The following is a 230,686-nucleotide window of genomic DNA, read 5'->3' as shown; positions in this document are numbered from 1 at the left end:
CCTCAGCCATGTGCGGACCATCTCCGAGGTCGCCGCCGCCGATGTCCCGGCCACCGCGTCGCCGGATCCGGTGACGAACGTGACCCGCCCCGACGAGGTCCGCCCCGGTCTCACTCCGGATCAGGCGCTGTCCGGCGCACCCGCCGCCGAGGACCAGCGGTTCCTGGTTCCGCAGATCCTGGGGGAGGGCGAATGAGCGCGAGCGAACTGACCCGGCTCGGCGCGGCCGACCTCGCGAGCCGCATCCACGGTGGCGAAGTCTCCTCGGTGGAGGTGACCCGGGCCCATCTGGACCGGATCGCCGAGGTCGACGGGGAGTACCACGCCTTCCTGCACGTCGCCGAAGAGCAGGCGCTCGCCGCCGCGGCCGAAGTAGACGCCGCCCTGTCCGCCGGTGAGGTGCCCGCCTCGCCGCTGGCGGGGGTGCCGCTGGCGCTCAAGGATGTGTTCACCACGACCGATATGCCCACCACCTGCGCGTCGAAGATGCTCGAGAACTGGGTTGCGCCCTACGACGCCACGCTGACCACCCGGCTCCGGGCCGCCGGGATCCCGATTCTGGGCAAGACCAATATGGACGAGTTCGCGATGGGCTCCTCCACCGAGAACTCCGCCTACGGACCGACCCGTAACCCGTGGGACACCACCCGCGTCCCCGGCGGCTCCGGCGGCGGCTCGGCGGCGGCGCTGGCGTCCTATCAGGCGCCGCTGGCCATCGGCACCGATACCGGCGGCTCGATCCGGCAGCCGGCCGCGGTTACCGCGACCGTCGGCACCAAGCCCACCTACGGCACCGTGTCCCGGTACGGACTCGTCGCCTGCGCGTCCTCGCTCGACCAGGGGGGCCCGTGCGGCCGGACGGTGCTGGACACCGCCCTGCTGCACGAGGTGATCGCCGGACACGATCCGCGCGATTCCACCTCACGTGACGTCCCGGTCCCGGCCGTGGTCGACGCCGCCCGGAAGGGCGCGTCGGGCGATCTGCGCGGGGTGAAGATCGGTGTGGTGAAGGAACTGCACTCCGACAGCTACCAGCACGGTGTGCTCGCCTCCTTCGACGCCGCGGTCGGCGTGCTGAAGGATCTGGGCGCCGAAGTGGTCGAGGTGTCCTGCCCGCATTTCGAGTACGCCCTGGCGTCCTACTATCTGATCCTGCCCAGCGAGGTCTCCTCCAACCTGGCCCGTTTCGATGCCATGCGCTACGGACTGCGGGTGGCCGACGACGGGCACCACAGCGCCGAGCAGGTCATGGCCGCGACCCGCGCCGCCGGATTCGGCCCGGAGGTCAAACGACGGATCATGATCGGCACCTACGCGCTCTCGGCGGGCTACTACGAGGCCTACTACGGCCAGGCGCTCAAGGTCCGCACGTTGATCGCGCGCGATTTCGACAAGGCCTACGAGCAGGTCGACGTGCTGGTGTCCCCGACCAGTCCGTTCACGCCGTGGAAACTGGGCGAGAAGGTCGACGATCCGCTGGCCATGTACCTGTCCGATCTGTGCACCCTGCCCACCAACCTGGCCGGACATCCGGCCATGTCGGTCCCGTCCGGGCTGAGCCGTGACGACGGGATGCCGGTGGGCCTGCAGATCATGGCGCCGGCGCTGGCCGACGACCGGTTGTACCGGGTGGGCGCGGCCTATGAGGCGGCCCGCGGCGATATCGCCTGACGCCGATCCGCCGGGAGCGGCGAGAGTTCACCGAGGGCGGTGGTCCGAACGGGCCACCGCCCTCGGTGTTCCCGGCGTGGATCGGGCGTTCGCGCGAGGCGGCGATACGGGAGCGGGTCAGCGAGCGTGCAGACGCTCGGCTTCCCGTTCGACCGCGGTGGTCATCCCGGGGAACCCCTTCTTGAAGCCGCGCCCGAACAGCAGGCCGACCAGCGGGGCGAGCCAGCCGTCGAGCTCGAAATGGGACTCGTAGCGGGTGCGGTCGCCGGCCAGGGGGGTCAGTGTGTGCGAGCGTTTACTGCGCAGCGCGCCGAGCGGGATCGGTTTCATGGAGTAGCTGAATTCCCGGCCCGCGGTGACGCTGCGGATCCATTCGCGCATCCGGATCGGCCGGGGCGCGAGCTGCTCGACCCGCATATCGATCGGCGCATTCACCGTCAGCTCCGCTCGGCAGCGGCTGATGAACGGATTCCAGTCGCCGTACCGGTCGAAATCGGTGAGCACCGACCACACCACCTCGGCGGGAGCGTTCACCTCGACCACGTCGTCCACAACAAGCACGTCCCCAAATTAGAACGTGTTTCAATCGTGGTCAACCGGTCCGGGCGGGTGGCGGCGTGGTGGCCGGCAACAGGTGCACCCCGGTCGGAAACGCGGGGTCCGGTGGGGCGGCAGCGGGCGGGGGCGCGAAGCCGGGCAACCATCGGGCATACGGCAGCAGCAGACGGGTGAACGCGGGCCGCGGCAGGCCGATGGCGCGGCGGGGCCGCACGGACCCGACCGGGATGCGGACACCGGGTGCCGCCGTGCGCCGGATCCGCCGGTGCAGGCGGCGGATCCCGAAGACCAGGGCGGCCATCGTCGCCAGGCCGAGCGCGACCGCGCGCAGCAGCCAGGGACGGGTCGGATGGTCCGTGGCGGCCTGGGCCGCCACCTGGCTCAATGTCTCCGCCACCGGGACCCCGTAGTGCTGCCGGCGCGAATTCAACTCCACCGCGGTGGCCGCGATCCCGGCGAGAGTCTCGCAGCGGGTGCGCACCACCGGTTCGGTATGCGTTTCGCAGGCCTGGTGCAGCCGGACGCTCAACGTCCGGTCCAGGGCCTGCCGGGCCCACGGCCCCAGCGGGGCGCCGGTGCGATCGGCGTACCGCAGCAGGTCGTACCCGAGGTCGTGTGCCATACAGGCGGTATCGAATTCCGGTGGCAGCTCGACCGGCGAGGAACAATCGCCGTCCGGAGCCACGAGCACGCCCTGCCGGACGACGGGCTGGTAGCCGAGACGGTCCGCGAAATCCCGGGGGATGGCCGCCACGGAGTCCGCCACCGTGTCACCCGAGGTCAGGTCCACCACCGCCAGCCCGGCCGGCGCCGTGACCGAACCGTCGATACCGACGGCCTCGGAGGTCGGCGCCGGCACGGCGGTGATCACCAGACCGAACAGCGCGGCACCGGTGAACGCCGGCAGCGAGATCCGCCGGAACCGGCGCCGGGGCCGGCGCGGGTGATCGTTACGGGGTGAAGCCACGAAGGGACACCTTAAGCGTTAGGGAGCGGTGGGCCCGCACGGCAGGTCCCGCTCCCGGCAGCCACGACCGCCGCGACGGCGGCCCGCATCCGCCCGGCAAACCCGGCGCCGCGGAGGTAGCGGAGCGTGTCAGGCCGGGCCGCAGCCGGGCAGCGCGGTCCCCTGATCGGTGTCGTACCGGTGGCCGTGTCCCGGTGGCGCGCCGAGGGCGCCCAGCAGGTCCGCGGTGGTCTGCAGGAAACCGACCACGGGCAGCCAAGGGGGGATCGGTGCGTCAGGACGGGCGGCGGTGAGGTCCGGTGGCCGCCACAGCAGGTCGAGTGACCAGTGCACGACCGGATCGGACGTATTGGCCAGTACCGCGGTGCGCGCACCGGGCGCCGGCCCACCACCGCCCGGCATCCCGGCCCACAGCGCCGAGCACACCCGGCGGTTCTGCTCGGCGGCGCCCGCGAACACCGCGCTACCGCCGAGCGCGCCGAGGCTCTGTCCGTACAGGTGCAGCCGGGGCGGATCCGGCATCGTGGCGATGTGCTGTTCGACGGCGGCGACCAGCGCCCGCGCCGAAGCCGCCGCCGCGTCTCGGCCGAAGACGAAGGTGGCCCAGCTCGGCGTGTTCGAGTACTGCAGCGCGACCACCGCCACATCGCCACCGAATCGGGTATCGACACCGTGCAGCGCCCGCGGGTCCACCCAGCCCGATCCGGTGGGCACGGCGATCACCAGATCGGAGCGGTCGAAGCCACCGGCCCGATCCAGTTCCCGGACCGCCAGCGCGGCGCGCGCGGCCAGGTCCGGCGCCGAGCGGAGTCCGATATAGACCCGGACCGCGCCCGGCGGCCCGGCGGTGACGAACCGCTGCCCTTCGCGCCCCAGCGTCGACCAGTTCACCATCGACTCGGCGCTTCCGGACCGGGTCACCGCCACCGGCCGGACCAGGCCCGGATCCGCGGCGGCGTTCGCGGCGGCATAGGTCCGGTCGCCCCAGCCCACCGCCGCGGGGACCGCGAACAGGGCCATCGGCAGGCCGGCGACCACCGTCATCACCAGCGCCCGGGACCAGCCGATACGTCGGAGCAACCGGCCGCACCCGCGGACCACCGCCACCGTCGCGACGGTGAGCAGGGTCGCGCCGACCGCCCACCCCACCCAGTGGCCCGGGCCGGTCGGCGCCACAACCATCGCCGACCGCAGGGTGTGTTGCCACCGCGCGGCGTACACCACCGCGCCGAGGACGCCGGTCGCGGTGGCCGCGAACACCAGCCGACGGGCTCGCGGTGTGGCGGCGGGGACGCGCCTCGCGAAGTACCGGATCACGAGACGGGGGAGCCGCGCGATACCCAGGGCCAGGACCACGGTCACCGCGGTGAGTACGGCCTGCGCGGCCGCGGTCCGGGGCAGCAGGCCGGGTGCCAGGGATACCGCGGTCCCGGCACCGACGGCGAGTGTGGTCGCCACCGGTGGCCAATGCCGTGGCAACCGGGTGCGGACGTAATCGAGCAAGGCCTTGCGAGATCGGGGTTGTGCGGGGGCCGGGACGGCATCGGCCGGGTCGGAGTGAGGACGGGGTTGCGAGGGTGCCGGGACATCGTCGGGTCGGCCGGTGTGGGGTCCCGACGATGTCGGGACGTCGCCGGGCCGGGCGGGTAACGCGACGTCGTCGGGTAGGTCGGTGTGGGGCCGTGGCCGGGAGAGTGCCGGGACGTCGTCCGGTGGGCCGGTGTGGGGCCGGGGGCGCGCGGGTGCCGGGACGTCGTCCGGTGGGCCGGTACGGGGTCGTGGCCGAGAGGGTGCCGGGACGTTGCCGGGGAGGCCGGTGCGGGCCCGGGAGTGCGACGGGGCCGGGACGGGTACGGCTGTCGTCGTGTCAGACATGGGAACCCCCGGTGACGGCGTGGTACGAGCGGATCGGACGGCGGGTCCCGGCCGCCGGAAGCAGCGGCGCGGCGACCGGGCGGCCCAGGAACAGGACGGCCATGACGAGCAGGAGCAGGCCGCAGATCCGCGGCAGCCACGCGGTGACGGCGTCGGTCAGGACAAAGTCCTCCACGACCGGTACGCCGTAGTCCTGCCGCATCGAGTTGAGGTCCACGGCGATCTCGGCGGCCTCGGCCAGCACGGCGCAGCGGGCGCGCGGCAGCAGCTGCGGCCGCTGCGCGCACGCGGTGTGCATCCGTTCGGCGAGTGCCCGGTCCAGCTCCTGCCGGGCCCAGGGGCCGAGCGGGGCGCCGGTGCGGTCGGCGTACCGCAGCAGGTCGTAGCCGAGGTCGTGGGCCTTGCAGGCGGTATCGAACTCCGCCGGCAGCGGTACCGGGGAGGAACACGATCCGTGCGGCGCGACCAGCATCCCGTCGACCCGCGCCGGGGTGTACCCGGCCACCGCGCGGAAGTCCGCGGGTACCGCGGCGACCGTCCCTGGTGTGGTGAGCGCGCGGACCGCCGCCGCGGCGGCCGGCCGGGGTGCGGGACCGGCGGCATCGGCCGCGGGCGCCGACAGCAGGGATACCACCGCGGCGAATCCGGCCGCGGCGGTCGCCGCGCGCCGCGCGGTCTGCGGGGACAGCCGGGCCGGGTGGCGCACGGCATTGTTCGAGACAGCCATGGCCGAGGACGTTATGAACGGAAGACGGTCGCGGCCGTCCCGCTCGGGTGGGGTTTGCGCGCCGGTCCCGGAACCTACGCCGGTACGGGGCTAGCCCCGGTGTACCGGCCGTAATTCACCCCACGGTATGAGGTGCGCCGAGGCCGGAGTTCCTAGTGTCGGGGGCATGAACGATACGAGCATCGCGGTGCCGGTGCGCCCGCGGCGGGGCCTGTGGGGCCTGATCGTCGGCCTGGGCCTGCGCTGGTGGCTCGATGCCGCCTCGGTCCTGACGGCGGTGACACTGTTCGCGGTGGCGTGGCCCACCCTGCATCTCACCCACGATGTGCCCGCGCCGCTCGCGCCGCTGATCGCCGCGTTCGCCGCGGTGCCGGTACTGCTGATGAGCAGGAACGCGTTGCTGGGCTGGGCGGTCTCGGCGGGCTCGGCGCTGTTCATCGCGTTGGCCGTGCCGAACCTGCCGGGGGAGGAGATCCCCGTCCAGGTGGTGCATATCGTCGCGCTGTACTTCCTGGTGTTCGCGGTGGCCCTGCGCTCGCCACTGCAACTGGTCGCGGTGGTGTGGGGGGCGACCTCGCTGCTGCTGGGCGCGGCACTGTCGGCCGAGGGTATCGACGCCGACCCGTGGGCCTGGCCGGTCTCGCTGGGCGGGCTGCTCTTCGTCGCGCTGCTGGTGCGGTCGCTGATCCGCTCCCGGTCCGAACTGAGCAAGCAGACCGAACTCAGCGATCTGGAACGGGCACGCCGCACGATTCTCGAGGAGAAGGCGCGCATCGCGCGCGACCTGCACGATGTGGTGGCCCACCATATGTCGCTGGTGGTCGTGCAGGCGCAGACCGCGCCCTACCGGGTGGAGGGTGTGAACGACGCGGCGCGCGCCGAGTTCGAATCGATCGGCGCGACCGCACGGGAGGCGCTGAACGAGATCCGGGGGCTGCTCGGTGTGCTGCGCAGCGACGGACAGCTCGCCGAGCACGCGCCGCAACCGACCGCCGCCGATCTGGAAGCACTGTTCATCGGCGCGGCCCGCGCCGGGGTGGATCTCACCTGGTCGGTCGACGGAACGCTGGCCGCGGTCCCGGATACCGTCGGTTCCGCGCTGTACCGGATCGTGCAGGAATCGCTGGCCAATGCCGGCCGGCACGCCCCGGGCGCACCGGTGCGGGTGACGATCGCCTGCACGGGGGAGGTCGACCTCACCGTGATCAACGGGCCGGGCAGCGGTGCCACCGGCGGTGGTACGGGCGGGCACGGTATCCCGGGTATGCAGGCGCGCGCGCTCGCCGTCGGCGGCCGGCTCGACGCGGCACCCGCCGCCGACGGCGGATTCCGGGTCCACGCGCGGTTGCCGTTCACGCCCGCCGCGGAGTTCGCGCTGCCCGCCGCCGCACAGCCGGGTGCGCGCTGACCCGGAGGTTCCGCCGGACGCTCGGCGCACGCCGGTTTCCTCCGGGAATTAAGCTGGGCCCGTGGCAATAACCGTGTTGATCGCCGACGATCAGGCCATGGTGCGGCAAGGATTCGGAGCATTGCTCGCCGCCCAACCCGATATCAGTGTCGTCGGCGATGCGCCCAACGGAAAAGTGGCGGTCGCCGAATCGGCGCGGTTACGACCCGATGTGGTGCTGATGGATGTGCGTATGCCGGAGATGAACGGGCTCGACGCGGCCCGCTCGATTCTGGGGGCCGGATTCGATCCGCCGGTGCGCGTGCTCATGCTCACCACCTTCGATATCGACGACTACGTCTATGAAGCCCTCGGGATCGGCGCCAGCGGATTTCTGCTCAAGGACGCCCCGGCCGAAGAACTCGTGCGGGCGGTACGGGTGGTCGCCGCCGGGGAGGCGCTCCTCGCGCCGACCGTCACCCGCCGGCTCATCGCGGAAGTGACCACCCGCCGCGCGGCCCGGCGCGCCCCGGCCCCGGCGCTGGCCTCATTGACCCCGCGCGAGCGCGAGATACTCGAACTCATCGCCCGCGGTATGTCGAATACCGAAATCGCCACGGCGCTGTTCATCGCCGAGCAGACGGTCAAAACTCATGTGTCCAAGGTCTTCACCAAATTGGATCTACGCGACCGCGCGCAGGCGGTGGTGCTGGCCTACGAATCCGGGTTGGTCACCCCCGGCTGAACGGACTGTCAGGTATTCCATGAAGTGCCCTGATTCCCGTTGTCACGGGGGAAACGGCGCGCTGTGCCCGGTAGGCTCACCAGTCTGTCGGTCGCCTGAAGGGGGTCGTGTTGCTCAACAACGGTGACGTGTTCGCCGGGTTCACCGTCGAGCGGTTGCTCGGTGAAGGCGGAATGGGCGCCGTATATCTGGCCCGGCATCCGCGGCTCGGGAAACAGACCGCGTTGAAGCTGCTCAAACCGGAACTGTTCGCCGACGCCGCGATCCGCACCCGGTTCGAACGGGAAGCCGATCTCGCCGCCGCGCTCGACCATCCGAGCATCGTCACGGTCTACGACCGGGGTGCGGAGGGCGATCACCTGTGGATGTGCATGCAGTACATCGACGGCGCCGACGCCGGCACGGTCAATCCGCTGGCCCTGGCTCCGGAGAAAGCGGTCCAGATCATCGCCGGCGTGGCCGACGCGCTCGACTACGCGCACGGTAGGGGGGTTCTGCACCGTGATGTGAAACCGTCCAATATCCTGCTCGCCCGCGCCAATCCCGGGCAGGGCGAACGCGTTTTCCTCACCGATTTCGGATTGGCCCGGTTACGCGCGGAAACGGTGCGGTTGACCCAGACCGGTATGTTCACCGCCACCCTCGCCTTCGCTTCGCCGGAACAGATGACCGGCGGTGACATGGACGGCCGATCGGATCAGTATTCACTGGCCTGCGCGCTGTACTGGCTGCTCACCGGCATGGCGCCGTTCGATTCACCCAATCCCGCCGACATCATTCACGGCAATCTGCAGCTCGCCCCGCCGCCGCTGGCAGTGAAACGCCCGGGGCTGCCGGCGGGACTGGATCCGGTGCTGGCGAAGGCGATGGCCAAACATCCCGGCCACCGCTACCGCACCTGTGTCGAGTTCGCGCGGGCCGCCGAACAGGCGCTCACCGCCCCTGCGCCCACACAGACCTATGCGCCGCCGACCGAGGCGAGCGGTCCGGGGGCGGTGTATCCCGGTGCGGCGGGCGGTTATTCGGCCGGACCCGGTACTGCGCCGGCACCTGCGGGACCGCCCGGTGCGCCCGCCGGACCACCGGGTGCGGTCGCGGGGGCGACCGGCGGTTATGCCGAGAGCGGATATGCGGGCGTCCCGGCCGCTCGCGCCGGTGCCGCGCTGCCGCCCGGTGCGCCGGGGCCCGCCGTGGAACGCACCGGTGGCGCGACGAACGCTCCGGCCGGTGCGCCCGTGCGTCCGGGGGATGCCGAACACACCGGCGCCCAGCCGGTCGTGACACCGCCGGCGCCGCGCCCGGGGACGGTCGTGGAACACACCGGCCCCACCGGAGCGCCGCAAAGCGTGGGTGTGGAGCACACCGGGGGGATGCCCGTGCAGGCCGTCCCGCGGCCGCCGGCGCCCGGGCAGTACCACGGCTATCATCCGGCTCCGGCCGCGCGACGGCGCAGCCGGGCGGGGTGGATCGCGGTGGCCATCCTGATCCCGCTCATCGTGCTGGCCGTGATCGTGGCGGCTGTTCTGGTGGTGCTGGGCAGCAACGATTCCGGTTCCGAGGGAGCGCCGGCCGCCGCTGCGCCCTCTACACTCGAACACGGCCCGGGCGGCACAAGCGGCGCATCCGAGACCGGCGAGTCGCCGGGAACAGAGCCGGGCGATCGCACCCGGCGGCTGTTCTCCACGCTGCTGCCGCAGGGGTCGGAGCTGGACGGTTTCGGGTATCAGGACGCGCTGTGCAGTCAGTACGAGCCCGGTGACCAGATCCCGATACTCGAGGTGGTGCCGGTCTTCGACGAGGTCTTGGAAACCCGTCCGTGGGAATCGATCTGGGACTGCCGGCAGCGCTCGCTGGAGGCCACCCGGCTCGACTACACGATCATCACCTACCCGGATGCCGAGGACACCATGGAGGTGATCGAGAGCCTGCCGCCGCACGATTCGGTCTCCGGTGCCAAGAGTGGGGAACCCTATACCGCGCATCTGTGGGAGGAACCCGGCGATCGGGGCCGATCCACCGCGAACATGGTGGTCGGTTTCGGTGCCAGAACCGATTCGCCGCGGAGCAATTCGCTGTTGTTCGTCCGCTACTGGGGTGCGGGAGCCCGCGGCGATATCGACCGGTGGTGGTCGGCCGCCCCACTGTGAGCGCCGCCGTGCGGCGGGTGGCTGTCAGGCGTCGACGGTGCGCCGGGCCGTGGTGCGTTCGTCGGCGCCGATCCGGCCGTCGCCGAGGGTGACGACCCGATCGCAGTAGTCGACCGCGCCCCGGTCGTGGGTCACCATCACCACCGAGTTGCCGGATCCGGCCACCCCGGCCAGCAGTTCGAGGATCGACGCGCCGGTCTTCGAATCGAGATTGCCGGTGGGCTCGTCGGCCAGGATGAGCGGCGGGTCCATGATCAGCGCGCGGGCCACCGCGACCCGCTGCATCTGGCCGCCGGACAATTCGGCCGGCCGGTGTTCGGCACGGGACGCCAGCCCGACCCGGTCGAGCAGTTCCAGCGCCCGCGGCCGGGCCTTCCGGAGCCCGGTACCGTCCAGCAGTTTCGGAACGGCCACGTTCTCCCAGGCCGTCAGCGTGGGCAGCAGATTGAAGAACTGGAACACGAAGCCCACCCGGTGGCGGCGGAACTCCGACTGCCGCTCCTCGTCCAGATCGCCGATCTCGTCGCCCTGGAAGCGGATCGACCCGGAATCGGGGCGGTCCAGCGCGCCGAGCATATGCAGCAGGGTGCTCTTCCCCGATCCGGACGGCCCGATCACCGCGGTGAATTCGCCGGCCTCCAGCCGCAGATCGATACTGTCGAGCGCTCGGACCGGTTGTTCGCCGACCCGGTACTCCTTCACCACATCGGTCAGTTCCAGCATCGCCGGCTGCGTCATCGCCACCCCGTCTTCCACGGATGTTCGGTCGGTCCGCGCGGCCCGGTCAGGCCACCGGCACGGGTGACGCCGTGCGCGCGTCGAGAACCGCGTAGAGCACGGGTTGTTCGGTCGCCAGCTCGAGCCGGGCCTCTTCGGCGGTCCAGCAGCGGCCCGGGTCGAGCTCCAGCTTGGCGTCCAGATGAATGTTCCACCGATAGCGCAGCGCCGCAAGTACTCCCTGCGGGCCGCCGAACAGACGGTCGAGGTGCGGGATGTCGTCGAAGAGGTCCGGTCGCGCCGGATCGTGGGCAGCCCGGTCGAGGACGGTGTGCAGGATCTCGGTGCGCAGGTGCTGATCTTCCCAAGACATGATCCGAGCCCTTTCGGTCGGGGGCCTGGTTTTCGCCGGCCCGGTGGTTCGGCGACCTCGTGTTCCACGTTAGGAATCCGGCGCCGGTAAATCGTCGTGCCGTGGATGTGAATCGCTGTCCTACCGTGGTCGGAGCCGGGAACCGGCCGTAGCAGGATGCCGAGCGGCGCCGGGGGTGCTTACCCTGGACAGATGAGTGAGAGCCGCCTCACACCGGTTGCCGCCGCGGGGGACCGTGCGCGGCCGGTGAGCGGTGGCGCGGTGGGCGGATCCGATCCGGACGCCCCGGATCCGTCGGCCACGACGACGGACCCGGCCCCGGATCGAGTGGGAGCGGCGGTCCGGCCCGGACGGTGGGCCCGAAGCCGCCGCCGGCTGCGCGCTGTGCTGGCGAAACTGCTCCCCGGGGCCCCGTACCCGCTGCGCGAACTGCCCTTCGACTATCCGCCCAAGGTCGTGCTGTTCACCGATCTGGCGTTCTTCGTCATCGGTGTGGTGGCCTGTCTGCAGCGGCACGAGTACTTCCCCACCGCACTGCCGGTGATCGCGCTGGTGCTGCTGTTCGCCTCCGGCCCGATCTACGTGCTGTTCGGGATCGTGCCGCGACCGCTGCCGCTGTTCGCCGCCACGTTGATCGCGGCCGCGCTGTTCTTCGTCCAGCCGGTGGACTCCGATTTCGCGCCCTTCGTGCTGATGGTCGGTATCGCCGAGATCGCGGCGATCGCACCGAAGCGGCTGAGCGTCCTGCTGGCGGTTGTCGCCGCGGCCGAACTGCTCGCCTTCGCCTTCGTCGGGGAGGCACTGTGGGGCGATCACTCGCTGCGTACCGGTTTCCCCATGTACGCGCTCGGTATCCTGCTCGGCTGGCTGGTGGGGGTGATGCTGCAGTATCAGCGCCTGTTCCTGTACCAGGAAAGGGAGAACCAGAGCGCGCGCGCCGCGCAGGCCGCGGCCGCCGAACGCAACCGGATCGCACGCGAAGTACACGATGTCATCGCCCATTCGCTCACCGTGACCCTGCTGCACGTGACGGCCGCCCGGCACGCACTGACCTCCGATCGCGATGTGGACGAGGCGGCCGACGCCCTCGTCGACGCGGAACGACTGGGCCGCCAGGCCATGGCCGATATCCGGCGCACGGTCGGCCTGCTGGATTCGGTGCCCTCGGCGGCCGGGGTCGAACCGGGCGCCGGCGATATCCCCGCCCTCGTCGACGACTTCGTCAACGCCGGCCTCACGGTGCACCGGCGGTTCACCGGCGATCTGTCCGGGGTGTCGGCGGCGGTCGGGCTGGCGCTCTATCGCATCTGCCAGGAATCGCTGGCCAATATCGCCAAACACGCCCCGGGCGCGGATGTGGAGCTGAAGGTGGCCGTGGACGCCCGCTCGGCCGTCGTACGCGTGCACAATACGATCCCCCGCGGCCTGCCCCCGCAACTCGGCCGGGGGACCGGGGTCGCGGGTATGCGGCACCGGTCCGACGGGCTGGGCGGTCGTATCCGGGTCGGTCCGGAGGCCGGCGGGTGGATCGTACGCGCGGAATTCCCGCTGGACGAGCGGCCCGCGGGCGCCGCGGCCCCGAGCCGGGACCGACTCCGCTGTCCGATCTCGGAGATCATCGCCGACCACGATCCGGGCCCCGGCCGCGGCGACGAACCGCGTCCGGCATGAGAGGCTGCGGGCGGGCAGAGCGACGCGGGCCGCCCGGCGCGGGCGGTCGGGCACCGACGACGACCGGTCGACCGGGTGCGGATCCACCGCCGGCGGCGACCGCGAACCCATGGGAGGAACCATGATGCGATACCTCCGCCTCCACTACGGCTTCCGCGGACCGCATGAAACTGCTCCGAAGGAGTCATCCTGATGCGATACCTCCGCCTCCGCTGCGGCCTCCGCGGACCGCATGAAACTGCTCCGAAGGAGTCATCCTGATGCGATACCTCCGCCTCCGCTGCGGCCTCCGCGGACCGCATGAAACTGCTCCGAAGGAGTCATCCTGATGCGGGGGGCCGACGGTGACCCGCAGGCGGTCGAGGTGCTGATCGCCGATGATCAGGAACTGGTCCGCGGTGGGTTGCGGCGCATTCTGCGGCGGCGCGACGGTTTCCGGATCAGCGAATGCGCCGACGGTGACGAGGTGCTCGCGGCGGTCGCCGCGCACAGCCCCGATATCGTGCTGATGGATCTGCGGATGAAACGGGTCGGCGGTATCGAGGCCACCCGTATGTTGCGCGCCCGCGCTCCCGAACCCCCGGTACTCGTTCTCACCACCTTCGACGACGACCAGCTGCTGTCCGGTGCGCTGCGTGTGGGCGCGGCCGGGTTCCTGCTCAAGGATTCCCCCGCCGAGGACCTGATCCGCGCCGTCCGCACCGTCGCCGCCGGCGGCGCCTGGCTCGACCCCGCTGTCACCGGGCGGGTGCTGTCCACCTATCGCAGTACCGCCGCCGCCCCGGCCGCGTCCACGGTGGCCGTCGAGTTGACCTCCCGGGAACGCGAGGTCCTGGCTCTGATCGGCCGCGGCCGGGCCAACAGTGAAATCGCCCACGCGCTCGGAATCTCCGAGGTGACCGTGAAATCCCATGTGGGTCATATCTTCGGGAAGCTGGGCGTGCGTGACCGCGCGGCGGCCATCGTCTACGCGTTTGACCACGGTGTGGTCTCCCCGGGACAATCCAGGGTCTGACGGGCAGCCCGGGTGCGATCCGCGGCCGGCTGAGACGGTGCCCGCGTGTGGAGAGGATGGACGGGTGCAGGCGCCTGGCTCCGAAGTCGGTCGGTGGTTCGGTCCCTATGAGCTGCGCTCACTGCTGGGTAAAGGCGGGATGGGCGAGGTCTACGAGGCCTACGACACCGTGAAGGAGCGGGTCGTCGCGCTCAAACTGCTCTCCGACGCGCTCGCCGGCGACCCCGAGTACCAGATCCGGTTCCGCCGGGAATCGCAGGCCGCGGCCCGTCTCGCCGAACCGCACATCATCCCGATCCACGACTGGGGTGTCATCGACGGCCGCCTGTTCATCGATATGCGCCTGGTGCAGGGCATCGACCTGCGGGCACTGTTGCAGGTGGAGGGGCCGCTGAGTCCGCAGCGGGCGGTGAGCGTGATCGAGCAGATCGCCGCCGCGCTGGACGCCGCGCACGAGGGCGGTCTGGTGCACCGCGATGTGAAACCGGCGAATATTCTCGTCACCCCGGCCGACTTCGCCTATCTGGCCGATTTCGGGATCGCCCGCCACGAGAGTGATACCGGGGTGACCCAGGCGGGTGTGGCGATCGGTTCCTATACCTACATGGCGCCGGAGCGGTTCGACAGCGGCCCGGTGACCTCGCGCGCCGATATCTACTCCCTGGCCTGTGTGCTGCACGAATGCCTCACCGGTGCGACGCCTTTCCCGACGAGCAGTGTGGGTGTGTTGATCCGCTCGCATCTGACCGAACCACCGCCGCGAGCAAGTGTGCAGCGAACCGGATTACCGGCCGCGCTCGATGATGTGATCGCATGGGGTATGGCCAAGGATCCGCACGAGCGTTTCGCTACCGCAGGTGAACTAGCTGTAGCTGCCCGTACCGCGCTGAACTCCCCGGCGCGCTCCCCGTATCCCGCCGGGCCGGAGCCGCGGTCCGGCGAATTACCCGTTACTCCCGGTGTGCCGAGTCCGTCCGCGCCACCGACCGGCGGCATTCCCACCCTGGTGGTCCGGCTGCCGCGTGACGAGGACGCGCCGGACCCGGCCACCACACTGCCCGCGATCATCCCTGGCGACCCGACCTCGTTCCGGCCCACCGAAACCGAGTTCACGCCGCTACCGGCCGACGATCCCGCCGCCGAACCCGAGGCCCCGGCCGGCGGTATCCGGCCGTTCCCGGATGCGCACCTCTACCAGAACGAGCAGTTGCACCCGGCCGCCGATCCGTCACAGTACGAGAATCCGGCGCCCGCGACCGGGGGCATGCCGGTGGCGGATTTCTACCCGCACGATCAGGCGACCCGCATCTACGGTGAACCCGGCTATCCGCTTCCCGGGGCCGAGGAGACCACCCGTGTCTTCCAACCGGCGGACGAGGCGCCCGCGCCTTACTCTGCCGAGGCCGCGACGCGCGCCTACCAGCCGGTGGACCAGGAGCCTGCGGGGCTCGCCTATTCCGCCGAGGAGGCGACCCGGGCGTATCAGCCGGTGGATCAGGAGCCTGCGGGACTCGCCTACTCCGCCGAGGAGGCGACCCGGGCGTATCAGCCGGTGGATCAGGCTTCGTCGGGGCTCGCCTACTCTGCCGAGGAGGCGACGCATGCCTACCGGCCGGTGGACGAGGCGCCCGCGGGACTCGCCTACTCCGCCGGGGACGCGACCCGGGCCTATCAGCAAGTGGAGCAGGAGCCTCCGGAGCTCGCCTATTCCGCCGACGAGTCGGGTCGTGCCTACCCGCCGCAGTACCCGCCGTCCGAACCGCCCGGCCGCTACGACGCTCCGGCTCCGGGCGACCACTACGGCTACCGGGCCGACGATCCCGGCCCACCCCCGGCCGACTCCTACGCGGCCGCCTACGAGGCCGGCTATCGCGACAGTTACGCCGCGAACGCGCGGGGACGCGACGCAGCCCCCGGCGGCGAACGTTCCAGAGTCGTTCCGATACTGACCGGTGTCGGGGTGTTCGCGGTGGTGGTCGTCCTCGCGGTCCTCGGGATCCAGTTCCTCGGCGGCTCCGGCGGCGAAGAAACCACGGGCGCCGCCGATACCACCGGCGCCGTCACCACCTCGGCGCCAGAACAGACCTCCGCGGCCGGTAGCAGCGCCGAACCCTCCACCACCACGTCCGCGCGCACCAGCACCACCACCTCGGCGACCACCACCACGCGCCGGGCCGATCTGCCCGCGGGCGCCCAGCCCTGCTCGGGGGCGGAGTCGGGCGGCTCCGAATACGGCGCGGCGGCAACCGGGACCGCGGTGACCAGTTGCGAATTCGCCGAGGCGGTCCGGCAGGCCTACCTCGATCCCACCGTGGTCTCCGCCGAAGGCGATCCGGTCTCCGTGGAGGCCACCAGTCCGGTGACCGGTCAGGCCTACACGCTCGAATGCGTCGCCGCGGACGGTGTGGTCACCTGCCGGGGTGGGAACAATGCCATCGTCTACCTCTACTGACCTGCCGGTCGACGCGGAATCGGGCACTCGATCGCCGGTTCGGCGGGCTCATCCGGGCCGGGCCGGGGCCGCCGATGGAGTACGGTTTTCCGACCGGGTACGAATCATCGGGACTGTGGGAGATCACAAGAGCCATGCGGAAAGAAGTGTCGGCCGATAAGAAACGGGAACTCCCACCGGTTCGCCGCCTGCTCGCGGTCACCGTCTGCCTGCTCGTCGCGGCTTTCGCCTCGGCCTGCGGCTCCGAGCCCGAGAAACGTCCGCTGACCACCTCGATCACCCAGGCGGCGGCCGAAGCGCCGGGCGGCAAGGTCTCGATCACCATTCCGGGCACGCTGGCCGCCGATTTCACGGTGCTCGAGCAGTCGGCGAAAGGAAAACTGGGTCTGGCGATCATGCCGGTGGGCGGTACGCAGTTCGTCGGACTGGGGAAATGGACCACCGGGCCCGCCTGGTCGACGATGAAGGTCCCGCTGGTGGTGGCCGCGGAACGGAAGAATCCCGGCGGTCGGTCCTACGCCGTCTCGGCCGCCATCACCGCGTCGGACAACTCCGCCGCGGACAGCCTGTGGTCCGCGCTGGGCACCCCGCGAGAGGCCGCCCAATCGGTGCAGGCGGTGCTGCGCGAGGGCGGCGACAGTGTCACCGTCGTGGCCGAGAAGCCGAAGCGCGCGGAGTACTCGTCGTTCGGCCAGTCCGAATGGTCGCTCGCCGACCAGGTGCGGTTCGCCTCGAAACTGCCCTGTCTTCCGGGGGCGGACAAGGTCGTGCAGTTGATGGGTTCGGTCAGTGCGACTCAGCAGTGGGGTCTCGGTTCGGCGTTCGAGGCGGCCGAGTTCAAGGGCGGCTGGGGGCCGGACACCGACGGCGCCTATTTGGTGCGTCAGTTCGGCCTGGTACCGGCCAACGGTGGTTCGGTGGCGATAGCGCTTGCCGCGCAACCGGATTCGGGCACCTTCTCCGACGGCATGAATCTCCTCGACGAGATGGCGGGCTTGATCTCACAGCATCTGGGCGAATTCACCGGCGGGTCCTGCCCGGCCCGGTGAGGGGCGGGCCCGCGCGGTGCGCGGGCGTTACCGGACATTCACGGGCCCGACGCGGCAAAAGTGTCGTGCAGCGGGCAAGATGGGCGCCATGCGCATCGGAATCCTGACCGGAGGTGGGGACTGCCCGGGACTGAACGCGGTGATCCGCGCTGTCGTTCGCACCGCGAACGGCCGCTACGGTGACGCGATCGTGGGCTTCGAGGACGGATGGCGCGGATTACTCGAAGACCGCAAGGTCCGGATCCAGAACGACGATCGCACCGACCGCCTGCTCACCAAGGGCGGCACCATGCTCGGTACGGCGCGGACCAACCCCGATATTCTGCGCGCGGGCCTGGGACAGATCCGCCGGACCCTCGACGACAACGGCATCGAAGCGCTCATCCCGATCGGCGGGGAGGGCACACTGACCGCCGCCAGCTGGCTGTCCGAGGAAGGCGTTCCGGTGGTCGGCGTCCCGAAGACGATCGACAACGATATCGACTGCACCGATGTCACCTTCGGTCACGACACCGCCCTGTCCATCGCCACCGAGGCCATCGACCGGTTGCACACCACCGCGGAATCCCATCAGCGGGTGATGCTGGTCGAGGTCATGGGCCGGCACGCGGGCTGGATCGCCGTGCACGCCGGTATGGCGGCGGGCGCCCACCTGACGCTGGTCCCCGAACAACCCTTCGACGTGACCGAGGTCTGCGCGCTCATCAAGAGCCGCTTCCAGCGCGGGGACAAACATTTCATCTGCGTGGTGGCCGAGGGCTCCCATCCCGCCCCCGATTCCGGGTTCGCCCTGCGGGAGGGCGGGGTCGACGAATTCGGGCACGAACGGTTCACCGGGGTCGCTCAACAGTTGGGTGTGGAGATCGAACGCCGTATCGGCAAAGAGGTCCGCACCACGGTGCTCGGGCACGTACAGCGCGGCGGCAGCCCGTCCCCGTACGACCGGGTACTGGCGACCCGGTTCGGCCTGCACGCGGCCGAGGCCGTGCACGCGGGGCATTTCGGTCAGATGGTGGCCCTGCGGGGTACCGAGATCGGGCTGGTGCCGTTGCACGAGGCGACCAAACAGCTCAAACGTGTTCCGGCCGACCGTTACGACGAAGCCCGGGCCTTCTTCGGCTGAGCGCCGGCCGGCGGGCCGGAATCGGTGGTTCGGCCGAAATCCTCGGCGTGACCTCGGTGCTTCGCCCGGGTCCGGCCGTGGCGCGGGGATACAGTCGGACCATGCGCCATGGCAGGGGAGCGTTGCTGGTTGCGGTTCTCTCGATGCTCGTCCCGGTGTTCGCCGGTTGCCCGGGTAGCGCCGTCGACGACCGGGTGCGCGGGCAATGGCACGGGGCCATCGAGGTTCCCGGCGCGCCGGTCGTGGTCGCGGTGGATCTCACCGGCCGGCACAGCGGACGGATCGATATCCCCGCCGAGAAGGTCGCCGATCGTGCCCTGGCCGGGGTCGTGGCCGAACCCGAACGGGTGGAATTCGGGGTGCCGGATGTGCCGGGCGACGCGCGGTTCGCCGGTCGGCTCGACGAATCGGCCGATGCCATCGTGGGTGACTTCCGCCAGGCCGGGCACAGTTTCGGGCTGCGGCTGAACCGCCGACCGGTCGGGCCCCCGGCCCGTCCCCAGCAACCCGCGCCGCCGTATCCTTATATCTCCGAGGATGTTTCGTACCCGAGCGGCGGAATCACCGTCGCGGGCACCCTGACCCGTCCCGCGGCGGCCCCCGCCCCGCTGCCGGCGGTCGTCCTCATCGGCGGCAGCGGACCCCAGGACCGCAACGAGGAGATCGCCGGGCACAAGCCCTTCCTCCTGCTCGCCGATACGCTCACCCGCGCGGGGTACGCGGTGCTGCGCACCGACGATCGCGGGGTCGGCGGTACCGGCGGCAACCTGAACCAGGCGAACTACACCGACCTGACCGGTGATGTCGAGGCCGGACTGCGTTTCCTGCGCGAGCGCCCGGAGATCGACTCCGGTCGGATCGGGCTGCTCGGGCACTCCGAGGGCGGCTATCTGGCGCCACTCGTCGCCGCACGGCCCGAGACCGGGATCGCGTTCACGATCCTGATGGCCGCACCCGCCGTCCCGGGTACCGATATCGTCCTGGCCCACGGCCGCCGGACCTTCACCGAGGCCGGGGCCACCCCCGGACAACTGGACACCCATCTCGCCTTCCTGCGGGATTGGACCGCGGCGCTGCGGGCCGGACGGCTCACCAGGGCGGCGCGGCTGTCGGAGACCTACAATCGCACGCTGCCGAAGGATCTGCGCACCATCTCCGAGGCCCTCACCGGGGAGAACACCCCGTATATGGCCGCACTGGTCTCGCACGATCCGGCCCCCGCGCTGTCCGCGCTGCGGATACCTGTGCTGGCGTTCTTCGGGTCCAAGGATGTGCAGGTCCCGCCGGCGCAGCACGCGCAGCCCATGCGTGATCTGCTGGGGGCCGGCCCGGACGCCACCGTCACGGTGCTGGACGGGCTCAACCATTTGATGCAGCCCGCCGGATCCGGCCTGCCCACCGAGTACGAGTCCATCGAGACGACCATCGATCCGGTGGCCCTCGATACGGTCACCGGCTGGCTCGGCGTACGGGTCCGGGGGGACTGACCGCCCACCGGAGTGCCATGTCCGGACGCTTTAGACTGTGGGCCATGAGCGCACCCACCGTCGAACTCATGGACTACGCCGAGGTCGTCACCCGGTACGAGCCGGTGCTCGGCATGGAGGTCCATGTCGAGTTGAACACCGCCACCAAGATGTTCTGCGGTTGCCCGACCACCTTCGGCGCCGACCCCAACACCCAGGTCTGCCCGGTCTGCCTGGGCCTGCCCGGTTCGCTGCCGGTGGTCAACCAGCAGGCCGTGGAGTCGGCGGTGCGGATCGGCCTGGCGCTCAACTGTTCCATCACCCCGTGGGGACGGTTCGCGCGCAAGAACTACTTCTACCCCGACCAGCCGAAGAACTACCAGATCAGCCAGTACGACGAACCCATCGCCACCGACGGCTATCTCGAGGTTCCGCTCGACGACGGCACCACCTTCCGGGTGGAGATCGAGCGTGCGCACATGGAGGAGGACACCGGTAAATCGGTGCACGTCGGTGGCGCGACCGGGCGTATCCACGGGGCGAGTCATTCCCTGCTCGACTACAACCGGGCCGGGGTGCCGCTGATCGAGATCGTCACCAAACCTGTCACCGGCGCCGGTGACCGCGCGCCCGAGGTGGCGCGCGCGTATGTGACCGCCCTGCGCGATCTGCTGAAATCCCTGGATGTCTCCGATGTCCGGATGGAACACGGTTCGCTGCGCTGCGACGCCAATGTCTCGCTCATGCCGGTCGGCGCCGAGGTCTTCGGCACCCGCACCGAGACCAAGAACGTGAACTCGCTCAAGAGCGTCGAGGTCGCGGTCCGGTTCGAGATGCGCCGCCAGGGCGCGGTGCTGGCGACCGGCGGTGAGGTGATCCAGGAGACCCGGCACTTCCACGAGGCCGACGGCTCCACCTCCCCGGGCCGCCGCAAGGAGACCGCCGAGGATTACCGCTACTTCCCCGAACCCGATCTGGAGCCGGTCGCGCCCGATGCGGCCTGGGTGGACGGGCTGCGCGGCACCATTCCCGAGTATCCGTGGCTGCGCCGCGCGCGCATCCAGTCGGATTGGGGTGTCTCCGACGAGGTGATGCGCGATCTGGTGAACGCCGGTGCGCTCGACCTGATCATCGCCACGGTCGACGCCGGCGCGCCCGCCAAGGAGGCGCGTTCCTGGTGGGTCGCCTACCTCACCGAGAAGGCCAACGAGCGCGGTGTCGCCCTCGAGGATCTGCCGATCACGCCCGCACAGGTGGCCGAGGTGATCGGCCTGGTGGAGGCCAAGACGGTGAACAACAAGGTCGCCAAACAGGTGGTCGATCTGGTGCTCGACGGTGCGGGCGATCCGGCCCATATCGTGGAGAGCAAGGGTCTGGGCATGGTCAGCGACGACAGCGCGCTGCAGGCCGAGGTCGACAAGGCGCTGGCCGCCAATCCCGATATCGCCGACAAGATCCGGTCCGGCAAGGTGCAGGCCGCGGGCAAGATCGTCGGTGATGTCATGAAGGCCACGCGGGGTCAGGCCGATGCGGCCCGGGTCCGCGAACTGGTCCTCGCCGCCTGCGGCGGGTAGTTCCCGAGAAACCCTGATACCGGCCCGTCCCGCCGCCTGCGGGGCGGGCCGGTTCGCGTGGTGGGCAGGTCGGCACCCCCGGGGGCGGACACTTCCGCCGTTGCGCGAGGTCGGCCTGCCTCGACTGCCGCACTATTCTAGTGCTAGAATATTGCGGTGGAGCTCACCCCGTCCGAACTCGTGGTCCTCGGTCTGATCATCGAGTCCCCACAGCACGGCTACGACCTGGAACAGGTCGTCGAGCGCCGCGGGATACGGCAGTGGACCGAGATCGGGTTCTCCTCGATCTACTACCTGCTCACCAAACTGGAGAAACGCGGGTTCGTGCACGCGCCCGAGGCTCCGGCCGCGGCGAAGGGTCGGCGTGTCTTCCATGCCACCGAGGCGGGGCGGGAGGTGGCCACCCGCACGGCACTCGCGCTCGTCGCGGAACCGCATCCGGTACCGAATCCCTTCCTCGTGGGTGTCTCGAACCTGCCGCTGCTCGCCGAGCCGGCCTACACGCAGGCCCTGGCCGAACGGCTCGGGCAGGTACGGGTACGTATCGCCGCGATCGAAGCGGCGGCGTCCGCGCAATCCCCCCTCGCGCTACCCGCGCGCGAGGTCTTCTCCTATTCGCTGAGCCTCCTCGAGGCAGAGAGGTCGTGGCTCGCGCAGCGAGTCCAGGTGCCCGATGGTGGACAAAACGGCTGACAAGATCGACTTCAAGAAGGAGATCGAGGCCTATCGTGCCCGGCAGGGCCGATTCCAGGTGGTGGACGTGCCCGATCTGCAGTACCTCATGATCGACGGGCACGGTGATCCCAATACCGACCCTGCCTTCGCGCACGCGACCGAGGCGCTCTACCCCCTGGCCTACGCACTCAAGTTCGCCAGCAAACGCGAGTTGGGACGCGACTATGTCGTCATGCCGCTGGAGGGTCTGTGGTGGGCCGACGATATGGATTCCTTCACCGCCGCGCGTGACAAGTCCCGCTGGGACTGGACGTTGATGATCATGGTCCCCGACTGGATAGAGCCCGGTCTGTTCGCGGCCGCCGTCGAGCAGGTCGCGGCCAAGAACCGACCGGCGCGTCTGCTCGAGGTACGCCTGGACGGCCTGTCCGAGGGGCGCTGTGTGCAGACGCTGCACATCGGCTCCTACGACGACGAGACCGAGGTGCTGGCCCGGATGCACCACGAATTCGTGCCGGACAACGGGTTCCGGATGGTCGGCCGGCACCACGAGATCTATCTCGGTGACGCCCGCAAAGTGGCGCCCGAGAAGCTGCGCACCATCCTCCGGCAACCGGTCGTCGCGGCCGGGGCCTGACGTCGGTACCGTGGCACCGTCGGATCGACGCACACCGGCCAGGGGGACTCATGAACAATCGGCTGACAACGTTCACCAATGACGGGCTCACCTTCGACGTGATCGACGACGGTCCGTCCGACGGCGTTCCGATCGTGCTACTGCACGGATTCCCGCAGACCTCCCGGCAGTGGTCGCGTCTCACTCCCTATCTGCACGAGCGCGGCTTCCGCACGATCGCGCCCGATCAGCGCGGGTACTCGCCCGGCGCCCGGCCACGCGGGCGGTTCGCCTACCGGATGAGTGCACTGGTCGGTGATACGGCGGCGCTGATCGACACACTCGGTGGCGAACCGGTGCATCTCGTCGGCCACGACTGGGGATCGGCCGTGGCCTGGTCGACCGCGGCGGCGCACCCGGGCCTGGTGCGTACCCTCACCTCGGTATCGGTGCCGCATCCCATGGCTTTCGTACGATCCTGTATCAGCAGCACCCAGTTGCTCCGCACGTTCTACATGGTGTTGTTCCAAGCGCCCTGGCTACCCGAGGCGCTGATAGCGCGCGGATTTCGCGCGGCCGATGCCGCGCGTAGCCCACAGTGGCACCGCCGGGCCCGGGAACTGTCGCGGCTGGACGACGAACAGTTCGGCCGGGTTCGGCGCGATATCGTCGACGGCGGAGCACTGCACTACGCCCTGAACTGGTACCGGGCCATGCCGCTCATCGAGCCGCGGCGTGCCGTGCGCGCCATCGGCGTCCCGACGACGCATGTATGGGGCAGTCGGGACGTCTTCATGGCACGTAAGGGCGCCGAACTGACAGCCGAATACGTGACCGGACCGTTCCGCGGCGAAACCCTCGACGCCGCACACTGGATCCCGGAGGAGCGACCCGCCGAGCTGGCCGCCATCATCGCGGCACGCGCGAACGGAATGGGCTGACCGCCGGGCGTCGGCCCCCGGTGCCCGCGCCGACTCCGCTCCGGCGCCTGATGCGGAGCAGGGTCGAGGTGCGGCGGCCGACTCCAGGCCGGGGGCTACCCGACCACCTCCCGCGACCTCTAGGCAGTGTCTCGAAGTGGTAGATAGTTGGGGATCGCCGCTGTGCGGCGATTCCCCAACTGGTGTGGTGAGGAACGCTGTCTGCGTCGGTGTGTCGATGACCTGACGCAAGCGAGGTCTCCGGGAAATGGTTCAGCGACGAAGAAGAACCTGAATTACCGGAGACCTCATGACCAGCGTGGCGGTGACGGGGCGCGCGGATCTGACCGATGCCCAGTGGGCGCGGCTGACGCCGTTGCTGCTCGATCCAAGAAGACCGGTCGTCCCTCGATGTGGACGAAACGACAGCTCATCAACGGAATCCGGTGGCGGGCCCGGGTCGGCTCGCCCTGGCGCGACGTGCCGCCGCAGTACGGGTCCTGGCAGGCGAGCTATAGCCTGTTCCGGCGCTGACAACGCGCTGGTGCATGGGTTTTCATCCTGAAAATGTTGCAGGCTTTCGCCGAGGCGAGCGGCGATATCGACTGGCAGGTGAGTGTGGATTCGACGATCATGCGCGCTCACCAGCACGCTGCCGGAGCCCGCCGCGACCCCGCAGCGCAAGCCGAACCACCGGGGCCCCCGGCGCCGAACCATCCGATCACGCCCTGGGCCGGTCACGGGGCGGGTGGGGCACCAAACTGCATCTGGCCTGCGAAAACGGGCTCAAGCCGCTGTCGATGCTGCTCACGGGTGGTCAAGCCGGTGACAGTCCGCAGATGCCGGCCGTCCTCGAAGCGATCGCGGTGCCACGCCTCGGGGGCGGGCGGGCACGCACCCGCCCTGACCGGATCCTGGCCGATAAGGCCTATTCCTCTCGGGCGAATCGTGAATATCTGCGTCGGCGGGGGAACCGGGCGACGATCGCGGTCCCGGCCGATCGGGCCGGTCGTCGACTCCGGCGGGGTTCCGATGGTGGGCGGCCTCCAGCGTTCGACACGGTGATCTACCGGGATCGCAACACCGTCGAGCGCGGTATCAACCGGCTCAAACAACATCGGGCGGTGGCGACCAGGTTCGACAAACTTGCCGTCCGCTACCTCGCCACGCTCCACATCGCCGCCATCAATCTATGGCTCAGTAACAGTTGAGGGCGGGCTCGCGCCCGCCCTCAACTGCTGCTCGGCTTCGAGACACTGCCTAGTCAGTTCAGGGAAGAACCTGTGGGACCACGTCGGGATTCACCGCACCGACCAAGGCGCCGATCAGCCCACCGAGGATCGGCCCACCGGAACCCGTGGCCGAACCGACCGCCGAGCCGATACCGGCGCCCAGGGCAGCGCCGTTCAACACGGGATCGGGGTACTGGGCGCCCGGGTTGGTCTTGACGTCCTGAGGCTCCTCCAGCGGAATACCGGCGATCGGCGTGGCCTGCGCATCGGCCATCGGCCCGGCGTCGGCGGAAGCGCCTCCGGCGACGACCGTGGCGGCGATCAGCGGCAGCGTCGAGGCGACGACGGTTTTGACGACATTGTTCGAGATCATAGCTCGCCTTTCGAACGAGTTGTGAAGTAGCCGAAGGGTATCCGTCAAGACGGCAGCTCCCCACCGCTGGAAAGGCTCGGACAGCGGATTCCCGCCGCGGCCACAGTCATCGGGTCTATCGGCACGCCTGCCGAGGAGCGATCGTTCGAGTCGTTCCGGCAGTCAGGCCAGTGGGTCGTCTTCACCGTGCACCCGCCACTCGACTCCAGTTCGGCAAGCAGAAACTACCACCGCACCAGTGCCCACCTCCTGTAGCGCTGTCCCCCGCCGGATACGTCCGTAGGATGAATCAGCCATCCGGAGGATGCTGCGCATGCATCCTGATGGCGTGAGTATCGCCATCCAGATCAAGGACATCCCCGAATAAGTCCGTGATGCCATCGCCCGACGCGCCGCCGCCCGCGGCCAGACCACCCAAACCTATCTCCGCGCACTGCTGGAACGAGAATTCCGAGCCGAACGCAACAGGCACCTGATCGAGAGCCTGGTCGGACGGCGCTCCTTGACCATGGACGCCGACGCCGTCGTCGACCAGATCCGCGCCGGACGCGAGGACGACGAGTGATCATCGCCGACACCAACGTCATGGTCATGGCACTCGCCGGACCCACCGACCGCGGGGAAACAGCGCGCTCGGCGCTTTTCGCCGACGACGACTGGGTCGCACCCGCACACATGCCTCTCGAAGTTGTGCGCACCCTGCACAAAGCCGCCATGTCCGACCAACCGGCCCCGACGACGCCGAGGCTGCTTTCCATGCGATGACAGCCACGCGGATCACCTACTTCGAAACAGACTCTAGTCGACGAGTGCGCCACAGGTGAGGTTGAGCACCGTTCCGGTCATCGCACCTGCGCCGTCCGAGACGGCGAACACCGCTGCCTCGGCGATCTCGCTCATACGCGGCAGCCGCCCCAGGTGTGTGTCGCGGGTCAACGGCGCGAGGTCCTCCGCGGAAAGGCCGGGGGCCGTCTCCGGGGTGAAGTTCGGACGGATACACACCACTCGAACGCCATCGCGGCCGACCTCGCCCGCGAGCCCGCGGTTCAGAGCTTCGATTCCCGCGCAAGCTACATTGAATCCCCCCATCCGATGACGCGATTCTCCGGCAGCTGAACTGGACAGCAGCACAATGACGCCGGAGCCTTGTGCAGTCATGCGGCGAGCCGCCGCTGTCGTGGTGATGAAATGCGAGCGTGCCGAATCCGTGATCGGGGCCATGAAATCCTCGAGCTTCATATCCACCAGCGGTATGTCCTGCACCGCCTCCATTCCCACCGCGTTGAAAGAAATGTCGAGGCTGCCGGTCTGGTGGACGATTCGATCGGCGTGGGCCTCGACTGCCGGTTGATCGAACACATCGAATCGAGCAACCGTAGCGCGGCCTCCCGCCTCGACGATCTCCGTGGCCACTGCGTCGAGCGTCGACTGTGTTCGACCGACCAGGTACACATGGGCACCGTGTCGGGCGAAGGCTCGGGCGACCGTTCCCCCCATGTTGCCCGCCGCCCCGTACACCACTGCACTCTTACCGCTCAATCGCATATCACTGCTGACGGACTCCGGCCTCCGAAATCATCGAAAGAACTCGGTCGATGAACATCGCGATGTGTCGGGTTGTGTGCGGGCTCTAGTCCGGCCCGCCACCACCGGCGGAGGGCGGCGGGATGCGCACGACCCGGTCGTCGTTCGGTGTCGGCTCGCCACCGTCGGATTTGTTCGCCGTCGACACCCAGATGGTCCCGTCCATCCCCGGAGAGGCGCCGAGCAGGCGGCCGTACTTGTTGGCGACGAAAACGCTCGGGGGTGCGGTGACCGCGAAGGTCTCGGGGTCCGGCGCGGCCATCGCGAGCGCTTTCGCGTCGGTCAGCGAGATCGCCACGCCTTCGGCAGTCACCGCGCACCCGGCCACTCCCGGCCGGTCGGGCCAGGTCCAGGCGGTGGTGACCACACCGTCCGGGCCGATCCGCTGGAGCCGGTCCATGGTGGGGGTGCGGTCGGTGATCCAGATCTGGTCGGCGCCGAGGCAGATATCACCGGCCGAGCCGATTCCGGCGACCGCGACCTCGGTGGGCGCGTCCCCACTGGAGCTCGGATTGTTCACCCGCAGCAGTTTCCCGGCCCGGCTCCCGGGATCCGCGGCCGCGGCGGGGTCGCCGGTGTCTCCGGTGAGCACCAGCATCTGATCGGGTTTCGACCATTCGATCGCCCCGCGATTACCGGTGGCGCCTTTGGGGATTCCCGTCAATACCGGTTTCGCGGGCCCGCCTTCGGCGAAGCGCACCACCCGGTTGTCGCTGGGCGTGGTGACATAGGCGTAGATCAGCCCGTCTTCGGCATAGGTGGGGGAGATCGCGATATCGCTCAACCCGCCGTCGCCCGCGGGGTCGACGTCGACCCGGGCCACTTCGATCGGCTGCTGCTCCGGCGCCACCTGCAGGATCCGGCCGGTACGGCGTTCGGCCACCAGCGCGTACCCGCCCATCTCGACCAGCCCCCCGGTGGTGTCGAGGCAGCTCACCACCACGGCCGGATCCGGGTCGATACACGGACCGCTGGGCCGGGTGGTGGAACTCTCGGACTGCTCGGGTTTCTTCGGCTCGAGTTCCGCGCCCTCCAGCGTCGGTTCCGGGGTGAACGGACTGGATGCGGAATCGTCGAACCGGGCGCATCCACTGAGCACCAACGCTCCGAGTACCAGCCCCACCGTCACGCGCCGCGCGCCAACCGACCTCATAATCTCCCAACGTAGTGGAAACGACGCCGCCCGTGCCCCGAAGGCCCCGCCGCGGCGAGAAGCGTCCATTTCGGCGCGGTTCGTCCGCCCTGTGACACGGGGCCTGCGCGTGGCACGGACACGCCGCCGATTCAGCCGGTGCCGGGCGGATCGTCGGCTTACTGTTGAGGAGTGAGTGCCAAGGCGAGAAACGGGTCCGCGTCCTCCGAGGCCGCGGGGCCCGGGAATCTGTCTACCGGAGAGCAGCGTGCGGTGTCGACCACCGCGGGCGGGGTCGGGAGTCCCTACGATTCCCCGACCGGCCAGTTCCCCCCAGTGGCCATGACGAAGGAGATCCCGGTGAGCGCATCGGCGACCACCGGTGGCGCACCGGCCGATCCGCCGGGCCCCACCGGCCCCGGTAAGACCGGGGCGCGCGACGACACCTACGACTACGCCAGCATCCCGCCGGCCGGTAATCAGCCCAACGGGGGCCTGCGCCGCCGCAACGGCGATTTCCGCCGCGGCACCCTCGACTTCGGGCTCTTCACCCTGCGCCTGGTCGTGGGAGCCACCTTCCTCTACCACGGCCTGCAGAAACTGACGGGCTGGTTCCACGGTCCCGGCCTGGACGGCACCAGAACCATGATGGAGAGCAGCGGCTGGAAGCATCCCTCGCTGGCCGCCGCCATGGTGACCGCCGGCGAGGTCGGCGGCGGGGCACTGCTGATCCTGGGCCTGGCCACCCCGCTGGCCGCGGGCGCGGTGCTGGCGGTGATCCTGGACGCCTGGTTCTGGAAGCAGGGGATGCATCCCGGGTTCCAGTACAAGGCCGGTCCGGGGGCGGTCGAGATGGAGAGCATCCTGGCCGGCGCCGCGGCCGCCATCATCTTCACCGGGCCCGGCCGCTGGTCACTCGACCGCGGGCGGGGCTGGGCGGTCCGGCCGGGGGTGGGATCGTTCGTGGTCTTCGTCCTGGCGGTCGCCGCCGCGGTGCTCACCTACTGGTGGCTCCAGGACGGCAACCCACTGACCGGTATCGGCCCCTTCGACTGATATCGCGAGACGAAAAAAGGCGCTTCCTCGGATACGAGGGAGCGCCTTTTTCGTTGCCGCGGGGGCGGATCAGGGCACGTGCCGGACCGCGCCCTTGTCGGCGGAGGTCGCCAGCGCGGCATAGGCGCGCAGCGCCGTGGTGACCGGCCGTTCCCGGTTCTGCGGCTGCCACGGCCGCTCGCGGGCCTCCATCTTGGCCCGGCGTTCGGCCAGCACCGCCTCGTCGACGAGGACCTCCAGGGTGCGGGTCGCGACATCGATGCGGATCCGGTCGCCGTTCTCCACCAGGCCGATCACGCCGCCGCTGGCCGCCTCCGGCGAGATATGGCCGATCGACAGACCCGAGGTACCGCCGGAGAATCGGCCGTCGGTGATCAGGGCGCACTGTTTGCCCAGACCCGCGCCTTTGAGGAACGCGGTCGGATGCAGCATCTCCTGCATCCCCGGTCCGCCCGCCGGACCCTCGTACCGCACCACGAGCACATCACCGGGCCGGATCTTCTTGCCCAGGATCACCGAGACGGCTTCCTCCTGGGACTCCACCACCACGGCGGGGCCTTCGAAGGAGAACAGCTCCTCGTCGATACCGGCGGTCTTGAGCACCGCGCCGTCGACCGCGAGATTGCCGCGCAACACAACCAGTCCGCCCTCGGCGGTGTAGGCGTGTTCGATATCGCGGATGCAGCCACCCGCGGCATCGGTGTCCAGCGACGACCAGCGGTTCTCGGTCGAGAAGGGTTCGGTGGTGCGCACCCCGCCCGGCGCCGCGTGGAAGAGCTCCAGTGCTTCCTCGGACGCCCTGCCGGAACGGATGTCCCAGGTGTCGAGCCATTCGTCCACCGACGCGCTGTGCACGGTCGTCACATCGGTTTCCAGCAGACCGGCCCGGCGCAGCTCACCGAGGATGGCGGGGATACCGCCGGCCCGGTGCACGTCCTCCATGTGGTAGTCCGAGTTCGGCGCCACCTTGGACAGGGTCGGCACTGTGCGGCTGATGGTCTCGATGGTGTGCAGGTCGAAATCGATCTCGCCTTCCTGCGCCGCGGCCAGCGTGTGCAGGACAGTGTTGGTGGATCCGCCCATCGCCACGTCCAGGGCCATGGCGTTGCGGAAGGCCTTCTCGTTCGCGACATTGCGCGGCAGCACCGACGCGTCGTCGTCGCGGTACCAGCGGGTCGCGATATCGATGACGATCCGTCCGGCCCGTTCGAACAGCGCACGGCGCGCGGCATGGGTGGCCAGCGTCGACCCGTTACCCGGCAGCGCCAGACCCAGGGCCTCGGTGAGGCAGTTCATCGAGTTGGCGGTGAACATGCCGGAGCAGGAACCGCAGGTCGGACAGGCGCTGCGCTCGACCTCGCTCAATCCTTCATCGGTGACCGCCGAATTCGCGCTGGCCGAGATCGCGGTGATCAGGTCGGTCGGGGCCTGCGCGACCCCGCCCACGACCACGGCCTTCCCGGCCTCCATCGGCCCGCCGGAGACGAAGACGGTGGGGATGTTCAACCGCATGGCGGCATTCAGCATGCCCGGGGTGATCTTGTCGCAATTGGAGATGCACACCAGCGCGTCGGCGGTGTGCGCGTTCACCATGTATTCCACCGAATCGGCGATGATCTCCCGGCTGGGCAGCGAATAGAGCATGCCGCCGTGGCCCATGGCGATTCCGTCGTCCACCGCGATGGTGTGGAATTCCCGCGGTACCCCGCCCGCTTCCCGCACCGCGCCGGCCACGATCTCGCCGACGTCCTTGAGATGCACGTGCCCGGGCACGAACTGGGTGTAGGAGTTGGCGATGGCGACGATCGGCTTACCGAAATCGGAATCGGTCATACCGGTGGCCCGCCACAGGGCGCGGGCGCCGGCGGCATTACGGCCGATGGTGGTTGTTCGGGAACGAAGCGGTGGCATGAGTGTCCTCGGTCGGGTCGCGGGGCTGAAAGTTGCGACAGCGCCGTATCGCCCGGCGCGGGGACCGCGGTCGGGTGCGATCGGCGATTTTCCAGGCTACTCCCGTTCGGAAGTGGGCCCGGGGCCGGTGTCGGCGGCCCCGGGAGCGGGGGAGGAGGCACCGGAGCCGTCGCGTGCCTTGCCGGAGCCGCCGGCCGCGGGGCGGTCGGACGTCGCGTCGCCCGGGGCCGCGGCATCGGACGTCGTGTCACCGGATTCTGTGTCACCTGACGCCACATCATCGGAACCCGGGCCGCTCGGCGTCGTGTCATCGGGCGCTGTGTCGGCGGGCGCGGGACTGCCGGCCTCGGTGTCCGGCATCGCGTCGTCGGCGCCGGGCGTGGCCTCATCGGGTGTGGTGGCGGAGGCGCCGGCATCGGCCGGGACCGGGTCGGGGACCGCGAACGGGTCCGGGATACGCCCGCCGGAGGCGTCCACCAGGTCACGCAGCCGGTCGTAGCTCACCGCCGGCAGCGGTACCTCGCGGTCGTCGTCCAGATGGGCGCGGACGAACCCCCGTTTGGGGATGCTCAGGCCTTTCACCTGTGCCCAGTCGATGTGCCGGGAGGAGAAGACCGACCGCAGATCCAGTCCGGCCGGCGAGACCGTCGTCTGTGTCCGCACGAGCCAGACGAGCACGGCAAGGGGGATCAACGCGAGCCAGAACAGCCCGGCCGGCCAGCCGACGATGGGGAAGAACACGCACATCGCGAGGATGAACACGCCGAGGAAGGACAGTCGTGTCGTGCGGATCACACGCTTCGGTCCCGGCGGCGCCGTATTCCCACCCGTTACCTCCGCGGCGGCGGGGTTGTGGGACGATTCAGGAGGTGGCACGGACTGATGCGGTGATGACACCTCTCCATCCTCGCATCATGGTGGACCGGCGTGAGCACCCGCTACCTTCCCACATAATGGGAAGTCAGCGGTCAGCTGTTTGACTCCGCACCACACGCACACATACCGTCATGCGCGTGAATCGAAACGAGATGCTCGTAATCGGCCGGCGCGTCCAGCGCTGAGCCAGACGATCCGGAGTCGAATACGTCAGCTCGCACTGCGACGCGCCACCCTCGAACAGCCGCCGGCTGTCGGGGGCTTTTTTATGTCGGGACCAGTGAACGACAAGCAGTAAGGAACCAAGACGGTGAGCGCACCAACTACCCGGCCCGGGCCCGCGGCCCGCAGGCCCGCGCCTTCGAATACGTCGGCCCCCGCCGGCGCTCCGACCACCCCGGCGAACCGCCGCCAGGTCCCGCCCGAGCGGGTCATCGGCGCGCAGTCCGTCGTCCGCTCCCTCGAGGAGCTCGGCGTCGACACCGTATTCGGCATTCCGGGTGGCGCTGTCCTTCCGCTCTACGATCCGCTCTTCGATTCCACCAAAGTGCGCCATGTGCTCGTGCGTCACGAGCAGGGCGCGGGCCACGCGGCCACTGGATACGCCCAGGCCACCGGCAAGGTCGGCGTCTGTATGGCCACCTCCGGCCCCGGCGCGACCAACCTGGTGACCCCGATCGCCGATGCCCAGATGGACTCGGTGCCGATGGTCGCGATCACCGGTCAGGTCGGCCGCAGTCTGATCGGCACCGACGCCTTCCAGGAAGCCGATATCTCCGGCATCACCATGCCGATCACCAAGCACAACTTCCTGATCAAAGACGGCGCCGATATCCCGCGTATCCTCGCCGAGGCCTTCTATCTGGCGTCGAGTGGACGGCCCGGCGTGGTGCTGGTCGATATCCCCAAGGATGTGCTGCAGGAGCAGACGACCTTCAGCTGGCCGCCGGAGATGCGGCTGCCCGGCTACCGTCCGGTCACCAAACCGCACGGTAAGCAGGTGCGCGAGGCCGCGCGGCTGATCGCCGAGTCCACCCAGCCCGTGCTCTACGTCGGCGGCGGTGTGATCAAGTCCGAGGCATCGGCCGAACTGCTCGAGCTCGCCGAGCTCACCGGTATCCCCGTGGTCACCACCCTGATGGCGCGCGGCTCGTTCCCCGACAGCCACGAACTCAATATGGGGATGCCGGGTATGCACGGCACCGTCGCCGCGGTGGCCGCTCTGCAGAAATCGGATCTGCTGATCACTCTCGGCGCCCGGTTCGACGACCGCGTCACCGGAAAGCTGGATTCTTTCGCGCCCGCCGCCAAGGTGATCCACGCCGATATCGACCCGGCCGAGATCGGGAAGAACCGGCACGCCGATGTGCCGATCGTCGGCGACTGCCGCGAGGTGATCACCGAACTCATCGAAACCCTGCGCGCCGACCCGGCCGGTTTCGAACTCGACCTGACCGCCTGGCGGGCCTACCTCGACGGCGTCCGCGAGTCCTTCCCCCTCGGCTGGAGCAAGCCGTCGGACGGCTCGGTGTCGCCGGAATTCGTCATCGAGACCCTGGGCCGCCTGGCCGGACCCGATGCCATCTACTGCGCGGGTGTCGGCCAGCACCAGATGTGGGCCGCCCAGTTCATCAAGTACGAGAAGCCGCGGACCTGGTTGAATTCCGGCGGCGCCGGGACCATGGGGTACGCGGTCCCGGCCGCGATGGGCGCCAAGATGGGACTGCCCGACCGTGAGGTGTGGGCGGTCGACGGTGACGGCTGCTTCCAGATGACCAATCAGGAACTCGCCACCTGCGCGGTGGAGGGTGTGCCGATCAAGGTTGCGCTGATCAACAACGGCAACCTGGGCATGGTCCGCCAGTGGCAGACCCTGTTCTACGACCAGCGCTACTCCAATACCGACCTCAAGACCCACGGCCTGCGCATCCCCGATTTCGTGAAGCTCGCCGAGGCCTTGGGCTGCCACGGCATCCGGGTGGAGAAGGAAGAGGACGTCGAGGCCGCGATCCGCGAGGCCCAGTCGATCAACGACCGTCCCGTGGTGATCGATTTCATCGTCGGCAAGGACGCCCAGGTGTGGCCGATGGTCGCCGCGGGCACCAGCAACGACGAGATCATGGCCGCGCGCGGTATCCGCCCGCTGTTCGACGAGGACGAGCAGGCCGCCGAACCCGCCATCATCCACGAGGCCATGCACCGTGAGCAGGCCGAGACCGAGGGGAACCCGTCATGAGCACCACCCACACCCTCAGTGTCCTGGTCGAGGACAAGCCCGGCGTGCTGGCCCGGGTGGCCAGCCTGTTCTCCCGGCGCGGATTCAATATCGAATCCCTGGCCGTCGGCGCGACCGAGGTCAAGGAGATCTCCCGGATGACCATCGTGGTCACCGTGGACGATCTGCCACTGGAGCAGGTCACCAAACAGCTCAACAAGCTGGTGAACGTGATCAAGATCGTCGAACAGGACCCGGAGTCCTCCGTGGCCCGCGAACTGATCCTGGTGAAGGTCCGCGCCGACGCCAGCGTGCGCACCCAGGTGATCGAATCGGTCAACCTGTTCCGCGCCAAGGTCATCGACGTCTCGCCCGACGCGCTCACCGTCGAGGCGACCGGCACCCGGTCCAAGCTCGACGCGCTGCTGCGCATGCTGGAGCCGTACGGCATCCGGGAGATCGTGCAATCCGGGGTGGTGGCCGTCGGCCGCGGACCCAAGTCCATCACCGCCACGCGCTGACCCGTGGCCGGGCGCACCCCGCGCCCGGCCGCGTTACGTGCCTCGTTTACCGTTTCCCGCGTTTCGCGGGTTCGAATAAGTCAGAAGGGATACCACCAAGTGGCAGTCGAGATGTTCTACGACGACGATGCCGACCTGTCGATCATCCAGGGCCGTAAGGTCGCGGTGATCGGTTACGGCAGCCAGGGGCACGCGCATTCGCTGAGCCTGCGCGACTCCGGCGTCGAGGTCCGCATCGGCCTCAAGGAAGGCTCCAAGTCGCGGGCCAAGGCCGAAGAGGCCGGTCTGACCGTCGGCACCCCCGCCGAGGTTTCGGAATGGGCCGACGTCATCATGCTGCTGGCCCCCGACACCGCCCAGGCCTCGATCTTCACCAATGACATCGAGCCCAACCTGAAGGACGGCGACGCGCTGTTCTTCGGCCACGGCCTCAACATCCACTTCGGCCTGATCAAGCCGGCCGCCGAGATCACCATCGGTATGGTCGCCCCCAAGGGCCCCGGCCACCTGGTGCGCCGCCAGTTCGTCGACGGCAAGGGTGTCCCCGCCCTGATCGCCATCGAGCAGGATCCGAAGGGTGAGGGCCAGGCGCTGGCGCTGTCCTACGCCAAGGGCATCGGCGGCACTCGCGCCGGCGTCATCAAGACCACCTTCAAGGAAGAGACCGAAACCGACCTCTTCGGTGAGCAGGCCGTGCTCTGCGGTGGCACCGAGGAACTGGTCAAGACCGGTTTCGAGGTCATGGTCGAGGCCGGTTACGCCCCCGAGATGGCCTACTTCGAGGTGCTGCACGAGCTGAAGCTGATCGTCGACCTGATGTACGAAGGCGGTATCGCCCGCATGAACTACTCGGTCTCCGACACCGCCGAATTCGGTGGCTACCTGTCGGGCCCGCGGGTCATCGACGCCGACACCAAGAAGCGGATGCAGGACATCCTCAGGGACATCCAGGACGGCACCTTCGTCAAGCGGCTGGTCGCCAATGTCGAGGGTGGCAACAAGGAACTCGAGGGCCTGCGCAAGCAGAACGCCGAGCACCCGATCGAGGTCACCGGTAAGAAGCTGCGCGACCTGATGAGCTGGGTGGACCGGCCGATCACCGAAACCGCCTGAGTGGTGCGCTGATCCAGCGTTGAAAGGGGTCCTTCCGCAGGTAGCGGGAGGACCCCTTCCGCATGTCTCGCCGGATTCCCCTACGGCGGCGAGCTCCATCCGGCCGCCATCGTCACGCTCCCGGCACCGCGCTGTGCACCGCGCTTCGGCCGATCACCAGGGCCCGCCCGGTGGTTCGCGGTGGGCACCGCTCAGTCCAGGACGGCGTACGCCTCGACCTCGACCAGTACATCCGGCTCGAACAGGTAGTCGACGCCGATCGCCGACAGGGGCGGTAACGGCCGGGGTATACCGAGTTCATCGACGACGCGTTCGATACCCTCGACGAAGTCGTCGTACTTGTCCGGGGTCCAGTGCGTGACGAAGAAGCGCAGCCGGACGACATCGGCGAAACTCGCTCCCGCCCCCGCCAGCCCGCGTGCCGTATTGCGGAGGGCGTGCGCGACCTGACCGGCGAGGTCGCCCGTCGCCACGGGATTCCCGGCCGCGTCGCGCGCGATCTGGCCGGCCACGTGTACCTGGCGGGTACCCGAGCCGATCGACACATGGTGGTACGGAACAGGGGCGAACATGCCTTCGGGGGTGAGCAACTGCACTGCCATGGATATCCCTTTCGCTGATCGGAATAGGTATCTGATGTGTACCTGGTGTCCGAAGGCAACTTCAACGAGACTAGGTGTCATGCCGGAAACCGCGCCACTGCCCCCGGGCAGCCCGCAACTCACACAGGCCCACCGCGAACTGCTCGATCAGGTCCTGGACAAATGGTCGCTCCAGGTGCTCGACGCGCTGTGCGAGCACGGGCCGCTGCGCTTCAACGACCTCCGCCGGGCCATTCCGGTGGTGACGCAGAAATCACTCACCGCCGCGCTGCGGCGGCTGGAACGCAACGGGATGGTCGACCGGATCGTCACGAATACCCGGCCCATCGCTGTCGAGTACCGGTTGACGCCGCTCGGCCGGTCGCTGCAGGACCTCATCGACGCACTCCTGCACTGGGCCACCGGCACACTGCCCGAGGTCGAACTCGCCCGCGCGCGATTCGACCAGGGGGTGGAGACGGCCGGGCAGGTCCCCGCTACGAACTGAAGTACTCGAGGCACAGCGATGCGGGTGGTCGGCGGACCGCCCGCGCACTCCCGCCGAACCCACGGTGCCCCGCGCCGGACGGCAACGTCTCTATTCGCACGTCCCGCAGCGCCCGTACCTGGTCCGCGCCCACGATTCCGGTGGGGGAGACGCAGTACCGGAACACGATCAGCTTGTTGCCGTCCCGCGGCGAGCGGTCGCGCAGCGCCGCAACCGCTTAGCATCGACAGCTATGGGTTATGAGCCGTCGGACCGATCCGCGCAGGCGCCGGTGGTCGTAGAAGTGAGCGAGATCTCCGGTTCCGCCCGCCCGGCCGGACTGCCGACGCTGGCCGAGTTCACCCCCGAACACCGTTTCGTCCTGCGTACCGGCCGGAACGAATTCTCGCTCCCGGCGGGTCGATACCACGTGCAGTTGTGGTCGCAGTACGCGTTCTGGCGAGTGGGTAAGGCGACCATCGACATCGACACCACGCACGGCCCCGTGCTGTTCCACTACGCCGCCCCCTACACCCTCTATCACCGTGGCGCCGCCGGTTTCGAACCCCAGCAGCGGCAGGGGAAGTCCGCCGAGACGGTGATGAAGGTCGTGGCGGTCACCTGCGGCAGCCTGGCAGTCCTCATGGTCCTCTTCGCGGTGGTGCTGACCTTCCTGCAATAACGACAGGGTGTGGCACCGGCATCCGGAACCGGGCCGGATGCCGATGCCGTGCCGGATCGGCCGGTGTCCGAACCTGTATGTTCGAGAACGCTCGACATCACAGGAGGACCTACGATGACTGAAGTCCACGGTATGTCGGTCGACATCCGGACCCCCGACGGTGTCGCCGACGCGTATCTCGCCCACCCCGGCGACGGGGCCGCCCATCCCGGAGTACTGCTGATCCAGGACGGTTTCGGACTGCGACCCAGCCTGCGGGATATGGCCGACCGTATCGCCGCCCACGGCTACACCGTCCTGCTGCCGAACGCTTTCTACCGGCACGGTCCCGCTCCGGTGATCGAGCTACCGGACTTCATCGATCCGGAGGCGCGGCCGGAGATCTTCCAGCAGCTCTTCCCGATGATCCGCGAGCTGACACCCGAGCTGCTGCGATCGGATGCCGGCGCGTATCTCGAATGGCTGGCCGCGGCGCCGCAGGTCGCCGCGGGGAAGGTCGGTGTCACCGGTTACTGCATGGGTGCGCGACTCGCGGTGCTGGTCGCCGCCGGGTTCCCCGAGCGGGTTGCGGCGGTGGCGGGATTCCACGGCGGACCACTGGTCACCGAGAGTGCGGACAGTCCGCATCTGCTCGTCGGAAAGATCACGGGAGAACTGTATTTCGCCCATGCCGGGGAGGATGTGGAAAAGGCGCCCGATCATTTCGCACAGTTCGACAAGGCAGTCGAGGCGGCGGGTGAGCGTCACCGCACCGAGGTTTACGAGCGTGCGAAACACGGCTACACCCAGGCGGATACCGCCGCCTACGACGCCGAGTTCGCCGAACGGCACTACCGCGAATTGCTGGCCCTGTTCGACCGCAACCTGCGGCAGTAGCCGCGCGCGGAAAACACCCGCTCCCCTGGAGCCGATCGGCTGCGCCCCTGCCCGATATCTACACCACGCGGGCTTCGACGCGGCTGGTGACTCCGGCATGGTGCCGGGAAGAACAGGTGAATCACGAGGTGGCGAGTGGTGGTGGTCTCCGCGCTCGAGATCAGCGGACTGTAGCCCATCGTTCCGTCGCCGCGGGGGTACCGAGTTCCACTCGCGCCGAAGGGTTATCGGCGTAATAGGTGAGAAAGCGGTACAGCCGATATCCGTCCACGGCCAACCGCGGACACTCGAGGACAATGCTTCCGGCCGGTGCCGGGCGCTTTCGCACGAACCCGGCCGGTACGGCCCAGGGGCTGGTATATCCGATCCGGTCAGAAGAGCGCATTCCAAGCCTTCGAGATACCGCGACCGATGGCGAGATCGTTCCGGGCTGTCATGCGGCGATGCCGTTGAGGACGATATCGACTGCCTTGTCGATATCGGCCGCCTCGACCTGTTCGGCCCGTAGGAAGACGCGAAACCAGATCGCCCCGGCGAGCATGTCCATGACCAGGCGGGGATCGGTCCGGTCATCGAGTTCGCCACGTTCGACCGCCCGGCGGAAGAGGGGGTGTTCGCGTGCGGCGCGGTCGGCGAAGAACATCCGCCCGACCGCCGCCAGTGACGGCCGGCCGGGGGAGGCCGCCAGGACGGCGGCCGCGATGGGGGCGGTCGCGGCATCGGTGAGCAGGCCGTGGATGCTCCGGGCCGTTTCGATGAGATCGCCGCGGAGGCTGCCGGTGTCGGGCACCGGGAAAGTGAGCAGGTCCGATTCGGTCAGCGCGGCGGCGAGGACCTCGTCCTTGGATTTCCACCAGCGGTAGAGGGTCGTCTTGTTGACGCCGGCGCGCAGCGCGACCGCCTCCATGGTCAGACCCTCGTAGCCCGCGGTGGCGAGGAGTTCGAGGGTGGCCGCGAAGATCGCCTCCGCCCGCCGTGGCCGGGCGGTCGTGCCCGTATCGGCTGACTCGTCCATGTGCCGACAATACAACGCAACGTTGCGTTGTATCCCATGGGTCGTTACAGTGCAACGCAACGTTGCGTTGTATATGGAGGCGTCATGGCTCTTCCCGTGGTTCTCGTCCACGGCATCCGGCTGAGCGGCCGATGCTGGGTATCCGTCGCGAGCGAACTCGGCTCCGAACGCGCGGTGATCACCCCCGACCTCCCCGGGCACGGTGCACGGCGCGGCGAACGCTTCACCATGCCCGCGGCGATCGACACCGTCCGCGCGGCAATCGATAGCGCCGGTGGTCGCGCCCTGGTCGTCGGCCATTCACTGGGCGGGTACGTCGCCATCGCGGCGGCCGCCGAACTCGGCGAATGGGTGGCCGGTCTGGTGGTCGCCGGATCGACCCGTATCCCGAACAGTGCCCTGGCGATTCCCTTCCGGCTCGCTCATCTACTCCTGTCGACCCAGCGCGATGGTGGTGAGCGGCTCAGCCGCCGGCTCTTCGACGCCACCCTTCCCACGCAGGTCGCCGCCGCCGTCGCGGCGGGCGGTATCGCCACCGAGGTGATCCCCGATATCGCCAGGGCCGCAGTAGCATTCGATCCGCTCACCGAACTCCGTCGATACCCGGGCCCGGTCTGGCTGCTCAACGGAAGCCGCGACCATTTCCGCGGTCACGAACAGCGTTTCGTCGCGGCCTCGCCCCGGGCAAAGCTGCTCATGGTGCCCAGGGCGGGGCACTACCTACCGCTGGCCGAACCGCAGCGCTTCGCCCGGCTGGTCCGCGATATAGCCGACGTGTGCGATACGGCGGCCGAGGAGCATCCGAGTGAAGGGTCACGCTGAACGATCGGCGGGAAGCCCTTTGTCGGTAGTGATCTTTATCGTCCGGGCATGGGTATTCGAATTCCGGGCTTCGACTACGAACGCATTCCTGTCGGCGACGTGCGGCTGAACGTGGCCATCGCCGGTTCCGGCCCGCCGATCGTGCTGTTGCACGGTTTCCCGCAAACACACCTCGCCTGGCGCCACGTCGCCGCCGACCTCGCCCACGACCATCAGGTGGTCTGCCCGGATCTGCGCGGTTACGGCGACAGTGACAAACCGGCCGGCGAGCACGGAGGCCGAACCTACGCCAAACGCACCATGGCCGCGGATGTCGTCGAACTCATGCGATCCCTCGGGCACAGCCGCTTCGCCCTGGCCGGACACGACCGCGGCGGGCTGGTCGCATTCCGGGCAGGTCTCGACCATCCAGGCACGATCAGCCACCTCGCCATCCTGGACGTGCTCCCGGCCGTGAACATGTGGGCCACGCTGCGGGGGACTGCCGGTGTCTTCGCGTTCCACCTCTACCTGCTGGCGCAACCGACAGATCTCGCCGAGCGCATGATCCGAGCCGACCCCGACCTGTTCTTCGGACATTTCCTCGACAGCTGGCTCCACATCTCCGAGGCCATCCCGGCCGATATCCGCGCCGAGTACCTCGCCGCCGCCCGCGAACCCGACGCCATCGCCGCGGTGTGCGCCGACTACCGGGCGAGTGCCGCTGTCGACAATGCCGATGACGAGGCCGATCGTGCACAGCGCCGCCGGCTCGATATGCCGGTCACCGCCCTCTGGCAGGACCCGGGCGAGATGGTCTTGCCGTTCGATCCGGCCGCGATCTGGGCCGAATGGGCCACCGACCTGTGCACCGCAACCGTGAAATGCGGCCATTTCCTGCCGGAAGAACAACCCGACACGATTATCGCGGCACTACGGGACCTGATCGATTGAGCTGTCCGAGCGATACGGGAGCCGGGAGCACTCAGTGGCCGGGCGGACGGCGCGCGGCCTGGTCAGTGCCCGTCCGGGGGCCACTCGCTCGTGCGCGTGCTGTGGACGATTCGGTCACTTTCTGTCATCAGCCGCATTGAGTGCGTGCTTCAAGATGGACACGAAACAGTGTCGACACCGCCGCTGCCGCCTCCGCCGTGGAATCCTCGGAGATCGACATGCCGTAAGCACGTGACAGGCACCCGAAGCCACACAGCGATCGCTAGGAGGCGTGATGACCGCAGGTGGATTCGACCCCGCATACAGCCCGACAGCAAGTCCCGCCAGCAGCCTCAGACCTGCCGGCCTGGGCAAACGCGCGGTAGCCAGGTTCGTCGACTGGATCATCGCCGGCATCATCGGCGCCATCTTCTTCTGGCTCCTCGGCACGGTCTGGGACCTCCCCGACTGGGTCTCGGTCCTCCCCGGCGCCGCCTTCGGCTGGCTCTACTTCGTTCTCTTCGAAGTGTCCTCCGGTTCGACACCGGGCAAGAAACTCCTCAGCCTGCACGTCAACGGGTCGGGCAGGGCACCGAAACCCAGCCTCAAGGACTCCGCGGTCCGCAACGCCTACATGCTGCTCAACCTGATCCCGTGGGTGGGTGGGTTGCTGTGGTTCGCCGCGGCCATCGCCATCGCGTTCACCATCAGCTCTAGTCCGACGAAGCAGGGTTGGCACGACAACGCGGCGGGCGGGACGCAGGTCATCGACACATAGTTCTTCGCAATTCCGACGGCCGCCTGTCGCTACCGCACCGACCAGTGCGGTAGCGACAGGCGTTGTCCGCACCGGTGAACGAGGCGCGCCGTCGGCGGTCGTGTTCGTATCCGTGGGCGTGTCGATCATTTGACGATCGTGTCGGGCTAGCTGAACTGCGGTCTTTCCCGGTGTTCGGCCATGCGGGATGTCCCCGCTGCGAATCACCGCGGCGGATTAACTCGCTCGGTAGTCGCGGCATTCAGCTGTTGGACGAGATCTTTTGGATGAACGCATCCCACTCGGCTGGGGCGAAGACGAGGGTGGGTCCAGCGGGGTCCTTCGAATCCCGGACACCGACCGCATCGGTCGTGTGCGCGACCTCCACGCAATCACCGCTCGGCTGGCTGTAGCTGCTCTTTAACCAGCTCACGCCGGTTAGATCCCTGGTCACGCGACAAACTCCTCTGCGATTTCCTGCATCAGGCGCCTACTGTCGTCGGCACTCAACGCTACCTCGTGAAGATCGGCCAAAGCTTGCCTGTGGCGTTCGATCGCGCTGTCTTCCTCCAGGAACAGTGCTCCGGTAAAGCCCTCCACGAACACCACTGGCGGTTCCGGGGCGCGAGCTGTACGCAGGGAGGGGAACTCGAAGAGTGTAAACGACTGGACGATCAATCCAGAGTGCCCGCCGACGCCGAAGGGAATCACTCGGATGGAAACATTCGGCATTCTTCCCAGATCGACGAGGTGCTGAGCCTGACCGGCCATCACATGGCGTCCCCCCACCTGGTGTCGCAATGCTGCTTCCGACAGCAGCACATCGATTGTGAATTGCTGATCCGCAGCAAGTCTGCGTTGCCGCCTCTCCATCAGCTCCAGTCGCCGGTCGACGTCCAGTGCTGGCATCTCGGGGTCGGCCGTCCGGATCAGCCACTGGCGATACTCCGCCGTCTGCACCAAGCCGGGCAGGAGCGTCAGCTGGAATGCGGTCATCCGGGAGCACGCCTGCTCGAGACTCATGAAATGGTCGAAGTGTGGGTTCACCACATCGGCGTAGGTGCGCCACCACCCGCGCGACGGATCGCCCTTCGCCACCTTCACCTCTTGGACAAGGCCCAGTACCTCATCCGATACTTCGTCGTCGGCCCCATAGAACGCCAGTAGATCCCGGAACTGCGCGGTACTGATCCGAACCGGTTGCCCCTCTTCCAACCTCCCGATCCCTTGCTTGGACACTTCGATCGCCAATCCCGCGGCCAGTTGACTCTTCTTGGATTGGAACCGCAGTTCCCGAAGCCGCCGACCCAAAGCGCGCCGTGGAAGAGTCGAACCAATAGCCATGCCCACCCTCGCTATCTCGTCGTGGTCCAGTACGGACCTATGTTTTCTGGACCTACCCATACTGGACGCCCGGCGACCTGCTCGGATGGCCCCGAATAGTCTTTCCAGCGAACAGCTTTCGGTGTCTACTGTATCCACCCGATGACCGGGAACTCGGATAAATCCCGGGCACAGATACTTTCATTGCGAATATTCAGGAAAGCTGCCGGAATCGCCTTGCCGTGCCGGCAGGAATTGTCATGCGCGGTCACCGGGAAAATCACCATCTCCGAAAAGGGATAGAACAGATGACGTTACGTCCGGTGAACGAAAAACAGCACCCGCATCGCCCCCGCGCGATCGGCTATCTCCGAACCGACCTCTCTCCCTATGAGACCCACGACACGGAAGCTATCCGTCAACTCGCCCGACAGCAGCATCACACGCTGGTCTACATAGTCCGACTCGGCCCCGACTCCGTTCCCGACGCTATCGGTCACGTCCTCGACATCGTCCGTGCCACCGAAACAACAACGCTGATCATCCCCGACCTGGCGCATCTGGAAAACCACCCCGGCCGAGTCTGCGACACCTGCGACCTCATGACGGTGTGCCCGGGACAGCTCTGGATGAAAGTCGGCACGAACCCACATGACGCTCCCCACGAACCCATCTGGTTGCCCGAGCTCTGGCACAGCGAACCCGACACCCGGCTGCGCATCGTCGACGCGCACCGCATCATGCAGACCCACCTGACCTGCAATCCCTTGGACTGCCCTCGTAAAGCCGCCGCTTTCGCCCTCCTGGTCGAAACCGGCAAACTCGTCCCTGCCAGCCGCAGCCACCGCGAGCGCGTCGTCTCCCGCGGCCTCGCTTACCCGCCGGCCGGGCGGACCACCTTTGGTACGTGCCCATCCCTCGCGATGCTCCAACGGCTACACACAGGTCTCACACAGGCGCGACCATGAGCGCCTACTCAACCCAACGGTTCGAGGCCGATGTCCACCTCACAGTCTTCCTCCACGGCCTCCGACTCGACTACCGAGTCCATCCCACTGCCGCCGAACGCTTTCTCCAGGAGTGGACCGCGCACCACGGCGCCCACACGGCTGCCGTCCTCCGCGCGGAACCGGCCAACCTCCCACGCCTTCCTTGCGAACGCCTCTACCTGGACCGCTGAGAACTCCGCGCCCAGCACTGGTTAACCACGCCCACCCTTCCCTTCTGTTAGCCTGAGCAACCGAAGCCGTTGAGGGGGTCCCATCGATGAACCAAACCGCAATCGACTACGGCCAGGCGCAGATTGCTGCCTTCATCAACGGGGCCGCAGCGGGCGAGATCAGATACGACCCTGATGTCGCACGTCAAGCCGCATCCGAATACCAGAAGATGATCATCGGGCTGATCGAAATACGAGACCGGCTCCTTGAGGCCATCAATCCGAACGGCTTCGGAGGTTTCAAGTCAGCACAGGATCTGCAGAAGGGCTTCGGCCGAAAAGCCTCAGACGGAGTCGATGTACTGAATCAACTTGTAGAAGGAGCTATGCGACTCCAAGAAGCCTACTTCCGTGCCGGAAACATGATCGCGGAAGCAGACCAGTGCAACGCATCTCGGACCAGATTCGTCGCAGATTCCGCCGCATTGGGGGACCCGTCGTGAAAGCAAGGATCCTTCTCTGCTGGGTGCTGATTGCTGTTGCGCTGCTCAGTGCGTGCGCGGCACCGGAGAATACAAGCACCCAGACCACCGGTATGCAGTCGACTAGTACCGCTCCTAGCATCGCGGTACCCGCCCCGCCGACCTCAAGTCAAGTCAACATGGGCCGTGCCGCGGTGAACCGTGATCCATGTCGTGAACTCGGGGATGATGTAGTTGCCGCTGCAGGATTCGACCCCGCCACAAGAGACAGAATTGACGCCATCTTCGACACCTACTCTTTCGTGGGGTGCAAGTTTGAACACAAAGAGAAGGACCAATTTGGTCTATTCGTGACCAGCCGGTATCTCCACGTAAACACCACCAATGTAACACTGGATGAGTTCCGTGACCGTGAAGGATCCAGGGCCACTCCTATAGAGATAAATGGCATCGAGGCGATAACTTACACGGATCGGCCCACCGAGTCCTGCCATATAATATTAGAGACATCCTATGGTGCCTTGGATGTATCCAAGAGTGTGGCAAGCGTATTTACCGTGGAGAAGCCCTGCGATCGAATGCCTGAGATCGCTGAGATGGTCTCTGCAGCCATGCCCGATTGATCTGACAGGTCCATTGCAACGAAACATTGGCCTCCGAACGCAGCGTCAGTAACCCCGGGGCCTCGAATTTGATCCCCATTGCTCGCCGCACTGCATCTCAATCCGGCTCGGCCGAGAAATTCTGAGGGCTCGGAGTCCCTCGAACGCCAGCCGGGCTTCTTTCTAGGCCGGATCAATTGAAGTTGCCGTTAACCGCCTGGCGGCAAAGGAGCAGGTGGCTCCTGAATCAACCTCGAAGGCGCGAAATCTTCACACGGAGGTCGCTCGCCGTCGAATGTATTGGGGCCATTCACGCCACCGGTATAATACGTGTGCCCGACATTTGTTAAAAGAAAGTTATGGGTACCGGCAATGCGTGGTTCGCCGCCTGATGTCGGAGAGCGCACCACCCTCGGTCGATACCAGTATGACGGAGAGGGGTCTGGAACCAGATTCTCCCTGTCCTCGTCGGAGTAGAGATACAGGCCGGGCGTGTTATACGAGCAGATCAACACCTCCCATTCCTGCAGGAACTGCTGGCTGGGTGGGGTGATCGGGTTCACTGCAACAGCGCGCAGCATGACGCCCCCGGCTTCCCAAAGGTTGCGCGTTTCTTCGAGTTCCTTTTCGGTGGCTGTGAACCGCCCGTAGTCCACGCGAGATTTGTATTGCTCCGCTAATTCAGGCTTATCTCTCATCCCTTTCTCTAGTACCACGGTCTCCATGGCGAACTTCGCGACTTCGTTCAGTTCGCCTTCCAGAGGTGCGGGTATGTCCCAGCGGTATTCAACAGGAGGGTATGTTCTCGCCTGAGAGTCGGATTGCATATAATCTGCGCCCGGATCAGCGCACGACGAAGCTAGAAAGCAAGATACCGTTCCACAAACCAACAGTATTCGAAGTGCGTCGGAGTTGGAACCGGATCGGCGGTTCGCTTTCGCGAATGAAGTACTCATATCATGAGCCGCCTTGCCGACCTAGGGTGATCTGATATGACTGACTGTAGTCCTGAATATACTGACTCAGTCCTTGCGCAACCACGAAATCCTGAAAATTTTCCCAAGCGCCTGCGTTTGCGCGAATATCCGGCATTCCGAGAGGGCCTGCCTCGGTCTGCAGCTGGGGTGGAAGGACTCCGGCCGAGTATGCGGCGTTCAGAATTGCTTGATTTGCGTTATCGACAGCCTGAGCCGACATTGCCTGCTCGCTCGGGCGCTGTTTGAATTCATACTCAGGATCAGCATCGAGCACCTTTTTAACGGCGCTCTCTACCGTGCTACCGGCCTCGATCCCTGTCAATCCCACTGCGGTTTCCACCGGTTTCACAATTCCAACAGCTTGGTCCGCAATTCCACCGACTACTTGAGCTCCGAGAGTTTTCGCTCGATACATAGCATCCGTCGGATTCAGGACCTCTTCGCCTTCCATCTTGTCTTTGTGAATCAGGGCATCCCAGATGGCATTATCGGCACGGCCGGTCAAGGCGCCGACATCACTTGCGGCAAGCTCGCCGGCCACATTTCCGGGATTCTCCTGCATAGCTCGGGCCAGTTCGTCCAGGCGGTACTGCTCAATCGCGGCCGTCAGGGTCACACGCCCCTCCTCATCGTATCCGGCGAGTTGCATCAGTCGATTTGCCTCCTCCCCATTCCACTGGACACGGCCGTCGGGATAAACGACACTCTGAGTGAATCCGGCCGGCATACCCGGGATACTCACCGATTCCAGGTTCGTCGATACGGCGCGGCTGATGGCAGCAGACAACTCCGGACTGTTGGCGATGCCTTCCTTGCTCTTTTCCCATACCGCGTTGTCGTCGGTGGGGGCGAGCATCGCCCCGAGGCTCGCGAGCGCCTCCCGACCTCTCTCGCCTCGTGGATCATCAGCAGGCAGAGCGGCCTCTTCGGTGATCCGGTTGACCATGGTGGAAGCCGCGACCCCGTTGTCGGAGCCGGACCAGTCATGGCCGAGAAGGCTACGGACGGTTTCCTCCGGCTTGTATCCTTCGGGCATTCCTTCGCCGGTCCAGATCTGGTGGCTGCTGTCGTCGTTCCGCCCCGCGATACCGAGGAATTGTGCGGCCGCATCATCACGACCAGGCCAGGTGTACTGGTCCTGCACCATGTCCGATGATTTCAGAACCATCTGGGTACCGAGTTCTGTGCCGGGCTCGTAATTCGGGTTGGCCTCTCCCAGTAACGCTGCGAGGGCGTTCGTGTCTTCCCACTGCTTCTGCAAACCCGCGGCCGGCCCGCCTGGCACATCGGGTTCAAGGGGATCGGGATCGGTGCGCCGGGATTCGAGCAGCTGCCGCACATCTTCGGGAAGCTGCTGGTAGCTGCCCGGATTCGTCAGCGTCCCGTCGGGGTTGCGGCCCGTGCCGATGTCCTCGTTGCTGACCACCATCAGCCCGTTTGCCAACGAGTCGAGCTGACCTGCGGCATCGGGGTTCCCAGCGGCCTCCTCCGTCCGGAGTTGCTCGCTCAACGCCAGGATGCCCTCCTTGCCGGCCGCCTGATAGAGGCCGCGGTAGTACTCCTGAACGTCCGCCGGCAGATTGTCGACCTCGCCACCCGCCGCCAGAATTCTCAGTTGTTCGTCGGTGAGCGCTCCTTGCGGCAGGCGGCCCGCGATTTCCTCGAGGAGTTCGGTGTTCTCCTTGTCCGGAAGGGAACCGTTGGCCCACGCGGCGAGGGCTTCGCCGTCTTCCTTACCCAGTTCACCGGAATCATTGGGTGAAACCGAGGTCACCGAGACCCCGTCTCCGACCAGGTCGCCCCTCACCCGGACCTCTTGAGCCGCGGTCGTTATCCCTAGGCCCACTTCGCTGATTGCGTTGGCGAGGCTGTAGTAGGCGGCGTTGATCGCGTCCTGGTGGATATGGACCTTGTCGGTGACAGTCTGCTGATCCTGTTGGGACAGGCCGGTACCTGTACCTGATACAGCCCAGTTGTCCGCCACCTGCAGCCGGACCGGACACGTCGGATCGTTCTCGGCCTCACCTACTTTGCCGAGCAATAGGCGACGTTCGTTCGCCAGCCGCTGGTCCGCGTTTCGCAACGCGCTCGCCACGTCGCGAATCTCCTGAGAGAGCTTGCGGCCTTGATCGTGTTCCTCGGTGAAGCGGTCAGCTGCTGCATCATGTGCAGCCCCAGCCCAGTTGGTGCCGGTGAAGTGCGGGAGCATCCGGCCGAGTTCTGTCTCGTAATGCTGGGTGTCGGTTTCCAGTTCGGCCGCCCACTCCGAGAGCTTCGCGGTGTTCCAGGATTCGACCTGCTTACGGGTTGGCATGCTCTCCGCCTCCAGGAATCCGGAAGTCCATGGTGTTCAGCTTGTCCTTGAACTGCTGGTCCGTGGTGTTCATATCGTCGGCGCACTGCCTGACGATCTCCGACAACGCCCGCATCCGGAGGGCTATTCGCAGCCATGCGCCTTCGGTGAACTCGCCTGCCTGCGCACAGATCGTTCCGAGTTTGCAGCCTGGAAGCGCCGCGCCCAGTTGGTCGCCGGTGGTTCGCACGTCTATCGCGTCGATCTCCCCGCCGATGCTTTCCAGCGTGTCGGCCAGCTTCCTCAGCTCGTCGATATCAGCTTCGAGCATGCGCCGATTACCCCCTCGAACTCTCGGCCCCGTCGGCTCGGACGGTCGTCAACGAACAGATGCGTTGAGACGATATCCGAGCCTCGCGAAGGCGAGCCAGCGGGAGGTATGAGCTCGTTCGCTGTGCTAATCTCCGGCCAGCGGGGCTTTGCTGGTGCGCCCGTGAACGAAGGGGGCTTTGTGAGCGAGCAGGGGCTGCCGGAGATTCTGCTGCCGGGTGTCGGTGACTATGTGGCGAACCAACAGTCACAGGCTGCCATCCAGCAGACCACGGAGGCTCAGGACAGGGTCGCGTCCTGGGATTCCGGGCTCGCCGATCTCGGTGCCGGCACCGACCCGGATTTCGTCACCAGCATCGAGCACTTCGAAGGCATGACCCATCAGGCCCTGTATGAGGCGGTCCACGGCCAGGGCGGGATGGACGCGGTCGGTCTGCGGACGCTGCAGCAGGTGTGGCGGGAGAACTACTCGGACCTTCTCAATCTCACGATGTTCAACCGGCTGGGACTGAACCGGATCTTCTCGGAAGGCCTGTGGACGGGTGCCGCCTCCGATGCCGCGCAGGTGGCGTCGGAACGGTATGCGATGGCGGCCAATCAGATCGGGCAGGTTTTCGCCTCCGTGGCGGACCGTCTCGACGCACTGGCGTGGTCGGCCGAAGCGGTCCGCGCAGCGGTGCAACCGCCACCCGGTACGGCAGTGCTGTACGCGGACCCCGACGACCCCAGCCAGTCCGTGCTACCAGGCCTGGTCAATCCAGAGTTCTCGGATCAGGATCGAGCGGCCCGGGAACAGGCGCGGCAGGAAGCAGTGCGCGCCCTCAACAACATCTACAAACCGACTTACCCACCAGCCGGTTCCGGTGTACCCACCTATGTATCCGTTCCGCAGATCGCCGGTGATGTGCCCGGTGCACCGGGTGGGAACAGTCCGGGCGCGCCGGGGTCCCCGGTGACGACTTCCACAACTCCGCCTGGTGGACCCGCCTCGCCGGAAGCGCCCGGAGAAGCGACCTCCCCCGCCGGCGATACCCCGACCGGTCTCGATCCCAGCCAACTGGGAGCGCTGGAAGGGCTACTGCCCGAAACCGGCGAAACCCCGCAGGATCCGGCCGCGACGACCACTGCGGGAGTCACGCCGAGTACCACGACCATGCCGGGCAGCCCGGGGCTCGGTACACCGGCACCGACGGTGGACAGTCCGGATCAGCCGGGTCGCACGGTCAACAGTCCCGGTGGGCCGGGCGCGCCTGGCACGTCGACCGCCCAGCCCGGCGCTATGGCGACCGGAGCTCGGGGCGCGTCGCCCGCCGGCCGCAGCCCGATGACGCCCATGGCGCCAGGTGCCGCGGCGAACCGCCGCCAAGAAGACGACAACGAGCACACGGCTCCGGATTACCTGCGCCGCGTATACGACGAGTGGACCGAGGGTCTCGCACACCCGGAGGGTGTGATCGGCGCAGACCCGGCATTCGAGTCGGACCCGAGCGACCGACCACCCAGGACGAACTCATTCGTCGACGACGAGTTCGACAACTTCGTCGACGATTTCGCGCGCCCGGGTATGGCTCCGGAAAGTACGCGGGTCGCTGGGATGTCGGTGACTCCCGCCCCGACCGGATCCGCCGCCCCTGGTGCCTGGCCGAGCTACAACGCGCCGTCCGTCAACGGTTCGGAAACACCCGCCGTCGCCCCGCAGCAGCAGCCCAACCCACCGGCACCCGCGCTCAGCAGAATCCCGCCGCCGTCCGCAACGGCCCGCACCGAACACCCGGAACCGCAAGCGCACTCGGCGAAACCCGAACCCACAGCACCAGCCGAAGACAACGGTTCGGCGTCGGACACCGCAGCGGCCGACGCCACGAGCCCGGTCGAACCGGAGATCTTCACGGTGACAGGCCGCGGCCCGATCATGGACCTCGACGCCTCCGGTAACGATTCACCCAGATGACTGACACTTCACAGCAACGGTGGGTTCTCTCCCCGGACGAATTCGCCTGGGTGTGGACGGAAACGGGCAGCGATCTCCATCCGGATCCGATCAGCATCGTCGAATCACCCACTACCGACGACGAATACCGCCTGCTGACCCGCGAAATCAGCGCCCGATACCCGCGAGGCGGCGATCCGAACCTGGCCGAGGCGCTCTGTATTCTTGCCGATCCCGAACTGCGAATCATCGGCACCGGCTACTCCCATCAATTCCCTGAGAAACGCCTGCGAGTGGTGGCAGCGGCGGTCGGCGAATCCGGTGTGGTCGCAGTCCAGCGCTCCGGCCCGACCGTGGAAGCCGGCGGTGACATCCAAGTGCTCATCACCACCCGGTCGATGCTGGCTCGTCATGTCGCGGCGGCGATGCCGCCCAATACAGCTGGACCAGCGGAAAGGATGGTCGGCTATACGCCGCGGATACGAGGTGACGAACCACCCTCCACCTATTTCCGGGACAGTGCCGGCCGGGCACCGATCGAGGAACGAATCCGGGCATTTCTGCGGGCGCCCCGTGCGGCGGAAGGTCACTTCACCATCGCGACCCACGTGTCACGTGGGCTGCCGCCGAGTTATCTCAGCTGGGTAGATATCCGGGAAGATCGGCCGTCTGCGGGCCGGTACCTGATTGCGGTCAACGAAAACGACACGACGGTCGCCCCGGCCTCCCGAGAGGGCATCGAGCGGCACCTCACCCACCGCGCCGAGCCGGAATCTGCGTCTCGGCGTGACTTCTAGCTTGAGTTTTAAGCTCTGAGCTGGTGTTTTGTTACCCCGGGTGAGCATCGGCGAAGCCCTTGGTTGATCATGTCGTTCTGCGGTAGAGAGAACTTTCGGCAACCAAAGGCTTCAGTCGAACAGTGTGCACGACACCGGCTGTGCTGGTACGGTCGGGGACCTTTCGGCGTTTCGGCGGGAGTTGTATCGGTGCCTGACCTGGCGGGCGGATGCGGTGTTCGATCTGTGCGATGCGGTGTTGTGCGCGGACGGGCCAGTGCGGTCACTGCCGGAGTTGTCGCTGATCGGCGAGCATCGTCGGGGGTACGGCAGCATCTGTGCGGCCCTGGACTGTGGCCGTGTAGATATCGCCCGGCTGCGGAGGGCACTGGTCTCGATGCCGCTGCCGCGAGCCGCGGACGGCCAGCTGGTGCCGGCGGTGGATATCCGGCCTCCACGATATGAAGGGAATCGCAGATGAGAGTATGTAGAGAAGGGATGAACTAGTCAGGAAGGGCGGGGCCTGATGGTCGGACCACGATTTGTTGATGTGTGTGCGGGCGCCGGAGGGTTGGCGTTGGGTTTGGAGCAGGCGGGATTCGAGCCGGTGCTTCTCCTGGATAACAAGCGAGTGGCGTGTGACACGCTTCGCTTGAACCGGCCGACATGGGAAGTTCTCGAAGACGATTTGCGAGTGTATGTCCCATCGTCGACCCTGCGGGACGTGGACCTCTTGTCGGCGGGCTTGCCGCGGGTGAAATCGAACGCGGGCGGGGCTAGATCCATATCTGACGACGAACTGTCCCTGGTGAAGGCGACCGTATCCCTGATGCATGAAATCCAGCCGAAGGCTCTACTGCTCGAAAATGTGCCGAACCTTGCGACGGCGCGGGAGTACGAAGAGATCCGTACATTCGTTCGGGAGGAACTCGAGCATCTAGGTTATCGGTTCATGTGGTTTGTGCTGAATGCGGCCGACTTCGGCGTGCCGCAAGATCGCAAGCAGGGTGTACTCGTCGCCCTCGCGAAACTGTATTTCGAAGCGTTCTGTCCGCCGGCGCCAACTGTACGGCAGCATCAGTCGGTCGGCGCCGCACTGGGCCCATCCATGGCCTCCCGAGGGTGGCCCCGAGCCGAGCAATGGGCGGCCCAGGCAAATCGCGTCGCACCGACTCTCGTGGGTGGCTCCGAGAGGCGAGGTGGTGCGGACCTCGGTCCAACGGGTTCGAGGAGGGCGTGGGCAGGTATCGGAGTTGATGGGAGTGTTCTTGCTGATATGCTGCCTGGCCCCGACTTCATCTGGGCTCCAGAACAAGGCCGCGGCGGTATGGTTAGAATCACGGTGGACCAGGCTGCGCTTCTCCAAGGGTTTCCGCCAGAATGGAAATTCGCCGGCAAGAAGACGGCACGGTATAGGCAGGTCGGGCACGCTTCGCCGCCACCGGTGGGTAAGGCACTCGGTCTTGCGATCCAGGCCGCCCTGGATGAACCGAAAAGCGTTGTCGCCGGCTAGACTTCACGCCCATGACCGACCAGGGAGCACGATTTAGTCACATGAGCGACATTCGCGTTCTGGACCTTTTCGCGGGGCCGGGGGGGCTCGATGTGGCGGCGCACTTCCTGGGGTATAAGAGCATCGGCATCGAGCTGGATTCGAATGCGTGCGAGACGCGCTACGCGGCGGGGCTGCCGACGATCCATGCGGACGTGACCGCGATGCGCGAGACCCGCTTCGACGAGATCCCCAGGTCGGTCGACATCCTCACCGGGGGGCCACCGTGCCAGTCCTTTTCCGTCGCGGGGAAGGGAGCCGGTCGTCGGGCTCTGGACACCGTGAAAAAGTTCATGTCGCGGCTCGTCGACGGTGAAGACGAGGTGCAAATCGACAAAGAGCTGCGTGATCTCGATGACCCTCGTACCGCGCTGGTCCTGGAGCCGCTGCGGTGGATCATCAAGGCCCTCGAAACCGACGGCCGCGATCCGTACGAGGTGGTCGTCCTCGAGCAGGTACCGCAGGTCATGCCGCTTTGGGAACTCTATGCAGAGTTGCTCCGCGGTGGTGAAGGACGGCTCTCCGGCGTCAAGTACGAAACCGAGACCTGGAAGTTGAAGACCGAGGAGTTCGGGGTACCGCAAACTCGGACACGGGCCGTGTTCGCAGCACGTCGCGTGGACCGCGGACCCATTGGAAAGATCGAGCGGACACACTGCGCCTTCGATGTAACTCGGCGTAAGCGCCGCGCCTCGCAAGCCGAACCATTGCTGAGCGACTTTGCGGTTCCTGGGAGCCCAGCAAACTGGGTTTCCATGGCAGAGGCCCTGGAATCTGCTAGCCAGCTGCCTGATTCGCCCGTAGATATATCCCGGTTGCAAACAGGCGAGGACCTGAAGTTTTTCGTTGTTTCAAATTACGGTTCCGGTGGGATTTCGACGAACAGAGGTCAACGCCAATCTTCTGAACCAGCTTTTACGGTCACTGGCAAAGTCTCCCGAAACAGAATCTATAAGAGTCGAGAAGATTACGACGCTGGGCATTGGGGCCGTTTCACGCTCCCGGAATCCGGAGTTCTGCAGACCTTTCCCCATAACTTCCCGTGGTCTGGAAAGGACCAGGCGCAGCAGATCGGTAATGCCGTTCCGCCTTTGTTGGGCATGCACGTACTCAGTGCGGTATTGCATGGCTGCGCGCCCGCTCCAGAGCAGCTCGCAGCGGCGAATACCTGGCCGGCGGTGTCCCAGAGCACCTCCGAGGAACTACGGCGGCTCGGGTGCGGTGATCGAAGCCAGTGTCCTCCCAAGACACACAAGGCTATTCACTCGGAACAGGATTCCGCCCCCTGACCGGAGCTTCGTTGAACAGCTCAGCGAAGTGGCCGACAAGTTTCTCGACCGACTCGGCCGGAGCTTGTTCTTCCTCCGGCCCTTCGGGCAGGTCGTTCCTCGGTGAGGGCAACGCTCTTTCTGCATCTGCAATCCAGTTGCGAAGTGCGTCGCCGTCTCGATCTACATCGGGAGCGAGGACGTCGTACATGAGCGTTGCCGCTGCGGCATTGACAGCCGTGGTCAGGGCATTGACTTCACGGCCGGTACGCACGGTTCCCCGTGTCATCAGTTTGACGAGCGCCAGCGCGGTCGGACGATGGTCGATGACATCGAGACGAAGAGCGGAGTTGAGCATGTCCTGGTTGCTGCACGCCACGACGACCGGTTGATAGTCGGGACCGTCGCGGAACAGTTCGGCCGCCCACCACAGCCGCGCGAAGGTCTGCTTGAAGTGGGGGCCGAGGAACCTGTCGCGGGCAACGCTACTGCGCCGGCCGTTCGACTTCGTCTCGGGCATATGCCGCCACACAACATAATCCGGCGCGACCCCGAGCGCGATGTAGGTCCAGAAGCGCCTGTCGGCCGCTTCCCGTCGAGTCAGCCGCAGGGTTTCGTGCAGGCGTGGTGCCAGCCAGGCATCCGCGATGGTGGGACGTTCGTTGCGAAACCTGTTCATCGCATCGTGGATCAACTCACGGACGCGAAGTGATTCCATGCGCCGATCACTGACCGGAAGTTTGTCCGCGACCTTGTTGAGCGCGATGGACTTGACGTCTTCCTGCCCCTCGAGCAGTCCCTTTGAGAGGAATTCGGCAGCCTGCGCGTCGGATAGCAGTGCCAGCCGTTCCGGAAGGTATTCGGGGCACGCCGTCATTGGTGAATCTCCTGATCGAGTTGTGCGATGCCACGGACAGTAGCCGCGAGGGTCGTCGGAACCTCGGCTCGACGTGCGGCGGCATACTGAATGCGCGGTTGGAGGTCCGCCCAGTTTCCCTGACCGGCCCGCCGCGCGTGCACCTCGCGTAGTGCATCCTGGAGGGATCGGCTGGGGAAGATGTCCGGGAGCATTTCGCGCAGTACCGCACCTCGCCAGTCGGGTGGAAACAGCGGTGTGCCATCGTCTTCGATTTCCAGATCGCCGATAGCAGTGTGGAAGACGGATGTCCAGACGTCGGCGCATACCTGGGCCAGCAGTATCTTCCCTACCATCTGCTCTGTCTGCGAGCCCTGACCTTCGATCAGTGCGACCAGACCGTCGAAATCCGAGTTCACGCGGAGGACAGGCATACTGCCCGAGGTATCCACAACCCATGGTGTGTCACGCAGGCTCGCGAGCCAACCGGTGCTGCGTGCGAAACTCACCGTATTGACTTCGATCTCACGTTCTCTGATCGGGTTGTCGGAGGTCAAGTCGACGATCCACTCCCGGTCGCTGGAGCCGATGATCCGGCCTGCGACGCCGTTGACGGTCGCCACAACGTGGACGAACAGCGAGGCGCGGTCCAAGTGGTCATTGCGTTCGAATTCGAGCTCGCCCGTCCATTCCTTGCCGGATGCATCGGGTCTCAGGCGTGTTACCGTGCGGGTGCTGGTCGCCCCCTCGGCCAGAACCGCGACAACTGCAATTTCGGTCCAGTCATTCGCCCGCGCTACTTCACGATCGGGTACGGTTGCGGTTAGGGAGATTCGAGCGGTGTGCCAGTCGTTACGTTCGGCTCGACCGAGCGCGACGACCTGTTCGATCACCGAGTATGCCTTGGTGTCCAGCTGTTCACGAGCGTCTCCGGGCCCGCGTAGTCGGACGGCCGTGACCCGAGCCGTGACCAGCCCGGCGAGCCGAGGGTATGGGTAGACCCTCATCGATCGGCCCCTTTGCTTTCCTGCAGTTCCACCACGAGGCCGGTCAGTCCGGCCCGCACCGGATGCGTGGATACGTCGGTGGTTCCCTGGAATGTTGCTCGACGGGAATTCGGCTTGAATTCCATTGCGCCGTCGTTCAGCTCGCAGTTTCTGACAGGGACGAGCTCTGCCCACTGCACCACGGGGCGAGAACCGGAGCGGACCTCGAGCTTTGCGACGGGGTACATGCGCCATACCTCGTCGTCGGAGGGCACTTTGACTTCCGCAGTGACTTTCCAGGCGCCCGAGACGTCGACCTCGGCTTCCAACTCGGCCAATTCGGGCGGAGTCGATTTTCCCCTTGTCTTGGCCGGTACCTTTCCGGAGATCTTGAGCCGGCTACGTACGTTGGAAGCGCCGTTGCGCTTCTCCTTCGGAATGGCAACCAACTCGCGTACAGCGCGATTCGTTTCCGTAGTCAATGCAGCTATTCGGCGATGGGCCGAGGGGGAGTAGCGCATTCGCAACTCCTCTGTCTGACCCCACTTATTGTGTTCGGGCGGTTCGGCGGCACGGAGAAATATCTCTGTGTCGTCGGCGAACGGGGCATCTTCTCCTGCGGCAAGACCGGTGAGCAGAACCGCCTGAAATGGATTGGTGCCCGCCGGTAGGTCGGTGACCCGGCTGGTCTTGACGGTCATACGGTTGCCACGCATTGCGGTGACCCGATTGATCTTGCCGTCGGCATCGGTGGCGTCGGTGACGAGTAGGACGGCTCGGTGCTCACCGGCAGTGCCGCCTCTGCCATCACGATGGGGGAGGCGCAGGGCGACAGTGGTCTGTGCCACATCGCCCGCCTCGACGAGCCGATCCACTGTGGTGCCGTTGAGAAACGCCTCCAGCGCGCGGGTCCGGGCGGGTTGATGCACATGCGGTTCGACGCGCTCTTCCGCAAGGAATTCCGTGCCGTTGCGCAAGGTCCGCACGGATGCCTCCAGCAGAGGCGGCTGATCGGTTCCCGCCGTCATGGCCGCCCAAAAATTGCGACCGAGCGCCTGCACCAGTCTGCGGTGCATACCCTCCAGATTGTCTTCGTCGTCCTCTGCGTCACCGTCGAGTTCCATACCCGCCGCAGCAAGACTGGCCACATCGTGGGCCCCTACGATCAAGAAGGACGTGCCCGGTTCATCACCGTCGCGCGTCAAATGCAGTTCTTCTACCGCGTCTTCGGTTGCCCACCACGACCGGACGACCTTCGAATCACCCTTCTCCGGATCCGGCGTGCCCAGCCATCCCGGGCCCGCGAAGCCTCTTCCATCGACTTCGCGCCACGGAAGATCGAGCCGTCCGATGACACGTCGTTGCGTGTGTCCCTCATGCGGTTCGGAAAGGGTGGAGTTGATGAGAACGAGCCCGAGTCTGCTGGTGCCCCAGAGCGTAGCCTTGCCCAGTCCGTACGATCCGCCCGCGGACGAATCCGCCTTGCGACTCTCGAGTTGACGCCGGACTACGGCGGCGAAGCGCCCATCGCCGTAGTCGTCGCCGGTCAAGCCTGTCGCGTTGTAGTCATCTATGCGCAGCAGGACCAGACGGTCGCGCTCACCCATCATGTCACGCAGTCCCGAGCCGATGATGCGTCCGACCTTCTGGTCTTGTGCGGCGGCTGCTCTGTAGTGCGGGAGGAGGTCGTCCCAGCGGATGGCAGTGCGGAACCGGTCGAGCGTGGCGCCGGTCAACTCATGAAGGGTGTAACGGACTCGAACCGGCTCGTCATTCTGCTTGATCCGCTCGTCCAAGCTGTTCTGAGTCGCCTCGCGTGCCAGGATCTCCAGATCGGCCTCGAAGGCGAAAGCCGCAGCATTGCCGAACTCCCGGCCGCCGTCTCTGTGTCCTGGACGGTGATACCACGTAATTTCCGGCCCGCTCGCCTCGGCGAGGATATCGCCGGATACCGGAAGGATCACGCCTTCATTCCTCATGATCTTGTCCGCCTGGGCCACGACATCCGGGCGAGGCTCGGACCGCCCGTCCAGCCAGGCGCTGATGACTGCCGGATGTACCCCCAGCCGTTGCGCCAGGTCCTGCGGGTCTGTGCCTTTGCGTCGAAGACGCTCGGCCAACCATTGACCGCGCTCGGTTCTGTTCGAGTCCACCGCTCCTCCTCGCCTGCCGGTATGTCCTCGTGTTGCTGCACTACCGGTGTGCTGCTACGACGCGGAGATGACAGATCTATCCTGCGCTTCAGATGTATTCTCGCGGGCCACAAAGCTTTCGATGCTCGTGCTGCCGTCAGTCGACCTTGAGGGCGCCTCCGACGTGAGTGCTGAGTGACTGCCGTACCTCGGGTAGTACCGCCTCCAAGAATCCTGGAACCTTGCTTCCGCCGAGTACCAATTGACGGTCGAGCAGACGGTTGCCCGATTCGCATGACGTCTCGCTGATGAGCGTGCAGCCGTGGCAGGCCGAGAGGTTGAGGTGTGCGCTGCCCTGCCGGTCGCTTTCGATGCAGACGGGATCGTTGGAACAGACATCGGCATCATCCAGAGCCGAGGTGAGTAGCGGGATAATCCGTTTCGGCTCACCGAGCCGTACGAGGCCTCCCAGAGTTCCCTGAGCGTCACCTGCTGCAGTGTAGATCAGGACGCCCGCCATGGGATCTGGCCCGTCAACGTTGGCGTAGATCTTCTCCTGAAGGGCTGCCGACGAGTAGCCGCTGGCGAACGCCAGACGACGGATGAGGAGATGGGCGAGAGTGTGCAGGGCGACGAACCGGGGGGTCGGTACTTCGAGTCGCTGCGCCCACGGAGCCTCTTGGCGACGTTTCCCCAGAATGGCGGCCCGGGTCTGGACCCGGTCGAGACGTTCCCAAGTCGCGACAGCCTCCTCGTCGAACTGGAGAAAGATCCCCTCGCCGTACAACTCGATGGCGGGATACACCGGTTGCCTTTTCTGGTCAGGCCCGAGATCGACGTGGATGAGCGCTGAATCCGGGGAGTGTCGCCGGAATCCGCGCAGGGCACGGACTTCCCGCACGCGCCGTACCTGTCCGATACCAGCGATCGCGTCGGTCAGTGTCTTCGGCCCGGGAGTCTCGCCCGACACTTTCCACCCGTCTACGACGAAGTCGCCTCCGGTACGGTCCCGGCCGCTGCTCATCTTCTTGACGAACGCCGCCCACTCTCCGTCACGCAGACCGGCGATCGATTCTTCCACCGACATACCGTCGCCTGCGGCAAGGGCAAGGACAGCTTCGGACGACACGCCGAGTTCATCGGCGATCCAACCGGCGACGACCTCCGACTGCGGGCCGCCGTTGTCTGCAACGACCTTGTCGAAGTAGACGTGACTTCGGATGCTCGACGCCAACTCCTCCGACTGCGGCGTCTCTTCCGGGATATCGAGGGCCGAGACGCGCTCAGCGATATAGTTTCCGGTCGCGCCACGCTGAACAGCGGCCAGGTGGTGGTCACACACATCCTTGGCAGCTTCCTCGTCCTCCCAAGGCTGGCGCCCACCGCACTTGATGCCGTCTCTGTGAAGGGCGTCTATCCCGACGAGCTCGGACAACGGCCGCGAGCGTTTGCATCCACCGCAATTGATACGCAGCGAGGCAAGACCCTCACCGTGTTTTGCCGATCGGACGAAGGTGAGCTCCTTATAGGCGCGACAGAATCGGACCTCCTCCGTCACGCCGGCATCACGACCTCGGTGCGCCCACATGAACCATGGAATGTCTTGTACGTGGCTGCCTTTCGTGCAGACTGCGATATACCGCATGGGAACGAGTCCGCCGCCACAGTTGCAGGTATTGGTCCAGCGGCCCTTGTATCTGCCCGTGAGCATTGAGAGTTTCGAACACCGCTCGCAGAACCGCCAGGCAGGAAAGCGCCAGTACAGCAACCCCTCTGTCTCCTTCGCTGCCCGGCCGGCGTGCGTCGGAGGCTGCCTCAGTTCGCCGGGGCCGAGTCGTGCGAGGAGCCGATCGCAGCTGATCCGGGGCGAGTGTTTTCGATCCCACCACGATGTGTCCGGAGCGATGAGGGACTCCCCGCGCACGTCGACGATCGCGCCGACCCCGAACGGCGTGATCGTCTCAGAAAGTCGCAGGTCATGCTTGATCTTCTCCACGGATGATCTCCTCACGTGGTTCTTGCACGGACACAGCGACATTCGGCTCGACCGAACGCATGGAGTCGGCGACGAGCCACCCCTCGTTGGGTTGACCGAATCGCTTCAACAAGGATTCGTCCGTGCTTGAACGGCGGTCGTAACGTAACGGGTTGTTCTGATCGCGGGCCTGTGCGGCGCGCCGGTCCCAGTCCCGCAGAAGGATCCTCAGCTCGTCCTCGGTCTCCTCCTTTTCGATGGCGTCGGAGCGAGATACGAGTTCGAGGAAGCGGGTGACCTGTTTGTCGACGGCCTCGGCCAGCCCGGAGTTCTCCAGGTCGAGCGTGCCGGCAGAGGTGTCGGCGGCAAGCGACGGGAATGAATGTCTAATCAGTGCTACCAGGGCTCCCGCCAGTGAGCGCTGCCGTGAGGACAGGGACCACGGAGTGACACTGGTGGGCTCCACGCTGCGATACAGGGCGTCGTGGTAGCCGCGGAACGTCTCGAAGTGCGAGCGATCGCGCGCGCGATTCGATCGGAACAGAGTCACCACGATCCCGCTGTTCTCGCCGCGCCCCACACGGCTGGTCGCCTGGATGTATTCCGCTGTGGTCTTGGGTTGTCCGACCATGAGCATGAGTGCCAGGCGGGGGATATCTATGCCCACGGAGAGCATGTTCGAGGAAAGGACCACATCGATTGCTTCTTTCGAATTGTCCGCACTGGTACGCAGTTCCCGGAGATCATTGGGCAATTCCTCGGGCCGTCGGCGACTGGTCAGTTCCAGTACCTTGTCCTTTCGGATCCGTCGCAGCGGAAGCCCTATCCGTTCTGCGCGAGTCTCCAAGCGGCCGTTCACGTCATCGACGACGAGGGTGCCGGTGCGTCCGAGCTCTCGAAGAGAGTTGTGGTACATGACCAGCGTCCAGTATGCGTCACGTGAGGTGGGCGGCTCCGGCTGCGCATCGACGACGGTAGGCAGTTCGGCCAGAGGTGCCGCTGCGGCCACCAGGGCGGTCACCTGCGGCAGCGATTGGGGCATCAAACCGACGTAGAGACGGCCGGCACCATTCTCCACCGGTCGCGAGAAGAACGTCGTATCGTCGTCGAGACCCGCCGGGGGGTACAGCGCGACGTCACGACCGTAGAGCCCTTTGATCTGCTCTTGCGAGGCCCGAATGGTCGCGGTGGATGCGACGATCTTCGGCCTGATGCCGTTCTTGCTCAACAGAAGCTGAATCACCGCGTCGAACACGGCGACCGTGGTCCCGAGCGGCCCGGACAGGAGGTGCAGCTCGTCCTGGATGATCATGGACGGCTGGTGGAAGCTCGTATCGAGTCCGAGCAATTTTCCGGCTTCAGGCTTGAACTGCAGTCGCGCGAATTTGTCGACCGTTGCGAGGAGAATGGTCGGAGGTTCGTCGTACAGGAGGTCGTCGACGACCGTCAAGGGTAATTCCGCGGCGAAATGGCAGTTCCTGTCCGTGCAGTGGATGACGATGTCCCGACCGATCAACGTCATGCCGTACCGGCTCGGGTCATCTGACCTCTGTCGCGGTACGAGCGGTGTCAGACACCAAGGGCAGCTCTCAACCTGGAATTTGTTCGCTTCCTCGGGTCGAGCTGCCTTTAGCAACCGTTCGAGGGCTGCTTTCGCATCGGAACGCGTTGCGGGAGTTGCTTCGTTGCCGACCCACAGACCGATGGAGAACCGGGCCATACCCTTCACCCTGGGATCGGAACCGCGGAGGATCTCCATCGCGCAGACGAGGGCGGCGGCGCGCTGGAATTGCTGGGCGGTCAAGAGACGCAGGGTATAGCGCGTAATAACTGCTGTACCCGCACCTTTCATACCATGGACAAGACGGCGTCGAAATATCTCGATCGCTGCGAGACCGAGGTATGCCTCTGTCTTTCCGCCGCCCGTCGGAAACCAGATCAGATCGACCAGTGCGCGATCAGGGTGGCCTTCCTCGACGGTCGATGCCAGGGACACCAGCAAGAACCCGAGCTGGAAGGGGCGCCAGGCCGGCTCACTCGGAGTATTGCTCCGGGTTACGGCAGCCTGCTGCATCTGAAGTCTCATGGCTGCCATCGCGAGCGCGAATGCTTCGCGGATAGCTGGCTGGCCCGAGCTCCGCAGCAGTTCGACGCCTGCCGCCATCCGGTCAGCCGCTACCCGCGAGCGGTCGGTTATGTCACGTGCGACCTTGGCCCGGTCGCCGAATGTCTCGACCCGAGACTCTTGAACCGACACCCACGTCGAGAACGCGGCAACGAACGCGTCGAGCAGCGGTAGCACCGCATCGGGCTCGCTGTCGATACGCGATAGCACGTCGAGGCGCAGAGCATGGGCTTCCTCCGTGTCTGGATCGAATCCGGTGGTTTCCACGCTCGGAACTATGAAAGACGGGAGCGGTGTTAGGAATATTTTGGTGCAGAGGCCAGATTCGGATTCCCAATCGGCGGCCATGCCGTGGCCTACGGCGTAGACCATGCGGTTCCGATAGCGAAGGCGAAGTTCGGCGGACTCCTCGTCGAGATCAAGGGTGCGGTGTGTGTCGTATTCGATGAACTGACCGCTGTCGGCGGTGCGGACCGCGAGATCGACCTGGAACAGCATGCGGTCGATGTCCAGCTTGTCGTTGCCGGTCGAGGATTCGGTCAGTCGTACATGGACAGTGACCAGGTGCGCGTCACCGTAACGTCGCCAGCGTGATCCGATCTCGAAGGGTACCTGTCCTGCCGTAAACCGTTGTGGCGGTCGGTCGGCGTTGACTACTACCTCCGAGTATTCGAACGGGCGGCGGCGCCATCGAGGCGGCCCATCGTCGGCGATCGCCTCATACGTTCCTCCCGAGAAGTCGCAGACCGCGGTATCCGAATCGGTCACGAATGAGATCGCGATGGAAGAGGGCCGCCAGTCCTCAGGCAGCGGGACGCCGGCGCCGTCCTCCTCGACATCGCCGGTCGGGACCGCTGAGGAGAGAGCGGCGCCTTCGTCTGCGACCTCCGAGGGTGGCGGTGTCGACTCGACGGGAAACAACATCCCGATCGAGTACTGCAGATTCGGTCTGTTCTGCAGCACCTCGTCTTCGCCGTGCTCGGGTCCGACATAGGCGGCGTGAAGGTGGTCGAGGGCGAGTTTCTGTCCGCTGGTGAGGGTCACTGCGCTGCCCCTTGCCGTCGAAGAAGTCCCTGAAGACGGTGCTTGTCCTTGGCCGATGCGACGATGTGAAGGGAGACGCGCGCACGCGTCACCGCGACGTAGAAGGCGGCGATCCCCGTGTCGTCATAATCCTCCGGCAGATCGCACACGATGACGTGCTCTGCTTCCAGCCCCTTGGTGTACCGAGGACTGGTTACCGTGATCCGGTCGTGCGTCGACGAGGGCTCCGCTGTTGAGGAGGCGCTGATTATCCAGATTCCTGATCGCGAGCATCCGTCGGCGATCAGGCGGCGGGCCACCTCTGCCGCCTGCTCGAGGTCAGCGGCGCCCTCGGTCCATCGCCATTGAACTCTGTCGCCGTGGACGATTCCCGGATCGCCCACGTCTGCGCCGAGATACTCCTGGACCACATGCACGATCGCCTTCGTGTTGCGAACGTTTCGTTGCAGGTCGAACGACGGAGCCTCGGCTTCGACCAAGTCGTACACGTCTTGGTCGAAGCGGCCATCGACATGGGCCTGGTTGTTCGGATCGAGAAACATACGCCACCGGCCATCGGAACGGCCGCCCGCAATGACCGTGTCCAGCCGATCCATTGCCTCGGCGTTCATGAGGTCTTGTGCTTCATCGATCAGAACAACGTCGTAGGTCTTGCTGTCCGTCAACTCGTCGAACGGTACGAGGTCGATGTCCCTGTCTGCAATTAGTGGCGCGAAAAGCTTGGCGAGGGCAGGGGAATGGAAGGTGATCAGAGTGGACCGGCCGGCGTTGGCTTCCTGCTTGGCCGCCTCGGCAAGCACCAGCGACTTTCCGGTTCCGGCACCTCCCAGCACCAGCATCCTACGATTCCGGGCCAGCGATGCGAGCACTCGCGCCTGTTCCTCGGTGGCTCTGTTCTGCTCTTCCAGCACGGCGCCTCGTTGAGCATCGATCACCGGCATGCGGGTGAACTCGCCGAAAAGCCGATCCCGGAGATCCTGACTGCGGGCCTTCTTCTCGCCGTACGGTGCCTCTCGTCTCGCCTCGGCGATCGCAGCGAATGCGTCGGTCAGGGCGTCGACGCCCATATTGTCCTTCGCCAGCCAATGAGTCGACTTCCACTCGATCGAATGGGGCGGCGCATCGATGTCAGGGGTGATGACGACCGCCTCGTGGGCGAACCACCCGACCCCTTCGCCTCGGAGAATGTCCTGCAGAGCGAACATTGCCGAGCGTGCTTGGTCCACGGGGGACGAGGTGAGCCTGTGCCAGTCCCCTCGGCGATCGACGGAGTACCAGACTCCGTCGTACTTCTTCACACCGCCGCCCTTGACCTCTACGACGATGATCATGTTGTCCCACAGGATCACGAAGTCCGCTTCGGCCTGCTGCTTATACGCGTGTGACCGCAACTTCACCGAGTAGAACGCCACGGCGCCCGGCGGGCCCGCGATCCGATGCAGGAGCGAGGCGACTCGACGTTCCGCCTCGCTCTCGGCGATTCGGAGAATCTCCGGCAGGTCCGGGATCAAAATCATTTTCGCCCCCTGTTCCACAGGTCCTCATACTCGCGGAAGCCGAGCAGATCGTTGATATCACCGAAGTTGTCGTCCATGTCGACGATGAGGCATTTCTCCTTGCCGCCGTTCAGAGGACCGCGAAGTCCGCGGCCTGCCATCTGGATGTATGCGCTGGGGTTGAACGTCGGACGCGCGATGTAGAGTGCGCGGACACCAGGCGCATCGAACCCCTGGATCAGCACATCGCAGTTGGTAAGCACACGGATCTCACCATCCTGGAATTGCTGAATGATCTCTCGGCGTTCCTGTCGCCCCGTCTGACCACTGACGGATGCTGCGCTGCGACCCTGGTAACGAATCATCGCCGCAAGGACCTGGGCAGATAGGACATTCGGAGTGAAAACCAGTATCGGCCACTCCGGATCCTGGTCCAGAATATGGCTGAGCAAAACCGACATACGCGCCCGGTCCTTGGCAATCCTGTCCAGGACACCTTGATTAACGCGCCCCATACGCGTCATTTGGTCACGCTCCTCCCTCGAGAGCGCCACTTCAGCGCCGGGGAGCACGTCATGTTCTACGTGGGCCAGGAATCCGCGTTCGGCCAGGATCCTGTAGGGGTTGTCATCGAATGCGCTGATCTTGGTGTCACCAAATCTGCTGACGAGACTTCGTGTTCCCCCTTCTGACCTGCCCTTGAAGGGCGTCGCTGACAACCCGACGAGTGGTCGCTCCCACCCTCGGCCCGCGACACCCAGCCAAGTCAGAATTCTGGTGTAGCGTTCCGAATCGCCGGCGCGATGTGCTTCGTCTACTACCACCGCGGCTGGCTCTTTCAGCCAGGAGTACTCGCTGTCGCCGTTGCTGATTATTTCGTCGAGCTGTGCATCAGTAGCTACGATCACACCGAATTCTGTTTCGGGACGGTGAACGTCGTTCCCTTCCCAGAGACGACCGATGGTCAGCGGATGTTCGGCACGGATCCCGCGCCACACCACACTGAAAGTCTGAACAGCTTGCTCACACAATTCTTGAGACTGAGCTATCCAGAGGATATTGCCGGTCAGCCCGCCCTCGACGAACAGGCGGAGGATGGTTTCCGAGGCGACCCGGGTCTTGCCCGCTCCAGTCGGGAGTTCGACCATGGCCTTGCGTGCACGCCCCTTCTCATCACGCTCTGTAAGGACTCCGCGCAGTTTCAGGCTGATTTCCTCCTGGAAATCGTGTAATGGACTGAGTTCAGTTACGCCGGGAATAACGAACTCGGCGTCTTGACGTTGAGCTCTACGGCCGGCGTATTTGGCGCTGAAGCCCATTTTTCGGAGCCAGGAAATCGTGGCGGCCCCACCGGCCCACTCCTTCGGTACGTCTGGAAAACCCTCCCGCCTGAAAAGTTCCGCAAGAAACTTGATGGAATCCGAGCCGCGGACCGTCAGGTGCAGCTCCCCGACGGAAGTTGAGGAATCCACCAGGTTCTGAGCTTCGAGCGCTTGCCACAGCCCTTTGGGGAGTTCCTCACGTAGGTCGTCTTCGCCGAAGTAGATCTCGAGTCGCTCTGCGTCGGTAGTAGCAGCGTGGGCAGCCTGGCGGGCTTGTTCGAGGCGATGGTCCAGGCCGACCTGGCGGACTTTGGCTAGTTCGGCATTGCTCAAATTCAGCTCGAACGCCTCATTCACGATCTTGAGCAGGCGCTCTTCGCCGGTCGCGCTCTGAACGAAGAGTCTCACTCCATCCGCCAGATGCCACTGGAGTGACTTGTCTTCGACACCATGCTCCGTGGTGGTGTACTTCGTGATGTTTGCAGCACGGGTGACTGTTGCGGGCGTCAATCGATCGGCTGCAGCGGTATTCCGAAGTCCAGTGAATACGTCGAGTATCGACTCTCCGGCCTGCTGTCCTTCCGCAACAATGGAGAATGTGAAGGCATCTTCGAACTTTCGACATCCCACAGTCTCTACAACGTCTGCGACTGTTTCTTCTGTGGCTACTAAATACGGTCGTTGCCGAGAGATGAGGAACTCGCGCTCCTCATCTGTCACGGCCACGAAAACTGACTTTGTCGGCCGTAATTCGATTACGCGTCCCACTCGAGCGGGGATACGAGGTGGCTTTCTTTCGAGGTATGCTATACGGCTGGCTGAAACGATGAACTCGGTAAGGGTAGAGTCGCTTATTTTGTCGGATATGGAGTCGGATTCGAGTCCTTCTCGGAGAAGTTCGGGGGGTACCTCTTCAAGCTTGTCGGGAAGGTTCAGAATATCTACCAGCGGCCGCGGTCCCATGAATAGGGGGAGAAATTCTCCATATTGCGTCAGCGATGGTGCAACCACCTCGCTGGGATACCGGATTCCTTTCAGTGAATCCACCAGACCAGCTTTTTCCAAGGCCCACCGCACCGGGGAGGGGACGGAAAATACGCTGCCCGAGTCGAGGTCCTCGCAGTCCCAATCCACATCGCCGAAGCCGAGGAGCTTGTATGTCCATGCAACGCGCAGTCGGAACGATGCTTGAGCTTCGTCGAGGAGGATCAGCATGGAAAACGGCCCCGGTGATCCACCGTGCCTCGGTTGGACGGAAATACGGTCGAGCGGACGCTCGCCAGGGCCGAGGCCCTCGTTGACGGTCTTCAAGACCGAGGAACAGTATTGATCGTAGAGCGGTTCGTCTTCGATGTTGTATTTCGCGATGGGCTCGCGGATAACACCGATGGCGTGCGCGACATCGGGGATGCATCGTGACCGATCGAGCTGCAAGTAGGCGTACTCCGCCGCCAGAGGTTCGTCTATGTCGATGACCTGTTGTGGCCACGACCAACTGCCGTCGCACGTGGGAACTTTGACCACCGTTCGGGAATGGTCTCTGATCACGCTGATCGCCTGTTGGACAGTGAGGTTGAGTGCGGCGTCCCAAAGTCGGGACAGTTCGAGGTCGTCGGGTTCGACCGCCAGGTGGTATACACGAGCGTTGAAAATGGCAACGGGATCGAGGTTTCGGAAGCCTTCCGTGACTAGCAAGGCTTTGATACCCGGTAGCGCAAGGAATCGAGGTTCCACGAACTCGGCATCCTCGATGTCGATATCTTCTTCGCGTTCAAGGAAGACACTGTCCTTGTTGTGCAATCCGCATAGTCCAGCCGTGGTTGGGATCACCTTTGCTTGCGCGAACCCGGACGGGTTTTTCTGGTTCAAAATGAATTTCAAAGCATGGGCAGCAGAGGTGAAGTCACTGCCTTCCGACCACTCCCTCAACCATGAAAGGATCCCGCGTGTTGGCATATTCTCCAGTGCGCGCTTCATGTCCCGGTCATCGCTCGCCGCAAGGCTGGGATCGAAACCGTATGCCATCAGTTCGCGGAGGCGTGTCACTCGTTGAGATGAGGTGTAGCAACGCCAGTGGGGCACATCGTCGCCCGTATTGGGTGACTCGATCCATGCGCGATGGTCGATCTCGTTTACGGTGACTTCCGTCCGGAGATCGAGTGGACGGATAGCTTCGGCTCGCGCGAGCTCTCCGTGCGCGTCGGGGATCAACGCAACCCTGGCGTACTGGTGTGGGATTGCCCCATACAGGACGGTGTCGCCGAACGAACGCTCCTCGCGCCCACGCGCGGGTAGGTAGTCCAGGTGAGCAGCGGGATCGGTGGGGGTACTGAGGCGGGGCAAGAGGTCTACGAACATCTCCGCCAGCGTCCTGAGTATCTCGCGGTTGTAGTCGTTGCGCAGCAGAGTGGTGCGGTCGTCGTTAACGCTCCAGGGCGCATTGAACAGCGCGGATGCCGACGTCTGGTCCTGGAGCGGGAAGTACGACCAGAATCGCCCGAGGCGGAGCTGGCTGCGGTTCACCGGCACGGCCACGGTGACCTTGACCGCAGAGCGTGAGACGGCCTCACCAACTTCTTTGCGGGCCTTGTGAGACGGCGAATGCATCCGGTCTTCGACGAGCCACTCGTCTCCAGTGCCGTCCGGACGCTCGATCTTGAAGATGCCGTTCCCGAGTTCCCGAGACACGTGACTCGTCTCGAAACCGTCTTCCCCGAGTACGCGCAGCCTCACCTCTCGTACGGAGCTGACGAATAAGAGAAATTCCGAGGAGAAGGACTCGATCTCGTTCCGCAGACGGTCGAGGTTCATTGCATCGGGAAGCTTGACTACGGTTGCCGCCCATTCTGAGAGCTCTTGGAGAATGGTGTCCTCGGCGAAATGAGCGTGAGCGTCGATAAGGGTGGGTGTGCGCAGGACGGGGTATCGCTTGACCTGGGCTCCGACACCGGCGATCGCGTTCTTCGCCTCGGGTGAATTGAACTCGAAAGACACCGACCTGCTGAAGACCTGAGGTGTTTCGGTCACAGCGAGAACCGATTTGAAACCGAGACCGAACCGGCCGATCTCGTCACCGCGTTTTCCACTCAGGTGTGCGTGCGCGATCGCGACCAGACCGTTCTTCGAGAAGGGGCGGCCCGCGTTCGCGCAGTAGAGTGCCCTGTTGTCGGGATCCAGGATGATCTCGACCCTGCCTGTGTCGGTGTGATCGCCCGACATGGCATCGGCAGCGTTCTGCACAAGTTCTAGGAGCGTCCGGTTCGCGTATCCGCCAACCCGAATGATCTCCTCGTGGTTGGCATGCTCGGTGATGAGGTTGCTGTTCGCCTCGTACGACTCGATCGCCCTGCGGAACTGTGCGCCAACCTCGCTGGCAAGGCCGCTGTCATGGGTCCATGGCGCCATAGCTCGTGCTCTTTCCTGGGTGAAATAGGTGCTCGAAATTTTGGATCGCAGGTGGCAAACTTGCGAATAGCATCTCGACTGGCGTTGCAGAGGTTCGCCTATGTCGAGAATGGCTGGGGTGGAGGGGTTCGGTGGTCAATGTTGGGGCGCGGCCGGAGCAATCCTGAGGCGATCCCGCGACACGCAGTCCTGCCTCGACGGCGTCGGCACCATCGCGTGCAGGTCGGTGCGGTCGATTTCGTGGTCCACCACCGGTTCCAAACTCCTCGGTCCAGTCTTGCCTGTTACGTCGCGGCAACCATCCCCGATAGGCTGGGAGGGGATGTCGCCTTGGTGATCGCCCTCAGTGGCACTGCCGTTACCCCCTGATGTTCCGATAGTGCCAGATCTCCCCGACGATTTGACGGGCAACGCCCGAATTCGGGTATGGTTTCGGTTGCTGGGGCAATGCTGAGTGTTCGAGGATGATGCTGAAATAGATTCAGGGGCAAGACTTATCGTGGGCCGTGCAATCTGCAATATGCTCGTGGTGCATTCGAATGAACATTCGATTTAGTTCAAATATCAGTCTTTCAGATCCGTACTTCGGCATCTTTTCGGTGGCGAAGGTGTTGTCGCAGACCCCTCCGCGATCTCGTTCCCAATATTTCTGCTCCGTCAACGGTATCTCCGATGCGTCCTCTGTTCCGCCTATGCTCGGTCCATACCTGCTGCAGGCAACGCTCCAGCAAACAGCACTGGGTCGGATGTCGAGCCTGTGGTGCGCGCTATGAGCTGCAGGCCGACCTGTCACGCACGACGAACTCGACGCCGGGATGCTCACGCAACCCGGTTTCCTGGGTGTCGGAGCGACGGCTGGCCAGGACATCGCGCAGTCCGATGTGCTGACCCTGCAGCAGGGCGCGTGGTCGATGCTGAGATCGAGAACGTACCCCAAGGGGAGTACGCCAGTCGCGCCGTATCGGTGCGGCGTCACGCGCAGTAACTATCGGTAGCGCGTATAACCACTTCTGACTGCGGACACTCTTGTGCTCAGGGGGCCGGTGGGTGGCCGAGTGAACGTAGATAGATGAGGGTCGCCTGAACCCGTCGATCGCCGTCGTGCAGCGGAAGTTTCGCGAATATGGCGCCGATGTGTTTGCGCACAGCGGCTTCCGAAACGGTCAGCACCTCCGCTATACCGGAATTCGTCTTGCCTTCCGCCACCAGCGCAAGCACTTCCCGTTCGCGGGCGGTGAGAGCGGCCAGGGGAGTGCGGTGCCGGCTCGACTTGACGAGAGCTCGGACGACCTCGGGGTCGACGATCGTTTCGCCTGCGGCGACCCGGGAGACGGTGTCGAGGAACTGCCGGACGTGTCCGACGCGCTCTTTCAGGAGGTATCCCACACCGGCGGTCGAATCATCGCCGAGTAGGTCGTCGAGGTAGGCGACTGAAACGTACTGTGACAGAACGACTATCGGTAGGCGGGGGTCGCGGCGGCGTAGTTCGGCGGCGGCGCGGAGGCCGTCGTCGGTGCCGTGCGGCGGCATCCGGACGTCGGTGATCACCAGGTCGGGCGGGTAGGCCGCGCAGGCGTGGAGGAGGCCCGGTGCGTCGCCGACTGCCGCGCTCACCTCGTGGCCGGCCGAGGCGAGCACACTTTCCAGCCCGGCGCGCAGCAGCGGGCTGTCCTCGGCCAGCACGATCCGTAGTCGAGAGGGTGGGACTGTCACACTGTGCACTCCATCCGGATGGTTGTCGGTCCGCCGGGTGGGCTGGACACGGTCAGTTGTCCATCCAGGGCCGCGAGACGGCGTTGCAGGCGGTCGAGGCCGTGACCGCGCACAATGTGCGCGCCGCCCGGTCCGTCGTCGGTGATGCTCACAATCCACTGTGTACCGGTGTGGGTGCCGTGGAGGTCGACTCGGGTGGCGTCGGTGTGCCTGGCGACGTTGGTGAGGGATTCGGCGGCGAACACGTAGGACATGTGCTCGACCGCCGGTGGTAGCCGGTTACCCGGGCCGGACGCGTCGTCGAGGTCGATGTGGATATCGAGCGGTAGATCCGCCGCGAGATCGATCAGAGCCGGCCCCAATCCGCGTTCGGTCAGGACCCGGGGCGAGAAGCCGCGCAGGACGGCCCGCAGTTCGCTCAGGGTTTCGTCGACCTGTCGGTGGGCTTCGGCGGCGACGCGGCCGGTGGGGCCGTTCGCATCCTGGGATTCGGCCAGGCCCAGGGTCATCGACAGGGCGACGAGCCGGTGCTGGACCCGGTCGTGCAGTTCGGATTCGAGGAGTTCGCGCTCGAACCCTTCCGCTTCCAGCAGCGCGGAGCGGGAGTTCTCGATGCGCACCGCTTCGCGCTGCCAACGGTCGGCATCGGGGGCCAGCAGCGTCCGGGCTACCAGCACTTCGAGAGCCGACCAGGCGCTGAGGAGCACCAACAGCAGAACCGCGGCGGCAAACCCCGCGCCGGTGCAGATCCATGCTTCCGCCGGCTCATCGACCACCCAGGGGCCGAGGTCGAGGTAATCACCCCGGACGAGGAGCGGCGCGGCGAGCAGGCCCGCGGCGATGAGGGAACCCAGCAGAGCCAGGCAGCACACCGCACCGCCGAACACAGTGGTGGCGATCAGGTAGGCGGCGTGCCGGACAGTGGGCAAGCGGCGCTCGGCCGTGGCGGCCCGCACCCGGGCCGCAGCGTGGTCCGCGGTGTGGGGGTCGACGAGTCGGAGCCGAGCGCACTGGAGTCGCAGCATCGGCTCCCACAGGGCGGCCCGCAGCTCGCGGGTGAGCCCGAGCAGTACTACGGGGACGAAACCGACCACCGTGGCCGCCGCGAGGACGCCACCGCAGAGTACGGAGAGCAGCGCGCACCATGGTCGCCGGGAGACAAGGAAATGTGGGCCTGTCCGGAGTGCGCCCCCCGCCGCGGTCACTGCCGGGCTCCTGCCGTCGTCGCGGGTTGCGCGCTCGGTGGGCCGCCGCGCTTCGTCGCTACGACGATCCACGCGACCACGGGCGAATATGCTGCGCACATCAGCAGCGTAGTGGCGGCGCCGGAGGGGTCGGCGGTACCGGCGAACAGTTCCAATCCCAGCGCCAGCACGAGGTTGCTCCCGCCGTGCAGGAGGGCCGGCGGCCACACCGAACCGCTGCGCGTCCACAACCAGCCGATCACGAACTCGAGTTCGATCGACAGCGGCAACCACAGCACCATGGCGACGAACGCGTCGGCGGCGGAACCACCCGCGCCGAGATACCCCACCCATGGCAGCGGCCAATGCCATACACCCCAGAGCGCGCCCGTCGCGAAGGTGGTGAGCACGGGGCGGCCGGGCACGAGCCGGTCGCGCAGATAGGTGGTCCAGCCGAATTCCTCACCGAAGAAGACCGGCGCGGCCACGACCGGGATGATCGGCGCGAGCGCCAGGAACAGCACATGACCGGAATCGAAGTCTCCGGCCTCGGGACGCCACATGCCCAGCATCAGCGCGAGCCCGAGCGCGACGGCGAGAACACCGATCGGTAGCAGCGCGGCGATCAGGTACGAGCGCCACCGGCGGGCGAGTCGCAGCCGCAAACCGGCATCGGCGAAACCCTCACGGGTGATCCACCGCCGGGTGCAGACCGCGGCGAGAGCCGGAACGAAAGCCCCGGTCAGCAGCTGAACGAACGGATTGTCGAGGGAATACCCGACCGCCCCGGCGATCCCCCACGGGATCCACGCTCCCGCGAAAGCGAGCAAGAGGAACCAGACAATGCCCTTGCGCCGTGTCCGGGTGCCGGCCCCGGGCGGCTCCCGATCGGTCAACTCTGTAGTCATGCCCTCATTACAGAGCGGCTGCGGCGGGAGGTCGGTGGTGAACGGGACCGTTGCATGGTCGCGTACGCACTACCACGGAATCAACGGCCCTGGCCCTTGCCGTTGCCCGACACCTGATCCTTGCCCCAGAAATTCGTCGGTGACCCGTCCAGGACTATCGGCGTCCGCCCTCGTGGCCAAGGGCTCGAGTGGCGGTGTGGTGGCTCGAAATCGACCATCGACGTGTGTCGCTGCCGGTCAGTAGCCCCTCGAGCACGATCATTGTGCCGATGACGAAGATCGCTACGCAGACATCGGCGAGGTGGATCGGTCGGCAGTCCTATGGTTCCCGCCGTACACATGTACTTACGCCGTGGCGTGGATGCCAGTCCGCGTCTGCGGTCAGGCGCCCCGCGGTCACACTGAATCTGACAATGGCCGTGGGCTGGTCGCCGTCGAGGTCGACGAGACGGACAGCGACGTTCTTCGGCAAATCCAGGCCGAATGTAGCCAGCGCCGTATCGCGATCCCGACGAAGCAGGTCCTGGAACGCTCTGGAGCCCATCACTTCTCTTACGAGTAGGCGGACACGTTCGTTACGGCCGAGCGCGACCAGCGTACGGTGCAATTCCTCCAGCGTGGCACTGGCGACGCCGTCGGCAAGTACGGTTTCGTGCGCTTGAATCGCCCGTTCCAGCCGTTCGGCCAGCATGGGAGGGATCGGTTCGTGAGAGACGGAAGACTTCGGTGCAATCACTGGCCCAGCCGATGATCGGAGCGGCCACGACAGCGAAACAGCCCTGATCACCGCATCGTAGGCATTGATGCGGCCATAGCCCATCATTCTGCTCCACTTCCCGTTGAGGCCCAACTCGGTGTACGTTTTGACGTCGTAGGCATTGCCTACCTTATCGGCGGTGGATTCGATAATTTCTCTGACTTTTACGTTCGTCAGAGAGGCGTTCCAGCTGAAAAGCAAGGCCGCGAGCCCGGCGACATGCGGTGCGGCAGCGGAAGTCCCGCGAAAGCTGGATACGTAATCGTTGCCGACTTCTCCCATATCTCCGGTGCCGCGCACCGTCGTCGTCGGGATCGCTGTTCCGGGCGCCATTACTGAGATCGCAGACTCAAAATTCGACCAACTCGTTCTGTGGTCGTTCTGATCAGTGGCACCAACAGCCATAACATATTTGTTCTTGGCGGGATAATCTGTTTCCGGCTTCCCGGTGCTTTTGTCGAGATCCCAGGGTTTGTCCCCATTCCCTGCCGAAGCGCAGAACAATACGTTGTAGTAGTTGTGAGAGCCTTCGATCTGTGCATCGATGAGTATGCTCGGTAGCACGCGGAAGCTCATATTGATGACTCGAGCCCCTGAATAGGACGCGAACATGATCGCATTCATGATCTCCGAGTCCGACACGGTGGTCAGTCCGATGGGGATGATCTTGCAGAGGCCCGCCATACCCGAAACTCCTTTCAGGCTGTCTGTGGTAGCCGCGGCAACCCCGGCGACCATTGTGCCGTGGCCTCTCGGAGAAAAAGTTGTGGCAGGATTCTCCTCGCCTATTCCCGGGGAGGAGTCCCAGGTCTTTCCTGCTGCATATGTCAAATCTGGATGCGTGAGATCGCAGCCCGAGTCGATGACCGCAATCTTCACGTCCGGGTTGCCTCTTGCCCAGTCCCACGCCGTCACTCCCGGGCCTCCCGCGTCGACCTTCACCATGTTCCACTGTCCTTGGTATGGAGGATTGGCCTTATAGAATGTGTCCAGCGGTTCGTATGAATAGGGTGATGCCATCGGCATGGTGTCGAACTGGACTCCATCTACCGTGTGGTTTCCGTCGTTCAGTAATTGATCACGCAATTCGTACGCGGACGTCGTCGGATCCACCACCCGGTAATACCGGTAACAGATCATGTATCGAGACCGTTCGGTGTCCTCCAGTAATGAAGGATGTTCGATCGGTTCTTTGATCAAGAGTGCGTCGGGTAACGGGCAGTGCCTTCCCGAAAGCCCGATTTCACCGGGGTAGACGTATACCGGCGCGATCCAATCGACGTTGTCACCGAACTGGTCTTCGGCTGCGCGGATAATATTCTTCCGGACCGCATCGCCGGACAGTGACCGGATCCAGTAGCGCCGCGTGGTGTGGTTGACGTGTGGAGCGATCGAGGAATCGCGATTCCGGGGGTCACCCTCCAGCGTGAGACCCAGCCCACGGAGTCTCGAGGCAAAAGCGTCGATTTCGATGGGATTCTTCAACCCGAGCAACAGTCGCGCCGGATCGAGTGTCACGGTTGTCTTCGAGTCCCGAACGAGCTCGGGTGGAAAGCGATCTTCACTTCCGGTGCCCTCGGCATCGTAGTTTTGCGGTCCAGAGTCCATCGTCGTCACCACCAGATTTTCAGAGATCGTCCGGTCCAGAACGGGCCGGTGCTCGTGCTCTGACCGATCGACTACTCAAAGAATGCCTCGCGGATCGGGTGCGGTCGTCCAACCTCATGATGGTGGTGTGAACAATATCCCCGTACTCGCATTCGCCAAGAATCGGATTCCCTGTGGGCGGTAGCCGGGTGCATTGGCCAGGAATGCTGTGCGCCATGGGCGCAACCCGTACGATACGGGCACGCCTGCACGACCGCTCGAGCTATGGCAATCAGGTCAACCATGTGCGAGATTCACGCGTCTCCCACTATTGATAATGAGACGCCGTCATCGACGACGCAACCCTCACCGGGGAACCTCAGGCCGCTGGAGTCCTCCCAGCCCAACGGCTGCTGAATGCTCGGAGTCCTCGACGGGCGGCCGGCAAGGGCCGAAATACATTCGAGCTGTGCGGTGCGGCGTGGGCGGCGCCGGTCCTGCTGCCCGATATGACCCGGGCAACGCGGGTGAAGTCGACCTGCAGGCGCAGCGGATCAGAAACCCTTCGTGTCGGTGACGGAAAGCCGCACCGTACCGATCGCGAAGATCGCCACGCAGACCACCGCGAAGTAGATCAGTGACCCGTTCTGCCCGCCGAACATGCTCTCGATCGTCGCCAACTGCCCCACCCCGAGCTCCCCGTTCTTGAACGGCGACAGCTGTTGGAGGGTCACGCCGAAATCCCCCGGGACGAAGGTCACGAAAACCTCCACCCCGAACTTCCACAGCAGCACGATCATCACGACCAGTCCCGGCTTGGGGACCAGCGCCGCCACTCCCAACCCGAGTGCGGAGATCAGCAGCGTGTAGACCGGGACCCCGATCAGCAGCTGGATACCGTCACCCGAGAACACCTCGACCCGACCCCAGATCTCAGGGAACAGCTGCGGAAATGCCCACAGGACCAGAAACGTGACGACGGCGGCGGTGACCGCGGCAATCACGCCGAAGACGATGAGTTTGGCGACCGGAAGTATCCAGCGGCGGGTTTGGATGCCGAAAACCGTTTCGATCGTGTTGTCCTTGAACTCCGCGCACAGCGAGGACACTCCGCCCGCCATGAGGATGAAGGACGAGAACACGAGAATCCAGTAGGCGGCGTTGTTGGTGTCCATACCGCCGGCACCGTTGAGCGCATTGGATTCGGTGGCCTTGGCGATACCGAAATTGAGGCCCAGGGGAATCGCGACGGCGAGGGGGACTATGGCGTACCAGATCGGGCTGCGCCAGGAGAGCTTTGAGAGTTCGCTGCGGACGGCCCGCACGAGATAGGTGGCGATCAACGGGCACCTCCGGCGGCGGCGTATTCGATGCTGTCCTTGGTGATGTCGACGTAGGCCGATTCCAGGGGGCGTGGCCCGGACCCTGCCGTCACCAGTTCGTCCTTACTCGTATCGGACAGCACTTTGCCCTTGCCCATGATGACCACGCGGGTACCGGTGATCTCTACTTCCGTGAGGCTGTGAGAGGCCACGAGCAGGCATTTGCCTTCGGCGGCGAGGCCGAGGAGTAGTTCGCGCAGCCAGATGATGCCTTCGATGTCCAGGCCATTGGCCGGTTCGTCGAGGACCAGGGTCTTCGGATCGCCGAGCAGGGCTGACGCGATGCCCAGGCGTTGCAGCATGCCGTAGGAGAATTTGCCGACGGGGCGTTTCGCGACCCGGTCGAGACCGACTCGGTCCAGTGCCGGGGCGACATTCGAGGCGGGCAGGCCGCCGAGTCTTGCCTGCCAGCGGAGATGTTGTTCGGCGGTGTGGCCGGGATTCCGGGCGAAAGCACCCAGGCCGAAACCGATTTCGGTGAGTGTGCTGCGGAAATCGCGTAATCCGCTGCCGTTCACCGTGATCGTGCCGGAACTGGTGCGGGACAGGCCGGCGATCATGCGCATCACTGTGGTTTTCCCGGCACCGTTCGGGCCGAGCAGATAGGTTATCGAGCCCGGCTCGGCCTCGAAGGTGACGTCGTCGACGGCGAGTTTCTCACCGAAGCGTTTGGAAACGCCACGGACGCTGATCATAGGGATTCCTGGGTGACTGGTGCCGGATGCCGCCGGGAAACAGAGCCCCGGAGGTTGTTTCGGAAATGGGTGCCCACACCCGGGCGGAGTGGCACCGGGTCGAATGATCCGGGGCCACTCCGGCAGGTGTGTCCGAGCTCAGTAGCCGAAGGAGGGGTCACCCTGGCACTGCATTTCCTGGCAGGTGGCCTTCCAGTCGAACTTCCACAGACCGCCCTCGCGGATGTAGTGGTAGAGGGTGCTCTGCGCGGGGAAACCGGCCATGACGCCGTGCACGGTGACCGACATGGTGTTACCGGAGACGTTGACCGGGGCGATGGCGCGACCCTGGATGGAGAAGAAATCCATGGTCTTGCTGGATTCCATGACCCGTTCGAGGGCGGGGCGGGCCGAAGGGCCGTTGAAGCTCACGTCGATTTTGGGGTCCATGCCGATATTCGGGTTCCAGAACGCGGCGAACTGCTTCTCGATCTGCGCCAGGCTCGGGACCTCGTCACGGACGTAGAGATCCGAGGTCTGAGAGGCCCGGATGGAGAAATCGGCCGACGCGGGCTGCGCCAGGCCGAATCCCATGAGCGCGGTGAGAATACAGACAGCGGCGATTCTGATGAATTTGGACATGACGGCCCCTTCTAAGACCAACCTGCGAAGCGATGCGACGGGGGCGGTGTTCGCGGAGGTGCGTACCTCGTCCGCCGGCGCGGCCCGGGTGGGTTGACGCAGGGCGAAACCCACTCGGGTAATGCGAAACGCTAGCGACCGACCTTAGGTTAGTCAATCCTAAGTGCGGGATAGGGGGCTCAGACCACACCCGGGAGGGTGGCCGATGGCCACCCGGCCGTTCCTGCTCCGCAGGCTGCCCTGCAACCCTCATCGGGAACGGCCGGGTGGCGCCGTGCGGTTGGACGGGCCGCACGGGGTCTCGGGCGGGGAGTGTCAACGACCGGTGTTCAGGTAGTTGCGCCACCCTCCGTATTCGGTGATATCCGTTGCGTCGCGGGCGGATTCGTAGTCGCAGGCGAAGCCGGTGACCCAGCGTCCGGAATCCAGTTCCACCTTTCCCAGTGTCATCGGCGCCGGCAGATTGCTCAGGAAGCTACCGAGGGCCGCCGGGGAGAGCCGGTACAGTTCGCCGGGCAGCGCCCGGCCGGCGTCCGCGCCGACCCGGAGCATGCCGGGCTTGGGTGGTTCGGCGGGCAGCGCGACCATGCGGTATGCCGCCGAGGTGACGACCTCGCCCAGGAACCGCGCCTTCGCCTGTTCCAGCTGGTGATGCAGGGGCAGGCCGCGCAGATGGGCGCCGACGACCAGGAGGTCGGTGCCGGTCCCGGTGAGCAGCGGGGCGGGCGTATCCAGCAGCCGGGCGGCCAGTTCGATACCCACCTGGTCGGCGAACGCCGGGGTGATCAGCATGACGCCGAACGGGTCGCCCGTCGCGGTCTCCTCACCCGGGACCGCGACCGCGGCCAGGTCGAGAAGGTTGCAGAAATTGGTGAAGGTGCCCATCCGGCTGTTGATCGCCACGGGTTCGGCGGTGACCGCGGCGATGGTCGGATGCTCGGTGGTGGTCGGCAGGAGCAGGGCGGGGTATTCGGCGAAAAGCCGGCGCGCGGCGGCGGCCGCGACGGCGAGACGGCCGAGGTCGGTGACGTATTCGTGGGCGGCGGGCCGCGCCGCGCCCGCGACGATTCGCGCGACCACCGGATCGGCGCCGTCCGGTTCGCCGGCGAGGAATTCGCCCATCGCGGCGTAGCGCTGGGCGACGATCGCGCCGTCGTAGAGGAGTTTCGCGGCGTCGAGCAGTTCGCCGATATCGACCGTGGCGACCGCACCGCCGCCGGCCCGCCAGCGCGCGACGGTGGCGTCGAAGGCGGCACGGTAGGCGGGGGAGAGGGCGGTCAGGTTGTGGTCGGCGGGGACCGCGAGGGTGGCCCGGGCGGGGGCGCCCAGGGGAGTGTCGGCGGGCCAGGCGCGGGAACGGGGGTCGGTGGGGTCGGGGCCGATCATGGCGGCGGTCACCTCGGTGGCGAGGGCCAGATCGCGGGCGAAAACGGTGACCGCGTCGTAGTCGGGGCAAGCGGGGGCGACACCGGTGGTGGAGACCAGGCCGAGCGTCGGTTTGACGCCCACGATCCCGTTGAGCGCGGCCGGAACCCGGCCCGACCCCGCGGTATCGGTGCCCAGGGCCGCGTCGACCATGCCGAGTGCGACGGCGACGGCCGAGCCGGAGCTGCTGCCGCCGGAGACACGGTCGGGGAACAGGGCGTTGCGGACCGCGCCGTACGGGCTGCGGGTACCCACCAGACCGGTGGCGAACTGGTCGAGATTGGTCTTGCCGAGGACAAGCGCGCCCTGATCGAGCAGCCGGGCCACAGCGGGGGCAGTGTGCTGCGGCGTCGTGCCGAAACCCGGGCAGGCACAGGTGGTGGGGATACCGGCGACGTCGATATTGTCCTTGACCGCGAGCAGCACCCCGGCCAGCGGCAACCGCTCACCCTGCGCGAGCCGGGTGTCGAGCGCGGCGGCCTCGGCCGCGACCTCGACTTCGGCACGCAGGGTGATCCAGATTTCGGGGCGATCGTGCTCGCGGATGGTCCGGTAGGCGCGGGCGACCTTCCTGGCCACGTTCACCGGCGTATCCGTCGCCGGTTCCGCTAGCGGTAGTTGCTCCATGGTCATGCCGCTCCTTCGGTTTCGATGGCGACCAGGGGTGCGCCGGTGGTGACTTGCTCGCCTGCCGCGACGGTGATCGTGTGCACGGTGCCGGAGACCTCGGCGACCACGGGCAGCTCCATCTTCATGGCCTCCAGCACGAGCAGGGTCGTGCCGGCCTCGACGTGCTCGCCCGCGGCCACCTCGACTCGCCAGACATTGGCCATCATGGGCGCCGCCACGATATGGGCGCCCGCGGGCAGGTCGAGATCCACGGCGGGTTCGGGTTCGACGGCGAGATCGGCCTGGGCGCTCAGTTCGCCACTGGCCTCCCAGCGCTGCCGTTCGGCGGTGAACGCGGCCTGCCGGTGTTCCTCGGTGGCGGCGATATCGCCGGCGTTCACCCGCAGGAACTCCAGGTGGTCGGCCATGGCGAATTCACCGACGCTCGTGCGCATCTCGTAGCGGCCCGCCGCCATATCGGCGCGCAGGTCCAGCAGCTCCTCGGCCGCGACCGGATACCAGCTGATCCGGTCGAAGAACCGGAACAGCCACGGCTTGCCGGCCTCGAAGGGCGCCCGCTGGCGGTAACCGGACCAGATCGGGACGGTGCGGCCGACGAGCTGGTAGCCGCCGGGAGATTCCATCCCGTAGACGCAGAGGTACTTGCCGCCGATACCCACCGCGTCGGACGGGGTCCAGGTGCGGGCGGGGTTGTACTTGGTGGTCACCAGGCGGTGGCGGGGGTCGAGCGGAACGGCCAGCGGCGCGCCTAGGTAGACGTCGCCGAGACCGAGCACCATGTACTGGGCGTCGAAGACGATATCGCGCACCTCCTCGATACTGTCCAGCCCGTTGATCCGGCGGATGAACTCGATATTCGACGGCAGCCAGGGAGCTTCGGAGCGGACACCGCGACCGTAACGTTCGATGGCCTGCCCGATGGTGGGGTCGTCGAAGGACAGCGGGAGTTCGATATGGCGGCTCGGCACCCGCAGATCGGCGGTATCGGGGATACCGTCCTCGATTTCGCCGAGCAGCCGGACCACGGTGCGCTGGTCGATGACGTCGGGGTCGAAATGCAGATGCAGGGAGCGCACCCCGGGGGTGATATCGATCAGGCCGGGGATGGAGGCCTGTTCGAGGCGTTCGCTCAGGGCGTGCACGCGCATCCGCAGACCCAGATCCAGTTCCATCGGGCCGTATTCGATCAGCACGTTGTCGTCGCCGCCGCGCAGGTATTTCACCTCGGGCGTGCCGCTTCCGGCGTCGCGGTGGCCCAGGACGCCGTTGTCCCGCTCCCGGGACCCGAGGAGTTCGGGGGTGGGGCGGCCGCGGCCGCGCAGGGCGGGTGCGGAGCGGAACGCGCCGGTGCGGTCGTCGGCCACCGGGACGAAACGTACCTGGTCGCCGGGGCGCATCTGGCCGAGTTTCCAGCGGTGCGCGGAGATCACGGTGAGCGGGCAGGCGAAACCGCCCAGGCTGGGGCCGTCCGGGCCCAGCAGGATCGGGGTGTCGCCGGAAAGATTGAGCGCGCCGACGCTGTACGGGCAGTCGTGCAGGTTCGAGGGGTGCAGGCCGGCGTCGCCGCCGTCGGTACGCGACCAGGTCGGTTTCGGGCCGGCCAGGCGTAGGCCGGTGCGGTTGGCGTGGGCCTGCACCTGCCAGGTGGCGTCGTAGAACTGTGCGATATCGGCGGGGGTGAAATAGTCGGGGGCGGGCTGGGGGCCCTCGCCGACACCGACGTACCAGGTGTGACCGAATTCGGGGCGTTCGCCGGCCGGGATCGGCGTGGGCTCCAGCAGACCGCCGGCATCGGGTTTGAGACCGAGGATATCGCCTCCTGCGACGGCGCGACCGGTGATACCGCCGAACCCGCCGAGGGTGAAGGTCGCGGCGCTGCCGTGATAGTCGGGAGCGAGGATGCCGCCGCGGACGGCGAGATAGGTGCGCAGTCCGGTGTCGTGGGGCGCGCCGATATCGAGGACCGAACCGGCGGGGACAGTGACCGGCTCCCACATCGGCACCGGCTCGTCGTCCACGGTGACGGGGGCTTCGGCCCCGGTCACACAGACCACGGTGGTGTCGGTGCAGCGGATCCGCGGACCCAGCAGCGTGGCCTCGAGGCCGTTCTCGCCCAGCGAGTTCCCGACAGCGTGGTTGGCGAGCTGGAAGGACAGATCGTCGAAGGCGCCCGACGGCGGGATACCGACGCTCCAGAGACCCAGGCGGCCGGGGAAGTCCTGGATGGTGGTGGAGACCCCGGCGCGCAGGATCTCCAGGCGGGGACGGATGGTGGCCAGGCTGCCGAGGGTCGCGGTGGTGTGCCGGGCGTCGAGCATGGGGGAGCTGGTGGCGGCGGCGCGCAGCTGGGGCAGGTTGGTGGTGATACCGAACATGCGGGTCTCGTCGAGCGCGGCGCGCAGGCGGTGCAGGGCCTCGGGCCGGCTCTCCCCGGAAGTGATGATCTTGGCGATCAGCGGGTCGTAGTAGGGGCTGATCTCGGTACCGGTTTCGACCCAGGTCTCCACCCGGGCCGCCGCGGCGGGGATCTCGACACCGGTGAGGGTGCCCGCGCCGGGCCGGTAATCGTTACCCGGGTCCTCGGCATAGACGCGGGCCTCCACCGCGTAGCCGGTGATCGGCGGGCCGGAATCGGGAATCTCGTCGAGGAACGCGGAGTCACCACCGGCCAGGCGCAGCATCCACTCGACGATGTCCACGCCGGTGACGGCCTCGGTGACCGGATGCTCCACCTGCAACCGCGTGTTCACCTCGAGGAACGAGGCCTGTGCGCGGTCGACGTCGTAGATGAACTCGACCGTCCCGGCGGACCGATAACCCACCTCACCGAGCAGTTTCCGGCTCGATTCGAGGAGTTGTTCGCTCACGGTGTAGGGGAGGCCGGGGGCGGGCGCCTCCTCGATGACCTTCTGGTTGCGCCGCTGCAGACTGCAGTCGCGGGTGCCCAGGGAGACGGCGCGACCGCGGCCGTCGCCGAAGATCTGCACCTCCACATGGCGGGCCCGGGCGACGAACCGTTCCAGATATACCGCGGAGGATCCGAAATTGTTCTGCGCCAGACGGATCACCCGCTGGTAGGCGTCGGTGAGTTCGCCGGGGCCCGGGCACGCGGCCATCCCGATACCGCCGCCGCCTCCGGCCGCCTTGAGCATCACCGGGTACCCGATTCGCTCGGCCTCCGCCAGTGCTTCGTCGAGCCCGGTGAGCAGACCGCTCCCCGCGACCAGCGGCACACCCGCCGCCGCCGCGGCCCGGCGGGCACTGTGTTTATCGCCGAAGAGCCGCAGATGTTCGGCGGCCGGCCCCACGAACGCGATACCCGCGGCCTCCACCTCCGCCGCGAAATCGGCGTTCTCGGAGAGGAATCCGTAGCCGGGGTGGACGGCGGTGGCGCCGGTGGACAGCGCTGCCTCGATCACCGCGTCCGCGCGCAGATACGATTCGGCGGCCGGGGCGGGGCCGAGCCGGACCGCGCGATCGGCCATCCGCACATGCCGCGAACCCTCATCGGCATCGGAGAACACCGCGACCGTCTCGATCCCCAGCCGCCGGGCGGTACGCAGGATGCGACAGGCGATCTCACCGCGGTTGGCGATCAGCAGGCATTCGGGCAACGGCGTATGCAGCGGTGTATACAACTGCGGGGCGGTCTCGGTCACGGTCGATCCTCTCGGCGTGGACAGTGCGGCTACCGGAGCAGCCGGGGATTTCAGGTTTTGGTCGCGCGGGCCATGCGGGTCAGCTGGAGCACCTGACCGGCGCGGTCGGCCACCACGCGGCGGGACTGGTCGATATGGGCGAGGAGCTGCTCGCGGGCCCCGGTGAGATCACGGTCGAGGACGGCCTCGCCGATGGCGATGTGTTCCTCGATGGTCGCGAGCATGCGGTCGGGGGTCAGGTAGTCGAACATCCGGACGGGGCGTATCCGGGCGTTCACCGTTTTCAGGGCGTCGGTGAGGGCATGGTTGCCGGAGGAGTCGAGCAGGACGGTGTGGAACTGTTCGTCGGCGGCCACGAAACCGGCGTCCGGGTCCGGGGGCGCGGTCCGGAAGGCGCGCCAGCGGTCTATCTCGGGTCCGAGGACCGCCCGGTCGTGGCCGAGGTCCGGATCGTCGAGGACGCGGGCGATGCCCTGGACCTCGAGGGTGATCCGCAGCTCGTAGTAGTCGCCCAGGGTGTCCAGGCGCGGCCGGTACGGGAACAGTCCGGCGTCGTGGCGTTCCACCAGACCGTCGGCCTGCAAGCGGGCCAGCGCCTCGCGGACCGGGGTGCGCGAGACACCGTAGCGTTCGGCCAGTCGTTCTTCGCCGAGCCGTTCCTCCGGCGCCAGCGCACCGCTCATGAGTTCGTCGCGCAGCGCCTTGTACACAGTGTCGCTGCGTGATTCGCGTTTACTCCGTGTTTCGGTCACGACGCGCAGCCTAGAGAGTCATGGCGGCGCGAACGGTTTCCACCGCCCCGGCACCGCCCTCCCCGGTAGAGGTCACTCGGCCGCTCTCCAGCACGTAGTACCGGCTCGCGGCCCGCAGCGCGAAACCGATGTGCTGTTCCACCAGCAGCACCCCGAGCCCGCCGCGTGCCACCAGTTCGGTGATGGTGTTCTCGATCTCGGCGACCACCGACGGCTGGATGCCCTCGGTGGGTTCGTCGAGGATCAGCATGCGCGGTTCGGTGATCAGTGCCCGCGCGATCGCCAGCTGCTGGCGCTGCCCACCGGAGAGCAGCCCGGCCCGGCGGTCGAGCAACTCTTTCAGCGCGGGGAACAGGTCCAGTTGTTCGTCGATCAATGCCCGGCCGCGTTTGCGGCCGTCGGCCACCACCCGCAGGTTCTCGGCGGTGGTGAGATGTCCGAAGCACTGCTGCCCCTGCGGGACATAGGCCAATCCGCGTTTCACCCGGGCGCTCGGCCGCAGCGCGGTGATATCGGCCCCGTCGAAACGGATGGTGCCGCGATGGGTACGCACCAGGCCGACCGCCGCGCGCAGCAGGGTGGTCTTCCCGGCGCCGTTGTGGCCCATGATCGCGGCCACACCGTCGGCCGGGACCTCGATTCCGGCCCCGTGCACCACCTCGGTGCGGCCGTAACCGGCGTGGACATCGACGAGTTCCAGCATCGCGGTCACCCTTCGTTTCCGTGCTCGGCAGCCGCCGCGGTCCCCAGATACGCCTCCTGCACGGCCGGATCTGCTTGCACCTCGGCCACCGTTCCCTCGGCCAGTACCGCGCCGCGGGCCAGCACCGTCACCGAGGTGGCGAAACTGCGCATGAAGTCCATATCGTGTTCGACCACCACGACCGTGCGTTCACCGCCGATGCGGCGCAACAGGTTCCCGGTCTCTTCCCGTTCCTCCTGGCTCATCCCGGCGACGGGTTCGTCCAGCAGCAATACCGAGGCGTCCTGCACCAGGAGCATGCCGATCTCGAGCCACTGTTTCTGGCCGTGTGCCAGCGTTCCGGCGGGTTTGTCGCGCAGCGCGGTGAGACCGATGGTCTCCAAGGCCTGCTCGATCGACGCCGAGACCGCGGCCGGCCGGCGCCGCAGCATGGTCCACAGCGATCGACCCGCGCCCGCGGCGATATCGAGGTTCTGCAGTACCGACAGTTCCTCGAATACGCTCGCGGTCTGGAAGGTGCGGCCCACGCCCAGCCGGGCGATCTGATGCACCTTCTTGCCGAGCAGTTCGACCCCGGATTTCTGCACCGAACCGGTCGCCGGGACCAGACCGGTGATCGCATCGATCATGGTCGTCTTCCCGGCGCCGTTGGGGCCGATGAGGAACCGCAGATCACCTTGGAAGAGGGTCAGGTCCACATTCGAGACCGCCTTGAACCCGTCGAATTCGACGCTCAGCCCGCGGACCTCGAGGTAATCGCTGTGCATACCGGCGTTACCGCCGGTCACCGGAGCTTTCACGGTGGTTGCCTCGGTCATGACGACACTCCTACCGGGGTAGCGGGTGCGGGGTCCGGCGTCCGAGTGGGCGGCGGATCCTCTTTCTGGTCGGTACGGCGTTTCCGCCGCAGCAGCGTCACCAGGCCCGCCAGACCGGCCGGGAAGAAACCGACCACGACGATGAACAGGACGCCCTGCGCGTACACCCAGCCGGAGGGGAAGTTCTCCGACAGACCGGTCTGCGCCCAGGCCACCGCGATCGCGCCGAGCACCGGGCCGAGCAGGGTGGTGCGTCCGCCGATGGCGACACCGGTCAGGAACGCGATGGAGGGCACGATCCCGATATCGGCGGGGGAGATGATCCCGACGATCGGCACGAACAGCGCGCCGGCGATACCGGCGAACAGCGCCGCCACCGCGTAGGCGACCACCTTCACAGTGGCGGGGTCGTAGCCGAGGAAGCGTACGCGCTCTTCCTGATCGCGGACCGCGACCAGCAGTTCGCCGTACCGGCTGTACATCAGCTGCCGGGTCGCCGCGACGATCACCAGCAGGGTGGCGGCCGCGATGAAGAACAGCAGCCGCCGGTTCACCGGGTCGGTGAGGGCCAGACCGAAGAAACTGCGGAACCGGTTGAGGCCGTTGCTACCGCCGGTGGACTGCTGACCCACCAGCAGAATGGCGAAGGCCGCGGCCAGCGCCTGCGACAGGATCGCGAAATAGGCGCCCTTGACCTTGCGTTTGAATACGCCCAGCCCCAGCAGCACCGCCACCAGCGGCGGCACGATCAGAATGCCCAGGATCGTCAGTACCGGCGAGGCGAACGGAACCCAATAACCGGGCAGCTCACGAATACCGGCGATCTGCATGAAATCCGGAACATCGTCACCGCGCAGCCGGGCATCGGAGATCTTGAGATGCATCGCCATGATGTAGGCGCCGAGGCCGAAGAACACGCCCTGCCCGAGGGTGAGCATGCCGCCCCGGCCCCACGCCAATCCGATACCCACCGCGACGATGCCGAAGCACAGGAACTTGCCGAGCAGGTTGAGCCGGAAGTCCGACAGCACCGCGGGCGCCACCGCGAACAGCAGCACGGCGGCGATCGCGAAGCCCGAATAGACCTTCCAGCGGGTGGCCAGGAATTCCCTCATACCAGACTCCTCGACCGGATCGTGAACAGTCCCTGCGGGCGGACCTGCAGGAAGACCACGATGACGACGAATACGATCACCTTCGCGACCGAGGCCGTGGTGCTGTATTCGATGAACGAGTTCAACAGTCCGAGCGCCACCGCGGCCAGTACCGCGCCGCGGATCTGCCCGAGCCCGCCGATGACGACCACCAGGAAGGCGTCCACCAGATAGGTGGTGCCGGTGTTGGAACTGGTGGAGCCGATCAGCGTCAGCGCCACCCCGGCCACCCCGGCCAGCCCGGAGCCGATGAAGAACGTCGTGATATCGGTGCCGCGGCTGGAGATCCCGCTGGTTTCGGCGAGATCACGATGCTGCACCACGGCCCGGATGCGCCGGCCCATCGCGGTGTACTTCATGGTCACCGCGACGGCCGTGACACACAGCACCGCGAGCAGCATGATGAAGATCCGCGTCTTGGGCACCACCGCGCCCAGGATCTCCACCCCGCCACCGAGCCATTCCGGGGTCACCACGCGGACTGCGGGCGCGCCGAAGATGTCCCGGGCCGCCTGCTGCAGGATCAAACCGACGCCGAAGGTCACCAGCAGGGTGTCCAGTGGTCTGTCGTACATCCGCTTGATCAGCGTCACCTCGAGTGCGACACCCATGAGACCGCCGACCAGGAATCCGATGAGCAGCGAGACGATCAGCGAGACCTCGGCGCCTGCGACCAGATACTCCTGCACCGTGTAGGCGGTGTAGGAGCCGGCCATGATGAACGCGCCGTGGGCCATATTGATCACGCCCATCTGACCGAAGGTCAGCGACAGCCCCAGGGCCGCCAGCAGCAGGATGGAACCCAGGCTCAAGCCGGTGAACAGCTGCCCGACCAGTGCTTCCACGAGATCAGCCCCCGAGTCCCTCGGCCCACGGGTAGCCCGCCAGGTACGGATCCGGCTCGATGGCCACGCCGGAATCCCACACGCTGTAGATGAGGCCGTCGGGACGGATCTCGCCGATCCGGGCGGTTTTGGTGATGTGGTTGTTCTCGCCGTCGATGGTCACCAGGCCCTCGGGTCCCTCGAAGGTGACCCCGCCCGCGGCCTGCTGTACATCCGGGACCGCGAAGGACTGCGCCTTCTCCACGGTGTTCTTCCACAGGTACACCGAGACATAGGCGGCCTCCATGGGATCGGAGGTGGGCTTGTTGGCGCCGTATTTCGCCTTGTACGCCGTGACGAACGCGGTGTTCTTCGGGTTGTCGACGGTCTGGTAGTAGTTCCAGGCGGTCAGCTGGCCGGCGATGTGCTGCACACCGATACCGCCGACCTCTTCCTCGGCGATGGACACCGAGACCACCGGCATGTCCTGCGGTGTCAGGCCGACGTTCTTGTACTCGCGGAAGAACGCGACATTGGAATCGCCGTTGAGGGTGTTGAACACGGCGTCGGCGTCGGCCGAGCGGACCTTGTTGACGATGGTGGAGAAATCGGTGGAGCCGAGCGGGGTGTAGTCCTCGCCCTTGATCTCGATACCGTTGGCCTCGGCGTAGGCCTTGATGATGCGGTTGGCGGTCTGCGGGAAGACGTAGTCGCTACCGACCAGGTAGAGCGATTTCACGCCGCGGCCCTTCAGATAGTCCAGGGCGGGCACGATCTGCTGGTTGGTGGTGGCGCCGGTGTAGAAGATGTTCTCCGACGATTCCAGGCCCTCGTACTGGACCGGGTAGTACAGCAGCGCGTTGCGGTCCTCGAACACCGGCAGCATGGCCTTCCGGCTCGACGAGGTCCAGCCGCCGAATACCGCGGCCACGCAGTCGCTGCTGATCAGCTTCTCCGCTTTCTCCGCGAACACCGTGGGCTCGGAGGCGCCGTCCTCGCCGACCAACTGGATCTGCTTGCCCAGCACGCCGCCGGCGGCATTGATCTCGTCGACCGCCAGCTCGATCGAATCCCGGACGGTGACCTCGGAGATCGCCATGGTCCCCGACAGCGAGTTCAGCGAGCCGACCTTGATATTCGGGCCCGCGGTGTCGACACAGGAGGTCGCGTTCGCGCCGGCCTGATCGGAGGCGGAGCTGCCGCAGGCGGTGACCGCCAGCGCGGTCGCACACACCGCGGCCGGCAGTGCGAGCAGGTTCCGTGCGCGCCGACCCTGCCGGCCGGTACCGCGGGATACCGCAACTTTCCTGGGTTGTCCGGGTGTTTCGGTTCTGGCTGCATTCATGACCGTTCGGCCTCCACTCAGGAAAGGTCAGCCCGCTGACCGGCACGTATTCGACGTTGTATACAGCGACGTATACGAAGGATTACGGTAGGGAGGCTGTGTTTCGCCCACGTATCGCAGCGTGAAGCTCGGGTATCGATCGGCCGATGGTCCCGGGGAGCGCTGCTGAGAGCAGATCTGCCGACAGCAGCGTGGACTCCCGCTCACCCGCCTGCTCCGGCAGCGTGGTGACCATGGCTCACGACGACAAATCCCCGCTGTTCGGCTGGCGTGCCCGCGAGCAGCTCCTGGCCCGCCGCATCCTGGTCCTCGACGGCCCGCTCGACGACGACAACGGCACCCTGCTGGCGACCCAGCTGCTCACCCTCGCCGCCGAAGACGGCGAGGCCGGGATCTCGCTGTGGATCCATTCGCCCGGCGGTTCGGTACCGGCGATGCTGGCCATCCGCGACGTCATGCGGCTGATACCGAGCCCGGTGTCCACCCTCGCCCTCGGATTGGCCTGCAGCGCCGGCCAGTTCCTGCTCTCCTCCGGGACTCCGGGGAAACGTTTCGCGCTACCGCACGCCCGGATCCTGATGCACCAGGGTTCGGCCGGTATCGGGGGGTCCGCGGTGGACGTGGAGGTGCAGGCCGACGATCTGCGCTACACGGTGGAAACCGTGCTCGGCCTGATCTCCGCGGACACCGGGCAGCCCTACGAACGGGTCTACGAGGATTCGTTGCACGACCGCTGGTTCAGCGCGACCCAGGCGAAGGAATACGGCTTCATCGACCATATCGTCGGCGATTTCGCGCAGGTCGTCCCGCAGCGCCAACGGGTCGGGATCTCCGCATGAGCGGCCGTGTCCGGCGCAGGTCACGGGCGTGATGACGGAGACGGAGCGTGCGCGCGCCCATCCGGCGCAGCACGAACACGCGCCCCGGAGCGCGTGACCGCGGAGAGCGGAACCCGGCCGCACCGGGCGCGAAGAGCCGACGACAGCCGCACCGAATACAGGGAGACCCGATGAGCACCTATACCATCCCCAATGTGATCGCCCAGCATCCGCGGGGCGAGCGGATCACCGATATCTATTCGCACCTACTCGCCGAACGCATCGTCTACCTCGGCACTCCCATCGATTCCGGGGTCGCCAACGCGCTCATCGCGCAGCTGCTGCACCTGGAATCGGAGAGCCCGGGCCAGGAGATCGACTTCTACATCAACTGTGAAGGCGGCGATCTGTCGTCGATGCTCGCGGTGTACGACACCATCCAGCACATCGGCGCCCCGGTACACACCACCTGCGTCGGCCAGGCCATCGCGGTCGGTGCCGTGCTGCTCGCCGGTGGCGCGCCCGGCCACCGGGCGATGCTCCCGCACGCCCGGGTGGTGCTGCACCAGCCCGCGGCCCGCGGCCAGGGGGCCATCCCCGACCTCATCCTGCAAGCCGACGAACTCGTGCGGATGCGAGCGGAGATCGAAACGATCCTGTCCCGGCACACCGGGCGGACCCCGGAACAGCTGCGGCACGACACCGACCGCGACCGGGTGTTCACCGCGGCCGCCGCGGTCGAATACGGGCTGGCCGATTCGGTGCTGGCGCCGCGGAGCCCGGCCCCCGCCCGGTGATCGCGACCGGGCCGGATACCGCGGTGGGTGCGGACACCGGCCGGGTCAGGCCGCCCGGAGCAGCACTGTCGGCGCTGTGCCCGGGCGGCGGGTCGCCACGGGATGGCGCCCGGCTCTGAGCTCGTCGGCCACCTGCTCGGTGAGCGCGCCGAGGGAGGTGCCGAGAGCACCCGCCAGCGCGGCGATCATCTCGCTGGAGGGTTCCTTGCGTCCGCGTTCCACCTCGGACAGGTACTGCGGCGAAATGCCCGCGCGCTCGGCGGTTTCCGCGAGCGTCTCACGTTTCTCGTTGCGCAGCATGCGGAGTCGCCTGCCGAGGACTTCACGCCACAGCGGCTCGGGCCGGTCCACCCGCTGCCGGGGCGGACGCTCGGCGCGCCCACCGGGAATCGCCTGGAGTCTGCGGGGCTCGGTCATGGACAGAGCCTAGAACCCGGGTCCGCCGGTACGGGCGGATTACGCTACGGGCGTACATCCGGTCCGGCTCGGGGTGCGATGCCGGGAGTTGTGCTCGCGGAGAAACGGTTTTGCGGTGCGCCCCGGCGGGTGCGGTGCGCAGACCCCGCGGTGCGGTGCCGGCCTCGTGCGCCGGGACGCTGCCGGCTTCGGCCGGAGATGCGGGCTCGCGCACGCGAGCCCGCATATCGGTCAGCTGCTGCCGAAGAGACCGCGCAGCAGATGGCGGACCCAGCCCGCCGGGTCCTGCCAGCCGCGGTCCCGGTGCCGGTCGTGGTTCCAGTGGTCGTCGCGATCGTGGTCCCAGTGGCGGTCACGATCGCGGTCGCGGTCCCAGTGGCGGTCGCGGTCGCGATCGCCGTGGCGGTCGCGATCCACCTGGGTATAGCCCGGGGCCGGGGCCGCCGGGTCGGCCACCGCGGGCGCCGCGAGGCCGGCCAGCGGGACCAGGGTGATGGCACCCGCGACGGCGAGCCGGGCGGTGGCCCGGCGGGTCGCAGATACTCGGTTCGTGCGGAACACGTCGAATCCTCTCGTACTGTGTCCTCCGGCGCAGCGGAAGTGACCGGCCGGAAGACGTTGAACCTTCACCCTCGCGCAATGGTCACGAAAGTCACAGACCTTCCGCGGATCCGATCGAGAAATCATCCCCGGGTACTACGGGAAATCCCGGGGCCCTGTGTCGACCGGGCGATGAGCGCTCACCCGTGAGGTGGATCGCCCAGTCGGAGCGTGACGCCGGTCTCCTGGGCCCGTGTTCTTCCTCGGGATGGAAAATTTTCGAAGTGGAGGAACTTTCCCGAACGTGGCATCGTTGTCATAGAGATCAGGCGGATCGACCGTGGTCCGTCTGGCTCGCAACAGAAAGTATGAAGTAAGTAACATGGCTCAAGGCAGCGTGAAGTGGTTCAACAGCGAGAAGGGCTTCGGCTTTATCGCGCAAGACGGGGGCGGACCTGACGTCTTCGTGCATTACTCGGCAGTGTCGGGAAGCGGTTTCCGTACCCTCGAAGAGGGTCAGCGCGTGGAGTTCGAGATCGGGCAGGGCCAGAAGGGTCCGCAGGCTCAGGACGTCCGCGCCATCTGAGTGGTGTGACGAAGCAGCGAGGCCCCGTACCGGAAGGTGCGGGGCCTCGCTCCGTTTCCCGGGGGGGGGGGGTATCGCGGTCTCGACCGGGGGTGGACCGCTGGGTATGGAATTTCCCATTGGTCCGGTTGGGGAGACGCTCGGGTACGCCGGTCTACGTTTCGCCGGTCGCCCGATACACCCGGGACGAAGAATTGCCGAGTGACCGCCCGCAGCCGCCCGGTGTGAAAATCTTACAATTCGAATCGCTCCGTCCCGGGACGCAAATTCGGACCGCGCGGATTTCGGCCGAACGCCGCCCCTGAACGCCTTTTTCTCCACCCCGGCCGGTGGTCCGGCCGATTTCGAAACATGCCATCCTCGGACCGAGCTCGATACGGGTGGCGGTTTCCGCATACGTGGCGGCCACCCGGGGTCCGGGCGAATGCGCCCGACCGCTCCCGCCACGGCTCCGGCCCGCGTGAACGGCGGTCCGGTGCGTGATTCGGCCCACCCGGCCGACCGGGTACGCGCAGGTCGGCCGATACCGATAGCAGGGGGTGGGACATGGCCGGATCGGTCCGAACTAAGCTTGGCCCCGTCAACTGGCCGTCCCCACATCCAGGAGTACCCCACTGTGAGCCAAGCAGGCCGTCCTGTAGTTCTGATCGCCGACAAGCTCGCCCAGTCGACCGTCGATGCGCTCGGTGACGGTGTCGAGGTCCGCTGGGTCGACGGCCCGGATCGGCCCGCACTGCTGGCCGCGGTGCCCGAGGCCGATGCGCTGCTCGTCCGCTCCGCGACCACCGTCGACGCCGAAGTCCTCGAAGCCGGTAAGAACCTGCAGATCGTCGCCCGGGCCGGAGTCGGCCTGGACAACGTCGATGTCCCCGCCGCCACCGAACGCGGCGTGATGGTCGTCAACGCGCCCACCTCCAATATCCACACCGCGGCCGAGCACGCCGTCACCCTGCTGCTGAGCGCGGCCCGCCAGATCCCGGCCGCCGACGCCACCCTGCGCGAGCGCACCTGGAAACGCAGCAGCTTCAACGGCGTGGAGATCTTCGGCAAAACCGTCGGTGTGATCGGCCTGGGCCGGATCGGGCAGCTGTTCGCGGCGCGCCTCGCCGCCTTCGAAACCAAGATCGTCGCCTACGACCCCTACGTCTCCCCGGCGCGCGCCGCCCAGCTCGGCATCGAACTGCTGAGCCTCGACGAGGTGCTCGAACGGGCCGACCTCATCTCCATCCACCTGCCGAAGACCCCGGAGACCAAGGGCCTGCTGGGCAAGGACGCGCTCGCCAAGACCAAGAAGGGCGTCATCATCGTCAACGCCGCGCGCGGCGGCCTGGTGGACGAGGCCGCGCTCGCCGAGGCGATCACCTCCGGACATGTCCGGGCCGCCGGTCTCGACGTCTACGAGACCGAGCCCTGCACCGACAGCCCGCTGTTCGACCTGCCCCAGGTCGTGGTGACCCCGCACCTGGGCGCCTCCACCAGCGAGGCCCAGGACCGGGCCGGCACCGATGTCGCCAAATCGGTGCTACTGGCCCTGGCCGGCGAGTTCGTACCGGGCGCGGTCAATGTCACCGGCGGCACCGTCGGCGACGATGTCGCGCCCTGGCTGGACTTGGTGCGCAAGCAGGGCGCCCTGCTCGGTGCGCTCGCCGACGAACTGCCGGTGAGCCTCGAGGTGCAGGTGCGCGGTGAACTGGCCGCCTCCGAGGTGGAGGTGCTGCAGCTCGCGGCGCTGCGCGGGGTGTTCTCCGCCCATGTCGATGATCAGGTCACCTTCGTCAACGCTCCGGCGCTGGCCGAGGCCCGCGGGATCAGCGCCGAGGTGACCACGGCGACCGAGAGCCCCAGCCATCGCAGTCTGGTGGACCTGCGCGCGGTGTTCGGCGACGGCCGCACCATCAATGTCGCGGGTACGCTGACCGAGCCGCAGCAGGTCGAGAAGATCGTCAACATCAACGGCCGCAACTACGATATGCGCGCCGAGGGCCTCAACCTGGCCGTCCTCAACTACGAGGACAAGCCGGGCGCGCTGGGCAAGGTCGGCACCGCGCTGGGCGTCGCCGAGATCGATATCCTCGCCGCGCAGCTCACCCAGGACGCCAACAAAGAAGGCGCCACCGTCGTACTGCGGGTCAACAAGGAAGTGCCCGCAGCGGTGCGTTCCGAGATCGCCGCCGCGGTCGGTGCCGCCAAGGTCGCCCTGGTCGACCTGTTCTGAGCTGTTCCGTGCACGCTGCCGCCCGGGCCGGTGGGCGGCGTGCGCCGACGGGTACACACCCGCCCCGGGCCACGCGGCCCGGGGCGGGCCGCACCCGGCCACCGTCCCGGTGACAGACCTACCCGGCCCGGCAGCCGCGTCCCGCCCTGTTCGCGGCCTCGTTCGTAGAAAGCGTGGTTGTCATGAAACTCGCCGTGATCCCCGGTGACGGTATCGGACCGGAAGTCGTCACCGAGGCGCTCAAAGTGCTCGATGTGGTGCTGCCCGGGGTCGAACGGACCCACTACGACCTGGGCGCCAAGCGTTACCACGCCACCGGGGAGATCCTGCCCGAATCGGTGCTGCCGGAACTGAAACAGCACGACGCGATCCTGCTCGGCGCCATCGGCGACCCGTCGGTGCCCAGCGGAATCCTGGAACGCGGTCTGCTGCTGCGCACCCGTTTCGCCCTCGATCATCATGTGAACCTGCGCCCCTCCAAGCTGTACCCGGGAGTCGGCAGCCCGCTGGCGGGCACCCCGGAAATCGACTTCGTGGTGGTCCGGGAAGGCACCGAGGGCCCGTACACCGGCACGGGAGGCGCGATCCGGGTGGATACGCCGCACGAGGTCGCCACCGAGGTCAGCACCAACACCCGGTTCGGCGTCGAACGCGTGGTCCGCTACGCCTTCGCCAAGGCGCAGGCCCGGCGCAAGCATCTCACCCTGGTGCACAAGACGAATGTGCTCGCCTTCGCGGGTTCGCTGTGGCAGCGCACGGTGGACGAGGTCGGCGCGGAATTCGGTGATGTCGAGGTGGCCTACCAGCACATCGACGCCGCCACCATCCATATGGTCAACGATCCGGGCCGTTTCGACGTGATCGTCACCGACAACCTGTTCGGCGATATCATCACCGACCTCGCCGCCGCCGTCAGCGGCGGTATCGGCCTGGCCGCCAGCGGCAATATCGACGCCACCGGCACCAACCCGAGCATGTTCGAGCCGGTGCACGGCAGCGCCCCCGATATCGCCGGCCAGTCCAAGGCCGACCCGACCGCGGCCATCCTCTCGGTCTCGCTGCTGCTCGAGCACAAGGGCGAGACCGCTGCCGCCGCCCGCATCCAGGATGCGGTTGCCAAGGACCTGTCCGGTCGCACCGGCACCGCGTCGACGACCGAGATCGGCGATCGGATCGCCGCCGCCCTCTGACTCGACGATCCTTTTCGGGCGGGCGGATTCGGGTTGTGTGTCCATTACCATCGGGGATACCTGGGCGTATCCCCGATGGATGGTCCGAGCACTTGGAGGGCAGCATGACCGCGTGGCACGCCACCTCTGATGCCGGCTTCGGCCCGTACACGATGCTGGATCTCTACGATCTGCCGGAAGACGGCAAGGGTTTCGAACTCGAAGACGGGTGGTTGGTCGAGGTGGCAGCGGGGGCACGACACAACTGGATCGCGCGAACGCTTGCTCGCAAGATCGAGGGAATGCTCGGCGATGCCGCTGTGATCGTCTGCGACGGTGGAGAATGGGAGGTCAGCACCCCCGCTGGTGTACGGAAACCGGATATCGCACTCGTTCCCTACGATGTCGCGCGTGCGGTTATCGCCGATGAGTCCCCGAAACTGATTCCGGGGATCGACCTCCTGTTGGTGGCAGAGGTGGTGTCCCCGGGTAGCGGCAGCGAACGCACCGACCGCGTGCGGAAGGTTCGCGAATACGCGGAACTGGGCATACCGCAGTACTGGATCGTCGAGCATCAGCCGAAAGTGCGGATCCATCGCGGAATTCTGGACGGCGCCACCTATCGCTGGGAGCCGACGGTCACCGAAGGGCAGGAGTTCACCGCCGAGATCGAGGCGGACGAGACGATTCGGGTGGCATTCGACCCTGCGGTGCTCATCGAGATCTGACGGGTGTTTTCCGCTCGTCCGGCCCGGGCAGGCCACCGGACGAAGCGCCGACACGATTATCCGTATGGTGGTCGACTCGGCGTGCTCATCGAGATCCGACCGACTATCCGTTGGGCAGCCGGTAAGACCGAGGGAGTTGTCGGCGGCGTCAACGGATTCGGCTACCGATTACTCCGGCGGTCTCTCCGAACCCACCGGGACCAGCGGGATCGCCACGGCCGCCATGGCCGCTGCCGCCAGGTAGACCGCCGGGAAACCGGTCGCGGTGATGAGCGCGCCGAATACCGGCGGCACCGCGGCGATGGTCAGGTTCTGGCCGGTGTTCTGGATGCCCAGTCCGCGACCGCTCCAGAACGGCCCGGCGCGTTCGGCGATGGCGGTGAAGGCCAGGCCGTTGTCGGAGACCGTGACCACCGAGGCGACGACGAGCAGCGGAACGGCGGCCCACCACCAGTGCGTCCAGGAGGTCAGCGCGAGCAGGGCCATGGTGGCGACCGCTGCGATCGCGACCTGGCGCAGCGGGCCCATCCGGCTGCCGACCCGGTCCGACCAGGCGCCGGCGCCGATCCGGCCCAGCGCGCCGAGGATCTGGGTGCCGGTGACCAGCGCGCCCGCCGCCGCCAGCGACCAGCCGAGGTCGCGGTGCAGCCACAGCAGCGCGAAGGTCCAGACGGTGGCCTGGGGGACGACCAGCAGAATCGATACGCCGTGGATACGCCACAGCGTGCTGCTGCCCCGGTAGGGATTGGCGCCGGTCGCCTGGGCTCGTGGCGGCCGGGGTGGGTCGATGATGCCCAGCAGGCAGCACACGGCGGCCAGTCCGGCCAGTAACGCGGGCACGCTCAGCGCGGGCGCGACACCGAACCGGTCGGCGACCAGTGGCACGGACATCGCCGCGATCCCGACGCCCAAGGGCTGGCCGGTCTGCCGGATTCCCATGGCCAGGCCGCGGCGGTCGGGCGGGAACCAGCCGACGATCACCCGGCCGCTGGCGCCGTTGGTGCTGGCGGCGCCGATCCCACCGAGGAACAGCAGAACCGCGAGGGCGGGGTAGCCGGTGGTGAAGGCGGCGGCCGCACCGGCCGCGCACATGATCACCGGCCCGGCGACCAGGGCGATCCGTTCGCCGACCCGGTCGACCAGATAACCCCAGGCGATGAGGGCGCAGCACAGGCCGACGGTGGGCATGGCCACCAGCAGGCCGGCGGTGGCCAGCGGCATACCCCCGGCGGTGAGCGCGGGAAGCAGGAACGGCACCCCGTGCACGAAGATCGCGCTGGACACCTGGGCGAAGACGCCGAAGGCGAGCATGAGCCAGCGATGGGCGGGGGATATCTGCCTGCCGGACGCGGCGATCGGGAGGGCCGCCGAAGGACTGTGCGCCATGGTTCCCCATCTCGCAGCGAGAGACCATCTCAGTATGTGAGAATGGATTCTCAATCTTTGAACTTACGACGGCCACGGTACACCTCCGGGCCCCGGAGCCCGCAAGTAGTGGCAGGTTCTCACCGCCGGGCGGACCGACCGGTCGGGCGCATTCGGGCTGGTGAACCCGGCTGGATAGACTTCGGTCATGCGTCTAGGTCGAGTTGCCAGCCCCGACGGGGTCGCGTTCGTCGCCATCGAAGGCGAAACCGCCAAGGAAATCGCCGAACACCCGTTCGGCACCCCGACGTTCACCGGCCGCAGCTGGCCGCTGGCCGATATCCGTCTGCTCGCTCCGATCCTGGCCAGTAAGGTGATCTGCGTCGGCAAGAACTACGCTTCCCATGCCGCCGAGATGGGCGGTGAGGCGCCGGCCGAACCGGTGATCTTCATGAAACCGAATACGTCCATCATCGGCCCCGGTATCCCGATCATCGTGCCGCCCAATTCGTCCCGCGTCGACTACGAAGGCGAGCTCGCCGTGGTCATCGGGCGGCCCTGTAAAGACGTTCCCGCGGCCCGGGCCAAGGACGTCATCCTGGGCTATACCGTCGCCAACGATGTGACCGCCCGCGACCAGCAGGCCCAGGACGGCCAGTGGACCCGAGCCAAGGGCTACGACACCTTCTGCCCGCTGGGGCCGTGGATCGAAACCGAACTCGATCCGGCGGATCTCGAGATCACCACCGAACTCGACGGCGAAGTACGTCAACGCAGTACCACATCGCTACTGCTGCATGATATTCCGGATATCATCGAATGGGTCACCCGCGTGATGACCCTGCTGCCCGGTGACGTGATCCTCACCGGAACTCCCGAGGGTGTCGGCCCGATGAAAGACGGTCAAACGGTGTCGGTCACCGTCTCCGGTATCGGCACGCTGACCAATCCCGTTGCCGCAAAACGCTGAACGAAAGAGGGACATGACAAACGTACGGGTCCGTTTCTGCCCGTCACCCACCGGGACACCGCATGTCGGGCTCATCCGCACGGCGCTGTTCAACTGGGCCTATGCCCGCCATCAGGGCGGCACGTTCGTCTTCCGTATCGAAGACACCGATGCCGCGCGGGATTCCGAAGAGTCCTATCAGGCGCTGTTGGACGCGCTGCGCTGGCTCGGACTCGATTGGGACGAAGGTCCGGAAATCGGCGGGCCCTATGCGCCCTACCGGCAGTCGCAGCGGCGCGAAATCCACCGCGACGTGGTGCAAAAACTCCTCGACGCCGACGAGGCCTACGAATCATTTTCCACGCCAGAAGAAGTCGAGGCACGCCACCGGGCGGCCGGACGTGATCCGAAACTGGGCTACGACAATTTCGACCGCGACCTCACGGCCGAGCAGATCGCCGAATACAAGGCCGCCGGCCGGGGTGCGGTGGTCCGGCTGCGCATGCCCGATACCGACCTCACCTGGCACGATCTGGTACGCGGAGAGACCACCTTCAAAGCGGGTTCGGTGCCGGACTACGCACTGACCCGAGGTACCGGCGATCCACTCTATACGCTGGTCAACCCGGTCGACGACGCCACCATGCGGATAACCCACGTCCTGCGTGGCGAAGACCTGCTCTCCTCCACGCCGCGCCAGCTCGCGCTCTATGCCGCGCTGCAGCGCATCGGGGTCGCCGATTTCACTCCCGAATTCGGCCATCTGCCGTTCGTGATGGGGCAGGGGAACAAGAAGCTGTCCAAGCGCGACCCGGAGTCCGACCTCTTCCTCCACCGCGATCGGGGATTCATTCCCGAAGGGCTCCTCAATTACCTCGCGCTCCTCGGCTGGAGCATCGCCGACGACCACGATGTCTTCTCCATGAACGAGATGGTCGCGGCCTTCGATATATCGAAAGTGAATTCGAACCCGGCCCGCTTCGATCAGAAGAAGGCCGATGCGATCAATGCCGAGCACATCCGTTTGCTGGAGCCGGCAGATTTTGCCGGACGGTTGCGCACTTTTTTGACGGACCGCGGATATATCGGTGCCGGAATAGACGAGAAGGTATTCGCCGCCGCCGCCGATCTGGTGCAGACGCGCATTGTCGTGCTCGATGACGCATGGGGTCTGTTGCGATTCCTCTTCGCGCCTTCCGACGAGTTCGGTATCGACCCCGCCGCGGGCAAGAAGAATTTGGGGCCGGACGCCGTTCCGGTACTGGATGCCGCAATTTCCGCACTCGAACCGCTGACCGCCTGGACCGCTTCCGAGATCGAGGACGCGCTGAAAGTCGCGCTCATCGACGGAATGGAATTGAAACCTCGGAAGGCATTTGCGCCGGTGCGGGTATCGGTTACCGGATCGCATATCAGTCCGCCGCTGTACGAATCCATGGAACTGCTGGGCCGCGAGCTCACCATGCAGCGACTGCGCGCGGGCCGCGAATGGACCCCGCCCGCCGACTGAGCCCCGGCGTGACGACGCCGTCCCCGGCGCCACCGGGGACGGCGTCCGTCCACCACCCGACCCGTTCGGCAGCGCCGCGGCACCGTTACACACCTGATGTGGCGGCGTGACCAGGCGATTTGTAGTTTCCCCGGAGCGGTTTGGTACTCTCTTTCTCGGCCGGAACGACGGTGCCACCGCAGCCAGCGGTGAAGCCGAAAACCCAGGTCATTGGGGTATGGTGTAATTGGCAACACAGCTGATTCTGGTTCAGCCATTCTAGGTTCGAGTCCTGGTACCCCAGCGGAGATCGCTCTCAGCTTCATCGTCCAGATGCGGTGCGGAACGAATTATCCAGGCGATTTGGTCGCCGCCGCCCGGTCGGTTACGCTGATCGAGCTTCGGATCGAGAGATCCGCGATCCACTCCAGCCAGGAGTTGATCACAAGTCCTGGCCCCGTCGTCTAGCGGCCTAGGACGCCGCCCTCTCAAGGCGGTAGCGCGGGTTCAAATCCCGTCGGGGCTACTCGGCTGCGAGGCCCATGCTCATGGAGAGCATGGGCCTTCGCTGATTCGCGATGCTTTGCGGGGGTGCAACCCCCGCACCCCGCCCAGGCGGGCTCGGCGCCCCTGGACCCCCTTTGTAGATTGGAAACACTTCGGGGCCGGGCCGGGGCTTCGCCCCAGGACCCCCTACGCGGGCCGGGTCTTCCGAATGGCCGGGCCGGGGCTTCGCCCCTGGAGCCCCGGCGCGAGTTGGTTACTTGCCATAGAAGTGCGGGGGCTTCGCCCCTGGATCCCTTCGCGGGCTGCCTACTGTCGAACATGATGCCGGGACTGCGCTGTGAGAACCCACTTCGGCGCTGGTGACTCGAATGTGCTGCTAAGGCTTTGCCCCCGGGCCCTTCGCGGCCCGGTTACCTCCGAATGCGATGCCGGAGCTGGGCCCCTGAAATCCCGGCTGCCTACTTGCTTTGGAGCCGCCGACGATTCTGGCCGGGGAAATCCGGCGTTGATCGGCTCGGATCCGAGTTTCTCGGTGCGGCTTCGCGAATGATGGCGGGTTCGGCTCCGGTGCCCCTCGGTGGGGCTGCTCGGGGATCATCGCGCCCGCCTCGAGGATGCCGGCGGTGAGCGGGAGCCGGAAGGAGAGGGTTGGACCGGGCCGGGGAAGCCGAGCCCGCGACCCGGTGAACGAGCGGCCATCGGAGCCGGTCCGATCGCCTCCGGGGCGATGAGCCGTATCGGCGGCAGGGTGGCGTCGGACGCCTGTATTCGGACCGGTAGCGGCCGGGTCGGGCGGAAAGTCCAGGAGCGACGATGTGGCCGCGGTCCAGGCCACGGCGCGCCGCGCAGCCCGGCTGGGCCGGACGGGTGCCGGGTGCTGCCACCGGACAGCACCCGGGGTCGTTCAGTCGTCCAGGGCGTGTGCGGTGGATCCGGCCAGGGGCATGGCGGGCAGGCCCAGTTTGCGGTGGTCCCAGCTGCGGATGCGGTCGGGGACGATGCGGACCGCGACGCGCTTGTTCAGCATGCCTTCGACGTATTCGCGCATATCGTCGGTGTACGGGCCGGTGTAGCGCTCCCAGACGCTGACCCCGACGGCGAACAGTTTCTCCGGGTCGTCGATGACCTCGGCGTGGCCCTCGAGGGAGACTCCGCGCAGGGTGTCGTAGGTTTTTCCGGCCTCGATCATGCAGGTGACCGTGGGGTTGCGGCGCAGATTGACGGCCTTCTGGGATTTGCCCTTGGTCTCGAACCACAGTTCGGGGATCGCGTCGGGTCGCTCCGGATCGGCGATCAGCGCGTACCACATGGCGGTGAGGTGCGGTTTACCGTCCGCACCCAGACTTGCCAGGGTGGCGACGCGACTGCGGGTGAGGAAATCGGTGATCTCGGTATCGGTCATCACGATCTGTGACCGTTGGTTCACTCCCATCAGGCCACCATAAGTGACGGCAGCCGCCCGCCGCTCAGAGTCGGCGGTGCAGCGCATCGGCGGCCGCGACCAGGTCCGCCGCCCAGCGAGCCCCCGGTCGGCGGCCCATTCGATCGATCGGGCCCGATACCGAGACCGCGGCGACCACCGCGCCCTGCTGATCACGCACCGGCGCCGAAACGCTGGCCACCCCGGCCGCGCGCTCGCCGGCGCTCTGCGCCCAGCCGCGTTTGCGGACCTCGGCGAGCGTGCGCTCGGTGAACATGGCGTCACCGAGGACGGTGCGCTGCAGTTCGGGATCGGCCCAGGCGAGCAGCACCTTCGCCGCGGATCCCGCGGTCAGCGGGAGGCGGGAGCCGATCGGCACGGTGTCGCGCAGCCCGGCGGGGGGTTCGAGGGCGGCGACGCAGACCCGTTCGTTGCCCTCCCGGCAGTACAGCTGCACGCTTTCGCCGGTGATCTCACGTAGCCGGGGCAGGATCGAGCCCGCGGCCTCGAGCAGCGGGTCGGCGGCGCCGGCGCCGAGTTCGGCGAGGGCGGGGCCGGGGCGCCAGGAGCCGTTGCCGTCCCGGGCGAGCAGCCGGTGGGTTTCCAGCCCGACCGCGAGCCGGTGCGCGGTCGCGCGGGGCAGGCCGGTGCGCTCGCACAGTTCGTTGAGACCGCAGGGCCGCTCGGCGACCGCATACAACACTGCCACCGCTTTGTCCAGGACGCCGATACCGCTATGCTGTCTCATACAACGATATTAGCGTCCTGCATTCTGAGATGCCATTACGAACAGCCCAGGTGGCGTCCTGGAAGGGGTCGCATGATTCCAGCTAGCGCGTATCCGGTGCCGGGCAGGCCCCGGCCGGATGCCGAGCCCGAAAGGTGATCGCAACATGCCACGTACGCTGGCCGAGAAGGTATGGGAACAGCACGTCGTCGCCCGCGGCGAGGGTGAGGGTGAGGCACGCGAACCCGATCTGATCTACATCGATCTGCATCTGGTGCACGAGGTGACCAGCCCGCAGGCCTTCGACGGTCTGCGGGCCGCCGGTCGCCCGGTGCGCCGGCCCGATCTCACCATCGCGACCGAGGACCACAATGTCCCGACCGTCGATATCGACAAACCCATCGCCGACCCGGTGTCGCGGACGCAGGTGGAGACGCTGCGCCGCAACTGTGCGGAATTCGGCATCCGGCTGCACCCGATGGGCGACCGGGAACAGGGCATTGTCCACGTGGTGGGACCGCAGCTGGGGCTGACCCAGCCCGGCACCACCGTGGTCTGCGGTGACAGCCACACCTCCACCCACGGTGCCTTCGGCGCGCTGGCCATGGGAATCGGCACCAGCGAGGTCGAGCACGTGCTGGCCACGCAGACCCTTTCGCTGCGGCCGTTCAAGACAATGGCGATCACCGTCGACGGCGTGCTGCCGCCGGGGGTCACCAGTAAAGACCTGATTCTCGCGGTGATCGCCGAAATCGGCACCGGCGGCGGCCAGGGCTATGTGCTCGAGTATCGCGGTGAGGCCATTCGCAATATGTCGATGGAAGCGCGGATGACCGTCTGCAATATGTCCATCGAAGCCGGCGCCCGGGCCGGAATGATCGCCCCGGACGAAACCACCTACGAGTTCCTGAAAGGTCGCCCGCACGCCCCGCAGGGCGCGGACTGGGATGCCGCGGTCGAGGCCTGGGAGGCGCTGAAGACCGACGAGGACGCGGTTTTCGACCGGGAGGTGCACATCGACGCGAGTGCCCTCACCCCGTTCGTCACCTGGGGCACCAACCCGGGGCAGGGGCTGCCGCTGGGTGCGAATGTGCCCGATCCGGCGCAGATCGCCGACGAGTCCGCGCGCGAGTCCGCGGAGAAGGCGCTGCGCTATATGGATTTGACCCCGGGTATGCCGTTGCGCGAGGTCTCGGTGGACGCCGTGTTCGTCGGATCGTGCACCAACGGCCGAATCGAGGACCTGCGGGCCGTGGCGGAGGTGCTGCGGGGCCGCAGGGTGGCCGAGGGTGTGCGAATGCTGGTGGTGCCGGGCTCGATGCGGGTGCGGGAACAGGCCGAGGCGGAGGGGCTGGGCGAGATCTTCACCGCGGCCGGGGCCGAATGGCGGCAGGCCGGATGCTCGATGTGCCTGGGGATGAACCCCGATCAGCTCGCCCCGGGCCAGCGCTGCGCCTCCACCTCGAACCGGAACTTCGAGGGCCGGCAGGGCAAAGGTGGGCGTACCCACCTGGTGTCGCCACTGGTGGCCGCCGCGACCGCGGTCCGCGGCACGCTGTCGGCGCCCACGGACCTCAACTGAGCCCGTCTTATATCGAAAACCACTTATAGCCGAAACAGGGAGAAATACGATGGAAGCCTTCACCGTGCACAAGGGGATCGGCGTTCCGCTGCGCCGGTCCAATGTCGACACCGACCAGATCATCCCGGCCGTCTATCTGAAGCGCGTCACTCGTACGGGATTCGAAGACGGCCTGTTCGCCGCCTGGCGGGGTGACGAGGACTTCATTCTGAACACCGAGCCCTACAAGCACGGCAGCGTCCTGGTGGCCGGACCCGATTTCGGGACCGGATCTTCCCGTGAGCACGCTGTCTGGGCGCTCATGGACTATGGCTTTCGGGTAGTTATCTCTTCACGTTTCGCCGACATCTTCCGCGGTAATGCGGGCAAGGGCGGTCTGCTGGCGGCACGAATGTCACAGAATGATGTCGAAATGCTCTGGAAGTTGCTCGAGGAACAGCCCGGACTGGAATTGGTTGTGGACCTCGCGGCGCGCACGGTGACCGCAGGAACCATCGTGTTGCCGTTCGATATTGACGACTACACCAGGTGGCGCCTGTTGGAGGGTTTGGACGACATCGGCCTGACGCTGCGGCGTAGCGATACGATCGCCGAGTTCGAAAAGGCAAGGCCGGGTTGGAAACCAAAGACCCTGCCCGAACCTATTTCGCAGGCGTAATGTTCTCGGCCTCTTAGCGACCCCCCAGATGTCGTGGTAGCTGTGCGTGTGCTAGACCACATGAATTTTGGCGTGGCACATAGACTCTTGCCCAATGTGGGTTTACCGTGGTACCTAGTCGGTCCGACGACGGGCCATTAGTCTGCGGAGGATTCAATGAACAAGGCGGAACTGATCGACGTTCTGACCGAAAAGTTGGGTACTGACAGGCGCACGGCCACCGCGGCAGTCGAGCATGTGGTCGACACCATCGTGCGCGCGGTACACAAAGGGCAGAGCGTCACCATCACCGGATTCGGTGTGTTCGAACAGCGTAAGCGGGCAGCCCGGGTGGCGCGGAATCCGCGTACCGGGGAAACGGTCAAGGTGAAGCCCACTTCGGTGCCGGCGTTCCGGCCCGGCGCCCAGTTCAAGGCGGTTATCGCGGGTAAACAGAAGCTCGCGGCGACCGGACCCGCGGTGAAACGCGGTGTCAATGCTCCTGTGGCGGCCAAGAAATCCACAGCGAAGAAGACAACGGCGAAGAAAACCACCGCCAAGAAGGCCGCGACGAAGGCGCCCGCCAAAACAACGGCACGGAAGACGGCCACCAAGGCGCCGGCCAAGAGCACCGCCGCCAAGAAGACGGCCACCAAGGCCGCGGCCCGCAAGACGGCGGCGAAGAAGACGCCCGCCAAGGCCACGGCCACCAAGAAGGCCACCGCGAAGAAGACCACCACGGCCGCCAAGTCCACGGCCAAGAAGTCGGCCACCGCGAAGCAGACCCCGGCCAAGAAGACGACAGCCAAAAGGGCTCGCTGACCCGCAGCCCAGGCGTGCCGGCGCCGCAGTGATTCCAGCCGGGGTCCCACCGGATCCCGTATGCACGGCCCGCCCATGCGGCTCCGCCGCACTGTTCGACTCCGCCGGATCCCGGATGCGTGCTCGCATCCGCGGACGGCACGAGGCCCCGCGATCGGTTCTCGTCAGCGAGTCACCGGGTGGTGTGACGACTCGGGGACTCGCAGATCCACACAACCGGAACGCCGGACGGACGAGCCCCCGGGCAACCCCCGGGGGCGTAGCCGTCTTCTGTGCCCGGCGCCGGTCCGGGCGCGCGTCCTATGCGGTGACCGCGGGCGCGGTATCGACCGACAGGGATCGGTCGAGATGATCGGCGGCCACCAGCCGCTCACCCGAGAACGACAACACCCAGACCGACCCCTTGCGGGTTCGCGCGGGTGACAGCCGCATCCCATCCTGTGCCGCCCACCAGCGGACCAGGTCCGGAATGGTGTCGCCCTGACTGCACAGCACCCGGACACGCTGCGCCGAGACCAGCGACCGGATCCGGTCCCGGGCCTTGTCCGGATCGGCGGCGTAGCCGATATCGCCCAGCAGCGGTTCGATCTCCACCTCGACACCGAGTTCCTCGGCCAGCGGCGCCACCGTTTGCAGACAGCGCAGCGGTTCGGCCGAGTAGATGTCCTGCGCGCCGAACGCCAGCAGATTCGGGACCAGCGCCAGCGACTGCCGATAGCCGGCCAGTTCCAGCGGGCGCTGTTCGTCGGGACCCTTGTAGCGGTCGCGTCGTCCGGCCTTGGCGTGGCGCACCAGCAGCACGGTGTGCGTATCGGCGGGCAGCCGGGTGAACGCCCGCACGATCTGGCGGTCCATCGGATACGACAGCTCCGACATCACCGTGTCCAGTGCACACCAGGTCAGTTCGTCGACCTCGCTGTTGGCGCTGAATTCCCCGTCGACGACCTCCGCGGCCCAGTAGTCGACCCGTTTCATCTTGCGATGCCCGGTGATCGGATAGGTCACTTTGCCGAGATAGCGGCCCAGCCGCGGCCGCAACCCGGTTTCCTCCTCGGTCTCCCGGAACGCCGCCAGGACCGGCGACTCACCGGGATCGAGTTTGCCCTTGGGCAGTGACCAGTCCTGGTATTTGGGGCGCCGGATGACCGCGATCTCGATACCGCCCGCGGAACCGGGTGCGTGCCGCCACAACACGGTGCCCGCCGCGTGGATATTGGGTGCTGTCCGGGGATCCGGGTAGGACGGTGGGGTATGCGTGCCGTTCACTGCTGATCCGGACGGCGTAGTCGCATGAGCGCCACCTGGTGATCGCGGACTTCGATACCGTCACCGTCGGCACCGGCCCGGTCGGGGCTGGATTTCCAGTTGCCGTCGGGGTCCAGGACCCAGCAGCGGGTCATCGGGTGCAGGGCGGATTCGAAGATCTCGTCGAGCCGCTCGCACAGCTTGGGATCCTTCACCTGGGCCATGACCTCCACCCGGCGGTCCAGATTGCGGTGCATCATATCGGCGCTACCGATCCAGAATTCGTTCTGTGCCCGGAAGTTGAAGATCCGGGAATGCTCGAGTACGCGGCCCAGAATGGAGCGCACCTCGATGTTCTCGCTCATGCCGGGGACTCCCGCCCGCAGCCCGCAGATACTGCGCACCACGATGCGTACCGGCACCCCCGCCTGGGAGGCGCGGTAGAGCGCGTCGATGATCTGCTCGTCGACCAGCGCATTGGCCTTCAAGCGGATCCCGGCCTCGGCGCCGGAGCGGGCGAGTTCGATCTCCCGTTCGATCCGGGCGATGATCCCGGCACGGATACCGTTCGGGGCCACCAGCAGATTGCGGTAGTCGGATTTACGGGAGTAGCCGGTGAGCGAATTGAACAGATCGGTGAGATCGGCACCAATTTCGGGTGCTGCGGTGAGCAATCCGACATCCTCGTACAGGCGGGCGGTCTTGGGGTTGTAGTTCCCGGTACCGATATGGCAGTAGCGGCGGATGGTGGAACCCTCGCGGCGTACCACCAGGCAGGTCTTGCAGTGGGTCTTCAGCCCGACCAGACCGTAGACCACGTGCACGCCCGCCTGTTCCAGCGTGCGCGCCCATTTGATATTGGCCTGCTCGTCGAACCGGGCCTTGATCTCCACCAGCGCCACCACCTGTTTGCCCGCCTCGGCGGCATCGATGAGGGCGTTCACGATCGGGGAGTCGCCGGAGGTCCGGTACAGGGTCTGTTTGATGGCCAGCACCTGCGGATCGGCGGCGGCCTGTTCGATGAACCGCTGCACACTCGTGGAGAACGAATCGTAGGGGTGGTGCACCAGCACATCGCCCTCGCGCAGCGCCTGGAACACATTGCGCGGCGTCTCCCGTTCGCCGAACGCGGGCGGCGTCGCGGGCACATAGGGGGCGTCCTTGAGGTTCGGCCGGTCCACCCCGTACACCTGCCACAGGCAGGACAGATCCAGTAGTCCGGGGACCTGGATGACATCGGCGGGATCGACCTCGAGCTCGCGCAGCAGCAGATCGAGCATGTGCTCGGTCATATCGTCGGAGACCTCGAGCCGGACCGGGGACCCGAAGCGACGACGCGCGAGTTCACGCTCCAGCGCCTGCAACAGGTCCTCGTCGCGGTCCTCGTCGACCTCGAAATCGGCATTGCGGGTGATCCGGAACGAATGGTGCTCCACCACGGTCATACCGGGGAACAGATGCTCCAGATGCGCGGCGATGAGCGCTTCCATCGGAAGGAACGCGGCGATGCCGCCGCCGCTGGGTCCGGGCCGGCGCACCCGGACGAATCGGTCCACATTGTCGGGAACCTTCACCCGGGCGAAATGCTCGCCGCCGGTGCTCTCGTCCTGGACGGTCACCGCGAGATTCAGGCTCAATCCGCTGATGTAGGGGAAGGGGTGGGCCGGGTCGACGGCCAGCGGGGTCAGGACGGGGAAGACCTGTTCCTGGAAATGCGCCGACAGTCGTTCCCGTTCGGCGTCGTCGAGGTCGGCCCAATCGATGATCTCGATGCCCTCCGCGGTGAGCGCGGGGCGCACCTCGGTGAGAAATACCTCGGCGTGCCGGACCGCGAGATCCTGACTGCGGGCCGCGATGAGCGCCAGTTGCTCGTTCGGCGAGCGGCCGTCGGCCGACCGCACCGAAAGCCCCGTTTCGGCGCGGCGTTTGAGACCGGCGACGCGGACCATGTAGAACTCGTCGAGGTTCGAGGCGAAGATCGCCAGGAATTTCGCGCGTTCCAGCAACGGCAGCGAACTGTCCTCGGCCAGGGCCAGGACTCTGGCGTTGAAATCCAGCCAACTCAACTCCCGGTTCAGGTAGCGATCGGCTGGCAAACGGGGTGCGGTCCCGCCGGCGGGGATCTGGGTGGCGGCCGGAGGCGGGGTCGGGAGCACCTGCTGCTGCTTGATGGTTTCCGTATCGCTCACGCCTACGATCATTCCCTACGAACCGGCCATGGTGCATATGCCGTAGATGACTGTTATCTCGAGTTCACGCGGTGGCGGCTGCCCGTTGGTGCAGTCGAGTGGCGCCCGTCCACCGGCCGCGCGGGGCGGAGCGAAGGCGGAGTTACGCCTGACACACCTGGGTGACCGCTTCCCGGGCGGGAGCCGGCCAGCCGAGTTCGGCGAGCAGCGCGGTGGTATCAGGGCCCGTCCCCAGCGCCCGCACCGCCGCCAGATCGTCGGCGGTATCGACATCGTGGCGCAGGCCGGGCCAGTCCCCGTGCAGCCGGACCGCGCCGTCCTCCCGGTGGTGGCGCGCCGAATCCCGCCCGAACCTGGGCCGCAGCGCGGTACCGGCCGGAGCCAGCAGCGCCGCGGTACCCGTGCCCGCGTGGTCGGCGACGAACGCGCGGGTGCCGCGGGCAGTTGCCAGGACCGCGGACAGTTCCGGCGTGCGCAGGGCCGGCAGGTCGGCCTGCAGGGCCAGGACGGGCACGTCGCCGTGCCGGGCGCGCAACGCGGCCGCCGCGGTGGACAGGGCGGTGTTGAGGGGATCGGGGTCGGTGGCGGCGCTGCGGGGTTCGGGATGGACGGTGGCACCGAGCGCGCGGGTCGCGCGGGAGACCACGGGATCGGGAGTGACCACGGTGATCGAGGCGATCTCCGGGGCCGCCGCGGCCGCGCGCACGGTATCGGTCAGCATGGCCAGGACCAGCCGGGACCGCTGGGCCGGGACCAGGACCCCGGCCAGCCGGCTCTTGGCGCTTTCCAGGGTTTTCACCGCGATGACGGCGTGCACGGTGTGCGAGCACATGGCCCCATCCTGTCATGGCATATTGGGCTGATGACGAGGGCGGCGGTACTGGGTGCGGGATCGTGGGGCACGGCATTCGGGAAAGTGTTGGCGGAGGCGGGAACCGAGGTGACCATCTGGGCCCGTCGCCCCGAGGTCGCCGAGGCGCTGGCCACCGACCACCGCAACCCGTACTACCTGCCGGGGGTGCAGCTGCCGCCGGTCGCGGCGACCGACGACTACGCGCGGGCCCTCGACGGCGCCGATATCGTGGTCCTCGCGGTGCCGTCGCAATCACTGCGCGCGAATCTGAAGATCTGGTCACCGGCCATCGGCCCCGACGCCACGCTGCTGAGTCTGGCCAAGGGGATCGAGAACGGCACCCTGCTGCGAATGAGCGAGGTGATCGCCGAGGTCAGCGGTGCCGCGCCGGATCGGATCGCGGTACTGTCGGGACCCAATCTGGCCAAGGAGATCGCCGCCGGGCAGCCTGCGGCCACGGTGATCGGCTGCGCCGACGCCGAACGGGCCGCCGCGGTGCAGCGGGCCTGTGTGACCGGTTACTTCCGGCCCTACACCAACACCGATGTGATCGGCTGTGAACTCGGCGGTGCCTGCAAGAATGTCATCGCGCTGGCCTGCGGGATCGCCTCGGGTATGGGTTTCGGCGACAACTCCCTCGCCGGGCTGATGACCCGGGGGCTGGCCGAGATCATCCGGCTCGGTGTGGCACTGGGCGCCGAACCGGTGACCCTGGCCGGGCTGGCCGGAGTCGGGGACCTCATCGCGACCTGTACCTCGCCGCTGTCCCGGAACCGCTCGTTCGGGCAGGTCCTCGGCAGCGGCGGGGGGATGCAGGCGGCGCAGGAGGCAACACACGGCCAGGTCGCCGAAGGGGTGAAATCGTGCACCTCGGTGCGCGCACTGGCCGCGGCGAAGAATGTGGAGATGCCGCTCACCGAGGCCGTGCACCAGGTGTGCCACGAAGGATTGGCGGTGCAGACGGCAGTGGAGAAGTTGCTGGGCCGGCAGATAAAACCCGAATAGCCACACCGGTGGTCCGGCACGGTTGGCGGGGCCCCCGGCAGGGTACGGTTCGGTCATGAACCGGATCAGGGTGGCCGTAGTCTTCGGCGGACGCAGCAACGAGCACACGGTGTCGTGTGTGTCGGCCGGTGCTGTGCTGCGGAACCTCGATCCGGCGCGTTTCGACCCGGTGCCGATCGGGATCACCCCGGAGGGCACCTGGGTGCTGGCCGACGGTGACGCCGCCGAACTCGGCCGGCACGACCGGACCCTGCCCTCGGTCACCGGCGGCGGCCGGGAACTGATGCTGGCCGCGGACCCGAGCCGGGCCGGGACACTGGTCGCGCTGGACGATCCGCACACCGCGCTCGAAGCCATCGATGTGGTGTTCCCGGTACTGCACGGCGCGTTCGGCGAGGACGGCACCGTACAGGGCATGCTCGAACTGGCCGGTATCCCCTACGTGGGGCCCGGGGTGCTGGCGAGTGCGGCCGGTATGGACAAAGAGTTCACCAAGAAACTCCTCGCCGCCGACGGCCTGCCGGTCGGTGTGCAGGTGGTGTTGCGGCCGGGCACCGCCACCGTCACCCCCGCGGAGCGCGAGCGGCTGGGATTGCCGGTGTTCGTGAAACCCGCGCGCGGCGGGTCATCGATCGGGATCACCAAGGTCACCGAGTGGGCCGATCTCGACACCGCGATCGCCGCCGCGCGCGCCCACGACCCGAAGGTGATCGTGGAGGCGGGCATCGTGGGCCGCGAGGTCGAATGCGGGGTGCTGGAATTCCCGGACGGCCGGGTGGAAGCCAGTGTGCTCGCCGAGATCAGGATGCCCGAGGATCTGGCCGACGCCGACGCCGGGGAGAAACCCGGCCCCGCCTTCTACGATTTCGACACCAAATATCTCGACGACGTCTGCGAATTCGACGTTCCGGCCAAACTCGACGACGAGGTGTCCGACGAGGTCCGCGAGATCGCGGTGCGCGCCTTCCGCGCGCTGGACTGCCAGGGCCTGGCCCGCGTCGATTTCTTCGTGACCGAGGGCGGCCCGGTGATCAACGAGATCAACACCATGCCCGGGTTCACGCCGATCTCGATGTATCCGCGGATGTGGGAAGAGACCGGGGTCGGTTACGGGAAACTGCTGACCACACTCGTGGAAACGGCTCTCGCCCGCGGTACCGGGCTGCGCTGACCGCGCTCAGTTCGGCAGTTCGCCCGGGTCGATCGGGCGGGCCGGCAGCCGCGCGGTGACGGTATCCGATACCGCCTGCAGGGGCGTCGGACCGGACCCGTCGGGAACCGTGAGGGCGATATAGGTTTCGCGGTCCACCGCGAACCAGGTGGCCGTGGCGGCCGCGTCGTCGCGGACCTCGAACCACTGCACACCGTTGACCACCTGTAACGGGGACGCCCGGTGGAACTCCAGGGGGCGGTCGAGTCCGCAGCGCAGCACGATCGGTTCGCCGCCGGCGGGCAGCTGCCAGGCCGTGGTTGCCGGCGGCACGGGTTCGACGAGGGCGGCGCGGGTGTACTCGCCGAGGTCGGCGGGCAGTGCGGGCAGCAGGGTGGCACAGGCGGGACCGCCGGCCGCGGGCGCCGGAACCGGACCCAGTGCCAGCGGTTCGCGTTCGACCGGCGTGCGCGCGGCGATGACCGCCGCGACCACCACGCCGATCAGCAGGGCGATCGGCAGCGCGACCGCGGTCGCGATGAGCGCGGGCGAATACCCGGTGCGCTCGCCGCCGCTGCTGTCCGGGGTATCGGTGTCCTCGTCCGGCGATGTCCCCGGCATCCTCGGCGGTCCTTTCGTCAGCGCGTACGCGGTGGGCGGGGCGTATGCGGGGGTCCCGGCCGCCGCGCCTGGTCACCGGGCACAGGGTACCGTCGTGCGGGGAGCGCCGGAGTATCGGCCGGGCGCGCGGGATCGGGGATCCGTGGTGTCCGGGGTACGGCAGGCGGCGTTCCGCCGGTGGACACACGGCCCCGTTGTCCGGGCCGGCGAGGCGGCGGCCGGCGCCGCCGGTGGCAGCAGCGAGTGAGGAAGGTCCCACGATCAGTACAGGACCGACGGTGCGCGACGTGGGCGAATTCGCCCTCATCGCCCGGATCAACGCGGGCCGGGAACAGGGGCCCGCCGTGCAGCTGGGCCCCGGCGACGACGCGGCGGTGCTGGCGGCGGCGCGCGGGCGCTATGTGGTGAGCACGGATATGTTGATCGAGGACCGGCATTTCCGGCTGGACTGGTCGGCAGCCGAGGATATCGGCCGCAAGGCGATCGCCCAGAACGCCGCCGATATCTACGCGATGGGCGCCGAACCCGTCGGCTACGTGGTGGGCCTCGGGGTCCCGGAACGGACCCCGGTGGATTTCGTAACCGGACTCACGGACGGGTTCTGGGCGGAGGCGACACGGGCCGGAGGCTCGGTCGCCGGTGGGGATATCGTGCGCAGCCCGCAGGTGGTGATCTCGGTGACGGCCTTCGGTGACCCGCTGGGCGAAGAACCGGTGACCCGATCCGGTGCGCGGCCCGGTGGGCTCCTCGCGATCGCCGGCCGGCCGGGCTGGTCGGCGGCCGGTTACGCCCTGCTCGCGGGCGGGCACTCACCGGAGTCCGGTCCGGGCGCGGCCACGGCTGTCGCCGCGCACCGTGCTCCGCGACCCGCCTACGGCCTCGTCCGTGCCGCCGTGACCGGCGCACATCCGCCGGTGGCGCTCACCGATATCTCCGACGGACTGCTCGCCGATATCGGGCATCTGGCCGAATCGTCGGGGGTCGCGATCGATGTGCGTTCGGCGGCATTGCGCGATACCGAGCTCGCGGAATGCGCCGGTTTCCTGGAAGCCGATGCGCGGCAATGGATTCTGACCGGAGGTGAGGATCACGTGTTCGCCGGGGTCTGGCCGGCCGGTTCGCCGCCGCCCCCCGGGTGGACCGTCATCGGCGATATCGAGGCTGGTCACGGGGTGACCGTGGACGGTGCGCGGTATCGCGGTCCGCAGGGCTGGGAAGCATTCTCCGGGACGGACTCGGCGAAACCCGACCACTCACGATAGGTTGTGCGGTCATGAGCACGAAACCACTCGTGGAGATCATCGATCCGGGCTGGGCGAAGGCACTGGATCCGGTCGCCGACCGTATTGCGGAGATGGGCGAATTCCTGCGTGCCGAGAACGCCGCGGGCCGCGGGTATCTCCCCGCCGGGGAGAATGTGCTGCGTGCTTTCCAGGAGCCGTTCGAAAATGTCCGGGTGCTGATCGTCGGCCAGGACCCCTATCCGACCCCGGGCCATCCGATGGGGCTGAGCTTCTCGGTGGCGCCCGATGTTTCGCCGGTACCCCGCAGCCTGGCCAACATCTTCACCGAATACACCAAGGACCTGGGCCATCCCACCCCGAGTTGCGGTGATCTGAGCCCCTGGTCGCGCCAGGGTGTGCTGATGCTGAACCGGGTCCTGACGGTATCTCCCGGCAAACCGGCCTCCCATCGCGGCAAAGGCTGGGAGAAGGTCACGGAGCAGGCGATCAGCGCGCTGGTGGCGCGCGACGAACCGCTGGTGGCCGTGCTGTGGGGGCGGGACGCCGCCTCGCTGAAGCCGGCGCTGGCCGCCGCGGAAGTGCCCAGTATCGAATCCGCGCACCCGTCACCGCTGTCGGCATCGCGTGGGTTTTTCGGCTCGCGTCCGTTCTCCCGGGTCAACGAACTGCTGGACGAACTCGGCGCCGAGCCGGTGGACTGGCGCCTGCCCTGAGTAGGCGTCGAACGAGAAACAAGATAGAGGAGCACACCATGAAACTGCGCGGCATCACCGCCTCGCTCGCGTTGGGCGCCGCCCTGACGGGGGCGGCCGGAGCGACGGCCGGAGCGGCCCCGCTGACTCTGGAACCGATGAGTCCGGCGACCGAGCCCGCGGCCCCGATCGCCGAGGATTTCACCTCGACCGGCTCGTCCACGATCTCGGCCTCGGTGAACGCCAAGGGCGCCTGCCTCTTCCAGCGGACCCTGAGCGCCATGGACCTGGACTGCTGATTCGCCGGTTCGTACGGCGTAACGCCCGCATATTTGCGATGCTGAAAATCGTGAGTAATGCGAACAATCTGCTCGATCCCGTCCGGCTGCGGTTACACGGCCGGGGCGGGATCGAGCTCGTTGCGGACCAGTACGGCCCGCCGGACGGCCCGGCCGTGCTCTTCCTGCACGGCGGTGGTCAGACCCGGCACTCCTGGAAACACACCGGGGCGCAGCTCGGCGCGGCAGGGATCCGGGCGGTCACGCTGGACGCGCGCGGCCACGGTGACAGCCAATGGGCACTCCATCGTGATTACCGCTACGAGGCCATGGTCGGCGATGTACTCGCGGTTCTGGAACAACTGGGCGGTGGACCGGTGGTGGTGGTCGGCGCCAGCATGGGCGGGATCACCGGGCTGCTGGCCACGGCAGCCCCGGGTGGCGACGCGATCGGCGCGTTGGTCCTGGTTGATATCGTCACCCGGCCCGAGCCCGAAGGCGTCAACCGCGTGCTCAGCTTCCTGAGCAAGAACCCCGACGGATTCGCGACCCTGGACGAGGCCGCGGACGCCGTGGCCGACTATCTCCCACACCGGCCCCGGCCCAAATCCACCGCGGGGCTGCTGCGTAACCTGCGCAAACGCGACGGTCGCTGGTACTGGCACTGGGATCCGGGCATTCTCGGCGACAAAGCCGCCGACCCCGACGAGATGGCCCGCACACTCGAGGGCGCGGCCCGCGCACTCGATATTCCGGTGCTGCTGGTACGGGGGTTGCAATCGGATGTGGTGAGCGCCGCGGGCGCCGCGGAATTCATGGAGCTGGTGCCACACGCCGAGCTGGTCGAGATCGGCAATGCCGCCCATACCGCCGCCGGCGACGACAACGACGCGTTCACCGAGGCGGTCGCGAAATTCGTCACACGGTCTCGCTGACCGGGACCGGCCGCCGGCGGCGCGACGGTCGGCCCCGCGCCGCCGGGCCCGGGACGGTCAGCTCAGCCCGGAATAATCCGGGGCGCGCTTGGCGAGGAACGCGTCCACACCTTCGCGGCCGGTCGGACTGCCCGCGGCCGCTCCCATCGCATCGCGTTCGGCGTCCAGCTGCTCGCCGAGGGTCGCGGTGGCCGATCGGCTGAGCAGGGTCCGGATCGCGGCGTAGCTCGCGCGTGGCCCGCGTGCCAGGGTGCGCGCCAGCTCGCGGGCGTCGTCGCGGACTGCCTCGTCGCTGTCGGCGATACGGGCCAGAATCCCGAGGCGCTGGGCCTCCGCGGCGTCGAGTACGGCGTCGGTCAGCAGGATTTCGCGGGCCTTGGCCGCACCCACCAGCCGGGGCAGCGTCCACGACATACCGCCGTCGGGGCTGAGCCCGACCCCCGGATACGCGGGACGCATCCGGGTGCCCGGGCCCCCGATCGCGATATCGGCGGCACAGACCAGGCTCATTCCGGCGCCCGCCGCCCAGCCGTGCACCGCGGCGACGACCGGAACCGGGGCGCTGTCCAGCGCCCGGACGAAAACGTGCAGGGTGTCGGCGAGTTGGTACAGATGTGCGGAACGGTCCTGCGCCGCCGCGAAATCCCGCACATCGCCACCAGCGCAGAAGTTCGGTCCCGCGCCGACGAGTAGCACCGCGCCCACATCGGATCCGGATTCGCTCAGGGCGGTGGTTCCCGCGGTGACTCCGGCGAAATCCAGGGAGGTGCCCTTGGTCGCGGTCGACAGGGTGATCTCCAGGACGCCGTCCTCGATGCGGACGTACTCGGCTTCGGTGCTCATGGCCGCGACACTACCGAGCGGGAGAACCGGGCGATATCGCTACCTCCGGACCATCCGGATCTCGGTGGCCATGGCGAAGCGTTCGGCCCGGGCGGTGCCGTCCGGCACGAATCCGTATTTGGTGTAGAAAGCGCGGGCCCGCGGATTGCGTTCGAAAACCCACAGCGAACACGATCGGTCCGGTTCGAGCACCGCGCGGATCAACGCGTGCGCGAGCCCGGTGCCGTACCACCGGGCGCGGACATACATGGCCTGCAGTTCGCGCTCGGCGACCGCGGGTTCGTCGCGGGGCGGGCCGTACTGGGTGAATCCGGCGATCTCGGTGCCCGACTCGGCGACCAGGAGCCGCCCGGAATGGTTCCGGGCGATCCGCTCCAAGTTCGCGGCGCGGCGATCGACATCGAAGGCGTCCAGGACATGGTCGGGGACAAGACCCCGGTAGGCCTCACGCCAACAGGCGATATTGCACTCCGCCAAGGCTCGGGCGTGCGCGGGCTCGACGGGCACGAGGTTCCAGGGCCCGTACGCGGCATTCGGGGCCGCCGCGGCCTTGTTCGTCGGATGCTCGGTCGTCGGGTGCTCCTCGCATCGGATACCGATACGACCTCGCCCCGGGTCCTACACGGAGCCGGGGCGAGGTCGTCGACAGAACTGAGGGTCTCGGATGAAACCGGGTTGCCCGGTGATCAGCCGCGGACCACCTTGCCCGCCTTCAGGCAGGAGGTGCATACGTTCATCCGGCGGGTGTTACCCGGGGCGACCTGCGCCCGCACGGTCTGGATATTCGGGTTCCAGCGACGGTTGGTGCGCCGGTGCGAATGCGAGACCGATTTACCGAAGCCGGGGCCTTTGGCGCAGACGTCGCAGACGGCAGCCATAGTCGCGAACTCCTTCATGTCATCATGGGGGACCTGCCACCGGTACAGCGGTCGATCCTGATCAATGTCGTCATGCCCGCCGACGAGCATCGGCGGATTCGATGACCATCGGACAGCGCCGACCGATAACGGCCGCGCCAGGCAACCCTGCAAGGGTAGCCCGACCCGCTGCGATCCACCAAACTGGGGTTGATCCATCAATCCGGAGCCTACCCGGCGAACCCACACCAGCGCCGTATGCGCGGCCCGTCCCGGGTCGCGGTGTCGGGAGCGGCCGCTAACCTGGCGTTCGACTTCTGCGACGACGAGGAACGAGGTGACGGTGCCCGAAACCCGGCAGGTGAGCGGTGATGGTTCGCCGGCCACCGGATCCGCGGACGGCGGGCTGGGCGGGGCCGAACTTCTGAGCTGGGGCCGTCTCTGTGTGGCGGCACTCGAACAGCGGCGCGCGGAGATCGATGCGCTCAATGTCTTCCCGGTACCGGACTCCGATACCGGCACCAATCTCCTGGCGACCATGCGCGCCGCCGTCGCGGAAGCGCAGCGCCTGCCGTCGGGCACCGACGGGGAGCGGGGCCGGCCGGCCGCTCATCCGGTGGCCGCGGCCCTGGCCCGGGGCGCGACAGCCGGCGCGCGGGGTAACTCCGGCATCATCGTGTCCCAGGTACTGCGGGGTATCGCGGACGCGACGGTGGACACCGGGCTGACCGAACAGACCTATCGGGCCGCATTGGCGCGGGCGGCCGCACTGGTCCGGGGGAGCCTGAGCGATCCGGTGGAGGGCACCATTCTCACGGTTCTCGACCGGGCGGGGGCCGCGGCGCACCGCTGCACCGAGCCCGGGCTGGCGGCGGTGGTGCACGCCGGCGCCGACGCGGCGGCGCGGGCGCTGGAGGACACCCGCGACCAGTTGGCGGTGCTGCGCGCGGCCGGGGTGGTGGACGCAGGTGCGCGCGGGTTGCTGGTACTGCTGGACGGGCTGGTCACCGTGGTGACCGGCAAGACCCCCGTGCGGGCCGAGTACCGGGCCGCCGAGCTCCGCACGCCGTCGGCCCGGCCCGAATCGGCGCAGCGCTACGAGGTGATGTACCGGATCGACGGGGCTCGCGCCGATCTCGCCGCCGAACTGCGTTCCCGGCTCGCCGCCCTGGGTGATTCGGTGGTGGTGGCCGCCGACGGCGCCGGCGGCTGGTCGGCGCATGTGCACTGCGCGGACGCGGGTGCGGCGGTGGAGGCCGGACTCGCCGTGGGCCGGCCGGTCGCAATCCGTATCGAGCACCTGATCGAGGACTCCGAACACGAGACCGCCGGCCACGGCGGGCCGCGCGCCGGTGGGGCCGTGGTCACCGGAGTCCGTGCGGCGGCGGATAGCCGGCCGGTGCACGACCGGGCCGCCCGGCAGATCAGCGGACGCCGCGGCGAACCCGCCGACCGCGGGGTGCTGGCCGTCGCGTCCGGCGCCGGCGCCGCGGCGCTCTTCGAGGCGGGGGGCGCGGTGGTGCTGAACGCAGACCGGACGCTGGAATCGGCGGTCCTGCTCGCCGCCATCCGGCAGCTCCCGCATCGGGAAGTGCTGGTACTTCCCAACGGTGCGTTACCGGCCCACGAACTGGTGGCGGTTGGCGCGGCAGCGCGCGACGCGCACCGTGACGTGCTGCTGCTGCCGAGCGCCAGCATGGTTCAGGGCCTCGCGGCCCTGGCGGTGCACGATCACGCCCGGATCGCCGTGGACGATGCCTTCACCATGTCCGAGGCGGCCGCGAGCACCCGCTGGGGCGCGCTGCGCCGCGCCCGCGGACGGGCGCTCACCATGGTCGGGACCTGTGCCCCCGGGGACGGGCTCGGCCTGGTGGGCCACGATGTGGTGGTGATCGACCGGGATACCCGGGCCGCGGGACAGACCCTGCTGGACAGGATGCTCGGGCTGGGCGGCGAACTGGTGACCCTGCTGGTCGGTGCGGACGCGCCGGACGGGCTCGCCGACGACCTCGCGCGGCATATCGGTGACGAATTCCCCGGTGTGGAGGTCACGGTGTATGCCGGAGGCCAGCAGGGTGACCTGATACAGATCGGTGTGGAATGAGTATCCGCCGGACCCGCCGCCGCGGGCCGTGGGGACAGGAGTAGCGCGATGGCGACACTGAGCGACCGGCTCGACCATCTGCTCGGCGCGAAGGCCGCCGCAACGCTGGCGGACGCGTTCGATATGGACACCGTGGAAGATCTGCTGCGTCACTATCCACTGCGCTACGCCACCCAGGGACAGCCGCTCACCGAGGAGGCGCCGGAGGACGGGGCGCACATCACCGTGATCGGCCGGGTCACCAAGGCGGATCTGCGGCCGATGCGGCAGCGGCGCGGGTCGCTGCTGAAGGTGGTGCTCGATACCGGCGCCGGGCGCGGCGTGGATGTCACGTTCTTCAACGGTGACAAGGTGAAATACGCGGTCCGCCCAGGTGTCCGGGCGATGATGTCGGGCACGGTCAACTACTGGCGGCCCGGTCAGTGGAATCTCAGCCATCCGGGATATCTGATCCTGCCGGAGGCCGACGACGAGGAGCCGACCCTGACCACCGTGCGCGGCGGGGGTGACCTGCGCGGGATCGCGCAGAGCGCGAAGGGCGCGGGCGGGGTGGACATGTCCTTCTTCGATCGTGAGTTCATCCCGGTCTATCCGGCGACGGCGAAGGTGCAGAGCTGGGAGATCCTGGCCTGTGTCCGGCAGGTTCTCGACCAGCTCGACCCGCTCGCGGATCCGCTGCCCGCCGAAGTGCGTGACGAACGAGAACTGATGCCGGTGGGCGATGCGCTACGCCTGATCCACCTGCCCGAACGCACCGCCGATATCGAACGTGCCCGGGAACGGCTGCGTTTCGACGAGGCGCTGGCACTGCAACTGGTCCTCGCCGAACGGCGGCACGAGGTGGCGGGCCGCACCGCCCGGGCCTGTCCGCTGCGCGGGGACGGAATCGTCGCCGCCTTCGAGGAGCGGTTGCCGTTCGAACTCACCGAGGGACAGCGCGGGGTCATCGGCGAGATCTCGGCGGATCTGTCCCGGGAGCAACCCATGCACCGGCTGCTGCAGGGCGAGGTGGGTTCGGGTAAGACCATCGTCGCGCTGCACGCCATGCTGCAGGTGATCGATGCGGGTCAGCAGTGCGCGCTGCTCGCGCCCACCGAGGTGCTCGCCGCCCAGCACTATCGGTCGCTGCGGGCGATGCTGGGCGATCTCGGGCAGGCGGGGGAGCTGGGCGCGGCCGATACCGCCACCCGGGTGACGCTGGTGACCGGTTCCATGCCGGCCGCGACGAAACGAGCCGCCCTCCTCGCCGCGGTGACCGGGGACGCGGGCATCGTGATCGGTACCCACGCCCTGATCCAGGACGCGGTCGAATTCTTCGATCTGGGCCTGGTGGTGGTGGACGAACAGCACCGGTTCGGGGTGGAGCAGCGCGATGCGCTGCGGGCCAAGGCGAAATCGGGTTTCTCCCCGCATCTGCTGGTGATGACCGCGACCCCGATTCCGCGCACCATCGCCATGACCACCCTGGGCGATCTGGAGACCTCCACGCTCACCGAACTGCCCCGCGGGCGTTCGCCGATCCAGTCGAAGGTGGTACCGCGCCGGGTGCATCCCAACTGGGTGGATCGGGCCTGGGAGCGGATCACCGAGGAGGTCGGCGCGGGCCGGCAGGCCTATGTCGTGTGCTCGCGGATCGGTGACGACGAGGACGGTTCCGGGGCGCGGGGCAAGAAAGCCACGGAGAAGGAGGCCCCGTCCACCCAGGCCGTGGTCGACGTCTTCGACCGCCTGCGCACCGGACCGCTCGCGCGACTGCGGCTCGGGCTGCTGCACGGACGGCTGCCGTCGGATGAAAAAGACCAGGTGATGCGCGACTTCAATGCCGGCGATATCGATGTGCTGGTCTGTACGACGGTGGTCGAGGTGGGCGTGGACGTGCCGAACGCGACCGTGATGGTGATCGTGGACGCCGACCGGTTCGGTGTGAGCCAGCTGCATCAGCTCCGGGGCCGGATCGGGCGCGGTGCGCATCCCGGGTTGTGCCTGCTGATCACCGATGCCGCGCCCGGGGGTCCGGCGATGACCAGGCTGGAGGCCGTCGCCGCCACCACCGACGGATTCGAGCTCTCGGTACTCGATCTGCGGCAGCGCCGCGAGGGTGATGTGCTCGGCGCCGCGCAGTCGGGAACTACCCGGTCGTTGCGCCTGCTGTCGCTGCTCGACCATCTCGAGGTCATCACCGCCGCCCAGGAATTGGCCCGCACCGTGGTGGAACAGGATCCCGGGCTGACCCGGCATCCCGGGCTGGCGGCGATGATGCACGCCGCCGTGGATTCCGAACGCCTGGAGTACCTGGCCAAATCCTGATCGGGCAGCGCGGGAACCGTGCCGGGGCGCTCGGCGTCAAACCTGGCAACGGAATCGCCGAGGGGAAAGGGTTGGCGTCATGGAGGAAAGACAGGGGTGCCGGGCGGTGCGGCGGGGACCGTCCGCGCCGGCCCGGATCCGGCCGGTGCTGCGGGTGGCGCAGGCCTGCCCGCACTGTGTGGTCCGGCGGACGAAGCGCCGGGAGCCCGGGGCAGGGGAGCTGGAGGGCTGAACGGCCCGGGCCGCGGGCGAGGCGGCCCGGGCCGGGAATTCAGCGGACGCCGCGGGCGGCGGCCACCATATTGCGCAGGGATGCCTCCACCTCGGCCGGGCCGCGGGTCTTCAGGCCACAATCGGGATTGACCCAGAGCCGTTCGGCCGGAACCGCTTCCAGGGCGGCGCGCAAGGACGCGGTGATCTCCTCGACGCCGGGCACCCGGGGCGAGTGGATATCGTAGACGCCCGGTCCCACCCCGGCGGCGAAGCCCGAGGCGGTCAGATCGCCCAGTACCTCCATGCGCGAGCGGGCGGCCTCGATGGACGTGACATCGGCGTCCAGTCCGGCAATGGCGTCGATCACCTCACCGAACTCCGAATAGCACAGGTGGGTGTGGATCTGGACGGAGTCGGCCACCCCGGAGGTCGCCAGCCGGAACGCGTGCACCGACCAGTCCAGGTACGCCTGCTGATCGGCGTCGCGCAGCGGAAGCAGTTCCCGCAGCGCGGGCTCGTCGACCTGGACGATCCGGATACCGGCGTTCTGCAGATCCACCGTCTCGTCCCGGATCGCCAGGGCCACCTGCCGGGCCGAATCCGATAGCGGCTGGTCGTCGCGGACGAAGGACCAGGCCAGGATGGTGACCGGACCGGTGAGCATGCCCTTGACCGGTTTGTCGGTGAGCGACTGCGCGTAGGTGATCCAGTCCACCGTCATCGCGGCCGGACGGGAGACGTCACCGAACAGGATGGGTGGGCGCACGCAGCGGGTGCCGTAGGACTGCACCCAGCCCAGGTCGGTCGTCGCGAATCCGTCGAGCTGTTCGGCGAAGTACTGCACCATATCGTTGCGTTCCGGTTCGCCGTGCACGAGGACGTCGAGGCCGAGTTTCTCCTGCAGCGCGATGACCTCGCCGATCTCCGCCCGCATCCGCCGTACGTACTCGGCCCGCTCGATCTCCCCGGACCGCAGTGCCGCCCGGGCCAGCCGGATGGCCGAGGTCTGCGGATAGGAGCCGATGGTGGTGGTCGGCAGCGACGGCAGGTGCAGGCGCTCCTGTTGCAGGGTCCGGCGCTGTTCGGCGGGAGCCCGCCGCGTGGCGTCCGGGCCCAGCGCGGCCAGTCGCGCCCGCACTTGGGCGTTGGTGATCCGCGGATCGGCGCGGCGGCTCGCCGCGGCGGCACGGGCGGTTTGCAGTTCCGCGGCGATCGCCTCGGTGCCGGAGTGCAAGCCTGTTGCCAGCACGCGCACCTCGGCGGTCTTCTCGGCGCCGAAGGCGAGCCAGGAGCGCAGCGCGTCGTCGAGCCGCGTCTCCACCGCCAGTGAGTACGGGACGTGCAGCAGCGAGCACGAGGTGGAAACGGCCAGTGCCCGCGCGCTGCCCAGCAGGGTGGCCAGCGTCGACAGCGCACCGTCGAGGTCGGTACGCCAGACATTGCGGCCGTCGACCACACCCGCGACCAGCAGTTTGTGCGACAGCGTGGGGACGGCCGCCACCGCGGCGACGTCGGTGCCCGCGACCAGATCCACGGCGATACCTTCGATATCGGTGGCGGCCAGGGCCTCCAGCGCGGCGCCCGGATGCCCGAAACAGGTGGCCACCAGCACCGCCGGCCGCTGCGCCACCGTGGTGAGTTCGGTGTAGACCCGGCGGACCGTCGCCAGTTCCGCCGGGGTGAGATCGGTGACCAGCGCGGGCTCGTCGAGTTGTACCCAGCCCGCGCCCGCGTCGGCGAGCAGCCGCAGCAACTCCCGGTACAGCGGGATCAGTTCGTCGATCCGGTCCAGTGCCGCGCCGCCGGTGGTTTTGGCCAGTTTCAGGAAGGTGACCGGTCCGATGACCACGGGCCGGGCCGGCACGCCGAGTTCGATCGCTTCGGCCACCTGCGCCAGCAGGTCTTGCGGATGCAGGCCGAAGGTGGTGTCCGGGCCGAGTTCGGGCACCAGGTAGTGGTAGTTGGTGTCGAACCACTTGGTCATCTCCAGTGGTTCCACCGACTCGGTTCCGCGCGCGGCGGCGAAATAGCGGTCCAGCCGATCCGCGATCCCGGCGGCCCGGGCGGGCAGGGCACCGAGGAGGACGGCGGTGTCGAGCATCTGGTCGTAGTAGGAGAAGGTGCCGACGGGGATCGAATCCAGGCCGGCGGCGGTCAGTTCTGCGTACTGGTCCCGGCGCAGTGCGCGGCCGGTCTCGTGTAGCTGATCGGCATCGATGTGCCCGGCCCAGTAGGACTCGATGGCACGTTTGAGCTCCCGGCGTGGCCCCACCCGGGGGAGTCCGAGAACCGTTGCGGTGAACGGGCTCTGCGAAATAGCGGTCACGGTTTTCTCCAGTGCTGAAAGTTCGACAGCCATCGCCTTTTCACGTGCGCACGGCACCGATGAGACCCCGAACGAACCGGCCGGGCCGGAACGGAATGTCAGCACAGGTGGACCGCAGCGCCCAGTCCACGAGGCGGTGGCCACCGGATACGGCGTATCCGGTACAACCGGCAGGTCTTCGGACTCGCGGGCACCGGCCTGTCGGCCGACCTACTGGCCGTCGCTTCCCAGGCGTGCTGCCCAGTGCTGATGACGGCGGTCGTTCCTGCTCACCGCTGCGGGACAGTTCCGGATTTCCACCGGATTCCCTCTCACCCGCGTGGTGCGGGCTTCGGCGCCGGGGGCGGACGTTCGGGGCTCCTCGTCGTCCGGCCGGCGGACCAGCTGCGGCTCCACCATAACGCGGACGCGCCGCGCCCGCCCGCAGCGGCTCGAACAGCGTCCGGGTGGCGTCCGGCTTCGCACATCTTCGCAAGAGTCCCGGACCGCTCCGATAGCCGGGAGATGGCCGCGGCGGATGATACGCACAGGCCGGGATCGTGGGCGGTGAGATATGACGGTGCGGTGAACAAGACTTCGCAGCGTTGCCATACGTACTTGTGAAGATTCTGCGAAGTGGACTTCGCTGTCGCCCCTGGGTGTGGCGCCGGGTACGTTGGTTCAATGTTCTCGAAAGTCTTGGTTGCCAACCGCGGCGAAATCGCCATCCGAGCCTTCCGCGCGGCGTACGAGCTCGGTGTCGGAACGGTTGCCGTCTTCCCGCACGAGGACCGCAATTCGGTCCACCGCCTGAAGGCGGACGAGGCATACGAGATCGGCGAGGAAGGTCATCCGGTCCGCGCCTACCTCTCGGTCGGCGCCATCATCGAGGCGGCGAAGACCGCGGGCGCCGACGCGATCTACCCCGGCTACGGGTTCCTGTCGGAGAATCCCGATCTGGCCGCCGCGTGCGCCCGGGAGGGCATCACCTTCATCGGGCCGTCGGCCGAGGTTCTCGAACTGGCGGGCAACAAGGCCCGCGCGATCGCCGCGGCGCGGGAGGCCGGGTTGCCGGTCCTGGATTCGAGCGCGCCCTCGGCCGATGTGGCGGAGTTGCTGGCGGCCGCGGAATCCATGGAGTTCCCGGTATTCGTCAAGGCCGTCGCCGGCGGTGGCGGGCGCGGGATGCGGCGGGTGGCCGAGCGGTCCGGGCTGCGGGAGGCGATCGAGGCGGCCTCGCGCGAGGCGGAGTCGGCGTTCGGTGATCCGACGGTGTTCCTGGAACAGGCCGTGGTGAACCCGCGGCATATCGAGGTGCAGATCCTGGCCGATACCCAGGGCAATGTGATGCACCTGTTCGAGCGGGACTGTTCGCTGCAGCGGCGGCACCAGAAGGTGATCGAACTGGCCCCGGCCCCGAATCTGGATCCGGAGTTGCGGGACCGGATCTGCGCGGACGCGGTGGCCTTCGCCCGGCAGATCGGCTACAGCTGTGCGGGCACGGTGGAGTTCCTGCTCGACGAACGCGGTAATCACGTGTTCATCGAGATGAATCCGCGGATCCAGGTGGAACACACGGTGACCGAGGAGATCACCGATGTGGATCTGGTGCAGTCGCAGTTGCGGATCGCGGCCGGGGAGAGTCTGACCGACCTGGGACTGAGCCAGGACAAGGTGACCATCCGCGGTGCGGCGCTGCAGTGCCGGATCACCACCGAGGACCCGGCCAACGGATTCCGTCCCGATACCGGTCGCATCACCGCCTACCGCACTCCCGGCGGCGCCGGTATCCGGCTCGACGGCGGCGCGAACCTGGGCGCGGAGATCGGCGCCTACTTCGATTCCATGCTGGTCAAGCTCACCTGCCGCGGCCGGGACTTCCCGGCGGCGGTGGCGCGGGCCCGGCGGGCGCTGATGGAATTCCGGATCCGCGGTGTCACCACCAATATCCCGTTCCTGCTCGCGGTACTCGGCGACGACGATTTCACCGCGGGCCGTATCACCACCTCGTTCATCGACGAGCGCCCGGAACTGCTGGCCACCCGCGAACCCGCCGACCGCGGCACCAAGATCCTGAACTACTTGGCCGATGTCACGGTGAACAAACCGCACGGCGCCCGGCCGACCGCGGTGTACCCCCACGACAAACTGCCCGCGATCGACCTGTCGGTGCCGCCGCCGGACGGTTCGCGACAGAAACTGCTGACGCTGGGCCCGGAGGGATTCGCGCGGGCGTTGCGCGAGCAGAAGGCCGTCGGGGTCACCGACACCACCTTCCGCGACGCGCACCAGTCGCTGCTGGCGACCCGGGTCCGCACCAACGGCCTGCTCGATGTGGCCGGGCACGTGGCGCGACTGACCCCGGAACTGCTGTCCATCGAGGCATGGGGCGGGGCGACCTACGATGTGGCGCTGCGGTTCCTCTACGAGGACCCGTGGGAGCGGCTGGCCGCGCTGCGCGAGGCGATTCCGAACATCTGCCTGCAGATGTTGCTGCGCGGCCGCAACACCGTCGGCTACACCCCGTATCCGGAGCGGGTGACCCGGGCGTTCGTGGCCGAGGCCACCGAGACCGGTATCGATATCTTCCGGATCTTCGACGCCCTGAACAATGTGGACCAGATGCGCCCGGCCATCGATGCGGTCCGGGAAACCGGTACCGCGATCGCCGAGGTCGCGCTGTCCTACACCGGTGATCTCGCCGACCCGGAAGAGAAGCTCTACACCCTCGACTACTACCTCAAACTGGCCGAGCAGATCGTGGACGCGGGCGCGCACGTGCTGGCGATCAAGGATATGGCCGGACTGTTGCGCGCGCCCGCCGCGGCGAAACTGGTGACCGCGCTGCGCAGCAATTTCGATCTGCCGGTCCATGTGCACACCCACGACACCCCGGGTGGGCAGCTGGCCACCTATCTCGCCGCCTGGCAGGCCGGTGCCGACGCCGTGGACGGCGCGTCGGCCGCTATGGCCGGCACCACCAGCCAGCCCGCGCTCTCGGCGATCGTGGCCGCTGCCGCGCACAGCGAATACGACACCGGGCTGAACCTGCGCAATGTCTGCGATCTGGAGCCGTACTGGGAGGCGCTGCGCAAGGTGTACGCGCCCTTCGAATCCGGCCTGCCGGCGCCCACCGGGCGCGTCTACACCCACGAGATCCCCGGCGGGCAGCTGTCGAATCTGCGCCAGCAGGCCATCGCCCTGGGGCTCGGCGACCGGTTCGAGGAGGTCGAGGCGAAATACGCGGCCGCCGACCGGTTGCTGGGCCGGTTGATCAAGGTCACACCGTCCTCCAAGGTGGTCGGTGACCTGGCGCTGTCGCTGGTCGGCTCCGGGATCGATATCGAGCAGTTCGCCGCCGATCCGGGTCGCTACGACATCCCCGATTCGGTGATCGGTTTTCTGCGCGGCGAACTCGGCACACCGGCCGGCGGTTGGCCCGAGCCGTTCCGGGAAAAGGCGCTCGCCGGCCGTGGCGCGGCCAAACCCGAATCCGAGTTGTCCGAGGCGGACGAAGCGGGCCTGGCCGGCACCTCCGATGAGCGCCGCGCAACCCTCAACCGGCTGCTGTTCCCCGGCCCGACCGCGGAATTCCTGGCGCATCGGGAGAAATACGGCGATACCACGGGGCTGTCGGCCAATCAGTTCTTCTACGGCCTGCGGCACGGCGAGGAACACCAGGTGCAGCTCGAGAAGGGCGTCATCCTGCTCATCGGGCTGGAGGCGATCTCCGAACCCGACGAACGCGGGATGCGCACGGTCATGTGCATCCTCAACGGGCAGTTGCGCCCGGTGTCCGTGCGTGACCGTTCCATCGCCAGTGAGATCCCGGCCGCGGAGAAGGCCGACAAGAACAATCCGCATCACATCGCGGCGCCCTTCGCCGGCGTCGTGACGCTGACCGTGGCCGAAGGCGAAACGGTCGCCTCGGGCGACACCATCGGCACCATCGAGGCCATGAAGATGGAAGCCGCCATCACCGCGCCGCGCGGCGGTGTGGTGGGGCGGGTGGCCATCGCGCAGGTGCAGCAGGTCGAAGGCGGTGATCTGCTGGTCGAGCTGGGCGAGCGCGAATCCGAATGACCCGGATCGTCGCCGGGACCGCCGGTGGGCGGCGCCTGAAGGTGCCGCCGGCCGGGACCCGGCCCACCTCGGACCGGGTGCGGGAGGCCGTGTTCTCCTCGATCGAGGCGTGGATGGACCTCGCGGGCGCCCGGGTGCTCGACCTCTACGCCGGCTCGGGCGCGCTCGGGCTGGAGGCGCTGTCGCGCGGCGCCGCTGCCGCGCTGCTGGTCGAATCCGACCGGCGGGCGGCCGGGGTGCTGCGGGGCAATATCGCCGAACTGGGCCTGAGCGGTGCCCAGGTGCGGATCGGTACGGTGACGCAGGTGCTCGCCCACGGCGGCGCGGGCACTTTCGATCTGGTGTTCGCCGATCCGCCCTACGAGCTGCCGACCGCGGCCGTCGAGGGCGATCTCACGGCGCTCGCCACGCACGGGTGGCTCGCCGAGGAAGCGTTATTGCTGGTGGAACGCTCCGCGCGGTCGGCTGAGATCGCCTGGCCCGCAGGCTTCGAGGGTCGCGCCGCGCGGCGCTACGGGGAGACCCGGATCGAGTCGGCGGTGTACCTCGGCGCGACCCCGGCGGACCCGGGCGAACCTGCTAGCGTCTGACCCATGGCAGGAGCTTTGTGCCCGGGATCCTTCGATCCGGTGACCAACGGCCATCTCGATGTGTTCCGGCGGGTCGCCGAACAGTTCGACGAGGTCGTGATCACGGTGATGATCAACAAGAAGAAGCAGGGCATGTTCTCGGTCGACGAGCGGATCGAGATGCTGCGGGACGCCACCGCGGACCTGGCGAACGTGCGGGTCGCCTCCTGGGACGGGTTGCTGGTCGATTTCGCCCGGGAGCAGGGCATCACCGCCATCGTCAAGGGGCTGCGCGACGCCGGTGATTTCGGCTACGAACTCCAGATGGCGCAGATGAACAAGAAGCTCTCCGGCGTCGACACGCTCTTCCTCGCGACCAACCCCAGCTTCGGCTACCTGTCCAGCTCCCTTGTCAAGGAAGTGGCGGCCTTCGGCGGCGATGTCAGCGATATGCTGCCGCCGCTGGTGCACAAACGCCTACTCGACCGGCTGGCCGAGCGGGCGGGCTGACCCGGACCGCTGGGCGGTCATTTCCCGGGCCCGCGCCAGCGGCCGGAACACCAGCCCGCGCAACGCCAGGAACCGCAGACCACCGACCGCGGCGCTGATCGCCAGCACGGCCGCGGCCTGGGTGGGTTCGTTCAGTGTCGGGGCCAACACCTCCAGCGCGGCGAGGGCCGCGGTGCTGATACCCAGCCCCAGCAGCGCCAGGCCGCCGCCTTCCCACTGCGCGGTGAACCAGCCGACCCGCTCGGCGGCGTGGAAGGTGAGCCGGCGGTGCAGTTCGTTGGCCAGGACGGTGCTCACCACCGAGCCGGCCACGTTGGCCAGTAGCGTTCCGGCGCCGGTGAGGGTCAGGAAGAGCAGGACATACGAGATATTGCTCAATCCACCGACCAGTGCGAAACGAATCAACTGCGGGAACGCACGGTCACCGCGCAGGTATTGCAGGAGGCGCTGCCGCCAGGCGGCGGGGGCGAACGGTTCCGGCCAATCGATATCCAGATCCCCGGTGGTCAGTGCCGTGGAGGTAGGCAACTGCAGGATGGTCATGGGCGGTTCCGATCGGGCAAGGGACAGGCAGCCCCTCCGTGCCGCGGTTGGGCTCCCTAAGAATTTAACACCAAGCGGAGGGTGGGTCTCCAGTTGATTGTGTGACTCTGCAGATATCGGGCAGACCGGGCGACACACCGAAAGTAGGTTCGGCGCATCCACCGGCCCGGGGCACACTGGGAACGGCGTGATGTGTCGCCGATCGTCAGCAGGAGGACAGTGAGCATGTACCGGGTATTCGAGGCGCTCGACGAACTGGTCGCCATAGTCGAGGAGGCGCGGGGTATCCCCGCGACGCGCAACTGCATCGTGCCGCGTCCGGAAACCCTCGATCTGCTCGACGATGTGCGGGACGCGCTGCCCACCGAGATCGACGACGCCCAGGATGTGCTCGATCACCGGGACAAGATCGTCGACGACGCCCGGGGGCTCGCGGAGGACACCATCCGGTCCGCGGACCAACAGGCCGCCGGCACGGTGGCCGACGCCCGCGCCGAAGCCGACCGGATCCTCGCCGAGGCCAAGGCGCACGCCGACCGGATGGTCGCCGAGGCCACCGCGCACGCCGACCGGATGGTCGATACGGCCACCGCCGAGGCCGAACGCCTCGTCGCCGACGCCAAGGCCGAATACGAGGCGGTTACCGGCCGGGCCCGCGCCGAGGCCGAACGGACCGTCGAGGCCGGCCAGGCCTCCTACGACCGCTCGGTCGCCGACGGCCAGGCCGAACAACGCCGGCTGGTGGAGGACACCGAGGTGGTGCGGGCCGCGCACGCCGAATCGGCCCGCATCATCGACACCGCGCACGCCGAGGCCGACCGGATGCGCGCCGACTGCGACCACTACGTCGACACCAAACTCGCCGAGTTCGAGGAAACCCTCGGCAGTGCGCTGCGCACCGTCGGCCGGGGCCGCCAGCAGTTGCGCAACGGGGCGGGCGTTCCCGATTACGCCGCCGAGTTCCGGCGGTGATATCGGCCCCGCCTCCGGCGGGGCGGGGCCGGGGCCCTCGTGACCCCGGTTCTTCACTCCTCCACTCAGTCGCTGCGCTCCCTCGCTCCGTCGCTCCAAAACCGGGGCGGGCCCCGACCACGGATGCCGGCCGTTCGGAGTAGACAACGACCGGGCATCCGGATCCGGACCTCCCCGCCGAGTTTTGCCGGTCCGGCCAGGTCGCGTACTGTGGGGTGGTTGCTCGCCGATTCCGGCGCAAACCACCTGTCCCGACCCACCCAGTGGAGTGTTTGCGATGCCTGCCGATACCACCGCGCGCTCGCGTTCCGGTGCACCTCGTGCACACGGCGCGGGTTTCGTGCTGGATGTCCGCAGCCTCGGTCGCGCCCCGGGCTCGATGCGCGAACTGCGGCGGACGGTCACCACCACCGAACGACTCGGACTCGACCTCGTCGGCGTACCCGTCGGCGCGGAGGTCGAGCTGGATCTGCGGTTGCAATCCGTATCCGAGGGCGTGCTCGTCACCGGGACCCTCGAGGCGCCGGTGACCGGTGAGTGCTCGCGGTGCCTCGAACCGTTCACCGATACGGTGCGGTTGTCGCTGACCGAGCTGTTCGCCTACCCGGACAGTGCCACCGACCAGACCTCCTCCGAGGACGAGGTCTACCGGATGAGCGACGATCTCATCGACCTGGAACCCCTGGTAGTGGATCAGCTGGGCCTGGAGTTGCCGCTGCAGCCGCTGTGCTCGCCGGACTGCGCGGGCCTGTGCCCGGAGTGCGGCGTGCGGATGGCGATTGCGGGATCCGATCACGGGCATGAGATACTTGATCCCCGCTGGGCCGGGCTGGCGAATTTCGCCTCCGGATCGCCCGGCAGCGGCAGCCCCGACGAGGGTGCGGCCACCGGAGATCATTCCACCGAGACAGCACGTAACAGTACAGAGGAGAATTAGTCGTGGCCGTTCCCAAGCGCCGGATGTCCCGTTCCAACACCCGGTCGCGGCGCAGCCAGTGGAAGGCCGCCGCTCCCACCCTGATCACCTGCCCGAACCGGGCGTGTGGTCAGAAGACCCCGCCGCATATCGCGTGCCCCTCCTGCGGTACTTACAAGGGCCGCCAGGTCGTTTCCCCCGTCTGACCACCGGTCGACCGTTGACCGCGGGTAAAGACGAACCCGGTGAACCGGGTGATCATTCGGGCCTGCTCGCCGCCCTGGGCGTCGAGGTGGCTCCGGAATTGTTGCGACTGGCGCTGACCCATCGCTCGTACGCGTACGAGAACGGCGGCCTGCCGACCAATGAGCGGCTCGAGTTCCTCGGGGACTCCGTGCTCGGTCTGAGCATCACCGAGCGGCTCTACCATGAGCATCCGGAGAAATCCGAGGGTGAGCTGGCCAAGCTGCGCGCGAGTGTGGTGAACATGCACGCGCTCGCCGAGGTGGCACGCAACCTGGGTGAGGGTGGTCTGGGCGCGCATCTGCTGCTCGGCAAAGGTGAGGAACTCACCGGTGGCCGGGACAAGCCCAGCATCCTCGCCGACGGTATGGAATCGCTGCTCGGCGCCGTCCACCTCGAGCACGGCATCGACGTGGCCCGCGAGGTCGTGCTGCGGCTGTTCGCCGACCTGCTCGAACGCGGCCCGCGGATGGGCGCGGGGCTGGACTTCAAGACCAGCCTGCAGGAGTTGACCGCCGAACGCGGTCTCGGTGTACCCAGCTACGAGATCACGTCCACCGGCCCCGACCACGACAAGGAATTCACCGCGACCACCGTGATCGCCGGGGATGCCTACGGTCAGGGAGTCGGCCGGTCGAAGAAAGAAGCCGAGCAGAAGGCGGCGGGCGCCGCCTACCGCGCGTTGACCGGCGAATCCTGAATGCCCGAACTCCCCGAGGTCGAGGTCGTGCGCCGCGGCCTCACCGAACATCTGTGCGGGCGGACCGTCGAATCGGTCGCCGTCACCCATCCGCGGTCGGTGCGCCGGCACGAGCCGGGCGCCGCCGATATGGCGGCCCGGCTCACCGGGCTCACGGTGGCCGCGGCGCAGCGGCGCGGGAAGTATCTGTGGCTCACCTTCGACGAACCCGGCGGCGGATCCGCTGATACCGCGCTGGTCGTGCATCTGGGTATGAGCGGGCAGATGCTGGTACAGCCCGCCGGCGCCCCGGTGGAGAAGCACGCCCATATCCGGGCGACCCTCGACGACGGGCGTGAACTGCGCTTCGTCGACCAGCGCACCTTCGGCGGCTGGGTGCTGGCACCGCTGGTGGAGGTGGACGGCGATCTGCTGCCCGACCTGCTCGCGCATATCGCCCGCGACCCGTTGGACCCCCGATTCGACGCCGAGCGGGTGGTCGGTGTGCTGCGGACCAAGAACACCGAGATCAAACGGGTGCTGCTGGATCAGGCCGTGGTCTCCGGGATCGGCAACATCTACGCCGACGAGGCGCTGTGGCGGGCGAAGGTGCACGGCGGCCGGATCGCCTCGGCGCTCACCCGTCCGGTACTGCGCACCCTGCTCGCCGAGGCCCGCGCGGTGATGACCGACGCGCTCGCCGCCGGCGGTACCTCCTTCGACGCCCTGTATGTGAATGTGAACGGCGAATCCGGCTACTTCGAGCGCGCCCTGGCGGTGTACGGGCGCGGCGACCGGCCGTGCCCGCGTTGCGGGGCGGTGATCGTGCGGGAGAAGTTCATGAACCGCTCGTCCTATTCCTGCCCGCGTTGCCAGCCGCCACCGCGCGGGCGTCGCATTTCCGCCTGACGAGCCTCTCGCGCCCGGCCCGGCGGCGCGTTACGGTGGGCCTCGCAAGATCACCGACCCGGTCCGGCTGGGAGGCAGGCCATGCGCAAGCTCACCTACTACGTCGCCGCCACCATCGATGGGTTCATCGCCACCGAGGACGGCTCGGTGGACTTCTTCCCGGTCGGCGGCGATCACGGCCCCGCCATCACCGCGCAGTATCCGGAAACGTTGCCGTCGCGGGTGCGCGAAGCGCTCGGTATCACCAAGCGCAACGCGAACTTCGACACCGTGATCATGGGCCGCAGGACCCACGATTTCGGGGTCCGTACCGGCACCGCGAACCCGTACGCGCATCTACGCCAGTACGTGGTGTCCACTACGCTCACCGAGCCGCCGGACCCGGCGGTGGCTCTGATCGCCGCCGATCCGGTCACCGCGGTCGCCGAACTCAAACGGGAGCACGGTCTGGGCATCTGGTTGTGCGGGGGTGGTGAACTGGCCCGGGCGCTGCTGCCGGAGATAGATCAGGTGTTCCTGAAGCTGTATCCGATCGTGCTGGGTCGCGGGCGGCCGCTGTTCGGCTCCGGCCCGCAACTGCCGGATCCGGCGTGTTTCCGGGTGATCACCAGCCAGGTCTTCGAGGACGGTGTCGCCTTCGTGAAGTACAGCCGGGTGGGGTAGGCGGTGGCGGGCGAGTCGCGAGGGCCGGAGCAGGCCGGACCGCCCGCTCCGGGGCCCATCGCGGCCCTGCGCGAGATCGGGTTCTGGCTCGAACGCGACCGGGCGCAGACGCACCGGGTGAAGGCCTACCGTCGGGCCGCCGATATTCTCGCCGCCCTCGACGATGCCGCGGCCGATCGGTACCGCCGGGACCGCAGCTGGCAGGAGCTACCGGGGATCGGCCCCAAAACCGCCGCGGTGATCGAGGAGGCGTACGCCGGGGCCGTGCCCCGCTATCTGGCCGATCTGCGCGCCGCCGCGAAACCGATCGGTGCCGAAGGCGCGCCGCTGCGGGAACTGCTGCGCGGTGATCTGCACACGCATTCGGACTGGTCCGACGGTGGCAGCCCGATCGCCGAGATGATGAACTGTGCGGCCGCGATCGGGCACGAGTACTGCGCCCTCACCGACCATTCGCCGCGGCTCACCGTGGCCAATGGACTCTCGGCCGACCGGCTGCGGCGGCAGCTGGACGTGGTGGCCGCGCTCAATGCGGAACTGGCGCCGCTGCGGGTACTGACCGGGATCGAGGTCGATATCCTCGACGACGGCTCGCTCGACCAGGACGCCGATCTGCTCGCCGAACTCGATATCGTCGTCGCCAGTGTGCATTCGCGGTTGCGCGACGACCGCGACACCATGACCCGGCGGATGGTGTACGCGGTGGCGAATCCGAATGTCGATGTGCTCGGCCACTGCACCGGCCGGTTGGTCGAGGGCGGGCGCGGGACCCGGCCGGAATCGGACTTCGACGCCCGGATCGTGTTCGAGGCCTGCCGCCGCTACGGTACGGCGGTGGAGATCAACAGCCGTCCCGAGCGGCGGGACCCGCCGTCGCGGCTGATCCGGCTCGCCGTCGAGATGGGTTGCGAGTTCTCCATCGACACCGACGCGCACGCACCGGGCCAGCTGGACTGGCAGGGCTACGGCTGCGCCCGCGCGGTGGCCGCCGAGGTCCCGCCGGAGCGGATCGTGAACACCCGCCCGGTGGACGAACTGCTGGCGTGGACCCGTACTCCCGGCCGGTGACGGCAGGTCGGCGGCGGGCACTGTCGCGGCCGAACGAGGTGATCACCTCGGTGCGCCGGCGGTGACCGCGGGGTGAACGCCGGCCGAACAGTTCACGTGCTCGGCCGGTTTCGGTATCCGGTGCCCAAAGATGGTGGGAACTGTGTCGATTCGGGGGATGGTAGCCACTGGTGAGCGAACTGTTGTTCAATCTCGTTCTGCCCCTGGCCGGTATCGCGATACCGATGGGCGCGTTCCTGTGGGAGTTCGTGGTCGTCGGCCGGAAACGGCTCGGGTGGCGGGTGCAGATGGACACCCCGGTCACCGGGGAGACCGAATCCGGGCACGCGGGAGCGCTACGACAGCTCCGGCAGACCTCCGACGGCGCCGAGCGTAATCTGCAGGACCTGTCGGTGGTGCTGGTGCGGATCGAGAACAACGGCGCCACCACCATCGATGCCGCCGACTACGTGACCGCGCAGAACAGTCAGGCCGGTCTGCACCTGCAGTTCCCGGACCGCAAAGTGATCGGGATGGCGGTCACCGAGTTGAGCAATCCGGGCCTGGCCGTCTGTTTCGAACCCGAGTCGGGTTTCGGGCACCGGCAACTCGAGCAGGGTATCGGCGTGATCGACCTGCCCAAGGTCCCGCTGAACCGCAACGATCACTACAAGATCCTGGCCACTCTGGAACGCACGTCGGGGCACGGTCCCTACCCCGACCCGGTCATGCAGGGTGTGGTGACCGGTGGGGGTCTCACCAGAACGAAGGGCCGCACCGGGGTTTCACTGCTGATGGTGGCGCTCACCGGGTTCCTCGTCCTGGTCATCGCGGCGATGACCGTCCTCGATATCGCCGAACCCGAGCCCGCGCCGCTGGGCTGCGCGACCGGTGAGTTGACCGTGGTCGGTTCCACTGCCTTCGAGCCCGTGATCCGGGAGGCGGCCCGGCTCTACGAGCAGATGTGCCCCGGGGCCCGTTTCGCCTTCGGCTTCGAGGGCAGCGAACGAGGTATGGCCCGGCTCGAGGACGAGGCCGGTGGTCACGGCGGGCTGCTCGCTATCGGTGACGCACCTAAGGGCGCGGACTATCCGGCCCTGGTGCAGCGGCCGCTGGCGGTATCGCTGTTCTCGGTGGTCGCCCATCCGAGTGCGGGGGTGCGGGATCTGACGGCCGGGCAGATCCGCGACCTGTTCCAGGGGCGCGTATCGAACTGGCGCGAGGTGGGCGGCGCCGATCAGCCGGTACGTGTCGTCAACCGTTATGCCGGCTCGGGCTCGCGCTGGACCTTCGAATCCCGCCTGCTCGATTCCCCGCAACCACCCGAACCCGGCGTGACCTGCCGCGAACTGCGGCGAGGTGCTGCCGCCGGGCGCTGCCAGACGCTCTATACCGACGATATGCTCGCCGAGGTCGCCGCCACGGTCGGTGCGATCGGTTACAGCGAATCCGGCGACGCCGCCGACGCTCCGGGGTTGGTCGGGGTGACGATCGACGGCCGGCGCGCCACCCGGGACGAGCTCGCCGCGGGCGGCTATCCGTTCTGGGGAGTGGAGTACGCGTTCGGCCACGGTGATTTCGCGCCGGGCTCGCTGGGCGCCGGTTTCCTGCGGTTTCTCGTCGGTGAGGCCGGTCAGGACGTGATCCGGTCCTACGGCAATCTGCCGTGCGCCGATGTCGCCGACCCCGCGCTGTGCCACCCGCGTGCCGGATGATGCCCGCGGTGGCGCCGACCGATGCGACCGCGCGCTGAAGGCCCGGCGGCCTCGGGGCCGGTCGGGGCCGACGGGTGGCCCGGCCGGTCGGCGGCCTGCGGTGTCCGGCGTCGTGAACCCGCGCACGTCGGCGTGAACAACGCGTAAGTATCGAGTGTCCGGCCGGATCGGCGGGGTAGTTTCCGACGTAGCGACCCGATACGACCGGACCTTCCCGGCAGCACGGGCGCGGTGCGGCACCGAGGATTTCCGGTGCCGGGAACTGGACGGAGAGGACGGCCATGTCCCTGGTGGCGTGCGCGTTGATCGCCGGATTCGTCTTCGGTCTGCTCCTGCTGCGGGCCGTGGCGGTGTTGCTCGAAGTGCGCGATGAGCGACGGGTCCGGGTACCGGCGCGCGGCCGTCGTCGGCCGCACCGGCGCTGATCGGCCGAGGACGGGTGCGCGGTGCGGCGACCGCGGATGGCAGGATCGCGAGCATGGTTGACAACACCTCTGCGGCGTCCGCCCCGGCAGCGGGCGATACGGCGCCCGCGGCACAGGCCGGGCCGACCACCCTGTGGGTGGAACGGACGGGTACCCGCCGCTATACCGGTTACAGTTCGCGCGGCGCCGAGGTGCTCATCGGTTCCGAGGGGGTACCCGGCGTGTTCACCCCCGGTGAGCTGCTGAAGATCGCGCTGGCGGCCTGCTCGGGGATGAGTTCGGATTTCCCGCTGTCACGGCGGCTCGGTGACGACTACGACGCCACCATCCGGGTGTCCGGTGCCGCCGACCGGGAGAACGAGGTGTATCCGCAGCTCGACGAGGTCTTCGAGCTCGACCTCAGCGAGCTCGACGCGGCGGCCCGGGACCGATTGCTGGTGACGGTGCAGCGGGCCATCGACAAGGTCTGCACGGTCGGCCGCACGCTGAAGGCCGGCAGCAAGGTGACGCTGTCGTTCGATATCGACACGGTCGACTGATCGTGGCCGCGGCGACAGCCGGATCCGACCCGGTGCGGTTGAGCGCCTGGGTGCACGGATACGTGCAGGGTGTGGGCTTCAGGTGGTGGACGCGGGCGCGGGCGCTGGAACTCGGCCTCACCGGGCATGCCACGAATGCCGCCGACGGCCGGGTGCACGTGGTGGCGGAGGGGTCGCGTGCGGCGGCCGACCGGTTGCTGGCGTTGTTGCGGTCGGGGGGAACGCCCGGCCGGGTGGATCTGGTGGTCGAGTCGTGGGAGCCGGCGCGGGGCGGGCTGGAAGGTTTCGCCGAACGGTAGTCCGGGGCGCCGCCCACCCTTGACATAACACAGTGGAAGGTGCACCCTGGGTGCATCCATTGTGGAATGTGGTCCGACCTGTAAGGGGAGCGGTTATGGAGATCACGGCGGGAACCCGGGCCTCGGACGCCGAACGCGATCGAATCGTGGCCGAGCTGAGCCGCCATCTCGGCGACGGCCGCATCGACCTGGCCGAATACGATCAGCGGGTCGCGCAGGTGTACCGCACCACCACCCGCGAGGAACTCACCGGCGTCCTCGCGGACCTGCCCACCTTGGCACCGGCGCGTCCGGCGACACCGCGCTCGCGGTTCCCGGTCTGGCAGCGGATCGAGGCCACCGCGTGGCTCACGGTCAGCGTGCTGGTGCTGGTGATCTGGGGCGCGATCTCGCTGGGTGTCGGTGAGTTCACCTATTTCTGGCCCATGTGGGTCATCGGTCCGTGGGGCGCGGTGCTGGCAGTACGGGCGGCAACCGGTATCGAGAGCGGCCACCGCCATCGCCGGAAGATATAACGCCCGGTAGCCTTCCTGACATCCGGCCGGCGGACACGCCCGGTCGCGGTCGCCGGTGTACCCGGCAATCGATCGGCCACGGCCGGTGCGCCGGTTGGGGTCACGGCGCCGCAGGCCTATACCATGGCTGATCGGCCTGGGCGAGGCGGACAGTCACGGAGGCGGAAAGGGTCGTCGGCGTTGCACCTGAAGAGCTTGACGTTGAAGGGTTTCAAATCCTTCGCGTCCGCGACGACTCTGCGCTTCGAGCCCGGGATCACCTGTGTGGTGGGGCCCAACGGCTCCGGTAAATCCAATGTCGTCGACGCGCTCACCTGGGTGATGGGCGAACAGGGCGCCAAGGCGTTGCGCGGCGGGAAGATGCAGGACGTCATCTTCGCCGGTACCTCCGGGCGGGCCCCGCTGGGCCGCGCCGAGGTCACGCTGACCATCGACAATTCCGACGGCGCCCTGCCCATCGACTACGCCGAGGTCTCCATCACCCGCCGCATGTTCCGCGACGGCGCCGGAGAATACGAGATCAACGGCAACTCCTGCCGGCTCATGGATGTGCAGGAACTGCTCAGCGACTCCGGTATCGGCCGGGAAATGCACGTCATCGTCGGGCAGGGCCAGCTCTCGGCGATTCTCGAATCGCGCCCCGAGGACCGGCGCGCCTTCATCGAGGAAGCCGCCGGTGTGCTCAAACACCGCAAACGCAAGGAAAAGGCCGTTCGCAAACTGGATGCGATGCAGGCCAACCTGGCCCGGCTCACCGACCTCACCACCGAACTGCGCCGCCAGCTCAAACCGCTGGGCCGGCAGGCCGAGGTCGCCCGCCGGGCGCAGACGGTGCAGGCGGATCTGCGCGACGCCCGGTTACGGCTGGCCGCCGACGATCTGGTCACCCGGCGCAACGAACTGGAGAGCCAGCAGAGCAAAGAGGCCTACGCGCGGGAACAGCAGATCACCGTGCGCAGCGAACTCGATGCCGCGAATGCCGCGCTCGCCCAGCAGGAATACCAGCTCTCCCGGCTCACTCCCGGGGCCGAGGCCGCCGGACAACTGTGGTTCCAGCTCTCCGCCCTCTCCGAACGGGTCAATGCGACCATCCGGATCGCCGGTGATCGCGCCCGGCACCTCGATACCGCCGCCCCCGCGAATACCGGCCGCGACCCCGATCAGCTCGAGGCCGAAGCCGACCGGGTGGAGGCCGAGGAAGCCGAACTGCGCGAGGCCGTCGAGATGGCCACCGAAACGCTGGAGGCCGCGCGGGAGAGTCTGGGCGACCGCGAGCATGCCGCCAAAGCCGCCGAACAGGCGCATCTGGCCGCGGTGCGAGCCATCGCCGACCGGCGCGAGGGGCTGGTCCGGTTATCGGGGCAGGTCGAGAACCTGCGCACCCGCGCGCAATCGATGGACGCCGAGATCGTGCGGTTGTCCACCGCCATCACCGAGGCCCGGGCGCGGGGCACCGCGGCTCGGTCGGAATTCGACGCGGTGCAGGACGAACTGGCCGAGCTGGACGCCGGCGAGGCCGGGCTCGACGCCCAGCACGAACATGCCGTGGAGGCGCTCGGACTGGCCGACCGCCGGGTCACCGAACTGCGTGCCGAGGATCGGGAGGCCGGTCGGCTGGTGGCCTCGCTGACCGCGCGGATCGAAGCGCTCGGCATGAACCTGGCCAGCCGCGACGGTGCGGCCTGGCTCACCGAGAACCATCCGGCCGGACTGCTGGGCCCGCTGTCGGGGCAGTTGCGGGTACACACCGGGTACGAGTCCGCGGTCGCGGCGGTACTGGGGCCGGTGGCCGAAGCGGTGGTGGCCGATACCGGGGAGACGGCCCTCAGCGCACTGCGGGCCCTGGGGAAGGCCGACGGTGGGCGGGCCGCACTTGTGTACGAGGGGCCGGCGGCGGCGGATCGCGAAGAACCGGCCCTGCCCGGGGCGGCCCGCTGGTTGCTGGATGTGGTGGACTGCCCGGATCCGGTACGCGCGGCCGTGGTGGCGCTGACCCGCCGGGTCGCGGTGGTCGCCGATCTGGACGCGGCGTCCGCGCTGCTGAATGCGCGCCCGGAACTGCGGGTGGTCACCCGGGAGGGCGATCTGGCCGGGACCGGATGGCTGGTCGGAGGTTCGGACCGGTCACCCAGCCGGTTGGAGATCCAGGCGAGTATCGATGCCGCCGAGGCCGATCTGATCGCCGCCCGTCGGCACGCCGAAGAGTTGGAGGCCGGCCTGGCCGGGGCGCTGGAGGAACAGGCCGACCGCAAAGAAGCGGTCGACCATGCCCTGCTGGCCCTGCACGAATCCGATCAGGCCCTCAATACCGTCTACGAGCGGCTCGGCCGGCTCGGTGCGGCCGTCCGCGCGGCCGACGCCGAATCGGAGCGGCTGACCGGCCAGCGCGCCGACGCCGAGACCGCGCACGAGAAAGCGGTCGGCGAGCTGGCCGAGCTCGAGGACCGGCTGCGGCACGCCGAGCGCGAACAGGCCGATACCGACAGTGATGCCGCCGGCGCCGCCGGAACCGAGGCCGCCGCACTGGCCCGGGAGGAGGCCGCCGCCGCGCTCGCCGAGGCCCGGGCCATGGAGGTAGAAGCGCGGCTGGCGGTGCGCACGGCCGAGGAGCGTGCCGAATCGGTCCGGGGTAAGGCGGAAACGCTCCGGCGCGCCGCCCGTGCCGAACGCGAGGCGCGGGCCCGGGCCGAACGGGCGCAGGCCGCCCGGCGTCAGGCCGCAGGCGTCGCCGCCGCGGTCGCCGAATCCGGCGCGGACCTGGCCGCCGAACTCGAGAAAGTGGTGGCGGCCGCCGCCGCACGCCGCGACGAACTGGTCCGGCGGCGTACCGAATGCGCCACCGAGGTGGACCGGATCAAGGAGCGGGTGCGGGCTCTGAACGCCCAGCTCGAGCAGCTCACCGACGCGGTCCACCGCGACGAGGTCGCCAAAGCGCAGGCGGCGTTGCGGATCGAACAGCTGGAAGCCACCATCGCCGAACAGTTCGGGATCGCGCTCGACGATCTCATCGCCGAATACGGTCCCGCGGTCGCCCTGCCGCCCAGCGAGCTGGAGATGCGGGAATACGAGCAGGCCAAGGAGCGCGGTGAGCAGGTCAGCGCACCGGCGCCGATGCCGTTCGACCGCGCGTCGCAGGAGCGGCGCGCCAAACGCGCCGAAAAAGATCTGGCCACCCTGGGCAAGGTCAACCCGCTGGCCCTGGAGGAGTTCGCGGCACTCGAGGAGCGCTACAACTTCCTGGCCACCCAGCTCGAGGACGTCAAGAAGGCCCGCCAGGATTTGCTGGATGTGGTGGCCGAGGTCGACGCGCGGATCCTGCAGGTCTTCACCGATGCCTACGCCGATGTGGAACGGGAGTTCGTCCAGGTCTTCGCCGCGCTGTTCCCCGGCGGCGACGGCCGGCTGTTGCTCACCGACCCCACCGATATGCTCACCACCGGTATCGAAGTGGAGGCGCGGCCGCCCGGGAAGAAGGTCAAACGGCTGTCGCTGCTGTCCGGCGGGGAGAAATCACTGACCGCGGTGGCGCTGCTGGTCGCCATCTTCCGCGCCCGCCCCTCGCCGTTCTATGTGATGGACGAGGTGGAGGCGGCGCTCGACGATACGAACCTGCGCCGGCTCATCGGGCTGTTCGAGCAGTTGCGGGAGAAGAGCCAGCTGATCGTCATCACCCACCAGAAACCGACCATGGAGATCGCGGACGCGCTCTATGGCGTGAGCATGCGTGGTGACGGCATCACCCAGGTGATCTCCCAGCGACTGCGCGGGCACGATCTCGCGGCGGCCGAGTCCTCTCGCTGATGCCGTGGGACGAGGGCGTCAGTGAACTACCGAGGCCACCGGAGGTAGCAGACCTTCATCGCGGAACCGTCGCAGGTGGCGATCGATTGCCGCACCGTCGATCGGTGGGCAGGTGATACCCGCGCGCTCGAGTTCCGCGCGGGTGCGGCTGTCGTCGAGCACGAGTTCGCCGAGCCCTACCGTGCCGGCACCTGTGTATCCGCCGATCAGCAAGGCGGCCCGAACGAGGTCCGGATGCGGGTCGGCGCCCGTGTCGGCCAACCGCTCGGCCAAGAGTCGTTGCACCTCCTCCATTGTCACCGGGCGGACCGGATACCCGAGCCGGTCGAGTCCCGCCACCAGGTCCGACAGGGGAGTTGGTTCGATGTTCACCAAGTGATAGCAAGGGTCTCCGGTGGCGACCGGGAGAAGCGAAACCAGTGCTCTGGCCACGTGGTCGACCGGTATCAGCGATATCGCGGCGTTGCCGGGATCGGGGGCGACTCCGAGTCGTGCCACCGCGCGCACCAGAGTCCACAGGGAATCGTCACGAGCGACCGCGCCCGTGGTGAGCGAACCGCCGATCAGCCCCGGCCGGTAGACCGCCACCGGTAGTCCCCGAGCTCCGGCCTGCCGGACGAGTTGCTCGGCTACCCATTTGGTCGCCACGTATCCGTGCGGTCGTACCTGTTCGGCCGTAATCGTGGCCTCTTCGGTGAGGGTGCCCGATCGGTCCGGGCCGATGGCCGCGTCCAGGGTCGACACCAGGTGTACCGGAACCACCCGCGCGACCGTGGCAAGGCGCAGTACCTCCCGGGTGCCGCCCACATTGGCATTGCGCAACTGCCGATAGGAAGCCAGGTGGTCGACCGCCGCTCCGTTGTGCACGATCGCTGAGATGCGGCCGGCGAGCCGGGCGGCGGTATCGACGTTCAGGCCGAGGAGAGGACGGGTGAGGTCACCGGGTACCACCGTCACCCGGTCGGGGAGATCGTCGTGGGCGAGTTCGAATTCGCCCATGGCAGCGCGTAGTCGGTTCAGGCCCGCGGCGGACGTCTCCGCGCGCAGCAGGCAGTAGACCGGCCGCGGGTCGCTGTCCAACAATTCGCGCAGTAGATGGGTGCCCAGGAACCCCGTGGCGCCGGTGAGCAGGATAGGGCCGGCGGGATCCGCGGCAGCCTTTCCGTCGACGGAGAACTTGTCGTCGAGCACAGCATCCGCACGGAGCGAACGGGCGAACTCGCGCGGATCCACCGTGTCGCGGCCGGCGGCCAGCGCCCGTGCTGTCGGGGCGTCGAAAAGAATCCCTGGGTCGATCTGCAGGCCCAAACGTTCGGCCAATGCGGTACGCAGCGCGAACAGCAGCAGCGATGTGCCACCGAGGGCGAAGAAATCATCCTCGGGTCCGACGGATTCGAGCCCGAGCACCTCGGCGAAAACCATTGCGATCGCCTGCTCCCGAGCGGTTGCGGGGGCGGTCGGCGCGACGACTTCGGCCGGGTCGGCACCGATTCGGAAGTGGTTCGGTGGTGAGCCGGGACGGTCGATTCCGGCGCCGACGAGCTCGGCGATCGGTCGGTCGGGGTTCCGCAGCGCAGCGGCCGACAGGGTGTTGTAGGCCGAAGCCAGAGCAGTGACCGCTGTGTCGTCGAGAACTGCTGTGTCGTAACGGAACGAGGCACGTGGGGGGTTCTCGTGGACAGTGAGTGCGAGATCGAACTGCGCGGCCCGCTCCGGGAGTTCGAGGGGCTCGACGCGTAGGCCGTCCAGGAGCAGCGGAGGTGATGTGGGCAGGTTCTCGTAGGCCAGCACGGTCCGCAGCAGCGGGTTTCCACCGTCGATGCGGGGGGCGCCGGTCGCCGCGACGATCGCGTCGAAAGGGACGTCGGCGTGCGCGAAGGCGTCCACCACGGTCGCGCGCACGGTCGAGAGGAGATCGCGGAACGAGGCATCCGGTGTGATGCGCACGCGCAGGGGCACGGTGTTGACGAACATACCGACCACCGGCTCGAGCGCCGGATGTCCGCGTCCCGCGACCGGAGCGCCGATCACCATATCGTCGCAACCGCTGACCTGGTGCAGCAGCACGGCATATGTGGTGAGCGCGACCACGAACGGGGTACATCCGGCGACGCCCGTGACGGGAGTCGTGAGATCGACCTCGACAGCGGCACCGTGCCCGCGTCTTTCGTGCCGGGCAGTGGACGGGGCGGGCAGTGGAAGGGAGTCCGGTGCGTCCGCGAGGACCGCACGCCAATAGGCCAGTTGCCGGGCTGCCCGGCTGCCGGGATCGGTCGGGTCGCCGAGCAGGGTGTGCTGCCACAGGGCGTAGTCGCAGTAGCGCACCGGCGGCGGCGCCCAGTCCGGCTCGGTGCCGAACCGCGCTGCGGTGTACGCGGCGGTGAAATCGCTGATCAGTGGGCCCAGGGACCACCCGTCGGCAGCGATATGGTGCGCTACCAGCACGAGTACATGTTCCTCGGGGTGCTCGGCGACGCGCAGCAGCCGGGCCCGGATCGGCGGATCGACGGCGACATCGAAGGGCCGGGCGACGAATTCGTCGATCTCGGTGTGCAGATCCTGGGATGTACCCGTGGCATCGAGGTCCAGTGCGGCGGCGACCACCGCGGCGGTCAATAGTTGCTGCTGCGCGGAATCACCCGATTCCGGATACACGGTGCGCAGGGCTTCGTGGCGGTCGACCACCGCGTGCAACGCGGTGGCGAGCGCGGTCGGGTCGAGCGGACCGGTCAGCCGGAGCGCGACCGGAAGATGGTAGGCGGTCGAATCCGGCAGTAAGCGGTTGAGCATCCAGATCCGGCGTTGAGCCGGAGCCAGGGGTACCCGGTCGGGTCGAGGTCCGGCGACGAGATCAGGGGTGTCGCCGGGCTCGGCGTGCGCGAGCGCGGTCGCAAGTTCGGTGACAGTGGGCGCGTCGAAGACAACGCGGAGTGGGACACCCAGGCGGGCGGCGACCCGCCCGGCCGAGAGCGATGTGCCACCGAGCGCGAAGAAATCGTCGCCCGCGCCCACCGGCCGTGTCACCGCCAGCACCTCGGCGAACACCGCCGCGACCAACTCCTCGGCGGTGCCCGACGGAGCCCGGTACCGAGTGTGACCGAAAACGGGCGCGGGAAGCCGCCGGTGGTCGAGCTTCCCATGGGCGGTCAGCGGCAGCGTGTCCAGCACCTCGTAGGCGGCAGGCCGCAGATGGGACGGGAGGCGGCGAGCCATCTCTGCCCGGACGCTGCTGCTGTCGATCCGTGCGTCCGGTTCGGCCACCAGGTAGGCGACCAGGTGTGTACCGGTCCGCTCATCGGTGTGCGCGGTCACCGCGGCGCGTGCGATACCGGTCAGCGCGGTCAACGCGGCTTCGATCTCTCCCGGTTCGATACGGTGACCGCGCACCTTGATCTGGGAGTCACCCCGGCCGTGGTAAACCAGGGCGGGCGGCGAACCCGCTGAAATCGACACCAGATCGCCGGTGCGATAGAGCCGTCCGGACGGCGGGCCGAAGGGATCGGCGACGAACCGGCCGGCGGTGAGTCCGGGACGGCCGTGGTAGCCCCGGGCGAGCGCGGGACCGCCGAGGTACAGCTCACCGAGCACGCCGGGCGGAACAGGGCGTAGCCGAGTGTCCAGGACCAGCGCGTGAAATCCCCGCAGCGGGGCACCGATCGTCACCGGCTCACCCGCGACGAGTTCGGCAAGGGTGGCGATATCGGTGGCCTCGGTGGGGCCGTAGCCGTTGCGGATGCGCCGGCCGGGGGCCCACTTGTCCACCAGATCGCCTCGGACGGCTTCGCCGCCGACAGCCAACACCTTCAGCTCGGGTACATCACGAGGGTCCAGGGTGGCCAGTACTGCCGGTGTGATGATCGCGTGTGTCACTCGTTCCCGGCGAATCAGCTCCGCCAATTCCGATCCGGCCACCGCGTAGCGTGGCGCGACGACCAGAGTGGCGCTACCGGACAGCGCAAACAGTTGTTCACCGACGGCCATGTCGAAACCAGGTGAGGCGTGATGCACTGTCACCGTGCCGGGGCGCAGACCGAATCGATCGTGTCGTTCGGCCGCGAGATTGGCCAGACCGCCGTGCGTTACGACCACACCTTTCGGGCGGCCGGTAGAACCGGAGGTGTAGATGAGATAGGCGGGATGCGTGGGGGACAGTGGCGTCGTCCGCTCGGCATCGGTCACCGGACCGCGGCTCGCCTCGAGGGCTTCGGTGAGCGCTGCCTCCACCCGTAGGACCCGGATACCGGCGGGGACCCGGTCAGCGTGTTCCGCGGTGGTGAGCGCGATCCCGGCGCCGCTGTCGGCCAGTAGGTAATCGACACGGTCCTGCGGATATGTCGGATCGACCGGGACGAAAGCGGCGCCGGCCTTCGCGACCGCCCATACCGCCGCCACCGATTCGGCGGATCGCTCCAGCACGGTGGCCACCAGGGTTTCCGGACCCACCCCGGCGGCGATCAGCTCGCGCGCCAAGCGGTCGGTGCGGAGGTCGAATTCGCGGTAGGTCCAGCGGCGCTCGCCGTGGACGACCGCTGTTCCGTCGGGATTGCGCTGTACCGCCGCCGCGATGAGACCCGCCAGCGCAACGATCGGACCGCCCGCCGGGCCGTGCCACGGCACCAGCGCAGCGGCCTCTCCGGCGTCGAGGAGGTCGAATTCGCCCACCGGGCGACCAGCGCCCAGATGGGTGAGAAGTCGCAGGAAACGGGCATGGTGTGCGGCCAGTTCGGTGTGGGTGTATCGGTGCGGGTTCGCCTCGAACTCGATACGCAGCCCATTACTGGAGCCGGGATAGATATTGAACGCCAGATCCGGCACCGGACCCGTGCCGAGCAGATGCAAGGTGGCCCGGGCTGGTCCGAGATCGACGGTCGACTCGAAGTTCATGATGTTGACAGCAGGACCGAAATCCCGCGTGCCGAGGTGCGCGCCCGGTACCACGTCCCGGACGATGTCCTCGCCCCGATAACGCTGATGGCGTAGTGCACCACCGATTTCCGTACGCGCCACGGCCACCAGTTCTCCCAACCGAGCGGTGGCCGCAACAGCCAGTCGCACGGGGACGATATTGCTCACCAGCCCGGCGGTGCGGCGCAGTGCGGCGGTCGTGCGTGCGGCCACCGGCAGGGTCAGGGTCACTTCCGCGGTGCCGCTCACCCGGGCCAGATAGGCACCGAAAGCCGCGACCAGCACCGTGGCCGTTCCGGCTCCGGCCGCGGCATGATCCAGTGTGGCGACCCGGTCGGGAGTCAGATCGGTCCCGACGACCACCGAATACGCCGCGGGTTCCCCCGGGCGAACCGCCAGTGTGCTCGGATCGGGTAGATCGGCAGCACGCTGCGACCAATAGCGCCGGTCCTTCTCGAACCGCTCCGATGCGCGGTAGGCCCGGTCCGCCGCCAGGAGCGGCTCCGGTGTGCCCGGCTCGGATTCCGGAGGGGCTGCGCCCGCGAGCAACTGTTCGTACAGTTCGGCGTGCCGGTGTGCCAGCCGCGCTGCGCCGTAACCGTCCAGCATCAAGTGATGGGCCCGGGTGTAGACGTAGTGGTGTTGAGGGCCGATACGCAGGACGGTCGAGCACAGAGGCGGGTCGACGGTGATATCCAGCGGGGTGCGCTGGTGTGCCCGCATCCATCCGAGCGCAGCCTCCCGCGGATCGGGTTCGGTGCTCAGATCGACGAAACCGACATCGTCGTAGTGGTCGAATTCCGGCTGCTGCCAGGGCATGCCGTCGCTGTCGATGTCGATGCGCAGGTAAATGCCGAGTTCGCGGGCGGCCTGCCGCCCGGCGGCGGTGTAGGCGTCGCGGTCGAGTGGACCGCGCACATCGATGAACTGGGCGATTGCCAGAGGTACCAGGCCGTGCATCTGCTGGGCCAGCCAGACTTCGCGCTGGGCCGTGGTGAGCGGCCACCTGGACTCCGGGGATGCAGGCATCGTCGGTTCTCAAACTTCCTGTCAACGCAAAAGGATAGGCTATCCTATGCGTTCGCAGGTAAGGTCCCGCGGGCGGTACTACCGCACCTGCGCGCCCGGGGATCGTCGCGGCGATACGGCGACGGCGCGCATAAGCACCACGCCAACCGCTGGTCAGCGCTCATCGCCGTGAGGTTCTCGGGCACACCAGGGCTCGGTAGCCTGCCGCGCGCGACAAAGTGCACGAGCACAGCAGCCAAGTCTGGGTGCTCAACACACTTCCCGGGTCAACTGGCGGAGCGGCTCAGTCAGGCGGCGAAGACGGTGCGGACGACGGACTCGTCGCCGTCGATCTCGACCAGCCCGAAGGCACGAGCATCGCTGAGGGTGAAGGCTCCGGCGGCGAGGCCGAGGACGGCGGCGGGGTTGGCGCGGACGGTGGCGTCGAGGCTGTGGCCGTCATACTGGCCGACCTCGAAGCCCGAGCGCGTCGCGCGGAGCTGGAGGGGCAGGTCGCCGATCTCGAGACCGACCGTCGCCGAGGAACGTACCTCGACCCGGGTGTCGAGCAGGGCCGGGAGTGCGAGGGCGAGCCACTCGGGGCGGAAGGCGTCACTGTCGGCGGGGCCGGGGACCATCAACGGGGTGGACCAGCGGATCAGGCTCTCGATCGGCTGGCGCAGCTCGGCACCCCACGGGGTAAGCGCGTACTCGACTACGCTGCCCTCGCCCGTCAAACGCCGCTCGACCACGCCCGCGGCCTCGAGGTCGCGAAGCCGGTCGGCGAGCTCGGTCTCGATGGCGTCACGCTGGTCGGGCAGGACTGGGGCGGCATGATCGGTCTGGCGGCCGTGCAGCGGCGGCCGGACCTCTTCGATCGGCTGGTGCTCGCCAACACATGGGCCTGGCCCGTCAACGGCATCCTCCACTTCGAGGCCTTCGGTCGCATCGTCGGCGGGCTCCCGATCCGCTTCCTGGTCCGGCGGCTGAACCTCCTTGTCAACGCGTTCATCCCCACAGGCCACCGACGGCGGAAGCCGACCGTGGCCGAGATGACCCATTACAGCCAGGCGCTGAACACCCCCGAACGGCGCCAGGCTTCCGCCGTGCTCCCCGGCCGGGTTCTCGCCAGCCGGGACTTCTTCGCCGAGGTCGAGGCGGGGCTTGCCGGTATCGCCCACCTGCCGACACTGATTGTGTGGGGTGACGCCGACATCGCATTCCGTCGCCACGAGCGTGAGCGCCTGGAAGCGACGTTCACCAACCACAAGACCGTGATCGTGGAGGGCGCCGGCACATATGTGGAGTCCGACGCGCCCGAGGAGTTCGTCGCTGCGATCCGCGACTGGGCAGCGACGCAGCGCGGAGACGCGAGTCGTGCGAGTGGGCCAAGCCTATAGACTGCCTCACCTGCGCTGGTCTCGACGGTAGCGCGCGAAAAGCCGCGCCGATGGTGGCACGTCTGCGCTGCATTCCTCGACGCGGTCGGCCAGGCTCACGTCGGGGGATCATGGTTGCGGCGGTGATCGTTTTACGCGTCGAGAAAGGAAGTCCCGGCTGTTTGCCCGACCGCAGTGCCGCCAGAATTCACCGATCGGATCTGCCCGACCCGGCGGCTGGTGCCGACGGGATCCATCGATGAACGACATCAGAATTCGCTGGCACGATCAGCCCTTGCGGTCTTCTCCTCCGCAGCCCGAGCCATTACGGGGACATAACCGCTGGTCACGCCATTTGTCGTTGTTTTCGTGCGATTACTACCGGAACCCCGACGCGTAGCACTGGGGAACACGGTTCGCCGCCGACCGCACCGCGGTTCGCGGCCACGATCTCACTTCACCCAGAGGACCCAGGGCTGTCCGTGCCCGCCCTTCCGGCACTGGTAGTAGCTCACGCCGGACGAGGCCATGTCGAGGAGTCGGTTTCCGGCGTTCTTGCACGCTCCCTCGCTGTTGTACGACCCCTCCGGCCGCCACTTGTCGGCCTCGGCCGGTGCTGCGGTGGCGAGGAGCCCTCCGAGCCCCAGGACCGCGGTGCTCAACGCAATACCGATCATTCGCTGCATTTCGTTCTCCTTGTGGACGCGAAGTCCCGCGAGTGGCCACGACGAGAGCATGCCGGGGCCGTCGCGCGGTGGACGGAAGGGCGCGTCGTGGATCCGGCTCGAGAGTTCGGCACTACCGCGAGTGGCGCCGCCCCTGGACACCGGTGTATACAGACTTCGGCGACTGATGAACGTGCAGTTCAGCAGTGCGCTGGTTGCTCAGGTATTCGGATCACGGCGCAAGTCGATCTTGTCAGACGCGAGTGCCATCGAACGCCGTCGAGCGCGTTCTTTGCGGAGATTTGAGGTCGCTGCCCCCGCTGGTCGGCGGCCGCCCAAGGATGTTCTGTTCTGCTACGGGGCGGCACCGGACAACCACCAACGTGGCACGCCGCGCGGGCATTCGACTGGATCACCGGCCGAGGGAAACGGTCGCCGGGCTCAGCCGACCCGCACGGAAGGCACGTGGCGGCAACTCTCCCGATGAGCGGGAAAGCGCTTCTCGGCACTGCCCGCCCGCATCAGAGCAGGTCGCTGACGTCGTCGGGTACGTCGACCGCGTATTTGCGCAGGATTTCCATAGCGATCACTTCCAGGGCATTCTCATGGGTCGCCGCCAGCACCACCGGTGCGGCGACACCGTCCTCGTGCGCGTGTAACCAGCGCACGGCCACGACACACCATCTGTCCCCCGGCTGGAGTCCGGGGAAATTGTTCTCCGGACGAGGCGTGCTCAGATCGTTTCCGATGGACGCCTGATGCTCGAGGAACTCTGCTGTGACGACCGTGCACACGGTATGGCTGCCCAGGTCCTCCGGGCCGGTGCTGCAGCAGCCGTCCCGGTAGAACCCGGTCAGAGGATCGGTGCCGCACTCTTGTAGCGGACCCCCAAGCACGTTTCGATCGGTCACATCGCCGATCCTATTGGCCTGTCGCGAGAAGTTCCGCAGGACAAGAAATCTCATCGGCCGTGTTCGCGGGGCTGAGCTGGGAATGTGCCGGGTGTGCGGCAGCGGGTGCGGGCCGTCGCCGCGCGGGCCGGGCCGGGTAACCTACCGCTCGGTACCGCTCTGGAAGGATGGTCGGCGTGAGTGCGCAAGCCTGGATTCTGATCGCAGTGATCGCCGCCGTACTGCTGGTCGCGCTCGTGGCCGGTTTCGTCCGGTACAAGCGTGGCCGGATCTCGCTGACGGCGCCGGCGGAGAAGGAAGAGCTGACCGACCGGTCGGGCGGGTATCAGGCGGCAGGTGGATTCTCGTTCAGCCAGGGCGGCCGGGGTGCCACCACCGCCCCCGCACCGCCGGGGCCGAGCCCCGCGGAACCGGCGGCTCCGAGTCCCACTGAGCGGACCGATGTGGAGGGTCAGCCCAATATCGGCGACGACGCCGCCGTCCCGCGGGACGCTCCGCGCCGCGGGATCACCGATGTACCGCTGCCCGAGACCGATACCGTCGACACCGAGACGACCGCAGCGGAGTCCGGGGGGGCCACCGTCGACGGGACCGATACGGTCTCGCCCGACGCAACGGAGACGCCCTCGACTGCACCGGCGGACGCGGCGACCACCGGGCCTACGGGTGCCGCCACCACCGAACCGGTAACCGAGACCGGCGCCGACGAGGTCCCCCCGTCCCCGGGCCCTGCCGCGGCCGAGCCGACGGCCGAGCAGGCGAGCGCACCCGCCGAGGCAGGTGCCGAGCCCGCGGTGGTGGCCCCCGATACCGCCGCCGGAGCCCATCTGGTCCCGGAGGTCGAGGAGATCGCGCCGACTTCGGGGCGGCTGACCCGGCTACGCGGCCGGTTGTCGCGATCGCAGAACGCGGTCGGTAAGAGCCTGCTGGGCCTGCTCGGCGGTGGTGACCTGGACGAGGATTCCTGGGAAGAGGTCGAGGACACCCTGGTACTGGCCGATATCGGTACCGCGGTCACGACGGTCATCGTGGAACGGCTGCGCGAGGAAATGGCCGCCCGCAGTGTCCGCACTGCCGAGGACGCGCGGACGGTGCTGCGCGAGGTGCTGATCGAATCGCTGCGGCCGGAGCTGGACCGTTCGGTGCGCGCGCTGCCGCACGCCGACCATCCATCGATCCTGCTCGTGGTCGGCGTGAACGGCACCGGGAAGACGACCACCACCGGCAAACTCGCCCGGGTACTGGTCGCCGATGGGCGCCGGGTGCTGCTCGGCGCCGCGGACACCTTCCGTGCCGCGGCGGCCGATCAGTTGCAGACCTGGGGTGAGCGGGTCGGCGCGGACACCGTGCGCGGTCGGGAGGGCGCCGATCCGGCCTCCGTCGCGTTCGACGCCGTCTCCACCGGTATCGACGCCGGTGTGGATGCGGTCCTGATCGACACCGCCGGCCGGCTGCACACCAAGACCGGACTCATGGACGAACTGGGCAAGGTCAAACGCGTGGTGGAGAAGAAGGCCTCGGTGGACGAGGTACTGCTCGTACTCGACGCCACGGTGGGCCAGAACGGTCTCGCGCAGGCCCGTATCTTCGCGGAAGTAGTGGATATCAGCGGTGTCGTACTGACCAAGCTGGACGGCACCGCCAAGGGCGGAATCGTCTTCCAGATCCAGCACGAACTGGGCGTACCGGTCAAACTCGTGGGTCTGGGCGAGGGCGCCGACGATCTGGCGCCGTTCGAACCCTCGGCCTTCGTCGACGCACTGCTGGGCTAGATCCTGCGGCTTCGGCGTGTCGCACAGCGGTCCGGAAACCTCCGCACAGCGTGCGCAACACACCCGAAACATTGGGGCGTGATCCATTCACCTAGGTGAAACACCTGGGCGTCACGGATGAAACACCGAGTGAGCACCCTTCAGTAGCGGGCCCGATGTCGCGTGAGCGGCGGGCCAGAGGATGAGGGAGGAAACTGGTGGAAACCGTGATCGGCACGCCCAATGCCGGCGACACCGCATGGCTACTGACGAGCGCTGCGCTCGTCCTGTTGATGACACCCGGGCTGGCGTTCTTCTACGGCGGTATGGTCCGCGGTAAGAACGTGCTCAACATGATCATGATGAGCATCAGCGCGATGGGCGTGGTCACCGTGCTCTGGGTGCTGTACGGCTTCTCGGTCGCATTCGGCACCGACAAAGGCGGACTACTCGGGGACCCGGGGCAGTTCTTCGGCCTGAGGACCCTGATCGCCGGGTTCGGCGACGAATCGGCGGGTGTCCCGCTGATCGGGACCATTCCCGCGACGGTCTTCGTCGCGTTCCAGGCGATGTTCGCGATCATCACCGTGGCGCTCATCTCCGGTGCGGTGGCCGACCGCCTGAAGTTCAGCGCCTGGCTGGTCTTCGCCGCCATCTGGGCCACCGTGGTGTACTTCCCGGTGGCGCACTGGGTCTGGGGTGGCGGCTGGATCATGGAGAAGGTCGAGGCCATCGACTTCGCCGGTGGTACCGCCGTACACATCAACTCCGGTGCCGCGGCGCTCGCGCTGGCCATCGTGGTCGGTAAGCGCGCGGGCTGGCCGAAAACTCCCTTCCGTCCGCACAACCTGCCCTTCGTCATGCTCGGTGCCGCGTTGCTGTGGTTCGGCTGGTTCGGCTTCAACGCCGGTTCCGCGGCGGCCGCCGACGGTGTCGCCGGCGCCACCTTCGTCACCACGCTGGTCGCCACCGCCGCCGCGATGATCGGCTGGCTGGTGGTGGAGAAGATCCGCGACGGCAAGCCGACCTCGCTGGGCGCCGCCTCCGGTATCGTCGCCGGCCTGGTGGCCATCACACCCTCCTGCTCCTCGGTGAATGTCCTCGGCGCGCTGGCCATCGGCGTCATCGCGGGTGTGGTCTGCGCCCTGGCGGTGAGCCTGAAGTTCAAGTTCGGTTACGACGATTCGCTCGACGTCGTGGGGATCCACATGGTCGGCGGTATCCTCGGCACGGTGCTGATCGGCTTGTTCGCCGCGCCCGAGGCGCCCGCCGGTGCGGAAGGCCTGTTCTACGGTGGTGATCTCGAGCTGCTGGGCCGGCAGACTCTCGGCGCGGTCGCGGTTCTGGTGTACTCCTTCGTGATCGCTCTGGTGATCGCGTACGCGATCAAGTTCACCATCGGCCTGCGCGCCGACGCCGAAGCCGAGTCCAACGGTATGGACGATTCCGAACACGCGGAGACGGCATACGATTTCGCTGCACTGGGTGGAACCGCACGTTCGGCCGTCAAGGAGGCATGAACCCCATGAAACTGATCACCGCAATCGTCAAACCGTTCACGCTCGAAGACGTCAAAACCGGCCTCGAGCAGGCGGGCGTATTCGGTATGACCGTGAGCGAGGTCCAGGGATACGGACGGCAGAAGGGTCACACCGAGGTCTACCGCGGGGCCGAGTACTCGGTGGATTTCGTGCCGAAGGTGCGGGTCGAGGTCGTGGTCGACGACGCGACGGTGGACCGGGTCGTGGATCTGATCGTCGAGGCGTCGCGCACCGGCAAGATCGGCGACGGCAAGGTCTGGGTGACCCCGGTCGAAACGATCGTCCGGGTCCGGACCGGGGAACGCGGCACCGACGCGCTATAGACCCCCCGCGCGCATCGAGCGCGCCGGCGGGTGCACAACGACAACGCGGCCCCGCTCCCACCGGTTACCGGTCGGGGCGGGGTCGCCTGCGTGAACGGGTGGTGGTTTCGTTGGGAGACAACCGGCAGGGCCGGGAGTCCGGGCGGTCCGGCGGTGGGCGGCCCGGAAATGCGGCCGCACTGTCGCACGGTGCCGCCGACCTGGTACGGGCCCGGGATCAACTACTGGGCGGCGGGGCGCCGCGACATCCGCGGCTGGACGCCGAATCGCTGCGCGCGGCCCTGGTCGATCTGTATGAGCTGTGGCTCACCAGCAAGGGCGCCGAAGTGGGGATAACGCCGGACAGCGGGCTGGCGATCATGGCCGTGGGCGGGCTCGGCCGCCGCGAGATGCTGCCGTACTCCGATCTGGATCTGGTGCTGTTGCACGAGGATATGGATCCGAAACGGGTCGCCGAGATCGCCGACCGGCTCTGGTATCCGCTGTGGGACGCCCATATCAAACTCGACCACAGTGTGCGCACGGTCCCGCATGCCCTGAAGGTGGCCTCCGACGATCTGGTGGCCGCGCTCGGCATGCTCGACGCCCGCCACATCGTGGGCAACTCCGATCTCAGCGACCGGGTCGTCGCGGGGATCCGCAAGGACTGGCGCAGCGGAATACGGGGTCGTTTCGACGAACTGGTCGCCGGGGTCCGCGCGCGCTGGGAACGCAGTGGTCAGGTCGCCCACCGCAGCGAGCCGGATCTGAAGAACGGGCGCGGCGGATTGCGCGATATCCAGCTGCTGGACGCGCTCGCGATCGCCCAGCTCACCGACGCCATGCCCGGCTTGGGCCCGGACGCGCCCGGTGGTGGTCTCGCCCAGGCCCATCGGCGGCTCCTGGATGTGCGCACCGAACTGCACCGGGTCGCGGGCCGCGCCCGCGACCAGTTGCGCGCCCAGGACGCCGATGAGATCGGGGCCGCGCTGCGTATCGGTGACCGGTTCGATCTGGCCCGCACGCTCAGCGATGCGGCGCGCACCGTCGGATATTCGGTCGATGTGGGCCTGCGTACCGCGGGTAACGCGCTGCCGCGCCGCGGTCTGGCCCGGTTGCGCCGGATGCCGGTGCGGCGGCCGCTGGACGAGGGCGTGGTCGAACACGCCGGAGAAGTGGTGCTGGCCAGGGACGCCCGGCCCCAGCGTGACCCGGGGCTGGTGCTGCGGGTGGCCGCGGCGTCCGCGCAGACCGGGCTGCCGATGTCGGCGACGACCCTGAACCGCCTGTCCGAGGACGCCCCGGAGCTGCGCGAGCCGTGGCCCAAGGACGCGTTGAACGATCTACTGGTGCTGCTCGGCGCGGGCCGGGGCGTGATCGACGCGGTGGAGGCATTGGACCGGACCGGTCTCTGGGGCCGGCTGCTGCCGGAATGGGGCGCGGTCCGGGATCTGCCGCCGCGTGACGCGCTGCACGTGTGGACGGTGGACCGGCACTCGGTGGAGACGGTGGCCTACGCGAGCGCGCTGAGTACCCGGGTGGCCCGGCCCGACCTGCTGGCACTCGGTGCGCTGCTGCACGATATCGGCAAGGGCCGCGTGGAGGACCACTGCACGGTGGGTGCCGACCTGGCGACCCATATCGGTCGCCGGTTGGGCTTGTGGCCCTCGGACGTGGAGATCCTCAGCGCCATGGTCCGCCACCATCTACTGCTGCCCGATGTCGCCACGCATCGGGATATCGACGACCCGGACACCGTCCGGTATGTGGTCGACGCGCTGGACAACGATCCGCGCCGGCTCGAACTGTTGCACGCGCTGGCCGAGGCCGATTCCCTGGCCACCGGCCCGGGCGTATGGGGTGAGTGGAAGGCCACCCTGATCGGGGAACTGGTCCGCCGCTGCCGCACTGTGATGGCGGGGGAGACCCTGCCCGAGCCCGAATCCATCCCCGAGGAATTGCTGGTCCGCGCCGCCGCCGGCGGTGTGCACGTCGAATTGACGCCGGGTGAGGGGAAATACACCCATATCGCCACCGTGATCGCCCCGGACACCCCCGGACTGCTCTCGAATACCGCGGGCGTACTGGCCCTGCATTCGCTGCGGGTGCTCTCGGCGTCGGTCGGCGGGGCGGGGGAGTCGGCGATCAACACTTTCGTGGTGACACCGACTTTCGGCGGTCCGCCGGACGCGGGGTTGCTGCGGCAGGAGATCAAACGGGCCGCGGCCGGGGAGCTGGATGTGCGGGCGGCGCTGGACGCGCGCGAACGAGAGACCCTCGGCGTCGCGCGCCGGGCGCAGGCCGAGCCCCGGCTGCTGTGGGCGGAGACCGCGATACCCGGACAGCTGATCCTGCAGTTGCGGGCCGAGGACCGAATCGGTTTGCTCTGCCGGTTGGCCGCGGTGCTGGCGGGTGCGGGCGCCGATGTGCGCTGGGCGAAGGTCGTGACGATGGGCTCGTTCGTGGTGGACGTGTTCTGCGTGGATCTGGGGCAACGATCCGGCCCCGACCGGCGCGCGGAGCTCGAATCGGCGATCCTGGCGGTGGTCCCGCGACCGGCTCCACGCAAACCCCCGGAGCCCGAGCAGAACTAGCGTTCGAGACGAAGGTCACCGTTGCGCGTCGATTGCTCACCGTTTGCCAGCGAGTCGGCGATGGTGGGTGGTCGGGCCCCTAACATTCGGGTGGTCAGCTGTCGCGCTCATGAGGGGAGCAGGTCGGTGGCAATCCAAGTGGTGACCTCGTCGATCATGACCAGCGATATGACACCGCACATCGCCCGATGTGTAGGTGACGCCTACTGGGTGGTGTCCTGGTTGCCTGGGCGCACACTCACCGAATCCCAGGCGATGGCCGCGATGAATGTGGCCGCCGCTGTAGCAACCAACGGGCTACCACCCGACGACGACTGGTCGCGGCTGGACAGCCTGTCCCGCGGACTCGGTCTCACCGGGCGTGAGGCGGCCTATCTGGTCGCTGTGGAACAGCACGACTACCGCCGCGGGTTCACCGAGTACATCGGCGACGCCTCCGGCGCCGCCGGGCCGGGGCCCTCGTGAGCCTGTGTTTATTGCCCCGCCTGCGGCAGGGCGGGTCGGGGCCCTGTGACCCCGATTCTTCCCTCCTCCGCTCAGTCCAGAATCGGGGGCGGGCCCCGACCGTGGAGGTTGACCATCCGGGACTGAGCTGAGGTGTGTGCGGCCGCCCAACTCGAGCAGCTGGGTAGGTCAACGTCACTGTGAATGCTCGATGGTCGCCGTTCTAGGGACGGCACATCGCGCGTGGCGCGCGTTCCGAAGCCAGGGCTTCCGGCCTCCGGGGCGGCTGCCCGGTGACGATCTCCGGTGATGTGAGCGAGCAGTCCGGTGCGGGCCCCGGCCCCGCCGGGCCGCCCGCTACTCTGGGACGCCCATTACCCTGGGACTCAGTGACGTCACTCGAGATCAGGAGCGCACCAGGTGTTCGAATCCCTATCCGACCGGTTGACCGGTGCCCTGAAGGATCTTCGCGGTAAGGGACGCCTGTCACCGGCCGATATCGACGCCACCTGCCGGGAGATCCGCCTGGCGCTGCTGGAGGCCGACGTCGCGCTGCCCGTGGTCCGCGGTTTCATCGCCCGGATCAAGGAGCGGGCCAAGGGCGCGGAGGTTTCGGCCGCGCTGAACCCGGCCCAGCAGGTCGTCAAGATCGTCAACGAGGAACTCGTCGGGATCCTCGGTGGCGAGACAAGGCGCCTGACGCTGGCCAAGACCCCGCCGACGGTGATCATGCTGGCCGGCCTGCAGGGTGCCGGTAAGACCACGCTCGCCGGCAAGCTGGCCAAATGGCTGCGCGACCAGGGCCATCAGCCGCTGCTGGTGGCCTGCGATCTGCAGCGCCCGGGCGCGGTGACCCAGTTGCAGGTGGTCGGCGAACGCGCCGGTGTGCCGGTGTTCGCGCCGCACCCCGGCACGTCGATCGGTGGCGGCGAGAATGCCCTCGGGATCACCGCGGCCGATCCGGTCGCGGTGGCCGAATCCGGTATCACCGAGGCGCGCGCCAAACAGTACGACGTCGTGATCGTCGACACCGCCGGCCGGCTCGGTATCGACGCCGAACTCATGGCGCAGGCCGCCGGTATCCGCGACGCGGTGAAACCCGACGAGACCCTGTTCGTCCTCGACGCCATGATCGGCCAGGACGCGGTCTCCACCGCCGAGGCCTTCCGTGACGGTGTCGGCTTCACCGGTGTGGTCCTCACCAAACTCGACGGCGACGCCCGCGGTGGTGCGGCGCTGAGCGTGCGCAACGTCACCGGCGCGCCGATCATGTTCGCCTCCACCGGCGAGAAACTCGAGGATTTCGACGTCTTCCATCCCGACCGGATGGCCAGCCGCATCCTCGGTATGGGCGATGTGCTCACCCTCATCGAACAGGCCGAACAGGTCTACGACGCGGAGCAGGCCGAGGAGGCGGCGCGCAAGATCGGCAGCGGCGAGCTCACCCTCGAGGATTTCCTCGACCAGATGCTCGCCATCCGCAAGATGGGACCCATCGGCAATCTGCTCGGGATGCTGCCGGGCGCCGGTCAGATGAAGGATGTACTGGCCCAGGTCGACGATAAACAGCTCGACCGCGTCCAGGCGATCATCCGCGGTATGACCCCCGCCGAGCGGGAGAACCCGAAGATCATCAACGCCTCCCGCCGACTGCGTATCGCCAACGGGTCGGGAGTTCAGGTCTCCGATGTCAACCAGCTCGTCGACCGGTTCTTCGAAGCCCGCAAGATGATGACGATGATGGGCCGGCAGATGGGGATGCCCGGCGCCAACCGTCGTAACAAGAAGCAGAAGGGCAAGAAGGGGAAGAAGGGCGGCCGCGGACCCACCCAGCCGAAGATGCGCGGCGGTTTCCCCGGTATGCCGGGCCTGCCCGGCGGCGGTATGCCGGATCTCTCCAATATGCCGCCCGGCCTCGATCAGCTGCCCCCGGGCCTGGAGAACTTCGATCTCTCCAAGTTCAAGTTCCCGGACAAGTGAGTTGTGGTCTTTTCGGGGTCCGTGGTCGCGGCGGCATTCGACGGTCCGGGACCGGGGGCCGGGGCACAGCGGGCGGGTGTGCACCAGCTGTGCCCCGATGAGTTCGGTCAGCGTCGGTTGCGGCGGCCGAGTAGGAAGATGGTCGTCGCCGCCGAGATCACCAGCACCGTGCCACCGATGACCGCCACCCACACCAGCGGTGATACGCCGTCGGCCGCTGTATCGGCCGCGGCGGCGGTATCCGGTGCCCCGGCCTGCTGCGGGTCTGCACCGAAGGTGCCCGTACTCGCGGTATCGCCGGCATAGCGCGGCCCCGGCTCGGGCTCGCCGGTGATATCCACCTCCAGCTCGACCGGTACCGGCGCGACCCGGGCCCGCTCGCCGTGGGCGGGGCTCAGCTTCACCGCGATGTAGTACCAGCCCGGCACCGCTTGACCGTGCACCGTGTGCTCGGCAGCTTCCCGGTTCAGGAACCTGATCGGTCTGGTGGCCAGTGCTGTGTCGTTACTCGGCAGGATGCTCTCGGTTCCGGTGTAGGCGGCGAAATCGGAATCGAGTTCCGCCCGGTACGGGTTGTAGAGCGTGGTGGCGATATTCGAGACGTAGTCGCTGCCGCGGTCGGGGGTCGCGGCGAACCGCACCCGGTACGCCAGCCCCTGCCCCCACTCCAGTTTCACCCGGTAGAAGACGAATTCGCCGCGCTGCAGGGTATCGGTGTACCGGCCGGAACCGGGTAGGGCGGCCGCGACATTGAACGAGCCCCCGCCGATCGCCGGGACGGTCACCCCGTCCGGTGCGGCGAACTCCACCGCCTCCGGATCCGGTGCGGGCCCCGGATCGGCGACCGCGGGCTCCACACCGACCAGCAATTCCACCGGCAGCTGCGCCGGAGCATTGTCGGCGACATGAGCCCATTCCAGGGCGAAGTAGTAGCGTCCGCCGCCCCGGCACCGGTCGGTGCTCGGGCTACCGGTGTCGGGTTCGGCCGCGCCTGTCCACGCGCTGCCGACGGTCAGCGCCACTCCGTCCGTGGAGCGGGTGGCCAGTTCGTTCTCGTAGACATGGCAGTCTTCGCCGTCGGTGCCGTAGACCCGCAGGTCGAGGCGGTTGTTCGCGAAGACGGCGTCCCCGCCGCGCGGGAAGGAGACGGTGGCACTGAAATAGGCCGTCGCGTCGTCGGGTACGTCCACCGCGTAGTAGCGCGACGCGCGCTGTCCGAGGACATCCAGGTACTGGCCCGCGGCGGCCACCGGTGCGTCCCGGTATCCCGCGGTGCCCGCGATCGGGCTGCCGGTGGGTGCGTAGGTACGCAGGGCGGTGGCACTCACGCGCGGAAGCACCTGTTCCAGGGTTTTCCCGTCCACGGCGTCGGTATAGGTGCCGCCGGTGGCCTGGGCGATGCAGGTCAGCTGGGCTCGTGACGGATCGTCGACACCGAAGCCGATGGCGTGCACCACGATCTCGGCGCCCTGGGCGGACAGTTCGCGCGCGACCTCGCACGGGTCCGGCGGGGCGCAGGTGTCGAGTCCGTCGGAGACCAGCACGATCGAACGCGGACCCTCCTGCGGCAGGGCCGCGGCGGCGGTCCGCAAGGCTGTCCCGACCGGGGTGTAGCCGCTGGGCGCGATCCGGTCCGCGGCGCCGGTCAGCGCGGGCCTGTCGAGGGTTTCGGCCGGATGCAGCACCTGGACGTCGCGGCAGCCGGTGTCCTTCTCCGCGTCCGAGGATCCCGTGGACGTGCCGTACACGGTCAGCCCGACCTTCGCCGTCGCCGGTGCCGCGGTCACGAACGTCCGCACCGCGTTCTTCGCCGCGTCCATCTTGGTGCCGCCGCCGGGGTCGGGTGCCGCCATGGAGCCCGAGGCGTCCAGGACCAGCATGGTCGGCGCGTACTCCGGCTGCTGCGGTGACTGCTGGGCCAGGGCCGGAATCGAGACCGGCACCAGGCCGATCACCCCCGCCGCGGCCGCGGCCAGAATTCTGTTCGAGAATGACACGTGGTCGGTACTCCCATTCGACTCGGCCGGATACTGCCCGGATACGGCCGGTCGGACGCTACTCAGACGACTGACCAGTTGCCAACCGGCGGATCCCCGCCCACGGGACGACACGCCCCGGCGCCGCCGCCCGTGAGCTCGCGGACCCGGGCGGTTTCCGGGTCGGCCGCGGCGTCTGGCAGAATGGTCGACCGTCCTTCTGGACAGTGTCAGCCCGTCTCCGGTCACGTACCGCGCGGCGGTCACACACTTCATTCGCAAAACCGGGCTCGCGAGACCGCGTGAGTCGCTGAATTGCGCCGTGACCACTATGAAAGGCAGATCAGCAGATGGCTGTTCGCATCAAGCTCACCCGTATGGGCAAGATCCGCAACCCGCAGTACCGCGTCGTCGTCGCGGACGCCCGCACCCGTCGTGACGGCCGGGCCATCGAGTCCATCGGCAAGTACCACCCCAAGGAAGAGCCCTCGCTGATCGAGATCGACTCGGAGCGGGCGCAGTACTGGCTGGGTGTCGGCGCGCAGCCGACCGAACCGGTGCAGCGGCTCCTGGAGATCACCGGCGACTGGCAGAAGTTCAAGGGCCTGCCGGGCGCCGAGGGCACCCTGAAGGTCGCCGAGCCCAAGCCGTCCAAGCTGGACCTCTTCAATGCCGCGCTGGCCGCCGCCGACAACGAGCCGGTCGCCGAAGCCGTCACCCCGAAGAAGAAGGCCAAGAAGGACAAGGAAGAAGACGCCGCCGAGGCGACCGAGTCCGCCGAGGCCGCCGAGTAATGAGCGTCGTCGTCGCCGATGCCGTGGAACATCTGGTTCGCGGTATCGTCGCCAATCCCGATGACGTCCGCGTCGAGCTGATCACCGGCCGCCGCGGGCGCACCGTCGAGGTGCATGTCCACCCCGACGACCTGGGCAAGGTCATCGGCCGGGGTGGCCGCACCGCGACCGCCCTGCGTACCCTCGTCGCCGGTATCGGCGGCCGGGGTATCCGGGTCGACGTGGTCGACACCGACCAGTAGATGGAACTCGTCGTGGGCCGGGTCGCCCGCTCGCACGGTGTGCGGGGCGAACTGGTGGTCGAGGTGCGTACCGACGAACCGGAGGCGCGATTCGCGCCCGGCGCGGTGCTGCACGGGCGCGCGGCGCGCGCGACCCAGGTCCGTGACTTCACCGTGGAGTCGGCCCGGGAACATTCGGGCCGGCTCCTGGTGAATCTGGTGGGTGTCACCGACCGGACCGCCGCCGACGCCCTGCGCGGCATGCTGTTCCTGGTGGACAGCGAGGAACTCGGGCCGTCGGAGGACCCGGACGAGTTCTACGATCACGAACTCGAGGGCCTGCGCGTACAGCTCACCGACGGGACCGAAATCGGCACCGTCATCGAGGTGCTGCATTCGGCGGCCGGTGAACTGCTCTCGATCCGCGCCGCCGCGGACGGCCGGGAAATTCTGGTCCCCTTCGTCACCGCCATCGTGCCGACGGTGTCGATCGCCGACGCGCTGATCGTGATCGACCCGCCCGAAGGCCTACTGGATCCGGAATGAGGTGGCCGGCGTCATGAGGATCGACGTGGTCACCATCTTCCCGGAATACCTGGACCCGTTGCGCACCGCGCTGCTGGGCAAGGCCATCGACAAGGGCGTCGTGTCGGTGGACGTGCACGATCTGCGGCGCTGGACCCACGATGTGCACAAATCCGTCGACGATTCGCCCTACGGCGGCGGGCCCGGCATGGTGATGAAACCCGTCGTCTGGGGGGACGCGCTCGACGCGGTGTGCCCGGACGCCGCCCTGCTCGTGGTGCCCACACCCGCCGGCGTCCCGTTCACCCAGGAGACCGCGCAGCGGTGGGCCGGAGAAGAACACCTGGTGTTCGCCTGCGGCCGCTACGAGGGTATCGATCAGCGGGTGTTCGACGACGCGGCCCGCCGGGTCCGGGTCGAAGAGGTCAGTATCGGGGATTACGTGCTGATCGGCGGCGAGGCCGCGGTCCTGGTGATGACCGAGGCGGTGGTCCGGTTGATTCCCGGCGTACTCGGCAATCAGCAGTCACACGAACAGGATTCGTTCTCCGACGGGTTGCTCGAGGGCCCCAGCTACACCCGCCCGGTGAGCTGGCGGGGACTCGAGGTCCCGCCGATCCTGCTGTCCGGAGACCATGCCCGGATCGCGGCGTGGCGGCGGGAGCAGTCGCTGATCCGCACGCGGGAACGGCGACCGGATCTGCTGCCCGATACGGACTGAGCCGCGTGACCCGGGTGGGGATCGCGTATGAACCGGGCGGCAATTCGGGACCGGCGGAGTACAGGGGCAGCCCGATCATTGCGCGGCAGGCGCCGCGTCCCCGTGGCGGTCGGCGCAGTCAGGGAATGATGCCGAGACGACGGGCGGTGGCCACGGCTTCGTGCCGCGAATGGGCGTCGAGTTTGCGCATCGCGCTGCGCAGATAACTCTTGACCGTTTCCGGGCCCAGCGAAAGCCGTTGAGCGACAGCCTGGTTGGAGCAACCCAGCGCGACCTGAGAGAGTACATCGATTTCGCGGCGCGCGAGCCGCGGCGCATCGGGGTCGGGCCCGCCGGCGAGTGCGCGGGTGAGCCGCTCACCGACCTCCCGCAACCTGTCCCGCATATGCACATCGCCGGCCGCGTCCGCGATGGCGCGCAATTCGGCCTGGACCACGCGCAATTCCTCGGCCACCACACCGTCGGTAGCGGGGGCGGGAGCGGTCATATCCAGCAGGCGCAACCGCCGGTCCACCTCGTCGCGGATGCCGATCTCGGTGGCGAGCCGGCGCCCGGCCTGCACCAGCGCGTCGGCGGTCCGGTCGCCGAGCGGACCGGGGCCCCTGGTCGCCGCGTACAGCACCGCCCGCGAACGACCCGACACCACCACCGGTACCGCGACCACCGACCGGAGGCCCTCCCCGAGTACCGGACCGTCGTAGTGATGCGTGATCGAGAGCGCGTTGCCGTAGTCGGAGACCGCGGCGGGCCGGCGCGAATCCACGACCCGGCCACCCAGCCCGGACGCGCGGGTCACCGACAGACCGCGCAGGCCATTGGTCCGGACCCCGGCGAACTCGGTCAGCCGCAGGGTGTCGGCGCTGACCTCGCCGCCGAAGATCACCGGCACCCCGGCGACACCCGCCAGCCGCCGGATCTCGGCGCGCAAGGCGTCGCCGTCGCGCGGGCGCAGCAGCGGCGGGGAAGTGGACATCGGGTTGTCACCCCTTTTCGGGGGTAGTGCCGGACCTGGTGTGACCTACATCCTATGGCAACACACCGGCCGGACGACCGAGGAGATGTGAGATGGGTGCCGATCCGAACGCGCGGGTACGCGAATTGCTGGACGCCTACGACGGGCTCGACGCCTGCGCGGCGGAGTTGCTGTGCGACCGGCATCCGGCCGACGCCGTCGCGTTCACGGTGATCGACAGCGATCTGTCGGCGATCGATCTCACCTACGGTGAACTGCGCGCCCGGTCCGAACGTTTCGCCGCGGCCCTGACCTGGCTCGGTGTGGGCCCCGGCGACCAGGTCGCGACGCTGATGGCGAAATCGGTCGATCTGGTGGTGGTGCTGCTCGGCATCTGGCGTCGCGGAGCGGTACACGTCCCGCTGTTCACCGCGTTCGCCCCGCCCGCCATCGCGTTCCGGCTCCAGGCCTCCGGCGCTTCGGTGGTGATTGCCGATCCGGACCAGGTCGGCAAACTGGCGCCGGGCGGCGATATGCCGGCGGATCCGCCCTGGCGCACCGTCGTCACCGGCGATACCGACGTCCCGGGCGCCCTGCGGATGGACGAGTTGCCGACCGCCGGGGCCGGAACCGAACCACCGGCGGTGGTGGGTGGGGACGGACTGCTCGTCCAGCTGTTCACCAGCGGTACCACCGGTACCCCGAAGGGCGTGCCGATTCCGGTGCGCGCGCTGGCGTCGTTCCACGCCTATCAGGAGTTCGCGCTGGACGTCCGCCCCGACGACGTCTTCTGGAACGCCGCCGACCCGGGCTGGGCCTACGGGCTCTACTACGCGATCCTCGGTCCGCTGGCGTCCGGAACCCGCAGCCTGCTGCTGCACGCCGGCTTCTCCCCGGCGCTGACCTGGCAGGTGCTGGAACGCTTCGGGGTCACCAATTTCGCGGCCGCGCCCACCGTCTACCGGGCCCTGCGCGCCGGCGAGCCGGGCAACCCGGTCCGGCTGCGCCGGGCCTCCTCCGCGGGTGAACCGTTGACACCGGAGGTGGTGGCCTGGTCGGCGGAACATCTCGGGGTGGCGGTCCGCGACCACTACGGCCAGACCGAGCACGGCATGGTCATCTGCAACGCCTGGCACGACGATCTGGATACGGCCGCGCCCGCGGGTTCCATGGGCCGCCCGCTACCGGGCTGGGCCTGCGCCGTTCTGGCCGACGACGCGGATACCGAGGCTCCGGCGGGCGAGCTGGGCCGGATCGCCATCGACGCCGAAAGCAGTGCGCTGCTGTGGTTCCTCGGCTACCTGGACGCGCCCGAACAGACCGCGCAGCGCTTCACCGCCGACGGCCGCTGGTATCTCACCGGCGACGCCGGTTCTCGTGATGCCGACGGATACTTCCACTTCTCCGCCCGCGACGACGATGTGATCATCATGTCCGGGTACCGGATCGGCCCGTTCGATGTCGAGAGCGTGCTGGTGCTGCACGACCAGGTCGCCGAGGCCGCGGTCGTCGGTCTCCCCGACGAGTTGCGCGGCGAAGTGCTCGAGGCGTTCGTGGTGCTGCGCGGTGACACCGCCGGTTCCCCGGAACTGGAAGCGCAGCTGCAGGCACTGGTGAAGCAGAAGTTCGCCGCGCACGCCTACCCCCGCCGGGTGCATTTCGTCGCCACGCTGCCCAAGACCCCCAGTGGGAAGGTGCAGCGGTTCCTGTTGCGGCAGCAGGGGCGCGCCGCCGGATGACCGGGCCCGCTGTACCCGGTCCCGGGGCAGCCGGGGCCGGGCGCGGTCCGGCTGTCGCCGGGCGAATGTAGTGTGCGGGTGGTGACGACAGTGCCGCAGACCTCGGACCCCGAGACCATCCCCACCGACTCGCCTGCAGACCCCGGTACCGGCCCGGTGGTGTCCGGCTCCGTCAGCCGGCGCATCGCCGACGAGCTCTCGGTGCGGGAGAACCAGGTCCGGGCTGCCGTCGAGCTACTGGACGCCGGGTCGACGGTGCCGTTCATCGCCCGGTACCGCAAGGAGGTCACCGGCGGGCTGGACGACGCCCAGCTGCGTACCCTCGAGGAACGCCTGCACTATCTGCGCGAACTCGACGAGCGCCGGGCCACGATCATCGAATCCATTCGCGGCCAGGGCAAACTCGACGAGGCGCTGCACCGGCAGCTGCTGCTGGCCGACACCAAGGCCCGGCTCGAGGACATCTACCTTCCCTATAAGCCCAAGCGCCGCACCAAGGCTCAGATAGCACGCGAGGCCGGGCACGAACCCGTGGCCGACGCGCTGCTCGAGAACCCGGACACCGACCCGGCCGGGTACTCCGCCGAACAGCTCGAGGGCGCGCGCGCCATCCTCGTCGAGCGGTTCGCCGAAGACGCCGATCTGGTGGGCGAACTCCGCGAACTCATGTGGAACCGGGGCCGGCTCACCGCCACGGTACGTCCCGGTAAGGAAGAGGCCGGGGCGAAATTCGCCGACTACTTCGAATTCGGCGAGGAATTCGCCAGCCTGCCCTCCCATCGCATCCTGGCGCTGCTGCGCGGCGAGAAGGAAGAGGTGCTCAGCCTGCACCTCGACCCCGAACCCGCCGATTCCGAGCTCGCCCCCGGCGAGCGCAGCACCTACGAGGCGCGGATCGCCCAGCGGTTCTCGATCGCCGACGCCGGGCGCGCCGCCGACGGCTGGCTGCTCGACACCGTGCGCTGGGCCTGGCGGACCAAACTCCAGGTGAGCCTGGGTATCGACACCCGGATGCGGTTGCGGCAGGCGGCCGAACGCGATGCGGTGGATGTCTTCGCCGCCAACCTGCGCGATCTGCTGCTGGCCGCGCCGGCCGGCACCCGCACCACCATGGGCCTGGATCCGGGCTATCGCACCGGAGTCAAGGTCGCCGTGGTCGACGGCACCGGCAAGGTCCTCGCGACCGAGGTCGTGTACCCGCACAAACCGCAGAACCAGACCGAGAAATCGCTGGCCGTGCTCGGCGCCCTGGTGGCGCGGTTCGGTGTCGAGCTCATCGCCATCGGCAACGGGACGGCCTCCCGGGAAACCGACGCGCTGGCCGCGCAACTCATCGAACGGATCCCGGAGAACAAACCGACCAAGATCGTGGTCTCCGAGGCCGGGGCATCGGTGTACTCCGCATCGGCCTACGCCACCCAGGAACTGCCCGATATGGACGTCTCGCTGCGCGGCGCGGTCTCCATCGCGCGCCGGTTGCAGGACCCGCTGGCCGAACTGGTCAAGATCGAGCCGAAATCGATCGGTGTCGGCCAGTACCAGCACGATGTCTCGGAAACCCTGCTGGCCCGGTCGCTGGGCGCGGTGGTGGAGGACGCGGTGAACGCGGTCGGCGTCGATGTGAACACCGCCTCGGTGCCGCTGCTCTCGCGGGTCTCCGGTGTCACCGGCTCGGTGGCCGAGAGCATTGTGGCGCACCGCGATCAGCACGGTCCCTTCCGCAGCCGCACCGCCCTGCTCGACGTCCCGCGGCTGGGCCCCAAGGCGTTCGAACAGTGCGCCGGCTTCCTGCGGATCCGCGGCGGGGACGATCCGCTCGACACCTCGGCCGTGCACCCGGAGGCCTATCCGGTGGTGCGCCGGATCCTCGATTCCACCGGTACCGGAATCGCCGAGGTCATCGGCAACGGCGCGGTCCTGCGCACGCTGCGCCCGGCGGATTTCACCGATGAGAAATTCGGTGTCCCCACGGTGACCGACATCATCAGCGAACTCGAGAAGCCCGGCCGCGATCCGCGCCCGGAGTTCAAGACCGCGGAATTCGCGGCGGGAATCGAGAAGGTCGCCGATCTGGAGCCGGGCATGGTGCTGGAGGGCGTCGTCACCAATGTCGCCGCGTTCGGTGCCTTCGTCGACATCGGTGTGCACCAGGACGGTCTGGTCCATGTCTCGGCGATGTCGCGCAATTTCGTGCGCGACCCGCGTGAGGTGGTCAAATCCGGCGATGTGGTCAAGGTGAAGGTGCTCGAGGTCGATGTCGCGCGCCAGCGTATCGGGTTGTCGCTGCGGCTCGACGACGAACCCGGGGCGGGTAAGCCCGAACGCGGTCAAGGTCCCGGCGACCGTGGCCGCGGCCAGGGCGGCCGGGACGGCGGCGGCCGGACCGGTGGCCGCGAGGGCGGCGCCCGTGGCCAGGGCCGTAACGAGAAGAACCGCGGTGCGCAGGGCAACGGTCAGAGCACCGGTGGCCGCGGCGGCGGTAACGGTGGCGGTCAGGGACGCAATCGCGGGCAGGGCCGGGACGGCCGGCGCGATAATGCTCCTGTGAACGGTGCCATGGCCGAGGCGTTGCGCCGGGCGGGTTTCGGGAAGTGACCACGAGCTGAATCGGGGGCCGGTATGCGGCAGTGGCTGTCCGAGGACGTGATCGCCGCGGGCCGGCTCCCGCTGCTCTGCTTTCTGGTCGGCTTCATCACCGGCTTCCTGATGATCCGGCTCAGCGTCCGACTCATCCGGGCCCGGGTGCGCTGGTGGCCCGGCAACCTGAAGTCCGGCGGTGTGCATATCCACCACATGGTGTTCGGCGTGGTGCTGGTGCTGATCTCCGGTATCGGGATGATCGCCGGGGCCGCGGGGAACAGCACCGGCACGGCGTCGGTGCTGGCCGCCACCTTCGGTGTCGGGGCCGCGCTCGTACTGGACGAATTCGCGCTGCTGTACTACCTGCGGGATGTGTACTGGGAGGAGCAGGGACGGACCTCGGTGGACGCGGTGTTCGTCGCCCTCGCGGTCACCGGCCTGCTGCTGCTGGGTTTCCATCCGCTGTGGTTGCTGGAGATCAACGGTGTGCGGCACCAGCCCGGCGTCGGCACGCGGCTGCTGGTCGCCGGATTCGCGGTGGTGAACCTGGCGCTGGCTGCCGTGGTCATCGCCAAGGGCAAGATCTGGACCGGGCTGTTCGGTATGTTCTTCCTGCCGCTACTGGTCGTGGGTGCGCTGCGGCTGAGCCGGCCGGGAGCCCCGTGGGCGCGGTGGCGCTACGGCAGCCGACGGCGGCTCATGTACCGCGCCATCGTGCGGGAACGCCGGTACCGGCGCCCGGTGATCCGGGCCAAGATCTTCGTCCAGGACCTGATCGCCGGCAGTCCGGATGTCGATCATGCGCGGTCGGCGGCCGAGGTGGAACTGACGCGTACAGTGGTACCGGCGCCGCCCCCACCGCCGCGGCAGCATCCGCTGCTGCAGGATCTGCACCTGTGGCCGCCGGATCGGCGCGGCGACGCCGACGAAGTGGAGGCCCCGGCCGGGCCGGTTTCCGAAAGCGACCGCTGATCTGGCACAATGCACAGGTTGCCCTGGGCATGACCCGGGCGCATCCCACATTCGGAGCACGAACCGGTCGAGCATTCGCGCCGCCAGGTTCCTCTGTTCGCGCGACCATCAGAAGGATGATCATGAACACCCTTGATTTCGTCGACGAGAGCTCGCTGCGCAGCGACGTCCCCGACTTCCGTCCGGGCGACACCCTCAATGTGCACGTGAAGGTCATCGAGGGCTCCAAGGAACGTATCCAGGTCTTCAAGGGCGTCGTCATCCGGCGCCAGGGCGGCGGTATCCGCGAGACCTTCACCGTGCGCAAGGTGTCGTTCGGTGTCGGTGTGGAGCGCACCTTCCCGGTGCACAGCCCCACCATCGATCACATCGATGTGGTGACCCGCGGTGATGTCCGCCGGGCCAAGCTGTACTACCTGCGGGAGCTGCGCGGTAAGGCCGCCAAGATCAAGGAAAAGCGCTGACCCGTCGCTGACCGCCGACACCCGTGCGCCGCGCCGCACCACGGTGACCTCGGCGAACGGCATATGTAGCCCGGTGCCACGAATCCGTTGTGGCACCGGGCTACGCTGTTCGCGTGGCAGATGAGAGTTGGTCGGTTTCGGGATCCGATTCCAGGAACGAACCGCCGAGAAGGCGTCGTGCGCGAAAGCAGGTCAAAGCGAAGCGGCAGCGGCCGTTCTGGCAGGAACTCCCCATCCTGCTGGTCATCGCCGCGATCATCGCCGCCCTCATGGTCACCTTCGTCGGCCGCCCCTATGTCATTCCCTCCCAGTCCATGGAACCCACCCTGCACGGTTGCGCCGGCTGCACCGGCGACCGGATCTACGTGCAGAAGGTGAGCTACTACTGGAGCGATCCGAAGCCCGGGGACGTGGTCGTATTCGTCGGCCCGCCGTCCTGGAACGATCACTACGTCTCGATCCGCTCCGACAATCCCGCCGTGCGCGGTATCCAGAACTTCTTCGCCTTCTTCGGCCTGGTCCCGCCCGATGAGAACGACCTGGTGAAACGCGTGATCGCGGTCGGCGGCCAGACCGTGGAGTGCTGCGATGAGCAGGGCCGGATCATGGTGGACGGGAAACCGCTGGACGAGCCCTACGTCGCCGACGACTACCCGTGGGTGGCGGGCCAGCAGAACGCCGCCTATCCGGTGGGCCGGGTCTTCGGGCCGGTACTGGTACCGCCGGGCCACCTGTGGGTGATGGGCGACAACCGCAACGAGTCGCGTGATTCCCGCGCCCATGTCGGCGACGACCTGCAGGGCACGGTGCCCATCGAGAACGTCCGCGGCAAGGCCGTATTCAAGATCTGGCCGCCCGGCCGGATCGGTCCGGTGACATCGCAGAATCCGCAATAGACGAGTCGGCGCCGCGCCGATCGTCTTGCCGGACAAGTCGTTCGACCCGGTCGGGACCGGACCTACCGGTGCCGTGCCCGATCCCGTGCGCGATAATCGGGCCGTGGTTCCGATCATCCTGCCGCGAGGTGGCCAGTGACACGTAGCAGCCGTGCCGCCGGTGCGGGACGAGACAGCAGCTGGCCGCCGCGCGTGGTGATACGCAAGGCCGCGGGTCTGCGGACGCTCGATTCGGCGCTGATACGCAGCGGTCTGGGGCCGGTCGCGGGCGTCGACGAGGCGGGTCGCGGTCCGAGCGCCGGGCCACTGGTGGTCGCCGCGTGCGTACTCGCGCCGAAGGCGTCCGCGGCGCTCGCCGGGCTGAACGACTCCAAGAAGCTGACCGAGGCGGCCCGTGAAGCGCTGTTCCCGGTGATCAAGAAGCTCGCGCTGGCCTGGAAGGTGGTCGTGATCCCCGCCGCGGAGATCGATGCCATCGGAATCCACGTCGCCAATATCGAGGGCATGCGCCGGGCGGTGGCCGGGCTGGACTGCTCACCGGGCTATGTGCTCACCGACGGGTTCCGGGTGCCGGGGCTGGCGGTGCCGTCGCTGCCGGTGATCGGCGGTGATGCCAGCGCCGCCTGTATCGCGGCGGCGAGCGTGCTGGCCAAGGTCACCCGGGACCGGATGATGGTCGAGCTCGACCGGCACCGGCCGGGCTACGGTTTCGCCGAGCACAAGGGGTACAACACCACGCAGCATCTCGAAGCGCTGCGCCGGCTCGGTCCCTGTCCGGAACATCGGCGGTCGTGGCGCACGGTGCGCGAATGCGGCGCGCCGATACCCGCGGCGGCCGAATCACTGGCGCTCGCGGCTGCGGAGGCCGGCGGCGCCGCCTGACCGGGGGCCGCGCGGCCGCACCCGGCCCGCAGCGCGGCGCCGCGACGGTGTGCGGCCCGGCCCACGGTGACATGCCCGGGCGTGATGAGCGATGATGTGAGCAGACGCAAGGCGGCGAGAAGGAGGACGTTCCACCAGATGAGTGCCGAGGACCTCGAGAAATACGAAACCGAGATGGAGCTCTCGCTCTACCGGGAGTACAAGGACATCGTCGGCCAGTTCTCGTACGTGGTGGAAACCGAACGCCGCTTCTATCTGGCCAACTCGGTGGAGCTACGACCGCAGAACGCCGACGGCGAGGTGTACTTCGAAGTACGGATGAGCGACGCGTGGGTCTGGGATATGTACCGGCCCGCGCGCTTCGTCAAACACGTCCGGGTGATCACGTTCAAGGACGTGAACATCGAAGAGCTGGAGAAGCCGGACCTGCGGCTGCCCGAATGAGCCGCCGCGGCCGGTGAGTGCCGCTGGGGCGCGCTCCGGAGGAACTTGTCCACAGGCCGCGGGTTGTCCACAGACCGCTTGTTTCCGCAGGTCGGCGCTGTGGGCCCGGTGCGCCGGTGGCAGATGCTGGGGCTGTGGGACACAACACGGCGCTCGGCGCTCAAGGGGAGGAACTGGCGGCCAGATATCTGCAGGCCGCCGGTATGGAGATCGTCTGCCGTAACTGGCGGTGCCGGTACGGCGAACTGGACCTGGTGGTCCGCGACGCGGGAGTGACCGCCTTCGTCGAGGTGAAGACCAGATCGGGGCTCGGATACGGGACACCGGCCGAGGCCGTCACCTACGACAAACGGCAGCGGATCCGGCGCTTGGCGCTGCTCTGGCTCACCGAACAGGACGGCCCCTGGCAGCGGATCCGTTTCGATGTCGTCTCCATCCTGCTCCGGCGGACCGCCGAGCCCGTGATCGAGCACCTGCGGGCGGTGTTCTGATGCCGCTGGGCCGGGCCTGCTCTATCGCGGTGCGTGGGATCGACGGCCAGGTCGTCGAGATCGAGGCCGATATCGGCCAGGGGCTGCCGTCGGTGCATCTGGTGGGTCTGCCCGACACATCGCTCCAGGAATCCCGGGACCGGGTCCGGGCGGCCGTCACCAATACCGGCGAGAAATGGCCGGACGGCCGGGTGATTCTGGCCCTGTCGCCGGCGACGCTGCCGAAGGTGGGTTCCGTCTACGATCTCGCGCTGGCCGTCGCGGTACTGCACGCGGCCGATATCGTGCCCGCCGAGCGGCTCACGGGCACCGTGCTGCTGGGCGAACTGGCCCTCGACGGGCGGTTGCGCCGGGTCCGGGGCATCCTGCCCGCCGTGCTCGCGGCGCGCCGGGCCGGTCGCAAGACGGTGGTGGTCCCCGAGGCAGCCCTTCCGGAAGCGGGCCTCGTCGCCGGAATCCGCGTGCTGGGCGCACCGACACTGCGCGCCGCCGTCGACTGGTTACGGGGCGACGGCGGCCTGGAGGAGTCACCGGGAGTGCACCCACCACCACCGAGCGTCCCGGGCGGAGACCTGCGGGATGTCGCCGGGCAGCACGAAGCGCGCTGGGCGCTGGAGGTCGCCGCGGCCGGTGGGCACCATCTGCTGCTCACGGGCGCCCCCGGGATCGGGAAGACAATGCTGGCCCAGCGTCTGCCCGGAGTGCTGCCGCCGCTGTCGGAGGACGAGGCGCTCGAGGTCACCGCCGTCCATTCGGTCGCCGGTACGCTCTCCGACGAACAACCGCTGATCACCAGCCCGCCGTTCGTCGCCCCGCACCATTCGACGTCGGTGAGCGCCATGGTGGGCGGTGGTTCGGGGTCGGCGCGGCCCGGCGCGGTGAGCCGCGCACACCGCGGGGTGCTGTTCCTGGACGAATGCGCCGAGATCGGTGCCAAGGTGCTCGAGGCGATGCGGACACCGCTGGAGGAGGGCGAGGTACGGATCGCGCGGCGCGACGGGGTGGCCCGCTATCCGGCGCGATTCCAGCTTGTGCTCGCCGCCAACCCCTGTCCCTGCGCCCCGGCCCGCGATGTGGACTGCATCTGTGCGCCGCTCGCACGGCGCCGGTACCTCGGCAAACTATCCGGCCCCCTGATGGACCGCATCGATATCTGGTTGCAGATGCATCCGATATCGGGTGCCGGTCTGGCGGCGGCGGAATCGGAGGACAGCGCGACTGTGCGCGGCCGGGTGATCGCCGCCCGCGCCGCCGCCGTCGCCCGGTGGCGCGACGAGGGATGGCGTACCAACGCCGAGGTCCCCGGGTACGCCCTGCGCCGCCGGTTTCCCCTGCCCGCGGAGACGACGGCTCCGGTCGAGGCGGCGCTGCGACTGGGCCGGATCTCGGCGCGGGGCGCCGACCGGGCGCTGCGGGTCGCGTGGACCGTCTGCGATCTGCGCGGCGGCGATAGGCCCACCGCGCACGATGTGATGCAGGCTCTCGACTTCCGGCAGCGGAGTCCACAGTGAACGCGGCCGGAATCGGCTCGCCGGCCCGGCGGGGGACCGCCGGCGAGCAGGAAGAGCGGCAGCTGGCCTGGGCATATCTGTCCCGAGTGGTTCTCGGGCCGTGCCCGGCGCTCACGGCCCTGATCGACTCGGTCGGGGTACGCGAAGCGGCGCGGGCGGTCCGGGAACGCGCGCTCCCGCCGGTGCTGCGCGCCGCGACCGAGCGGCGGCGGGAACTGGACACGGCCGCGCGGGATCTGGAGGTCATCCGCGACACCGGCGGGCGGCTCGTCACCCCCGACGATCCCGAATGGCCGGCCTGGCGGATGCTGGGCCTGGCTCAGCTCACCCCGGGCCGCGACCCGGACGGTGCGGTGCCGTTGGTGTTCTGGGTCCGGGGCGGCCGGGATCTGGGCGAACTCACCGAGCGGGCGGTGGCGGTGGTGGGCGCCCGCTGTAGCACAGGATACGGCGACCGGGTGACCGGTGAGATCGCCGGAGAACTGGCCGCCCGCGGATGGACGGTCGTATCCGGCGCCGCCTTCGGTGTCGACGGTACGGCGCACCGGGCCGCGCTCGCGGTCGGCGGCGCCACCATCGCCGTGCTGGCCTGCGGCGCCGACCGGCCCTACCCGGCCCAGCACGACCGCCTCATCGCCCGGATCGCCGATACCGGCCTGGTGGTCAGTGAATACCCGCCGGGTACGGTCGCGCGCAAACATCACTTCCTGGCCCGGAATCGGCTGATCGCCGCCCTGTCCGACGGTGTGCTGGTGGTCGAGGCCGGATTGCGCAGTGGCGCGCGGAACACGGTGAAATGGGCCCGCCGGATCGGTCGTCCCGCGCTCGCGGTACCGGGATCGGTGGATTCGGCGGCCTCCGCGGGCTGCCACCGGATGATCCGAGACGGGGAAGCGACCCTCGTCACCGGTCCGGAGGAGGTACTCGCCGATATCGCGCCCCTGCACCTACCGCTGACCACCGGTTCGGCCGGTGCCGATCGTCTCAGCGCTACCGAGTCCCAGGTGCTGGCCGCCCTACCCGCTACCGGCGGCCGGTGGCCGCACGATATCGCAGCAGCGACCGGGATCGCGGCGGCCGAGGTCCGCGCGGCACTCGTCGCGCTCGATCTGGCGGGTGCGGCCTCGCGCGGCGAGGTGGGCTGGTACCGACTGGACCGGGCAGCGGGTCGAGGTGGGTGAACTCCTCGGTAGAGCCGGTCTTCCGAGCGCGGTACGCGGGGATGTAGGTCCGCCGCTGTGGTCCGGGCCCGCCCCGCCTCCCCAACGTCCTGTCGCTGGGTGACGGCCTCGCCGGGATGCGAACCTTCCCAGGCGTCATATCGGGTACCTCCTCGAAATGCGGCCCGATGATCCGCTCGCGACGAGTTCGGCGCACCGAGGCGGGGCCCGTCATCCATCCGGTAGTTCTCGGTGCAGCAAACCTCATCGGCGCGGTCGCCCTGTCTCGAGAGGTGCAGGAGCGCGGTGGTCCGCTGCGGAGGCACCCCCGGGATGGGCTGTTGAGCCGAACGCCGGCGTCGGTTCGATGCGGTCGATGCGCGATCGGAGTCGGTCGCTGCCGGCGAAGTCGACCCGGTAACGGATCCGCATGTGCGCCACCACCGCAGTCGTGGTGGCCGACCAGAGCGAGACGGCCGGGGTGGTGTGCGAATGCGGTCAGGGCGGTGTGCGCATGTGATCAGCGCGGCGGGTATGAGTACACGCGCAGTCGGCGCGGTGCAGTGTGGTGCTCGCGGCCGCCGTCGCGCGGCGTGGCTTCGCCCGTTGCGAGTCGCGGGAGTGTACGAGCTACCAACGGATATCGGCGCGTGGGCTTGCGGTTCGGGGGCGGGCGGACGACGGTGGGACGGTGCGTGAGTTGCCCGAGGATCTGGAAGCCCTGCTGACCGAATACGGGCGGCATCTGCGGCTCGGTCGCAACCGGTCGGCACATACGGTGCGCGCCTACCTCGGCGATATCCGGTCGCTGCTGGCGCATCTGGTCGACCATGCCGCCGACGCCTCGGTGCGTGAGCTGGACCTGCCGGCCATGCGGGCGTGGCTGGCGGCGCACGCGGAGCGCGGCGCGGCCCGCACCAGTATGGCTCGGCGGGCATCGGCTGCGCGGGCGTTCACCGCCTGGCTGACCCGGACCGGCCGGCTGCCCGTGGATCCCGGGCTCCGGCTCGCCGCGCCCAAGGCCCACCGCAGCCTGCCCGCCGTCCTCGGACAAGAGCAGGCGGGCCGGGTGATGAACGCCGCCGAATCGGGTGCCGAACAGCACGATCCGATGGCGCTGCGGGATCGGCTCATCGTCGAACTGCTGTACGCCACCGGAATCCGCGTCGGCGAACTGTGCGGACTCGATATCGACGATATCGACCGGGAACGGCGGCTGGTACGTGTCCTGGGCAAGGGCAACCGGGAGCGATCGGCACCGTTCGGCGGCCCCGCCGATCACGCGGTGGGTGAATGGCTGCGCTACGGGCGCCCCGTCCTGGCCACACCCGATTCCGGCCGCGCGCTGCTCCTGGGCCGACGGGGCCGACGCCTCGATCAGCGGCAGGCCCGGACAGTGGTGCACGCGGTGGTGTCCGCCGTCCCGGGCACCGCAGACCTGGGACCGCACGGCCTTCGTCATACGGCGGCCACCCATCTTCTCGAAGGCGGCGCGGATCTGCGGGTGGTACAGGAACTGCTGGGTCACGCCAGCCTCGCGACCACGCAGCTCTACACCCACGTCTCCATCGACCGTCTGCGAAAAGCCCACGACCAGGCCCACCCCCGTGCCTGAACTGCTGTGGTGGGTCGGGAATTCCATGATCGGGCCACATTCCCCCGCTCGGGCAGCCGTCGGTGGGCCGGAGATTCCATTGGTCGAACGCCGCCGGGTGCCGCCTGTCCGACCGGCTCGTCGTATCGCCGACTCCTACAACGGTTTGGGCGATTCACCGACTTCCTCGCTCTGCGCTGCGTCGGGAGATCCGGACTTCCCGAACCCCGCCTTCGCGTTTGCCCCGCGTGAATTCGCGCTCGGGGACGATACCGCCGTGTGTGCCCCGACGCTGGGAGCATCTGGACCGGACTCGAAGCCGCGGTGACACCTGGCTCCGCCGCGGCCCTCACCGTTGATCTCAGCGGTACCGCCGCACTGCCCCCCAAGGCGACGACGGCCGGTCGGCCTCGAACTCCGGGGGCATTCGATCGGCGCGCTCGGCGGATGAACGGTCCGGTCCTCATACCGGCCTCGTAATGGACCACGAACCGGCCCGGGAGTCGATCTGGCGGCCCGTCACGACCCGGTGGCTGGATTCGCCGCGGTACGGCGCTTACGCTGTCCAGCGGAGCCGCCCTACCGCGGCCGACCGGCATTTCGGGAGGTGAGCGTGCAGACCACGACCGGCGCGGTCGCCCGATGAATTCCGCGCGCGAGGACACAGACCGCGCGGGGGAACCGGTCGATTACAGGTTCACGCTCGCCAACGAACGGACTTTTCTGGCCTGGATCCGCACTGCGCTCGGGTTGCTGGCCGGTGGGGTGGCGGTGCATGCGGTGGTGCAGAAACAGTGGAATGTCGATTTCCGTACCGCGCTGGCCGTCAGCTGTCTGCTGCTGTCGCTGATCCTTGCGGTCGGGGCGTATGTGCACTGGCGGCGGGTTCGCGTCGCGATGGAGGAAGGGCGGCCGCTGCCGGGCACAGTGCTGGTGCCGGTGCTGGCCGCCGGGACCGCGTTCGTGGCGATTCTCGCCTGCGTAGCCGTACTGCTGCACTGAGGACGGTGTCGTGACCGAATCGACCGAGACCCGGCTGGCCGCGGAGCGGACGGCGCTGTCGTGGCGGCGCACCTGTCTGGGGTGTCTGGTGGTCGATCTCCTGCTCCTACGTCTCGTGCTCGAGGAGGGGTGGGATCCGGCCGCGCTCCTGCCGGGTATGGCCTGTCTCGTCCTGCTGTCGATCGCCGCCCTGGGCTACCGGCGCAGTCGTCGGCTTCGCCTCGGCCCGGCCGGTGCCGCGGCGGTTACCATCGGCTCGGTCACCGTCGCCATGGCGGTCGCCGCGCTTGTCATCGTCGGTTACACGGTGGTGCATCCCGGCCCGGCCGGCTGAGGAACACGGTGGACGCCCCCGGTGTCGACGCACCCGAGCCGCCACGCCCGGCGCGTTCTTCCGCCGATCGACTCGGCCGCTCATCCGTCGGCCGAGGGCGTGCCGTGCTCCACCGGCTTCAGCCTGATCGGCGTCCTCCGCAGCAGTCCCAGCGGGTCGAGGTATTCGCGGGACGCGTGTGCGGTGTCCTCCCGGCGCAGACCCCAGTGCAGGCAGGCCGGCGCCGGACACCCGGCGTGGCCCGTGGCCAGTTCACCGATCCGGGTGCCCCGGGTGACCCGCCGGCCCACCGGGACCTGGGCCTCCACCGGTTCGTACGTGGTCCGCAACCCACCGTCGTGGAGTATCGCCACCACCGGTTTGCCCGCCACCTTCCCGGCGAAGACCACGACCCCCGGCCCGGCCGCGTAGACCGACTGGCCGGGTGCCCCGGTCAGGTCCACCCCGCGATGGCCCGGCAGCCAGTCCTGGTCGGGCGGCTCGAACGGCCGGCCGACCACCGGGCGCGGACGCAGCGGCCAGTCGAACCCGGCCTCCGGGGCCGCCGCCGCTGAACCGGAGGACAACAGGGTGGCGACCGCGAGAACCACCCCCGCCATCCCCAGACCTGCCCTGCCGGACCGGGCGGACCCCCGCGGTCCGCTCGGTCCGGCAGCGCTCGGTCTCACCGCATGCGGTCGGGGCATGGGCATGCCTGCGGTACCGGTCGTGGTGCGAGCCGGAGGAGTTCGTGTACCAGACCTTCCAGCAGGGGAAGAACCCGGCACACCGCGCCCGAGCCGGTGGCCGAGCCCGAATTCGAGCCGGTCCCGCAGCCACCGGCCCGGCTCGACCCGGCCGGTGACCGGCGGGCCACCTCGTTCGACTGCCCGGTATCCGGTTCGGCGGGCAGGGTTTCATCACCGACGGACAGGCCGGGCGGGGCATCGACGGGCGTGGCAGTCGAGGAAACCGCGGGCGATTCCGGTGCGCCGGTGCCGACTGCGCCGAGAGCAGTCGAGTCCGGGCCGGAAACCTCGGCGGAGGGTGAGAAGTCGCTTCCCTGCAAGGACGCAGGAATCTCGCCGGCCCGAGAGGTGATCCAGCCGGTGCGCGCCAGGTCGGTACCGGTCGTCGGGCCGCCCGCGGAGCCGGGTTGCGCGACCGCGGTGGAATCGCCCGAATACGCCGCGGCTGTGGGGCCCGGACCGAGCGGAACCGCGAGGAACACCATGGTGAGTGCGGCGCCGATCAGGTTGGCCGGTCTCCGGTGCCGGCCCCGGGGCCCGCGACGTGTCGATCGATGCCGTGGCGCGCCGGAAATGGACAGGTGACGGCCGTCCGCGTCGGGCCGGCGGATCGGGTTCCGCCCGGAAGAGCGCCGGAGGTGGCGGTCCGGTGTGTGCCGTACCGGTGCGTCCCCGGGAAACGGCGTCGAACGAGGTCGGATCGTGGGAAAGCGGGTCGTGCGTACCGGTGTGGCCCGCTGCGACCCTCGCGCATCGTCGAGCTGCTCCGAGCCGGTCTCGGTATGGCCGTTCGCCCGGAATTCGGCCGGCCGGTGGGCCATCCTTCGCTCGTACCGCCTGGCCCGGCGGGTCAGATCACTCGGTCCCGGGGGCGTGTGCGCCCCGGACGCCGCGCGCTCTCCGGAGGGGACTTGGGACGACGCCCGGTGCCGACCGGCCGTCCGTCCGGGCTCGCGATCTCTCCGTTCGCCGGAGTCGTCCACCGAGACCGTGGCCGTGCCGCGTGCGCGACCGGTGCATCGCCCGGCACCGCGGCCGCGGTAGATGTCCCGGGGTGGTTGCGCAGTAGTGCGCCGTGGCCATGCCGGTAGGGGCCGGGTCGGGTGGTCGGCTGCGGTCGCCGGTCTGTCGCGGCGCGCGATATGGGGCCAGCTCCGCGGCGCGGGCGGAAGGTCCGGGTCCATCGCGGCCGCTCCGGCGGCCTCGGTGGCAGTGGTCGTCCAGGTCATACGTTCAGCCTGCTCGGGATGTGAGCTGCGCGGAACCCGCAATTCCGGTACCTGTGGACAACTCGCTTCCTGTGAACAATAGATGTTTCATATCGGTACCCGGCTCGCGCGGCCGCGGACGATACGACCGGGCGATTTCCGGTTCGCGCAGCCCACGCCGTAAACTGTGCGAGCGGTCTGTGTTCGCACCGACCGACTTCGCGCACCACCGTGCTTGTTCATCGCGCTGCCCCACCGAGTTCCTGCCGGAACCGGGGAAGGCCGGCGCATTCCGGAACAGGGGACGTCTCGGCTGGTCCCGATCACCGATCGGGTCCGAGCGTTCTGTGGTGCCAGGGCAGCAGGCCGCCGGCCCGCTGCGTCAACCGGCAACGAAAGAGAGATACGAGAGCCATGGCTGTCGTAACAATGAAGCAGCTGCTCGACAGCGGCGCGCATTTCGGGCACCAGACCCGTCGCTGGAACCCGAAGATGAAGCGGTTCATCTTCACCGACCGCAACGGCATCTACATCATCGATCTGCAGCAGACGCTGACCTACATCGACAAGGCCTACGAATTCGTCAAGGAGACGGTCGCCCACGGCGGCACCGTCCTGTTCGTCGGCACCAAGAAGCAGGCGCAGGAATCCATCGCGGCCGAGGCCACCCGGGTCGGGATGCCCTATGTGAACCAGCGCTGGCTCGGCGGCATGCTCACCAACTTCTCCACCGTGCACAAGCGCCTGCAGCGTCTCAAGGAACTCGAGGCGATGGAGCAGACCGGTGGTTTCGAGGGGCGCACCAAGAAGGAAATCCTCATGCTCACGCGTGAGATGAACAAGCTGGACCGCACCCTCGGCGGCATCCGGGATATGCAGAAGGTGCCCTCGGCAATCTGGGTCGTCGACACCAACAAGGAGCACATCGCCGTCGGCGAGGCGCGCAAGCTGAACATCCCCGTCATCGCGATCCTGGACACCAACTGCGATCCCGACCTGGTCGACTACCCGATCCCGGGTAACGACGACGCGATCCGTTCGGCCGCGCTGCTCACCAAGGTCGTCGCCTCCGCGGTGGCCGAGGGCGTGCAGGCCCGGGCCGGCCGTTCCGGCGGCGACGACAAGCCCGAGGCGAGCGCCGCCGAGCCGCTGCCGGAGTGGGAGCAGGAGCTGCTGGCGCAGGCCACCCCGAGCACCGAGGCCCCGGCGGAAGCTCCGGCCGAGGCGCCCGCGGAGACTCCGGCCGACGCCTGAGTCGTCACCTCGCGTTCGGCGGCCGCTCACCGGCCGGTGCCATGGTGAGCGCCGTCGAACCGCATTTCCCACAGTGGTGGTCACCGCTCGCCGAGTCGTGACCACCACTGCCCGGCACCAGACTTTCTCGAAGGAGGCTCGCCCCCGATGGCGAACTACACCGCCGCTGACGTGAAGCGGCTGCGGGAGCTCACCGGCTCCGGAATGATGGATTGTAAGAACGCGCTGGTCGAGACCGAGGGCGATTTCGACAAGGCCGTCGAGCTGCTGCGCATCAAGGGCGCCAAGGATGTCGGCAAGCGCGCCGAGCGCACCACCGCGGAGGGCCTGGTCATCGCCAAGGACGGCGTGATGGTCGAGATCAATTCCGAGACCGACTTCGTCGCCAAGAACGCGGAATTCCAGGCGCTGGCCGATGAGATCGCCGCCGCCGCCGCGGCCGCGAAGCCCGCCGATGTGGACGCGCTCAAGGCCGTAGCCCTCGACGGCCGGACCGTCGACGAGGCCCTGCAGGCGCTGGCCGCCAAGATCGGCGAGAAGCTGGAGCTGCGTCGCGTCGTCTCCCTGGACGGCCCGGTCGCTACCTACCTGCACAAGCGTGCGTCGGATCTGCCGCCGGCCGTCGGCGTGCTGGTGGAGTACACCGGTTCCGGTGAGGCCGCCGCCGAAGCCGCTCGTGGGGCCGCCATGCAGGTCGCCGCGCTCAAGGCGAAGTACGTCACCCGGGACGAGGTTCCCGCCGATATCGTCGAGAACGAGCGCCGCATCGCCGAGCAGACGGCCCGCGAAGAGGGTAAGCCGGAGGCCGCGCTCCCGAAGATCACCGAGGGCCGCGTCAACGGCTTCTTCAAGGACGTCGTCCTGCTGGAGCAGCCGTCGGTCACCGACAACAAGAAGACCGTCAAGGCGCTGCTGGACGAGGCCGGCGTCACGGTCACCAAGTTCGCCCGCTTCGAGGTCGGCCAGGCCTGAGCCGATCCTCGACTCCGGAGGAAACCCCCGTCGCGGTGGACGCGGCGGGGGTTTCGTTCTGAGATCGACCGCCCAGGGGCCCGAGTACCGGGGGTCATGGGCGGGTAGGGCAGGATAGAAGCCGCTTTCCGTTGGTGTCGCGCCCGCTGTGCCACTCGCGCTCGGGTCGGCCCGGGGCCGGGGCAGCGGGCGGCCCCGGACTTCGGCGGCCACCACGTTCGCCGACACCATGAGCACGACCGACCGTGAACACACCGATTGCCGAAGGAGACGCCAGCCGATGACGTACCCGGGGACCGACCGCCCAGGATATCGCCGGGTACTGCTGAAACTCGGTGGGGAGATGTTCGGCGGCGGCGCGGTGGGCCTGGATCCCGATGTGGTGGAGACCGTGGCGGAGCAGATCGCCGAGATCGTGGGCTCCGGTGTTCAGGTCGCGGTCGTGATCGGCGGCGGCAACTTCTTCCGTGGCGCCGAGCTCGAGGAACGCGGGATGGAGCGGGCCCGGTCCGATTACATGGGCATGCTCGGGACCGTGATGAACAGCCTGGCATTGCAGGACTTCCTCCAGCAGCAGGGTGTGGACACCCGGGTGCAGACCGCCATCACCATGGGCCAGGTCGCCGAGCCCTACCTGCCGCTGCGCGCCAAGCGGCATCTGGAGAAGGGGCGCGTCGTGATCTTCGGCGCCGGTATGGGAATGCCGTACTTCTCCACCGACACCACCGCCGCGCAGCGCGCGCTGGAGATCGGTGCGGAGGTGGTACTCATGGCCAAGGCGGTCGACGGTGTGTTCACCGCCGATCCGCGGCTGGATCCCGACGCCACCATGTACCACGAAATCACCCACAAGGAAGTGATCGAACGCGATCTGAAGGTCGCCGACGCGACGGCGTTCAGTTTGTGCATGGACAACCAGATGCCGATGCTGGTGTTCAATTTGTTGACCAAGGGCAATATCGCCCGAGCGGTGGCCGGTGAGAAGATCGGCACATTGGTTCGATCCTGATACCGCGGGCCCGCGGGTCATGACGATGACGACGCAGTGGAGGAACGGTCGTGATTGAAGAAGCGCTCTTCGACGCCGAGGAGAAGATGGAGAAGGCCGTCTCGGTGGCGAAGGACGATCTCGGCAGAATCCGTACCGGGCGCGCGAATCCGGGGATGTTCGCCCGGGTCGTGGTCGACTATTACGGAGCGCCGACCCCGATCACCCAGATGTCGAGTATCACCGTGCCGGAGCCGCGGATGGTGGTGGTCAAACCCTACGAGCAGGCGCAGCTGGGTCCGATCGAAACCGCGATCCGCAACTCCGACCTGGGCGTGAACCCGACCAACAACGGTGACATCCTGCGGATCAGCATTCCGCAGCTCACCGAGGAGCGCCGCCGGGAGCTGGTCAAACAGGCCAAGCAGAAGGGCGAGGACGCCAAGGTCTCGATCCGCAATGTGCGCCGCAAGGCCATGGAGGAGCTGGGCCGGATCCAGAAGGACGGCGAAGCCGGCGAGGACGAGGTCGGGCGCGCCGAGAAGGAACTGGACAAGACCACCGCCAGATACGTCGGCCAGATCGACGAACTGGTGAAGCACAAGGAATCCGAACTGCTCGAGGTCTGAGCGGTGCCCGGGCGGTGAGTCCGTCGTCTCCGCGGTGGTACCTTGCGCAGGCGCGCCGGTCGTGCCGGCCCGGCGCGCGGGACGTCCGAAAGCGGCACGAGCGGTAGGTGCCGCGCGGAATGCGGTGTTCGCAGCGAACGGGCACCGGACCGGCGGTCACCCGGCCCCCTGGCCGGTGAACTGCCGCACAATGGGAACAGCGGAGCGAGCGACGCCCGCAACGGGTGGGAACGAACGGAACGACGACGAGTTGAGCGACGGGACAATCGTGGCCGAGAAAGCCGCCGCGACCGGTGCGGCCCGACCGCAGCCGCCGGCCGAGGGCATATCCGAACCGACACCGGCACCGACACCGGCACCGACACCGGCACCGGCACCGACCGGAGCCTCCGGGGGCGCCGGGGGCGCCGAGCCCCGGGGGTCGCGCGCCGGCCGGAACTTACCCGCGGCCCTGGCGGTCGGCACGACCCTCGGAATGCTGTGCATCGCCGTCCTGCTGTTCGTGCCCAAGGTGTTCATCGGCGTCGCCGGGGTCGCGGTCGGTATCGCCACCTGGGAGGTCGCCAAGCGGCTGCGGGAAGCCGATGTGCTGGTACCGCGCACTCCGTTGATTGTCGGCGGTCAGGCGGTGTTCTGGCTGGGCTGGCCGTTCGGTCCGGGCGGGGTGACCGGGGCGTTCGCGGCGACGGCGCTGGTCTGCATGGTCTGGCGATTGTTCGACCACGGTCTGCGCACCGCCCCGCGCAATTTTCTGCGCGATACCGCCATCACGGTGTTCACCCTGGCGTGGATCCCGCTGCTGGCCTCGTTCGCGGTGCTGCTCCTGCTCGAGGAGCCGGACGGCAATCTGCGGGTGCTGACCTTCATGATCCTGGTGGTGTGCTCCGACGTCGGCGGTTATGTCGCAGGGGTGCTCTTCGGCCGCCATCCCATGGTGCCGTCGATCAGCCCGAAGAAGTCCTGGGAGGGTTTCTGCGGTTCGCTGGTCTTCGCGATCATCGGCGGGCTGCTCACGGTCACCCTGCTGCTCGAAGCCAATTCCATGATCGGTGTGGTGCTCGGTATCGGCCTGGTCGTCGTGGCGACGCTGGGAGATCTGGTCGAATCGCAGATCAAACGGGAGCTGGGTATCAAGGATATGGGCACCATGCTGCCCGGGCACGGCGGCATCATGGACCGGCTCGATTCGATGCTGCCCTCGGCGTTCGTGTCCTGGCTGGTGCTCAGCACCCTGCTCTGAGGTCAGTGGTGGTGTACCGCGCGCCGCAGCTGGACGATGCGGACCCCTCCCACCAGCGCCATCACCAGGGCTCCGGCGATCACCGAGAGCAGGATCGTCACGCCCAGCGGTAGCGAGAAGTTCCAGAAGAGCATCTCTACCTGGGTGCTCTCGAAGTTCTGCAGGATGAAGATCAGCAGGACGATGCCGAGCAGTGCCGCCACGATCAGCGCGACCCAGGCATTGCCCACCCGGGACTTCTCCACCTCCTTGCGTCGATGGGTCTCGACCGCCGGTTCGCGGCCGGTAGCATCGGGTGCGGGTTCCCGTCCGGTGGGTGCGCCCGGTGGTGTCGCGGGTGGCTCTTTCGGTAGCGCGCGGCTCTCGGGTGTCGGTTCATCAGAAGTCGCCATATGTCGATGATTGCCGACAGCTATCGACTGCGCACGGATTTCCGGCCCGCCGGTCGAATATCGGCCCGGCTCCCGTCGCGGGACGGCTCGGCACGGGCCACATTCACCGAGATGACACACTGGTAGGACTATGACCGCCTCTTTGCCCCTGGTTTTCGACGCACCGCGCCGCGGTATGCCGCCGCGCCATCTGGCCGACCTCGACGCCGACGGCCGCCGTGCCGCGATGGCCGAGCTGGGCCTGCCGAAGTTCCGTGCCGACCAGATCGCGCGCCAGTACTACGGGCGGTTGCAAGCCGATCCGGCGGATATGACCGATCTACCGGCCGCGGTCCGGGAGAAAGTCGCGGAGGCGTTGTTCCCGCCGCTGCTCACCCCGATCCGGCAGATCGCGTGTGATGCCGGGGAGACCCGCAAGACGCTGTGGCGGGCCGGTGACGGAACCCTGCTGGAGAGCGTGCTCATGCGCTACCCCGACCGGGCCACGCTGTGCATCTCCAGTCAGGCCGGCTGCGGTATGGCCTGTCCTTTCTGCGCGACCGGGCAGGGCGGGCTGAACCGCAACCTCTCGACCGCCGAGATCGTCGATCAGGTCCGCGCCGCCGCGGCCGATCTGCGCGACGGGGCCGTCGCCGGTGGGCCCGGGCGGCTGTCGAACATCGTGTTCATGGGAATGGGTGAGCCGCTGGCGAACTACAAGCGGGTGGTGAACGCGGTACGCCGCATCACCTCGCCTGCCCCGGACGGTCTCGGTATCTCCCAGCGCAATGTGGTGGTGTCCACGGTCGGCCTGGCCCCGGCGATCCGCAAACTCGCCGACGAGGATCTCTCGGTGACGCTCGCGGTTTCCCTGCACACCCCCGACGACGAACTGCGCGACACCCTGGTTCCGGTGAACAACCGCTGGCCCGTTTCGGAGGTGCTCGACGCCGCCCGCTACTACGCGGACAAATCCGGCCGGCGGGTATCCATCGAGTACGCACTGATCCGGGATATCAACGACCAGCCGTGGCGCGCGGAAATGCTGGGCCAGAAGCTGCACAAGGCGCTGGGGTCCCGCGTGCACGTCAATGTCATCCCGCTGAACCCCACTCCCGGCAGCAAATGGGATGCCAGCCCCAAGCCGGTGGAACGGGAGTTCGTGCGCCGGGTCGAGGCGCAGGGTGTGCCGTGCACGGTCCGCGACACCCGCGGTCAGGAGATCGCCGCGGCCTGCGGTCAGCTGGCGGCGGAGGGCTGAGCCGGGCCGCCGGGAGGCCGCGCCGGCGGAACAGGCGGGGCACTTCGCTGTGGCCCATGGTGTCCCGAGCTGAGATGATGCCTGCTGCCGGAAGTGGGGCGGACGCAGCCGCACGTGGTGCGAGGAGATCGGTGGATGGGTCAGCAGGTCGTCGCGATCGTCGGGGCCGGGATCGTAGGATTGGCGATCGGGCGGGAACTCGCCCGTCGGCGTCCCGATGACCGGATCGTGGTGCTGGAGAAGGAAGATCGTGTCGCGGCACACCAGACCGGCCACAACTCCGGGGTGGTGCACGCCGGGATCTACTATCAGCCCGGAAGTTTGAAGGCTGTTCTGTGCGCGCGGGGGCGGTCCCTGCTACGGGAGTACTGCGCCGAACGGACACTGCCCTACGACGAATGCGGCAAACTCGTCGTCGCGGTGGACGACGACGAAATGCCCCGGCTCGAGGCGCTGCAGACTCGGGCCGGCGATAACGCGGTCCCTGGACTGAGACGAGTGGGCCGGGCGGAGATCGGCGAGATCGAACCGTTCGCCGAGGGGCTCGCGGCACTGTACTCGCCGCGGACCGCCATCACCGATTTCCGCCGGATCGCGGAAGCCTTCGCCGCGGATCTGGTGGAATCCGGCGGGGAAGTGCGCTTGTCGTGCGCGGTGGACGGGATCGTCCCGGCCGTAACGGGAATCGACATCACGACGGGCGACGAGGTGCTGCGCGTGGATCGGCTGATCGTGTGCGCGGGCTTGCACGCCGATACGGTGGCCGGATTGGCCGGCGCCGACCCCGGCCCGCGGATCGTGCCGTTCCGCGGCGAATACATGAATGTGGTCGCCGCGAAGGCGGATATGGTGCGTGGACTGGTGTATCCGGTACCGGACCCGCGGTACCCGTTCCTGGGGGTGCATTTCACGCGGCGGGTCTCCGGGACGGTGGAGGTCGGCCCCAACGCGGTACTGGCTTTCGCCCGGGAAGGCTATCGGCGCGGGGACTTTTCGGTGCGCGACCTCGCGGAGACCGTGCGCTGGCCCGGGTTCCGCCGGATGGCGCGACAGCACTGGCGTACCGGGATCGAGGAGATATACGGCTCGCTGTCGGTCTCCGCGTACATGCGCAGAGCGCAGCGCTACATTCCGGCCATAGGTGCCGCGGATGTGGTGCGGGGCGGTTCGGGCGTCCGGGCCCAGGCTCTCGATGCCGACGGCAGTCTCGTCGACGATTTCCGGATCGACCGGCTCGGCCCGGTCACGGCTGTTCGGAATGCCCCGTCCCCCGCGGCGACCTCCTCGCTCGCGATCGCCGAATACGTTGTGGACGTCATCGAGGGCAAGGACACCACAGCGCGCTGACCGCAAATCGGCCCTCGGAACCGTTTCGCCTCCGTGTGCCCGAATGGGGCCGATAACCACCTCGCCCCACACTGTTGTGATGCCCAGGGCCGACCCTTCACATATCTACTGTCGTTCGATCATTTTCCGGAAGTCGTCGGCGTGTGGTCCGGTCAGTTCGTAGGTGATCGTGGCCGGAGATACCGGACCCGGTTCGTCGGGTGTCGGTCCGGGCACCCAGTGCAGTACCAGCTCGCGGTACCGGTCGAAGGTCAGCGGTTCTGTTTCGCCTCGGAGATCGCTGTGCAGGATTCCGTGATCCAGTGGCTTCGTCTGTCCGTCCGAGCCGGTGTACATGATGCGTGAGCTGCTCGGATGCCGGCTGTAATCGGCCCCGCCGGGGCGGGGCCACCACAGCGGCGCAACGTCGTCATGGGTTATCAGCGCAGCGTGCACATCGTCGAATCCGATCCGACGGCGACCGTGGGAGGCGGCGATCTCCGCCGCCTTCCGGAGCAGGACGACCACAGCGGGAGCGACACCGTCGACCGTCACCCGACAGTCGTCGTGTTCGTTCGTCATGGTGTGAGCCTAAACCTCCAGGCCGACGCAGGTCACCGGCCAGGGCGCGCCCCCGATCGACGTGACGTGGGGCCCGAATACCTGCATCCCGTCGTACATCGGGTCGTTGCGGCACGTGCAGACCGCTCGGGAAGGCTCGTTCGGGTCGAGAACGATATCGACGAATCCACCATGGGATTCGCATTGTTCCGGTGTGACCGCGGCCGCCGAACCCGTGGCCGACAGGATCCCGATGACTGCGGCGAACGTGACCGATACGAACCGAGACATGAACTGGCGCATAGATTTTCCCCTCCCCATTGCGCGATCCACCCATTATAGGTCGCCGGACGCCAACTCCCCACCGAAATTTCCGACTACGACTTCGGCCCACCGGGTTCGGAGACGCACCCGGTCTGTGCCGCGAGGGGGTCACGAACCGTGTTGCCACCCGCCGGCCGTGTCGTCACCCGTGCGCGATCAGGAAAGAGCTGGGATCAAGGAAAGAGCTGGATGGGATTGATGATGTCGGCTGCGAGGGTGAGCAACATGTACGCACCACCGACGACGACGGCGACATAGGTGAGTGGAAGCAGTTTCAGGTAGTCCACCGGTGCACCGGGGGCCAGCCCCTTCCAGCCACGGATGGTGTTGCGGACCTTCTCGTAGAGCACGACCGCGATATGACCACCGTCCAGTGGCAGCAGCGGCAGGATGTTGAACGCACCCAGGAAGAAGTTCAAGCTGGCCAGGATCAGGATGAAGGCATTCCAGTAACCGCGTTCGGCGGTTTCCCCACCGATCTTGCTGGCGCCGTACACACTGACCGGGGTCTCCCGATCGCGCTCTCCGCCGGTGACCGCCTCCCACAGCGAGACCACCTTGGCCGGCATCTGCGCCAGCGACTGGAAGGTGCGGATGAACATCTCGCCGGTGAAAGCGGCCGACGCGGGAATCGCGCCGAGGACGCTGTACTGGACCGGTTCGTAGAACTCCTGGCCGACACCGACGACGCTCACCTCCCGGCCGGGGCCGCCGTCCCGGGGATAGCGCATGGCCTGCTCCGGGACGACCTCGAGGGTCAGCGTCTGCCCGTCCCGGTCGACAGTGTAGGTGAACGGTCCGTTCTGCTGCTGGGTGCGGGTCTGGAACTCCTCCCAGGTGTCCACGCTCGCGCCGTTGATCGCGGTGACCACATCGCCTCGCTGGAGGCCGGCGCGCTGGGCGGGGCCGGGGCCGGTACAGGCGCCGAGGGTGCGGTCGGGGTTCTGCGGCGCGACGCAGCTCATATCACCGATCGTGGTCTCCGGCGGCTGGTTCAGGTTCGGCAGACCCCAGCCGACCGCCAGCACGACGATCAGGAGGAAGCCGAGCAGGAAATTCATCCCGATACCGCCGGACATCACCACGAGGCGTTTCCAGGTGGCCTGCCGATACATGGCCCGGTCGACCTCTTCGGGTTCCAGTTCGTCGAGCGCGGTCATTCCGGCGATATCGCAGAACCCGCCGAGCGGCAGCCATTTGACGCCGTATTCGGTTTCCCCGCGCCGGAAGGAGAACATCTTCGGGCCGAATCCGATGAAATACCGGCGCACCTTCATGCCGGTGGCCTGAGCGGTCCACATGTGCCCGCATTCGTGCAGCGCGATCGAAATCGTGATGCCGAGGGCGAACAGCACGAACCCCAACACGAACAGCATGTGGTCTACAGCCCTCCTGCGGTGCGCAGATCGTTACTCCCGGCCCGCACAGAGACCGGAGCGGCCGCGAGCACGTGTCCACAGTAACCGCCCGCGTGCGGTGCCTCGACCATGTGCGACATCGGTTACCGCTGTACGAGGGTACGGGCACGGTCGCGGGCCCACTCGTCGGCCGCGAGTACCTCGGCGAGTTCGGTGGGTTCGGCGCGCCACCGGTCCGCGTCGCGTACCGCCTGCTCCACGGTGCGCACGATCTCCGGGAAGCGGATCCGGCCGTCCAGAAAGGCCTGCACCGCGACCTCGTTGGCGGCGTTGTACACGGCGGTGACGCAGCCACCCGCGGTGCCGGCTTCCCGGGCCAGTTCCACGGCTGGGAACACCGCGTTGTCCACCGGTTCGAAGGTCCAGGTGGCGGCGGTGCCGAAATCACACGGCGTGGCGGCCCCGGGTACGCGCTCCGGCCAGCCCAGCGCCAGGGCGATCGGCAGCTTCATATCGGGCGGGCTGGCCTGGGCGAGGGTGGAGCCGTCGGTGAAGGTCACCATGGAGTGCACGATCGACTGCGGGTGCACGGTGACCTCGATGCGGTCGTAGGGGATACCGAAGAGCAGATGTGTTTCGATCAGTTCCAGGCCCTTGTTGACCAGAGAGGCCGAGTTCAAGGTGTTCATCGGGCCCATGGACCAGGTCGGATGGGTTTTCGCCTCGGCGGGGTTCACCCCGTCCAGCATCTCGGTGGTCCAGCCGCGGAACGGCCCACCGGACGCGGTCAGAACCAGGGTGGCGACCTCGTCGGCCCGCCCGCCGCGCAGACACTGGGCGAGCGCCGAATGCTCCGAATCGACCGGCACCAGCTGGCCCGGACGCGCTGCCCGGGTGACCAGCGACCCGCCCGCCACCAGCGACTCCTTGTTCGCCAGCGCCAGTGTCGCTCCGCTTTCCAGCGCGGCCAGCGTCGGCTCCAGGCCCAGGGATCCGACCAGCGCGTTGAGTACGACGTCGGCCTCGGTGCGCCGGACCAGTTCGGTCACCGCGCCCGGGCCGGTCAACGGGACTCCCAGTCCGGCCCCCGCGACCGGGTCGGCCACGGCCACGGCGGTCGTGCCGGTGGCGGCCATCTGCGCGGCGAGCAATTCGGTGTTCCCGCCACCCGCGGCCAGGCCGACGACTTCGAATCTGTCCGGGTTCGCGGCGATCACCTCGAGCGCCTGGGTGCCGATGGAACCGGTGCTGCCGAGCAGGAGGACTCTGCGGAGATCTGACACCTGCCCATTGTCACCGACCGTGCCCCTGCTGGCTACGACGGGCGGTCGTATGCCACGATATCGGGCAGTATCCGTTCTCTCGAGGAGGAGCGATCGTGGCCGCCACGGAAGTCGAACCCACCAGCGACAAAGCTGTCGTCACCAAGGTGGACCCCGCAGAGGTTCCGTCGGCGGCCTGGGGTTGGAGCGGGGAATCCCGCCGGACGTTCCAGGTGGCCGCGGTCGTGGTGATCATCATCCTGCTGGGCATGCTGCAGGGCAATCACCACGGCAAGGTCGAGGATCTCTACCTCATCGGATTCGCCGCCGCCCTGGCGATCCTCGTGGTCCGCGACATCCTGCTGCGCCGCAAGCCCCGGTAGTCGGCGGTTTCTCCGCAGGCCGCGCTACGGCGCGAAATACCGCGGGCTACGGCGAGGTGACGTGCCGGTGACGTACCGGTGCCGGTCGCGACTGTTGTCCATGTCTCGGCGGCCCCCTGTCGGGCCGGGACTAGACTCGGCACCGACCGGCCGGACCAGTACGAAAGTAGGCAGCCGAAAGTGACCAGCACAATCGGATTGGGGATGCCGACCGCACCGGCCGCGGTGCTCGCACCGCGGCGCAAAACCCGCCAGTTGATGGTGGGTGGTGTCGGTGTGGGCAGTGACCACCCGATCTCGGTGCAGTCGATGACGACGACCAAAACGCACGATGTGAACGCGACATTGCAGCAGATCGCGGAGCTCACCGCGTCGGGCTGCGATATCGTGCGGGTGGCGTGCCCGCGGCAGGAGGATGCCGACGCGCTACCCGTGATCGCGAAGAAATCACAGATCCCGGTGATCGCCGATATCCATTTCCAGCCGCGCTATATCTTCGCCGCCATCGATGCGGGCTGCGCGGCGGTGCGGGTGAACCCCGGCAACATCAAAGAGTTCGACGGGCGGGTCGCGGAGGTCGCCAAGGCGGCCGGTGCCGCCGGTATCCCGATCCGGATCGGGGTGAACGCCGGTTCCCTCGACAAGCGGATGATGGCCAAATACGGCAAGGCCACACCGGAAGCGCTGGTGGAGTCGGCGCTGTGGGAGGCGAGCCTGTTCGAGGAGCACGGGTTCGGCGACATCAAGATCTCGGTCAAGCACAACGACCCCGTGGTGATGGTCGAGGCGTACCGGCAGCTGGCCGCGCAGTGCGACTACCCGCTGCACCTCGGCGTCACCGAGGCGGGTCCGGCTTTCCAGGGCACCGTGAAGTCCGCGGTCGCGTTCGGCGCGCTGCTGAGCGAGGGTATCGGCGACACCATCCGGGTCTCGCTGTCCGCGCCACCGGCCGAGGAAGTGAAGGTCGGCGGGCAGATTCTGCAGTCGCTGAACCTGCGGCCCCGCAAACTCGAGATCGTGTCCTGTCCCTCCTGCGGTCGCGCGCAGGTGGATGTGTACACCCTCGCCGACGAGGTCACCGCGGGTCTGGACGGCCTGGAGGTGCCGCTGCGGGTCGCGGTCATGGGCTGTGTGGTGAACGGTCCGGGCGAGGCCCGGGAGGCCGATCTCGGTGTCGCCTCCGGTAACGGCAAGGGACAGATCTTCGTCAAGGGTGAAGTCGTGAAAACGGTGCCCGAGGCGCAGATCGTGGAGACCCTCATCGAAGAGGCCATGCGGATCGCCGAGGAGATGGGTGCGGACGCCGAGACCGGTCAGCCGGTCGTCAGCGTGGGCTGAGTTCCCCGCGCCACCGGCTCGCCGGCGCGGCGAGCCGGTCGGCGCTGCCCGCTCCGTCCGCGCCGCGCGGACGCTTTCCGGATATTCGTACCGTCGCGGTGCGGTTCATGGCAGGCTGTTGTAGGTGCGGAGTCTGCTGGAGCCGACCCGGCGCGCGAAATACGTTCCCGCGCGTCAGCTCGCCAAGCGGGACCTTGCCCAGGTACTCCGGGTCCTCGACGATGACCCGGTGGCCACCTGCATGGTCGCCGCCCGGTTACAGGAATACGGTCTGGACAACCGGTGCGGCCAGGGTGAGCTGTGGAGTCACGGCGGCCCGTCGGAATCACTGTGCTTCTCCGGAGTGAATCTCATCCCGCTGCGCGGCGGCCGTGAGGCGCTGCGCGCCTTCGCCGACCGGGCCATCCGGTGGCCCCGGATGTGCTCATCGGTGGTCGGCAGGCAGGAACTCGCGCTGCCGCTGTGGGAGATGCTCGCCGACCATTGGGGTCCGGAACGAGAGGTCCGCGGCGCGCAGCCGCTGCTGGCACTCACCGATACCGCCGTATCGGCCGCCGACCCGCAGGTGCGCCCGGTCCGTCCCGAAGAACTCGACCGGTATCTCGCGGCGGCGATCGCGATGTTCATCGAGGAGGTCGGGATCGATCCCCGGGCCGGTGACGGGGGCCGCGGCTATCGGCGCCGCGTGGCCGGACTGATCGAGGCCGGCCGGGCCTGGGCGCGGTTCGAGGACGGCGAGGTGGTGTTCAAGGCGGAGGTGGGTGCGCAGTCCCGGCGTACCGGGCAGATCCAGGGCGTCTGGGTGCATCCGGAACACCGGGGGCAGGGCCTGGGGACAGCGGGTACGGCGGCGGTGGCGAATTCGGTCGTCGCTTCGGGACGTACCGCCAGCCTGTACGTCAACGACTACAACGAAGTGGCCAGGCGGGCCTATCGGGCGGTCGGGTTCCGGCAGATCGCCACATTCGCCACGGTCCTGCTCGACTGATCCCGTTCGGATCCGGTGTGCCGCAGGTGATCACCGGCTCCGGTCGCCTACCATCGGCTCCGATGACGATCCGGTCGGTACTCGTGATCGCGGTCGCGGCGCTCGCATTCGCCGTGACCGGTTGTGCGGCGGGCTCCTCCGGGCCGATCACCGCCGCGGACGGTTTTCTCGGTGCGTTCACCGCGCGTGATATCGAGGCGGCCGCCGATCGGACCACCCGGCCCGAAAAAGCTTTCGCCGCATTGACTTCGGCGTGGGACGAACTGGGTGCCGAAGAGCTGCATGCCGACACCGGCGCCGCCCGCATCACCGGTGACACCGCCACTGTCGATTACACCTACGAATGGCGGTTGCCCGGCGGCCGCACGTGGACCTATTCGGGGCAGTTACCGATGGTGCGTACCGGCGGTGCCTGGACGGTGCGCTGGAGCGGCGCGGCCGTGCATCCGCGCCTCGGCGATACCCAGACCATGGCGTTGTCGATACAGCCCGCGCCGCGGGCCCGGGTCAACGAACAGTCCGGTAGCGATGTCCTGGTTCCGGGCACCGTCTCGCGGGTGACCTTCGATGCCGCCGACAGTGCCGACCCGCGGCGGGTGGCGACAGCGCTGTCCCGGGCACTGGCCGATATCGACGAGCGGCTCACCCCGGAGCGGATCCTGGATTCCGCGCGCGCCGCCGACGGCGTGTACACGGTGATCGTGCTGACCGAGGTCGAGTTCGGCCGGGCCGCTCCTCGGCTGATCGGGCTCCCGGGCGTGCGCGTGACCCAGGAGTGGGATATGGCGCCCACCGACCGGAAATTTGCCCCCGATCTGATGACCCAGGTCCGGCAGGCGGTGATCGACGATGTCGACGGCCGGTCGGGCTGGCGGGTGGTGGCCCGCAATGCCGGCGGTGCCGAGACCGGAGTGCTGCACGAGGTGGCGGCGCAACCGGCGCCGTCCTTCGCGCTGAGCGTGGACCGCCACATCCAGAACGCGGCGCAGCGCGCGGTCGACGGGCGCCGGGAACAGGCCATGATGGTGGTGATCGAGCCCTCGACCGGCGGCATTCTCGCGGTGGCGCAGAACGCGGCCGCCGACCGGGACGGGCCGGTGGCCACCATCGGTCAGTACCCGCCCGGGTCGGTGTTCAAAACGGTGACCGCGGCCGCCGCGATGAGCGAGGGTATCGCGACACCCGATACTGTCGTCTCCTGTCCCAGCGCGGTCACCATCGGCGAGCGGATGATTCCGAATTACAACGGATTCTCCGTCGGCGACGTACCCATGACTACCGCGTACGCGCGGTCGTGCAATACCTCGTTCGCCCGATTGGCCAGTGAGTTGCCGGAATCCGCTCTCACGGACAGCGCGGCGGCTTTCGGTATCGGACCGGATTACACGGTGGCGGGCCTGCCGACTTTTTCCGGATCGGTGCCCGCGGCCGCCGACCGCACCCAGCGCACCGAGGACGGGATCGGTCAGGGACGGGTGGTGGTGAGTCCTTTCGGTATGGCCCTCCTGGCCGCGGCCGTCGCCTCGGGTTCGGCGCCGACCCCCTACTTGATCGCGGGACAGGAGACGGTGGTCGACGGTCCGCGGCCCGCCCTCACCGCGGAGGTGGTGCGCGGGCTGCGGGCGATGATGCGGCAGGTGGTCGTCGCGGGCACCGCGGACCGGATCGCCGATCAGGGGGAGGTGTTCGGCAAGACCGGCGAAGCGGAAGTGGAGGGAGGTTCGCATTCCTGGTTCGTCGGGTACCGGGGCGATATCGCCTTCGCGACATTGCTGGTCAGAGGCGGAAGTTCGGATAACGCGGTGGCGGTGACGCGGGATATGCTGGCGGCGCTGCCACCGGGGTACTGATACCGCTCGTTACCCGGGGCCCGTCACTGTCCGGCGGACCCGGTTTCCGGCCCGGTCAAATAACGGTGACCGATATCGGTGATGCGGGTATCGGTGGTCACCGAATCGCTGACCCGGGCCGGTGCGACGACCGATACGGTCCGGTCGGCGACCGGTGCGGACGAAGCGGTATCGGTGCCCAGGATCTCGACGACCCCGGTACCCCCCAGGATCAATCCGGCAGTGACGAAAGCAACGGCGGAACGCTTCATTTCCGGCTCCCTCCGATTCAGAGGTTCGACAGACAGCGAGCTCGGAGTGCTGCTGGCGACCGGGCTCTGCGGAAGAGTTATCTGATGATTTGCTGCTCAGGCCAACCTAAGCGGGGAGTACCCAGCGAGACAAGGCGGAAAGGTCGATTAAATCGATGACGAGCAAATCGTGACCCGGGTCACGTTATCCGTGATCCACTCGTTACGTTCCATTCAGATTTTGTGCAGACTGGCCGCGAGGTGATCCTGTAACGGAAGTCCGACCGCACCCATCTGCAGGGTGTAGTCGATGACGCCGCCGTGCATGTGAACGGTCCGGCCGATGGCTGTCACCGATTTGGCCGTGCTGCTCAGACCGATCGCTGTCGACTCCAGTTCCAGGCGCAGTTCGTCGTCGCCGAGCGTGAGTTTTCCCTCGCAGATCTCGGTGATCCCGGTGGGATGGGAGAGGATGAGTTCCACCCGGTCGGGGCCGGGACAGCGCAGATATCCGGCCTCCACATGGAGCGGACGGTTGTCGTCGGCGTGCCGGGTGCGCTGCCGATAGGTCAGGAACGGCCGGCCCAGATGCCCGAAGGTGATCTCCTCCAGATAACCGAAGGGTTCGATCGTCGGGTAGTCGCCCTGGCCGCGCCCACGCCAGGTGCCGAGCAAACCGGCCAGCGGGGCGATAGCGGGATGCGGGGCGGGTGTCTGCGGTTCGGCCACGGCCCACAAGCGTAGACCCTCGGTCGGTCCTTGCCGTACTCGTGCCCGGTCCGCGCGCCGGATCTGCCGCTACTTGTTGCGGCGACGGCCGAACGGCCAGAAGGAGCGGGTGCGCCGCCGGGGCAGCGCCGCGTAGACCATGGTCATCTCGGCGAAGACCCCGGCCTCGCGTTCCCGGTCGGGGCCGAAATCATCGCGGCCCAGGATCTGCGTGATCGATCCGGGGGCGATCGTGGCGAGAGCGTCGAGCAGTGAGGCGTTGAGCGCACCCAGCGAGATACGGGTGGTGTCGGGGTCCTCGGCACCCGGGCCGCCGTGACCCAGCAGCATATGGCCGATCGCGTGCAGCACGATGTGGTCGGCGTTACGGCCGGAGGCCGACGCGTCGTAGACGATGATGTCGTCGTTCTTACGCGCGATCCAGAGGCCGTTGCCGTTGCACCCCAGATCGGCCAGCGCCGACCGGTGGGCCGGCTGTAACGAGATCGGCCGCTTCCGGTGCGCGGCCACCTCGGCGAGGTAGGCATTGAGGTCCCACGGGCTGGGCAGGGGCACCGACCCAGCCGCATCGCCGAACCTGGCGTCCATGCTTGTCATCGGCCAATACGTTACCGACCGCGCGTCGACTCGTCACTTCCGCGAATTCTCGCGCACCGCTGGGAAACCGGCGACCTGGGCGGAAGACGCGGCAGGTGCTCAGATATCGACCCCCGGGCCCAGGGGCCGGACATTGTGCGGTTTGTTCCACAGCGCGGTGAATGCCCAGAGCACGACGCCGACGACCAGCAGCACCCCGGCGATGGCGTACTGCTGGGGGTTGCGGTCGGTGAAGGGGGTGGCCAGATACGCGCAGCACACCGCGCCGAGTACGGGTAGCGGTGTCGGGGTGCGGAAGTGCTCATGGGCCACCCGGTCGCGCCGGAGCACGAGAACCGCGATGTTGACGATGGTGAACACCACGAGCAGCAGCAGTGCGGTGGTGCCACCGAGCTCGGGCACCTGGTCGACGAAGGTGAGCAGGCCGAAGGCCAGCAGGGTGGTGAACAGGATCGCGATATAGGGGGTACGCCGGCGCTGGTCCACCCGGCCCAGCACGCGGGGGATCACCTTGTGCTTGGCCATGCCGTACAGCAGCCGACTGGCCATCAGCATATTGATGAGGGCCGAATTGGCTACCGCGAACATCGTGATGAAGGCGAAGATCTGGGTGGGGAACCCGGGTGCTCCGATCTCCACCACCTGCAGCAGCGGGGTATCGCCCTCGGCGAGTTCGTCCGGTGGGACCAGCGCCACCGCGGTGATCGAGACCATCACATAGATCGCCCCGGTGATCAGCAACCCGGTGAGCAGGATCCTGGGAAAGATTCTGTTGGGCTCTTTGGTCTCCTCGGCCATGTTGACCGAGTCCTCGAAGCCGACCATGGCGTAGAAGGCCAGTGTGGTCGCCGCGATGACGCCCCCGAACGCGGTGCGGTCACCGGTGTCGAATTCGATGATCCGGCCGAAGTCGCCGTTGCCGACTCCCAGGGCCCAGAGTCCGATGCACACCACGATCAGCAGACCGGACAGTTCCACACAGGTGAGCAGAACATTGGCCTTGACGCTCTCCCCGACGCCGCGCAGGTTGATCGCGGCGACCGCTGCCATGAAGGCCAGCGCGATCACGGTGAGCAGTGGCCCCTTGCCGTCGAATTCGAAGGCTTCGGCGAAATTCGCCGCGAAGGCCTTGGCCGCGGTCGCGGCGGAGGTGATACCTGAACTCATCACCGCGAACGTCACCATGAAGGTGACGAAATGGATCCCGAACGCCTTGTGGGTGTAGAGCGCGGCGCCGGCGGCCTGGGGATATTTGGTGACCAGTTCCAGATAGCTGAGTCCGGTGACCATCGCGACCCCGAAGGCGACCAGGAACGGGATCCACACCGCCCCGCCGACCTCTCCGGCCACCCGGCCGGTGAGTGCGTAGATACCGGTACCGAGAATATCGCCGACGATGAACAGCAACAGCAGCCACGGGCCCATGACCCGTTTCAACTCCGGTTGCTGTGCCGGATCGCTCCGGTCGGTGACGTCTGCCAAGAGAACCCCTCATCTCCGCAGTAGCCGTGCGAACCCTGAATCGGACAGTTCCGATCTGGGTACCCACTCGGTGTGGCCCGGACTCCTCGTTCACGGGCTGTTCACGAGGTCAGGCCAGAGCTTCGGCCGCCGCGGCCGCGTCGGCGATCACGACCGCGGAATCGCGGGGACTCAGGGCCATCGCCCGCAATTGGTCGAACATGACACCGAATCGCCGGATCTCGGTATGTCCTTCGATGAGGGCGTCGCCGGAGATGCCCTCGACATAGACGAGCTCGGGATCGGTCGGGTCGGGGAAGTCCAGAATCGTGAAGGACCCGGCCATGCCCGGGTGCGCGCCCGCGTCGAAGGGCAGGATCTGCAGGATCACGTTCTTGCGTTTGGTCGCCTCACCCAGCCGGCGCAGCTGACCGCTCATGACCTCCGGGCCCCCGACCATCCGGCGGATCGCGGCCTCGTCGAGTACCACCCACAGTTCCAGCGGCTCGTCCTTGGCCAGTACCGCCGCCCGGTCCATCCGGGCGCGGGCCCGCCGCTCCAGATCCGACGCCTCCAATTTCGGCATGCACGTGTCGATTACGGCCATGGCGTACTGCTCGGTCTGCAACAGGCCGGGAATGAAGGAGGTCTGATAGTGCCGGGCCGACAACGCCACCGATTCGAAATTGATGTACGCGGCGTACACCTCCGACAGACTGGCCTCATAGGGCCGCGACATCCCGGGTTTCTGCGCGTCCGACAGCAACTCCAGCGCCTCCTGCCGGCGCGCCTCGTCCACGTCGTAGAGGTCGAGCATGGTCATCAGGGTGCGGCGCTGGGGCCGGGCCTGGGCGGTCTCGATGCGGTACAGCGTGGTCACATTGATGCCGGTCCGCGCGCTGACGTCCTCCTTGCTCAGCTTCGCGTCGTCGCGCATCTCCAGCAGCAGCACCGAGAGCCGGCGCAGGCCCGCCGTGAGGACGGTGCGTTTGCCTGCCATGTCATCCCTTTCCCTCGCGCCCGGCGCGGCCCGCCGACCACGATCCTCGCCCGCCGCGCCCTCTGTCGAGCAACAATAACGAGGAAAGACCGGAAGTGGGGTGAGCAGTGGTCACGAATCGGTGCTCATGGCGTGATCTCGCGGCGCAGCACCTTTCCGGTCGCGTTGCGCGGCAGTGGGGTCGCGGTGAGCGTCCAGCGTTCGGGGACCTTGAAGTACGCGAGCCGCTCGGCGACGAACGCGCGCAGTTCGCCGGCGTCGAAGGTGTCCGGATCGTCGGTCACCACCACCGCCGCGACCCGCTGTCCCAGATCGTCGTCGGGCACACCGAGGACCGCCGATTCCCGGACCGCGGGATGTTCGTCGAGGACGTTCTCGATTTCGGTGGGGTACACGTTCTCTCCGCCACGCAGGATCAGATCGGTACGGCGCCCGGCCATTCGGAGGCGGCCGTCGGCCAGTGTCCCGAAATCGCCTGTTCGCAACCATCGTTCGCCGTCGATCGCCGCGGCGGTGGCCACCTCGTCCCGCCAGTAGCCGAGCATGACGTACGGGCTGCGCACCCAGATCTCGCCTTCGGTCCCCTCGGCCACCGGAGTTCCGGCGGGATCGCGGATCTCCACGGAGACACCGAGAATCGGCCGCCCGACGGTCTCCGGGTCGGCGGCGAGTTCGGCGGGTGTCGCGACCGTGGCGGCGGTACCGCTTTCGGTGAGGCCGTAACTGGTGGTGAGTGCGATTCCGGTGCCGGGCAGCCGGGCGCGCAGTCGCTGCTGGAAGGCCGGTGAGGACGGGGCGGCGTTGAGGGACAGCGCGGTGAGTGCCGACAGGTCGTAGCCGGCCGGATCGTGTTCCAGCAGCCGGGCGGCCAGAGTCGGCACGGCGCCCCAGTTGGTCACGCGCTCCCGCGCCATCAGCGAGAGCACCCGGTCGGCCGCGAAAGCGCCGGTGTGCACGATCACCGCCGCACCTGTCGCGAGCCGGGGGACGACCAGATTGTGCAGGCTGGCGATATGGAACAGGGGGGAGGTGAGCAGGAACCGCTTATCGCTCGGCTCGCGGTGCGCGCGGCCGGCCAGGGCCGCGCCGAGCGCGTCGGTGTAGCGGTGGTAGTCGGCGATCGCGATGAGGTTGCGGTGAGTGTGCACCACCCCTTTGGGGCGGCCGGTGGTTCCGCTGGTGTAGAGCACGACGGCCGGATCGTCCTCGTCGACCGGTATCACCGGGGCCCGGCCCCGATGGTCGGCGATCAGCCGGGGCAGGTCCGCAGTGGTGAGCACGGGCACTCCGTGGCCCGCGGCGAGGGCGGCACGGGGGTCGTCGGCGACGACGATCGCCGGTTCGGTGTGCCGGATACCGAATTCGACCTCCGGTGCGGCCCACCACGCGTTGTACGCGACCGCGACCGCGCCCAGGCATTGCGCCGCCCAGAAGGCGATCACCCATTCGGGGCCGTTGGCGGCCAGGATGCCGATCCGGTCGCCGCGGCCGACGCCGTACCGGCCGGCCAGCGCGCGGGCCAGCGCCTGGGCGTCGGCGGCATGCTCGGTGAACGAGATCCGCCGGTCGACGGTGACCAGGTAGTCACGTTCACCCCAGGCCTGTGAGTGGTCGAGCAGTTCGCGCAGCGAGCGGTGCCGGTGGCGCCGGACGGCGAGCGGGGCGCCGAGCACTGTCTCGGTGGACAGTTCGAACGGTCCACCGGGGCCGGTGAGCTCGGCGGCCACCTGCGTGGCTCGGGGGTCGGGGGCACTGCTCATGGGTCCACATCCTTGTCGGCGACTGTCCTCGGAATCCATACCGCACAGCGCGGGCGCGACGGTGACCGGCCGTCGTGGCCGGGTGTCCGAGGTTCTCCTCGCATCGGCGAATGGCCCGGGTTCCAGAGCATCCGGACGCGACGGCAAACAGGCGGCAAACGACGCAGGGTGTTCGACCTGCCTCCCGGGTGTAAGGCCGGATGGCCGCCGCGGGTTTCGGTGTGACCGGGTGTCGGCGCCGTGGAATAAGGCCGGTGACGGCGGGCGATGGGGCCGGGGGGCGTTGTGTCACAGGACCATAGGGATCGGTATGGTTCCCGGTGTGCGCCGCACCCAGATCTCGGCAGGGTTGCGATGTGGTCGCATAACGCGTCGTCGCGCCTGGTCCTGGGTGTGTTCCGGGTATGGTTCGCGGCGGCGGGGATTCGGACCGCCGACGGGAAGGGTCTTGGCGGGTACGCGTTTTCGGCGGGACCGCTTACGGGTTCCGCGGAAAGGATCGTTAGGCTCGCGCATGACGCTGTTCGCAACATTGCGTACCGAAGTCTTGTGTTCTTGCATATGTAAGAGCATGATCCAGCTAGCCTTGTTGTGAACAACGATCCGATGTCCGGGATTACCGAATCGAGAGCCGATCATGTTGGTACAGAGTGTGATGGTGCCGGGTGAGTTCGAGGGGTGCGGATGAGCGCACCCACTCTGGGAACCCTGCCGACTGCGCCACAACTGCTGTGCGCCTTTCAAGGGCGGCGGATCCAGGAGCGTGTGCTGTTGCGTTTCGCGCACGCACTGGTCGAACTGCACAAGCGCCGCGCGCAGGTTCGAGATATGGCGCAGATAGCGGAAATCGATTGTCGCAGAACAGAACTCGTCGACGATATCAACGACTGGATCACCCGTAAGATGCCGCAGCACCGCAACGGCGCCTCACTGCACACCGAAAGCCTCGGCGCGGTGATCGACCGGATGGCGTTCAGCTGGGTGGCCGCGAATCAGGCGATCGAGGCCGACGGGGTGCGCAGCGACCGGACGCACCGGCACTGGTACCACCTCGCCGAACTGGTCGACGGGTACACCGATTTGATCGCCGAGGTGGCGGGCGGGCGCCGGCGGCTGCCGGTGCAGTAGGGTTCGGCGGATCACCGCCACGTTCAGTCCGCTGAACGTCGTCGAACCTCCGAGTTGGACACGCGAAAGACCGCAGATTGTCGAATGGTCTAGACCTGATGGAACCGTATGGCGAATGCCCGGTTACCGCATCGGTACAGGCCAATTGGAGGTAGTTTCTGCCATGAGGCAGACCGAAGGGGTCGTAGGCGCCGGGACGGCGCGCGAAGACCTCGGCACAGAGGCAGCCGCGGTGCCGGGAATCACCGCCCTGTCGAAGGTATACCGGGTCCGGGCCGAACTGGACACGATGCTCGGCGAGCTACGCCCCGGCGACCGGGTGCCCGCCGAACGGGAACTGGCCGGACGTTTCGGGGTCGCCCGGGAAACCGTCCGTCACGCCCTGCGGGATCTCGCGGTGGAGGGCCGCATCCGCAGGCAGGGCCGCGGGACCGTGCTGGCCCGCCCGAAGGTGGTGCGGCCGCTGGCGCCCGAACCCACCGTCGAGGACGGATCCGGGGTGGTGCGCAGCCTGCTCTCCTGGGAGGACACCGAGGCCGACGCCGAGATCGCCCGGGACCTGGAACTTCCGCTGCATACCCCGATCATGACATTGGAACGCCTGCTGCACGCCGACGGCGAACCGATCGCGCTGGAACGTATCGATCTCTCGCTGGATCGTTTCGGCTGGCTGCGCGCGGGTTTCGATCCGCTCGGCTCGCTGTCGGCAACGATCGGCAGTTCCGGTGTCGAATACGGCGGCGCCACCGAACGTATCGAGACCGTGCTCGCCGCGCCCCGGGAAGCCGGTCTGCTCGGCTGCCGGCCCGCGGTCCCGCTGATCCGGGTGGTGCGCCGCGGGGTGGACACCCAGGGCCGTCCGATCGAACGGGTCGCCGCCCTCTATCGGGGTGACCGGGTCGCGTTCGAGGTCCGTACGGGCGGCCGCATCCGCTGAGCCGGAGCCGGCGCGGGCGTGCGGCACCGTCCGGGACCGTTCCCGGCGACCGCCCGGCCTGCGCCGACTACTCTGGAGCGCATGTCCGTGCGTACCCGCCAGCCGCTGCTTCCAGGAACCCCCACTCCGATCCGTGAGGTCCCGCGTGGGATCGAACGGCCGGAGTACGTCTGGAAGAAAACGGCCAAGGAGGGTTCCGAACCCTGGGTGCAGACCCCCGAGACCATCGAGAAGATGCGAATCGCCGGGCAGATCGCCGCCCGGGCGCTGTCCGAGGCGGGCAAGGCGGTCGCCCCGGGTGTCACCACCGACGAGCTCGACCGGATCGCCCACGAATACATGTGCGATCACGGCGCCTACCCCTCGACGCTCGGGTACAAGGGCTTTCCGAAATCGTGCTGCACCTCGCTCAACGAGGTGATCTGCCACGGTATCCCGGACAGCACCGTGGTTCAGGACGGTGACATCGTCAATATCGATGTCACCGCCTATATCCACGGCGTGCACGGTGACACCAACGCCACCTTTCTCGCCGGTGACGTCGACGAAGAGGTGAAACTTCTGGTGGAGCGCACCGAAGAGGCGACCGCGCGGGCCATCAAAGCGGTGCGTCCCGGGCGGGCGCTGAACGTGATCGGCCGGGTGATCGAGTCCTACGCGAACCGTTTCGGCTACGGCGTCGTCCGGGATTTCACCGGGCACGGGGTCGGGCCGACCTTCCACAGTGGCCTGGTGATCCTGCACTACGACCAGCCCGCGGTCGAATCGGTGATCGAACCGGGAATGACGTTCACCATCGAACCCATGATCAACCTGGGCGGTATCGACTACGAGATCTGGGACGACGGCTGGACCGTGGTCACCAAGGACCGCAAGTGGACGGCTCAGTTCGAGCACACCCTGGTGGTCACCGAGACCGGCGCCGAAATCCTCACTCTGCCGTGAGCCGGCCCGGCGGGGCGCTGCTGATCGCCGGGACGACCTCCGACGCGGGCAAGAGCGTGGTGGTCGCCGGTATCTGCCGGATGCTGCGGCGGCGTGGTGTGCGGGTGGCGCCGTTCAAGGCGCAGAACATGTCGAACAACTCCGTGGTCACCCTGGACGGCGGGGAGATCGGCCGGGCGCAGGCGCTGCAGGCCCGGGCGTGCGGGCTGGAACCGAGCGTGCGGTTCAATCCGATCCTGCTGAAACCCGGCAGCGACCGGCGTTCCCAGCTGGTGGTGCGCGGCCGGGTGGTGGACACGGTAGGGGCCGCGGACTATTTCACTCATCGCACCCGGTTGCGTGAGGTGGTGGCCGCCGAACTCGCCGCGCTGCGCGCGGAGTTCGATGTGGTGATCTGTGAGGGGGCGGGCTCGCCCGCCGAGATCAACCTGCGTGCCACCGATCTGGCGAATATGGGTCTCGCCCGGGCCGCGGACTTACCGGTGCTCGTGGTCGGCGATATCGACCGGGGCGGGGTGCTGGCACACCTCTTCGGCACGCTCGCGGTGCTGGAACCCGAGGATCAACGGCTGATCGCCGGCTTCGTGATCAACAAGTTCCGCGGCGATGTGGAGCTGCTGCGGCCGGGCCTGGACCAGCTGACCGCGCGTACCGGACGCCCGACGCTCGGCGTGCTGCCGTACTGCGACGAGCTGTGGCTCGACGCCGAGGATTCGCTGGGGACCGTCGCCGGTGCCGCGGTGGGCCGCACCGCCGCCCCGATCGGCAGCGAATGGCTCACCGTCGCCGCCGTGCGCTTGCCGCGGATATCGAACTCGACCGACGTGGAGGCGCTGGCCTGCGAGCCCGGCGTCACGGTGCGCTGGGTGAGCGACCCGTCGGCACTGGTGGACGCCGACCTGGTCGTTCTGCCCGGGAGCAAGGCCACCGTGGATGATCTGGCCTGGCTGCGGCGTACCGGTATCGCCGAGGTGCTGACCCGCCGGGCCGCGGCAGGCGGGCCGATCCTCGGTATCTGCGGCGGTTACCAGATGCTGGGCCGCCGGATCGTGGACACCGTGGAATCGGGCGCGGGGGAGGTGGCCGGGCTGGGACTGCTCGATATGGATATCGAATTCGGCCGGCAGAAGGTGCTGCGCCGTACGACAGCGGCCGGCGCTCGGAATGCGGGGGAGACGACAGCGGCCGGATACGAGATCCATCACGGTCGGGTCCGGCGTACCGCCGAACAGCCGTGGCTGTATGTCACCGGCTGGGCGGAGGCGGCCGACGGTGCCGGCCCGGTGACCGGGGAGCGCGTCCCGGAGGGCGGGGTGCGGGGAGCGGTCTGGGGCACCCATCTGCACGGGCTCCTGGAATCCGACGAATTCCGGCGGGGCTGGCTCACCGAGGTCGCCCGGTGTGCCGGGCGCACCGGGTTCACGGTGGCTCCCGGCACCCGGGTGGCGGCGGTGCGCGCCGCGCAACTGGACCTGCTCGCCGATCTGGTGTCCGCGCATCTCGACATCGCCGGGCTGGACCGGCTCCTCGCCGAGGGTGTTCCCGCCGGGCTGCCGAGTGTCGGGTCCACGCTGGAAGCGCTGTCGGGGGCGGGCTGATCGCCGCGGCGGATCCGGCGTCACGATCTCGGCGCGGTCGACCCGGTCGACCCCACAGCGGGGGCGGGCGGTGTAGCGTCAACCGGCATGGAATCTCGGCGCATCGCGGTCGGTGACCGGGACTGGACGGTGCGGGTGGACGGGCCGGTGACCCAGCACAGCGTGCTGCTGCTCCCCGATTCCGGTGATCCCCCGGACGTCTACGACCGGGTGTGCACACGGCTGCACAGTTCCGATCTGCGGACCATCGTGTTCGAAACGGCCGAGGGACTCGACACCGCCGGGGTGTACGCGGCCCTCGACGAGATCGGCGTGCCCTGGGTCAATGTGGCCGGCCGGGGCACCGGTGCCAGTGTGGCCTGGGAAGTCTGCGCGAAGGGTTTCGGCCGCTTCGTGAGCCTGGTGGTCGCCGATCGCGGACATCCGGCCGTACCCGACGAGGACGGGGGGGTGCTCGACGCCGGCTGTCCGGCGGTCGAACTGCCCACCACCGTGCTGGTGACCAAACGGCTGCCGCGTCCGGTGGCCGATAGTTCCGGCCGCCACGTGTACGGCGAGTTCCGGGTGGTGGGCATCGACGTCGACAATATCGCCACCGAAGCCGATCAGCAGTTCGCGACCGAGATCGTGCTGCGGACCAGTATGTGGTGACTCAGGCCGGCCGGGCGGCCAGCCAGTCGAGCCAGTTGTCCAGTTCCCGGAAGGCCTCGGTCCGCGGGCCCTCGGCGGACAGGAACACATCGTGGCGGGCGCCGTCGATCGGGACGATATTGGTGCGGTCGCCCAGGCAGCCCGCCCAGCGCTGGATCTGCGCGACGTCGAGGACCGCGTCCGCGACGTCCACCGCGGGCCCGTATTCGCGGGCGAATTCGGTGAGCTTGGAGCGCAGCAGCAGCGCGGGCACCCCGATGTCCAGGCCCCGGTGCAGCCGCGCCTGCCCCAGCCGGATCGCGCGCAACCACCCGGCCCGCACCGGGAAACCGTGCCGCGGCTTCCAGTCCAGGTCGTAGTCCCATTCCCCGGCCAGGCTGTGGTGCAGGCTGTCGCCGTAGGCGCTGGATTTGCCCAGCGGCAGCGCCGACTTCGCCCGGAAACGGCCCACCGTGTTGATGAGTTGCGTGCCCACGGTGCGCACGTAGGCCGGGCCCTGCAGGTCGAACCACGGGCTGTTCAGCACCAGCCCGCTGATACCGGCGGCCGCCGTGCCTCCGGCGCGTTGCCGCCGGTCCAGCCACAGCGAGGTCACCAGACCGCCGGTCGAATGCGCCACCACCAGCATGTTCGCCTCGGTCTCGGTGGCGATCAGCCGGAGCGAATCGTCGAGTTCCCGGTCGTAGAGGGCGAGGTCGCTGATGAAGTGGGGGGTCTGGCCGGGCTGGAGCGAACGGCCACATTTGCGCAGGTCCAGTGCGTAGAACCGGTGCCCGCGCGCGGTGAAGTGCTCGGCGACGTGCCGCTGGAAGAAATAGTCGGTGAAGCCGTGCACGTACAGCACCGCGTCGGCGGTGCCCACCGCGTCGGCCGCGGGTAGATGCCGGACCAGGGTGGCGACGATATCCCCCTCGCCGTCGGGATCGGGCCCCAGTTCCAGGGTGCGGTATTCGTACCCGTCACCGAGGACATCCGGCTGCCAGTCGGCGGCCCGGCCGAGGGCGCCGATACCCGCCACGGAATCGTTCGTCACGGTCTCCAATCTAGGCGACCGATGAGTAGCAACGGCAGGCCCGCAGGTGACGGGGAGGAGGAATCTACGTCACAATCGCCGCCCTGGCTGCGGATTCCGCGCGTGTCGAGGTGCACAATTGGCAATAGTGAACGATGGGTAACCTACATTCGGCCGAGCCCGGCGGGCTCACCATCGCCACCTGTACACAACTGCACAAGCGCCCGTGCCCCAGCGGGCCGCATCCACGGATGTGCGCCCCGCGCATCAGGACAAGGAAGTCGAACACCCGTGCCGAACGCTGCCCAGACTGAAAAGACCGATGTAGTCCTCATCGGTGCCGGCATCATGAGCGCCACTCTCGGCGCGCTGCTGCGTCAGCTGCAGCCGGACTGGTCGATCTCGGTGTTCGAACGGCTGGACGCCGCCGCGGCCGAGAGCAGTGATCCGTGGAACAACGCCGGTACCGGGCATTCGGCCCTGTGTGAGCTCAATTACAGCCCGCAGAAGCCGGACGGTTCGGTCGATATCGGCAAGGCCGTCGATATCAACGAGCGGTTCCAGGTCTCCCGCCAGTTCTGGGCCTACGCGGTGGAGAACGGGATCCTGGGCGATCCCTCCCGCTTCATCAACCCCATCCCGCACGTGAGCTTCGTGCACGGCGCCGCCGATGTGGAGTACCTGCGCAAGCGGTACGAGGCGCTTTCCCGGCATCCGTTGTTCGCCGGGATGGAGTACATCGACAGCCCCGACGAGTTCTCCCGCCGGCTGCCGCTGATGGCCCGCGGCCGCGATTTCTCCGACCCCATCGCCCTCAACTGGTCCGACGGCGGCACCGATATCGATTTCGGTTCGCTCACCAAGGAACTGCTCGCCCATATCGGGGCCACTGGCGGGGAGATCGGTTTCGGTAACGAGGTTCGTAACCTGTCCAAGCAGAAGGACGGCAGCTGGAAGGTCACGGTGCGCAACACCCGCACCGGGCGAACCCGCACGCTGATCAGCAAGTTCGTCTTCGTCGGGGCCGGCGGCGGGGCGCTGCCGCTGCTGCAGAAGGCGGGGATCAAGGAGATCCGTGGTTTCGCGGGCTTCCCGGTCTCGGGTCAGTTCCTGCGGTGCACCAATCCCGAACTGATCGCGAAGCACGGAGCCAAGGTGTACGGCAAGGCGGCGGTCGGTGCGCCGCCGATGTCGGTGCCGCATCTGGACACCCGCGTCATCAAGGGCAGGCCCGGCCTGCTGTTCGGCCCCTATGCCGGCTGGACCCCCAAGTTCCTCAAGGACGGCAGCAATGCCGACCTGTTCAAATCGATCAAACCCGGCAACCTGGCTCCGATGCTCGGTGTCGGCGTCACCGAGTTGAGCCTGGTCAAATACCTGGTCACCGAGCTGATGAAATCGCAGTCCGGCCGGGTGTACACCATGGAGGAGTTCATCCCGCGCGCCGAGGGCCGGGACTGGGAACTCATCACGGCCGGCCAGCGGGTGCAGGTGATCCGCCGTAAGGGCATCGGCGGTGTCCTCGAACTGGGTACCGCCGTCATCGCGGCGCAGGACGGTTCCATCGCCGGCCTGCTGGGCGCCTCGCCCGGTGCCTCCACCTGTGTCACCGCCATGCTGGACGTCCTGGAACGCTGCTTCCCGGCCGAGTACGAGCAGTGGACGCCCAAGCTGAAGGAAATGGTTCCGTCGCTGGGTGTGAAACTGTCGGAGAACCAGCGCCTGTTCGGCGAGGTGTGGGACTGGACGGGTAAGGCGTTGCAGCTCAACCGGTCCGATACGCGTGCCGGGGTCGCTGCCGGGGTCTGATCCGAAAGAATCGCGCGCGACGGCCCGCGGGGTGGCAACCCCGCGGGCCGCGCCGTGTCGCGGCCGCGCGCCGCGGTGTGCCCGGGGCATTCGCGTGCATCTGGCGCCGAGGTGTGATAGCAAGGCGCGATGATGTCAACGGTTGCACTCCGCCGGTCATGGGCGCAGGATCTCGATACGCCCACCCTGTACGAGTTGCTGAAGCTGCGGGTCGAAGTGTTCGTGGTCGAGCAGAAATGCGCGTACCCGGAGCTGGATGGACAGGATCTGCTGCCGGAGACCCGGCATCTGTGGCTCGACGACGAGGGCGAGGTCATCGCCACCCTGCGCCTGCTCGAAGAGCACGAGGACGGCGTCAAATCCTTCCGGATCGGGCGGTTGTGTACCGCGGTCGAGGCCCGCGGGCACGGATACACCACCCGGCTGCTGCAGGCCGCCCTCGCCGAAACCGGATCGCACACCGTCCGGCTCAACGCCCAGACCTACCTGATCGATCTCTACACCAAACACGGTTTCGAGGTCGATGGCGCGGAGTTCATCGAGGACGGCGTCGCGCACGTACCGATGCGGAGGGGATAGCCGCCGGGCCCCGTCTCGGGCAGGGGAGGGCCGGGCCGGGCGACGGCACGTTTTAGAGTGGGGCCGTGTCCTCCACCGAAACCGCCCGGCCCGCATCCCGAACGATCACCTCCGCCGCGGACGGCGGTGAGGCCGGATTCCCGTTCTCCGCGGTGGTCGGACAGGAGCGGTTGCAGCTCGCGCTGATCCTGTGCGCGGTGCATCCCGGTATCGGTGGCGTACTCGTGCGCGGCGAGAAGGGGACCGCGAAGTCCACGGCGGTGCGGGCGCTGGCGCGGCTGCTGCCGCCGGTGGTCGACGAATCGGGCGCCCGCCCGGCGCGGCTGGTGGAACTCCCGGTCGGTGCCACCGAGGACCGGGTCGTGGGCTCGCTCGATCTGGAGCGGGTCCTGCGCGACGGCGAACAGGCGTTCCGGCCCGGACTGCTCGCCGCCGCCCATCACGGTGTGCTGTACGTGGACGAGGTCAACCTGCTGCACGACCACCTGGTGGATGTGCTGCTGGACGCGGCGGCCATGGGCCGGGTGCATATCGAACGCGACGGCGTCTCGCATTCCCATCCGGCCCGGTTCGTACTGGTCGGCACCATGAATCCGGAGGAGGGCGAGCTGAGGCCGCAGCTGCTCGACCGATTCGGCCTGACCGTGGATGTGACCGCCTCCCGGGACGTGGACGTCCGGATGGCCGTGGTCCGCCGCCGTCTCGATTACGAGGCCGATCCGAACGGTTTCGCGGCCGCCTACGCCGCCGCGGACGCCGAGATCGCCGACCGTGTCCTCACCGCCCGCGACCGGCTGCCCGAGGTCGCGCTCGACGATGTGGAACTGCGGCGTATCGCCGCGGTCTGCGCCTCCTTCGACGTCGACGGTATGCGGGCGGATCTGGTGGTGGCCCGCACCGCCGCCGCCCACGCCGCCTGGTGCGGGCGCGGCAGTGTCACCGCCGACGATGTGCGCGTCGCCGCCGAGCTGGCGCTGCCGCACCGGCGCCGGCGGGACCCGTTCGACGAACCCGGGATCACCCCCGAACAGCTCGACGACGCCATGCGCGACGCGGCCGAGCAGGCCGGTGATCAGCAGAACGCGCCGGCCGACGGCGAGGCGCAGGCGTCTCGGGGCCCCGTCGATCCCGACGACGACCCGGACGGTCCCGGCGGCGGCGCCGAGGCACCCGCCGCGGACCCCGAGACGAATGAGAACTCCGGCAACCCGGGTGGCGCCGGCGGGACCGGGCAGGCGAGCGCGCCGGCCGCGGCATCGGTCCGGCCGCCGCGCTGGGAGGTGCCGGGCGTGGGCGAGGGAGCCCCCGGCCGGCGGTCCCGGGCGCAGACCCGGCAGGGTCGGGTGGTGAACTCGACCCCGGAGCCCACCGGCGGCCTGCATCTACTGGGCACGCTGCGGGCCGCGGCGCCGCATCAGCGGGCGCGCGGCCGGCGCACCGGGCCGCTGGTGCTCGCGCCCGGCGATCTGCGCGGGGCGTACCGCGAGGGACGCGAGGGCAATCTGGTGCTCTTCGTGGTCGACACCTCCGGTTCCATGGCCGCCCGCGACCGGCTGTCCGCGGTGACCGGCGCGGTGGTGACCCTGCTGCGCGACGCCTATCAGCGCCGCGACAAGGTCGCGGTGATCTCGGTGCGCGGCAGCGAGGCCGAACTGGTACTGCCGCCCACCTCCTCGATCGATATCGCCGTCCGCCGCCTGACCGGGTTGCGTACCGGCGGGAAGACTCCGCTGGCCGCGGGGTTGCGCACCGCACGCGAGGTGGTCTACCGGGAACGCGTCCGCGACCCGCAGCGCCGGCCGATGCTGGTGCTGCTCACCGACGGCCGCGCCACCGGCGGGACCGAGCCGGTGCCGCGGGCCCGCGCGGCGGCCACCCGGCTCGCCCGCGACGGTGTCACCTCCGTTGTCGTCGACTGCGAACGCGGCATGGTCCGGCTGGGTCTGGCCGCCGAACTGGCGGCCGCGCTGGGGGGCACAGCCGTCCGGCTCAGCGAATTGACCGGTGCCTCGGTGGCCGAGGTGGTCCGCGCGGGCGCCTCCGGCGGCACGCGTGCCGCCTGAACCCGGCCCCGCCCCCGGCCCGTACCGGACGAGCACGAAATCCGAACCAGAGCAGGAGAGCCCATGCCCAGAGGGGTGCCCGAGCAAGTACCCGACGACGGACTGACCACCCGGCAGCGCCGTAATCAGCCGGTGCTCGCCGTGCACACCGGTCCGGGCAAAGGTAAGTCCACCGCCGCCTTCGGCATGGCGTTGCGCGCCTGGAACCAGGGTTTCGACGTGGCGGTGTTCCAGTTCGTCAAGAGCGCCAAGTGGAAGGTCGGAGAGGAAGCGGCTTTCCGCGAACTCGGCCGGCTGCACGGCGAGACCGGTGTGGGTGGGCCGGTGCAGTGGCACAAGATGGGCGAGGGCTGGTCGTGGACTCGTAAACAGGGCACCGAAACCGATCACGCGGCCGCGGCGCTGGCCGGCTGGCAGGAGATCGCGCGGCGACTGCGTGCCGAGGAGCACCGGTTCTATGTGCTCGACGAATTCACCTACCCGCTGAAATGGGGGTGGGTGGATGTGGCCGAGGTCGTCGACACCCTGCGCGAGCGTCCGGGCAACCAGCATGTCGTCATCACCGGCCGGGACGCGCCGCCGGAACTGGTGGAGGCGGCGGACCTGGTGACCGAGATGACCAAGGTGCGCCACCCCATGGACGCGGGCCGCAAGGGGCAACGGGGTATCGAATGGTGAGCCGGCCCCGGGGTGCCGGGATCCGGTGCGCGGGCCGCCGGTGTCGCTCGACCGGGAATGCCGTGCGATGAGCGCCGCCCCGGGGATAGTGCTCGCCGCGCCGGCCTCCGGCAGCGGGAAGACCACTGTCGCCACCGGTCTCATCGGTGCGCTGCGCCGGGCCGGCCGCCGGGTGGCCCCCTTCAAGGTGGGGCCCGACTACATCGATCCCGGCTATCACGGCCTCGCCGCCGGACGCCCCGGTCGTAACCTGGATCCGGTGCTGGTCGGGCCCGACCGGATCGCCCCGCTCTTCCGTCACGGTGCCCGCGATTGCGATATCGCGGTGGTGGAAGGGGTGATGGGCCTGTTCGACGGACGGATCGACGAACAGGCCGCCGACCCCGTCGCGGAAGGCTCCACCGCCCACGTGGCGAGCCTGCTGGGCCTACCGGTGGTCCTGGTCGTGGACGCGCGCGGGCACAGCCAGAGCCTGGCCGCGCTGCTGCACGGGTTCGCCACCTTCGACTCCGGTGTGCGGCTGGGCGGGGTGGTGCTCAACCGGGTCGGTAGTGCCCGGCACGAACAGGTACTGCGCGCCGCCTGCGACCGGGTGGGCCTGCCGGTGCTCGGCGCGCTGCCCCGGCTGGCCGAACTCGAGGTCCCGTCCCGGCATCTGGGCCTCATCCCGGCGGTGGAACACGGCCTCGCGGCGAGGCGCGCGGTGGACGCGATGACCGATCTGGCCGCGCGTCATCTCGATCTGGCCGCGGTCGCGGCGCTGGCCGCGGCGCCGGAGTCCGGGCCGCGTTGGGACGCCGCCCGGGAACTCGCGGACGACGTCGCGCTGCCGGAGGGACCGGATCCGGTGATCGCGGTAGCCGGTGGGCCTGCCTTCACCTTCGGCTATGCCGAACACCGGGAACTGCTCACCGCCGCGGGTGCCCGGGTCGTGGTGATCGACCCGCTGCACGACACCCTGCCGGCCGAGGCCGCGGGGCTGGTGTTGCCGGGCGGATTTCCGGAAGAGCACGCGGGGACGTTGGCGGCCAATACCGGACTGCGTGCCGCGGTGGCGGAGCGGGCCCGGGCGGGGCTGCCCATCCACGCCGAATGCGCCGGGCTGCTGTACCTCACCCGATCCCTGGACGGTCATCCGATGGCGGGCCTGATCGACGCGGTCGCCGAGTTCGGGCCCCGCCTGACCCTGGGATACCGAGACGCGGTGGCGCTGGCCGACTCCGTGCTCTGGCGGACCGGTGAGCGGGTACGCGGCCACGAATTCCATCGGACCCGGCTGGTGGAATCCGGCGGTGCCCCGCCCGCCTGGGGCTGGCGTACCGCCGGGGAGCAGCGGCGGGAGGGTGCGGTCGTGCACCGGGTGCACGCGTCCTACCTGCACACGCACCCGGCCGGAAACCCGGGCGCCGTGGGGCGGTTCGTCGCCGCGGCACGCGTCCATCAGCGCACCCGCCCCGCCGCACGCGCACGGTGATCGGCGGAGACCGGCGGTCGGGAGCCGGCCCCGCGCCCTACCGTGCAGAACTCGCGGTCGGTCTCGGCCTGCGCCCGGATCCGTCCGCCGAGCGGATTCTCGCGGTGCTGGCGGAGGCCTTTCCCGGGCAGCGGATAGCCTGCCTCGCGACCCTGGATCGCCGGGCTGGTGAGCCGGGGCCCCGCGAAGCCGCCGCCGTACTGGGCGTGCCACTGTTCGGCTATTCCGCCGAGCGATTGGCGCGGGTGCCGGTGCCGAACCCGTCGGAGCGGGTGGCGGCCGCTCTGGGTATCCCCGGTGTGGCCGAGGCCGCCGCCCTGCTGGCCGGCGCCGGGCCGTTGCTCGTGCCGCGGCAGGTGGTCGGGGGCGTCGTGGTCGCCGCGACCGCTGCGCACGATTGATCACCGGCCCGGATGAACCCGCCACCGCTCGCCGCGTGTACACCACGACCATCGACCGGTTCGATTCCGCCGAGTTCCGTTTGCCATATCGCCGGCCGCCCGACGCCGGAGAAGATCCAGCGACTGCACCGGTAGTGGTTCGACCAGGGGTGCCGGTCGTCGTCGACCTCGACGGCTAGGGCGCCACCGACAGCAGATCCGCGAAACCGGTGGGGTCGTGCCGGCCGACGCTCGCGTGTTCGAACAGTCCCCAGCCCTCGGCGTCCCCGCAGCGGGCGTGCGCGATGTGGTCGGTGACGCCCCACGGTATCCGCCCGGCGATCGCCGGATCGGTGAGGTCGTAGCTGTTGGCCCACGACCAGTCACGGCCCTTCCACTGCCCGTGCTGCCAGTCCGGGTCGCCGCCGTAACCGCAGCCGATGTGCAGCGGTATCCCGGTGACCGTGCGGATATCGATGGTCAGCGGTTTCCCTTCGGGAGTCCGCAGTTCCAGGCTCGCGCTCTCGGGATGGCGGGTGCCCGACCGGTAGTCGATGGTGATCCGCGGCCAGCCCAGCTGTTCCACCGATCCGTCCGGGAACACCCGGACCGCATCGTTGAGGGTGCGGTAGCCGTCGGGGTTCTCCTGGATGATCACCACCACCGCGAAATCGTCGAATCGCAGCGGCACGTACAGCCACCAGAACCCACCGGCCCCTTCGGCGGCGGCCCGGCCCGGCGGTTCGGCCTCACCGACGGGCCGGATACCCCAGGAGCGGTCCCGCGTGCCGGTCCAGATCGCCGGGTCCACGGCGATGTCCTCGCCGCCGATCGCGAGCGTGCCCGCCCACGAACCGACCTGGGCGAAGCGGGAGGCGTCGAGGGTCGGACGGTTACCGGCCAGCATGACGTGCGGCTGCTCCTGCACAGCGGGGAAGGCGCCGGTCCAGGTGAGATCGAGGCCCAGGTCCTCGTGTTCGCACACCACCCGGATACGGCGCAGCGGTTCCACCACTTCGATCCGGTAACCGCCGACCGCCATGTCCAAACTCCGGTCGCTGCGTGCGTCGGAGAACCGCACGGAAGTGATCTCGTCGCCGCGGCGTACCGCGGCGTAGGCGTCGGCGACACCGAGGTTCGGATAGACCCCGAATCCGGTCACCAGCATGGTCGCACCGTCGCGGTTGTGCGCGTTGAAATAGCTGCGGTCGTAGAAGTTCCGGTCGCTGGTCGCGGCCCGGGCGATGGGCAGCGGTGCCTGATGGATCGGGTACTCGTCCAGTGGCCCCGGGGCGGTGGCCGGGGTGTGGGCGGTGGTTTCGCTCATCTCAGTCCCATCCGTAGGTGCCGTCGAGCAGGGCTTCCAGGGTGGCGCGGTGCATGATGTAGTCGTCCCGCTCCACCGGGGCGGTGTCCTCGCCCATATGGATCATCCGGCGTTTGATCCGGGCCATGACGATCGCGTGCCGCAGCGCGGCATAGGTGAGGTAGAAGTCCAGATCTTCGACGGTGTGGCCGCTGACCTTCTCGTAGTGCGCGACGACCTCGTCGCGGCGCAGGAAATCGGGGAGGCCGGGGAAGCCGAATCCGGTGGCGATGTCCTGGAAGAAGCGGTGCAGGAAGATCATCCAGGCCAGATCGAGTTCGCGCGGGCCCAGTGCGGCCATCTCCCAGTCCAATACGGCGACCGGCGAGAACCCTTCGTAGATGATATTGCCGGGCCGGGCATCACCCCAGCTGAGCACATCGGGCCCGGGATCGTCGGGGAAGTTCTGGTCCAGCCACTCGAAAGCGCGCTCGATGAGCGGGATCTCGTAGCCGTCGCCGGCCAGCGCCCAGTGGTACCAGGCCCGGTCCGATTCGATATGGCGGCGTAGCGCCGTGCCCGGCCCGTCGAGTTCGGGGAACCGTCGTGCCGGTTCGGGCAGCGCGTGGATCCGGGCCAGGACATCGAGGGTGTTGCGGGTGAGTTCGGCCCGCTCGGCGGTGGTCGCGTCGTAGAGCCAGCCCGCGAATACGTAGGGCGGATTGTCCCCCGGGATGCGGCCGGGTACCCGGTCCATCACGAAGAACGGCGCACCGCAGGCCGCACTGCCGGTTTCCAGCCAGCGCAACCGCGGTACCGGGACATCGGTGGCCGCGGCGATTTCGGTGATGACCCGGTATTGCAGTTCCAGGTCGTATTTCTCGAAGACCGGGAACGCGCCTTCCTCCGGGATCATCCGCGCGACGAAGGCGCCCCCTTCAGTGCGGCCGCCGGATTTCCAGTGCGCGTCGAAGAGCACCGAGGCGCTGGACAGGCCACCGGACAGCGGTCGCTGCAGATCACTGATGACCGGTGGTCCGTCGGCACCGACCTTGTCCCGTAACCACTCGGAGAGTTGTCCCGCCAGCGCGTCCAGATCGCGTTCGCTGGTGGTGAGCCGCATATGTTCGGTGGGGTTCACATCGTCGGGCATCGTCGTCCTCCTGACGCCATCCGGCCTCGGCGCGGAGACCGCCCGGTCTCGGCTGACACGTCACCGGGCCGCCCGCGTGCGGGAGACTGTAACGTGTTTCAGTCTTGGGTGGTGCCGATTCGGCGGAACATCGGTCTGCCGGAACATCGCGAATCGCTCCCCGTTCGCGGCCGGCCGACCATAATTCCTTCGATGGCCGGGGCGAGCCGCTCGGCCGGGTGGGAGGACCACGATGAGCGTGACGCTGTGCCGGCACGACCGCGGGCGGTTGGGCGCGGCGGCGGGATCGTCCCCGGCCCGGCAGGCCGGGAGGCTTGCGTGAAGCGGTTACGCGACGCGATCGCCGTGCTGGTGGCGGCGGCACTGCTCCTGGTGCTGGGGGCGGCGCTGCGCCCGCTGTTCATCGACGACCCGGCGGCACCGGAGGTGCTGTCCGCCACGGAGATCGGATTCGTCCAGGATATGGCCGCCCATCACCATCAGGCACTGGTGATGGTGCAGCGGCTCGATCCCGGCGTCGCCCCCGCGGTGCGGGGTCTGGCCCGGCAGATCGAGGACACCCAGCTCTCCGAGATCGGCACCCTGCTGGGCTGGTTGCGGCTGGCCGGAGCGCCGGCCGCGGGCGCGGAGCCGATGGGCTGGATGCCCGCGCGGACCCACGATCACCCCGCCGCCCACGTCCCGGCGGGGGCCGTGATGCCGGGGATGGCCACCCAGGCCGAACTCGACAGCCTGGCGGCCGCGCGGGGACGTACTGCCGCGATCCTGTTCCTGCAACTGATGCAGCGCCATCACGAGGGCGGTATCGCCATGGCCCGGGTGGCCGACGCGCTGCTCACCGAGGGGGTGGTGAAACAGGTGGCCCGGGAGATGATCACCGCGCAGACCCAGGAGTCCGGCCTGATGACCCTGCTGCTGGCGGAGCTGGAGGCGGATTCGCCGGGCTGAGCCGGAATGAACGCCCACCGGAACCGGTTGCTCGTGTGCATGAGCGCTATCTCGTTGCCCGACACCGTCAAGCAGTACATCGACGATGCCAAACTATTCGTGACCGTGGCCACCATCGGCCGTGACGGCCACCCGCATCTGACCGTCACCTGGATCGACCGGGACGGCGACGAGTTGCTCTACTCCACGACGACCGATCGCGTCCAGGGCAAGAACCTGGCCCGCGATCCGCGCATCTCGGTCCTGATCGCGCCGCCGGACAACCCGTATGTCTACGCGGAGATCCGCGGTACCGCCACCCTCACCCCGGACCCCGACATGCTCGTCGGCGACCGGATGTCGATCAAGTACACCGGCAAGCCGTACGCCGAGTTCAATCCGGCCTCGGTGGACGACGGCCCCCGGGTGGCGGTGCGGATCACGCCGACCAAGATCACCGGGAGGCTGTGACGCGCGGTCGCCGGGGTCAGGCCGCCTGGGCCTCGTCCTGGGCGTGCTGGGCCCGGGCGACCTCTTCCGCGGTGTAGCGCAGGGTCAGCGCGATCAGGCCCACAAGTAGCCCGCCGATCGCGGCCACCAGCAGGGCGAGGGTGTAGCCGTCACCGAGCGCGGTGATCTCCGCCGCCGTCATCTCGGCCGGTTTCTTGATGGTCCCGCCCTCGGACAGGGTCCGGGAGGCGGCCAGCGGGGTGAGCACGCCGATGGCGATGGGAGTCCCCAGATTCAGGAACATCTGGCCGATCGCCGACAGGGGGCCGATCTCGTCCGGTGGCACCCCGACCAGTACACACAGCGGGATGAGCACCATGGCGATACCGATGCCGAAACCGATCACCGAGAACAGCGGCAGCAGGGTGGACCAGTAGCCGACGTCCGCGTCCAGCGTCGATCCGTAACCGAGACCGGCCATCAGCACCACTGCCGCGCCGACCAGCAGCCACCGGGGCGCGATGTGCAGGGCCAGCCGGGTGGCCACCGCGCTGCCGAGGCCGACGCCGACGGTGAACGGGATGAACGAGATCCCGGCGACCAGCGGGCTGTAACCGACGACGTTCTGCACGAACAGCCCGGCGAAATACGTGGTGGCGCCCAGCACGCCGCTGGCGAGCAGGATCACCACGAAGGTGGCGACGCGGTCGCGGCTGTCGAACAGCGTCCACGGCAGCAGGGGGTTGTCCACGTGCCGTTCCGCGAAGACGAAAACCGGCAGCAGCACCGCGCCCGCGATCAGGGTGCCGTAGACCAACGGGTCATCCCAGCCGAGTTCCGGCCCCTCGGTGGCGCCCCAGACGATCAGGGCGCATGCCAGGGTGCCGAGGAACGCGCCGCGCACGTCCAGAGTGAGACGCTGATGGTGGGTATCGCGGAGCGCGACCAGCGCGCCGATCACGATGAGCACGCCGATCGGCACATTGATCAGGAAGATCCACCGCCAGCTGGCCTCGGTGAGTGCCCCGCCGATCACCAGTCCGCCGACCGAGCCCAGCGCGACCATCGAGCCGAAGATGGCGAAGGCCTGGTTGCGGACCTTGCCCGGGGCGAAGGTGCTGGCCACCAGGGCGAACGCGGTGGGCGCGGCGAGCGCGGCGCCGGTGCCCTGGAAGGCCCGCGCGGCGATGAGCATCTGCTCGCCCTGCGCCAGCCCGCACAGCATGGAGGCCAGCGTGAACAGGCCCACACCGAGGACGAACATGCGCCGGCGTCCGAACGAATCGCCGATCCGGCCGCCGAGCAGCATCAGGCCGGCGAACGGCAGCCCGTAGGCGGTGATGGTCCACGCGCTGCCCGAACTGGACAGGCCCATCTCCTCCTGCAGCCGCGGCAGGGCCAGGATCACCACGGTGCCGTCGAGCACCACCATCAGCTGTAACCCGCTGAGCACGAGAATGGCGAGGCCGAAGGCTCGTTTCGTCACCGGATATTTGATAGCTGGGGGGTTATCGAGCACAGTGGGTCACTGTAACCGACCGTCGCCGGCCGCTACCGGCGCGGCGCGGAACCCGGCCGTGGGCCCGATCACAATGATCGCGGGCGGCCGGATACCTTCGGCGCGGACACGTTCGGCCACATCGGCGAGGGTGGCCCGCAGTACCCGCTGGCCACGCAGGGTGCCTTCCTGGATCACCGTCGCCGGGGTCTCGGCGGGGCGGCCACCCGCGCGCAGGACCGCCGCGAACTGTTCGATCCGCTCCACCGCCATCATCAAAACGAGGGTGCCGCGCAGCCGGGCCAGCGCCGGCCAGTCGACCAGCGAATCCGGATGGTCCGGTGGAATATGGCCGCTGACCACCACGAATTCATGGGTGACACCGCGATGGGTGACCGGGATGCCCGCGGCCGCCGGCACCGAGATCGGGCTGGTGACTCCCGGCACCACCGTCACCGGCACCCCGGCGTCGACACAGGCCTCGAGTTCCTCGTAACCCCGCCCGAATACATACGGATCACCGCCCTTGAGCCGGACCACGAATTTGCCCGCCCGGGCACCGTCCACCAGCGCCCGGTTGATCGCGTCCTGCGCCATCGAGCGTCCGTACGGGATCTTGGCGGCGTCCACCACCTCGACATCCGGCCCCAGCTCGGCCAGCAACTCCGGCGGGGCCAGGCGGTCGGCCACCACCAGATCGGCCCGGGCCAGCAGCCGGCGGCCGCGCACGGTGATCAGATCGGGGTCGCCGGGCCCGCCGCCGACCAGGGCGACTCCGGGGGTCATGGGGGTCGCGTCGTCGGTGACCACACCCGATTGCAGGGCTTCCAGCAGCGCCGTGCGGACCGCGGCCGAGCGCCGATGCCTGCCGCCGGCCAGCACGCCCAGGGTCATCCCGTCGTAGCGGGCGGTCGCCGGGGTGACCGCCGTCCCGGACTGTGCGTGATCGGCGCGGACGCAGAAGATCCGCCGCCGGGTGGCCTCGGCGACGACGGCGGCGTTGGTCTCGGGCCCGTCGGTACAGGCGATGGCGTACCAGGCGCCGTCGAGGTCACCGTCGGCGTAATCGCGCAGGGTGAGCGTGATCTGGCCCGCGGTGGCCATCGCCTCGACCGCGGGGGTGGCCTCCCGGGTGATCACCTCGACGGCCGCGCCGGAGGCGATGAGCAGGCCCAACCGGCGCTGTGCCACGCTGCCCCCGCCCACGACGACGACCCGGCGTCCGTTCAGATCGAGTCCCACCAGGTAGTTCGAGTCCCCGGCGGGCAGGTTGTCGGTATCGGCTGACGTGTTCGGCACAAGGCTCGAGCCTACGGCCCGGTGCGGCGCGGTCCGCAGCCGCCCGCCGGAGGTTCCGGGCCCCGAATCAGGTGAGGACGACCAGCTCGGTATCGGAGGCGACCTCGGTGCGCAGTCCGGCCTTGTTCGCGACCCGGGCCACCGCACGGATATCCCCGGGCTCGGCGCGGGTGAGCACCAGGGCCCGGGCCAGCAGGCCCTTGTGGTGCTTGTTGAAGTGGCTGACCACCGTGCGGGATCCGTCCGAGTGCTCGGTGAGCACCGTCGCGGTGACCGCGCCCGGTACCCGGCCGAGCTGCTGGTAGGTGCCCGAACGCAGGTCCACCACGAGTTCGTCGCCGGCCGCGTCGCGCAGGGCCGGGCCCAGGTGTTCACGCCAGACCGCCGCCAGGGTCGGCCGGCCCGGCAGTTTCGAGCCGCCCGACAGCCGGTACGCGGGGATGGGATCACCGGCCCGGACCGCGCCGAAAAGCGCCGAGCCGACCGCAATCCGGGCGAGCGCTTTCGCGCGCTGGGCCCGGGTGAAGGAACTCGCTGCCAGCGCGTCGTACAGGACGCCGGTATAGCGCTCCAGCGCCGGCCGGGTGGGGGAGGTGCGCACCGCGGCGTTGCGGGCCAGCTCGGCCTCGGAGTTCTTACCGAGTCCCAGGGCGGCCCGGGCGGCCTCCGGGTCGCCGGCCAGTGCGACCAGGTCGCCGACCAGCTGCGCACGGACCTCGGTGAGCGAGTCGAAGGCCAGCGCCGACAGATCCAGCGGGCCGCCGGAACCGCCGTCGGATTTGGTTTCGGAAGGGGGGAGCAGCACCAGCACGACCGGTTACGGTACCGGTCGCCGCCCCGCGCCCCCGGCGGCCCCGTCGGGGAGGGATCCGGGGCGCGGCGCCCGCGCCGAGCGTACGGCGCCCACCACCGGTAATCGAATGTGGCCGGCGGGCGCACAGGGGCTACGCTGGGCAACCGTGATCACCCGCCTCTCCCGACTGTTCCTCCGTACGTTGCGCGACGACCCCGCCGACGCCGAGGTGCCCAGCCACAAGCTGCTGGTGCGCGCCGGCTATGTGCGCCGGATCGCGCCGGGTGTGTACTCGTGGCTGCCGCTGGGCCTGCGGGTGCTGCACAAGGTGGAGGAGGTGGTGCGCGAGGAGATGAACGCCATCGGCGCGCAGGAGATCTCGCTACCGGCGCTGCTGCCGCGCGACCCCTACGAGGCCACCAACCGCTGGACCGAATACGGTGACGCCCTGTTCCGGCTGCAGGACCGTAAGGGCGCCGACTATCTGCTCGGCCCCACCCACGAGGAACTGTTCACCCTCACCGTGAAGGGTGAGTACAACTCCTATAAGGACCTGCCGGTCACCCTGTACCAGATCCAGGCCAAGTACCGCGACGAGGAACGGCCCCGGGCCGGCATCCTGCGCGGTCGCGAATTCATCATGAAGGACTCCTATTCCTTCGACCTGGACGAGGACGGGCTGAAGGCCAGCTACACCGCGCACCGCGAGGCCTACCAGCGCATCTTCGACCGGCTCGGGGTGAAGTACGTGATCGTCGCCGCGACCTCCGGCGCGATGGGCGGCAGTGCCTCCGAGGAGTTTCTGGCCGACAGCCCGGTCGGCGAGGACACCTATGTGGTGTGCCGGGAATCCGGGTACGCCGCGAATGTGGAGGCCGTGGTCACCCCCGCGCCCGAGCCGCTGCCCGTCGAGGGGCAGCCCGAGGCGCAGGTCCACGACACCCCCGACACCCCGACCATCGCGACCCTGGTGGACTGGGCGAACGGTGCGGGCATCGCCGAGCGCTACGGTCGCCCGGTCACCGCCGCGGACACGCTGAAGAATGTCATGGTGAAACTGCGGCATCCCGATGGGAAGACCGAGATCGTCGGTATCGGCGTGCCCGGTGATCGCGAGGTCGACGACAAGCGTCTCGGCGCGTCGGTCGAGCCGGCCGAGGTGGAACTGCTCACCGACGCCGATTTCGCCGCCAACCCCTTCCTGGTGAAGGGTTATATCGGTCCGAAGGGGCTGCAGGCCAACGGTATCCGCTACCTGGTCGATCCCCGGGTGGTCACCGGGACCTCCTGGATCACCGGCGCCGACGCACCCGGCAAACATGTCGTCGGCCTGGTGTCCGGCCGTGATTTCACGCCGGACGGCACCATCGAGGCCGCGCAGGTGCGTGACGGGGATATATCGCCCGACGGTCGTGGCCCGCTGGTCTCGGCGCGCGGTATCGAGATCGGCCACATCTTCCAGCTCGGTTACAAGTACACCGACGCTTTCGAGGTCGATGTGCTGGGGGAGAACGGTAAACCGGTGCGGCTCGTGATGGGGTCCTACGGTATCGGCGTCTCGCGCATGGTGGCGGTCATCGCCGAACAGCAGCACGACGACAAGGGTCTGCGCTGGCCGTCCGAGGTCGCGCCGTACGACGTGCACGTGGTGATCGCCAACAAGGACGAGGCGGCTCGGTCCGGGGCCGAGGAGGTGGTGTCGGCACTGCACGCGCAGGGCCTGGACATCCTCTTCGACGATCGCACCGCCTCACCCGGGGTGAAGTTCAAGGACGCCGAACTGCTCGGGATGCCCTACGTACTGGTGATCGGCCGGGGCTGGGCCGAGGGCAAGGTGGAGCTGCGGGACCGGTTCACCGGGGAGACCCAGGACGTTCCCGCCGGATCAGCGGTCGAGGCGGTGCTCGCCCGGGTCCGCGGCTGACCCGTCGCTTCCTCGCCGAGCGGGTCGGCGTTGCGTGGCCTGCTCGGCGAGCTGGAGTGCGGCCGCCCGCGTCGCGGCCGCGGCGGTCTGCTCGCCGGTGATGGAAAAGCTGATGATCGCGCCCTCGTGCAGGCTGAACAGCTGCACGGCGAGCAGATCCGGATCCGCGGCCCCGGCCGCCGCGGCCAGCTCCCGGAAGAGGTCGCGTAACCAGGTCTTCTCCTCGACGATCAGCTGCCGGCCCGGGTGATCGGGATCGGGCAGCTCGGCGAAAGCATTGATGAACCCGCACCCTCTGCTGTTGGTGGGCAGCCACTCCGGAAGTACGTCGAAGGGCGCCAGTAGTCGCCGGATCGGGTCGGCTTCCGCGGCGAGGTGGGTGTCGATCCGTGCCCGCCAGCGCCGGTCGCGATCTGCGAGGTAGGTGACGAGTAGGCCGTCCTTGGATCCGAAGCGGTCGTACAGCGTGCGTTTGGTGACGCCGGATTCGGCGGCGATGGTATCGACGCCGACGGCATGGACACCGCGCGAGTAGAAGAGCTCGCCGGCGGTGTCCAGGATGCGCCGGGCGCCCGGGGTCAGCTCTTCCCTGCCCACTGTGCCGGTCATGCCCACCTCCCTTGTCTTCACAGATCTGTGTACCTATCGTATAGGGCAACGGACTTTACAGATCTGTGTAGTGGAGGTCGATATGTCGCGCACGATACGGGTGCTGATGCGGTTCGCACGCGATTTCGCCCTCGGGGTACATGCCGGGCACGGCATCCGGCACGGTGTGCCGGAGCGGGATGTGCGCCGTCGCGGTGGTGCCGCAGAGAGGTGCGCCCCGTGATGTGGAGCCGCCCGTCCTCCCGGCCGGAACCGGGAGGACGGGGAGTTCAGGCGTGTGGACCCGGCCCGGCACCGGCCAGTAGTTCCCTCGTATGAGCTGCGAGACGCTCGGCCGACGCGATATCGAATGCCGCACCCGTCGTGTCGACCGGGGTGTCCTGCATGAAGGCGGACAGGAGCGGCACCGCCGGATGGTCGAGGTGGCGCATGATGCGGGCGACAGCGGCGTCGACGGGTTGGCCGCGACGGCGCATGCCGGCCACTGTCGCCGCGTCCTCGGCGGAATAGGACCCGGTGAATCCGGTCGCGGTCAGTCCCGGGTGTAGGAGCAGGTAGCGGATGCCGCTGTTCGCGTGCGCGCGCACGAAGGCGACCGCGAGCAGATCGCTGAGTTTGCCGCACTGGTGCATGACCGCGTCCGGGTCGTAGCCACGGGCGAACTGCAGGTCGTCCCAGTTGATCCGGGCGAGGTCGCCGCCCGGGCCGGAAAGGTCCAGGACGATCGGCGTGGTGGACCGGCCGAGTGTCTCGGCCAGGCCGTGGGCGAGGAGATAGCGGCTGAGGTAGAACAGCGCGAATGACGCCTCGAAGCCGTCGGCGGTGAGCGCACGCGACGATCGGTAGTACCGCGCTCCCAGGGCGAAGATATCGATCGCCGGATAGGCACTGCGCAGACGGTCGACGACACGATGGTTCTCGCTCACCAGGCTCAGATCGGCGGGCAGGAATTCCAGCCGGTCCGCGGCGCCGAGCCGGGCCGCCGCAGCATGAACGGCTTCGGCTTTCACCGAACTCCGGCCGATGACGACCACGCGATCGCCGCGTTCGAGCAAGGTCTGCGCCAGTTTCCGTCCGATTCCGTCCGTGCCGCCGGTGATCACCGCGGTTTTCATGGTTGCTCTCCATTCCTTCACGTCTCACTGGACTGATGAGTCTTTATTTCCAGACTCATGAGTCTGGAAGCGTGAAGGCCGGGGAAGTATTCCCGGTCTGGAAATCTGGCCTCTCGGGTCTAGTGTGGGAGCATGGATTCGGTTACCGTTCCCGCCCGCGGTCGTATCGACAAACAGCAGGCGATACTCGACGCCGCCTTCGTGGTGTTCAGCCGAACCGGGTACGCGCAGACCCGGATGGACCGGATCGCCGCGGAAGCGGGAGTCGCCAAAGCGACGGTGTACAGCCATTTCGGCGATAAGGAACAGGTCTTCCGCGCGGCGGTGCAATCGCTGTCGGAGGCCGCGCTGGCCGCGAATCTGGCCGTGCTCGACCGGCTGACGGAACCGGGGCCGGATCTCGCGGCGACGCTGCGCGCGGTGGGCGGCGCACTGATCCGGTGTTACTGCTCTCCGGAATCCCGGGCGCTACGCCGCCTCCTGTGTGCCGAGGCCGGGCAGTTCCCCGACCTGTGCGATATCGCCGATGGCGTGAGCGATCGTGTCGGCCGGGCACTGGCCGACCGGCTCGCCAGGTTCGCCGTGGCCGGTGTGCTGCGCATCGACGACCCCGACATCGCGGCGGCGCACTGGGCGGCGTTGCTCACCGCCTCGCTGCGGTCGCGCCACCGGTTCGGCGACGAGTCGCCGTCCGAACGCGAGCTGGACCGAGCGGTCGACGCCGCTGTGCGCACGTTCCTGGCCGCCTACGGGGTGTGACCTGTGGGTGCGGCAGGAGGCCTCCGCCGCTCGGTCGTTACTTGTGCGGAACCCCGGTGACCAGCCCACCGTCCACGACGAACTCGCTGCCGGTCGCGTAGGAGGATTCGTCGCTGGCCAGGAAGAGGATGAAGGTGGCGACCTCGGCCGAGTCCGCCGGGCGGCCCAACGGGATCGTCACCAGGTCGTCGGGGATGTTCTCGGTCATCGGGGTGCGGATGAGACCGGGGTGGACCGAATTGACCCGGATTTTGTGCGGGGCCAGTTCCAGCGCGGCGGATTTCGCCAGCCCGCGCACACCCCACTTCGACGCCACGTAGCCGTGTGCGAAGGGCGCGCCGCGCAGGCCCTCGACGGAGGAGACATTGATGATCGACCCGCCCCCGGCGGCGATCATGGGTTCGACGGCGGCGCGCATGCCCAGGAAGGTGCCGACCAGGTTGACGTCGAGGACCGCGCGGAACTTCTCCAGGGACAGCTTCTGCAGCGGGGCGCCGTTGACTATCCCGGCATTGTTCACCAGTACGTCGAGCTTGCCGAATTCGGTGACGGCCGTCGCGACGGCGGTATCCCACTGGTCGGGCTCGGTGACATCCAGCGGTACATAACGCGCGGCGGCGCCGATCTCGTCGGCCAGGGCCTTGCCCTCGTCGTGGAGAACATCGCCGATGACAACCTGCGCACCCTCGGCCACGAGCAGTTTCGCGTGGGCGGCGCCCATGCCCCGTGCGCCGCCACTGATCAGGGCAACTTTGCCGTCTACACGTCCCATGGCGGTGACGCTACCATGAAACTGGAACACGTTCTAGACACTGGTCCAGAGCGGTGCTCGGTTGGCAGGCGGTGGCTGAACAGCGTTTTCGCCGCCGCGATCCCCGGATCTAGGAGAATCAATGGCCCAACGCGTCGTCCTCATCGGCACCGGTAACGCCGGGCGGATCGC

The 230,686-nt window shown here is 68.0% G+C and carries 202 protein-coding genes, 2 tRNA genes, 2 pseudogenes and 1 riboswitch (2 of these 207 only partly in view); of the genes and pseudogenes, 125 read left to right on the top strand and 81 right to left on the bottom strand.

Translation table 11 applies throughout. The features are described from left to right. Window positions 1-196, top strand: the 3' portion of a protein-coding gene (gene gatC, locus NF4_RS09310; RefSeq protein ID WP_063126790.1) for an Asp-tRNA(Asn)/Glu-tRNA(Gln) amidotransferase subunit GatC. The gene continues 104 nt to the left of window position 1, outside the view; 196 of the gene's 300 nt are visible here — the last part of the coding sequence; its start codon lies beyond the left edge, outside the window; its stop codon occupies window positions 194-196. Continuing rightward, window positions 193-1,671, top strand: a complete 1,479-nt coding sequence (gene gatA, locus NF4_RS09305) for an Asp-tRNA(Asn)/Glu-tRNA(Gln) amidotransferase subunit GatA (protein WP_063126789.1) — start codon at window positions 193-195, stop codon at window positions 1,669-1,671. The genes gatC and gatA overlap by 4 nt, the downstream gene beginning before the upstream one ends. Before the next feature lie 117 nt (window positions 1,672-1,788). On the opposite strand, the gene NF4_RS09300 is transcribed toward gatA, so the two are convergent. The 4 genes from NF4_RS09300 to NF4_RS38500 form a co-directional block, all read right to left on the bottom strand. Beyond that, window positions 1,789-2,232, bottom strand: coding sequence for an SRPBCC domain-containing protein (locus tag NF4_RS09300; protein WP_063126788.1), 444 nt, complete (start codon window positions 2,230-2,232; stop codon window positions 1,789-1,791). Window positions 2,233-2,263: 31 nt separating this feature from the next. Further along, window positions 2,264-3,196 carry a hypothetical protein gene (locus NF4_RS38505; protein WP_063126787.1) on the bottom strand — a complete coding sequence of 311 codons (933 nt, stop codon included), beginning with the start codon at window positions 3,194-3,196 and terminating at the stop codon, window positions 2,264-2,266. A gap of 129 nt (window positions 3,197-3,325) precedes the next feature. Next, entirely contained in the window at window positions 3,326-4,654 is a 1,329-nt protein-coding gene (locus NF4_RS09290; RefSeq protein ID WP_232330369.1) for an alpha/beta-hydrolase family protein, read from the bottom strand. 409 nt (window positions 4,655-5,063) lie between these two features. Then, window positions 5,064-5,798 (bottom strand): hypothetical protein, encoded by a 735-nt coding sequence (locus NF4_RS38500; RefSeq protein ID WP_063126785.1) that lies wholly within the window; start codon window positions 5,796-5,798, stop codon window positions 5,064-5,066. Window positions 5,799-5,964: 166 nt separating this feature from the next. Between NF4_RS38500 and NF4_RS09280 the strand changes: the two genes are divergently transcribed. The 3 genes from NF4_RS09280 to NF4_RS37615 all read left to right on the top strand — a co-directional run bounded on the left by NF4_RS09280 (window position 5,965) and on the right by NF4_RS37615 (window position 10,077). Beyond that, window positions 5,965-7,206 carry a sensor histidine kinase gene (locus NF4_RS09280; RefSeq protein WP_084532973.1) on the top strand — a complete coding sequence of 414 codons (1,242 nt, stop codon included), beginning with the start codon at window positions 5,965-5,967 and terminating at the stop codon, window positions 7,204-7,206. Between the two features lie 61 nt (window positions 7,207-7,267). Then, window positions 7,268-7,930, top strand: a complete 663-nt coding sequence (locus NF4_RS09275; RefSeq protein WP_063126784.1) for a response regulator — start codon at window positions 7,268-7,270, stop codon at window positions 7,928-7,930. A 107-nt stretch (window positions 7,931-8,037) separates the two neighbouring features. Next, the gene (locus NF4_RS37615) at window positions 8,038-10,077 is read left to right on the top strand and encodes a serine/threonine-protein kinase (protein ID WP_063126783.1); all 2,040 of its coding nucleotides are present in this window, start codon (window positions 8,038-8,040) and stop codon (window positions 10,075-10,077) included. Between the two features lie 24 nt (window positions 10,078-10,101). Here the strand turns inward: NF4_RS37615 and NF4_RS09265 are convergent, their stop codons facing one another. After that, window positions 10,102-10,815, bottom strand: a complete 714-nt coding sequence (locus NF4_RS09265) for an ABC transporter ATP-binding protein (RefSeq protein ID WP_063126781.1) — start codon at window positions 10,813-10,815, stop codon at window positions 10,102-10,104. A gap of 46 nt (window positions 10,816-10,861) precedes the next feature. Then, a complete protein-coding gene (locus tag NF4_RS09260) occupies window positions 10,862-11,167 on the bottom strand; it encodes a hypothetical protein (protein WP_063126780.1) in 306 nt (101 codons plus the stop codon). A 192-nt stretch (window positions 11,168-11,359) separates the two neighbouring features. Between NF4_RS09260 and NF4_RS09255 the strand changes: the two genes are divergently transcribed. The 11 genes and pseudogenes from NF4_RS09255 to NF4_RS09205 all read left to right on the top strand — a co-directional run bounded on the left by NF4_RS09255 (window position 11,360) and on the right by NF4_RS09205 (window position 24,939). Then, complete coding sequence (locus NF4_RS09255) at window positions 11,360-12,838, top strand: sensor histidine kinase (RefSeq protein ID WP_084532972.1); 1,479 nt, start codon at window positions 11,360-11,362, stop codon at window positions 12,836-12,838. A gap of 328 nt (window positions 12,839-13,166) precedes the next feature. Continuing rightward, window positions 13,167-13,853 carry a response regulator transcription factor gene (locus tag NF4_RS09250; protein WP_198165262.1) on the top strand — a complete coding sequence of 229 codons (687 nt, stop codon included), beginning with the start codon at window positions 13,167-13,169 and terminating at the stop codon, window positions 13,851-13,853. 64 nt (window positions 13,854-13,917) lie between these two features. Further along, window positions 13,918-14,751: pseudogene (locus NF4_RS39120) on the top strand (serine/threonine-protein kinase); the annotation flags it as partial. 1,688 nt (window positions 14,752-16,439) lie between these two features. Continuing rightward, on the top strand, window positions 16,440-17,354 hold the full coding sequence (locus tag NF4_RS09240) for a serine hydrolase family protein (protein ID WP_063814538.1): 915 nt from the start codon (window positions 16,440-16,442) through the stop codon (window positions 17,352-17,354). Window positions 17,355-17,442: 88 nt separating this feature from the next. Next, the gene (locus NF4_RS09235; RefSeq protein WP_063126910.1) at window positions 17,443-18,477 is read left to right on the top strand and encodes an ATP-dependent 6-phosphofructokinase; all 1,035 of its coding nucleotides are present in this window, start codon (window positions 17,443-17,445) and stop codon (window positions 18,475-18,477) included. Between the two features lie 101 nt (window positions 18,478-18,578). After that, window positions 18,579-19,964, top strand: coding sequence for an alpha/beta hydrolase family protein (locus NF4_RS09230; RefSeq protein WP_063126909.1), 1,386 nt, complete (start codon window positions 18,579-18,581; stop codon window positions 19,962-19,964). Window positions 19,965-20,008: 44 nt separating this feature from the next. After that, a complete protein-coding gene (gene gatB, locus NF4_RS09225) occupies window positions 20,009-21,517 on the top strand; it encodes an Asp-tRNA(Asn)/Glu-tRNA(Gln) amidotransferase subunit GatB (RefSeq protein WP_063126777.1) in 1,509 nt (502 codons plus the stop codon). A gap of 156 nt (window positions 21,518-21,673) precedes the next feature. After that, window positions 21,674-22,210 carry a PadR family transcriptional regulator gene (locus NF4_RS09220; RefSeq protein WP_063126776.1) on the top strand — a complete coding sequence of 179 codons (537 nt, stop codon included), beginning with the start codon at window positions 21,674-21,676 and terminating at the stop codon, window positions 22,208-22,210. After that, window positions 22,194-22,829, top strand: coding sequence for a GyrI-like domain-containing protein (locus tag NF4_RS09215; RefSeq protein ID WP_232330368.1), 636 nt, complete (start codon window positions 22,194-22,196; stop codon window positions 22,827-22,829). Before NF4_RS09220 ends, NF4_RS09215 begins: the two co-directional genes overlap by 17 nt. A 50-nt stretch (window positions 22,830-22,879) precedes the next feature. Next, window positions 22,880-23,749, top strand: coding sequence for an alpha/beta fold hydrolase (locus NF4_RS09210; RefSeq protein WP_063126774.1), 870 nt, complete (start codon window positions 22,880-22,882; stop codon window positions 23,747-23,749). A gap of 289 nt (window positions 23,750-24,038) precedes the next feature. Beyond that, window positions 24,039-24,939 (top strand): annotated as a pseudogene (locus NF4_RS09205) (IS5 family transposase). A gap of 58 nt (window positions 24,940-24,997) precedes the next feature. On the opposite strand, the gene NF4_RS09200 reads toward NF4_RS09205, so the two are convergent. Beyond that, the gene (locus NF4_RS09200; protein WP_030519308.1) at window positions 24,998-25,333 is read right to left on the bottom strand and encodes a hypothetical protein; all 336 of its coding nucleotides are present in this window, start codon (window positions 25,331-25,333) and stop codon (window positions 24,998-25,000) included. 561 nt (window positions 25,334-25,894) lie between these two features. Between NF4_RS09200 and NF4_RS09190 the strand changes: the two genes are divergently transcribed. Continuing rightward, on the top strand, window positions 25,895-26,098 hold the full coding sequence (locus NF4_RS09190; RefSeq protein ID WP_063126772.1) for a hypothetical protein: 204 nt from the start codon (window positions 25,895-25,897) through the stop codon (window positions 26,096-26,098). A 33-nt stretch (window positions 26,099-26,131) separates the two neighbouring features. Here NF4_RS09190 and NF4_RS09185 read toward each other — a convergent pair whose 3' ends face one another. Together NF4_RS09185 and NF4_RS09180 are read right to left on the bottom strand one after the other, a co-directional pair. Beyond that, window positions 26,132-26,878, bottom strand: coding sequence for an SDR family NAD(P)-dependent oxidoreductase (locus NF4_RS09185; RefSeq protein WP_063126771.1), 747 nt, complete (start codon window positions 26,876-26,878; stop codon window positions 26,132-26,134). Between the two features lie 85 nt (window positions 26,879-26,963). After that, a complete protein-coding gene (locus NF4_RS09180; RefSeq protein ID WP_063126770.1) occupies window positions 26,964-28,070 on the bottom strand; it encodes a PQQ-dependent sugar dehydrogenase in 1,107 nt (368 codons plus the stop codon). A 339-nt stretch (window positions 28,071-28,409) separates the two neighbouring features. Here NF4_RS09180 and NF4_RS09175 point away from each other — a divergent pair, with 339 nt between their 5' ends. After that, the gene (locus NF4_RS09175; RefSeq protein WP_232330367.1) at window positions 28,410-29,105 is read left to right on the top strand and encodes a DoxX family protein; all 696 of its coding nucleotides are present in this window, start codon (window positions 28,410-28,412) and stop codon (window positions 29,103-29,105) included. Window positions 29,106-29,174: 69 nt separating this feature from the next. On the opposite strand, the gene ilvD is transcribed toward NF4_RS09175, so the two are convergent. After that, entirely contained in the window at window positions 29,175-31,016 is a 1,842-nt protein-coding gene (gene ilvD / locus NF4_RS09170) for a dihydroxy-acid dehydratase (RefSeq protein ID WP_063126768.1), read from the bottom strand. 96 nt (window positions 31,017-31,112) lie between these two features. Next, a complete protein-coding gene (locus tag NF4_RS36065; RefSeq protein ID WP_063814529.1) occupies window positions 31,113-31,811 on the bottom strand; it encodes a PH domain-containing protein in 699 nt (232 codons plus the stop codon). A gap of 391 nt (window positions 31,812-32,202) precedes the next feature. On the opposite strand from NF4_RS36065, the gene NF4_RS09160 reads away from it, so the two are divergent. From NF4_RS09160 to ilvC, 3 genes are all read left to right on the top strand, one after another. After that, entirely contained in the window at window positions 32,203-34,128 is a 1,926-nt protein-coding gene (locus NF4_RS09160) for an acetolactate synthase large subunit (RefSeq protein WP_063126767.1), read from the top strand. After that, window positions 34,125-34,628 carry an acetolactate synthase small subunit gene (ilvN, locus tag NF4_RS09155; RefSeq protein ID WP_063126766.1) on the top strand — a complete coding sequence of 168 codons (504 nt, stop codon included), beginning with the start codon at window positions 34,125-34,127 and terminating at the stop codon, window positions 34,626-34,628. The genes NF4_RS09160 and ilvN overlap by 4 nt, the downstream gene beginning before the upstream one ends. Window positions 34,629-34,739: 111 nt before the next feature. Further along, the gene (gene ilvC / locus NF4_RS09150; RefSeq protein ID WP_198165275.1) at window positions 34,740-35,741 is read left to right on the top strand and encodes a ketol-acid reductoisomerase; all 1,002 of its coding nucleotides are present in this window, start codon (window positions 34,740-34,742) and stop codon (window positions 35,739-35,741) included. A gap of 191 nt (window positions 35,742-35,932) precedes the next feature. On the opposite strand, the gene NF4_RS09145 is transcribed toward ilvC, so the two are convergent. Then, entirely contained in the window at window positions 35,933-36,343 is a 411-nt protein-coding gene (locus tag NF4_RS09145; RefSeq protein ID WP_063126764.1) for a RidA family protein, read from the bottom strand. 79 nt (window positions 36,344-36,422) lie between these two features. Here NF4_RS09145 and NF4_RS09140 point away from each other — a divergent pair, with 79 nt between their 5' ends. The 3 genes from NF4_RS09140 (at window position 36,423) to NF4_RS09130 (ending at window position 38,367) form a co-directional block, all read left to right on the top strand. Further along, a complete protein-coding gene (locus NF4_RS09140) occupies window positions 36,423-36,830 on the top strand; it encodes a winged helix-turn-helix transcriptional regulator (protein ID WP_063126763.1) in 408 nt (135 codons plus the stop codon). A gap of 232 nt (window positions 36,831-37,062) precedes the next feature. Beyond that, the gene (locus NF4_RS09135) at window positions 37,063-37,491 is read left to right on the top strand and encodes a hypothetical protein (protein WP_063126762.1); all 429 of its coding nucleotides are present in this window, start codon (window positions 37,063-37,065) and stop codon (window positions 37,489-37,491) included. A 114-nt stretch (window positions 37,492-37,605) separates the two neighbouring features. After that, entirely contained in the window at window positions 37,606-38,367 is a 762-nt protein-coding gene (locus NF4_RS09130; RefSeq protein ID WP_063126761.1) for a dienelactone hydrolase family protein, read from the top strand. Between the two features lie 433 nt (window positions 38,368-38,800). On the opposite strand, the gene NF4_RS09125 is transcribed toward NF4_RS09130, so the two are convergent. Next, window positions 38,801-39,382 carry a TetR/AcrR family transcriptional regulator gene (locus NF4_RS09125; RefSeq protein ID WP_063126760.1) on the bottom strand — a complete coding sequence of 194 codons (582 nt, stop codon included), beginning with the start codon at window positions 39,380-39,382 and terminating at the stop codon, window positions 38,801-38,803. An 84-nt stretch (window positions 39,383-39,466) separates the two neighbouring features. Between NF4_RS09125 and NF4_RS09120 the strand changes: the two genes are divergently transcribed. The 3 genes from NF4_RS09120 (at window position 39,467) to NF4_RS09110 (ending at window position 41,894) form a co-directional block, all read left to right on the top strand. Beyond that, entirely contained in the window at window positions 39,467-40,204 is a 738-nt protein-coding gene (locus tag NF4_RS09120; RefSeq protein ID WP_063126759.1) for an alpha/beta fold hydrolase, read from the top strand. Window positions 40,205-40,252: 48 nt separating this feature from the next. Further along, window positions 40,253-41,137, top strand: coding sequence for an alpha/beta fold hydrolase (locus NF4_RS09115; RefSeq protein WP_063126758.1), 885 nt, complete (start codon window positions 40,253-40,255; stop codon window positions 41,135-41,137). A gap of 274 nt (window positions 41,138-41,411) precedes the next feature. Then, the gene (locus NF4_RS09110) at window positions 41,412-41,894 is read left to right on the top strand and encodes an RDD family protein (RefSeq protein WP_063126757.1); all 483 of its coding nucleotides are present in this window, start codon (window positions 41,412-41,414) and stop codon (window positions 41,892-41,894) included. Between the two features lie 241 nt (window positions 41,895-42,135). Here the strand turns inward: NF4_RS09110 and NF4_RS09105 are convergent, their stop codons facing one another. Further along, a complete protein-coding gene (locus tag NF4_RS09105; RefSeq protein WP_063126756.1) occupies window positions 42,136-42,327 on the bottom strand; it encodes a DUF397 domain-containing protein in 192 nt (63 codons plus the stop codon). Beyond that, window positions 42,324-43,217 (bottom strand): helix-turn-helix domain-containing protein, encoded by an 894-nt coding sequence (locus NF4_RS09100; RefSeq protein ID WP_084532969.1) that lies wholly within the window; start codon window positions 43,215-43,217, stop codon window positions 42,324-42,326. The genes NF4_RS09105 and NF4_RS09100 overlap by 4 nt, the downstream gene beginning before the upstream one ends. Before the next feature lie 287 nt (window positions 43,218-43,504). Here NF4_RS09100 and NF4_RS37605 point away from each other — a divergent pair, with 287 nt between their 5' ends. The 4 genes from NF4_RS37605 to NF4_RS36355 all read left to right on the top strand — a co-directional run bounded on the left by NF4_RS37605 (window position 43,505) and on the right by NF4_RS36355 (window position 45,460). Beyond that, window positions 43,505-44,164: a hypothetical protein gene (locus NF4_RS37605; protein ID WP_157120083.1), complete on the top strand. Its 660-nt coding sequence runs from the start codon at window positions 43,505-43,507 to the stop codon at window positions 44,162-44,164. Next, entirely contained in the window at window positions 44,161-44,376 is a 216-nt protein-coding gene (locus tag NF4_RS37600; protein ID WP_157120081.1) for a hypothetical protein, read from the top strand. Before NF4_RS37605 ends, NF4_RS37600 begins: the two co-directional genes overlap by 4 nt. A gap of 86 nt (window positions 44,377-44,462) precedes the next feature. Beyond that, window positions 44,463-44,858: a hypothetical protein gene (locus tag NF4_RS37595; RefSeq protein WP_063126752.1), complete on the top strand. Its 396-nt coding sequence runs from the start codon at window positions 44,463-44,465 to the stop codon at window positions 44,856-44,858. Next, the gene (locus tag NF4_RS36355) at window positions 44,798-45,460 is read left to right on the top strand and encodes a DUF3558 domain-containing protein (protein WP_084532968.1); all 663 of its coding nucleotides are present in this window, start codon (window positions 44,798-44,800) and stop codon (window positions 45,458-45,460) included. The genes NF4_RS37595 and NF4_RS36355 overlap by 61 nt, the downstream gene beginning before the upstream one ends. A gap of 188 nt (window positions 45,461-45,648) precedes the next feature. On the opposite strand, the gene NF4_RS37590 is transcribed toward NF4_RS36355, so the two are convergent. From NF4_RS37590 to NF4_RS09075, 3 genes are read right to left on the bottom strand one after another with little or no spacing between them, the layout of a single operon-like run. Continuing rightward, window positions 45,649-46,395: a hypothetical protein gene (locus tag NF4_RS37590; RefSeq protein ID WP_157120079.1), complete on the bottom strand. Its 747-nt coding sequence runs from the start codon at window positions 46,393-46,395 to the stop codon at window positions 45,649-45,651. A gap of 1 nt (window position 46,396) precedes the next feature. Further along, entirely contained in the window at window positions 46,397-48,730 is a 2,334-nt protein-coding gene (locus NF4_RS09080) for a TPR repeat domain-containing protein (protein WP_063126751.1), read from the bottom strand. Beyond that, window positions 48,717-49,040 (bottom strand): hypothetical protein, encoded by a 324-nt coding sequence (locus NF4_RS09075; protein WP_063126750.1) that lies wholly within the window; start codon window positions 49,038-49,040, stop codon window positions 48,717-48,719. The genes NF4_RS09080 and NF4_RS09075 overlap by 14 nt, the downstream gene beginning before the upstream one ends. 180 nt (window positions 49,041-49,220) lie before the next feature. On the opposite strand from NF4_RS09075, the gene NF4_RS09070 reads away from it, so the two are divergent. The 5 genes from NF4_RS09070 (at window position 49,221) to NF4_RS09055 (ending at window position 54,586) form a co-directional block, all read left to right on the top strand. Further along, window positions 49,221-50,990, top strand: a complete 1,770-nt coding sequence (locus NF4_RS09070; RefSeq protein WP_063126749.1) for a hypothetical protein — start codon at window positions 49,221-49,223, stop codon at window positions 50,988-50,990. After that, window positions 50,987-51,766, top strand: a complete 780-nt coding sequence (locus NF4_RS09065; RefSeq protein WP_063126748.1) for an ESX secretion-associated protein EspG — start codon at window positions 50,987-50,989, stop codon at window positions 51,764-51,766. Before NF4_RS09070 ends, NF4_RS09065 begins: the two co-directional genes overlap by 4 nt. A 124-nt stretch (window positions 51,767-51,890) precedes the next feature. Continuing rightward, a complete protein-coding gene (locus tag NF4_RS39980) occupies window positions 51,891-52,226 on the top strand; it encodes a transposase (protein WP_063126747.1) in 336 nt (111 codons plus the stop codon). Between the two features lie 45 nt (window positions 52,227-52,271). Then, window positions 52,272-53,258: a DNA cytosine methyltransferase gene (locus tag NF4_RS36350; protein WP_084532967.1), complete on the top strand. Its 987-nt coding sequence runs from the start codon at window positions 52,272-52,274 to the stop codon at window positions 53,256-53,258. A gap of 11 nt (window positions 53,259-53,269) precedes the next feature. Then, on the top strand, window positions 53,270-54,586 hold the full coding sequence (locus NF4_RS09055) for a DNA cytosine methyltransferase (RefSeq protein ID WP_063126746.1): 1,317 nt from the start codon (window positions 53,270-53,272) through the stop codon (window positions 54,584-54,586). On the opposite strand, the gene NF4_RS09050 is transcribed toward NF4_RS09055, so the two are convergent. From NF4_RS09050 to urtA, 22 genes are all read right to left on the bottom strand, one after another. Beyond that, a complete protein-coding gene (locus tag NF4_RS09050; protein WP_063126745.1) occupies window positions 54,555-55,442 on the bottom strand; it encodes a DUF6339 family protein in 888 nt (295 codons plus the stop codon). The genes NF4_RS09055 and NF4_RS09050 overlap by 32 nt on opposite strands. Beyond that, window positions 55,439-56,314 (bottom strand): hypothetical protein, encoded by an 876-nt coding sequence (locus NF4_RS09045; RefSeq protein WP_198165259.1) that lies wholly within the window; start codon window positions 56,312-56,314, stop codon window positions 55,439-55,441. The genes NF4_RS09050 and NF4_RS09045 overlap by 4 nt, the downstream gene beginning before the upstream one ends. A gap of 110 nt (window positions 56,315-56,424) precedes the next feature. Beyond that, window positions 56,425-58,560, bottom strand: a complete 2,136-nt coding sequence (locus NF4_RS09040) for a helix-turn-helix domain-containing protein (RefSeq protein WP_063126743.1) — start codon at window positions 58,558-58,560, stop codon at window positions 56,425-56,427. Between the two features lie 136 nt (window positions 58,561-58,696). After that, window positions 58,697-60,535 (bottom strand): DUF1998 domain-containing protein, encoded by a 1,839-nt coding sequence (drmB, locus tag NF4_RS09035; protein ID WP_063126742.1) that lies wholly within the window; start codon window positions 60,533-60,535, stop codon window positions 58,697-58,699. After that, window positions 60,516-63,683: a helicase-related protein gene (locus NF4_RS09030; protein ID WP_063126741.1), complete on the bottom strand. Its 3,168-nt coding sequence runs from the start codon at window positions 63,681-63,683 to the stop codon at window positions 60,516-60,518. The genes drmB and NF4_RS09030 overlap by 20 nt, the downstream gene beginning before the upstream one ends. Beyond that, window positions 63,680-65,218 (bottom strand): nuclease-related domain-containing DEAD/DEAH box helicase, encoded by a 1,539-nt coding sequence (locus tag NF4_RS09025; RefSeq protein ID WP_198165258.1) that lies wholly within the window; start codon window positions 65,216-65,218, stop codon window positions 63,680-63,682. The genes NF4_RS09030 and NF4_RS09025 overlap by 4 nt, the downstream gene beginning before the upstream one ends. Beyond that, window positions 65,197-69,906: a sacsin N-terminal ATP-binding-like domain-containing protein gene (locus NF4_RS09020; protein WP_063126740.1), complete on the bottom strand. Its 4,710-nt coding sequence runs from the start codon at window positions 69,904-69,906 to the stop codon at window positions 65,197-65,199. The genes NF4_RS09025 and NF4_RS09020 overlap by 22 nt, the downstream gene beginning before the upstream one ends. Before the next feature lie 1,032 nt (window positions 69,907-70,938). After that, a complete protein-coding gene (locus NF4_RS09015) occupies window positions 70,939-71,619 on the bottom strand; it encodes a response regulator (protein ID WP_063126739.1) in 681 nt (226 codons plus the stop codon). Further along, window positions 71,616-72,824, bottom strand: a complete 1,209-nt coding sequence (locus NF4_RS09010; protein ID WP_063126738.1) for a sensor histidine kinase — start codon at window positions 72,822-72,824, stop codon at window positions 71,616-71,618. Before NF4_RS09010 ends, NF4_RS09015 begins: the two co-directional genes overlap by 4 nt. Beyond that, window positions 72,821-73,711: a CPBP family intramembrane glutamic endopeptidase gene (locus tag NF4_RS09005; RefSeq protein WP_063126737.1), complete on the bottom strand. Its 891-nt coding sequence runs from the start codon at window positions 73,709-73,711 to the stop codon at window positions 72,821-72,823. Before NF4_RS09005 ends, NF4_RS09010 begins: the two co-directional genes overlap by 4 nt. A gap of 319 nt (window positions 73,712-74,030) precedes the next feature. Then, complete coding sequence (locus tag NF4_RS09000; protein ID WP_084532966.1) at window positions 74,031-76,076, bottom strand: S8 family serine peptidase; 2,046 nt, start codon at window positions 76,074-76,076, stop codon at window positions 74,031-74,033. A gap of 533 nt (window positions 76,077-76,609) precedes the next feature. Continuing rightward, the gene (locus NF4_RS08995) at window positions 76,610-77,398 is read right to left on the bottom strand and encodes an ABC transporter permease (protein ID WP_232330365.1); all 789 of its coding nucleotides are present in this window, start codon (window positions 77,396-77,398) and stop codon (window positions 76,610-76,612) included. Further along, a complete protein-coding gene (locus NF4_RS08990; RefSeq protein WP_063126734.1) occupies window positions 77,395-78,132 on the bottom strand; it encodes an ABC transporter ATP-binding protein in 738 nt (245 codons plus the stop codon). The genes NF4_RS08995 and NF4_RS08990 overlap by 4 nt, the downstream gene beginning before the upstream one ends. A 138-nt stretch (window positions 78,133-78,270) precedes the next feature. Beyond that, complete coding sequence (locus tag NF4_RS08985) at window positions 78,271-78,753, bottom strand: MTB12 C-terminal domain-containing protein (RefSeq protein ID WP_063126907.1); 483 nt, start codon at window positions 78,751-78,753, stop codon at window positions 78,271-78,273. 315 nt (window positions 78,754-79,068) lie between these two features. Further along, complete coding sequence (atzF, locus tag NF4_RS08980; protein WP_439956747.1) at window positions 79,069-80,805, bottom strand: allophanate hydrolase; 1,737 nt, start codon at window positions 80,803-80,805, stop codon at window positions 79,069-79,071. Between the two features lie 2 nt (window positions 80,806-80,807). Next, window positions 80,808-84,467, bottom strand: coding sequence for an urea carboxylase (uca, locus tag NF4_RS08975; RefSeq protein ID WP_232330364.1), 3,660 nt, complete (start codon window positions 84,465-84,467; stop codon window positions 80,808-80,810). A gap of 50 nt (window positions 84,468-84,517) precedes the next feature. Beyond that, complete coding sequence (locus NF4_RS08970) at window positions 84,518-85,219, bottom strand: GntR family transcriptional regulator (protein WP_269749586.1); 702 nt, start codon at window positions 85,217-85,219, stop codon at window positions 84,518-84,520. A gap of 10 nt (window positions 85,220-85,229) precedes the next feature. After that, window positions 85,230-85,922: an urea ABC transporter ATP-binding subunit UrtE gene (gene urtE, locus NF4_RS08965; protein ID WP_063126904.1), complete on the bottom strand. Its 693-nt coding sequence runs from the start codon at window positions 85,920-85,922 to the stop codon at window positions 85,230-85,232. A gap of 5 nt (window positions 85,923-85,927) precedes the next feature. After that, window positions 85,928-86,740: an urea ABC transporter ATP-binding protein UrtD gene (urtD, locus tag NF4_RS08960; protein WP_063126732.1), complete on the bottom strand. Its 813-nt coding sequence runs from the start codon at window positions 86,738-86,740 to the stop codon at window positions 85,928-85,930. After that, on the bottom strand, window positions 86,737-87,855 hold the full coding sequence (urtC, locus tag NF4_RS08955) for an urea ABC transporter permease subunit UrtC (RefSeq protein WP_063126731.1): 1,119 nt from the start codon (window positions 87,853-87,855) through the stop codon (window positions 86,737-86,739). The genes urtD and urtC overlap by 4 nt, the downstream gene beginning before the upstream one ends. Next, window positions 87,852-88,739, bottom strand: a complete 888-nt coding sequence (urtB, locus tag NF4_RS08950) for an urea ABC transporter permease subunit UrtB (protein ID WP_063126730.1) — start codon at window positions 88,737-88,739, stop codon at window positions 87,852-87,854. Before urtB ends, urtC begins: the two co-directional genes overlap by 4 nt. 4 nt (window positions 88,740-88,743) lie before the next feature. Beyond that, the gene (urtA, locus tag NF4_RS08945) at window positions 88,744-90,063 is read right to left on the bottom strand and encodes an urea ABC transporter substrate-binding protein (RefSeq protein ID WP_084532965.1); all 1,320 of its coding nucleotides are present in this window, start codon (window positions 90,061-90,063) and stop codon (window positions 88,744-88,746) included. Between the two features lie 233 nt (window positions 90,064-90,296). Between urtA and NF4_RS08940 the strand changes: the two genes are divergently transcribed. Beyond that, window positions 90,297-90,902, top strand: coding sequence for a ClpP family protease (locus NF4_RS08940; RefSeq protein ID WP_063126729.1), 606 nt, complete (start codon window positions 90,297-90,299; stop codon window positions 90,900-90,902). A gap of 170 nt (window positions 90,903-91,072) precedes the next feature. Further along, window positions 91,073-91,678: a ClpP family protease gene (locus NF4_RS08935; protein WP_063126728.1), complete on the top strand. Its 606-nt coding sequence runs from the start codon at window positions 91,073-91,075 to the stop codon at window positions 91,676-91,678. Window positions 91,679-91,723: 45 nt separating this feature from the next. On the opposite strand, the gene NF4_RS08930 is transcribed toward NF4_RS08935, so the two are convergent. After that, entirely contained in the window at window positions 91,724-92,095 is a 372-nt protein-coding gene (locus tag NF4_RS08930; protein WP_063126727.1) for a helix-turn-helix domain-containing protein, read from the bottom strand. Between the two features lie 231 nt (window positions 92,096-92,326). Then, window positions 92,327-92,656 carry a hypothetical protein gene (locus NF4_RS08925; RefSeq protein WP_063126726.1) on the bottom strand — a complete coding sequence of 110 codons (330 nt, stop codon included), beginning with the start codon at window positions 92,654-92,656 and terminating at the stop codon, window positions 92,327-92,329. Between the two features lie 361 nt (window positions 92,657-93,017). Between NF4_RS08925 and NF4_RS08920 the strand changes: the two genes are divergently transcribed. The 4 genes from NF4_RS08920 to NF4_RS08905 all read left to right on the top strand — a co-directional run bounded on the left by NF4_RS08920 (window position 93,018) and on the right by NF4_RS08905 (window position 97,333). Beyond that, complete coding sequence (locus NF4_RS08920; RefSeq protein ID WP_030521844.1) at window positions 93,018-93,221, top strand: cold-shock protein; 204 nt, start codon at window positions 93,018-93,020, stop codon at window positions 93,219-93,221. Between the two features lie 616 nt (window positions 93,222-93,837). Further along, window positions 93,838-95,436 (top strand): phosphoglycerate dehydrogenase, encoded by a 1,599-nt coding sequence (gene serA / locus NF4_RS08915; RefSeq protein WP_063126725.1) that lies wholly within the window; start codon window positions 93,838-93,840, stop codon window positions 95,434-95,436. 182 nt (window positions 95,437-95,618) lie between these two features. After that, complete coding sequence (locus NF4_RS08910; protein ID WP_063126724.1) at window positions 95,619-96,626, top strand: 3-isopropylmalate dehydrogenase; 1,008 nt, start codon at window positions 95,619-95,621, stop codon at window positions 96,624-96,626. Window positions 96,627-96,730: 104 nt separating this feature from the next. After that, on the top strand, window positions 96,731-97,333 hold the full coding sequence (locus tag NF4_RS08905) for a Uma2 family endonuclease (RefSeq protein WP_232330363.1): 603 nt from the start codon (window positions 96,731-96,733) through the stop codon (window positions 97,331-97,333). Between the two features lie 168 nt (window positions 97,334-97,501). On the opposite strand, the gene NF4_RS08900 is transcribed toward NF4_RS08905, so the two are convergent. Beyond that, a complete protein-coding gene (locus NF4_RS08900) occupies window positions 97,502-98,719 on the bottom strand; it encodes an MFS transporter (protein ID WP_198165257.1) in 1,218 nt (405 codons plus the stop codon). Window positions 98,720-98,906: 187 nt separating this feature from the next. On the opposite strand from NF4_RS08900, the gene NF4_RS08895 reads away from it, so the two are divergent. From NF4_RS08895 to NF4_RS08880, 4 genes are all read left to right on the top strand, one after another. Continuing rightward, complete coding sequence (locus NF4_RS08895; protein WP_063126722.1) at window positions 98,907-99,668, top strand: fumarylacetoacetate hydrolase family protein; 762 nt, start codon at window positions 98,907-98,909, stop codon at window positions 99,666-99,668. A 13-nt stretch (window positions 99,669-99,681) separates the two neighbouring features. Then, entirely contained in the window at window positions 99,682-101,157 is a 1,476-nt protein-coding gene (gltX, locus tag NF4_RS08890; protein WP_063126721.1) for a glutamate--tRNA ligase, read from the top strand. Window positions 101,158-101,368: 211 nt separating this feature from the next. Beyond that, window positions 101,369-101,440: transfer RNA gene (locus NF4_RS08885), tRNA-Gln, on the top strand. Between the two features lie 149 nt (window positions 101,441-101,589). Then, window positions 101,590-101,662 (top strand) — tRNA-Glu (locus tag NF4_RS08880). An 885-nt stretch (window positions 101,663-102,547) separates the two neighbouring features. Here the strand turns inward: NF4_RS08880 and NF4_RS08875 are convergent. Together NF4_RS08875 and NF4_RS08870 are read right to left on the bottom strand one after the other, a co-directional pair. After that, on the bottom strand, window positions 102,548-103,075 hold the full coding sequence (locus NF4_RS08875) for a pyridoxamine 5'-phosphate oxidase family protein (protein ID WP_063126720.1): 528 nt from the start codon (window positions 103,073-103,075) through the stop codon (window positions 102,548-102,550). A gap of 34 nt (window positions 103,076-103,109) precedes the next feature. Next, window positions 103,110-103,811, bottom strand: a complete 702-nt coding sequence (locus tag NF4_RS08870) for an IclR family transcriptional regulator (protein ID WP_063126719.1) — start codon at window positions 103,809-103,811, stop codon at window positions 103,110-103,112. 145 nt (window positions 103,812-103,956) lie between these two features. Between NF4_RS08870 and leuC the strand changes: the two genes are divergently transcribed. The 3 genes from leuC to NF4_RS08855 all read left to right on the top strand — a co-directional run bounded on the left by leuC (window position 103,957) and on the right by NF4_RS08855 (window position 106,831). Continuing rightward, window positions 103,957-105,372, top strand: coding sequence for a 3-isopropylmalate dehydratase large subunit (leuC, locus tag NF4_RS08865; protein ID WP_157120075.1), 1,416 nt, complete (start codon window positions 103,957-103,959; stop codon window positions 105,370-105,372). Window positions 105,373-105,421: 49 nt separating this feature from the next. Next, complete coding sequence (gene leuD, locus NF4_RS08860) at window positions 105,422-106,030, top strand: 3-isopropylmalate dehydratase small subunit (protein ID WP_063126717.1); 609 nt, start codon at window positions 105,422-105,424, stop codon at window positions 106,028-106,030. A 156-nt stretch (window positions 106,031-106,186) separates the two neighbouring features. Beyond that, a complete protein-coding gene (locus tag NF4_RS08855; RefSeq protein WP_063126716.1) occupies window positions 106,187-106,831 on the top strand; it encodes an HU family DNA-binding protein in 645 nt (214 codons plus the stop codon). A gap of 300 nt (window positions 106,832-107,131) precedes the next feature. Here NF4_RS08855 and NF4_RS08850 read toward each other — a convergent pair whose 3' ends face one another. The 3 genes from NF4_RS08850 to cofC form a co-directional block, all read right to left on the bottom strand. Beyond that, window positions 107,132-108,097: an NUDIX hydrolase gene (locus NF4_RS08850; RefSeq protein WP_063126715.1), complete on the bottom strand. Its 966-nt coding sequence runs from the start codon at window positions 108,095-108,097 to the stop codon at window positions 107,132-107,134. Continuing rightward, window positions 108,094-110,277 carry an RNA degradosome polyphosphate kinase gene (locus NF4_RS08845; protein WP_084532964.1) on the bottom strand — a complete coding sequence of 728 codons (2,184 nt, stop codon included), beginning with the start codon at window positions 110,275-110,277 and terminating at the stop codon, window positions 108,094-108,096. Before NF4_RS08845 ends, NF4_RS08850 begins: the two co-directional genes overlap by 4 nt. Before the next feature lie 130 nt (window positions 110,278-110,407). Then, on the bottom strand, window positions 110,408-111,097 hold the full coding sequence (gene cofC, locus NF4_RS08840; RefSeq protein WP_063126714.1) for a 2-phospho-L-lactate guanylyltransferase: 690 nt from the start codon (window positions 111,095-111,097) through the stop codon (window positions 110,408-110,410). Window positions 111,098-111,127: 30 nt separating this feature from the next. Between cofC and NF4_RS08835 the strand changes: the two genes are divergently transcribed. After that, complete coding sequence (locus tag NF4_RS08835; protein ID WP_063126713.1) at window positions 111,128-112,123, top strand: NAD(P)H-dependent glycerol-3-phosphate dehydrogenase; 996 nt, start codon at window positions 111,128-111,130, stop codon at window positions 112,121-112,123. A 55-nt stretch (window positions 112,124-112,178) separates the two neighbouring features. Beyond that, a complete protein-coding gene (locus tag NF4_RS08830) occupies window positions 112,179-113,294 on the top strand; it encodes a D-alanine--D-alanine ligase family protein (RefSeq protein WP_063126712.1) in 1,116 nt (371 codons plus the stop codon). 6 nt (window positions 113,295-113,300) lie between these two features. Here NF4_RS08830 and NF4_RS08825 read toward each other — a convergent pair whose 3' ends face one another. Beyond that, window positions 113,301-113,894 (bottom strand): DUF3515 domain-containing protein, encoded by a 594-nt coding sequence (locus NF4_RS08825; protein ID WP_063126711.1) that lies wholly within the window; start codon window positions 113,892-113,894, stop codon window positions 113,301-113,303. A 230-nt stretch (window positions 113,895-114,124) separates the two neighbouring features. On the opposite strand from NF4_RS08825, the gene NF4_RS08820 reads away from it, so the two are divergent. From NF4_RS08820 to NF4_RS08805, 4 genes are read left to right on the top strand one after another with little or no spacing between them, the layout of a single operon-like run. Continuing rightward, the gene (locus tag NF4_RS08820) at window positions 114,125-115,156 is read left to right on the top strand and encodes a thiamine-phosphate kinase (protein WP_369690918.1); all 1,032 of its coding nucleotides are present in this window, start codon (window positions 114,125-114,127) and stop codon (window positions 115,154-115,156) included. Window positions 115,157-115,167: 11 nt separating this feature from the next. Beyond that, on the top strand, window positions 115,168-115,851 hold the full coding sequence (locus NF4_RS08815; RefSeq protein WP_063126710.1) for a uracil-DNA glycosylase: 684 nt from the start codon (window positions 115,168-115,170) through the stop codon (window positions 115,849-115,851). A gap of 38 nt (window positions 115,852-115,889) precedes the next feature. Then, complete coding sequence (locus tag NF4_RS08810) at window positions 115,890-116,129, top strand: hypothetical protein (RefSeq protein ID WP_030521824.1); 240 nt, start codon at window positions 115,890-115,892, stop codon at window positions 116,127-116,129. Between the two features lie 50 nt (window positions 116,130-116,179). Beyond that, a complete protein-coding gene (locus tag NF4_RS08805; protein WP_063126899.1) occupies window positions 116,180-117,043 on the top strand; it encodes an alpha/beta fold hydrolase in 864 nt (287 codons plus the stop codon). 57 nt (window positions 117,044-117,100) lie between these two features. Here the strand turns inward: NF4_RS08805 and NF4_RS08800 are convergent, their stop codons facing one another. The 3 genes from NF4_RS08800 to rpmB all read right to left on the bottom strand — a co-directional run bounded on the left by NF4_RS08800 (window position 117,101) and on the right by rpmB (window position 118,764). Beyond that, window positions 117,101-117,886, bottom strand: a complete 786-nt coding sequence (locus NF4_RS08800; protein ID WP_063126709.1) for an enoyl-CoA hydratase/isomerase family protein — start codon at window positions 117,884-117,886, stop codon at window positions 117,101-117,103. A 39-nt stretch (window positions 117,887-117,925) separates the two neighbouring features. Further along, on the bottom strand, window positions 117,926-118,393 hold the full coding sequence (locus NF4_RS08795) for a GNAT family N-acetyltransferase (protein ID WP_198165256.1): 468 nt from the start codon (window positions 118,391-118,393) through the stop codon (window positions 117,926-117,928). A 179-nt stretch (window positions 118,394-118,572) separates the two neighbouring features. Continuing rightward, a complete protein-coding gene (gene rpmB, locus NF4_RS08790) occupies window positions 118,573-118,764 on the bottom strand; it encodes a 50S ribosomal protein L28 (protein WP_011210730.1) in 192 nt (63 codons plus the stop codon). A gap of 385 nt (window positions 118,765-119,149) precedes the next feature. On the opposite strand from rpmB, the gene NF4_RS08785 reads away from it, so the two are divergent. The 3 genes from NF4_RS08785 to NF4_RS37580 all read left to right on the top strand — a co-directional run bounded on the left by NF4_RS08785 (window position 119,150) and on the right by NF4_RS37580 (window position 123,386). Then, on the top strand, window positions 119,150-120,847 hold the full coding sequence (locus NF4_RS08785) for a DAK2 domain-containing protein (protein ID WP_063126897.1): 1,698 nt from the start codon (window positions 119,150-119,152) through the stop codon (window positions 120,845-120,847). A gap of 48 nt (window positions 120,848-120,895) precedes the next feature. After that, window positions 120,896-123,154 carry an ATP-dependent DNA helicase RecG gene (gene recG, locus NF4_RS08780; protein WP_063126708.1) on the top strand — a complete coding sequence of 753 codons (2,259 nt, stop codon included), beginning with the start codon at window positions 120,896-120,898 and terminating at the stop codon, window positions 123,152-123,154. A gap of 79 nt (window positions 123,155-123,233) precedes the next feature. Continuing rightward, entirely contained in the window at window positions 123,234-123,386 is a 153-nt protein-coding gene (locus NF4_RS37580) for a hypothetical protein (protein WP_157120071.1), read from the top strand. 39 nt (window positions 123,387-123,425) lie between these two features. On the opposite strand, the gene metE is transcribed toward NF4_RS37580, so the two are convergent. After that, window positions 123,426-125,726, bottom strand: a complete 2,301-nt coding sequence (metE, locus tag NF4_RS08775; protein WP_063126707.1) for a 5-methyltetrahydropteroyltriglutamate--homocysteine S-methyltransferase — start codon at window positions 125,724-125,726, stop codon at window positions 123,426-123,428. Between the two features lie 139 nt (window positions 125,727-125,865). Further along, window positions 125,866-126,003: riboswitch (cobalamin riboswitch) on the bottom strand. Window positions 126,004-126,356: 353 nt separating this feature from the next. Between metE and NF4_RS08770 the strand changes: the two genes are divergently transcribed. Genes NF4_RS08770 through coaD form a run of 3 tightly spaced genes read left to right on the top strand, consistent with a single transcriptional unit; the run spans window position 126,357 to window position 130,834 of the window. Continuing rightward, window positions 126,357-129,755: a pyruvate carboxylase gene (locus tag NF4_RS08770; RefSeq protein WP_063126706.1), complete on the top strand. Its 3,399-nt coding sequence runs from the start codon at window positions 126,357-126,359 to the stop codon at window positions 129,753-129,755. Next, window positions 129,752-130,345: a 16S rRNA (guanine(966)-N(2))-methyltransferase RsmD gene (rsmD, locus tag NF4_RS08765; protein WP_063126705.1), complete on the top strand. Its 594-nt coding sequence runs from the start codon at window positions 129,752-129,754 to the stop codon at window positions 130,343-130,345. The genes NF4_RS08770 and rsmD overlap by 4 nt, the downstream gene beginning before the upstream one ends. A 3-nt stretch (window positions 130,346-130,348) precedes the next feature. After that, the gene (gene coaD / locus NF4_RS08760; RefSeq protein WP_063126704.1) at window positions 130,349-130,834 is read left to right on the top strand and encodes a pantetheine-phosphate adenylyltransferase; all 486 of its coding nucleotides are present in this window, start codon (window positions 130,349-130,351) and stop codon (window positions 130,832-130,834) included. On the opposite strand, the gene NF4_RS08755 is transcribed toward coaD, so the two are convergent. After that, window positions 130,802-131,377 carry a GtrA family protein gene (locus tag NF4_RS08755; protein ID WP_157120069.1) on the bottom strand — a complete coding sequence of 192 codons (576 nt, stop codon included), beginning with the start codon at window positions 131,375-131,377 and terminating at the stop codon, window positions 130,802-130,804. The genes coaD and NF4_RS08755 overlap by 33 nt on opposite strands. Window positions 131,378-131,602: 225 nt before the next feature. Here NF4_RS08755 and NF4_RS08750 point away from each other — a divergent pair, with 225 nt between their 5' ends. From NF4_RS08750 to smc, 13 genes are all read left to right on the top strand, one after another. Then, a complete protein-coding gene (locus NF4_RS08750) occupies window positions 131,603-132,349 on the top strand; it encodes a polarized growth protein Scy-related protein (RefSeq protein WP_063126703.1) in 747 nt (248 codons plus the stop codon). A gap of 277 nt (window positions 132,350-132,626) precedes the next feature. Next, on the top strand, window positions 132,627-133,286 hold the full coding sequence (locus NF4_RS08745) for a YceD family protein (protein ID WP_084532961.1): 660 nt from the start codon (window positions 132,627-132,629) through the stop codon (window positions 133,284-133,286). Between the two features lie 2 nt (window positions 133,287-133,288). Then, a complete protein-coding gene (gene rpmF, locus NF4_RS36345) occupies window positions 133,289-133,471 on the top strand; it encodes a 50S ribosomal protein L32 (protein WP_084532960.1) in 183 nt (60 codons plus the stop codon). Window positions 133,472-133,485: 14 nt separating this feature from the next. Continuing rightward, complete coding sequence (rnc, locus tag NF4_RS08740; RefSeq protein WP_063041739.1) at window positions 133,486-134,208, top strand: ribonuclease III; 723 nt, start codon at window positions 133,486-133,488, stop codon at window positions 134,206-134,208. Beyond that, complete coding sequence (gene mutM / locus NF4_RS08735; RefSeq protein WP_063126702.1) at window positions 134,209-135,096, top strand: bifunctional DNA-formamidopyrimidine glycosylase/DNA-(apurinic or apyrimidinic site) lyase; 888 nt, start codon at window positions 134,209-134,211, stop codon at window positions 135,094-135,096. It begins immediately after the preceding gene. 81 nt (window positions 135,097-135,177) lie between these two features. Next, on the top strand, window positions 135,178-135,759 hold the full coding sequence (locus tag NF4_RS08730) for a dihydrofolate reductase family protein (RefSeq protein WP_063126701.1): 582 nt from the start codon (window positions 135,178-135,180) through the stop codon (window positions 135,757-135,759). Window positions 135,760-135,762: 3 nt separating this feature from the next. Then, entirely contained in the window at window positions 135,763-136,827 is a 1,065-nt protein-coding gene (locus tag NF4_RS08725; RefSeq protein ID WP_063126700.1) for a PHP domain-containing protein, read from the top strand. A gap of 170 nt (window positions 136,828-136,997) precedes the next feature. Beyond that, window positions 136,998-138,521, top strand: a complete 1,524-nt coding sequence (locus NF4_RS08720; RefSeq protein WP_232330361.1) for a PstS family phosphate ABC transporter substrate-binding protein — start codon at window positions 136,998-137,000, stop codon at window positions 138,519-138,521. A gap of 281 nt (window positions 138,522-138,802) precedes the next feature. Beyond that, a complete protein-coding gene (locus NF4_RS37575; RefSeq protein ID WP_157120067.1) occupies window positions 138,803-138,946 on the top strand; it encodes a hypothetical protein in 144 nt (47 codons plus the stop codon). 53 nt (window positions 138,947-138,999) lie between these two features. Continuing rightward, window positions 139,000-139,485 (top strand): OsmC family protein, encoded by a 486-nt coding sequence (locus tag NF4_RS08715; protein ID WP_084532989.1) that lies wholly within the window; start codon window positions 139,000-139,002, stop codon window positions 139,483-139,485. A gap of 2 nt (window positions 139,486-139,487) precedes the next feature. After that, entirely contained in the window at window positions 139,488-139,784 is a 297-nt protein-coding gene (locus tag NF4_RS08710; RefSeq protein ID WP_063126699.1) for an acylphosphatase, read from the top strand. Window positions 139,785-139,879: 95 nt separating this feature from the next. Continuing rightward, window positions 139,880-140,299, top strand: a complete 420-nt coding sequence (locus NF4_RS08705) for a DUF1707 SHOCT-like domain-containing protein (protein WP_063126698.1) — start codon at window positions 139,880-139,882, stop codon at window positions 140,297-140,299. 180 nt (window positions 140,300-140,479) lie between these two features. Next, window positions 140,480-144,100, top strand: a complete 3,621-nt coding sequence (gene smc / locus NF4_RS08700; protein WP_063126697.1) for a chromosome segregation protein SMC — start codon at window positions 140,480-140,482, stop codon at window positions 144,098-144,100. Window positions 144,101-144,118: 18 nt separating this feature from the next. On the opposite strand, the gene NF4_RS08695 is transcribed toward smc, so the two are convergent. Then, a complete protein-coding gene (locus NF4_RS08695; protein WP_063126696.1) occupies window positions 144,119-150,034 on the bottom strand; it encodes a non-ribosomal peptide synthetase in 5,916 nt (1,971 codons plus the stop codon). 287 nt (window positions 150,035-150,321) lie between these two features. After that, a complete protein-coding gene (locus NF4_RS39115) occupies window positions 150,322-150,765 on the bottom strand; it encodes an SCP2 sterol-binding domain-containing protein (protein WP_232330360.1) in 444 nt (147 codons plus the stop codon). Here NF4_RS39115 and NF4_RS39110 point away from each other — a divergent pair. Then, on the top strand, window positions 150,688-151,413 hold the full coding sequence (locus NF4_RS39110; RefSeq protein WP_369690919.1) for an alpha/beta fold hydrolase: 726 nt from the start codon (window positions 150,688-150,690) through the stop codon (window positions 151,411-151,413). The two genes, NF4_RS39115 and NF4_RS39110, sit on opposite strands and share 78 nt — an antisense overlap. A 431-nt stretch (window positions 151,414-151,844) precedes the next feature. Here the strand turns inward: NF4_RS39110 and NF4_RS37565 are convergent, their stop codons facing one another. Together NF4_RS37565 and NF4_RS08675 are read right to left on the bottom strand one after the other, a co-directional pair. Beyond that, window positions 151,845-152,078, bottom strand: a complete 234-nt coding sequence (locus NF4_RS37565) for a hypothetical protein (RefSeq protein WP_157120061.1) — start codon at window positions 152,076-152,078, stop codon at window positions 151,845-151,847. A gap of 500 nt (window positions 152,079-152,578) precedes the next feature. Next, a complete protein-coding gene (locus tag NF4_RS08675) occupies window positions 152,579-152,968 on the bottom strand; it encodes a DUF2237 family protein (RefSeq protein WP_030521801.1) in 390 nt (129 codons plus the stop codon). A gap of 167 nt (window positions 152,969-153,135) precedes the next feature. Between NF4_RS08675 and ftsY the strand changes: the two genes are divergently transcribed. From ftsY to ffh, 6 genes are all read left to right on the top strand, one after another. Further along, window positions 153,136-154,740 (top strand): signal recognition particle-docking protein FtsY, encoded by a 1,605-nt coding sequence (ftsY, locus tag NF4_RS08670; RefSeq protein ID WP_439956744.1) that lies wholly within the window; start codon window positions 153,136-153,138, stop codon window positions 154,738-154,740. Between the two features lie 194 nt (window positions 154,741-154,934). Next, window positions 154,935-156,239, top strand: coding sequence for an ammonium transporter (locus NF4_RS08665; RefSeq protein ID WP_157120059.1), 1,305 nt, complete (start codon window positions 154,935-154,937; stop codon window positions 156,237-156,239). Between the two features lie 5 nt (window positions 156,240-156,244). Continuing rightward, window positions 156,245-156,583: a P-II family nitrogen regulator gene (locus NF4_RS08660; protein WP_030521796.1), complete on the top strand. Its 339-nt coding sequence runs from the start codon at window positions 156,245-156,247 to the stop codon at window positions 156,581-156,583. A gap of 101 nt (window positions 156,584-156,684) precedes the next feature. Then, on the top strand, window positions 156,685-159,156 hold the full coding sequence (locus tag NF4_RS08655; protein WP_439956743.1) for a [protein-PII] uridylyltransferase: 2,472 nt from the start codon (window positions 156,685-156,687) through the stop codon (window positions 159,154-159,156). A gap of 126 nt (window positions 159,157-159,282) precedes the next feature. Next, on the top strand, window positions 159,283-159,621 hold the full coding sequence (locus NF4_RS08650) for a hypothetical protein (RefSeq protein WP_063814528.1): 339 nt from the start codon (window positions 159,283-159,285) through the stop codon (window positions 159,619-159,621). Window positions 159,622-160,020: 399 nt separating this feature from the next. Next, window positions 160,021-161,580: a signal recognition particle protein gene (gene ffh, locus NF4_RS08645; RefSeq protein WP_063126693.1), complete on the top strand. Its 1,560-nt coding sequence runs from the start codon at window positions 160,021-160,023 to the stop codon at window positions 161,578-161,580. A gap of 107 nt (window positions 161,581-161,687) precedes the next feature. Here ffh and NF4_RS08640 read toward each other — a convergent pair whose 3' ends face one another. After that, window positions 161,688-163,577: a vWA domain-containing protein gene (locus NF4_RS08640; RefSeq protein WP_232330359.1), complete on the bottom strand. Its 1,890-nt coding sequence runs from the start codon at window positions 163,575-163,577 to the stop codon at window positions 161,688-161,690. Window positions 163,578-163,906: 329 nt separating this feature from the next. Here NF4_RS08640 and rpsP point away from each other — a divergent pair, with 329 nt between their 5' ends. The 4 genes from rpsP to trmD are packed head-to-tail and all read left to right on the top strand — an operon-like array spanning window position 163,907 to window position 165,817. Next, window positions 163,907-164,350: a 30S ribosomal protein S16 gene (gene rpsP / locus NF4_RS08635; RefSeq protein ID WP_063126692.1), complete on the top strand. Its 444-nt coding sequence runs from the start codon at window positions 163,907-163,909 to the stop codon at window positions 164,348-164,350. After that, entirely contained in the window at window positions 164,350-164,592 is a 243-nt protein-coding gene (locus tag NF4_RS08630; protein ID WP_030521790.1) for an RNA-binding protein, read from the top strand. The genes rpsP and NF4_RS08630 overlap by 1 nt, the downstream gene beginning before the upstream one ends. Further along, window positions 164,593-165,117 (top strand): ribosome maturation factor RimM, encoded by a 525-nt coding sequence (gene rimM / locus NF4_RS08625; protein ID WP_063126691.1) that lies wholly within the window; start codon window positions 164,593-164,595, stop codon window positions 165,115-165,117. It abuts the gene before it with no gap. A 13-nt stretch (window positions 165,118-165,130) separates the two neighbouring features. Further along, complete coding sequence (gene trmD / locus NF4_RS08620; RefSeq protein WP_063126888.1) at window positions 165,131-165,817, top strand: tRNA (guanosine(37)-N1)-methyltransferase TrmD; 687 nt, start codon at window positions 165,131-165,133, stop codon at window positions 165,815-165,817. Window positions 165,818-165,935: 118 nt separating this feature from the next. On the opposite strand, the gene NF4_RS08615 is transcribed toward trmD, so the two are convergent. Further along, a complete protein-coding gene (locus tag NF4_RS08615) occupies window positions 165,936-166,790 on the bottom strand; it encodes a helix-turn-helix transcriptional regulator (protein ID WP_063126690.1) in 855 nt (284 codons plus the stop codon). Between the two features lie 92 nt (window positions 166,791-166,882). On the opposite strand from NF4_RS08615, the gene NF4_RS08610 reads away from it, so the two are divergent. From NF4_RS08610 to NF4_RS08550, 13 genes are all read left to right on the top strand, one after another. Beyond that, window positions 166,883-168,508, top strand: a complete 1,626-nt coding sequence (locus NF4_RS08610) for an AMP-binding protein (RefSeq protein WP_063126689.1) — start codon at window positions 166,883-166,885, stop codon at window positions 168,506-168,508. 156 nt (window positions 168,509-168,664) lie between these two features. Continuing rightward, the gene (locus tag NF4_RS08605) at window positions 168,665-171,103 is read left to right on the top strand and encodes a Tex family protein (protein WP_063126887.1); all 2,439 of its coding nucleotides are present in this window, start codon (window positions 168,665-168,667) and stop codon (window positions 171,101-171,103) included. Window positions 171,104-171,127: 24 nt separating this feature from the next. Beyond that, window positions 171,128-172,060, top strand: coding sequence for a TrkH family potassium uptake protein (locus NF4_RS08600; protein WP_063126688.1), 933 nt, complete (start codon window positions 171,128-171,130; stop codon window positions 172,058-172,060). A 122-nt stretch (window positions 172,061-172,182) separates the two neighbouring features. After that, the gene (gene rplS / locus NF4_RS08595) at window positions 172,183-172,524 is read left to right on the top strand and encodes a 50S ribosomal protein L19 (RefSeq protein WP_030521783.1); all 342 of its coding nucleotides are present in this window, start codon (window positions 172,183-172,185) and stop codon (window positions 172,522-172,524) included. 113 nt (window positions 172,525-172,637) lie between these two features. Beyond that, complete coding sequence (lepB, locus tag NF4_RS08590) at window positions 172,638-173,420, top strand: signal peptidase I (protein ID WP_063059653.1); 783 nt, start codon at window positions 172,638-172,640, stop codon at window positions 173,418-173,420. Window positions 173,421-173,555: 135 nt separating this feature from the next. After that, window positions 173,556-174,302, top strand: coding sequence for a ribonuclease HII (locus tag NF4_RS08585; protein WP_084532956.1), 747 nt, complete (start codon window positions 173,556-173,558; stop codon window positions 174,300-174,302). 138 nt (window positions 174,303-174,440) lie between these two features. Beyond that, window positions 174,441-174,746 carry a DUF2469 domain-containing protein gene (locus NF4_RS08580; protein ID WP_011210678.1) on the top strand — a complete coding sequence of 102 codons (306 nt, stop codon included), beginning with the start codon at window positions 174,441-174,443 and terminating at the stop codon, window positions 174,744-174,746. A 134-nt stretch (window positions 174,747-174,880) separates the two neighbouring features. Beyond that, the gene (locus NF4_RS08575; RefSeq protein WP_063126687.1) at window positions 174,881-175,237 is read left to right on the top strand and encodes a YraN family protein; all 357 of its coding nucleotides are present in this window, start codon (window positions 174,881-174,883) and stop codon (window positions 175,235-175,237) included. Further along, window positions 175,237-176,748: a YifB family Mg chelatase-like AAA ATPase gene (locus tag NF4_RS08570; protein WP_063126686.1), complete on the top strand. Its 1,512-nt coding sequence runs from the start codon at window positions 175,237-175,239 to the stop codon at window positions 176,746-176,748. Before NF4_RS08575 ends, NF4_RS08570 begins: the two co-directional genes overlap by 1 nt. After that, window positions 176,745-177,929 (top strand): DNA-processing protein DprA, encoded by a 1,185-nt coding sequence (gene dprA / locus NF4_RS08565; protein WP_232330358.1) that lies wholly within the window; start codon window positions 176,745-176,747, stop codon window positions 177,927-177,929. The genes NF4_RS08570 and dprA overlap by 4 nt, the downstream gene beginning before the upstream one ends. Before the next feature lie 670 nt (window positions 177,930-178,599). After that, a complete protein-coding gene (locus tag NF4_RS08560) occupies window positions 178,600-179,523 on the top strand; it encodes a tyrosine recombinase XerC (protein WP_063126685.1) in 924 nt (307 codons plus the stop codon). 621 nt (window positions 179,524-180,144) lie between these two features. Next, window positions 180,145-180,504: a YidH family protein gene (locus NF4_RS08555; protein WP_063126684.1), complete on the top strand. Its 360-nt coding sequence runs from the start codon at window positions 180,145-180,147 to the stop codon at window positions 180,502-180,504. 10 nt (window positions 180,505-180,514) lie between these two features. Continuing rightward, window positions 180,515-180,838, top strand: a complete 324-nt coding sequence (locus NF4_RS08550; RefSeq protein ID WP_063126683.1) for a DUF202 domain-containing protein — start codon at window positions 180,515-180,517, stop codon at window positions 180,836-180,838. A gap of 80 nt (window positions 180,839-180,918) precedes the next feature. Here the strand turns inward: NF4_RS08550 and NF4_RS08545 are convergent, their stop codons facing one another. Beyond that, window positions 180,919-181,437: a M23 family metallopeptidase gene (locus NF4_RS08545; RefSeq protein WP_063126682.1), complete on the bottom strand. Its 519-nt coding sequence runs from the start codon at window positions 181,435-181,437 to the stop codon at window positions 180,919-180,921. A gap of 1,751 nt (window positions 181,438-183,188) precedes the next feature. Between NF4_RS08545 and rpsB the strand changes: the two genes are divergently transcribed. The 5 genes from rpsB (at window position 183,189) to NF4_RS08515 (ending at window position 187,857) form a co-directional block, all read left to right on the top strand. Beyond that, window positions 183,189-184,028 carry a 30S ribosomal protein S2 gene (gene rpsB, locus NF4_RS08535; protein ID WP_063059661.1) on the top strand — a complete coding sequence of 280 codons (840 nt, stop codon included), beginning with the start codon at window positions 183,189-183,191 and terminating at the stop codon, window positions 184,026-184,028. A gap of 147 nt (window positions 184,029-184,175) precedes the next feature. Continuing rightward, on the top strand, window positions 184,176-185,000 hold the full coding sequence (tsf, locus tag NF4_RS08530; RefSeq protein WP_063126680.1) for a translation elongation factor Ts: 825 nt from the start codon (window positions 184,176-184,178) through the stop codon (window positions 184,998-185,000). Window positions 185,001-185,280: 280 nt separating this feature from the next. Then, window positions 185,281-186,009, top strand: a complete 729-nt coding sequence (gene pyrH, locus NF4_RS08525; protein WP_063126679.1) for a UMP kinase — start codon at window positions 185,281-185,283, stop codon at window positions 186,007-186,009. A 50-nt stretch (window positions 186,010-186,059) separates the two neighbouring features. After that, window positions 186,060-186,617 (top strand): ribosome recycling factor, encoded by a 558-nt coding sequence (gene frr, locus NF4_RS08520; protein WP_063059663.1) that lies wholly within the window; start codon window positions 186,060-186,062, stop codon window positions 186,615-186,617. Window positions 186,618-186,882: 265 nt separating this feature from the next. Then, complete coding sequence (locus NF4_RS08515) at window positions 186,883-187,857, top strand: phosphatidate cytidylyltransferase (RefSeq protein WP_439956746.1); 975 nt, start codon at window positions 186,883-186,885, stop codon at window positions 187,855-187,857. A gap of 2 nt (window positions 187,858-187,859) precedes the next feature. Here the strand turns inward: NF4_RS08515 and NF4_RS08510 are convergent, their stop codons facing one another. Next, window positions 187,860-188,249 (bottom strand): LapA family protein, encoded by a 390-nt coding sequence (locus tag NF4_RS08510; RefSeq protein ID WP_063814527.1) that lies wholly within the window; start codon window positions 188,247-188,249, stop codon window positions 187,860-187,862. Between the two features lie 130 nt (window positions 188,250-188,379). Between NF4_RS08510 and rlmN the strand changes: the two genes are divergently transcribed. Both rlmN and lhgD read left to right on the top strand, forming a co-directional pair. Then, window positions 188,380-189,489, top strand: a complete 1,110-nt coding sequence (gene rlmN / locus NF4_RS08505; protein ID WP_063126678.1) for a dual-specificity RNA methyltransferase RlmN — start codon at window positions 188,380-188,382, stop codon at window positions 189,487-189,489. A 135-nt stretch (window positions 189,490-189,624) separates the two neighbouring features. Beyond that, the gene (lhgD, locus tag NF4_RS08500) at window positions 189,625-190,836 is read left to right on the top strand and encodes an L-2-hydroxyglutarate dehydrogenase (protein ID WP_063126677.1); all 1,212 of its coding nucleotides are present in this window, start codon (window positions 189,625-189,627) and stop codon (window positions 190,834-190,836) included. Window positions 190,837-190,941: 105 nt separating this feature from the next. Here the strand turns inward: lhgD and NF4_RS08495 are convergent, their stop codons facing one another. From NF4_RS08495 to dxr, 4 genes are all read right to left on the bottom strand, one after another. Next, window positions 190,942-191,397 (bottom strand): hypothetical protein, encoded by a 456-nt coding sequence (locus NF4_RS08495; RefSeq protein WP_063126676.1) that lies wholly within the window; start codon window positions 191,395-191,397, stop codon window positions 190,942-190,944. A 9-nt stretch (window positions 191,398-191,406) separates the two neighbouring features. Continuing rightward, on the bottom strand, window positions 191,407-191,667 hold the full coding sequence (locus NF4_RS08490; protein WP_157120053.1) for a hypothetical protein: 261 nt from the start codon (window positions 191,665-191,667) through the stop codon (window positions 191,407-191,409). A 206-nt stretch (window positions 191,668-191,873) separates the two neighbouring features. Beyond that, window positions 191,874-193,076, bottom strand: a complete 1,203-nt coding sequence (locus NF4_RS08485; RefSeq protein ID WP_063126674.1) for a M50 family metallopeptidase — start codon at window positions 193,074-193,076, stop codon at window positions 191,874-191,876. Window positions 193,077-193,201: 125 nt separating this feature from the next. Beyond that, window positions 193,202-194,341 (bottom strand): 1-deoxy-D-xylulose-5-phosphate reductoisomerase, encoded by a 1,140-nt coding sequence (dxr, locus tag NF4_RS08480; protein WP_063126673.1) that lies wholly within the window; start codon window positions 194,339-194,341, stop codon window positions 193,202-193,204. Between the two features lie 95 nt (window positions 194,342-194,436). Here dxr and NF4_RS08475 point away from each other — a divergent pair, with 95 nt between their 5' ends. The 4 genes from NF4_RS08475 to NF4_RS08460 all read left to right on the top strand — a co-directional run bounded on the left by NF4_RS08475 (window position 194,437) and on the right by NF4_RS08460 (window position 198,879). Then, window positions 194,437-194,703, top strand: a complete 267-nt coding sequence (locus NF4_RS08475) for a DUF2631 domain-containing protein (RefSeq protein ID WP_063126672.1) — start codon at window positions 194,437-194,439, stop codon at window positions 194,701-194,703. 180 nt (window positions 194,704-194,883) lie between these two features. Continuing rightward, on the top strand, window positions 194,884-196,041 hold the full coding sequence (ispG, locus tag NF4_RS08470) for a flavodoxin-dependent (E)-4-hydroxy-3-methylbut-2-enyl-diphosphate synthase (protein ID WP_063126671.1): 1,158 nt from the start codon (window positions 194,884-194,886) through the stop codon (window positions 196,039-196,041). A gap of 124 nt (window positions 196,042-196,165) precedes the next feature. Then, complete coding sequence (locus tag NF4_RS08465; RefSeq protein ID WP_084532954.1) at window positions 196,166-197,029, top strand: GNAT family N-acetyltransferase; 864 nt, start codon at window positions 196,166-196,168, stop codon at window positions 197,027-197,029. Window positions 197,030-197,091: 62 nt separating this feature from the next. Then, on the top strand, window positions 197,092-198,879 hold the full coding sequence (locus NF4_RS08460; protein ID WP_063126883.1) for a penicillin-binding transpeptidase domain-containing protein: 1,788 nt from the start codon (window positions 197,092-197,094) through the stop codon (window positions 198,877-198,879). Window positions 198,880-198,902: 23 nt separating this feature from the next. On the opposite strand, the gene NF4_RS08455 is transcribed toward NF4_RS08460, so the two are convergent. From NF4_RS08455 to casG, 6 genes are all read right to left on the bottom strand, one after another. Continuing rightward, the gene (locus NF4_RS08455; protein ID WP_063126670.1) at window positions 198,903-199,130 is read right to left on the bottom strand and encodes a hypothetical protein; all 228 of its coding nucleotides are present in this window, start codon (window positions 199,128-199,130) and stop codon (window positions 198,903-198,905) included. 213 nt (window positions 199,131-199,343) lie between these two features. Then, on the bottom strand, window positions 199,344-199,838 hold the full coding sequence (locus tag NF4_RS08450) for a peroxynitrite isomerase (protein ID WP_063126669.1): 495 nt from the start codon (window positions 199,836-199,838) through the stop codon (window positions 199,344-199,346). Window positions 199,839-199,907: 69 nt separating this feature from the next. Beyond that, complete coding sequence (locus NF4_RS08445; protein ID WP_063126668.1) at window positions 199,908-200,435, bottom strand: hypothetical protein; 528 nt, start codon at window positions 200,433-200,435, stop codon at window positions 199,908-199,910. 99 nt (window positions 200,436-200,534) lie between these two features. Then, the gene (locus NF4_RS08440) at window positions 200,535-201,860 is read right to left on the bottom strand and encodes an APC family permease (protein WP_084532953.1); all 1,326 of its coding nucleotides are present in this window, start codon (window positions 201,858-201,860) and stop codon (window positions 200,535-200,537) included. Window positions 201,861-202,026: 166 nt separating this feature from the next. After that, on the bottom strand, window positions 202,027-202,896 hold the full coding sequence (locus NF4_RS08435; protein ID WP_063126666.1) for a helix-turn-helix domain-containing protein: 870 nt from the start codon (window positions 202,894-202,896) through the stop codon (window positions 202,027-202,029). A gap of 125 nt (window positions 202,897-203,021) precedes the next feature. Beyond that, complete coding sequence (gene casG / locus NF4_RS08430) at window positions 203,022-204,656, bottom strand: steroid-24-oyl-CoA synthetase (RefSeq protein ID WP_063126665.1); 1,635 nt, start codon at window positions 204,654-204,656, stop codon at window positions 203,022-203,024. 768 nt (window positions 204,657-205,424) lie between these two features. On the opposite strand from casG, the gene NF4_RS08420 reads away from it, so the two are divergent. The 5 genes from NF4_RS08420 (at window position 205,425) to NF4_RS08400 (ending at window position 209,915) form a co-directional block, all read left to right on the top strand. Then, window positions 205,425-205,784 carry a DUF4254 domain-containing protein gene (locus NF4_RS08420; protein ID WP_063126882.1) on the top strand — a complete coding sequence of 120 codons (360 nt, stop codon included), beginning with the start codon at window positions 205,425-205,427 and terminating at the stop codon, window positions 205,782-205,784. Window positions 205,785-206,073: 289 nt separating this feature from the next. After that, a complete protein-coding gene (locus tag NF4_RS08415) occupies window positions 206,074-206,721 on the top strand; it encodes a GntR family transcriptional regulator (RefSeq protein ID WP_063126881.1) in 648 nt (215 codons plus the stop codon). Window positions 206,722-206,802: 81 nt separating this feature from the next. After that, a complete protein-coding gene (gene map, locus NF4_RS08410) occupies window positions 206,803-207,666 on the top strand; it encodes a type I methionyl aminopeptidase (RefSeq protein ID WP_063126663.1) in 864 nt (287 codons plus the stop codon). After that, the gene (locus tag NF4_RS08405) at window positions 207,663-209,264 is read left to right on the top strand and encodes a cobyric acid synthase (RefSeq protein ID WP_063126662.1); all 1,602 of its coding nucleotides are present in this window, start codon (window positions 207,663-207,665) and stop codon (window positions 209,262-209,264) included. The genes map and NF4_RS08405 overlap by 4 nt, the downstream gene beginning before the upstream one ends. Window positions 209,265-209,351: 87 nt before the next feature. After that, on the top strand, window positions 209,352-209,915 hold the full coding sequence (locus tag NF4_RS08400; RefSeq protein WP_063126661.1) for a hypothetical protein: 564 nt from the start codon (window positions 209,352-209,354) through the stop codon (window positions 209,913-209,915). A gap of 1 nt (window position 209,916) precedes the next feature. On the opposite strand, the gene NF4_RS08395 is transcribed toward NF4_RS08400, so the two are convergent. After that, window positions 209,917-210,948: an alpha/beta hydrolase gene (locus NF4_RS08395; protein ID WP_084532950.1), complete on the bottom strand. Its 1,032-nt coding sequence runs from the start codon at window positions 210,946-210,948 to the stop codon at window positions 209,917-209,919. Window positions 210,949-211,275: 327 nt separating this feature from the next. Here NF4_RS08395 and mqo point away from each other — a divergent pair, with 327 nt between their 5' ends. The 6 genes from mqo to NF4_RS08365 all read left to right on the top strand — a co-directional run bounded on the left by mqo (window position 211,276) and on the right by NF4_RS08365 (window position 217,931). After that, window positions 211,276-212,736, top strand: a complete 1,461-nt coding sequence (gene mqo, locus NF4_RS08390; protein ID WP_232330357.1) for a malate dehydrogenase (quinone) — start codon at window positions 211,276-211,278, stop codon at window positions 212,734-212,736. A gap of 129 nt (window positions 212,737-212,865) precedes the next feature. Beyond that, window positions 212,866-213,315, top strand: a complete 450-nt coding sequence (locus tag NF4_RS08385; protein ID WP_063126659.1) for a GNAT family N-acetyltransferase — start codon at window positions 212,866-212,868, stop codon at window positions 213,313-213,315. Between the two features lie 104 nt (window positions 213,316-213,419). Then, entirely contained in the window at window positions 213,420-215,378 is a 1,959-nt protein-coding gene (locus tag NF4_RS08380; protein ID WP_063126879.1) for a VWA domain-containing protein, read from the top strand. 63 nt (window positions 215,379-215,441) lie between these two features. Beyond that, window positions 215,442-216,056, top strand: coding sequence for a cob(I)yrinic acid a,c-diamide adenosyltransferase (gene cobO / locus NF4_RS08375; RefSeq protein WP_063126658.1), 615 nt, complete (start codon window positions 215,442-215,444; stop codon window positions 216,054-216,056). 67 nt (window positions 216,057-216,123) lie between these two features. Further along, complete coding sequence (locus tag NF4_RS08370) at window positions 216,124-217,530, top strand: cobyrinic acid a,c-diamide synthase CobB (protein WP_063126878.1); 1,407 nt, start codon at window positions 216,124-216,126, stop codon at window positions 217,528-217,530. Beyond that, window positions 217,527-217,931: a cobalamin biosynthesis protein gene (locus NF4_RS08365; RefSeq protein ID WP_084532948.1), complete on the top strand. Its 405-nt coding sequence runs from the start codon at window positions 217,527-217,529 to the stop codon at window positions 217,929-217,931. The genes NF4_RS08370 and NF4_RS08365 overlap by 4 nt, the downstream gene beginning before the upstream one ends. A 175-nt stretch (window positions 217,932-218,106) precedes the next feature. On the opposite strand, the gene NF4_RS08355 is transcribed toward NF4_RS08365, so the two are convergent. Beyond that, complete coding sequence (locus NF4_RS08355; RefSeq protein ID WP_063126656.1) at window positions 218,107-219,237, bottom strand: Rv3169 family protein; 1,131 nt, start codon at window positions 219,235-219,237, stop codon at window positions 218,107-218,109. Window position 219,238: 1 nt separating this feature from the next. Next, window positions 219,239-220,369, bottom strand: a complete 1,131-nt coding sequence (locus NF4_RS08350) for a phosphotransferase family protein (protein WP_063126655.1) — start codon at window positions 220,367-220,369, stop codon at window positions 219,239-219,241. Between the two features lie 318 nt (window positions 220,370-220,687). Between NF4_RS08350 and NF4_RS08345 the strand changes: the two genes are divergently transcribed. Together NF4_RS08345 and NF4_RS08340 are read left to right on the top strand one after the other, a co-directional pair. Further along, window positions 220,688-221,317 (top strand): DUF305 domain-containing protein, encoded by a 630-nt coding sequence (locus NF4_RS08345; RefSeq protein ID WP_063126654.1) that lies wholly within the window; start codon window positions 220,688-220,690, stop codon window positions 221,315-221,317. 39 nt (window positions 221,318-221,356) lie between these two features. Then, window positions 221,357-221,767 carry a PPOX class F420-dependent oxidoreductase gene (locus NF4_RS08340; RefSeq protein WP_063126876.1) on the top strand — a complete coding sequence of 137 codons (411 nt, stop codon included), beginning with the start codon at window positions 221,357-221,359 and terminating at the stop codon, window positions 221,765-221,767. 16 nt (window positions 221,768-221,783) lie between these two features. On the opposite strand, the gene NF4_RS08335 is transcribed toward NF4_RS08340, so the two are convergent. From NF4_RS08335 to yaaA, 3 genes are all read right to left on the bottom strand, one after another. Then, window positions 221,784-223,265 (bottom strand): MFS transporter, encoded by a 1,482-nt coding sequence (locus NF4_RS08335; RefSeq protein WP_063126653.1) that lies wholly within the window; start codon window positions 223,263-223,265, stop codon window positions 221,784-221,786. A 6-nt stretch (window positions 223,266-223,271) separates the two neighbouring features. Next, window positions 223,272-224,543, bottom strand: coding sequence for a uroporphyrinogen-III C-methyltransferase (gene cobA, locus NF4_RS08330; protein ID WP_063126652.1), 1,272 nt, complete (start codon window positions 224,541-224,543; stop codon window positions 223,272-223,274). Window positions 224,544-224,610: 67 nt separating this feature from the next. Then, window positions 224,611-225,354, bottom strand: a complete 744-nt coding sequence (gene yaaA, locus NF4_RS08325) for a peroxide stress protein YaaA (RefSeq protein WP_063126651.1) — start codon at window positions 225,352-225,354, stop codon at window positions 224,611-224,613. A gap of 148 nt (window positions 225,355-225,502) precedes the next feature. Between yaaA and NF4_RS08320 the strand changes: the two genes are divergently transcribed. Then, complete coding sequence (locus NF4_RS08320) at window positions 225,503-227,260, top strand: proline--tRNA ligase (RefSeq protein WP_063126875.1); 1,758 nt, start codon at window positions 225,503-225,505, stop codon at window positions 227,258-227,260. On the opposite strand, the gene NF4_RS08315 is transcribed toward NF4_RS08320, so the two are convergent. Beyond that, complete coding sequence (locus NF4_RS08315) at window positions 227,222-227,869, bottom strand: TetR/AcrR family transcriptional regulator (RefSeq protein WP_084532986.1); 648 nt, start codon at window positions 227,867-227,869, stop codon at window positions 227,222-227,224. The two genes, NF4_RS08320 and NF4_RS08315, sit on opposite strands and share 39 nt — an antisense overlap. A gap of 269 nt (window positions 227,870-228,138) precedes the next feature. Next, entirely contained in the window at window positions 228,139-228,984 is an 846-nt protein-coding gene (locus tag NF4_RS08310) for an SDR family NAD(P)-dependent oxidoreductase (RefSeq protein ID WP_063126650.1), read from the bottom strand. Window positions 228,985-229,116: 132 nt separating this feature from the next. Between NF4_RS08310 and NF4_RS08305 the strand changes: the two genes are divergently transcribed. Continuing rightward, a complete protein-coding gene (locus NF4_RS08305; RefSeq protein WP_063126649.1) occupies window positions 229,117-229,743 on the top strand; it encodes a TetR/AcrR family transcriptional regulator in 627 nt (208 codons plus the stop codon). 37 nt (window positions 229,744-229,780) lie between these two features. Here the strand turns inward: NF4_RS08305 and NF4_RS08300 are convergent, their stop codons facing one another. After that, window positions 229,781-230,515, bottom strand: coding sequence for a glucose 1-dehydrogenase (locus tag NF4_RS08300; RefSeq protein ID WP_063126648.1), 735 nt, complete (start codon window positions 230,513-230,515; stop codon window positions 229,781-229,783). Window positions 230,516-230,636: 121 nt separating this feature from the next. Here NF4_RS08300 and NF4_RS08295 point away from each other — a divergent pair, with 121 nt between their 5' ends. Next, a protein-coding gene (locus NF4_RS08295; protein ID WP_063126647.1) for an NAD(P)H-dependent amine dehydrogenase family protein crosses the window boundary here: on the top strand, window positions 230,637-230,686 show its 5' portion. Its footprint extends 1,027 nt past the window's final position; the window shows 50 of its 1,077 coding nt (coding positions 1-50); the start codon lies at window positions 230,637-230,639; the stop codon falls past the right edge of the window.

This window comes from Nocardia fusca NBRC 14340, from assembly GCF_001618425.1.
Classification (GTDB): Bacteria; Actinomycetota; Actinomycetes; order Mycobacteriales; family Mycobacteriaceae; genus Nocardia; species Nocardia fusca.
This window is presented reverse-complemented; position numbering and strand designations above follow the sequence as displayed.

Coding starts and splice junctions, on each gene's coding strand:
- NF4_RS09240 (WP_063814538.1), top strand. CDS start 16,440: ATGCGGAAAGAAGTGTCGGCCGATAAGAAACGGGAACTCCCACCGGTT.
- pyrH (WP_063126679.1), top strand. CDS start 185,281: ATGACGTACCCGGGGACCGACCGCCCAGGATATCGCCGGGTACTGCTG.
- NF4_RS08305 (WP_063126649.1), top strand. CDS start 229,117: ATGGATTCGGTTACCGTTCCCGCCCGCGGTCGTATCGACAAACAGCAG.
- gltX (WP_063126721.1), top strand. CDS start 99,682: ATGACAAACGTACGGGTCCGTTTCTGCCCGTCACCCACCGGGACACCG.
- NF4_RS08400 (WP_063126661.1), top strand. CDS start 209,352: ATGGAATCTCGGCGCATCGCGGTCGGTGACCGGGACTGGACGGTGCGG.
- NF4_RS08870 (WP_063126719.1), bottom strand. CDS start 103,811: ATGAGACAGCATAGCGGTATCGGCGTCCTGGACAAAGCGGTGGCAGTG.
- NF4_RS08340 (WP_063126876.1), top strand. CDS start 221,357: ATGAGCGCTATCTCGTTGCCCGACACCGTCAAGCAGTACATCGACGAT.
- NF4_RS08435 (WP_063126666.1), bottom strand. CDS start 202,896: ATGGCAGGCAAACGCACCGTCCTCACGGCGGGCCTGCGCCGGCTCTCG.
- NF4_RS08875 (WP_063126720.1), bottom strand. CDS start 103,075: ATGGGAGTGAACCAACGGTCACAGATCGTGATGACCGATACCGAGATC.
- NF4_RS09280 (WP_084532973.1), top strand. CDS start 5,965: ATGAACGATACGAGCATCGCGGTGCCGGTGCGCCCGCGGCGGGGCCTG.
- NF4_RS09210 (WP_063126774.1), top strand. CDS start 22,880: ATGAACAATCGGCTGACAACGTTCACCAATGACGGGCTCACCTTCGAC.
- cofC (WP_063126714.1), bottom strand. CDS start 111,097: ATGTGCTCGCACACCGTGCACGCCGTCATCGCGGTGAAAACCCTGGAA.
- NF4_RS08750 (WP_063126703.1), top strand. CDS start 131,603: ATGTACCGGGTATTCGAGGCGCTCGACGAACTGGTCGCCATAGTCGAG.
- NF4_RS08600 (WP_063126688.1), top strand. CDS start 171,128: ATGCGGCAGTGGCTGTCCGAGGACGTGATCGCCGCGGGCCGGCTCCCG.
- NF4_RS08300 (WP_063126648.1), bottom strand. CDS start 230,515: ATGGGACGTGTAGACGGCAAAGTTGCCCTGATCAGTGGCGGCGCACGG.
- NF4_RS08615 (WP_063126690.1), bottom strand. CDS start 166,790: ATGTCCACTTCCCCGCCGCTGCTGCGCCCGCGCGACGGCGACGCCTTG.
- NF4_RS08370 (WP_063126878.1), top strand. CDS start 216,124: ATGAGCGCCGCCCCGGGGATAGTGCTCGCCGCGCCGGCCTCCGGCAGC.
- mqo (WP_232330357.1), top strand. CDS start 211,276: ATGAGCGCCACTCTCGGCGCGCTGCTGCGTCAGCTGCAGCCGGACTGG.
- NF4_RS09260 (WP_063126780.1), bottom strand. CDS start 11,167: ATGTCTTGGGAAGATCAGCACCTGCGCACCGAGATCCTGCACACCGTC.
- urtC (WP_063126731.1), bottom strand. CDS start 87,855: ATGAGGGAATTCCTGGCCACCCGCTGGAAGGTCTATTCGGGCTTCGCG.
- NF4_RS08715 (WP_084532989.1), top strand. CDS start 139,000: ATGGTTGACAACACCTCTGCGGCGTCCGCCCCGGCAGCGGGCGATACG.
- NF4_RS08455 (WP_063126670.1), bottom strand. CDS start 199,130: ATGAAGCGTTCCGCCGTTGCTTTCGTCACTGCCGGATTGATCCTGGGG.
- NF4_RS08355 (WP_063126656.1), bottom strand. CDS start 219,237: ATGAGCGAAACCACCGCCCACACCCCGGCCACCGCCCCGGGGCCACTG.
- gatB (WP_063126777.1), top strand. CDS start 20,009: ATGAGCGCACCCACCGTCGAACTCATGGACTACGCCGAGGTCGTCACC.
- NF4_RS09145 (WP_063126764.1), bottom strand. CDS start 36,343: ATGGCAGTGCAGTTGCTCACCCCCGAAGGCATGTTCGCCCCTGTTCCG.
- NF4_RS08705 (WP_063126698.1), top strand. CDS start 139,880: ATGGAGATCACGGCGGGAACCCGGGCCTCGGACGCCGAACGCGATCGA.
- NF4_RS08800 (WP_063126709.1), bottom strand. CDS start 117,886: ATGAGCACCGAAGCCGAGTACGTCCGCATCGAGGACGGCGTCCTGGAG.
- rsmD (WP_063126705.1), top strand. CDS start 129,752: ATGACCCGGATCGTCGCCGGGACCGCCGGTGGGCGGCGCCTGAAGGTG.
- NF4_RS38500 (WP_063126785.1), bottom strand. CDS start 5,798: ATGGCTGTCTCGAACAATGCCGTGCGCCACCCGGCCCGGCTGTCCCCG.
- NF4_RS37575 (WP_157120067.1), top strand. CDS start 138,803: ATGTCCCTGGTGGCGTGCGCGTTGATCGCCGGATTCGTCTTCGGTCTG.
- NF4_RS09000 (WP_084532966.1), bottom strand. CDS start 76,076: ATGGACTCTGGACCGCAAAACTACGATGCCGAGGGCACCGGAAGTGAA.
- NF4_RS08555 (WP_063126684.1), top strand. CDS start 180,145: ATGAATTCCGCGCGCGAGGACACAGACCGCGCGGGGGAACCGGTCGAT.
- NF4_RS08510 (WP_063814527.1), bottom strand. CDS start 188,249: ATGGCGACTTCTGATGAACCGACACCCGAGAGCCGCGCGCTACCGAAA.
- NF4_RS09255 (WP_084532972.1), top strand. CDS start 11,360: ATGAGTGAGAGCCGCCTCACACCGGTTGCCGCCGCGGGGGACCGTGCG.
- ilvN (WP_063126766.1), top strand. CDS start 34,125: ATGAGCACCACCCACACCCTCAGTGTCCTGGTCGAGGACAAGCCCGGC.
- NF4_RS08855 (WP_063126716.1), top strand. CDS start 106,187: ATGAACAAGGCGGAACTGATCGACGTTCTGACCGAAAAGTTGGGTACT.
- NF4_RS09100 (WP_084532969.1), bottom strand. CDS start 43,217: ATGGCTATTGGTTCGACTCTTCCACGGCGCGCTTTGGGTCGGCGGCTT.
- NF4_RS08815 (WP_063126710.1), top strand. CDS start 115,168: ATGAGCACGAAACCACTCGTGGAGATCATCGATCCGGGCTGGGCGAAG.
- map (WP_063126663.1), top strand. CDS start 206,803: ATGTCCGTGCGTACCCGCCAGCCGCTGCTTCCAGGAACCCCCACTCCG.
- atzF (WP_439956747.1), bottom strand. CDS start 80,805: ATGGAGCAACTACCGCTAGCGGAACCGGCGACGGATACGCCGGTGAAC.
- NF4_RS09130 (WP_063126761.1), top strand. CDS start 37,606: ATGACTGAAGTCCACGGTATGTCGGTCGACATCCGGACCCCCGACGGT.
- leuC (WP_157120075.1), top strand. CDS start 103,957: ATGCCACGTACGCTGGCCGAGAAGGTATGGGAACAGCACGTCGTCGCC.
- NF4_RS09180 (WP_063126770.1), bottom strand. CDS start 28,070: ATGAGGTCGGTTGGCGCGCGGCGCGTGACGGTGGGGCTGGTACTCGGA.
- NF4_RS08900 (WP_198165257.1), bottom strand. CDS start 98,719: ATGGCGCACAGTCCTTCGGCGGCCCTCCCGATCGCCGCGTCCGGCAGG.
- NF4_RS08630 (WP_030521790.1), top strand. CDS start 164,350: ATGAGCGTCGTCGTCGCCGATGCCGTGGAACATCTGGTTCGCGGTATC.
- NF4_RS09200 (WP_030519308.1), bottom strand. CDS start 25,333: ATGATCTCGAACAATGTCGTCAAAACCGTCGTCGCCTCGACGCTGCCG.
- NF4_RS08570 (WP_063126686.1), top strand. CDS start 175,237: ATGCCGCTGGGCCGGGCCTGCTCTATCGCGGTGCGTGGGATCGACGGC.
- NF4_RS08490 (WP_157120053.1), bottom strand. CDS start 191,667: ATGTCTCGGTTCGTATCGGTCACGTTCGCCGCAGTCATCGGGATCCTG.
- recG (WP_063126708.1), top strand. CDS start 120,896: ATGGCGACACTGAGCGACCGGCTCGACCATCTGCTCGGCGCGAAGGCC.
- NF4_RS09005 (WP_063126737.1), bottom strand. CDS start 73,711: ATGACTACAGAGTTGACCGATCGGGAGCCGCCCGGGGCCGGCACCCGG.
- NF4_RS08905 (WP_232330363.1), top strand. CDS start 96,731: ATGACCGCGTGGCACGCCACCTCTGATGCCGGCTTCGGCCCGTACACG.
- NF4_RS09125 (WP_063126760.1), bottom strand. CDS start 39,382: ATGGACGAGTCAGCCGATACGGGCACGACCGCCCGGCCACGGCGGGCG.
- NF4_RS08745 (WP_084532961.1), top strand. CDS start 132,627: ATGCCTGCCGATACCACCGCGCGCTCGCGTTCCGGTGCACCTCGTGCA.
- NF4_RS08695 (WP_063126696.1), bottom strand. CDS start 150,034: ATGCCTGCATCCCCGGAGTCCAGGTGGCCGCTCACCACGGCCCAGCGC.
- urtA (WP_084532965.1), bottom strand. CDS start 90,063: ATGAATGCAGCCAGAACCGAAACACCCGGACAACCCAGGAAAGTTGCG.
- NF4_RS08460 (WP_063126883.1), top strand. CDS start 197,092: ATGACGATCCGGTCGGTACTCGTGATCGCGGTCGCGGCGCTCGCATTC.
- NF4_RS08770 (WP_063126706.1), top strand. CDS start 126,357: ATGTTCTCGAAAGTCTTGGTTGCCAACCGCGGCGAAATCGCCATCCGA.
- NF4_RS08310 (WP_063126650.1), bottom strand. CDS start 228,984: ATGAAAACCGCGGTGATCACCGGCGGCACGGACGGAATCGGACGGAAA.
- NF4_RS08985 (WP_063126907.1), bottom strand. CDS start 78,753: ATGTCCAAATTCATCAGAATCGCCGCTGTCTGTATTCTCACCGCGCTC.
- NF4_RS08610 (WP_063126689.1), top strand. CDS start 166,883: ATGGGTGCCGATCCGAACGCGCGGGTACGCGAATTGCTGGACGCCTAC.
- NF4_RS37605 (WP_157120083.1), top strand. CDS start 43,505: ATGACGTTACGTCCGGTGAACGAAAAACAGCACCCGCATCGCCCCCGC.
- tsf (WP_063126680.1), top strand. CDS start 184,176: ATGGCGAACTACACCGCCGCTGACGTGAAGCGGCTGCGGGAGCTCACC.
- rpmB (WP_011210730.1), bottom strand. CDS start 118,764: ATGGCTGCCGTCTGCGACGTCTGCGCCAAAGGCCCCGGCTTCGGTAAA.
- NF4_RS09115 (WP_063126758.1), top strand. CDS start 40,253: ATGGGTATTCGAATTCCGGGCTTCGACTACGAACGCATTCCTGTCGGC.
- NF4_RS08385 (WP_063126659.1), top strand. CDS start 212,866: ATGATGTCAACGGTTGCACTCCGCCGGTCATGGGCGCAGGATCTCGAT.
- NF4_RS08495 (WP_063126676.1), bottom strand. CDS start 191,397: ATGACGAACGAACACGACGACTGTCGGGTGACGGTCGACGGTGTCGCT.
- lhgD (WP_063126677.1), top strand. CDS start 189,625: ATGGGTCAGCAGGTCGTCGCGATCGTCGGGGCCGGGATCGTAGGATTG.
- NF4_RS09065 (WP_063126748.1), top strand. CDS start 50,987: ATGACTGACACTTCACAGCAACGGTGGGTTCTCTCCCCGGACGAATTC.
- NF4_RS08895 (WP_063126722.1), top strand. CDS start 98,907: ATGCGTCTAGGTCGAGTTGCCAGCCCCGACGGGGTCGCGTTCGTCGCC.
- NF4_RS08580 (WP_011210678.1), top strand. CDS start 174,441: ATGAGTGCCGAGGACCTCGAGAAATACGAAACCGAGATGGAGCTCTCG.
- rpsB (WP_063059661.1), top strand. CDS start 183,189: ATGGCTGTCGTAACAATGAAGCAGCTGCTCGACAGCGGCGCGCATTTC.
- NF4_RS09265 (WP_063126781.1), bottom strand. CDS start 10,815: ATGACGCAGCCGGCGATGCTGGAACTGACCGATGTGGTGAAGGAGTAC.
- rpsP (WP_063126692.1), top strand. CDS start 163,907: ATGGCTGTTCGCATCAAGCTCACCCGTATGGGCAAGATCCGCAACCCG.
- NF4_RS09080 (WP_063126751.1), bottom strand. CDS start 48,730: ATGCCAACCCGTAAGCAGGTCGAATCCTGGAACACCGCGAAGCTCTCG.
- urtD (WP_063126732.1), bottom strand. CDS start 86,740: ATGACCGAGGCAACCACCGTGAAAGCTCCGGTGACCGGCGGTAACGCC.
- NF4_RS09020 (WP_063126740.1), bottom strand. CDS start 69,906: ATGGCGCCATGGACCCATGACAGCGGCCTTGCCAGCGAGGTTGGCGCA.
- NF4_RS08935 (WP_063126728.1), top strand. CDS start 91,073: ATGAGCACCTATACCATCCCCAATGTGATCGCCCAGCATCCGCGGGGC.
- rlmN (WP_063126678.1), top strand. CDS start 188,380: ATGACCGCCTCTTTGCCCCTGGTTTTCGACGCACCGCGCCGCGGTATG.
- NF4_RS08660 (WP_030521796.1), top strand. CDS start 156,245: ATGAAACTGATCACCGCAATCGTCAAACCGTTCACGCTCGAAGACGTC.
- NF4_RS08990 (WP_063126734.1), bottom strand. CDS start 78,132: ATGATCAGCGTCCGTGGCGTTTCCAAACGCTTCGGTGAGAAACTCGCC.
- NF4_RS08315 (WP_084532986.1), bottom strand. CDS start 227,869: ATGACCGGCACAGTGGGCAGGGAAGAGCTGACCCCGGGCGCCCGGCGC.
- NF4_RS09120 (WP_063126759.1), top strand. CDS start 39,467: ATGGCTCTTCCCGTGGTTCTCGTCCACGGCATCCGGCTGAGCGGCCGA.
- ilvC (WP_198165275.1), top strand. CDS start 34,740: ATGTTCTACGACGACGATGCCGACCTGTCGATCATCCAGGGCCGTAAG.
- gatA (WP_063126789.1), top strand. CDS start 193: ATGAGCGCGAGCGAACTGACCCGGCTCGGCGCGGCCGACCTCGCGAGC.
- NF4_RS09055 (WP_063126746.1), top strand. CDS start 53,270: ATGACCGACCAGGGAGCACGATTTAGTCACATGAGCGACATTCGCGTT.
- NF4_RS37565 (WP_157120061.1), bottom strand. CDS start 152,078: ATGCAGCGAATGATCGGTATTGCGTTGAGCACCGCGGTCCTGGGGCTC.
- NF4_RS37595 (WP_063126752.1), top strand. CDS start 44,463: ATGAACCAAACCGCAATCGACTACGGCCAGGCGCAGATTGCTGCCTTC.
- rplS (WP_030521783.1), top strand. CDS start 172,183: ATGAACACCCTTGATTTCGTCGACGAGAGCTCGCTGCGCAGCGACGTC.
- NF4_RS08755 (WP_157120069.1), bottom strand. CDS start 131,377: ATGACCATCCTGCAGTTGCCTACCTCCACGGCACTGACCACCGGGGAT.
- casG (WP_063126665.1), bottom strand. CDS start 204,656: ATGAGCAGTGCCCCCGACCCCCGAGCCACGCAGGTGGCCGCCGAGCTC.
- NF4_RS08920 (WP_030521844.1), top strand. CDS start 93,018: ATGGCTCAAGGCAGCGTGAAGTGGTTCAACAGCGAGAAGGGCTTCGGC.
- urtE (WP_063126904.1), bottom strand. CDS start 85,922: ATGCTGGAACTCGTCGATGTCCACGCCGGTTACGGCCGCACCGAGGTG.
- NF4_RS08825 (WP_063126711.1), bottom strand. CDS start 113,894: ATGCCGGGGACATCGCCGGACGAGGACACCGATACCCCGGACAGCAGC.
- trmD (WP_063126888.1), top strand. CDS start 165,131: ATGAGGATCGACGTGGTCACCATCTTCCCGGAATACCTGGACCCGTTG.
- NF4_RS08545 (WP_063126682.1), bottom strand. CDS start 181,437: ATGGCGGGGGTGGTTCTCGCGGTCGCCACCCTGTTGTCCTCCGGTTCA.
- NF4_RS08445 (WP_063126668.1), bottom strand. CDS start 200,435: ATGACAAGCATGGACGCCAGGTTCGGCGATGCGGCTGGGTCGGTGCCC.
- ftsY (WP_439956744.1), top strand. CDS start 153,136: ATGGTCGGCGTGAGTGCGCAAGCCTGGATTCTGATCGCAGTGATCGCC.
- NF4_RS09050 (WP_063126745.1), bottom strand. CDS start 55,442: ATGACGGCGTGCCCCGAATACCTTCCGGAACGGCTGGCACTGCTATCC.
- NF4_RS09235 (WP_063126910.1), top strand. CDS start 17,443: ATGCGCATCGGAATCCTGACCGGAGGTGGGGACTGCCCGGGACTGAAC.
- NF4_RS08930 (WP_063126727.1), bottom strand. CDS start 92,095: ATGACCGAGCCCCGCAGACTCCAGGCGATTCCCGGTGGGCGCGCCGAG.
- NF4_RS08830 (WP_063126712.1), top strand. CDS start 112,179: ATGAACCGGATCAGGGTGGCCGTAGTCTTCGGCGGACGCAGCAACGAG.
- NF4_RS08835 (WP_063126713.1), top strand. CDS start 111,128: ATGACGAGGGCGGCGGTACTGGGTGCGGGATCGTGGGGCACGGCATTC.
- NF4_RS09135 (WP_063126762.1), top strand. CDS start 37,063: ATGGGTTATGAGCCGTCGGACCGATCCGCGCAGGCGCCGGTGGTCGTA.
- NF4_RS09230 (WP_063126909.1), top strand. CDS start 18,579: ATGCGCCATGGCAGGGGAGCGTTGCTGGTTGCGGTTCTCTCGATGCTC.
- NF4_RS36350 (WP_084532967.1), top strand. CDS start 52,272: ATGGTCGGACCACGATTTGTTGATGTGTGTGCGGGCGCCGGAGGGTTG.
- NF4_RS08940 (WP_063126729.1), top strand. CDS start 90,297: ATGGCTCACGACGACAAATCCCCGCTGTTCGGCTGGCGTGCCCGCGAG.
- NF4_RS08810 (WP_030521824.1), top strand. CDS start 115,890: ATGAAACTGCGCGGCATCACCGCCTCGCTCGCGTTGGGCGCCGCCCTG.
- NF4_RS09140 (WP_063126763.1), top strand. CDS start 36,423: ATGCCGGAAACCGCGCCACTGCCCCCGGGCAGCCCGCAACTCACACAG.
- NF4_RS09250 (WP_198165262.1), top strand. CDS start 13,167: ATGCGGGGGGCCGACGGTGACCCGCAGGCGGTCGAGGTGCTGATCGCC.
- NF4_RS37600 (WP_157120081.1), top strand. CDS start 44,161: ATGAGCGCCTACTCAACCCAACGGTTCGAGGCCGATGTCCACCTCACA.
- cobO (WP_063126658.1), top strand. CDS start 215,442: ATGCCCAGAGGGGTGCCCGAGCAAGTACCCGACGACGGACTGACCACC.
- NF4_RS09185 (WP_063126771.1), bottom strand. CDS start 26,878: ATGCGATTGAGCGGTAAGAGTGCAGTGGTGTACGGGGCGGCGGGCAAC.
- ilvD (WP_063126768.1), bottom strand. CDS start 31,016: ATGCCACCGCTTCGTTCCCGAACAACCACCATCGGCCGTAATGCCGCC.
- NF4_RS09110 (WP_063126757.1), top strand. CDS start 41,412: ATGACCGCAGGTGGATTCGACCCCGCATACAGCCCGACAGCAAGTCCC.
- NF4_RS08730 (WP_063126701.1), top strand. CDS start 135,178: ATGCGCAAGCTCACCTACTACGTCGCCGCCACCATCGATGGGTTCATC.
- leuD (WP_063126717.1), top strand. CDS start 105,422: ATGGAAGCCTTCACCGTGCACAAGGGGATCGGCGTTCCGCTGCGCCGG.
- NF4_RS08910 (WP_063126724.1), top strand. CDS start 95,619: ATGAAACTCGCCGTGATCCCCGGTGACGGTATCGGACCGGAAGTCGTC.
- NF4_RS08415 (WP_063126881.1), top strand. CDS start 206,074: ATGCTCGGCGAGCTACGCCCCGGCGACCGGGTGCCCGCCGAACGGGAA.
- NF4_RS09075 (WP_063126750.1), bottom strand. CDS start 49,040: ATGCTCGAAGCTGATATCGACGAGCTGAGGAAGCTGGCCGACACGCTG.
- rimM (WP_063126691.1), top strand. CDS start 164,593: ATGGAACTCGTCGTGGGCCGGGTCGCCCGCTCGCACGGTGTGCGGGGC.
- NF4_RS37590 (WP_157120079.1), bottom strand. CDS start 46,395: ATGAGTACTTCATTCGCGAAAGCGAACCGCCGATCCGGTTCCAACTCC.
- NF4_RS08485 (WP_063126674.1), bottom strand. CDS start 193,076: ATGCTGTTCGTGTTGGGGTTCGTGCTGTTCGCCCTCGGCATCACGATT.
- NF4_RS08845 (WP_084532964.1), bottom strand. CDS start 110,277: ATGATCGTAGGCGTGAGCGATACGGAAACCATCAAGCAGCAGCAGGTG.
- coaD (WP_063126704.1), top strand. CDS start 130,349: ATGGCAGGAGCTTTGTGCCCGGGATCCTTCGATCCGGTGACCAACGGC.
- NF4_RS08440 (WP_084532953.1), bottom strand. CDS start 201,860: ATGGGCCCGTGGCTGCTGTTGCTGTTCATCGTCGGCGATATTCTCGGT.
- NF4_RS37580 (WP_157120071.1), top strand. CDS start 123,234: ATGGAGGAAAGACAGGGGTGCCGGGCGGTGCGGCGGGGACCGTCCGCG.
- mutM (WP_063126702.1), top strand. CDS start 134,209: ATGCCCGAACTCCCCGAGGTCGAGGTCGTGCGCCGCGGCCTCACCGAA.
- metE (WP_063126707.1), bottom strand. CDS start 125,726: ATGGCTGTCGAACTTTCAGCACTGGAGAAAACCGTGACCGCTATTTCG.
- NF4_RS08350 (WP_063126655.1), bottom strand. CDS start 220,369: ATGCCCGACGATGTGAACCCCACCGAACATATGCGGCTCACCACCAGC.